Origin of the sequence: Plantibacter sp. H53 (genome assembly GCF_001650455.1) — a bacterium.
Taxonomy (GTDB): domain Bacteria; phylum Actinomycetota; class Actinomycetes; order Actinomycetales; family Microbacteriaceae; genus Plantibacter; species Plantibacter flavus_A.
Genome location: NZ_LWCT01000001.1, coordinates 1 through 230,686 on the forward strand (window position 1 = coordinate 1; position 230,686 = coordinate 230,686).

General features: G+C 69.3%; 204 protein-coding genes, 3 tRNA genes and 1 other RNA gene (1 of these 208 cut by a window edge). 118 read left to right on the forward strand and 90 right to left on the reverse strand.

Going from position 1 to position 230,686, the window contains the following annotated elements:
• The first annotated feature begins 332 nt into the window (after positions 1–332).
• The 15 genes from hrcA (at position 333) to A4X17_RS00075 (ending at position 17,593) form a co-directional block, all read left to right on the forward strand.
• Complete coding sequence (hrcA, locus tag A4X17_RS00005; RefSeq protein WP_064293628.1) at positions 333–1,355, forward strand: heat-inducible transcriptional repressor HrcA; 1,023 nt, start codon at positions 333–335, stop codon at positions 1,353–1,355.
• Between the two features lie 54 nt (positions 1,356–1,409).
• Complete coding sequence (gene dnaJ, locus A4X17_RS00010; RefSeq protein WP_064293629.1) at positions 1,410–2,531, forward strand: molecular chaperone DnaJ; 1,122 nt, start codon at positions 1,410–1,412, stop codon at positions 2,529–2,531.
• Position 2,532: 1 nt separating this feature from the next.
• Entirely contained in the window at positions 2,533–3,270 is a 738-nt protein-coding gene (locus A4X17_RS00015) for a 16S rRNA (uracil(1498)-N(3))-methyltransferase (protein ID WP_064293630.1), read from the forward strand.
• Positions 3,271–3,320: 50 nt separating this feature from the next.
• Positions 3,321–3,674 carry an HIT domain-containing protein gene (locus A4X17_RS00020; protein WP_064293856.1) on the forward strand — a complete coding sequence of 118 codons (354 nt, stop codon included), beginning with the start codon at positions 3,321–3,323 and terminating at the stop codon, positions 3,672–3,674.
• A 76-nt stretch (positions 3,675–3,750) separates the two neighbouring features.
• On the forward strand, positions 3,751–4,764 hold the full coding sequence (locus A4X17_RS00025) for a PhoH family protein (protein ID WP_228501858.1): 1,014 nt from the start codon (positions 3,751–3,753) through the stop codon (positions 4,762–4,764).
• Positions 4,761–5,228 (forward strand): rRNA maturation RNase YbeY, encoded by a 468-nt coding sequence (gene ybeY, locus A4X17_RS00030; RefSeq protein WP_064293631.1) that lies wholly within the window; start codon positions 4,761–4,763, stop codon positions 5,226–5,228. Before A4X17_RS00025 ends, ybeY begins: the two co-directional genes overlap by 4 nt.
• Positions 5,228–6,532, forward strand: coding sequence for a hemolysin family protein (locus A4X17_RS00035; RefSeq protein WP_064293632.1), 1,305 nt, complete (start codon positions 5,228–5,230; stop codon positions 6,530–6,532). The genes ybeY and A4X17_RS00035 overlap by 1 nt, the downstream gene beginning before the upstream one ends.
• Entirely contained in the window at positions 6,529–7,437 is a 909-nt protein-coding gene (gene era / locus A4X17_RS00040; RefSeq protein WP_064293633.1) for a GTPase Era, read from the forward strand. The genes A4X17_RS00035 and era overlap by 4 nt, the downstream gene beginning before the upstream one ends.
• A 176-nt stretch (positions 7,438–7,613) precedes the next feature.
• Positions 7,614–8,885, forward strand: a complete 1,272-nt coding sequence (locus A4X17_RS00045) for an esterase family protein (RefSeq protein WP_082915803.1) — start codon at positions 7,614–7,616, stop codon at positions 8,883–8,885.
• Positions 8,885–11,410 carry a bifunctional lysylphosphatidylglycerol flippase/synthetase MprF gene (locus tag A4X17_RS00050; RefSeq protein WP_064293634.1) on the forward strand — a complete coding sequence of 842 codons (2,526 nt, stop codon included), beginning with the start codon at positions 8,885–8,887 and terminating at the stop codon, positions 11,408–11,410. The genes A4X17_RS00045 and A4X17_RS00050 overlap by 1 nt, the downstream gene beginning before the upstream one ends.
• Positions 11,411–11,556: 146 nt before the next feature.
• Complete coding sequence (leuA, locus tag A4X17_RS00055; protein WP_064293635.1) at positions 11,557–13,317, forward strand: 2-isopropylmalate synthase; 1,761 nt, start codon at positions 11,557–11,559, stop codon at positions 13,315–13,317.
• Between the two features lie 128 nt (positions 13,318–13,445).
• Entirely contained in the window at positions 13,446–14,630 is a 1,185-nt protein-coding gene (locus A4X17_RS00060) for a sensor histidine kinase (RefSeq protein WP_064293859.1), read from the forward strand.
• The gene (locus A4X17_RS00065; protein ID WP_064293636.1) at positions 14,627–15,316 is read left to right on the forward strand and encodes a response regulator transcription factor; all 690 of its coding nucleotides are present in this window, start codon (positions 14,627–14,629) and stop codon (positions 15,314–15,316) included. Before A4X17_RS00060 ends, A4X17_RS00065 begins: the two co-directional genes overlap by 4 nt.
• Before the next feature lie 109 nt (positions 15,317–15,425).
• Positions 15,426–16,184, forward strand: a complete 759-nt coding sequence (locus A4X17_RS00070) for an ABC transporter ATP-binding protein (RefSeq protein WP_064293637.1) — start codon at positions 15,426–15,428, stop codon at positions 16,182–16,184.
• The gene (locus A4X17_RS00075) at positions 16,181–17,593 is read left to right on the forward strand and encodes an ABC transporter permease (protein WP_064293638.1); all 1,413 of its coding nucleotides are present in this window, start codon (positions 16,181–16,183) and stop codon (positions 17,591–17,593) included. The genes A4X17_RS00070 and A4X17_RS00075 overlap by 4 nt, the downstream gene beginning before the upstream one ends.
• A 6-nt stretch (positions 17,594–17,599) precedes the next feature.
• Here the strand turns inward: A4X17_RS00075 and A4X17_RS00080 are convergent, their stop codons facing one another.
• Positions 17,600–18,268, reverse strand: a complete 669-nt coding sequence (locus tag A4X17_RS00080; protein ID WP_064293639.1) for a trimeric intracellular cation channel family protein — start codon at positions 18,266–18,268, stop codon at positions 17,600–17,602.
• A gap of 83 nt (positions 18,269–18,351) precedes the next feature.
• On the opposite strand from A4X17_RS00080, the gene recO reads away from it, so the two are divergent.
• Genes recO through A4X17_RS19070 form a run of 4 tightly spaced genes read left to right on the forward strand, consistent with a single transcriptional unit; the run spans position 18,352 to position 20,762 of the window.
• Positions 18,352–19,089: a DNA repair protein RecO gene (gene recO, locus A4X17_RS00085; RefSeq protein ID WP_064293640.1), complete on the forward strand. Its 738-nt coding sequence runs from the start codon at positions 18,352–18,354 to the stop codon at positions 19,087–19,089.
• Positions 19,086–19,907, forward strand: coding sequence for an isoprenyl transferase (locus A4X17_RS00090; RefSeq protein WP_064293641.1), 822 nt, complete (start codon positions 19,086–19,088; stop codon positions 19,905–19,907). The genes recO and A4X17_RS00090 overlap by 4 nt, the downstream gene beginning before the upstream one ends.
• A 28-nt stretch (positions 19,908–19,935) precedes the next feature.
• Positions 19,936–20,616, forward strand: coding sequence for a DsbA family protein (locus A4X17_RS00095; RefSeq protein WP_064293642.1), 681 nt, complete (start codon positions 19,936–19,938; stop codon positions 20,614–20,616).
• Complete coding sequence (locus tag A4X17_RS19070; protein WP_157583269.1) at positions 20,613–20,762, forward strand: hypothetical protein; 150 nt, start codon at positions 20,613–20,615, stop codon at positions 20,760–20,762. Before A4X17_RS00095 ends, A4X17_RS19070 begins: the two co-directional genes overlap by 4 nt.
• On the opposite strand, the gene A4X17_RS00100 is transcribed toward A4X17_RS19070, so the two are convergent.
• On the reverse strand, positions 20,753–21,271 hold the full coding sequence (locus A4X17_RS00100) for an aminoacyl-tRNA deacylase (protein WP_064293860.1): 519 nt from the start codon (positions 21,269–21,271) through the stop codon (positions 20,753–20,755). The two genes, A4X17_RS19070 and A4X17_RS00100, sit on opposite strands and share 10 nt — an antisense overlap.
• Before the next feature lie 51 nt (positions 21,272–21,322).
• Between A4X17_RS00100 and dusB the strand changes: the two genes are divergently transcribed.
• The 5 genes from dusB to A4X17_RS00125 all read left to right on the forward strand — a co-directional run bounded on the left by dusB (position 21,323) and on the right by A4X17_RS00125 (position 26,836).
• Entirely contained in the window at positions 21,323–22,483 is a 1,161-nt protein-coding gene (gene dusB, locus A4X17_RS00105) for a tRNA dihydrouridine synthase DusB (protein ID WP_064293643.1), read from the forward strand.
• A gap of 25 nt (positions 22,484–22,508) precedes the next feature.
• Entirely contained in the window at positions 22,509–23,756 is a 1,248-nt protein-coding gene (locus A4X17_RS00110) for a deoxyguanosinetriphosphate triphosphohydrolase (RefSeq protein ID WP_082915832.1), read from the forward strand.
• Positions 23,757–23,844: 88 nt separating this feature from the next.
• Positions 23,845–25,719 carry a DNA primase gene (dnaG, locus tag A4X17_RS00115; protein WP_064293645.1) on the forward strand — a complete coding sequence of 625 codons (1,875 nt, stop codon included), beginning with the start codon at positions 23,845–23,847 and terminating at the stop codon, positions 25,717–25,719.
• A gap of 101 nt (positions 25,720–25,820) precedes the next feature.
• Positions 25,821–26,669, forward strand: coding sequence for an ATP-binding cassette domain-containing protein (locus tag A4X17_RS00120; protein ID WP_064293646.1), 849 nt, complete (start codon positions 25,821–25,823; stop codon positions 26,667–26,669).
• 94 nt (positions 26,670–26,763) lie between these two features.
• Positions 26,764–26,836 (forward strand) — tRNA-Asn (locus A4X17_RS00125).
• A gap of 201 nt (positions 26,837–27,037) precedes the next feature.
• Here A4X17_RS00125 and def read toward each other — a convergent pair.
• Positions 27,038–27,604, reverse strand: coding sequence for a peptide deformylase (def, locus tag A4X17_RS00130; protein WP_064293647.1), 567 nt, complete (start codon positions 27,602–27,604; stop codon positions 27,038–27,040).
• A gap of 70 nt (positions 27,605–27,674) precedes the next feature.
• Between def and A4X17_RS00135 the strand changes: the two genes are divergently transcribed.
• From A4X17_RS00135 to A4X17_RS00145, 3 genes are all read left to right on the forward strand, one after another.
• Entirely contained in the window at positions 27,675–28,655 is a 981-nt protein-coding gene (locus tag A4X17_RS00135) for a DMT family transporter (RefSeq protein WP_064293648.1), read from the forward strand.
• Positions 28,656–28,778: 123 nt separating this feature from the next.
• Positions 28,779–30,059 carry a glycosyltransferase gene (locus A4X17_RS00140; protein ID WP_369808434.1) on the forward strand — a complete coding sequence of 427 codons (1,281 nt, stop codon included), beginning with the start codon at positions 28,779–28,781 and terminating at the stop codon, positions 30,057–30,059.
• Between the two features lie 40 nt (positions 30,060–30,099).
• Positions 30,100–30,174 (forward strand) — tRNA-Ile (locus A4X17_RS00145).
• 149 nt (positions 30,175–30,323) lie between these two features.
• Here A4X17_RS00145 and A4X17_RS00150 read toward each other — a convergent pair.
• Complete coding sequence (locus tag A4X17_RS00150; RefSeq protein WP_064293649.1) at positions 30,324–31,226, reverse strand: ROK family protein; 903 nt, start codon at positions 31,224–31,226, stop codon at positions 30,324–30,326.
• Positions 31,227–31,442: 216 nt separating this feature from the next.
• Between A4X17_RS00150 and A4X17_RS00155 the strand changes: the two genes are divergently transcribed.
• Positions 31,443–31,946 carry a DUF3145 domain-containing protein gene (locus A4X17_RS00155; RefSeq protein ID WP_064293650.1) on the forward strand — a complete coding sequence of 168 codons (504 nt, stop codon included), beginning with the start codon at positions 31,443–31,445 and terminating at the stop codon, positions 31,944–31,946.
• 199 nt (positions 31,947–32,145) lie between these two features.
• On the opposite strand, the gene A4X17_RS00160 is transcribed toward A4X17_RS00155, so the two are convergent.
• From A4X17_RS00160 to aceE, 6 genes are all read right to left on the reverse strand, one after another.
• Positions 32,146–33,384 carry a beta-ketoacyl synthase gene (locus A4X17_RS00160; RefSeq protein WP_064293651.1) on the reverse strand — a complete coding sequence of 413 codons (1,239 nt, stop codon included), beginning with the start codon at positions 33,382–33,384 and terminating at the stop codon, positions 32,146–32,148.
• A gap of 139 nt (positions 33,385–33,523) precedes the next feature.
• Positions 33,524–33,772: an acyl carrier protein gene (locus tag A4X17_RS00165; protein ID WP_056006457.1), complete on the reverse strand. Its 249-nt coding sequence runs from the start codon at positions 33,770–33,772 to the stop codon at positions 33,524–33,526.
• 59 nt (positions 33,773–33,831) lie between these two features.
• Positions 33,832–34,836 (reverse strand): beta-ketoacyl-ACP synthase III, encoded by a 1,005-nt coding sequence (locus tag A4X17_RS00170; protein WP_064293652.1) that lies wholly within the window; start codon positions 34,834–34,836, stop codon positions 33,832–33,834.
• Between the two features lie 20 nt (positions 34,837–34,856).
• On the reverse strand, positions 34,857–35,780 hold the full coding sequence (locus tag A4X17_RS00175; RefSeq protein ID WP_064293653.1) for an ACP S-malonyltransferase: 924 nt from the start codon (positions 35,778–35,780) through the stop codon (positions 34,857–34,859).
• Positions 35,781–35,892: 112 nt separating this feature from the next.
• A complete protein-coding gene (locus A4X17_RS00180) occupies positions 35,893–37,137 on the reverse strand; it encodes a CdaR family transcriptional regulator (RefSeq protein ID WP_197478985.1) in 1,245 nt (414 codons plus the stop codon).
• Between the two features lie 16 nt (positions 37,138–37,153).
• Positions 37,154–39,880 carry a pyruvate dehydrogenase (acetyl-transferring), homodimeric type gene (gene aceE, locus A4X17_RS00185; protein ID WP_064293655.1) on the reverse strand — a complete coding sequence of 909 codons (2,727 nt, stop codon included), beginning with the start codon at positions 39,878–39,880 and terminating at the stop codon, positions 37,154–37,156.
• 241 nt (positions 39,881–40,121) lie between these two features.
• On the opposite strand from aceE, the gene A4X17_RS00190 reads away from it, so the two are divergent.
• The gene (locus A4X17_RS00190) at positions 40,122–40,592 is read left to right on the forward strand and encodes a peroxiredoxin (RefSeq protein ID WP_064293656.1); all 471 of its coding nucleotides are present in this window, start codon (positions 40,122–40,124) and stop codon (positions 40,590–40,592) included.
• A 39-nt stretch (positions 40,593–40,631) separates the two neighbouring features.
• Here A4X17_RS00190 and A4X17_RS00195 read toward each other — a convergent pair whose 3' ends face one another.
• Together A4X17_RS00195 and A4X17_RS00200 are read right to left on the reverse strand one after the other, a co-directional pair.
• A complete protein-coding gene (locus tag A4X17_RS00195) occupies positions 40,632–41,156 on the reverse strand; it encodes a dihydrofolate reductase (RefSeq protein WP_064293657.1) in 525 nt (174 codons plus the stop codon).
• Positions 41,153–41,962 (reverse strand): thymidylate synthase, encoded by an 810-nt coding sequence (locus A4X17_RS00200; protein WP_064293658.1) that lies wholly within the window; start codon positions 41,960–41,962, stop codon positions 41,153–41,155. The genes A4X17_RS00195 and A4X17_RS00200 overlap by 4 nt, the downstream gene beginning before the upstream one ends.
• A 154-nt stretch (positions 41,963–42,116) precedes the next feature.
• Between A4X17_RS00200 and A4X17_RS00205 the strand changes: the two genes are divergently transcribed.
• Positions 42,117–42,192, forward strand: a tRNA-Val gene (locus A4X17_RS00205).
• A gap of 101 nt (positions 42,193–42,293) precedes the next feature.
• Here A4X17_RS00205 and A4X17_RS00210 read toward each other — a convergent pair.
• Positions 42,294–43,124 (reverse strand): DUF998 domain-containing protein, encoded by an 831-nt coding sequence (locus A4X17_RS00210; protein ID WP_064293659.1) that lies wholly within the window; start codon positions 43,122–43,124, stop codon positions 42,294–42,296.
• Positions 43,125–43,227: 103 nt separating this feature from the next.
• Between A4X17_RS00210 and A4X17_RS00215 the strand changes: the two genes are divergently transcribed.
• Positions 43,228–44,010: a response regulator transcription factor gene (locus A4X17_RS00215; RefSeq protein ID WP_082915805.1), complete on the forward strand. Its 783-nt coding sequence runs from the start codon at positions 43,228–43,230 to the stop codon at positions 44,008–44,010.
• Positions 44,011–44,057: 47 nt separating this feature from the next.
• Entirely contained in the window at positions 44,058–45,542 is a 1,485-nt protein-coding gene (locus A4X17_RS00220; RefSeq protein WP_064293661.1) for a cell wall metabolism sensor histidine kinase WalK, read from the forward strand.
• A 6-nt stretch (positions 45,543–45,548) separates the two neighbouring features.
• On the opposite strand, the gene A4X17_RS00225 is transcribed toward A4X17_RS00220, so the two are convergent.
• Complete coding sequence (locus A4X17_RS00225; protein WP_064293662.1) at positions 45,549–46,712, reverse strand: esterase family protein; 1,164 nt, start codon at positions 46,710–46,712, stop codon at positions 45,549–45,551.
• Positions 46,713–46,880: 168 nt separating this feature from the next.
• Here A4X17_RS00225 and lysX point away from each other — a divergent pair, with 168 nt between their 5' ends.
• Entirely contained in the window at positions 46,881–50,294 is a 3,414-nt protein-coding gene (gene lysX / locus A4X17_RS00230; protein WP_064293663.1) for a bifunctional lysylphosphatidylglycerol synthetase/lysine--tRNA ligase LysX, read from the forward strand.
• Here lysX and A4X17_RS00235 read toward each other — a convergent pair.
• Complete coding sequence (locus tag A4X17_RS00235; RefSeq protein ID WP_064293664.1) at positions 50,215–51,435, reverse strand: heparan-alpha-glucosaminide N-acetyltransferase domain-containing protein; 1,221 nt, start codon at positions 51,433–51,435, stop codon at positions 50,215–50,217. The two genes, lysX and A4X17_RS00235, sit on opposite strands and share 80 nt — an antisense overlap.
• A gap of 81 nt (positions 51,436–51,516) precedes the next feature.
• Here A4X17_RS00235 and A4X17_RS00240 point away from each other — a divergent pair, with 81 nt between their 5' ends.
• Complete coding sequence (locus A4X17_RS00240; RefSeq protein ID WP_369808435.1) at positions 51,517–53,388, forward strand: ABC transporter ATP-binding protein; 1,872 nt, start codon at positions 51,517–51,519, stop codon at positions 53,386–53,388.
• Between the two features lie 8 nt (positions 53,389–53,396).
• Here A4X17_RS00240 and A4X17_RS00245 read toward each other — a convergent pair whose 3' ends face one another.
• From A4X17_RS00245 to A4X17_RS00255, 3 genes are read right to left on the reverse strand one after another with little or no spacing between them, the layout of a single operon-like run.
• Positions 53,397–54,593, reverse strand: coding sequence for an ABC transporter permease (locus tag A4X17_RS00245; protein WP_064293666.1), 1,197 nt, complete (start codon positions 54,591–54,593; stop codon positions 53,397–53,399).
• The gene (locus A4X17_RS00250; protein ID WP_064293667.1) at positions 54,590–55,309 is read right to left on the reverse strand and encodes an ABC transporter ATP-binding protein; all 720 of its coding nucleotides are present in this window, start codon (positions 55,307–55,309) and stop codon (positions 54,590–54,592) included. The genes A4X17_RS00245 and A4X17_RS00250 overlap by 4 nt, the downstream gene beginning before the upstream one ends.
• Complete coding sequence (locus A4X17_RS00255; protein ID WP_082915808.1) at positions 55,306–56,562, reverse strand: efflux RND transporter periplasmic adaptor subunit; 1,257 nt, start codon at positions 56,560–56,562, stop codon at positions 55,306–55,308. The genes A4X17_RS00250 and A4X17_RS00255 overlap by 4 nt, the downstream gene beginning before the upstream one ends.
• Positions 56,563–56,685: 123 nt before the next feature.
• Here A4X17_RS00255 and A4X17_RS00260 point away from each other — a divergent pair, with 123 nt between their 5' ends.
• A complete protein-coding gene (locus A4X17_RS00260) occupies positions 56,686–57,912 on the forward strand; it encodes a cation:proton antiporter (protein WP_064293669.1) in 1,227 nt (408 codons plus the stop codon).
• 283 nt (positions 57,913–58,195) lie between these two features.
• Here A4X17_RS00260 and A4X17_RS00265 read toward each other — a convergent pair whose 3' ends face one another.
• Complete coding sequence (locus A4X17_RS00265; RefSeq protein ID WP_064293670.1) at positions 58,196–58,615, reverse strand: helix-turn-helix domain-containing protein; 420 nt, start codon at positions 58,613–58,615, stop codon at positions 58,196–58,198.
• 52 nt (positions 58,616–58,667) lie between these two features.
• Between A4X17_RS00265 and A4X17_RS00270 the strand changes: the two genes are divergently transcribed.
• Positions 58,668–59,525 carry an alpha/beta fold hydrolase gene (locus A4X17_RS00270; protein ID WP_064293671.1) on the forward strand — a complete coding sequence of 286 codons (858 nt, stop codon included), beginning with the start codon at positions 58,668–58,670 and terminating at the stop codon, positions 59,523–59,525.
• Positions 59,526–59,920: 395 nt separating this feature from the next.
• Here A4X17_RS00270 and A4X17_RS00275 read toward each other — a convergent pair whose 3' ends face one another.
• A complete protein-coding gene (locus A4X17_RS00275) occupies positions 59,921–61,660 on the reverse strand; it encodes a PHP domain-containing protein (RefSeq protein WP_064293672.1) in 1,740 nt (579 codons plus the stop codon).
• 178 nt (positions 61,661–61,838) lie between these two features.
• Here A4X17_RS00275 and A4X17_RS00280 point away from each other — a divergent pair, with 178 nt between their 5' ends.
• On the forward strand, positions 61,839–62,570 hold the full coding sequence (locus tag A4X17_RS00280) for a hypothetical protein (RefSeq protein ID WP_064293673.1): 732 nt from the start codon (positions 61,839–61,841) through the stop codon (positions 62,568–62,570).
• A 36-nt stretch (positions 62,571–62,606) separates the two neighbouring features.
• Here the strand turns inward: A4X17_RS00280 and A4X17_RS00285 are convergent, their stop codons facing one another.
• The 5 genes from A4X17_RS00285 to A4X17_RS00305 all read right to left on the reverse strand — a co-directional run bounded on the left by A4X17_RS00285 (position 62,607) and on the right by A4X17_RS00305 (position 68,177).
• Positions 62,607–64,508 carry an ABC transporter ATP-binding protein gene (locus A4X17_RS00285; protein WP_064293674.1) on the reverse strand — a complete coding sequence of 634 codons (1,902 nt, stop codon included), beginning with the start codon at positions 64,506–64,508 and terminating at the stop codon, positions 62,607–62,609.
• Positions 64,509–64,711: 203 nt separating this feature from the next.
• The gene (locus A4X17_RS00290) at positions 64,712–64,936 is read right to left on the reverse strand and encodes a hypothetical protein (RefSeq protein WP_064293675.1); all 225 of its coding nucleotides are present in this window, start codon (positions 64,934–64,936) and stop codon (positions 64,712–64,714) included.
• A 109-nt stretch (positions 64,937–65,045) separates the two neighbouring features.
• Positions 65,046–66,098, reverse strand: coding sequence for an iron chelate uptake ABC transporter family permease subunit (locus A4X17_RS00295; protein WP_064293676.1), 1,053 nt, complete (start codon positions 66,096–66,098; stop codon positions 65,046–65,048).
• Positions 66,095–67,102 carry an iron chelate uptake ABC transporter family permease subunit gene (locus tag A4X17_RS00300; RefSeq protein WP_231884245.1) on the reverse strand — a complete coding sequence of 336 codons (1,008 nt, stop codon included), beginning with the start codon at positions 67,100–67,102 and terminating at the stop codon, positions 66,095–66,097. The genes A4X17_RS00295 and A4X17_RS00300 overlap by 4 nt, the downstream gene beginning before the upstream one ends.
• Positions 67,103–67,109: 7 nt before the next feature.
• Complete coding sequence (locus A4X17_RS00305; protein WP_064293677.1) at positions 67,110–68,177, reverse strand: ABC transporter substrate-binding protein; 1,068 nt, start codon at positions 68,175–68,177, stop codon at positions 67,110–67,112.
• Between the two features lie 111 nt (positions 68,178–68,288).
• Between A4X17_RS00305 and A4X17_RS00310 the strand changes: the two genes are divergently transcribed.
• A complete protein-coding gene (locus A4X17_RS00310) occupies positions 68,289–69,107 on the forward strand; it encodes an AraC family transcriptional regulator (protein ID WP_064293678.1) in 819 nt (272 codons plus the stop codon).
• Between the two features lie 92 nt (positions 69,108–69,199).
• Entirely contained in the window at positions 69,200–69,526 is a 327-nt protein-coding gene (locus tag A4X17_RS00315) for a hypothetical protein (RefSeq protein WP_064293679.1), read from the forward strand.
• Between the two features lie 44 nt (positions 69,527–69,570).
• Here the strand turns inward: A4X17_RS00315 and A4X17_RS00320 are convergent, their stop codons facing one another.
• The gene (locus A4X17_RS00320) at positions 69,571–70,572 is read right to left on the reverse strand and encodes a glycosyl hydrolase family 18 protein (RefSeq protein ID WP_064293680.1); all 1,002 of its coding nucleotides are present in this window, start codon (positions 70,570–70,572) and stop codon (positions 69,571–69,573) included.
• A gap of 93 nt (positions 70,573–70,665) precedes the next feature.
• Here A4X17_RS00320 and A4X17_RS00325 point away from each other — a divergent pair, with 93 nt between their 5' ends.
• From A4X17_RS00325 to A4X17_RS00345, 5 genes are all read left to right on the forward strand, one after another.
• A complete protein-coding gene (locus tag A4X17_RS00325; RefSeq protein ID WP_064293681.1) occupies positions 70,666–71,595 on the forward strand; it encodes a WcbI family polysaccharide biosynthesis putative acetyltransferase in 930 nt (309 codons plus the stop codon).
• Positions 71,592–72,902 (forward strand): glycosyltransferase family 2 protein, encoded by a 1,311-nt coding sequence (locus A4X17_RS00330; protein ID WP_157583273.1) that lies wholly within the window; start codon positions 71,592–71,594, stop codon positions 72,900–72,902. Before A4X17_RS00325 ends, A4X17_RS00330 begins: the two co-directional genes overlap by 4 nt.
• 135 nt (positions 72,903–73,037) lie before the next feature.
• Positions 73,038–73,937: an SDR family oxidoreductase gene (locus A4X17_RS00335; protein ID WP_064293863.1), complete on the forward strand. Its 900-nt coding sequence runs from the start codon at positions 73,038–73,040 to the stop codon at positions 73,935–73,937.
• A complete protein-coding gene (locus A4X17_RS00340; RefSeq protein ID WP_064293683.1) occupies positions 73,934–75,322 on the forward strand; it encodes an alpha/beta fold hydrolase in 1,389 nt (462 codons plus the stop codon). The genes A4X17_RS00335 and A4X17_RS00340 overlap by 4 nt, the downstream gene beginning before the upstream one ends.
• Positions 75,319–76,866 carry a GMC oxidoreductase gene (locus A4X17_RS00345; protein WP_231884246.1) on the forward strand — a complete coding sequence of 516 codons (1,548 nt, stop codon included), beginning with the start codon at positions 75,319–75,321 and terminating at the stop codon, positions 76,864–76,866. The genes A4X17_RS00340 and A4X17_RS00345 overlap by 4 nt, the downstream gene beginning before the upstream one ends.
• Before the next feature lie 45 nt (positions 76,867–76,911).
• Here the strand turns inward: A4X17_RS00345 and A4X17_RS00350 are convergent, their stop codons facing one another.
• From A4X17_RS00350 to A4X17_RS00365, 4 genes are all read right to left on the reverse strand, one after another.
• A complete protein-coding gene (locus A4X17_RS00350) occupies positions 76,912–79,404 on the reverse strand; it encodes a phosphoketolase (RefSeq protein ID WP_082915810.1) in 2,493 nt (830 codons plus the stop codon).
• Positions 79,401–79,934: a pyridoxamine 5'-phosphate oxidase family protein gene (locus A4X17_RS00355; RefSeq protein ID WP_082915811.1), complete on the reverse strand. Its 534-nt coding sequence runs from the start codon at positions 79,932–79,934 to the stop codon at positions 79,401–79,403. Before A4X17_RS00355 ends, A4X17_RS00350 begins: the two co-directional genes overlap by 4 nt.
• On the reverse strand, positions 79,931–80,941 hold the full coding sequence (locus A4X17_RS00360) for a universal stress protein (RefSeq protein ID WP_064293685.1): 1,011 nt from the start codon (positions 80,939–80,941) through the stop codon (positions 79,931–79,933). Before A4X17_RS00360 ends, A4X17_RS00355 begins: the two co-directional genes overlap by 4 nt.
• Positions 80,942–81,226: 285 nt before the next feature.
• The gene (locus tag A4X17_RS00365) at positions 81,227–81,649 is read right to left on the reverse strand and encodes a pyridoxamine 5'-phosphate oxidase family protein (protein ID WP_064293686.1); all 423 of its coding nucleotides are present in this window, start codon (positions 81,647–81,649) and stop codon (positions 81,227–81,229) included.
• A gap of 223 nt (positions 81,650–81,872) precedes the next feature.
• Here A4X17_RS00365 and A4X17_RS00370 point away from each other — a divergent pair, with 223 nt between their 5' ends.
• On the forward strand, positions 81,873–82,352 hold the full coding sequence (locus A4X17_RS00370) for a BON domain-containing protein (protein WP_197478986.1): 480 nt from the start codon (positions 81,873–81,875) through the stop codon (positions 82,350–82,352).
• Here the strand turns inward: A4X17_RS00370 and A4X17_RS00375 are convergent.
• The 3 genes from A4X17_RS00375 to A4X17_RS00385 all read right to left on the reverse strand — a co-directional run bounded on the left by A4X17_RS00375 (position 82,313) and on the right by A4X17_RS00385 (position 85,644).
• The gene (locus tag A4X17_RS00375; protein ID WP_064293688.1) at positions 82,313–83,179 is read right to left on the reverse strand and encodes a universal stress protein; all 867 of its coding nucleotides are present in this window, start codon (positions 83,177–83,179) and stop codon (positions 82,313–82,315) included. The genes A4X17_RS00370 and A4X17_RS00375 overlap by 40 nt on opposite strands.
• Positions 83,180–83,291: 112 nt before the next feature.
• The gene (locus tag A4X17_RS00380) at positions 83,292–83,948 is read right to left on the reverse strand and encodes a response regulator transcription factor (RefSeq protein WP_064293689.1); all 657 of its coding nucleotides are present in this window, start codon (positions 83,946–83,948) and stop codon (positions 83,292–83,294) included.
• Complete coding sequence (locus A4X17_RS00385; RefSeq protein ID WP_064293690.1) at positions 83,938–85,644, reverse strand: GAF domain-containing sensor histidine kinase; 1,707 nt, start codon at positions 85,642–85,644, stop codon at positions 83,938–83,940. Before A4X17_RS00385 ends, A4X17_RS00380 begins: the two co-directional genes overlap by 11 nt.
• A gap of 152 nt (positions 85,645–85,796) precedes the next feature.
• Between A4X17_RS00385 and A4X17_RS00390 the strand changes: the two genes are divergently transcribed.
• On the forward strand, positions 85,797–86,699 hold the full coding sequence (locus tag A4X17_RS00390; protein WP_064293691.1) for a universal stress protein: 903 nt from the start codon (positions 85,797–85,799) through the stop codon (positions 86,697–86,699).
• A 3-nt stretch (positions 86,700–86,702) separates the two neighbouring features.
• Here the strand turns inward: A4X17_RS00390 and A4X17_RS00395 are convergent, their stop codons facing one another.
• The 5 genes from A4X17_RS00395 to adhP form a co-directional block, all read right to left on the reverse strand.
• Positions 86,703–87,563 (reverse strand): universal stress protein, encoded by an 861-nt coding sequence (locus tag A4X17_RS00395; protein WP_064293692.1) that lies wholly within the window; start codon positions 87,561–87,563, stop codon positions 86,703–86,705.
• A 124-nt stretch (positions 87,564–87,687) separates the two neighbouring features.
• Entirely contained in the window at positions 87,688–88,554 is an 867-nt protein-coding gene (locus A4X17_RS00400; protein ID WP_064293693.1) for a universal stress protein, read from the reverse strand.
• A 132-nt stretch (positions 88,555–88,686) separates the two neighbouring features.
• The gene (locus tag A4X17_RS00405) at positions 88,687–90,489 is read right to left on the reverse strand and encodes a heavy metal translocating P-type ATPase (protein ID WP_082915834.1); all 1,803 of its coding nucleotides are present in this window, start codon (positions 90,487–90,489) and stop codon (positions 88,687–88,689) included.
• Positions 90,490–90,628: 139 nt separating this feature from the next.
• Positions 90,629–91,270 carry a hypothetical protein gene (locus A4X17_RS00410; protein ID WP_064293694.1) on the reverse strand — a complete coding sequence of 214 codons (642 nt, stop codon included), beginning with the start codon at positions 91,268–91,270 and terminating at the stop codon, positions 90,629–90,631.
• 16 nt (positions 91,271–91,286) lie between these two features.
• Positions 91,287–92,297, reverse strand: a complete 1,011-nt coding sequence (adhP, locus tag A4X17_RS00415; RefSeq protein WP_064293695.1) for an alcohol dehydrogenase AdhP — start codon at positions 92,295–92,297, stop codon at positions 91,287–91,289.
• Positions 92,298–92,666: 369 nt separating this feature from the next.
• Between adhP and A4X17_RS00420 the strand changes: the two genes are divergently transcribed.
• A complete protein-coding gene (locus tag A4X17_RS00420; RefSeq protein WP_231884260.1) occupies positions 92,667–93,437 on the forward strand; it encodes an alpha/beta fold hydrolase in 771 nt (256 codons plus the stop codon).
• 65 nt (positions 93,438–93,502) lie between these two features.
• Positions 93,503–94,201, forward strand: a complete 699-nt coding sequence (locus A4X17_RS00425) for a hypothetical protein (protein WP_064293697.1) — start codon at positions 93,503–93,505, stop codon at positions 94,199–94,201.
• Between the two features lie 66 nt (positions 94,202–94,267).
• On the opposite strand, the gene A4X17_RS00430 is transcribed toward A4X17_RS00425, so the two are convergent.
• Together A4X17_RS00430 and A4X17_RS00435 are read right to left on the reverse strand one after the other, a co-directional pair.
• The gene (locus A4X17_RS00430) at positions 94,268–95,212 is read right to left on the reverse strand and encodes an N-acetyltransferase (protein WP_082915813.1); all 945 of its coding nucleotides are present in this window, start codon (positions 95,210–95,212) and stop codon (positions 94,268–94,270) included.
• A gap of 97 nt (positions 95,213–95,309) precedes the next feature.
• Positions 95,310–96,071, reverse strand: a complete 762-nt coding sequence (locus tag A4X17_RS00435; protein ID WP_064293868.1) for an SDR family NAD(P)-dependent oxidoreductase — start codon at positions 96,069–96,071, stop codon at positions 95,310–95,312.
• 153 nt (positions 96,072–96,224) lie between these two features.
• Between A4X17_RS00435 and A4X17_RS00440 the strand changes: the two genes are divergently transcribed.
• The gene (locus tag A4X17_RS00440; protein ID WP_064293698.1) at positions 96,225–96,833 is read left to right on the forward strand and encodes a phosphatase PAP2 family protein; all 609 of its coding nucleotides are present in this window, start codon (positions 96,225–96,227) and stop codon (positions 96,831–96,833) included.
• Positions 96,834–96,869: 36 nt separating this feature from the next.
• Here the strand turns inward: A4X17_RS00440 and A4X17_RS00445 are convergent, their stop codons facing one another.
• Positions 96,870–97,775 (reverse strand): LysR family transcriptional regulator, encoded by a 906-nt coding sequence (locus tag A4X17_RS00445; protein ID WP_064293699.1) that lies wholly within the window; start codon positions 97,773–97,775, stop codon positions 96,870–96,872.
• Positions 97,776–97,924: 149 nt separating this feature from the next.
• On the opposite strand from A4X17_RS00445, the gene A4X17_RS00450 reads away from it, so the two are divergent.
• From A4X17_RS00450 to A4X17_RS00470, 5 genes are all read left to right on the forward strand, one after another.
• Positions 97,925–99,079 carry a tyramine oxidase subunit B gene (locus A4X17_RS00450; RefSeq protein WP_231884247.1) on the forward strand — a complete coding sequence of 385 codons (1,155 nt, stop codon included), beginning with the start codon at positions 97,925–97,927 and terminating at the stop codon, positions 99,077–99,079.
• 93 nt (positions 99,080–99,172) lie between these two features.
• On the forward strand, positions 99,173–100,432 hold the full coding sequence (locus A4X17_RS00455) for an ammonium transporter (protein WP_064293700.1): 1,260 nt from the start codon (positions 99,173–99,175) through the stop codon (positions 100,430–100,432).
• Complete coding sequence (locus tag A4X17_RS00460; RefSeq protein WP_064293701.1) at positions 100,429–101,583, forward strand: FAD-dependent oxidoreductase; 1,155 nt, start codon at positions 100,429–100,431, stop codon at positions 101,581–101,583. The genes A4X17_RS00455 and A4X17_RS00460 overlap by 4 nt, the downstream gene beginning before the upstream one ends.
• Positions 101,580–102,812, forward strand: coding sequence for an allantoate amidohydrolase (locus A4X17_RS00465; protein ID WP_064293702.1), 1,233 nt, complete (start codon positions 101,580–101,582; stop codon positions 102,810–102,812). The genes A4X17_RS00460 and A4X17_RS00465 overlap by 4 nt, the downstream gene beginning before the upstream one ends.
• Positions 102,813–102,844: 32 nt before the next feature.
• The gene (locus A4X17_RS00470; protein WP_064293703.1) at positions 102,845–103,558 is read left to right on the forward strand and encodes an HAD family hydrolase; all 714 of its coding nucleotides are present in this window, start codon (positions 102,845–102,847) and stop codon (positions 103,556–103,558) included.
• Positions 103,559–103,619: 61 nt separating this feature from the next.
• Here A4X17_RS00470 and A4X17_RS00475 read toward each other — a convergent pair whose 3' ends face one another.
• The 4 genes from A4X17_RS00475 to A4X17_RS00490 form a co-directional block, all read right to left on the reverse strand.
• On the reverse strand, positions 103,620–104,294 hold the full coding sequence (locus A4X17_RS00475) for a DUF6766 family protein (RefSeq protein ID WP_064293870.1): 675 nt from the start codon (positions 104,292–104,294) through the stop codon (positions 103,620–103,622).
• Between the two features lie 155 nt (positions 104,295–104,449).
• Positions 104,450–104,932 carry a DUF4396 domain-containing protein gene (locus A4X17_RS00480; protein ID WP_064293871.1) on the reverse strand — a complete coding sequence of 161 codons (483 nt, stop codon included), beginning with the start codon at positions 104,930–104,932 and terminating at the stop codon, positions 104,450–104,452.
• A 93-nt stretch (positions 104,933–105,025) separates the two neighbouring features.
• Entirely contained in the window at positions 105,026–105,922 is an 897-nt protein-coding gene (locus A4X17_RS00485) for a triacylglycerol lipase (RefSeq protein ID WP_064293704.1), read from the reverse strand.
• 26 nt (positions 105,923–105,948) lie between these two features.
• Positions 105,949–107,154, reverse strand: a complete 1,206-nt coding sequence (locus tag A4X17_RS00490; protein ID WP_064293705.1) for an ROK family protein — start codon at positions 107,152–107,154, stop codon at positions 105,949–105,951.
• Between the two features lie 226 nt (positions 107,155–107,380).
• Between A4X17_RS00490 and A4X17_RS00495 the strand changes: the two genes are divergently transcribed.
• The 4 genes from A4X17_RS00495 to A4X17_RS00510 all read left to right on the forward strand — a co-directional run bounded on the left by A4X17_RS00495 (position 107,381) and on the right by A4X17_RS00510 (position 112,252).
• A complete protein-coding gene (locus A4X17_RS00495) occupies positions 107,381–108,679 on the forward strand; it encodes an extracellular solute-binding protein (RefSeq protein ID WP_064293872.1) in 1,299 nt (432 codons plus the stop codon).
• Positions 108,676–109,587, forward strand: coding sequence for a carbohydrate ABC transporter permease (locus A4X17_RS00500; protein ID WP_064293706.1), 912 nt, complete (start codon positions 108,676–108,678; stop codon positions 109,585–109,587). The genes A4X17_RS00495 and A4X17_RS00500 overlap by 4 nt, the downstream gene beginning before the upstream one ends.
• Entirely contained in the window at positions 109,587–110,480 is an 894-nt protein-coding gene (locus A4X17_RS00505; RefSeq protein WP_064293707.1) for a carbohydrate ABC transporter permease, read from the forward strand. Before A4X17_RS00500 ends, A4X17_RS00505 begins: the two co-directional genes overlap by 1 nt.
• A gap of 65 nt (positions 110,481–110,545) precedes the next feature.
• Entirely contained in the window at positions 110,546–112,252 is a 1,707-nt protein-coding gene (locus tag A4X17_RS00510) for a glycoside hydrolase family 13 protein (protein WP_064293708.1), read from the forward strand.
• 5 nt (positions 112,253–112,257) lie between these two features.
• On the opposite strand, the gene A4X17_RS00515 is transcribed toward A4X17_RS00510, so the two are convergent.
• The 3 genes from A4X17_RS00515 to otnK are packed head-to-tail and all read right to left on the reverse strand — an operon-like array spanning position 112,258 to position 115,035.
• Positions 112,258–113,052, reverse strand: a complete 795-nt coding sequence (locus A4X17_RS00515) for a DeoR/GlpR family DNA-binding transcription regulator (protein ID WP_064293873.1) — start codon at positions 113,050–113,052, stop codon at positions 112,258–112,260.
• Positions 113,053–113,086: 34 nt separating this feature from the next.
• Entirely contained in the window at positions 113,087–113,773 is a 687-nt protein-coding gene (locus tag A4X17_RS00520) for an aldolase (RefSeq protein WP_064293709.1), read from the reverse strand.
• Entirely contained in the window at positions 113,770–115,035 is a 1,266-nt protein-coding gene (otnK, locus tag A4X17_RS00525) for a 3-oxo-tetronate kinase (protein WP_064293710.1), read from the reverse strand. The genes A4X17_RS00520 and otnK overlap by 4 nt, the downstream gene beginning before the upstream one ends.
• A gap of 164 nt (positions 115,036–115,199) precedes the next feature.
• Here otnK and A4X17_RS00530 point away from each other — a divergent pair, with 164 nt between their 5' ends.
• The 5 genes from A4X17_RS00530 to A4X17_RS00550 are packed head-to-tail and all read left to right on the forward strand — an operon-like array spanning position 115,200 to position 121,123.
• The gene (locus tag A4X17_RS00530) at positions 115,200–116,579 is read left to right on the forward strand and encodes a hypothetical protein (RefSeq protein WP_064293711.1); all 1,380 of its coding nucleotides are present in this window, start codon (positions 115,200–115,202) and stop codon (positions 116,577–116,579) included.
• A complete protein-coding gene (locus A4X17_RS00535) occupies positions 116,576–117,517 on the forward strand; it encodes an amidohydrolase (RefSeq protein ID WP_064293712.1) in 942 nt (313 codons plus the stop codon). Before A4X17_RS00530 ends, A4X17_RS00535 begins: the two co-directional genes overlap by 4 nt.
• Positions 117,518–117,562: 45 nt before the next feature.
• Positions 117,563–118,876 carry an MFS transporter gene (locus tag A4X17_RS00540; protein ID WP_064293713.1) on the forward strand — a complete coding sequence of 438 codons (1,314 nt, stop codon included), beginning with the start codon at positions 117,563–117,565 and terminating at the stop codon, positions 118,874–118,876.
• Positions 118,873–120,183: an MFS transporter gene (locus A4X17_RS00545; RefSeq protein WP_064293714.1), complete on the forward strand. Its 1,311-nt coding sequence runs from the start codon at positions 118,873–118,875 to the stop codon at positions 120,181–120,183. The genes A4X17_RS00540 and A4X17_RS00545 overlap by 4 nt, the downstream gene beginning before the upstream one ends.
• Positions 120,176–121,123 carry an amidohydrolase gene (locus A4X17_RS00550; protein WP_231884248.1) on the forward strand — a complete coding sequence of 316 codons (948 nt, stop codon included), beginning with the start codon at positions 120,176–120,178 and terminating at the stop codon, positions 121,121–121,123. Before A4X17_RS00545 ends, A4X17_RS00550 begins: the two co-directional genes overlap by 8 nt.
• Here A4X17_RS00550 and A4X17_RS00555 read toward each other — a convergent pair.
• Positions 121,093–121,917, reverse strand: a complete 825-nt coding sequence (locus A4X17_RS00555; RefSeq protein ID WP_064293715.1) for a hydroxypyruvate isomerase family protein — start codon at positions 121,915–121,917, stop codon at positions 121,093–121,095. The genes A4X17_RS00550 and A4X17_RS00555 overlap by 31 nt on opposite strands.
• 145 nt (positions 121,918–122,062) lie before the next feature.
• On the opposite strand from A4X17_RS00555, the gene A4X17_RS00560 reads away from it, so the two are divergent.
• From A4X17_RS00560 to A4X17_RS00590, 7 genes are all read left to right on the forward strand, one after another.
• A complete protein-coding gene (locus tag A4X17_RS00560) occupies positions 122,063–122,947 on the forward strand; it encodes an NAD(P)-dependent oxidoreductase (protein ID WP_064293716.1) in 885 nt (294 codons plus the stop codon).
• Positions 122,944–125,019, forward strand: coding sequence for a beta-galactosidase trimerization domain-containing protein (locus A4X17_RS00565; protein WP_064293717.1), 2,076 nt, complete (start codon positions 122,944–122,946; stop codon positions 125,017–125,019). The genes A4X17_RS00560 and A4X17_RS00565 overlap by 4 nt, the downstream gene beginning before the upstream one ends.
• A complete protein-coding gene (locus tag A4X17_RS00570; protein ID WP_064293718.1) occupies positions 125,009–125,938 on the forward strand; it encodes a D-2-hydroxyacid dehydrogenase in 930 nt (309 codons plus the stop codon). The genes A4X17_RS00565 and A4X17_RS00570 overlap by 11 nt, the downstream gene beginning before the upstream one ends.
• A 75-nt stretch (positions 125,939–126,013) precedes the next feature.
• Positions 126,014–127,318: an ABC transporter substrate-binding protein gene (locus A4X17_RS00575; RefSeq protein ID WP_064293719.1), complete on the forward strand. Its 1,305-nt coding sequence runs from the start codon at positions 126,014–126,016 to the stop codon at positions 127,316–127,318.
• Complete coding sequence (locus A4X17_RS00580; protein ID WP_064293720.1) at positions 127,318–128,283, forward strand: carbohydrate ABC transporter permease; 966 nt, start codon at positions 127,318–127,320, stop codon at positions 128,281–128,283. The genes A4X17_RS00575 and A4X17_RS00580 overlap by 1 nt, the downstream gene beginning before the upstream one ends.
• A complete protein-coding gene (locus tag A4X17_RS00585; protein WP_079002422.1) occupies positions 128,280–129,185 on the forward strand; it encodes a carbohydrate ABC transporter permease in 906 nt (301 codons plus the stop codon). The genes A4X17_RS00580 and A4X17_RS00585 overlap by 4 nt, the downstream gene beginning before the upstream one ends.
• Complete coding sequence (locus tag A4X17_RS00590) at positions 129,182–131,320, forward strand: alpha-amylase family protein (protein ID WP_064293722.1); 2,139 nt, start codon at positions 129,182–129,184, stop codon at positions 131,318–131,320. Before A4X17_RS00585 ends, A4X17_RS00590 begins: the two co-directional genes overlap by 4 nt.
• A gap of 71 nt (positions 131,321–131,391) precedes the next feature.
• Here A4X17_RS00590 and A4X17_RS00595 read toward each other — a convergent pair whose 3' ends face one another.
• The 10 genes from A4X17_RS00595 to A4X17_RS00640 all read right to left on the reverse strand — a co-directional run bounded on the left by A4X17_RS00595 (position 131,392) and on the right by A4X17_RS00640 (position 142,243).
• Positions 131,392–132,444 (reverse strand): LacI family DNA-binding transcriptional regulator, encoded by a 1,053-nt coding sequence (locus tag A4X17_RS00595; protein WP_064293723.1) that lies wholly within the window; start codon positions 132,442–132,444, stop codon positions 131,392–131,394.
• 66 nt (positions 132,445–132,510) lie between these two features.
• A complete protein-coding gene (locus tag A4X17_RS00600; RefSeq protein ID WP_064293724.1) occupies positions 132,511–133,401 on the reverse strand; it encodes a siderophore-interacting protein in 891 nt (296 codons plus the stop codon).
• Positions 133,398–135,209 (reverse strand): ABC transporter ATP-binding protein, encoded by a 1,812-nt coding sequence (locus A4X17_RS00605; protein ID WP_064293725.1) that lies wholly within the window; start codon positions 135,207–135,209, stop codon positions 133,398–133,400. Before A4X17_RS00605 ends, A4X17_RS00600 begins: the two co-directional genes overlap by 4 nt.
• Positions 135,202–136,854: an ABC transporter ATP-binding protein gene (locus A4X17_RS00610; protein ID WP_064293726.1), complete on the reverse strand. Its 1,653-nt coding sequence runs from the start codon at positions 136,852–136,854 to the stop codon at positions 135,202–135,204. Before A4X17_RS00610 ends, A4X17_RS00605 begins: the two co-directional genes overlap by 8 nt.
• A complete protein-coding gene (locus A4X17_RS00615) occupies positions 136,851–137,639 on the reverse strand; it encodes an ABC transporter ATP-binding protein (RefSeq protein WP_082915814.1) in 789 nt (262 codons plus the stop codon). Before A4X17_RS00615 ends, A4X17_RS00610 begins: the two co-directional genes overlap by 4 nt.
• 11 nt (positions 137,640–137,650) lie before the next feature.
• A complete protein-coding gene (locus tag A4X17_RS00620) occupies positions 137,651–138,697 on the reverse strand; it encodes an iron chelate uptake ABC transporter family permease subunit (protein WP_064293728.1) in 1,047 nt (348 codons plus the stop codon).
• Complete coding sequence (locus A4X17_RS00625; protein ID WP_082915837.1) at positions 138,694–139,791, reverse strand: iron ABC transporter permease; 1,098 nt, start codon at positions 139,789–139,791, stop codon at positions 138,694–138,696. The genes A4X17_RS00620 and A4X17_RS00625 overlap by 4 nt, the downstream gene beginning before the upstream one ends.
• 8 nt (positions 139,792–139,799) lie before the next feature.
• Positions 139,800–140,861: an ABC transporter substrate-binding protein gene (locus A4X17_RS00630; RefSeq protein WP_064293730.1), complete on the reverse strand. Its 1,062-nt coding sequence runs from the start codon at positions 140,859–140,861 to the stop codon at positions 139,800–139,802.
• A 162-nt stretch (positions 140,862–141,023) separates the two neighbouring features.
• Positions 141,024–141,866, reverse strand: a complete 843-nt coding sequence (locus tag A4X17_RS00635) for an AraC family transcriptional regulator (RefSeq protein WP_064293731.1) — start codon at positions 141,864–141,866, stop codon at positions 141,024–141,026.
• Positions 141,863–142,243, reverse strand: a complete 381-nt coding sequence (locus A4X17_RS00640; RefSeq protein WP_064293732.1) for a hypothetical protein — start codon at positions 142,241–142,243, stop codon at positions 141,863–141,865. The genes A4X17_RS00635 and A4X17_RS00640 overlap by 4 nt, the downstream gene beginning before the upstream one ends.
• A gap of 143 nt (positions 142,244–142,386) precedes the next feature.
• Between A4X17_RS00640 and A4X17_RS19375 the strand changes: the two genes are divergently transcribed.
• Both A4X17_RS19375 and trxA read left to right on the forward strand, forming a co-directional pair.
• Positions 142,387–143,271 carry a DUF2510 domain-containing protein gene (locus A4X17_RS19375; protein ID WP_064293733.1) on the forward strand — a complete coding sequence of 295 codons (885 nt, stop codon included), beginning with the start codon at positions 142,387–142,389 and terminating at the stop codon, positions 143,269–143,271.
• A gap of 95 nt (positions 143,272–143,366) precedes the next feature.
• Positions 143,367–143,744, forward strand: a complete 378-nt coding sequence (gene trxA, locus A4X17_RS00650; RefSeq protein WP_064293734.1) for a thioredoxin — start codon at positions 143,367–143,369, stop codon at positions 143,742–143,744.
• A 20-nt stretch (positions 143,745–143,764) separates the two neighbouring features.
• On the opposite strand, the gene A4X17_RS00655 is transcribed toward trxA, so the two are convergent.
• Genes A4X17_RS00655 through A4X17_RS00675 form a run of 5 tightly spaced genes read right to left on the reverse strand, consistent with a single transcriptional unit; the run spans position 143,765 to position 150,529 of the window.
• Positions 143,765–144,400 carry a glycoside hydrolase family 95-like protein gene (locus tag A4X17_RS00655; protein WP_064293735.1) on the reverse strand — a complete coding sequence of 212 codons (636 nt, stop codon included), beginning with the start codon at positions 144,398–144,400 and terminating at the stop codon, positions 143,765–143,767.
• Entirely contained in the window at positions 144,400–145,698 is a 1,299-nt protein-coding gene (locus tag A4X17_RS00660) for a glycoside hydrolase family 27 protein (protein ID WP_231884249.1), read from the reverse strand. The genes A4X17_RS00655 and A4X17_RS00660 overlap by 1 nt, the downstream gene beginning before the upstream one ends.
• Positions 145,695–147,230, reverse strand: a complete 1,536-nt coding sequence (locus tag A4X17_RS00665; RefSeq protein ID WP_064293736.1) for an alpha-N-arabinofuranosidase — start codon at positions 147,228–147,230, stop codon at positions 145,695–145,697. Before A4X17_RS00665 ends, A4X17_RS00660 begins: the two co-directional genes overlap by 4 nt.
• Positions 147,231–147,267: 37 nt before the next feature.
• On the reverse strand, positions 147,268–149,478 hold the full coding sequence (locus A4X17_RS00670; RefSeq protein ID WP_064293737.1) for an alpha-galactosidase: 2,211 nt from the start codon (positions 149,476–149,478) through the stop codon (positions 147,268–147,270).
• 52 nt (positions 149,479–149,530) lie between these two features.
• Positions 149,531–150,529, reverse strand: a complete 999-nt coding sequence (locus A4X17_RS00675; RefSeq protein WP_064293738.1) for a LacI family DNA-binding transcriptional regulator — start codon at positions 150,527–150,529, stop codon at positions 149,531–149,533.
• Positions 150,530–150,787: 258 nt separating this feature from the next.
• Between A4X17_RS00675 and A4X17_RS00680 the strand changes: the two genes are divergently transcribed.
• From A4X17_RS00680 to A4X17_RS00710, 7 genes are all read left to right on the forward strand, one after another.
• Positions 150,788–152,047, forward strand: a complete 1,260-nt coding sequence (locus tag A4X17_RS00680; protein WP_158596573.1) for an ABC transporter substrate-binding protein — start codon at positions 150,788–150,790, stop codon at positions 152,045–152,047.
• Between the two features lie 82 nt (positions 152,048–152,129).
• Positions 152,130–153,089 (forward strand): carbohydrate ABC transporter permease, encoded by a 960-nt coding sequence (locus tag A4X17_RS00685; RefSeq protein WP_064293740.1) that lies wholly within the window; start codon positions 152,130–152,132, stop codon positions 153,087–153,089.
• Positions 153,089–153,982, forward strand: a complete 894-nt coding sequence (locus A4X17_RS00690) for a carbohydrate ABC transporter permease (RefSeq protein WP_079002436.1) — start codon at positions 153,089–153,091, stop codon at positions 153,980–153,982. The genes A4X17_RS00685 and A4X17_RS00690 overlap by 1 nt, the downstream gene beginning before the upstream one ends.
• Positions 153,979–156,339, forward strand: coding sequence for a beta-glucosidase (locus tag A4X17_RS00695; protein ID WP_064293741.1), 2,361 nt, complete (start codon positions 153,979–153,981; stop codon positions 156,337–156,339). Before A4X17_RS00690 ends, A4X17_RS00695 begins: the two co-directional genes overlap by 4 nt.
• Before the next feature lie 2 nt (positions 156,340–156,341).
• Positions 156,342–158,594 carry a beta-L-arabinofuranosidase domain-containing protein gene (locus A4X17_RS00700; protein ID WP_064293742.1) on the forward strand — a complete coding sequence of 751 codons (2,253 nt, stop codon included), beginning with the start codon at positions 156,342–156,344 and terminating at the stop codon, positions 158,592–158,594.
• 49 nt (positions 158,595–158,643) lie between these two features.
• Entirely contained in the window at positions 158,644–159,654 is a 1,011-nt protein-coding gene (locus A4X17_RS00705) for a LacI family DNA-binding transcriptional regulator (RefSeq protein WP_064293743.1), read from the forward strand.
• Between the two features lie 24 nt (positions 159,655–159,678).
• The gene (locus A4X17_RS00710) at positions 159,679–160,383 is read left to right on the forward strand and encodes a cyclodeaminase/cyclohydrolase family protein (RefSeq protein WP_082915816.1); all 705 of its coding nucleotides are present in this window, start codon (positions 159,679–159,681) and stop codon (positions 160,381–160,383) included.
• 7 nt (positions 160,384–160,390) lie between these two features.
• On the opposite strand, the gene A4X17_RS00715 is transcribed toward A4X17_RS00710, so the two are convergent.
• The gene (locus A4X17_RS00715; protein ID WP_064293744.1) at positions 160,391–161,398 is read right to left on the reverse strand and encodes a diacylglycerol kinase family protein; all 1,008 of its coding nucleotides are present in this window, start codon (positions 161,396–161,398) and stop codon (positions 160,391–160,393) included.
• A 79-nt stretch (positions 161,399–161,477) separates the two neighbouring features.
• Here A4X17_RS00715 and arfB point away from each other — a divergent pair, with 79 nt between their 5' ends.
• Both arfB and A4X17_RS00725 read left to right on the forward strand, forming a co-directional pair.
• Entirely contained in the window at positions 161,478–161,900 is a 423-nt protein-coding gene (arfB, locus tag A4X17_RS00720; RefSeq protein ID WP_064293745.1) for an alternative ribosome rescue aminoacyl-tRNA hydrolase ArfB, read from the forward strand.
• Between the two features lie 111 nt (positions 161,901–162,011).
• On the forward strand, positions 162,012–162,998 hold the full coding sequence (locus tag A4X17_RS00725) for an NAD(P)-dependent oxidoreductase (RefSeq protein ID WP_064293746.1): 987 nt from the start codon (positions 162,012–162,014) through the stop codon (positions 162,996–162,998).
• 12 nt (positions 162,999–163,010) lie between these two features.
• Here the strand turns inward: A4X17_RS00725 and A4X17_RS00730 are convergent, their stop codons facing one another.
• Positions 163,011–164,342, reverse strand: coding sequence for an LLM class flavin-dependent oxidoreductase (locus A4X17_RS00730; RefSeq protein ID WP_064293747.1), 1,332 nt, complete (start codon positions 164,340–164,342; stop codon positions 163,011–163,013).
• The gene (locus tag A4X17_RS00735; protein WP_064293748.1) at positions 164,339–165,694 is read right to left on the reverse strand and encodes an O-acetylhomoserine aminocarboxypropyltransferase/cysteine synthase family protein; all 1,356 of its coding nucleotides are present in this window, start codon (positions 165,692–165,694) and stop codon (positions 164,339–164,341) included. The genes A4X17_RS00730 and A4X17_RS00735 overlap by 4 nt, the downstream gene beginning before the upstream one ends.
• A gap of 211 nt (positions 165,695–165,905) precedes the next feature.
• On the opposite strand from A4X17_RS00735, the gene A4X17_RS00740 reads away from it, so the two are divergent.
• The 4 genes from A4X17_RS00740 (at position 165,906) to A4X17_RS00755 (ending at position 169,028) form a co-directional block, all read left to right on the forward strand.
• A complete protein-coding gene (locus A4X17_RS00740) occupies positions 165,906–166,565 on the forward strand; it encodes a ThuA domain-containing protein (protein ID WP_231884250.1) in 660 nt (219 codons plus the stop codon).
• A 177-nt stretch (positions 166,566–166,742) separates the two neighbouring features.
• Entirely contained in the window at positions 166,743–167,093 is a 351-nt protein-coding gene (locus tag A4X17_RS00745; RefSeq protein WP_064293749.1) for a hypothetical protein, read from the forward strand.
• A 69-nt stretch (positions 167,094–167,162) separates the two neighbouring features.
• Complete coding sequence (locus tag A4X17_RS00750) at positions 167,163–168,206, forward strand: LLM class flavin-dependent oxidoreductase (RefSeq protein WP_064293750.1); 1,044 nt, start codon at positions 167,163–167,165, stop codon at positions 168,204–168,206.
• Positions 168,207–168,251: 45 nt separating this feature from the next.
• Positions 168,252–169,028 (forward strand): SGNH/GDSL hydrolase family protein, encoded by a 777-nt coding sequence (locus tag A4X17_RS00755; RefSeq protein WP_064293751.1) that lies wholly within the window; start codon positions 168,252–168,254, stop codon positions 169,026–169,028.
• Positions 169,029–169,031: 3 nt separating this feature from the next.
• Here A4X17_RS00755 and A4X17_RS00760 read toward each other — a convergent pair whose 3' ends face one another.
• Both A4X17_RS00760 and A4X17_RS00765 read right to left on the reverse strand, forming a co-directional pair.
• A complete protein-coding gene (locus tag A4X17_RS00760) occupies positions 169,032–170,603 on the reverse strand; it encodes a molybdopterin-dependent oxidoreductase (RefSeq protein WP_064293752.1) in 1,572 nt (523 codons plus the stop codon).
• A gap of 90 nt (positions 170,604–170,693) precedes the next feature.
• Entirely contained in the window at positions 170,694–171,338 is a 645-nt protein-coding gene (locus A4X17_RS00765) for an FMN-dependent NADH-azoreductase (protein WP_064293753.1), read from the reverse strand.
• A gap of 71 nt (positions 171,339–171,409) precedes the next feature.
• Here A4X17_RS00765 and A4X17_RS00770 point away from each other — a divergent pair, with 71 nt between their 5' ends.
• The 3 genes from A4X17_RS00770 to A4X17_RS00780 all read left to right on the forward strand — a co-directional run bounded on the left by A4X17_RS00770 (position 171,410) and on the right by A4X17_RS00780 (position 174,018).
• Positions 171,410–172,696, forward strand: coding sequence for a kynureninase (locus A4X17_RS00770; protein ID WP_064293754.1), 1,287 nt, complete (start codon positions 171,410–171,412; stop codon positions 172,694–172,696).
• 22 nt (positions 172,697–172,718) lie between these two features.
• Positions 172,719–173,645, forward strand: a complete 927-nt coding sequence (locus tag A4X17_RS00775) for an aldose 1-epimerase family protein (protein WP_064293755.1) — start codon at positions 172,719–172,721, stop codon at positions 173,643–173,645.
• Positions 173,646–173,778: 133 nt separating this feature from the next.
• Positions 173,779–174,018 (forward strand): hypothetical protein, encoded by a 240-nt coding sequence (locus tag A4X17_RS00780; RefSeq protein ID WP_064293756.1) that lies wholly within the window; start codon positions 173,779–173,781, stop codon positions 174,016–174,018.
• A gap of 14 nt (positions 174,019–174,032) precedes the next feature.
• Here the strand turns inward: A4X17_RS00780 and A4X17_RS19080 are convergent, their stop codons facing one another.
• The 3 genes from A4X17_RS19080 to A4X17_RS00790 all read right to left on the reverse strand — a co-directional run bounded on the left by A4X17_RS19080 (position 174,033) and on the right by A4X17_RS00790 (position 175,657).
• Positions 174,033–174,197, reverse strand: coding sequence for a hypothetical protein (locus A4X17_RS19080; RefSeq protein WP_157583275.1), 165 nt, complete (start codon positions 174,195–174,197; stop codon positions 174,033–174,035).
• 80 nt (positions 174,198–174,277) lie between these two features.
• Entirely contained in the window at positions 174,278–174,697 is a 420-nt protein-coding gene (locus tag A4X17_RS00785) for an organic hydroperoxide resistance protein (protein ID WP_064293757.1), read from the reverse strand.
• A 63-nt stretch (positions 174,698–174,760) separates the two neighbouring features.
• A complete protein-coding gene (locus A4X17_RS00790) occupies positions 174,761–175,657 on the reverse strand; it encodes a LysR family transcriptional regulator ArgP (protein ID WP_369808436.1) in 897 nt (298 codons plus the stop codon).
• 71 nt (positions 175,658–175,728) lie between these two features.
• Between A4X17_RS00790 and A4X17_RS00795 the strand changes: the two genes are divergently transcribed.
• The 4 genes from A4X17_RS00795 to rnpB all read left to right on the forward strand — a co-directional run bounded on the left by A4X17_RS00795 (position 175,729) and on the right by rnpB (position 178,418).
• Positions 175,729–176,346 (forward strand): LysE/ArgO family amino acid transporter, encoded by a 618-nt coding sequence (locus A4X17_RS00795; protein WP_064293759.1) that lies wholly within the window; start codon positions 175,729–175,731, stop codon positions 176,344–176,346.
• Positions 176,347–176,382: 36 nt separating this feature from the next.
• Entirely contained in the window at positions 176,383–177,198 is an 816-nt protein-coding gene (locus A4X17_RS00800; protein ID WP_064293760.1) for a Nif3-like dinuclear metal center hexameric protein, read from the forward strand.
• A 44-nt stretch (positions 177,199–177,242) separates the two neighbouring features.
• Positions 177,243–177,980, forward strand: a complete 738-nt coding sequence (locus A4X17_RS00805) for a zinc ribbon domain-containing protein (RefSeq protein WP_064293761.1) — start codon at positions 177,243–177,245, stop codon at positions 177,978–177,980.
• Positions 177,981–178,051: 71 nt separating this feature from the next.
• An RNA gene (rnpB, locus tag A4X17_RS00810) (RNase P RNA component class A) lies at positions 178,052–178,418 on the forward strand.
• A gap of 139 nt (positions 178,419–178,557) precedes the next feature.
• Here the strand turns inward: rnpB and ppgK are convergent.
• Both ppgK and map read right to left on the reverse strand, forming a co-directional pair.
• On the reverse strand, positions 178,558–179,334 hold the full coding sequence (ppgK, locus tag A4X17_RS00815; protein ID WP_064293762.1) for a polyphosphate--glucose phosphotransferase: 777 nt from the start codon (positions 179,332–179,334) through the stop codon (positions 178,558–178,560).
• 9 nt (positions 179,335–179,343) lie between these two features.
• On the reverse strand, positions 179,344–180,246 hold the full coding sequence (gene map, locus A4X17_RS00820; protein WP_064293763.1) for a type I methionyl aminopeptidase: 903 nt from the start codon (positions 180,244–180,246) through the stop codon (positions 179,344–179,346).
• Between the two features lie 34 nt (positions 180,247–180,280).
• Here map and A4X17_RS00825 point away from each other — a divergent pair, with 34 nt between their 5' ends.
• From A4X17_RS00825 to A4X17_RS00840, 4 genes are all read left to right on the forward strand, one after another.
• Positions 180,281–180,466, forward strand: coding sequence for a hypothetical protein (locus A4X17_RS00825; RefSeq protein WP_064293764.1), 186 nt, complete (start codon positions 180,281–180,283; stop codon positions 180,464–180,466).
• Between the two features lie 104 nt (positions 180,467–180,570).
• Positions 180,571–182,538, forward strand: coding sequence for a hypothetical protein (locus tag A4X17_RS00830; protein ID WP_064293765.1), 1,968 nt, complete (start codon positions 180,571–180,573; stop codon positions 182,536–182,538).
• A 97-nt stretch (positions 182,539–182,635) separates the two neighbouring features.
• Positions 182,636–183,991 carry a glutamine synthetase family protein gene (locus A4X17_RS00835; protein ID WP_064293766.1) on the forward strand — a complete coding sequence of 452 codons (1,356 nt, stop codon included), beginning with the start codon at positions 182,636–182,638 and terminating at the stop codon, positions 183,989–183,991.
• A gap of 21 nt (positions 183,992–184,012) precedes the next feature.
• Complete coding sequence (locus A4X17_RS00840; protein WP_064293767.1) at positions 184,013–187,006, forward strand: bifunctional [glutamine synthetase] adenylyltransferase/[glutamine synthetase]-adenylyl-L-tyrosine phosphorylase; 2,994 nt, start codon at positions 184,013–184,015, stop codon at positions 187,004–187,006.
• Positions 187,007–187,081: 75 nt separating this feature from the next.
• Here A4X17_RS00840 and glnA read toward each other — a convergent pair whose 3' ends face one another.
• Positions 187,082–188,506 (reverse strand): type I glutamate--ammonia ligase, encoded by a 1,425-nt coding sequence (glnA, locus tag A4X17_RS00845; RefSeq protein WP_056005986.1) that lies wholly within the window; start codon positions 188,504–188,506, stop codon positions 187,082–187,084.
• Positions 188,507–188,645: 139 nt separating this feature from the next.
• On the opposite strand from glnA, the gene A4X17_RS00850 reads away from it, so the two are divergent.
• Positions 188,646–189,077, forward strand: coding sequence for an RDD family protein (locus tag A4X17_RS00850; protein WP_064293768.1), 432 nt, complete (start codon positions 188,646–188,648; stop codon positions 189,075–189,077).
• A gap of 88 nt (positions 189,078–189,165) precedes the next feature.
• On the opposite strand, the gene A4X17_RS00855 is transcribed toward A4X17_RS00850, so the two are convergent.
• Positions 189,166–189,870 carry a DUF4191 domain-containing protein gene (locus A4X17_RS00855; RefSeq protein ID WP_064293769.1) on the reverse strand — a complete coding sequence of 235 codons (705 nt, stop codon included), beginning with the start codon at positions 189,868–189,870 and terminating at the stop codon, positions 189,166–189,168.
• A 131-nt stretch (positions 189,871–190,001) separates the two neighbouring features.
• On the opposite strand from A4X17_RS00855, the gene A4X17_RS00860 reads away from it, so the two are divergent.
• Entirely contained in the window at positions 190,002–191,519 is a 1,518-nt protein-coding gene (locus A4X17_RS00860; protein WP_197478987.1) for a hypothetical protein, read from the forward strand.
• A gap of 30 nt (positions 191,520–191,549) precedes the next feature.
• On the opposite strand, the gene A4X17_RS00865 is transcribed toward A4X17_RS00860, so the two are convergent.
• The 3 genes from A4X17_RS00865 to A4X17_RS00875 all read right to left on the reverse strand — a co-directional run bounded on the left by A4X17_RS00865 (position 191,550) and on the right by A4X17_RS00875 (position 196,037).
• Complete coding sequence (locus tag A4X17_RS00865) at positions 191,550–193,004, reverse strand: 2-oxo acid dehydrogenase subunit E2 (RefSeq protein WP_064293771.1); 1,455 nt, start codon at positions 193,002–193,004, stop codon at positions 191,550–191,552.
• A 61-nt stretch (positions 193,005–193,065) separates the two neighbouring features.
• Positions 193,066–194,439, reverse strand: a complete 1,374-nt coding sequence (gene lpdA, locus A4X17_RS00870; protein ID WP_064293772.1) for a dihydrolipoyl dehydrogenase — start codon at positions 194,437–194,439, stop codon at positions 193,066–193,068.
• A 95-nt stretch (positions 194,440–194,534) separates the two neighbouring features.
• Entirely contained in the window at positions 194,535–196,037 is a 1,503-nt protein-coding gene (locus A4X17_RS00875) for a leucyl aminopeptidase (RefSeq protein ID WP_064293773.1), read from the reverse strand.
• A gap of 120 nt (positions 196,038–196,157) precedes the next feature.
• Here A4X17_RS00875 and A4X17_RS00880 point away from each other — a divergent pair, with 120 nt between their 5' ends.
• The 5 genes from A4X17_RS00880 (at position 196,158) to A4X17_RS00900 (ending at position 201,919) form a co-directional block, all read left to right on the forward strand.
• A complete protein-coding gene (locus A4X17_RS00880; RefSeq protein ID WP_064293774.1) occupies positions 196,158–197,081 on the forward strand; it encodes a proteasome assembly chaperone family protein in 924 nt (307 codons plus the stop codon).
• Between the two features lie 9 nt (positions 197,082–197,090).
• A complete protein-coding gene (locus A4X17_RS00885; RefSeq protein ID WP_064293775.1) occupies positions 197,091–198,398 on the forward strand; it encodes a nitrate/nitrite transporter in 1,308 nt (435 codons plus the stop codon).
• A 185-nt stretch (positions 198,399–198,583) separates the two neighbouring features.
• Positions 198,584–199,906 carry an RNA polymerase sigma factor gene (locus tag A4X17_RS00890; protein ID WP_079003921.1) on the forward strand — a complete coding sequence of 441 codons (1,323 nt, stop codon included), beginning with the start codon at positions 198,584–198,586 and terminating at the stop codon, positions 199,904–199,906.
• Positions 199,907–199,910: 4 nt separating this feature from the next.
• Positions 199,911–201,173, forward strand: a complete 1,263-nt coding sequence (locus A4X17_RS00895) for a MurT ligase domain-containing protein (protein WP_064293777.1) — start codon at positions 199,911–199,913, stop codon at positions 201,171–201,173.
• Complete coding sequence (locus A4X17_RS00900; RefSeq protein WP_064293778.1) at positions 201,170–201,919, forward strand: hypothetical protein; 750 nt, start codon at positions 201,170–201,172, stop codon at positions 201,917–201,919. Before A4X17_RS00895 ends, A4X17_RS00900 begins: the two co-directional genes overlap by 4 nt.
• 107 nt (positions 201,920–202,026) lie before the next feature.
• Here the strand turns inward: A4X17_RS00900 and A4X17_RS00905 are convergent, their stop codons facing one another.
• Positions 202,027–202,257 carry a hypothetical protein gene (locus tag A4X17_RS00905; protein WP_056011197.1) on the reverse strand — a complete coding sequence of 77 codons (231 nt, stop codon included), beginning with the start codon at positions 202,255–202,257 and terminating at the stop codon, positions 202,027–202,029.
• A gap of 231 nt (positions 202,258–202,488) precedes the next feature.
• Here A4X17_RS00905 and A4X17_RS00910 point away from each other — a divergent pair, with 231 nt between their 5' ends.
• Positions 202,489–204,567 carry a type IIA DNA topoisomerase subunit B gene (locus A4X17_RS00910; RefSeq protein WP_064293779.1) on the forward strand — a complete coding sequence of 693 codons (2,079 nt, stop codon included), beginning with the start codon at positions 202,489–202,491 and terminating at the stop codon, positions 204,565–204,567.
• A gap of 91 nt (positions 204,568–204,658) precedes the next feature.
• On the opposite strand, the gene A4X17_RS00915 is transcribed toward A4X17_RS00910, so the two are convergent.
• Positions 204,659–207,166 (reverse strand): DNA topoisomerase (ATP-hydrolyzing) subunit A, encoded by a 2,508-nt coding sequence (locus A4X17_RS00915; RefSeq protein WP_064293780.1) that lies wholly within the window; start codon positions 207,164–207,166, stop codon positions 204,659–204,661.
• Positions 207,167–207,253: 87 nt separating this feature from the next.
• On the opposite strand from A4X17_RS00915, the gene A4X17_RS00920 reads away from it, so the two are divergent.
• Positions 207,254–208,396, forward strand: a complete 1,143-nt coding sequence (locus A4X17_RS00920; RefSeq protein WP_064293781.1) for an alkaline phosphatase family protein — start codon at positions 207,254–207,256, stop codon at positions 208,394–208,396.
• Between the two features lie 12 nt (positions 208,397–208,408).
• On the opposite strand, the gene sepH is transcribed toward A4X17_RS00920, so the two are convergent.
• Positions 208,409–209,527, reverse strand: a complete 1,119-nt coding sequence (sepH, locus tag A4X17_RS00925) for a septation protein SepH (RefSeq protein ID WP_064293782.1) — start codon at positions 209,525–209,527, stop codon at positions 208,409–208,411.
• 199 nt (positions 209,528–209,726) lie between these two features.
• Between sepH and A4X17_RS00930 the strand changes: the two genes are divergently transcribed.
• A complete protein-coding gene (locus A4X17_RS00930) occupies positions 209,727–210,020 on the forward strand; it encodes a DUF4193 domain-containing protein (protein ID WP_056005937.1) in 294 nt (97 codons plus the stop codon).
• Between the two features lie 103 nt (positions 210,021–210,123).
• On the opposite strand, the gene A4X17_RS00935 is transcribed toward A4X17_RS00930, so the two are convergent.
• Positions 210,124–210,570, reverse strand: coding sequence for a DUF3093 domain-containing protein (locus A4X17_RS00935; RefSeq protein ID WP_064293783.1), 447 nt, complete (start codon positions 210,568–210,570; stop codon positions 210,124–210,126).
• A 38-nt stretch (positions 210,571–210,608) separates the two neighbouring features.
• On the opposite strand from A4X17_RS00935, the gene dut reads away from it, so the two are divergent.
• The 8 genes from dut (at position 210,609) to A4X17_RS00970 (ending at position 219,117) form a co-directional block, all read left to right on the forward strand.
• A complete protein-coding gene (dut, locus tag A4X17_RS00940; RefSeq protein ID WP_082915821.1) occupies positions 210,609–211,118 on the forward strand; it encodes a dUTP diphosphatase in 510 nt (169 codons plus the stop codon).
• The gene (locus tag A4X17_RS00945; protein ID WP_064293784.1) at positions 211,115–211,735 is read left to right on the forward strand and encodes a DUF3710 domain-containing protein; all 621 of its coding nucleotides are present in this window, start codon (positions 211,115–211,117) and stop codon (positions 211,733–211,735) included. The genes dut and A4X17_RS00945 overlap by 4 nt, the downstream gene beginning before the upstream one ends.
• Before the next feature lie 3 nt (positions 211,736–211,738).
• Positions 211,739–212,530, forward strand: a complete 792-nt coding sequence (locus A4X17_RS00950; RefSeq protein ID WP_064293785.1) for a DUF3159 domain-containing protein — start codon at positions 211,739–211,741, stop codon at positions 212,528–212,530.
• 246 nt (positions 212,531–212,776) lie between these two features.
• Complete coding sequence (locus A4X17_RS00955; RefSeq protein WP_064293786.1) at positions 212,777–215,596, forward strand: aconitate hydratase; 2,820 nt, start codon at positions 212,777–212,779, stop codon at positions 215,594–215,596.
• Positions 215,597–215,739: 143 nt separating this feature from the next.
• On the forward strand, positions 215,740–217,704 hold the full coding sequence (gene dxs / locus A4X17_RS00960) for a 1-deoxy-D-xylulose-5-phosphate synthase (protein WP_064293787.1): 1,965 nt from the start codon (positions 215,740–215,742) through the stop codon (positions 217,702–217,704).
• 55 nt (positions 217,705–217,759) lie between these two features.
• Complete coding sequence (locus tag A4X17_RS19580; protein WP_231884251.1) at positions 217,760–217,906, forward strand: MerR family DNA-binding transcriptional regulator; 147 nt, start codon at positions 217,760–217,762, stop codon at positions 217,904–217,906.
• Between the two features lie 6 nt (positions 217,907–217,912).
• Entirely contained in the window at positions 217,913–218,143 is a 231-nt protein-coding gene (locus A4X17_RS19585; RefSeq protein ID WP_231884252.1) for a MerR family DNA-binding protein, read from the forward strand.
• The gene (locus A4X17_RS00970; protein ID WP_064293788.1) at positions 218,140–219,117 is read left to right on the forward strand and encodes an aldo/keto reductase; all 978 of its coding nucleotides are present in this window, start codon (positions 218,140–218,142) and stop codon (positions 219,115–219,117) included. Before A4X17_RS19585 ends, A4X17_RS00970 begins: the two co-directional genes overlap by 4 nt.
• A gap of 105 nt (positions 219,118–219,222) precedes the next feature.
• Here A4X17_RS00970 and A4X17_RS00975 read toward each other — a convergent pair whose 3' ends face one another.
• The 4 genes from A4X17_RS00975 to A4X17_RS00990 all read right to left on the reverse strand — a co-directional run bounded on the left by A4X17_RS00975 (position 219,223) and on the right by A4X17_RS00990 (position 224,481).
• On the reverse strand, positions 219,223–221,364 hold the full coding sequence (locus A4X17_RS00975; protein WP_064293789.1) for a 3-hydroxyacyl-CoA dehydrogenase NAD-binding domain-containing protein: 2,142 nt from the start codon (positions 221,362–221,364) through the stop codon (positions 219,223–219,225).
• Entirely contained in the window at positions 221,365–222,570 is a 1,206-nt protein-coding gene (locus A4X17_RS00980; RefSeq protein WP_064293790.1) for a thiolase family protein, read from the reverse strand.
• A 74-nt stretch (positions 222,571–222,644) separates the two neighbouring features.
• Positions 222,645–223,892, reverse strand: a complete 1,248-nt coding sequence (locus tag A4X17_RS00985; protein ID WP_064293791.1) for an HRDC domain-containing protein — start codon at positions 223,890–223,892, stop codon at positions 222,645–222,647.
• Positions 223,885–224,481 carry a DUF3000 domain-containing protein gene (locus A4X17_RS00990; RefSeq protein ID WP_064293792.1) on the reverse strand — a complete coding sequence of 199 codons (597 nt, stop codon included), beginning with the start codon at positions 224,479–224,481 and terminating at the stop codon, positions 223,885–223,887. The genes A4X17_RS00985 and A4X17_RS00990 overlap by 8 nt, the downstream gene beginning before the upstream one ends.
• Positions 224,482–224,569: 88 nt before the next feature.
• Here A4X17_RS00990 and A4X17_RS00995 point away from each other — a divergent pair, with 88 nt between their 5' ends.
• Entirely contained in the window at positions 224,570–225,763 is a 1,194-nt protein-coding gene (locus A4X17_RS00995; RefSeq protein WP_082915822.1) for a S9 family peptidase, read from the forward strand.
• Positions 225,764–225,779: 16 nt separating this feature from the next.
• On the opposite strand, the gene A4X17_RS01000 is transcribed toward A4X17_RS00995, so the two are convergent.
• Both A4X17_RS01000 and A4X17_RS01005 read right to left on the reverse strand, forming a co-directional pair.
• Positions 225,780–226,214, reverse strand: a complete 435-nt coding sequence (locus A4X17_RS01000; RefSeq protein ID WP_064293793.1) for a SufE family protein — start codon at positions 226,212–226,214, stop codon at positions 225,780–225,782.
• Positions 226,215–226,297: 83 nt separating this feature from the next.
• Positions 226,298–227,200: a sulfurtransferase gene (locus A4X17_RS01005; RefSeq protein ID WP_064293794.1), complete on the reverse strand. Its 903-nt coding sequence runs from the start codon at positions 227,198–227,200 to the stop codon at positions 226,298–226,300.
• 136 nt (positions 227,201–227,336) lie between these two features.
• On the opposite strand from A4X17_RS01005, the gene zapE reads away from it, so the two are divergent.
• From zapE to A4X17_RS01020, 3 genes are all read left to right on the forward strand, one after another.
• On the forward strand, positions 227,337–228,398 hold the full coding sequence (gene zapE / locus A4X17_RS01010; RefSeq protein ID WP_064293795.1) for a cell division protein ZapE: 1,062 nt from the start codon (positions 227,337–227,339) through the stop codon (positions 228,396–228,398).
• Positions 228,399–228,596: 198 nt separating this feature from the next.
• Positions 228,597–229,826: an ammonium transporter gene (locus A4X17_RS01015; protein ID WP_064293796.1), complete on the forward strand. Its 1,230-nt coding sequence runs from the start codon at positions 228,597–228,599 to the stop codon at positions 229,824–229,826.
• 98 nt (positions 229,827–229,924) lie between these two features.
• The gene (locus A4X17_RS01020) at positions 229,925–230,470 is read left to right on the forward strand and encodes a type II toxin-antitoxin system PemK/MazF family toxin (RefSeq protein WP_231884253.1); all 546 of its coding nucleotides are present in this window, start codon (positions 229,925–229,927) and stop codon (positions 230,468–230,470) included.
• 19 nt (positions 230,471–230,489) lie between these two features.
• On the opposite strand, the gene A4X17_RS01025 is transcribed toward A4X17_RS01020, so the two are convergent.
• Positions 230,490–230,686, reverse strand: the 3' portion of a protein-coding gene (locus A4X17_RS01025) for a hypothetical protein (RefSeq protein WP_064293797.1). 127 nt of this gene lie beyond the right edge of the window; only the last 197 of its 324 coding nucleotides appear in the window; its start codon lies off the right edge, out of view; it ends in the stop codon at positions 230,490–230,492.

Below are 230,686 nucleotides of genomic sequence, written 5' to 3' on the forward strand. Positions count from 1 at the left end.
GCGCCTGCGGGCGGCTGCTGCGGAGCTGCGGGAGGGGGCGTCGCGCCGTCTCCTGCAGGCGGAACCGACCCGCCCTTCGCTGGGTCGACGGGCGGCTGAGCGTTCGGATCGGACATCTTCGCACCTTTCACGGAGAGTGATATTCAATTGGTCCAGCTGAGCGTATCGCACCAGGTGTCGCTCATCAGGGACCCACGCCTGCGGCCAACGGTATTCCTGGGGCACGGGGCCGCGCAAGGGACGGCTGCGCGGAGGCCACGATATGATTGGCAGTCAGGGTCTTCGAGTGCTGATGGTCGGCGCTCCGAGGTGGATGACGGGAGGAGATCGAGATGGTGTCGGATCGCGGTCTCGAAGTGCTCCGCGTCATCGTGCAGGACTACGTCGCCTCGCGAGAGCCCGTCGGGTCCAAGACGATCGTCGACCGCCACTCCTTCGGGGTCTCCGCAGCCACCATCCGCAACGACATGGCGCAGCTCGAGGACGAAGAGCTCATCGCCGCCCCCCACACCTCCTCCGGCCGGGTGCCGACCGACAAGGGCTACCGGATGTTCGTCGACCACCTGGCCGACCGCCGCCCGCTGAACAACGCCCAACGGACGGCGATCGAGACCTTCCTCGGTGCGTCCGGCGACCTCGACGAGGTCCTGCACCGCACGGTGCGGCTGCTCTCACAGCTGACGAACCAGGTCGCGCTCGTGCAGTACCCGATGTTCTCCCGGGCACGTGTCCGGCATCTCGAATTGGTGAGCGTCACCCCGAACCGTGTGCTCGCGGTCATCATCCTCGACAACGGCCGCGTCGAGCAGCGGCTCATCGAGACGGAGAGCCCGGTCGACGACGACCTCATCTCGCGTCTCCGCTCGCTGTGCAACGAGGCGGTCGCGGGCCGTCCACTCCTCGACGCCCACGACGCGATCGGCGACGTCCCCGCCGACATCGCCGATCTCGACCGCGCGGCGGCCGTCCGCATCGTCGACGCGGTGCGCGAACAGCTCTCGGCGCAGCGCCAGGACCGCCTCGTCATGGCCGGCGCCGCCAACCTCGCCCGCACCGAAGACGACTTCCCCGGCAGCATCTATCCGGTCCTGGACGCCATCGAGCAGCAGGTCGTGCTGCTCCGGCTCTTCGGTGAGATGGAGTCCGAGCGCGACGGCGTGGTCGCCAGCATCGGGCGGGAGAACGCGTCGTTCGGCCTCGAGACCACGAGCGTCCTCGCCGGGAACTACCGTTCCTCTGGTGGCGAAATCGCCCGGCTCGGCGTCCTCGGCCCCACGAGAATGGACTACGCGAGCAACATGGCTGCGGTCCGCGCCGTCGCCAGGTACCTCTCGCGCATCCTCGACGCCGAGTGACGCATCCTCGTCGCGTCCCCCAACACCTTCCGCACCTCGAACGAAAGGCCCTCAGTGGCTGACTACCCCGACCACTACGCAGCACTCGGTGTCGCCAAGGAGGCGACGCCCGAAGAGATCAAGAAGGCGTACCGCCGCCTCGCTCGCGAACTGCACCCCGATGTGAACCCGGGTTCCGACGCCTCGGAGCGGTTCAAAGAGGTCACCCACGCCTACGACGTGCTGAGCGACCCCAAGCAGCGCCAGCAGTACGACCTCGGTCCGCAGGCGGGTGGGTTCGGCGGAGGTGACGCCGGGTTCGGCGGCTTCGGCGACATCTTCGACACCTTCTTCGGCGGGGGTGGCCAGCAGCGCGGACCCAAGTCCCGCCGCGCACGCGGCGAGGACGCCCTGTTGCGCGTCGAACTCGACCTCGACGAGGTCATCTTCGGCACCCACCGCGACCTCGAGGTCGACACCGCCGTGCTCTGCAGCACCTGCAACGGCTCCTGCTGCCAGCCCGGCACCTCACCGGTGACCTGCGACATCTGTCACGGCACCGGCTCCATCCAGCGGGCCGTCCGCTCGCTGCTCGGCAACGTCATGACCTCGGCGCCCTGCGGCACCTGCCGCGGCTACGGCACGATCATCGCGACCCCGTGCGTCACCTGCCAGGGTCAGGGCCGGCTCCGTGCCCGCCGCACCGTCTCGGTCGACATCCCGGCCGGTGTCGACACCGGTCTGCGTCTGCAGATGCCGGGGAGCGGCGAGGTCGGCCCGGCCGGCGGCCCGAACGGCGACCTCTACCTCGAGATGAAGGTCAAGCACCACGACGTCTTCAGCCGCGACGGCGACGACCTGTTGTGCACGCTCGAAGTCCCGATGACCGACGCCATCCTCGGCCGCCAGGTCACGGTCCACGCGCTCGACGGCGACGTCGAGGTCGAGCTGCGACCGGGCGTGCAGAGCTCGGAGGTCATCACGGTCAAGGACCGCGGCGTCACGCGCCTCCGCGGGAACAGCCGGGGTGACCTCAAGATCGGCGTCCAGGTCGTCACCCCGACGAAGCTCGACCACCGCGAACGCGAGCTGATCAAGAGCTTCGCCTCGGGACGACGCCAGGGTGCTCCGGCGCTCGCGCAGTTCCAGCAGGGCCTGTTCGCGAAGATCCGCGACCGCTTCCACGGCGTCGGTTGAGATGAGTTCGCTGTACCTCCGCGAGGACCTCGAATCGACCGGTGTCGGCGACTCGGTGACCCTCCGTGGGCCCGAGGCGAAGCACGCCGTCGCCGTGAGTCGGCTGCGGGTCGGCGAGACGACGTCGATCGGCAACGGTCGTGGCCTGATCGCGACCGGACCGGTCGTGCGCAGCGAGCCGGGCGAGTTGGAGATCCGCGTCGAATCGGTCGTGGTGCATCCGGAGAACCGTCCCGGGCTCGTCCTCGTGCAGGCGCTGGCCAAGGGCGATCGCGACGAACTCGCCATCCAGGCGGCGACCGAGCTGGGTGTCGACCGCATCGTCCCGTGGGGTGCCGAGCGCAGCATATCCAGGTGGCAGGGCGACAAAGCGGTCAAGGGCCGTGCGCGCTGGCAGCTCATCGTGCGCGAGGCGTCGAAGCAGTCGATCCGCGCCCGGGTACCCGAGGTGGCCGAGGTCGTCGACACCCGTGGACTCGCGGCGATCGTCGCCGGCCGGACCGTCCTCGTCCTCGAACCCAGCGCGGCACTCGCGCTGTCGGAGCTCGACCCGTCGGCACTGCTCGCCGAGGAGCTCGTCCTCGTCGTCGGTCCGGAGGGCGGCATCTCCCCGACGGAGCGGGAGCGGCTCGAAGCGGCCGGCGCGATCGAGGTCCGGATCGGCTCGGGCGTCCTGCGCACCTCGACGGCAGGGCCTGCGGCGATCGCCGCGCTCAACGTGCTGCTCGGTCGGTGGTGACGATCCAACAGCCCGCGCACGAGGCCGCCACGAACCTTAGACTGGTGGACATGAGTGAAGCACCGTCGGTATTCAGCCGCATCGTGTCGGGGGAGATCCCGACGACCCTCCTCGCCGAGACCGATCGGGTGATCGCGTTCGCCGACATCGCACCGCAGGCGCCCGTGCACCTCCTCGTCGTCCCGAAGACCGCCGAGTACCGCGACGTCGTGGAGTTGGCCGCTGGAGACCCCTCCTTGCTCGCTGAGATGGTCGAGGTGGCGTCGTCGCTCGCGAAGGAGCACACCGGTGGCGAGTTCCGACTCGTCTTCAACACCGGCGAGTCCGCCGGGCAGACGGTCTTCCACGTGCACGCGCATGTCCTCGGCGGTTCCCTGCAGGAGGGCACCCTTGGCGGAGCCTGAGTCCTCGAACCCAGACCACCCCACCGCCGCTCGGCCGGAGGAGGTCGAGCACGTCCTCCTGGTGGACGGGCTCGCCATGGTCCGTCTCCTCGGCCCACAGGACCGACTCCTGACGACCGTCGAGCGCGAACACCCCGGTGTCTCGGTGCACGTGCGCGGCAATGAGATCACCATCACCGGCCCGGCGCCGCAGGCCGACGCCGCCAGACGACTCGTAGAGGAACTCATCACCATGGTCCGAGAAGGACACGACCCGGGGCCGGCGGAGGTCAGCACCTCCGCCCGCATGCTCGGGCAGGACGGCTCGGCCTCCCCGTCGGAGGTGCTCGGGCAGGTCATCCTCACCTCGCGTGGCAAGACGATCAAGGCGAAGACCGTCGGGCAGCGGGCGTACGTCGACGCGATCGACGAGAACACGATCGTGTTCGGCATCGGCCCGGCCGGTACCGGCAAGACGTATCTCGCGATGGCGAAGGCGGTGCAGGCGCTGCAGCGCAAGGAGGTCAACCGGATCATCCTGACGCGCCCGGCCGTCGAGGCCGGCGAGCGACTCGGGTACCTCCCGGGCACCCTGACGGACAAGATCGACCCGTACCTGCGTCCGCTCTACGACGCGCTCAACGAGATGATGGACCCGGAGATCGTCCCGAAGCTCCTCGCGGCCGGCACGATCGAGGTCGCACCGCTCGCCTACATGCGCGGCCGGACCCTCAACGACTCGTTCATCGTCCTCGACGAGGCGCAGAACACCACGCCGGAGCAGATGAAGATGTTCCTCACCCGGCTCGGGTTCGGGTCCAAGATCGTCGTGACCGGCGACGTCACGCAGATCGACCTGCCGACCGGCGCGTCCGGTCTGCGACTCGTGACCCGCGTGCTGAAGGACGTCGACGACATCCACTTCGCCCAGCTCACGAGCGAGGACGTCGTCCGCCACACCCTCGTCGGTCGGATCGTCGACGCCTACGGCGAGTACGACGCCGTCCGACAGGCGCAGCGGTTCGAGCGCGAGCAGGCCGCCGAGTTCGCCAACCGCGCCGAGCGTCGCGGCGCCGCCAGAGACCACCAGCCGAAGCGAGGACGCTCATGACCATCGAGATCAACAACGAGTCCGGCGTCGCCGTCGACGAATCGCGCATCCTCGCCCTGGCGTCGTTCGCGCTCGACGCGATGCATGTGAGCCCCGATGCCGAGCTCGCCATCGTCCTGGTCGACGAGGGCGCCATGGAGCAGTTGCACGTCCAGTGGATGGACGAGCCGGGACCGACCGACGTCCTGAGCTTCCCGATGGACGAGCTCCGTCCCGGCACCGAGGAGAACCCGACGCCGCCCGGGCTGCTCGGCGACATCGTGCTCTGCCCGCAGGTCGCCGAGACGCAGGCGGCCGCCGCGAAGCACTCGACGATGGACGAACTCCAGCTCCTCACCTGCCACGGTGTGCTCCACCTGCTCGGGTACGACCACGCGGAGCCCGACGAGGAGAAGGAGATGTTCGGCATCCAGCGGGACATCCTCCTCGCCTTCGCGCTCCAGGAGAGACGACGCAGCAGCTGATGTCCCTCGTCGCCGTCTTCGTCATCGTCGCGTTCCTGCTCGTCGCGTTCGCGGGTCTCATGGCCGCAGCCGACGCCGCGATCGGCGTCCAGTCGGGTGCGGACATCCTCGACCTCGCAGAGGGCGCCCGCTCGGGATCCGCGCTCCGCGCCATCGCGGCCGATCCGGGTGCGCACGTCAACGCGATCAACTTCATCCGGATCCTGGCCGAGACCACGGCCGCCGTCCTCGTCACGCTCGCACTGGCCTCGTCGATCGACGAGTTGTGGCTCGTCCTCGTCCTCGCGGTCGTCATCATGACCGGCACCTCCTTCGTGCTCGTCGGTGCGAGCCCCCGAGGCGTCGGCCGGACCCACGCGAGCGGAGTGCTGCGTTTCAGTGCCCCCGCCATCCGTGCCGCACGCGTGGTCCTCGGCCCGGTCGCGAACGTCCTCGTCTCCCTGGGCAACCGGGTGACCCCGGGGTTGCCCCGTTCGGTCTCCTTCACCTCGGAGGAGCAGTTGCTGAGCATGGTCGACGAGGCCGCCGCGCACTCGGTCCTCGAGGAGGACGACCGCGAGCTCATCCACTCGATCTTCGAGTTCAATGAGACGCTCGTCCGCGAGGTGATGATCCCGCGCACCGACCTCGTGAGTCTGCAGCGCGATCTCAGCGTGCGCGAGGCGCTCGAGGTGTTCCTGGAGACGGGGATCTCGCGGGCGCCCGTCAGTGACGGCGACATCGACGATCTGGTCGGCATCCTGTACCTGAAGGACCTGGTGCGCGCGATGTTCGGTGGCGACGGCGTCACCGAGGTGGGTTCGATCGAGCCGCTCCTGCGGCCGGCGAGCTTCGTACCCGAGTCCAAGAAGGCCGATTCGCTCCTGCAGCAGATGCAGAAGGAGTCCAACCACATCGCGATGGTCGTCGACGAGTACGGCGGCATCTCCGGTCTCGTCACCCTCGAGGACCTCATCGAGGAACTCGTCGGCGACATCTCCGACGAGTACGACACCGACACCCCCGAGATCACCGATCTGCACGACGGACGGTTCCGGGTCGACGCCCGCCTGCCGGTCGACGAGCTGGGGGAGTTGTTCGGCCTCGAACTCGACGACGACGACGTCGACTCCGTCGGCGGGCTCCTCGCGAAGGCCCTCGGGAGGTTGCCCGTGGTCGGATCGACGGTGTCGACCAACGGTCTCGAACTCACCGCCGAGCGGGTCGAGGGGCGGCGGGGACGCATCCTCACCGTCATCGCCCAGCGCGACGACCAGCTGCAGGACGCCCAGCAGGCGTCCACCGACCATCGGGAGCACCCATGAACGACACCACCCCTCCGTCCGACTTCCGAGCGGGGTTCGTGTCCTTCGTCGGGCGTCCGAACGTCGGCAAGTCCACGCTGACCAACGCCCTCGTCGGTGAGAAGGTCGCGATCACGAGTTCGAAGCCGCAGACCACGCGTCGCGCGATCCGCGGGGTCGTTCACCGCGACCACGGCCAGCTCATCGTCGTCGACACCCCCGGCATCCACCGCCCGCGCACGCTGCTCGGCCAGCGGCTGAACGACCTCGTGCAGTCCACGCTCTCCGACGTCGACGTCATCGGGTTCTGCATCCCAGCCAACGAGAAGCTCGGCCCGGGCGACCGCTTCATCAACGAGTCGCTCGACGGCTTCCCGCGCGCGAAGAAGGTGGCGATCGTCACGAAGACCGACACCGCCAGCCGGACGACGATCGCGGAGCAGTTGCTCGCGATCTCGGAACTCCGAGACTGGGACGCGGTCATCCCGCTGTCAGCGGTGACCGACGACCAGCTCGACATCCTCGTCACCGAGGTCACGAAGCTCATGCCGCTGTCGGAACGCCTCTACCCGACCGAGGCCACCACCGACGAGACGGTCATCGACCGCGTGTCCGAGCTCATCCGCGAGGCCGCGCTCGAGGGCGTCCAAGACGAGCTGCCCCACTCGCTCGCGGTGACCATCGACGACATGATCCCGCGCGAGGGGACCGACCTGCTCGACATCTACGCGAACGTGTTCGTGGAGCGCGACAGCCAGAAGGCGATCATCATCGGGAAGGGCGGTTCCAGGCTCCGAGAGGTCGGTGCCCGGGCCCGCGCCGGGATCGAGCCGCTCGTCGGATCTCGGGTCTTCCTCTCCATCCGCGTCAAAGTCGCGAAGGACTGGCAGCGCGACCCGAAACTGCTCGGTCGCCTGGGGTTCTGACCGGGATCCGGTCGACCGTCGGCGCCGTGCGCCCGCGCGGGTCTGCGCGGGAGTTCTCCGTTACCTGAACGTGACTTGCGTGTCTGCTTTGGGCCCGCTGTGGAACCAGTCGTCTGGCCGACAGGCTCGCGGGCCCGCGGACATACTGGTCCTCGGGGTCGCGAGAAGGAGTCCGAGTGTTCGACTGGTTGCTGGCCATCAGGCTGGATCGTCCGGAGCTCCTCGTCTGGGTCGGCGGTGCCGCCGTTCTCCTGGCGATCGTCCTGTTGACCGGGCGCCGAACGGTTCGCGGCTGGCTGACGATGCTGCTCGTGGCGAGCGGTGGAGCGCTCCTCGCCTATGCCACTGCCTGGTTGCTCGGTGACGTGTTCGACGTCTTCGGGATCGAACTGACGCCGGTCACCCGTGCGTGGGCGGCGGTCGGGTTCGCCGGTGCCGCCCTCGCGATCGCGGCGATCGTGCGGACCCGCGCGTGGCGGGTCGTCGTGGCGAGCCTCGCCATCCCCGCCTTCCTGCTCATCGGGGCGGTCGGCGTGAACCAGGACTTCGGTGAGTTCGCGACGGTGCGGGCGGCGCTGGGGATCAGCCCGTACCAGTCGTTCTCGGCCCTGCCGGCCGCCCGGGGGACGACCACGACGTGGCAGCGACCCGCCGACCTGTCGAGCGAAGGCCGGGTCGAACATGTCGACATCCCGGCCACGACCTCGGGGTTCGCCCACCGGGACGCGCTCGTCTATCTGCCACCGGCCGCCCTGACCGCCCACCCGCCGGCACTGCCGGTCATCGAGGCGTTCAGCGGTCAGCCGGGAGAGCCTGCCGACCTGTTCGCGTCGGCTGGGATCGCCGGGATCCTCGACCGCTTCGCCGCCTCGCATGCGGGTCTCGCACCGATCGTGGTCGTGCCTGACCAGCTCGGCGCTCCTGACCGCAACCCGATGTGTGTCGACGGGCCGCTCGGCAACTCGGCGACGTACCTCACGGTCGACGTGCCCGCGTGGATCTCGGCGCACCTCCCGGTGTCCGCATCGCGGACGGACTGGTTCATCGCCGGGTTCTCGCAGGGAGGGACCTGTTCCATCCAGCTCGGTGCCGCGCACCCTGGACGCTACGGCGGCATCCTCGACATCTCGGGGGAGGTCGTCCCGTCCATCGGACCGACGACGATCGCACAGGGCTTCAGCGGGTCGGCGACGGCGTACGAGGCTGCGGCCCCCTCCGCGATCCTCGCCGCACACACCCCGTACGCGGACACCGTCGGCGTCTTCGGCTACGGCAGCGACGACAGCCGCTACGGTCCCGGCGTCCGGCGGGTCGCCGCGATGGCCTCGGCCGCCGGCATGCGGACGACGACCTTCGTGTCCGACGGGACCGCGCACGACTGGCATACCGTCCACACGGTGTTCGAGCGGGCGCTCCCCGTCATCACCGCACGATTCGGGCTCGCCTGATGCGCGCGGGGAGGGCGACGCCGTTCGGCCGACTCGTGACCGGCGTGATCCGGTCGGTGCCGATGAGTATCGGGATCACGGCGCTGGTGCTCGTCGTCAGTGCGTTCGTGTGGCGCACGCCGCCGGCGGCGACGCCCGCCTGGCGGTCGGCGATCCGCGAGGCGGCCGGCGTGGGGTATGAGCAGGTCGTGGTCGACGGACACTGGTGGGCGCTCCTGACCGGTGCCCTGGGAACCGACGGGGTGCTCGGGCTCCTCGCCTTCCTGCTGATCGGCGTCCCCGCGCTGGTGCTCGCCGAGCGACGGTTCGGCGCCGCCAAGACGCTCCTGGCGGTGCTGGTGACCGCGGTCGCCGGGAACGCGCTCGCCATCGGGCTCCAACTCCTCGGCACGCTCGGCGGCGAGTTCTGGAGCGGCGAGGTCGCCCGCATCGTGGCGTTCGACCCCGTGGCCGGGGCGCTCGGCGCCCTTGCCGCGTCGAGTGCGTTCCACGGGCCGCTCTGGCGTCGGCGGATCCGCGCGTTCGTCGTCGTCGGTGCCCTGATCGTGCTGCTGTACTCGGGACTCCCGCAGGATCTCGCACGACTGTTCGCAGCGCTGGTCGGCGTCCTGCTCGGGGTCGTGCTCGCCGGGGCCAGCCCGTCGGTGCGACGCGTGCGGAGCTCGCACCACGAGACCCGGGTGCTCCTGGCGTCCGTCGTCGCGATGATGGGCGTGGGACCGCTCATCACCTTCCTCTCCGGCCGGCACCTCGGTCCGCTCGCGCCGCTCGTGCTCCTGCTCGAACAGAACATCCCGGACGCCGGACGGGTCATCGGCCAATGCCGCACGGTCGGCGTGTCAGCACAGTGCCTGCGCGACCTCACGCTGGTACGCGTCGACGGCCTCGGAGCGGTGCTCCTCTCGGTGGTCCCCATGATCGCCCTGCTCTTCGCAGCGTGGGGCCTGCTCCGCGGCAGACGCTTCGCGGTCTGGTTCGCCACGGCGATCATGGTGTCCTTCGCCGTCCTGAGTGCGCTGTCGCTCGGAGCGGGGGTGCGACTCCACCCGACGGGACACCCCTCCTCGTTGCTCGGGACGGGGCACGGCGCGCAGCAGCGGTCTGTCGAGATCGCGATCGCGCTGTGGGCGGCGATCCTGCTGCCGCTCGTCGTGGCGGCGCTCCTGGTCGTGCTCCGTCGTGGGTTCCCCGTGCGGGCCACCCGACGCAGCGCCTTGGGGTATCTCGCCCTGGTCGGCGCGTCGTGGGTCGTGCTCGCCGCGCTCTTCGTGGTCGTCGCCCTGCTCCAGCCTGGAGGATTCTCGCCGAGGCCCGACGTGTGGGAGGTCCTCCGTGCGGCGCCGGAGCGCTTCGTCCCCGCCGCGTACCTGCGGAACGTCCTTCCGGGCTTCGTGCCGGTCGCCCCGCTCACCGGCGTGGTGTTCCACGCCGTCGGACCCGTCTGGTGGAGCATCATCCTGCTCGGCGCGGTCTGGCCGCTGAGCCGGGTCGCGAACGCCATCGCGCCGGCCGACGAGCGCCGGCTGCGCGAGCTCCTGGCCGAGGGTAGCGACTCCATCGGGCACATGGCCACCTGGCCGGGCAACCTCACCTGGTTCGACCCGCAGCGCAGTGCGGGCGTCGCCTACCGGATCGTCGCCGGGGTCGCGGTCACCACGGGCGGCTTCTTCGGGAGGGACCGCCACGAACAGGGGGTCCTCGAGCGGTTCATCGAGCACTGCGAGGACTCGGGCCTGACGGTGGCGTTGTACAGCGTGGACGAGGAGACCGCAGTAGCGCTCCACCGGATCGGTTGGCGCACCGTCCAGGTCGCCGAGGAGACGGTCCTGCACCCGCAGGGCTGGAGCATGGTCGGCAAGCGCTGGCAGGACATCAGATCCTCCGTCAACCGGGCCGACCGCGCGGGGATCACCGCCGTCTGGTCCACCTACGGGGCGCTCGGCGTCGGGCTCGCGGCGCAGATCGCCGAGATCTCCGAGGAGTGGGTCGCCGAGCGGAAGCTGCCCGAGATGGGGTTCACCCTCGGTGGGATCGACGAGCTCGTCGACGAGGAGGTCCGGCTCCTGCTCGCGGTCGACGAGCAAGGACGGCTGCACGGCGTCACGAGTTGGCTCCCGGTGCGGCGCGACGGTCAATTGTTCGGTTGGACCCTCGACTTCATGCGCCGTCGGACGGACGGCATGAACGGCGTCATGGAGTTCCTCATCGCCGAAGCCGCCGCTCGGTTCAAGGAGGACGGCATCGAGGAGATGAGCCTCTCCGGGGCTCCGCTCGCGCGCTCGAGGAGCACCGAGCAACCGGAGACGGACGGGATCGACCGGGTCCTGACGTACCTCGGGAACGTGCTCGAACCCGTCTACGGGTTCCGCTCGCTCCTCGCCTTCAAGGGCAAGTTCCAGCCGGAGGAGCGTCCGCTCGTGCTCGGCTACGCGGACCCGCTGACCCTCCCGGCGATCGGCATCGCGGTCGGGCGCGCCTACCTCCCGGACGTGTCCGTGCGAGACCTCGCCTCGCTGGTCACCTGACCGGCGGCGCGGGGGAGTGCTATGCTGACGACGTGTTCTCCGGTCTGCTCCGCCTTAGCTGCCGCGACGAGTCCTAGTTCCAGGCCTCCCTCGTCGCGGAGTTCGTCGTTGGCTCACCCCCAATCCCACGAGGAGATCCCAGGATCATGAAGAACACCCAGACCCCATCAGGCATGCCGGTCCACCGCTACCGCGCCTACCAGGACCAGTTCAGCGTCTCGCTGCCCGACCGCACGTGGCCGGACCGTCGGATCACCGAGGCCCCGCGCTGGTGCGCCGTCGACCTCCGCGACGGCAACCAGGCCCTCATCGACCCGATGAGTCCGGAACGTAAGCGCATCATGTTCGACCTGCTCGTGAAGATGGGCTACAAGGAGATCGAGGTCGGGTTCCCGAGCGCGAGCCAGACCGACTTCGATTTCGTCCGCAGCCTCATCGACGAAGGAGCGATCCCCGAGGACGTCACCATCCAGGTGCTGACCCAGGCCCGCGACCACCTCATCGAACGCACCTACGAGTCGCTGCGCGGCGCGAAGCAGGCGATCGTGCACCTGTACAACTCGACGAGCGTCCTGCAGCGCGACGTCGTGTTCCGCAGCGACAAGCAGGGCATCATCGACCTCGCCCTCCACGGCGCCCGGAAGTGTCGCGAGATGGAGTCGACGGTCCCCGGAACGCAGATCTACTACGAGTACTCGCCGGAGAGCTACACCGGTACCGAGCTCGAGTTCGCCGTCGACATCTGCAACCAGGTGGTCGAGGTCCTCGAGGCGACGCCCGACCGCAAGGTCATCATCAACCTGCCGTCGACGGTCGAGATGGCCTCGCCGAACGTCTACGCGGACTCGATCGAGTGGATGAGCCGCAACCTCGCCAACCGCGAGAACATCATCATCTCCCTCCACCCGCACAACGACCGCGGGACCGCGATCGCGGCAGCCGAGCTCGGCTACCTGGCCGGCGCCGACCGGATCGAAGGGTGCCTCTTCGGGAACGGTGAGCGCACCGGCAACGTCGACCTCGTCGCGCTCGGCATCAACATGTTCACGCAGGGTGTCGACCCGCAGATCGACTTCAGCGACATCGACGAGGTCAAGCGGACGGCCGAGCACTGCAACCAGCTGCCGGTGCACGAGCGGAGCCCGTGGGCGGGCGACCTCGTCTTCACGGCCTTCAGCGGTTCTCACCAGGACGCGATCAAGAAGGGCTTCGAGGCGATGTCCGTCGACGCCGTCTCGCAGGGCAAGGACGTCGCCGACCTCGAATGGGCCGTGCCGTACCTGCCGGTGGATCCGCAGGACCTGGGGCGCAGCTACGAGGCCGTGATCCGCGTGAACTCCCAGTCGGGCAAGGGTGGCGTCGCCTACCTGCTCAAGACCGATCACGCGATCGACCTGCCGCGTCGCCTGCAGATCGAGTTCTCCGGCGTCGTCCAGGCGAAGACCGACGCCGAGGGCGGCGAGGTGACGAGTAGCCAGATCTGGTCGATCTTCCAGGACGAGTACCTTCCGGCGGCGGTCGCGGACGCCAAGTGGGGTCGGTTCGAACTCCAGTCCACGAAGACGTCGAGCGACCTCGCCGGCACCGTGGTCCTCGAGGTCGCCCTTCGCGACGGCGAGCAGGTCGAGGAGCGCACCTCGACCGGCAACGGACCGATCGCGGCCTTCCTCAACCTGCTCTCCGGGCGCGGCATCGAGGTCACGCTGTACGACTACGTCGAGCACACGCTGAGCGCCGGGGGCGACGCCGAGGCGGCCGCCTACGTCGAGCTCCAGGTGAACGACCAGCGCCTCTGGGGCGTCGGCATCGACGGCGACATCGCGACGGCCTCGCTCAAGGCAGTGGTCTCGGCGGTCAACCGGGCCGTGCGCACGCAGGTCGAGGCGCGGGAACTGGCCTCCATCTGACGATCCCGCTGCGCCGGGTCGGCCTTCGGGTCGGCCGGGCGCAGCGTCCCGCTCCGCGGCGTACGCCGGGAGGATGATCTTTCCGGGTGACGACCGATCCGTCAGCGGTCAGGTCGTACGGTTGGAGGATGTTCCGCACGCTCCGGCCCGGCCAGCTGGCCCTCGACATCGCGCTGCCGTCGGTGCTGTTCATCCTCACCGCCGCTGCGTACACGACGCGCCCGGCCGGGTACACCATCGTCCTGCTCGGCATGTGCGGTGCACTGGCGCTCCGCCGGCTCGCTCCGGCGATCGCGCTGTCCGTGGCCTGGGCCGCTGCGCTGCTGCAGCTCATCCTCCTGCTCGCGCCGGATCCCGCGAACTTCGCGATCCCGGTCGTGCTCTACGCCGCGGCGAGTTACGGCGGCCGGGTGGTTCGATGGGTCTCCTTCGCATCCGCGTTCGTCGGTGCCGCGCTCATCGCGTTCTACGTGATCGTCGTCCCGAGTTGGACCACGGGCATCGGCGCGGAGATCAGTACCTTCGGTCTGGCGAACGACATGACACCGGTCGCGCAGGTGACGGTCGGACTGTTCATGTTCCTCGCGTTCGCCGCCTTCTTCGGCCTCGCTTGGACCGCAGGCGTCCTCATGCGCACGTGGCGGCTCGCCCGCGAAAGCCGCCAGGCGCAACTCCTGGCCGAGCGCGACGTCGCCGTGGAGCAGGAGCGCAACCGGATCGCGCGCGACATGCACGACGTGGTCGCACACTCCCTCGCCGTCGTCATCGCCCAGGCCGACGGGGCCCGCTATGCGCTGGCCGCGGACCCGGATTCGGCCGACCAGGCCTTGCGGACGATCTCGAGCATCTCCCGAGAAGCCCTCGCCGATGTCCGGGTGCTCCTCGCGCAGTTGCGGTTCCAGCAGACCGAAGGCCCGCAGCCGGTCCTGGCCGACCTCGAGCGGCTCTACGAGCAGTTGCGCGGAGCCGGACTCGACGTGGTGGTCCAGAACCACGGTCAGGAACGACCGGTGGCGACCGGTTCGCAGCTCGCCGTGTACCGCATCATCCAGGAGGCACTCACGAACGCGCTCCGACACGGCGACCATCGTGGGCCGATCGACGTCCATCTCGACTGGACCGGACCCGAGCTGCAGCTCTGGGTCGTCAACCGGGCGAAGCTCGAACCGCCGAAGGCCGGCACGGGGCACGGCCTCGCCGGGATGAACGAGCGCGCTACGCTGGCAGGCGGCAGGTTCGGGACGACCCTGGTGGACGGTCTCTTCACCGTCTACGCATCGATCCCGTACGCGACGGTGGGAGTGACGAGATGACCGATCCGAGTGACGCGACGGCAGCGGGGGCGATCACGATCGCGCTGGTCGACGACCAGGCGCTCTTCCGAGGCGGGATCCGGATGCTCATCGGTTCGCAGCCGGACCTGCGCGTCGTCGGCGAGGCCTCCGACGGGCGTCAAGCGGTCGAACTGGCCGCACGGACACGTCCGCAGGTCATCCTCATGGACGTCCGGATGCCGGTCATGGACGGGATCGAGGCGACGAAGACGATCCTGGCGGAGGCGGATGCGCGCGGGAGCGACCGTCCTCGGATCGTCGTGCTGACCACCTTCGACCTCGATGAGGCGGCCGCGACGGCCATCCGAGCAGGTGCCAGCGGATTCCTCCTCAAGGACGCGGAGCCGGAATTCCTCCTCGCAGCGATCCGCACCGTCCATGCCGGGAACGCGGTCATCGCCGCGTCGGCCACCCGCGAGCTGTTCGAGCACTTCCAGCAGGCGCCGGCCGCTCCGGCCGCACCGCAGCGCTATGCCGAGCTCACGGCGCGCGAGCGCGAGATCTTCCTCCTCGCGGCGCGCGGATTGAGCAACTCCGAGATCGCCGCCGCCGAGTTCCTCAGCGAGGCGACCGTGAAGACGCACATCAGCCGGATCTTCGCGAAGCTCGAGGTGCGCGACCGGGTCCAGCTCGTCGTGTTCGCCTTCGAGCACGGCCTGGTCTGACGGCGGTCCAACGGGCAACCGCGGAGTGATCCAGGATCATCCCCAGGATGTACCCGGGTCGCTCGTGCGCCCGACGCGCACCCGGCACCTCGCTCCGTAGCTTCGGAGTATGACCACTTCAGCACAGCCGTCCGTCGTCGCCAGCGTCCACGGACTCAGGAAGAGCTACGGACCCGCCGACAACCAGGTCGTCGCCCTCGACGGCGTCGACCTCGAGATCGAACGGGGCCGGTTCACCGCCATCATGGGCCCGAGCGGCTCGGGCAAGTCGACGCTCATGCACATCATGGCGGGCCTCGATCAGGCCACAGCGGGGCGGGTGCGTCTCGGCGACCAGGACATCACGGACCTCGACGACGGGCAGCTCACGATCCTCCGTCGGCGTCGTGTCGGGTTCGTGTTCCAGGCGTTCAACCTGGTGCCGACGCTCGACGTCGCGGCCAACATCCGGCTGCCCTTCGAACTCGACGCCCGCCGTCCGACCGGTGAGGAGCAGAGCTGGATCGACGTGCTCGTGAGCACGCTCGGACTCGCGTCCCGACTCGGGCACCGTCCGCACGAACTCTCGGGTGGACAGCAGCAGCGCGTCGCGATCGCGCGTGCCCTGGCCACGCGGCCCGAGCTGCTCTTCGCGGACGAACCGACCGGCAACCTCGACTCCCGCACCGGGCGGAGCGTCCTGGCCCTGCTGGCGGCGGCCAGCACCGAATACGGGCAGAGCATCGCGATGGTGACGCACGACCCGATCGCCGCGAGCTACGCGGACCGGATCGTGTTCCTCGCGGACGGCCGGGTGGTCGAGGACCGTCCCCGATCGACCCCCGAGCAGATCTCGGCGCTCATGCTCGGCATGGAGCGTGCGGCATGAGCCGGGCGGATCTCGGGCCCCGGGCCCGCGAGCATCGCGCGAGCCTTCTCGTCGCGACGCTCAGCGCCTCGTTCGGTGTCCTGTTGCTCATGGTGACGAGTGTGCTCTCGACGTTCATCCTGGCCGACGATGTGACCGGGTCCAGCGGCACCGTGGTGATCATGCTCATCCTCGCGGCCGCCGTGTTCGTCTCATTGGCGGTGTACGTCGGCGCGATCGTCACGGCGAACACCTTCGCCACGATCGTCGCCGGGCGGACGAGGACGATCGCGCTGCTCCGCCTGATCGGTTCGACGGCGCGATCGCAGCGTCGCGCCGTCGCGAGGGAGGGCGTCGTCGTCGGCCTGCTCGGTGGCGGAGCCGGGTTGCTCGTCGGGCTCCTCGCGACCTTCGCGCTCGTCCGGATCGGGGTCGCGACCGGTGTGCTGCCCGAGTTGCCGTACGCGATCGTCGAACCGGCCGTGCTCCTGCCGGTCGTCGCGGTCGTCCTGACCACCTGGCTCGCGTCCTGGATCGGCGCGCGTCGCGTCCTGACGGTCACCCCGATGCAGGCGATCGGCGGATCGCAGGAGTTGAGTCGGGAGGAGGCCACCGCCCGGCCCGCCCGGAACGCGGTCGCGATCGGTCTCTTCGTGGTCGGTGTCCTGCTCCTGCTCGCCGGGGTCGGTGTCGGGCTCGTGTCGCCGCTCGGCGTGCTCATCGGCATCGTCGGCGGGATCGTCTCCTTCTCCGGCCTCGTGCTCGGTGCGCACCTCGTGATGCCGCCGGCACTGCGGCTGGTCGGCCGCCTGTTCGGCACCTCCGCGACGGCTCGACTCGCCGCCGAGAACGCCGTCCGCTACCCGGAGCGCAGTTCACGCACGACGATCGGACTGGTGATCGGCGTGACCCTCGTGACGATGTTCGCGGTCGCTGCGGCCAACTTCCAGGAGTTCGTGTTGAACGCACAGGCCGCGAATCCGGAGGTCTACGAGGGCACGCAGGCCGTGGTCGCGACGACCGTCGGCGTCTTCTCCGCCCTCATCGGACTGAGCGCGCTCATCGCCGCGGTCGGGATGGTCAACAACCTCTCGCTCAGCGTCCTGCAGCGCACTCGCGAACTCGGACTGCTCCGCGCCCTCGGGTTCTCCGCGGCGCAGATCCGTCGCATGATCGTGATCGAGGCGGCGCAGCTGACCATCGCGGCCGTCGTCGTCGGACTCGTCCTCGGGACGTTCTACGGGTGGGCCGGCGCTCAGTCGATGCTCGGCGCGATCAACGGCTCGCCCGGCCTCATCTTCCCGGTCATCCCGTGGGCCATCGTCGCGGTGATCGTCGTGCTCGCCGCACTCCTGACGGCCGCGGCCTCGGTGGCCCCGTCACGTCGGGCGACCCGCATCGCACCCGTCGCGGCACTCGCGGTCGACTGAGCCGACTCAGCCTCGCGTCGAGCGGCGCCAGATCCGCCATCCGCCGATCTGGCGCTGCTCGGGCAACGTCCATCCGAACCGGACGGCCAGGAGGCGGATCACCGCGGTCGAGGAGACACCGACGATCGCCGCGACCCCGAGTGGCGCACCGAAGGTCACGGCGAGGACGAGGAGGGCGGTCCCGACCGCGGCCGCCACGGCGTAGAGCGACCCGACGTGCATGAGGGCGACGGGGACGCCGAGCATGACGTCGCGGAGGACCGATCCACCGACGGCCGAGACGGTGCCGACGAAGATCGCCGGGATGACCGGCAGACCGGCTGCCAGGGCCTTGGTGGAGCCGATCGCTCCGAACATGCCGATCGTCAGAGCGTCGAGCCCGATGATGACGGGCCCGAGCCTCGTGATGGTGCGCAGGAGGAACATGCCGAGCAGTGCGGCCCCCGAGGCGACGGGGAGGTACCAGTTGTTCTGGAGGGACGCCGGCACCTGTCCGAGGAGGATGTCGCGGATGAGACCACCACCGAGTCCGACGACGACGCCGATGATGGCGACGCCGAGCCAGTCGAGCTGACGATCCTGGAACCTGGCCGCGAACATGGCACCCTGGACGGCGCCGATCGCGACCGCCGAGAGGTCGACCCACAGCGGAACGACGAAGAGGACCTCGTTCACGGCTTCATCTCTCCAGGCGCTCCTTCGATCCCCGACGGCGGTTCCCGGGTCACGTTGTCGGTGCGAGGCGGGATAATCGATGCGTGCCGGTATATCGAGACGAAGTGGTGGTGTTGCGGACCCACAAGCTCGGCGAGGCCGATCGCATCGTCACCATGCTCTCACGCAGCAGGGGCAAGATCCGGGCGGTCGCGAAGGGTGTCCGTCGCACGGGCTCGAAGTTCGGGTCCCGGCTCGAGCCGTTCATGGTCGCAGACGTGCAGTTCTACGAGGGCCGTAGTCTCGACACCATCACCCAGGCCGAGTCGCTCGGTTCGTACGGCGCCGAGATCAGCGCCGACTACGGGAGCTACACGGCCGCGAGCGCGATGGTGGAGACGGCCGATCGCCTGACCGAGTCCGAGGGCTCCCTCCAGCAGTACCTGCTCCTCGTCGGCGCCCTGCGGTCGCTCTCGAAGCACGAGCACGGTCCGCGGCTCACGCTCGACTCCTACCTGCTCCGGGCCTTCTCGCTCGCCGGTTGGGCACCGAGTTTCGGGGCCTGCTCGCGGTGCGGCACGGAGGGCGAGTACTCACACGTGGTCGTGCAGCTCGGCGGGGTCGTCTGCGACGACTGCGCGCCCTCGGGCAGCCCTCGGCTGGACGCCGACACCCTCTCGCTCCTCGGAGCACTGCTCTCCGGCGACTGGGAGTACGCGGAGGCCGCCGCCGAGCAGACGGCTTCACGCGCGAGCGGGTTCACCGCCGCCTACGCGCAATGGCATCTGGAGCGCGGCCTGCGGTCGCTCGCGCACCTCGAACAGGATCGGAGCCGCGGGTGACCCCGAAGCCCTACACCCACCGCGACGCGGTGCCGTTCAAGCCGATCGATTGGACGGGGGAGGTCCCGCCATCGTTCGCGAAGGGTGAGGTGCCGTCGCACGTCGCGATCGTCATGGACGGCAACGGCCGGTGGGCGAACCGACGCGGGCTCACACGGGTCGAAGGGCACAAGGCGGGCGAGGCCGCACTCCTCGACGTCGTGGCCGGTGCCCTGCAACTCGGGATCAAGCACCTGTCGGTGTACGCGTTCTCGACGGAGAACTGGAAGCGCTCACCCGACGAGGTCCGCTTCCTCATGGGGTTCAACCGCGAGGTGCTCCATCGACGGCGCGACCAACTGAACGAGTGGGGCGTGCGCGTGCGCTGGTCGGGGCGTCGGCCGCGGTTGTGGACCTCCGTCATCAAGGAGCTCCAGACGGCGGAGGAGCTGACGCGCGGCAACGACCGCCTGACGCTCACCATGTGCGTCAACTACGGCGGGCGCAACGAGATCGTCGACGCGGTCCGCAGCATCGCCGACGACGTCGCCGCCGGCCGCATCAAGCCGTCGGCCGTCTCGGAGCGTCTCGTCCAGAGCCGGCTCTACCTGCCCGACCTGCCGGACGTCGACCTCTTCGTCCGGAGCTCCGGGGAGCAGCGCACCAGCAACTTCCAACTGTGGCAGTCGGCCTACGCGGAGATGGTCTTCCTCGACACCCTCTGGCCCGACTTCGGTCGGCGTCAGCTCTGGGAGGCCGTCGAGCGGTACGCCGGACGCGACCGTCGCTTCGGCGGGGCGCGCGACGTGCCAGACGCCCCGGCGCCCCCGGGGGAATGAGCGACGGGTGTCGGTGGTTGGCCCTGACATGAGTGAACCCATCAAGATCGACATCTGGTCCGACATCGCCTGCCCGTGGTGCTACATCGGCAAGCGCAAGTTCGAGCGGGGTGCGGCGGAGTTCGCACAGCTCGGCGACGGACGCGAGGTCGAGGTCGAGTACCACTCCTTCGAGCTGGCACCCGACACCCCGGTCGACTTCGACGGCACCGAGATCGACTTCCTCGTGAAGCACAAGGGCATGCCGGCCGACCAGGTGCAGCAGATGCTCGATCGGGTGACGGGGATCGCCTCGGACGCCGGTCTCGAGTACGATTTCGGCATCCTCCAGCACACGAACACGGTGAAGGCGCACGAGCTCCTGCACCTCGCCAAGGCGGAGGGGAAGCAGCTCGAGATGACCGAGCGCCTCCTGCGTGCCTACTTCACCGAGGGCCGTCATGTCGGTCGCATCGAGGACCTCGGCGACCTCGCCGTCGAGGTGGGGCTCGACCGGTCCGCCGTGGTCTCGGCGCTGGAATCCGGCCAGTACACGCAGGCGGTCCGCGAGGACCAGGCGACGGCACAGGGGTACGGCATCCAGGGCGTCCCGTTCTTCGTCATCGACGGTGCCTACGGGGTGTCCGGGGCGCAGGAGGCGGCCGCGTTCACGCAGGTCCTCGAGCAGGTCTGGACGGAACGCGCGAGCACCGAGCCGGTGCAGGCGTGAGCACGGAGACGACGTCGCCTGAGCGCAGCGTCGGCGATCGACAGCCGGCGACGGTCCGGCCGGCGCTCCGACTCCTCGGGGGCGACGCCGTCGTCTGCGAGGGCGACAGTTGCCTCGTGCTCCCGTCGGAGCCGGCTCAGGACTGAGGGTCCTCCGGCTCGGTGAGGTCGGCGGTGACGGCGCCGATGGCGGCGAGGTACTCCGCCGCATCGACGAAGGCGCTCCACCCGTGCTCCCCGGCGCCGATCGAGATGCGCCCACCGCGCTCGAGGATGCGCTCGTCCGCGTAGACGGGGAGTGGAGCACTCGCGCCGAGGACGGTGATGGTGCCGCGCTCGTAGCCGGTCGCCTGGAAGGCTGTCGCCGCGTCGGGCATCGCGAGCTTGTTCACGCCGAGCAGCGTGCGGAACGGCGGCCAGGAGATCTTGCGGCCGCCCGGCACGAGGGCGAAGAGGTAGTCGCCGCTGCGACGCTTCACGACGATCGTCTTGACGATGTCCGCGGGCTCGATGCCGAGCAGCTCCGCCGCCTCGTGGAGACTGCGCGCGGGCGGTCGCTCGATCAGCTCCACATCGAGACCGAGTGCGGCGGCCGCTGCTCGGACTCGCTCGCGGCCGGACGGCTGGAGGTCGGCGGGCGGGACGGCGTCTGACATGTGGTCCTCACTGGGCGCGGGAGCGCCGATCATCTGGGAGAATCGAGGGTGATGTCTCTTCCTACCACGCTCTCGCAGCGCCCGAGCCTCGCGATCGGGCCCATCGTGCTCGACTCGCCGGTCGTGCTCGCCCCCATGGCCGGGATCACCAACACGGCGTTCCGTCGACTGTGCCGCGAATACGGTGCCGGCCTGTACGTCAGCGAGATGATCACCTCGCGCGCGCTCGTCGAACGCACGCCGGAGACCATGCGGCTCATCCAGCACCACGAGAGCGAGACGCTCCGCTCCATCCAGCTCTACGGTGTCGACCCGAAGACGGTCTCAGAGGCCGTCACCATGCTCGTCGCCGAGGATCGCGCCGACCACATCGACCTCAACTTCGGCTGCCCGGTGCCCAAGGTCACCCGCAAGGGCGGGGGAGCGGCGCTGCCCTGGAAGACCGGGCTCTTCCGCGACATCGTCGAGGGCGCGGTCCGTGCCGCAGGCGACGTCCCGCTCACGATCAAGATGCGCAAGGGCATCGACTCCGACCACCTCACCTACCTCGAGGCCGGTCGGATCGCCGAGGGCGCCGGTGTGGCGTCGATCGCGCTGCACGCCCGGACCGCCGCCGAGTTCTACTCCGGCCACGCGGACTGGTCGGCGATCACCAAGCTCAAGGAGACGGTCACCTCGGTGCCGGTTCTCGGGAACGGCGACATCTGGTCGGGCGAGGACGCTCTCCGGATGGTCGACGAGACGGGTTGCGACGGCGTCGTCGTGGGCCGCGGTTGCCTCGGTCGCCCCTGGCTCTTCGGCGACCTCAGCTCGGCGTTCGCCGGCGAGGGCGGCAAGGCGGAGCCGTCTCTCGGCGACGTCGCGGCCGCGTTCCGGCGTCACGCCGAGCTCCTGGCCGAGTTCTTCGAGAGCGAGGAGCGCGGCTGCCGCGACATCCGGAAGCACGTCGCCTGGTACTTCAAGGGCTACCCGGTCGGAGGAGACCTCCGCGCGAGCCTCGCGACCGTGGAGTCGCTCGACCAGCTCGACGACCTCCTCGCGACCCTCGACTGGACGGCCCCCTACCCGGGCGCCGCGGCCGAAGGCCAGCGCGGACGCGCGGGCACGCCGAAACGACCGGCACTGCCCTACGGCTGGCTCGACTCGCAGTCGCTGGGCGCCGACGAGCAGACCGAGATCGCGGGAGCGGAACTGGACCACAGTGGCGGATAGCATCATCGAGCAGGGGAGCGTCTCCATGGATCGGGACGGCTACAGCCTGCACGACGAAGAACGCTGGATGCCCGAGCACCACTCGACGCGACGCTCCGACTTCGCGCGCGATCGTGCACGGCTGTTGCACTCCAGTGCCCTCCGGCGACTCGCCGCCAAGACCCAGGTGCTCAGCCCGACGAGCGGCGTCGACTTCGCCCGGAACCGGCTGACGCACTCGCTCGAGGTCGCTCAGGTCGGTCGCGAGCTGGCAGCCAGCCTCGACCTCGCTCCGGACGTCGTCGACACGGCGTGCCTCGCACACGACCTCGGTCACCCGCCGTTCGGTCACAACGGCGAACGAGCGCTCAACGACTGGTCCGCCGCGATCGGCGGGTTCGAGGGCAACGCCCAGACACTGCGGATCCTCACGCGCCTCGAATCCAAGGTCTTCGGTCCCGACGGTGAGCCGTACGGTCTGAACCTCACCCGCGCGAGTCTCGACGCCAGCTGCAAGTACCCGTGGCCGGCCGCCCAGTCGGTGCCGGATCCCGGTGGCCGGGCCAAGTTCGGGTTCTTCGACGAGGACTCCGCGGCCTTCCGCTGGTTGCGAGCCGGCGCTCCCGAGCGCGTCCGCTGCGTCGAGGCGCAGGTCATGGACCTCGCGGACGACATCGCCTACTCCGTGCACGACTTCGAGGACGCCGTCGTCGGGGAGTACATCGACCCGGCGTTCCTGAACGCCCGCGCAGGTCACGACCGCCTGATCGACACAGCGCTGTCCTGGGCCGGCGACGACTTCACCCACGACGACCTCGCCGCCGCCTTCGACCGGCTGCAGTCCTCGCACACCTGGATCACCGCCTGGGACGGCTCCCGGCGCGACCTCGGTCGGCTCAAGAACTTCACGAGCCAGATGATCGGTCGGTTCGCCGGTGCGGCGACCGCGGCGACGCGGGAGGCCTTCCCGCAGGCCAGCCTCGTGCGGTTCGGGGCCGACGTCGTGGTGCCCCATGGCATCCAGGCCGAGATCGCCCTCCTCAAGGGGATCGTCGCCGCGTTCGTGATGTACAGCGACTCCCGCCAGCCGCTGTACGTCCGGCAGCGGGAGATCCTCATCGAACTGTCGGACGCGGTGTTCGCGCTCGGCGAGTCGGCCCTCGACGTCGGCTTCGCGGCGGACTGGCGCGCAGCCGGTTCCGACGCGGAACGCCGTCGCGTCGTCGTGGATCAGATCGCGAGCCTGACCGATCAGAGCGCCCTCTCCTGGCACGAACGGCATGTCGGCGCCTGACGCTCCTCCACACAGGAGCGGGAGTCGGACTCCGCTGCGCGGAGGCCCTCAGGGATGGACGATGGACGCACGAGACTAGGATCGAAGCATGGCCGGACGGATTCGACAGAGCGATGTTGAAGAGGTCAAGGCACGCACCAACATCGGCGACGTCGTCGGCGACTACGTCTCGCTGAAGTCCGCCGGTGTCGGCTCGCTGAAGGGCTTGTGCCCCTTCCACGACGAACGCAGCCCGAGCTTCCACGTGCGCCCCACGGTCGGGCTGTACCACTGCTTCGGCTGTGGCGAGAGCGGCGACGTCTACAGCTTCCTGCAGAAGATGGACCACGTGACGTTCGCGGAGTCGGTGGAACGTCTCGCGCAGCGCATCGGGTACCCGCTCAGCTACGAGGAGGGCGGTGGCAAGGTCGACCACGGCAACCGGGCGCGGCTCTTCGCCGCCAACCAGGCTGCCGCCGAGTACTTCCAGCAGCAGCTCCACGACGGCGACGCCGACCTCGGGCGGCGGTTCCTCGGCGAACGCGGCTTCGACGCCGCCGCCGCCGACCACTTCGGGATCGGGTTCGCGCCTGCCGGCTGGGACCACCTCATGAAGGCACTGCGGTCCCGCGGATTCTCCGACGAGGAGATGCTCGCGGCCGGTCTCGTGTCGAGCGGCGACCGCGGTGTCTACGACCGGTTCCGCGGACGCCTCATCTGGCCGATCCGCGATACGACCGGGCAGGTGCTCGGCTTCGGAGCCCGGCGCCTCCGCGACGACGACAAGGGGCCGAAATACCTCAACACCCCGGAGACGGCGATCTACCACAAGGCGCAGGTCCTCTACGGCCTCGACCTCGCCAAACGCGACATCTCGCGCGGCAAGCGGGTCGTCGTCGTCGAGGGGTACACCGACGTCATGGCCTGCCACCTGGCAGGGGAGACCACCGCGGTGGCGACCTGCGGGACCTCGTTCGGGGTCGACCACATCAAGATGATCCGCCGCGTCATGGGCGACGACTCCGCCACCGGCGAGGTCATCTTCACCTTCGACCCTGACGAGGCGGGGCAGAAGGCCGCGACGCGTGCGTTCGGTGAGGAAAAGCGCTTCTCCGCCCAGACGTACGTCGCGGTGTCCTCCGACGGCCTCGACCCCTGCGACCTCCGCCTCAACCGCGGTGACGGCGCCATCCGGAAACTCGTCGACGGCCGAGAGCCGATGTTCGAGTTCATCATCCGGCGGACGCTGGCGGGCTTCGACCTCGAGACGGTCGAGGGCCGCGTCGGCGCACTCCGTGCGGCCGCGCCGGTCGTCGCCGAGATCCGCGACCCCTCGCTCCGTCCCGGGTACACCCGCGTGCTCGCGAAGCAGCTCGGCATGGAACTCGACGAGGTGGCCCGCGCCGTGCGGGCCGCCGGCGGTGCCGCCGCAGGAGGCTCGCAGAACGCCGCACGAGACGCCCGCCAGCAGGGCCCTGGCGCACTCGCTGCCGAGCCGCCGCGCGAGCGACAGGCCTCGCTCAACGACCTGCCCAAGGACCCGTCGACGCGGCTCGAGCAAGATGCCCTCCGTGCGATCCTGCAGCTGCCCCAACACCTCGAACGTCCCATGCTGGAGCGCGCGGTCCAGAGCTCGGTCGCCAACAGTTCCCTCGCCGTGGTGCGCGACGCCATGAGTGTGAGCCTCGACCACCTCGGGACCAACGCCTGGCTCGAGACCGTCATCGCACAGGTCCCACCCGGCTTCGACGGACTGGTACGCGAGCTCGGAGTGTCCCCATTACCCGAGACGAACGAGGAGAAGCTGCCGAGTTATGTCCGGGACATCGCGCGGGCGTTGATCGACCGCGACCTCCTCGGTCGTAAGGCGGCGCTGCTCGGGTCGTTGCGTCGCACCGACCCCCGCGACGAGTCCCATCGGGAGATCACCCGGCAGCTTGCAGACGTCGAGGCGGAACGGCGAGCGCTCCGCGCCGAGGCCTGACGCGGTCTGCCTCCACCGAGCGTGGCACGTGGCCCCGCCGGGATCGCCGGATACACTCGATGGCGATCCGGTGGCTCCCGTGCACCGGAAGGAGAGGTCTCATGAAGCACCCAGAGCAGGACGGACCCGCGGTCCGGGCGAGTGATCTGAGCGTCGACTACGCCGCTCACGGCGTGAGTCCGAGCAACCGAGCCCTGGACGGTATCAGCTTCGAGCTGCCCGTCGGCGGCTCGCTCGGGGTCATCGGCAGCTCGGGATCGGGGAAGAGCACGCTCCTGCGGGTGCTGTCCGGACGCCACCTGACCGGAGCGGACTCCCGTCCGTTCGTGTCCGGCGGCGACGTGAGCACGCTCGGTCGCTCCATGCGCAAGGTGGGCCGCAGAGAACTCACGAAGCTCACGTTCGAGGTGTCGCTGCTCGAGCAGGAAGCCGGTGCGCACCTGAAGCCCGAGCTCACCGTCACGGAGCTCATCTCGGAACCGGTCCTGGCGCGCGACAAGAAGTTCAGCGAGCAGGCGCTCGGCGTCCGGGTCGCCACATTGCTGGACGCCGTGCAGATGCCGCTCTCCAGCCTCGACAAGTACCCGTACGAGCTGAGTGGTGGTCAGCGGCAGCGGATCGCCATCGCGCGCGCCCTCGTCCTCGGCCCGAAGGTGTTCATCGCCGACGAACCGACGGCCGGCATCGACATCACGGTCCGGCATACGGTGACCGAGTTGCTCGACGGGTTCCGACGCGACGGCGGTACGGTCATCGTCGTGACACACGACCTCGCCATGCTCCGCGAGGTGACCGACGACGTGCTGGCGCTCCACCAGTCGCGGGTCGTGGGCTACGGCCCGATCGACGCGATGCTCGCCGATCCCCCGCACGAGTTCCTCGCGGCGCTCGCCCAGTCGGGCGGCACCGAGACCCAGTACGAGACGCCCGAGGCCGTCGGCATCGATTGATCGCGTGTCGATTTGGCGTCTGCGAATCCTTTGCTACAGTAGATACGCGCTGCAACGCAGAGGCCGGATTCGTCCGGCCGGTCGAAGCACGTATTCCTCGATAGCTCAATTGGCAGAGCAATCGACTGTTAATCGATAGGTTGTTGGTTCGAGTCCAACTCGAGGAGCTGCACAGAGTCCCCCGGTCCATACGGACCGGGGGATTCGTCGTTCGAGGCCGGTTTCACGAAATCGACGGGGACGCCGTAGACTGGACAACGAGGCCCGAAGACTCCACTCTTCGGGCCTCGTTGCATGTCCGGACACCCTGCGCCTGTCGAGGTGACGCCGTATCGATCGTGCCGGCGTCGTGTCCCCGTCGAGGTGGTTCAGCCCTCGAGGTCGTCGCGACCCGGCAGCCAGGAGATCCCGGGTACGCCCCAGCCCGCCTTGCGGATCGCCTTCGCCGCTCGGCGCGAGTGCGGCAGTTCGAGGCGGTCCACGTAGAGCACGCCGTTGAGGTGGTCGAACTCGTGCTGCAGGATGCGTGCGCGCCAGCCGACGACCCGCAGCTCGACCGGATCACCCTCGAGGTCGGTCCCGATGAGCATGGCTGCTTCCGCGCGACGGAGCGGGTGCCGCTCGCCTGGGACGGAGAGGCAGCCTTCCGACTCGGCCTCCTCGTCGAGCTCGCCCACCGGCGGGGGACTGATCCACAGCACCGGGTTGATCGCGACGCCACGCCACGGCTGGCCGTCGTCGTCCTCGTAGCTGTAGACGAAGAGGCGCAGCGGGACCCCGACCTGCGGAGCCGCGAGTCCGACCCCGGGAGCGAGATCCATGGTCTCGTACATGTCGGCGACGAGGCGCCGGAGGTCGTCGTCCACGGTGGTGACCGGTCGGGCGACGGAATGGAGCACCGGGTCACCGGTCACGTGGATCTCGAGAATTGCCATTGCTCGAGCCTATCCGCTGGGCTCGGCCTGCCGCGCCGGGATCGGCGGGGCTGCGGGGTACCCTCGACGGGTGATCCCCTCCGCCATCGACATCGCCGACCTCGCGGACGACTTCACCCGGAACCCCTCCCAGCTGCTCGGCATCCCGTTCGCACTCCTCGGCGCGGTCTTCCTCTCGCTCGGGGCGCAATTGCAGCATCGGGGCGTGGCGAAGGTCGAGTCGTCGAGCGGCACCGACGCGACCTCAGGGCTCAACGTCGCCCAGCTCCTGGCGCTGCTCAGTCGGCCGTCCTGGGTGACCGGAACGGTGATGCTCGGGCTCGCGATCGTGCTCCAGCTCGGCAGCCTGTCCCTCGCGCCGATCACCCTCGTCCAGCCGTTGGGCGCGGTCGCGCTCGTCATCACGGCGGTGGTGAACAGCAGGATCAGCGGTGTCCGGTTGAACCGTCGATCGGTCGTCGCGATCGTCGCCTGCGTCGGCGGCGTCGGCCTGTTCGTGACGATCGCCGCGGTCTTCACGGGCGAGCACCGGATCACCGAGGCCGAGCTCGTCACGATCCTGGTGATGCTCGGCGTCGTACTCCTGGTGTTCGGGCTCGGCTTCATGGTGTTCCGCTCCCGCTTCACGGCCATCTTCTACATCGTCGGGACCGGCGTGCTCTACGGCTTCGTCGCGACGCTCGCCAAGGTCATCATCGGACGGCTGCAGCAGGGCGAGTTCGACTGGCTCACGGTCCTCTGCGGGCTCGGCCTCGTCGCCGCGAGTGCGCTCGGCGGCTACTTCGTGCAGACCGCCTACTCCTCGGGACCTCCCGACCTCGTCATCGCGGGTCTGACGGTCATCGACCCGATGATCGCCGTCGGCATCGGCATCATCGTGCTGGGGGAGGCGAGCAACGCACCGTTCTGGGCGGGCTTCGGCTTCGTCGTGGCCGGCGCGATCGCCGTGTGGGGCGTCTTCCAGCTCGCTCGCCATCACCCGCAGGTGAGCCAGACGCCGGCGGCCGCAGCAGCTGCGAAGGCCCTCGCGACCGGCGACGCGCCCGCCTGAGCCCTGGAGCCCGAACGGGCTGCAGGTATGCTTGAGCATGGCGTTCCGCGCCGCATCAGGGTCGTGAGCGACCGCCCGCACCCCCTCACATCACTGGCCAAGCACAGAGGAATCACCGATACCTTGACTTCTCCCGACGACCAGCACCTCGCGAAAGCGTCCAGCACGACGCCGACCCCCGACACCCACAAGCCGCTGCGGGTGGTCATCGGCGCCGACACCTTCTCGCCCGACGTGAACGGCGCCGCACGCTTCGCCGAGCGCCTCGCGGCCGGACTCGTCCGCCGAGGCCACGACGTCCACATCGTGGCGCCCGCGGGCTCGCGCAAGTTCGGCACGTGGAAGGAGACCCACGAGGGTCAGACGATGACGGCGCACCGCCTCTTCAGTCTCCGGTGGTACCCGCACGACTGGCTGCGCTTCGCGATGCCGTGGTCGATGCGACGGAACGCCCGGAAGATCCTCGACCGCGTCAAGCCCGACGTCGTGCACCTGCAGTCGCACATCGTGGTCGGCCGTGGTCTCTCGATCGAGGCCGAGCAACGAGGCATCCGCATGGTGGCGACGAACCACATCATGCCCGACAACATCCTCGACTTCACCGTCATCCCCAAGCGCACCCAGGAGTGGCTCGTCCGGACGCAGTGGGCTGCCGCCCGTCGCGTGTTCGATCGTGCCTTCGCCGTGACGACCCCGACGCGCAAGGCCGCCGACTTCCTGGAGCAGTTCACGGGCCTGACCGGTGTGCACGCGATCTCCTGCGGGATCGAGGCCGGACAGTACACGCCGTCGTTCGAACCGCGGAAGCGGAACACCATCCTCTTCGTGGGTCGCATCACGAGCGAGAAGCAGATCGACGTGCTCCTGCGCGCGCTCACGAAACTCCCGAAGGAACTCGACGCCCACGTCGACGTCATCGGTGGCGGCGACCAGGCGAAGAACCTCGAGCAGCTGACCCAGCAGCTCGGCATCGGTGACCGCGTCCGATTCCTCGGCAAGGTGTCCGACGATGAGGTGAAGCAGGCCTACACGAACGCCACCGTCTTCGCGATGCCGTCCATCGCCGAGCTGCAGAGCATCGCGACGATGGAGGCCATGGCCTCCGGTCTCCCGGTGGTCGCGGCCGACGCCATGGCGCTGCCCCACCTCGTGCACGATCAGGTCAATGGGTACCTGTTCGAGCCGGGCAACGTCGACGCCCTGGCCGAGCGGCTCGCCACGGTACTCAGCGCCTCGCCCGAGGAGTACCGCCGGATGCAGGACGCATCGTTGGAGCTCGTCTCCGCACACGACATCGAGCGCACGCTCGACACCTTCGAAGCGCTCTACCGCGGCGAGCAGGTCGTCGACCCGACGACCGAGCGTCACACGGCGACCGCAGACCGCCAGGAATCCGCGGACTGACTCCCGCCCGGCGGGCCACTCGGTACACTGGGTTCCGCGCGGGGCGGTAGCCAAGCTGGTGAAGGCATTCGGCTCATAACCGAACGATGCGTGGGTTCAAGTCCCACCCGCCCTACCGATATCCGGTCCATGAGCTTGTCGAAGGGGCCCTTCGACAGGCTCAGGGACCGGTGCGCGGTTGCTCAGGGACCGGTGCGGGGTTACTCAGGGACCGGGATGGGGCGGCTCGGGGACCGGTGGCGTTCCGGATCGGGACGTGCGCGTTCAGTCCGCGAGGACGAGGGCGGCAGCGCCGATGAGCGGCCCGTCGGCGTCGAGCCCGGCCGGGACCACGCGCAGCTCACGGGCGTAGGCGTGCAGCGCAGCCGCGGTCGCAGCCTCTTGGACGAGGTCGAGGTAGTCGGCGGAGACCCGCGAGAAGCCGCCGCCGATCGCGACGCGTTCCAGGTCGAGCAGGGTGGTGATGCTGCAAAGGGCTTCGCCGACGGCCTCGGCGGAACGTCGGACGGCGCGGATCGCGATCTCCGTTCCCGCCGCGTAGTCGGCCCCGAGCTGTTCGCCCGTCGCGCCGGTCCATCCCTGGGCGCGCGCCCAGGCGACCGTCGCGGTCCCTGACGCGATGCCTTCCAACGTCCAGGGTGTCCCGACGGCATCCGGCTCGCGTCGGCGGAGCTGCATCTGTCCGAGGTGGCCGGCGTTGCCCGAGGTGCCGGGGACGAGTCGGGATCCGAGGATGATCCCGCCACCGATCCCGGTGGAGACGACGATGCCCATACTGTTCTCGGTTCCGCGGAGTGCGCCCTGCCAGTGCTCGGCCAGGGCGATGCAGGTGCCGTCGAGTCGGAGTTCCACCGGACCGGACGTGAAGCGCCGGACCTCCGCCACGACGGGGAAGTCGGCGAGTCGGGGGAGGTTGATCGGCGAGACGGTGCCGTGGGTCCTGCCGATGGGGCCGGCCGAACCGATCCCGACTCCGGACACCGGCCCGCCATGGGCCGAGACGCTCCGTTCGGCGGTTCGGAGGATCGACGCCGCGAGCTCCTCGCGGGTGGCCGCGGCGCCCGTCGGACCGCGGAACCGAGTACCGGGCATGATTCGTCCCTCGGCGTCGACGACGGCCGCTTCGACCTTCGTGCCGCCGATGTCGATCGCCAGGGCCTCGTGCATCACCGCTCCATCCTGGATGGCCCTCGGTCCGGGCCGGCTCCCGATCCAGCGTACTGGGAACGACACGGTTGTCATTCCTCCAGGTCATGGGGCATAATGCTCGTATCGGCGCGAGTCGAACAACTGCATACACGGAGGTCCGGTCAGCCGGACACCGACATGGATCACACTGCATGGGTCGTTGGGGAAGACGCACCCGGACGCAGTGGAGGAATCATGTCGACACCGATGACGAAGGGTGTGCTGTTCGTGCACTCGTCGCCTCGCGCGCTCTGCCCGCACCTCGAATGGGCGGCAGGTCGCGCTCTTGGTCGTGCCATCAGTTTCGACTGGGAAGACCAGCCGATCCTCCGCGGTGCGCAGCGTGCCGAGGTCTTCTGGGAAGGCCCGCACGGCACCGGAGCCGCACTCGCCTCAGCCCTGCGCGGCTGGGAGCACCTCCGCTACGAGGTGAGCGAAGACCCGGCCCAGGGCGTCGACGGTGCCCGTTGGATGCACACGCCCGACCTCGGGATCTTCTACGCGCAGACCGACAGCATCGGCAACGTGGTCGTCCCGGAGGATCGCATCCGGTACGCCATGGAGGTCGGCGCCGGGAACGCCGCCGAACTCCAGCGCGAACTCCGCGTCGCGCTCGGCCAGCCGTGGGACGACGAACTCGAGCCGTTCCGTCACGCCGGCGACGGGTCCTCCGTCATCTGGCTGCACAACGTGGGCTGATCCGGCCCCGCCGGCGCGGCGGCACCGCGCACGCGAGACAACTGCACAGACGACAGGGTGCCCACGTGGCGTGGACCGTGCGAGGTCGGTGACACTCCCGGCAGACACGAGGTGACGAAACGGCGGCACCCTGGTCAGTAGACGACGACGGGTCGTGGTGCATGCACCACGACCCGTCGTCGTCTCCGTCGCGGACGGCTCAGTAGCTCCGGAACGCGACGACCGCGTTGTGGCCGCCGAACCCGAACGAGTTGCTGATGGCGAGCAGGTCGCCGGACCCGAGCTCACGCGGCGTCGTGACGACGTCGAGCGGGATCTCCGGGTCCTGGTTGTCGAGGTTGATGGTCGGTGGGATGACCCGGTGGTGCAGGGCGAGCGCCGTGTAGGCCGCTTCGATGGCACCCGCGCCGCCGAGGAGGTGGCCGGTCGAGGCCTTGGTCGCCGTCACGGCGATGTCGTCGAGGTGGGCACCGAAGACCCGACGCAGCGCGTTGTACTCCGCGATGTCGCCGACAGGCGTGCTCGTGGCGTGTGCGTTGACGTGCACGACGTCGTCGAGCGACGCGCCGCCGTTCTCGACGGCCGCACGCATGGCGCGGGCCGCAGCCGAACCCTCGGGGTCGGGAGCGGTGATGTGGTACGCGTCGCTCGTCACCGCACCACCGAGGAGCTCGGCGTAGATGCGGGCGCCACGGGCCTTGGCGTGCTCCTCTGTCTCGACGATGAGTGCTGCCGCGCCCTCACCGAGGACGAAGCCGTCGCGGTCGACGTCGTAGGGACGCGAGGCGATGGCGGGGTCGTCGTTGCGCTTGGACAACGCCTGCATCGCTGCGAAGGACGCGAGCGGGAGCGGGTGGATGGCGGCTTCGGAGCCACCGGCCACGACGATGTCGGCGAGGCCGGCCTGGAGGTGGTCGTAGGCGTTGGCGAGCGACTCGGTGCTGGAGGCGCAGGCCGAGACGACGGTGCGCTCTCCGCCTCGGGCACCGAGGTCCATGCCGATCGCCGCCGCCGGGCCGTTCGGCATGAGCATCGGGACGGTCATGGGGAGGACGCGGCGGGGGCCCTTCTCGCGCAGGGTGTCCCAGGCGTCGAGGAGCGTCCACACGCCGCCGATGCCGGTGGCCCAGTCGACGAGGAGTCGCTCCGGGTCGACCTCGGGGGCGCCGGCGTCCTGCCAGGCCTCGCGCGCGGCGATCAGGGCGAACTGGCTCGACGGGTCGAGGCGCTTGACCTCACGACGGTCGAGGATTTCCGCGGTGGGGACGGCGGCCTGTGCGGCGAAGCGTACGGGCAGCTCGAGCTCCTCAGCCCACGGCTGCTCGAGACGGCTCGCACCGCTCTTGCCGGCGAGGAGGTTGTCCCAGGAGTCGGTGGCGTTGCCGCCGAGGGGAGTGGTGGCACCGATGCCGGTGATGACGATGCGTTTGGTGGTCATTCAGTCAAACCTTCTGTGGAGACGACGAGGGGGTCCGAGCCCTGCGGCGGTCGAGCCCGTGTCCGGACGGACGAGCCGCCTCGAACGCTGAAGGGCCGGTCGGCCAACTGCCGGCCGACCCTTCAGCACTGCGCTGGGACTAGCCCTGAGCCTTGACGATGAAGTCGACGGCGTCGCCGACGGTCTTCAGGTTCTTGACCTCTTCGTCCGGGATCTTCACGTCGAACTTCTCCTCCGCGTTGACGACGATGGTCATCATGGAGATCGAGTCGATGTCGAGGTCGTCTGTGAACGACTTGTCCAGCTCGACGGTGTCGGTCGCGATGCCGGTCTCGTCGTTGATCAGCTCGGCCAGGCCGGCGAGGACTTCTTCGGTGGACAGTGCCATTGTTCTACTCCTTGGGTGAGGTTTGACCGTAGTCGAGTGTAGTCGCGTCGGGCGTCCTGCTACGGCAGGACGACGACCTGAGCGCCGAAGACCAGTCCGGCACCGAACCCGATCTGCAGGGCGAGGCCGCCGCTGAGCTCGGGGTGCCCCTGGAGGAGCCGGTGGGTGGCGAGCGGGATGGATGCCGCCGAGGTGTTGCCGGTGGTCTCGATGTCGCGCGCGATGACGACGGTCTCCGGCAGCTTGAGCTGCTTGGCGAACTCGTCGACGATGCGCATGTTGGCCTGGTGGGGGATGAAGGCTGCGAGATCGGAGGCTTCGACGCCCGCTTCCTCCAGGGCCTGCTTGGCGACCTTGGCCATCTCCCAGACCGCCCACCGGAAGACCGTCTGGCCCTCCTGGCGCAGGGTCGGCCAGGCGGCGGTGCCGTCGCGGAACTCGGTGAGCGTGCCGCTCATGCCGACGGCGTCGGCCTTCGAGCCGTCGGATCCCCACACGGTGGGGGAGATGCCGGGGAAGTCGCTCGGCCCGACGACGGCCGCGCCTGCTCCGTCGCCGAGGAGGAACGAGATCGACCGGTCGGTCGGATCGACGATGTCGGACAGCTTCTCGGCGCCGATGACGAGCGCGTAGTGGGCCGCGCCCGATCGGATGAGCGCGTCGGCCTGGGCGATCGCGTAGGCGTATCCGGCACACGCGGCGTTGAGGTCGTAGGCGGCAGCAGGGTTCGCTCCGACGCGGTCGGCCACGACGGCCGCCATCGACGGGGACTGCTGGACGTTGCTGATCGTCGCGATGAGGACGAGATCGACCTGCTCGGCCGAGATGCCCGCGGCTGCGATGGCCTCCGCACCGGCTTCGGCTGCGAGGTCCACGGCGCTGACGTCGGCCGACGCCCGCGTGCGGGTGACGATGCCGGTGCGCTGCTGGATCCACTCGTCGGACGAGTTGATCGGACCGACGAGGTCGTCGTTCGGGACGCTGAGGTCTCCGCGAGCTGCGCCGAGGCCGAGGATGCGGGTGAACTCGGGACCGCGCGACTGCTTGAGGGTGGGGGTGGTCATTGACTGGTTCTCCGTCTGCGCTACTGCTGGGCGATGAGGTCGAGGGCTGCCGGCAGGTCGTCGGGGGTCTTGATGGCGACCGTCGGCACGCCCTTCAGGCCGCGACGTGCGAGTCCGGTGAGCGCCCCGGCGGGGGCGAGCTCGATGAGTCCGGTGATCCCTGAGGCGCTGAACGCGTCCATGCACAGGTCCCAGCGTACCGGGGAGGCGACCTGACCGATGAGGAGGTCGAAGAACGCCGTACCCGAGGTGACCTCGGTGCCGTCGTGGTTCGTCCAGATGCGCAGCGTCGGGTCCTGGGGCTCGACCGTGCGGCTGGCGCCGGCCAGCCAGTCGCGGGCCGACTGCATGTAGCTCGTGTGGAAGGCGCCTGCGACCTGCAGCGGGATCACCCGAGTGCCCTTCAGTGGCTCGTCGGCGAGGCGGGCGAGGGCGTCGTGCGCGCCGGCGACGACGATCTGGCCGCCGCCGTTGTAGTTGGCGGGCTCCAGCCCGAAGGAACGGACGTGCGCGACGACGGCGTCCTGGTCGCCACCGAGGACGGCACTCATGCCCGTCGGGGTGGTGGCTGCGGCTTCGGCCATGGCCACGGCGCGTTCGCTCACGAAGCTCATCGCGTCGCTGTCCGAGAGGATGCCGGCGCCGTAGGCCGCGGTGATCTCGCCGACGGAGTGTCCGGCGATGCCGCCGAACGGCGCGGCGTCGGTGGGGAGGGCCTTCCGCAGGGCGTCCAAGGCGACGATGCCGGCCGCGACGATGAGTGGCTGAGCCACCGCGGTGTCGCGGATGGTGTCGGCGTCGGAGACGGTGCCGTGCTTGACGAGGTCGAGTCCGGCTTCGTCGGAGAAGCGCGCGAGCGCGTCCTTCGCGGAGGCGTCCTGCAACCAGGGGTCGAGGAAGCCGGGGGTTTGGGAGCCCTGTCCAGGGCAGGCGATGACGATCACCGCTCTAGTCTGCCAACCGGAGGACGCCGAGCAGTGGAGCAACACCACGAACCTTTGGAAAATGTGTTGTGTGGACTCCACAACACGGACCGGTCGAACGGCCCAGCGAGCGTCAGGAGGTCAGCCGACGTCGGGACGGCTCAGGCTCAGCGATGGCACCGAGGATGAGGGCCGCCTGCAGGATGAGCGACTCGCGGGCACCCGTCGCGTCCCAGCCGATGACCTCGGAGACCCGCTTGAGGCGGTACCGGACCGTGTTGGGGTGCACGAACAGCTCGCGCGCCGTCGCTTCGAGCGAGCGGCCGTTGTCGAGGTAGCACCAGAGCGTCGTCACGAGCTCGCCGGAGTAGTCCTTGAGCGGGCGGTAGACCCGCTCGATGAGCGTGGTCTTCGCGAGGTTGTCGCCGGCGAGGGCGCGCTCCGGAAGGAGGTCGTCCGCCGCGACCGGTCGAGGTGCGTGACGCCAGGACTTCGCCACGGCGAACCCGGCGAGGGCGGCCTTCGCGCTGCGTGACGCCTCGATGAGGGAGGGCACGGCGTGACCGAGCACCAGGTGCCCCGGACCGAACCCGTGCTCGAGCTTGGCGGCGATGTCGAGGAAGGTGAGTTGTGAGCTCGTGCGGGCGTCTGCGGCCGCCTGTTCCGCCTCGTCGACGGGCTCACCGTCTCCTGGATCGGTGCTGGGCAGCTCGGCGCGACCGAGGACGAGCACGAGCCGGTTGCCCTGGACGCCGATGAGGACGTCGGCGTCGAGGTGTCGGGCGGTCCGGCGGAGCATGTCGACATCGAGCACCCGTGGGGTCGTCCCGACCAGGACGCAGGCCTCCCCGTGACCGTGCCACCCGAGGGCGGCGATCCGGCTGGGCAACTCGTCGTCGGCCTCGCCACTGAGGATCGAGTCGACGACGAGGGCCTCGAGGCGGGCGTCCCAGAGTCCGCGGGCTTCTGCCGCACGGGCGTACACATCGGCCGAGGCGAACGCGATGTCGCGCGAGTAGAGGAGGATCGCCTCGCGGAGGTCGACGCTCCCGGACGCGACGCGCTCCTCGACGACCTCGACGGTGACCTTGATGAGTTGCAGCGTCTGCTGCAGGCTGACGGAACGGAGCAGCTCGCGAGGAGCCGCCCCGAACACGTCGGCGGCGATCCACGGCGTCGACCGGGGATCGTCGAACCACGAGATGAACGAACTGATGCCCGCCTGAGCCACCAGGCCGACCGCTGAGCGGCGGCCTGGTGGCATCTCGGCGTACCAGGGAAGGGTGTCCTCGAGGCGTTTGAGCGTCGCGGTCGCGAGCTCACCCGAGATCCGGCGGAGCCAGTCGAGTGTCTCGGCCTTCGTCTTCGTCTTCGTCACCGTGGTAGCGATGGAATCAGCTCTCGCCACCCGCGTTGCCGGTGTTGCCGGCGTTCACGTCGTGGAGGCGGTAGCGGTCGATCGCCTGCTGCGGGAGGCTCGCATCGACCTCACCCCGAGCAGCGAGCTGCTGGAGGGTGCGGACGACGAGCGACGGGCCGTCGATCTTGAAGAAGCGACGGGCAGCGGCGCGCGTGTCGGAGAAGCCGAAGTCGTCGGCCCCCAGCGTCGCGAAGTCACCCGGCACGAACTGACGGATCTGGTCCGGCACGGCGTGCATGTGGTCGGTCACGGCGACGAACGGGCCTGCGGCACCGCTCAGCTTCTCCGTGACGTAGGGCACACGACGCTCCTCCTGCGGGTGCAGGAAGTTGTGCTGGTCGGCGGCGAGACCGTCGCGACGGAGCTCGGTCCAGCTCGTGACGCTCCAGACGTCTGCGGAGACGCCCCAGTCGTCGGCGAGCAGCTGCTGCGCCTCGATCGCCCACGGGACCGCGACACCGGAGGCCATGAGCTGGGCCTTCGGGCCCTGCTTGTCGCTCGTGCTGATGCGGTGGATGCCGCGCACGATGCCGTCGACGTCGACACCCTCGGGCTCGACCGGCTGGACGAGCGGCTCGTTGTACACCGTGAGGTAGTACATGACGTTCGGGTCCTGGTGCTCGCCGCCGTACATGCGCTCGATACCGCTCCGCACGATGTGCGCGATCTCGTAGCCGTAGGCCGGGTCGTAGCTCACGACCGCGGGGTTCGAGGAGGAGAGGAGCAGCGAGTGGCCGTCGGCGTGCTGGAGGCCCTCACCCGTGAGCGTCGTGCGACCGGCGGTCGCGCCGATCATGAAGCCGCGGGTCATCTGGTCGCCGGCTGCCCAGATGGCGTCTGCGGTGCGCTGGAAACCGAACATCGAGTAGAAGACGTAGACCGGGATGAGCGGTTCGCCCTGCACCGAGTACGAGGTTCCGATCGCCGAGAAGGCCGCGATGGCACCCGCCTCGTTGATACCGACGTGCACGATCTGACCCTGCGGGCTCTCCTTGTAGGCGAGGAGCAGTTCGCGGTCCACCGAGGTGTAGTGCTGACCGTTCGGGTTGTAGATCTTCGCGCTCGGGAAGAACGCGTCCATGCCGAAGGTGCGTGCCTCGTCGGGGATGATCGGGACGATCCGGTTGCCGAAGTCCTTGGCGCGGAGGAGGTCCTTCAGCAGTCGGACGAACGCCATGGTGGTGGCGATCTCCTGCGTGCCGGAGCCCTTCTTCGCCGCCGCGTAGGCGGAGTCGTCGGGCAGGTTCAGCTGCGTGTACTTGCTGCGACGCTCGGGGACGTAGCCGCCGAGCGCGCGGCGACGCTCGTGCAGGTACTGGATCGCCTCGTCGTCCTCGCCCGGGTGGTAGTACGGCGGGAGGTAGGGGTTCTCCTCGAGCTGCGAGTCGGTGATCGGGATGCGCATGGTGTCCCTGAAGGTCTTCAGGTTGTCGAGCGTCATCTTCTTCATCTGGTGGGTCGCGTTGCGGCCCTCGAAGCTCGGGCCGAGGCCGTAGCCCTTGATGGTGTGCGCGAGGATGACCGTCGGCTGGCCCTTGTGCTCGCTCGCCGCCTTGAACGCCGCGTAGACCTTGCGGTAGTCGTGTCCGCCGCGCTTGAGGTTCCAGACCTGGTCGTCGCTGTAGCCCTCGACGAGCTTCAGGGCGCGCTCGTCGCGGCCGAAGAAGTTCTCGCGGACGTAGGCGCCGTCTTCCGTCTTGTACGTCTGGAAGTCGCCGTCGGGCGTGACGTTCATGAGGTTGAGGAGTGCGCCGTCGGTGTCGCGGTTGAGGAGGTCGTCCCATTCGCGGCCCCAGATGACCTTGATGACGTTCCAGCCGGCACCGCGGAAGAAGCTCTCGAGCTCCTGGATGATCTTGCCGTTCCCTCGGACGGGGCCGTCGAGGCGCTGCAGGTTGCAGTTGATCACGAAGTTGAGGTTGTCGAGGCCCTCGTTCGCCGCGACCTGGAGCTGACCGCGGCTCTCGACCTCATCCATCTCGCCGTCGCCGAGGAAGGCCCAGACCTGCTGGTCGCTGGCGTCCTTGATGCCACGGTTCGTGACGTACTTGGCGAGGTGCGCCTGGTAGATCGCGTTGATCGGGCCGAGACCCATGGAGACCGTCGGGAACTGCCAGAAGTCCGGCATGAGGCGCGGGTGCGGGTATGAGGAGAGCCCGTGCGGCGCGTGCGACTTCTCCTGGCGGAAGCCGTCGAGCTGGTCGGTGCTGAGGCGGCCCTCGAGGAAGGCGCGGGCGTAGGTGCCGGGGGAGGCGTGGCCCTGGATGTAGATCTGGTCGCCACCGCCCGGGGCGTCCTGGCCGCGGAAGAAGTGGTTGAAGCCGACCTCGTAGAGCGCGGCCGAAGACGCGTAGGTGGAGATGTGTCCGCCGACACCGATGCCGGGGCGCTGCGCGCGGTGCACGGTCATGGCCGCGTTCCAGCGGATCCAGGCACGGTAGCGGCGCTCGATGTCCTCGTCGCCCGGGAAGTCGGGCTCGTTCTCCGAGGCGATGGTGTTGATGTAGTCGGTGGTGGGCACCATCGGCACACCGAGGTGCAGTTCCTTCGAGCGCTTGAGGAGGCTCAGCATGATGTCGCGGCCGCGCCCGCGGCCACGTTCGTCGACGAGGGCGTCGAGGGACTCATTCCACTCGGACGTCTCCTCAGGATCGGCGTCTACGTGGTTGGACGAGTATGGATCCTGGTCGTGAACAGTCACCGTCGACCTTTCTCTCGTGGCAGATCGTGCCTGGGTTGTGATGGTGAACTCCATGCGTCCTGATGGGTATGGACGCGGGCGCCACCTTTCACCCTATCCGGTCACCCCAGGGAACGGTGACCGAGCGGCGCACCCCTCCGGGTTTGTGCAGCTGCGGTGCGGGGTTAGGATGTGTGACCGGATCGGACCCGTCCACCGCTCGGGCGATCCGGAGCAGGCGAACCCGCCTGAAAGGACCCTCATGGCACTCGAGAACGACACCCTGGCACCCGACTTCGAACTGGCGAACCAATTCGGCGAACTGGTCAGGTTGAGTCAGTTCCGCGGCAGTTCGGCTGTCGCCCTCGTCTTCTTCCCGCTGGCGTTCTCGGGGACCTGCACGGGGGAGCTGTGCGAGCTCCGCGACAACCTCAGCCTGTTCACGGACGACCAGGTCACGCTCGTGGGTATCTCCGTCGACTCCAAGCACACGCTGCGGGCGTGGGCGGAGCAGGAGCAGTACGGCTTCCAGCTGCTCGCCGACTTCTGGCCGCACGGCCAGGTCGCCAAGGAGTACGGGGTGTTCCTGCAGGAGAAGGGGTTCGCGAACCGCGCGACCTTCCTCATCGACCAGCAGGGCATCATCCGTGAGAGCTTCATCACGGCACCGGGCGAAGCTCGTTCGCTCGCGGCCTATCGAGCGGCGCTCGAAGAGCTGCGTCAGCCGGCCTGAGTCGTCTCCCGCGCCGGTCGATACGGTTCGTTGGGCGTCTCAGCCGGTGATGGCGATCTCGGGCGCGCGCTCGTACCGGATGAACCGGTAGGGGACACCCGTGCGTGACTCCGACCAGCCGTGTGCCGGGTCGATCCTGACCGGCACCCACTCCTCGCCGATGATCGGCGCGAAGGTGTCGCCCGCGACGTCGAGGTCGAGTTCGGTCACCTCGAGCCTGTCGGCGAGCGCGAGCGCTTCGGTGAAGAGCCCCGCGCCGCCGGTGACCCACGCCTGGCCGTCACCGGCGAGCTGTGCCGCTTCCAAGGCGTCCTCGAGGGAGTGCGCGACGATCGCACCGTCGGCGGACCAGGCGTGATCGCGGGTGACGACGATGTTCGGGCGTCCTGGGAGCGGACGGAACCGCGGGGGGAGTGAATCCCAGGTGCGACGTCCCATGATCACGGCGTCCGACCCGGTGAGCGCCTTGAAGTGCGCGAGGTCCTCGGGGACGTGCCAGGGCATGTCGCCGTCGGCACCGATGACGCCGTTGTGGGCCTGAGCCCAGATGAGCGCCAGGCTCATACGGCGACGGCCGCGCGGATGGCGGGGTGGTGCTGGTAGTCGACGATCTCCAGGTCGTCGTACTCCACGGCGAAGATGCTGTCGCGCTTCGTGTTGATGCGCAGCTGTGGGTAGGGGAACGGTGCGCGCGTGAGCTGCTCCGTCACCTGCTCGACGTGGTTGTCGTAGATGTGGCAGTCGCCGCCGGTCCACACGAAGTCGCCGACCTCGAGGCCGACCTGCTCCGCGACGAGGTGGGTGAGGAGCGCGTAGCTGGCGATGTTGAAGGGGACGCCGAGGAAGAGGTCTGCGCTGCGCTGGTAGAGCTGGCACGAGAGCTTGCCGTCGGCGACGTAGAACTGGAAGAAGGCGTGGCAGGGGGCGAGCGCCATGTTGGGGATGTCGGCGACGTTCCAAGCGGAGACGATGATCCGGCGCGAGTTCGGGTCGGTGCGCAGCTGGTCGATGACCTGCGAGATCTGGTCGATGTGCGAGCCGTCGGGGGTCGGCCAGGACCGCCACTGCACGCCGTACACTGGCCCGAGTTCGCCTTGGTCGTCGGCCCATTCGTCCCAGATGGACACGCCGTGTTCCTGCAGCCAGCGGACGTTGCCGTCGCCGCGGAGGAACCAGAGGAGTTCGTAGGCGATGGACTTCCAGTGCACCCGCTTGGTGGTGATGAGCGGGAAGCCCTGGGAGAGGTCGAAGCGGAGCTGGCGGCCGAACACACTGCGCGTGCCGGTTCCGGTGCGGTCGCCTTTGGCGGCGCCGTGCTCGAGCGTGTCGCGCAGGAGGTCTTCGTACGGGGTGGGGATCGTCGTATCCATCCCCTCGATCGTACGGCCAGCGACCGTCACCGCGCCCGACCGATCGTCCGGTGTCGCAATGGATGCGCGCGGACCCGGGTTGTGGAGCGTTCCGGCTCCGACGGCGACTCCGGCTAGACTCGACGAGTCGCATCGGATGGTTCCATCCGATCGCGGGCCTTTAGCTCAGCTGGTAGAGCGCCACGTTTACACCGTGGATGTCGTCGGTTCGATCCCGGCAGGGCCCACCACAAGAGATCAACCGCCTGTGCCCCCCTCGCGGCTGCGGATCCTCGGATGAGGAGCGGCGATGCCATTTCGCCCGATGATTCGGTTCGCCACCGCCGCGATCTCAGGCGGAGGACAAGAGGATGGCCAGGAAGGTCACAGCACCCGCAACGGAGAGGGTCAGAGCAGTCAGGGCAAGAAATCCTACGTAGGCGACCGAATCGTCGGCGGATGGGCCTGCTGCTGTCGGCCGCTTTGCAGGACGCAGCCAGTGCGGCACTCCCGTCAGCATCAGGCAGATGGTCATGGTCTGCACCCGCTGTACGACACCGCCTCCTGCCGGCAAGACACCCGTCGCGGACCCGGACAGTGACAAGGCGGTGACGGTGATGCTGGTGACGAGGACGAGTACCGTCACCACTGTGACGGCGACCGATCGTCGGGGGGACGGTGATGGTCCCAAGGCCGTGGGCAAACCCCTGGCCGCCCTGGCGACCATGATGAGCAGGATCGCCGCTACGGCCGAAGCAGCCGCCAGCGCGCTGGCGCTGGCCGCCGTGTGGACGAGATGTGCCGGGCCGAGGGTCCCCGCCGCGTCCGCTGCCGCACAACGAGCGTCCGCTGATGGGGCGCACGCCATCGGGAACAGGACGTCGGCCATGGTGCCGATGCCGAAGAGAGCGAGAGACGCGAGCATCGCGGTACGCAGCCCGTCAGAGGTGGTGTGGAGCCGGCGGAACATGACCGCGCAGGCGAGGAGAACGAGCGCGCCGGCGAGGAGGTCCAATCCACGGAACACCATCGAGCTGGGCTGGTCCGACGCTGCCAGTTCTGACAGGTAGGACCGCGTCGGATCCAGCGGGAATCCGAGCAGTGCCTCCGCCGGTAGGCCGAGGTAGAGGGCCGCTGCACTGGTCAGGAGGACCGCTGGCAGCGTGGACGGATGGCGGCGCATGGCGGCAGCGTATGTCCGGAAGTTAGGTGGGCGATAAGCTCACGTCGCGGGTTTGTGAGGCCATCCTTATCCCGCTCACAGGAATGCCAGGCAGGCTGCACACATGTCCTTGACGCCGTACTCTCCTGATTCCGCGCGTATCCGTGTTCTCGTCGTGGATGATGAGGCCAACTTGCGACATCTCCTTTCCGCGGTACTCCGTCAGCAGGGGTGGAAGGTGCTCGTCGCGGCGGACGGTGCGTCCGCGGTCGCGCAGGCGAGAGACCACCGCCCGCACCTGGTCGTCCTCGACGTCGTGTTGCCGGACATGGACGGTCTCGAAGTGCTGGAACGTATCCGCGAAGACCTCCCGGACACCCTGGTCCTGTTCCTCACGGCGAACAGTTCCGTGTCCGATCGGATCTCGGGGATCACCGCCGGCGGTGACGACTATGTGACGAAACCGTTCAGCATCGATGAGGTGGTGGCTCGACTGCGTGGACTCGCACGACGAAGTCCGATGCTCGGACAGGCGGTCTCCCCACTGATGACGGTCGGCGACCTCATCCTCAACGAGGACAGCCACGCGGTCAGCCGCGGCGGCGAGGACATCACCCTCACTGCGACCGAATTCGCGCTGTTGCGCTATCTGGTAGAGAACGCCGACCGCGTCCTCAGTAAACATCAGATCCTGGATCGGGTCTGGGAGTACGATTTCGGCCGTGAGTCGAACATCGTGGAGTTGTACATCTCGTACCTGCGGAAGAAGATCGACGCTGGACGCGCGCCGATGATCCACACGCTTCGCCGCGTCGGCTACATGCTCCAGGCCGCCCCCGAGGAGACCAGACCACCAGACGCTTCCGCCTCGGGCGGGGCACCGACGGTTCGGGAGCGCACAGCCTGATGCGGCGGTGGAGGCCGAGGCGACGCGCAACACGGTTCCCGCTGCGTGTGCACCTCGTCGTGCTCGTCTCCTCCCTCATCGTCGCGGTGGTCGGCGTCATCGGCGTGGTGTCGGTCTCGATCCTCCAGCAGAATCTGCTGGCGCAGGCGGAGAACGGTGTGTATCTCGCGAGCGACAACGCCATCGGACGGGTGACGGCGGAGGTCGCGTCGCCTGCCGACCTCACGTCCTTGAACGGCCCGTTCGGCCTGTTCGCGTCACCGGACGGGTACTACGTCATCGCGGACGGAGACGACGTGCTCTTCTCCGTCTATGTGGCACCCGACTACTCAGCCCGGGACCTCACCGCGGCGGAATCGGCGGCGATCCTCCGGCCCACCCCGGAGGACGAGGCGACGTCGGTCAGCATTCCCGGGCTCGGAGACTTCCTGTCGCTGCGCACGACCCTCCACCTCGCCGACGGCCCGGACTCCGGACTGACCTTCGTCACCGGCGGTGGCCTGGACGACGCCAACGCGACGCTGCGAACGTTCATCCTCGCCGAGCTCGTGATCGCCCTCGCAGCGGCGACGTTCGCCGCGTTCATCGGGTACCGGCTCGTCCGGCGTGAACTCGCGCCACTGGAACGGGTCGTCGACGTGGCGGACCGCGTCGCCTCCACACCACTGTCCTCCGGAGCGGTGACCGACGGCGAACGAGTGCCACTCCGCGAAGAGGATCGCGATTCCGAGGCTGGACGCGTCGCCGGCGCGCTGAACCGCCTGCTCACCCACGTCGAGGCCTCGCTGAACGCTCGCCATGCGACCGAGGAGTCGATGCGTCGATTCGTCGCGGAGGCCAGCCACGAGCTCAGGAACCCCCTCGCAGCGATCCGAGGCTACGCGGAATTCACCATCACCACACCTGGCCTCCAGCGCGAGGTCGTCGGGGCGCTCGCCCGCATCGGTGCGGAATCGGAACGCATGACGAAGCTCGTGGAGCAGTTGCTCCTCCTGGCCAAACTCGATGCCGATCCCGCGCTCAGCCTCGACGAGGTCGACGTGTCCAAGGTCGTCCTCGAGACGGTGTCGGATGCCCGGGCTGCTCACCCCGGCCATCGGTGGCGGCTGGCGTTGCCACCGGAACCGGCCGTCATCATCGGGGACGAGGATGCCGTCCGACGGATCCTGCTGAACCTCGTCTCCAATGTCGGCCACCACACACCGCCTGGGACAGCGGTGGTCGTCTCCGTCATCGTCGACGACGCATCGACCACCATGGTGGTCGAGGACGACGGCCCCGGCATCCCAGCCGAAGCGTTGCCCTCCCTGTTCGATCGGTTCACGCAAGCGCGGCCGGCGAACGGTGGCAAGACCCGGGATGCGAGTACCGTCGGTCTCGGACTGGCGATCGTCAGCGCTCTGGCAGCCGCCTCCGGCTTCGACGTCGACGTCGACAGCCGCCCCGGCCGTACCAGGTTCACGATCACCGCACCACGGACCGCGCCGCCAGAGACACCCACGCCGGCATCAGGCGCGTCTCCCGAGTGGTGACGCGGGTCACCCCTTCGCCCAGCCCAATCGCTGAGACGCCCAGACCAACCCGTACGGCATGATCGTCCGTGCCGCGGTCCAATTGTGAGCGAGCCCCGGCAGCACCCGGAGTGTCGCCGGGTGGTCGCGTGTACGCAGCGCGTCCCTGATCTGCGTCGCCTGCTCGGTCCTCTCACCGTCGCCCTGCCCGAGGAAGAACTGCTGATCCCCTCCAGCCGGCCGCGCAGCGATGACATCGAGTGGGGTGTTCGCCGAGCGTGCTGCCGGGTCGCTCGTGACCTGCGGGGTGTAGGGGGTGGTGTAGGGCATGATCGAGACGACGGCGCCGAAGATCTCGGGATGATGCAGTCCGTACAGCAGTGAGCCGAGGCCGCCGGAGGACATCCCGGAGATCACCCGGTGCCTGGCATCCGCCTTGGTACGAAGGTGTGCGTCCGCCCAGCCGACGACGTCCTTCACCACGTAATCCTCGATCTGCGGGCCCCCGGGGAGGTTGAGGGGCTCACGATCGACGCGGTCCGGTCCGGCATTGAGATCGGGGGAGACGACCACGACGGGTGGGATCGATCCGGCGTTGATGAGCGCGTCGAGCACCTGGTCGAGGCGGCCGCCGGCGAACCAGTCCGCTGCGCTGCCCGGGGCGCCATGCAGCGTGACGACCAACGGGTACGTCGCCGTGTTCCCGGCGGCGTCGTATCCCGGCGGCAGGTACACCCACGCTCCGGCATCCGGCATCGATCGAGCCTCCGCCGGAACGGTGGTGAGGAATGCATATCCTCGGTCGTCGCTGGTGACGCGATGCTCGCCGTCCGGGACGACCATCGTTCCTCCTTGGACGGCCGTCGTCGGGAATGCGGCGACCGGTTCGCGCGGGGTCGAGTCGAGCCACCGTTGCACCGCGGCGACAGATGGGAAGTAGCCGACCCACGTGTTGATCCCGAGCGCCAAGGCACAGATGACCGCCACGACCGCGGGAAGCCCGAACGCAGCCGTCGCCACCTTGCTCGACCGTGCGGTGCGTCGTCGACCGCGGACGACGAACACGAGTCCCGTGATGAGCGTCGTAGCGACGAGGAGCGCGATGACGCTCGGCCAGTAGCTCGCGAGCAGGTCGGAGCCGAGGTCGCCGGACAGCGCGGCGGGGAGCTTGATCGGGGCGTCGACGTCCACGGGGATGGTCCTTCCTCGACGGGAGATGCTGGTGGCGACGGTCGCCTCCTCCCGACACACGCTAGGCGGCCGCGGCGGGCGCCCGAGACCGATTCGACGAAGTCTTATCCGGCTCTTATCTTCAGCGCGCACGATGTCAGTCCGTTCCGATCATGCAAGGGGATTCCGATGACCATCACTGACGAACCACGTGTGCCATCGGCCGATGCCGAACCGAAGCGGTCGATCACGAGCGATCCGGCCGTCCATGCGGCCAGACGGTCTGCACGCGCCGTCGATCCGAATGGTCCACGCGCGACGGTCGGGTCCCGGAGGCGCTCCATGATGCCGCTCGTGATGGGACGGTTCATGCAGTTGCTCGGGTGCTCGCTCCTGCTCCTGTCCGTACCTCCCTTGCTGTTGCCGGTCGAGATCTACTGGGCCGGTTCCTACTTGGCGGTCTTCGGGCTCTCGCCCGAGCCGTTCGTCTTCAACGCCGTCCTACTGTTCGTGCTCGGGGCCGGGCTCGTGCGTCGTCAGAAGGCGGCGATGGTCGCCACTGCCGTGTTCGAGCTGCCCAATGTCCTCACCGCTGTTTGGGATCTCATCGCGGCCGGAACCGGTTCGGCCGTCCCCGATGACCTCTTCGGACCAGACCTGGTGGCAGGCGTGGTCGCTCTCCTCGTCATCGCCGCCCTCCTCGTATCGCGGCGGGAGTTCTCCGCTCGCCTCCAACCGGCAGCCCACCGTGCGGCTGGGACGGTCCTCGCCGCCGGACTGTCCCTCGCGATCCTCGTGGGAGGGGTCTTGGCGGAATGGCTCCCCGGGACACTGACCTCCGCGCGGGACGCCTGGCTCTGGGCGGTCAGCGCGTCCATCGGCCTGGAGCCGCTGGACACCCTGCTGCACGACCAGGATTCCCGTCCAGGAGAACCGGTCCCGCTCCTCGTCTCGAGTATCTCCGGGGCTGCCCTGTTGATCGCGCTCCTGATCCTGTTGCGCACGGCCCGGGTCTCGCGTCGGATGAATGCCGATGAAGAAGTCCACCTGCGTGGACTGCTCGCGGAGTCACGCACTGACGACTCACTCGCGTACTTCGCCACCCGGCGCGACAAGTCCGTCGTCTTCTCTCAGGACCGGCGAGCTGCCGTCTCCTTCCGCGTCATCGACGGGATCGCCTTGGCCAGTGGCGACCCGATCGGCTACGAGACGTCGTGGGGGGAGGCCGCCCGTGCGTTCGTGGATCAGTCCCGCCAGTACGGGTGGATCCCCGCGGTCCTGTCCACGACCGAGCGTGGGGCGCGCTGCTACGAGCGGCTCGGCCTGCAGAGCACCTCGATGGGAGAGGAAGCGATCCTGAACACCGACGAGCGGTCGATCGACCGCCTCGCGCGTGATCCGCAGGTGAGCGCCGCGGTCCGGCGAGTCCGCAAGGCGGGGTACCGGGCGCAGTTGCGACGGCAGGGTGACTTGTCCGCGACCGAACTCGAGCAGCTCGTCCAGCTCGGTGACCAGTGGCGTGACGACGAGGTCGAGCGCGGCTTCTCGATGGCGCTGTCCAGGTTCGGCGACGCCGGCGACGCACGATCGGTCGTTGTCACGGCCCACGATGCAGACGACGCTGTCAAGGCGCTTCTGGTGTTCGTACCGTGGAACCATGACGGCCTCTCGCTCGATCTCATGCGTCGCAGCCCGGACGCCGTCAACGGGGTGACCGAGTTCCTGGTGGCCTGGCTCGTCGACGAGGCGGCATCCCGACAGATCGCGCGGATATCGCTGAACTTCGCCATGTTCCGCGAGATCCTCGTGCGAGGTGAGCGCCCCGGAGCCGGTCGTGTCCTCCGCCTGAAGCGTCGCGTGCTGCTGGCCCTCTCTCGCCGCTGGCAACTCGACTCGCTCCGTCGCGCCAACGAGCGTTACGCACCGGATTGGCGGCCTCGGCTCCTCCTCAGCGACCGCGGCGCCTCGCTCGGGCGTGTGTGGCTGGCGGCCGCCCGGGCCGAGGGCTTCCTCGGACACTCGATCATCGACCGTCGCGGACACCGGCGAGAGTTCCTCGGGCAGGTGCCGTTCCGACCCGAGGACTTCGCCGAGCGCGTCGCCGCGCTCGGTGCCCCGGCCACCACCGCCACGGCGACGGTCCGGCGGCGTGGCACCCACCTCGCCAAAGCCAACCGGGCCATCGCCATGCAAACGGCCGGGGAGGACCTCTACCCGGCGGAGGTGCCCCGCACCCACAGCGTCGCCGACGTGGTGTCCGGCGTGCTCCCACCGCGCGCGGTGTCCATCGCCGGGCGGGTGCTGCGTCGGCGCGACCACGGCGGCGTACTCTTCCTCGACGTGTCGGAGGACCACACGGCGATTCAGGTGTTGGCCACTGCGGACCGGACCGCGCGCTTCAACGCGCTTCGCGCCAGCCAACCCGGTGATGTGGTCTCGTTCTCCGGCACCATCGGCAGCAGCCGGACCGGCACGCCGAGTCTCATCGCGGTCGACTGGACGCTCGCAGCGAAATCGCTCCACGAGTTGCCCGGGAGGAATGGTCTGAACGACCCGGAGACCCGCATCCGACAGCGACACCTCGATCTGGCGGTCAACGCCGAGGCGGCCGCGATGGTCCGCGCTCGGTCACACGCCATCCAGGCACTCAGATCGGGGCTGCTCGAGGACGGCTACCTGGAAGTGGAGACCCCGATCCTGCAGACCGTCCACGGCGGCGCGAACGCCCGTCCCTTCCGGACACGGATCAACGCCTACCGCACGGACCTCACCCTGCGCATCGCGCCGGAGCTGGCGCTGAAGCGTCTCATCGTGGCCGGCTTCCCCCAGGTGTTCGAAATCGGCCGGAACTTCCGCAACGAAGGCGCCGATGCGACGCACAATCCCGAGTTCACAGCCGTGGAGGCCTATCGCGCCTACGCCGACTACACGGTCATGCGGCACTTGGCGCAGCGGCTCATCACCCGCATGGCGGTGGCGGTCAGCGGTACGGCGCTCATCAGCGGTCCGGACGGCAGCATCGTCGACCTCACCCAGGACTGGCCCGTCATCACCGTGTCCGATGCGGTCTCAGCTGCGGTCGGGACGACCGTGACGATCGATACGGACCGTGCGACGCTGGAGCGGATCACTCGAGAGCACGGCATCGAGCCGCGCAGCGCGGACGACACGGGACACCTCCTCGAACGCCTCTACGAGGAACTCGTGGAGCCCGCGACGACGGTTCCGACGTTCTACATCGACTTCCCGGCCAGCACGTCGCCACTGACGCGCGGCCACCGGCGTACACCGGGGCTGGCGGAGCGATGGGACCTCGTGGCATTCGGAATGGAGCTCGGCACCGCCTACACGGAGCTCGCCGACCCGTTCGAGCAGCGCGCGAGGCTCACCGCCCAGTCGTTGTTGGCCGCGGGCGGTGACCCCGAGGCGATGGAGGTCGACGAGTCGTTCCTGACCGCGCTGGAACTCGGCATGCCGCCCACCGGCGGCCTCGGCCTCGGCGTCGACCGGATCGTCATGTTGCTCACCGGTGCGACGATCCGCGAGTCGATCGCGTTCCCCTTCGTCCGGCCCGCAGGAGGGCGCGGCTCGTCCGACTCATGAGCAGTTCGAGCGGCCCCTGCGTACGGAACCGAGACCAGAGGACGGCCGAGCCGGTGACCGTGACCGTGAAGACGGCGAGCATCCACGCCGGTTGGGCAGGAGCGAAGCGGTGGCCCGTCAGGGCTGAGATCGCCCACATCATCAGGATGTGCAGCGCGTAGACCGAGAGCACCATGGCACCCGGTGTCGCGAGCCAGATCGTCACACGACGGCTGGCTCGACCGGCGCTCGACCGGCCTCTCCGGGTCGCCCGATCGCCCGCCGTCAGCAGGAGTGCAAGCAGCAGGAGACAGACACCCAGCGCGCCCAGGACGTCTCCCCAGCTCCCGGAGTGCGGTGCGGCACTCACGAGCCACCACCAGGAGCCGGTGTCGGTGACACCGTGCTCGGCGAAGAAGCGTCTGGCGTACTCGGGTGCTCCACGTCCGGGCAGAGCGGCGAGGATCGCAGCGTGACCTGCTAGGTGCATCGCGAGAGCCGAACCGCCGTACGTGACCGCCGCCGTCACCGCTCCGGTGAGGGCGAGGCGTCGGCGGACGGTTCGAGCAGCCAGGTCGAGCCGTCCGACCCCGACACCCGCGAGCAGGAACGGCATCCAGGTCAGCGCCGGATAGTCACCGCCGATGAGGAGGTCCCACAGGAGGTCGCTCCGATCAGGCCAGAGGGTTCGGAGCCCGAACGACAGCGGTGGGCCCATGACGGCCCAGGTCCCGGTCAGGATCAACAGTGGCGTGGTGCTCAGGCGCAGGAACGGGATGACGAGGACGAAGAACACCGCGAACGCCGGGAGGATCACCACGACGGGTGTCTGGAGCGCGAGCAACGCCAGACCGCAGCCGAGCAGGAGAGCCGCGCGAACCAGCATGCCGGTGGCTTCGCGCCCGCGGGTCTCCGATCGGCGGGCGGACAGGTTGAGGGAGAGTCCGGCTGCGAAGGCGAACATCGCGGGCATCCGCGAGTGGAACACCTCCCACTCCCAGTGCACGCGACCGAAGCCGCCGTCGGGGGACCACGCGGCGGGGCCGACATGGGCGACGAGCATCCCGAAGATGGCGAGCGTGCGGAACAGGTCGAGTCCGAGAAGCCGTCGGGATCCCGGCGCGGTCGGGGTTTCGGTCGTGTCGGCGCGATCAGTCGTCATGCCGGGAACGTACGGCCCTCGGATGGGCGTGAGGTAAGTCTGCTGGACGGCGCAGGTGCGTGGCGCTTATCCGGCACTTACGTGCCGTTCGTAGCCTGCGTCTGCCATGAGTACAGCCCCGCACCTGCCCATCCGACGTCCCGTCGTCGTTCCGCCCGCACTTCAGGATCTGGAAGTCGGTTGCCTCGGTGGTGCCCGATGATCGTGTCTCGCTGGCCGAACGCCCGAATCCTGTGGTCATTCATCCGACCACATCGCGGTCGGCTCCTGGTCGGCTTCGCGCTCGGCCTCGGATCGACAGCCGCGGCCCTGGCGTCGCCGCTGGTGACCAAGCAGATCCTCGACGCGATCGGCACGGATGCGAGCATGGTCGAGCCGATCGCCCTCCTCCTCGGCCTCGTTGTACTCGGCGCCGGATTCGGATTCACGCAGGCGGTGCTGCTCGGCAACCTCGCCGAGGACATCGTCTTCTCGGTGCGGGCCCTGCTCGTCGGCCGATTCTTCCGAGGAAGGATCGCCGATCTGCAGTTCCGCCCGACCGGAGAGGTCGTCACCCGGGTCACCTCCGACACCGTGCTGCTCCGGGAAGCCACCTCGAGCAGCCTCGTCAATCTCGTGAACCAGACCATCGCCCTCATCGGCGGTCTCGTGCTCATGGCGGTCCTCGACCCGACCCTGTTCCTGCTCGCCCTCGGGTGCATCGCGGTCATCGGCGTCTTCGCCGGCCGACTCATGCCGCGGATCGGGGCGGCGCAACGTCTGGCCCAGGCGTCGATCGGACGGTTGGGAGGCATCCTGGAGGGCGGTGCGCGCGCCATCCGGACGATGAAGGCTGCTGGCGCCGAGTCCGCCGAAGAGGCTCGCGTCTTGGCCGAGGCTCAGGATGCGATGGTGCACGGCAAGCGGGCGAATCGCACCGAGGCGCTGGCATGGACGATCGCCGGTACCGGCATCCAGTTCGCGATCCTCGTCATCCTCTCAGTCGGCGCCTGGAGGATCGGAGCCGGTTCGCTGGAGGTGTCGACGCTGGTCGCATTCCTGTTGTACGCGTTCCAACTGGTCGAGCCGGTCAGCTCGATCACCATGTACGTCGCCGAGCTGCAAGCAGGCGCTGCAGCGGCCGCTCGGATCCGCGAGACCGACGACATCGCTGCGGAGGACACCGCTTCCGGGCGTGCGGTCTCCCCCCACCGAGCGAGCCCAGACGCTCTCGTCTTCGACAGCGTCGGATACACCTACCCAGGCGCCACGTCACCGGCCGTGCGTGACTTCAGTGCGACGTTCCCCTGGCACGGCCAGCTCGCCGTCGTCGGCCCGTCCGGCGCTGGCAAGACCAGCCTCTTCTCGCTCATCCTCGGTTTCCATCGCCCCGAGAGCGGCCGAATCCTCCTCAACGGCGCGGACACCGCTGCGCTGTCACTGAGTTCGATGCGTGAGCGAATCGCCTACGTCGAGCAGGAGACACCACTCCTGGCCGGCACCGTGCGGTACAACCTCGCCTACCGATACCCGGATGCCTCGGATGACGAATTGTGGGCGGCCCTGGACGCGGTCCGTCTCCGCGAGCTGGTCGCCGGGTTCCCGCAGGGACTCGATGAGCCCGTGAGCACGACGAGCCTGTCCGGAGGGCAACGACAGCGCATCGGTGTGGCGCGGGCGATCGTGCGCCGGCCCGACATCCTGCTGCTCGATGAGGCGACGGCGCAGCTCGACGGGTTGACCGAAGCGGCCATCCACGACGTCGTCGAGCTGATCGCCCGAGACAGCCTGGTCGTCACGATCGCCCACCGCCTCTCCACAGTGATGGACGCCGATCGCATCATGGTGATGGAGCATGGCTCGCTGGCCGCAGCTGGTACGCATGACGAGCTGCTCGCAACCAGTCCGCTCTACGCGGAACTGGTCGCCTCCCTCCGCATCGGTCCGAGCTCCGCGGTACCGCCCGCCGCGTGAATCAGCTCTCAGACGCCGACGCGGAGCGCTCGCACCGGGTCCATCCTCGAGGCGCGGACAGCGGGGTACGTCCCGAAGACGATCCCGATCCCGATCGAGAGGCCGGCCGCGAGCAGGACCGTGGCCGGTTCGATGGCCGGTGGGATGCCGTTGATCGGAGCCCGGGTCACGATGAACGCGGCTACGACCCCGAGCGTGCCGCCGATGACGCTCAGTGCGGTGGCCTCGATCATGAACTGTCCGGCGATGGAGAGCGGTCGGGCTCCGAGGGCCTTCCGGATTCCGATCTCCCTGGTCCGTTCCCGAACGGTGAGCAGCATCACGTTGGTCACCCCGATACCGCCCACGAGCAGACTGATCGCTGCGACTCCTGCGAGCATCCCGTCCAGGCTCGCTGCAGAACCGCCGAGCGCCGCGCGGAGCTGGTTCGGGGTGGAGATGTCGAATGCGCCGGCGCCAGTCCCGGACGGGTGTCGCAGGGCGAGGACCGAACGGACCTCGGCGACTGCTTGTTCGACGGCGGCCGGTGAGACCGCGCCGACGGTCAGAGCGCTCAACTGGCCGTATCCGGTGATGGAGGCGCGGACACGGTCGATCGGCGCGTAGATCGTGCGGCCTGAGCCGAAGATCTGCTGCGCTGCGCCTCCCTCGGCGAGCACACCGACGACGCGCAGCGGCGTGGATCCGACGAGGACGGTCTGCCCGATGGCGCCACCGGCTGGGAAGAGCGCCGATGCGGATCGTGCGTCGAGGACGGTGACCTCACCGCCACCCACCGCATCGGATGCGGCCAGCGCCCGGCCTGCTCCCATCACGGCGTTCGTGATCGAGAAGTAGTCCGCGGTGGTGCCGACGACGGTGAGTGAGACCGAGCGGTTCCCCGCGACCGCCCGCTTTTCGGCGGAGACCTGCGGTGCAACGCTCGACACGCTCGACGCCACAGGACTCGAGCGGACCGCGTCGGCGTCCTCGATCTGCAGTGCCGCTCCCGGTCCCGAGTCCGAGAACCCAGGTGAGACGGTGATCGCCGACGCGCCGAGCGCGGCGATCTGATCGTTCACCTGTTTCGACGCCCCGTTCCCGACCGCCACGAGTGTGATGACCGATCCGACGCCGATGACGATCATCACGACGGTGAGCATCGACCGCGTCAGATTGCCGGTGATGCCGCGGAAGGCGGCACCGAGGAGATCAGCGGCCTTCATCGGGTGCCGACCTGTTCGGTGAGCGCCGGGTGACGTCGTTCGTCTGAGGCGATCCGGCCGTCCTGCATCGTCACGATCCGCTCTGCGCGAGCGGCGACGTCGTCCTCGTGCGTGATGAGGACCACGGTCGAGCCCGTGCGATGGAGCTCCTCGATGATGCCGAGGACGTCCTCCGTCGACTCGGAGTCGAGGTTCCCGGTGGGTTCGTCGGCGAGGATGAAGGCGGGGTCGTTGATGATCGCCCGCGCCACGGCCACCCGCTGCTGTTGGCCACCGGACAGCTGGTTCGGATGGCGCTCGGTGTAGGCGGCAAGACCCACCCGATCCAGCGCCTCTCCCGCACGTGCTCGGCGCTCACGACGCCCGACCCCCGCGTAGACCATCGGTAGCTCCACGTTGCCGCTCGCAGTGAGCGCCGGGATGAGGTTGAACGATTGGAACACGAAACCGATCTCAGCGTTGCGGATGTCGGCGACGGTTGCGGAGGGCATCGTCGAGACGAGCCGGTCGTTGATGCGGAGCTCACCGGACGTGGGACGGTCGAGGCAGCCGAGGATGTTGAGCAGGCTGGACTTGCCGGCGCCGGACGGGCCCACGATCGCCAGGAACTCACCGGACGGGACGGTGAGGTCGATGCCGTTCAGGGCGCGGACGACGGAGCCGTCGTGGCCGGGGTGGTGGCGGGTGATCCCCTCGAGCGAGATGGCCGGCCTCACTGCGGACCGCCGAACGAACCGTCGCCGCCGTCAGGCATCTGACCGTCGACTCCGTCACCGGTCACCGGTTGTGCGGTGGGGGTGGTGAACTGCACCGTGTCACCGGGTTCGAGCCCCGCGACGATCTGGACCTGTGTCGGTGTGGTGATGCCGATGGTCACATCGACGGTCTTCGTCTTGCCGGATGTGCTTCGGACCTCGACCGTTCCCGTGGTCGTCGATGAGAGCTGTGCGGCTTCCGCCGGGACGACCGTCGCGTTCTCCGCTGTGGCGACCGTGACGGCCACGATCGCGGTCTGTCCAAGTCTCACCCCCGGCGGAGTCGCCGCAAGTTGGATCGTGACCGCGTACGTCACGACACCGTCGGTGCTGCTCTGTGGTGTCGGAGCCACGGCGATGACCGTGCCGGCGATGGGCTCGGTGCCCTTGACCGGCAAGGTGACCGTGGCGGTCTGCCCGACGGCCACTGACGCGATGTCGGCCTCTGGGATCGACGCGGTCACCCGGAGGCTCGACACGTCGGAGATCGAGACGAGTCCCGCCGACACGGCCGCCGACGCTGCGTTCGCGCCGTCGCTGGTGGCCTGCGACGACTGACCGCCCGAAAGGATCGTCCCGACCGTGCCGTTGACCGCGGTGACGACACCCGCGATCGGGGCGAGCAGCGTGGTCTGGTCGCGCGCGGTCTGCGCTGCAGCCACGTCACGGCGAGCATCGTCGCGAACCTTCTCTGCCTGCGCGACGGCATCGCGCTGCGAGGGCCCCTGCGCGGTGAGGTCCCGAACGGTCGCCTCCGTGCTCTGGCGCTCCGGCGCGTCGGCTGCGAGTGTGGCGAGAGCAGTTTTCGCAGCCGTGAGCGAATCGACGGCGGCCTGTGCGGTCTGCCGGGCGGCATCCAGGGAACTCTGGGCTGCGGCGAGGGCACCGTTGGCCTTCTCGAGCGCCAGGTCCGCAGGGCCCGGGTCGACGGTGGCGAGTTCCTGCCCGGCTGCGACCGTCTGGCCGACTGCGACGGAGATCGTGTTCACCCGACCGCCGTCGATGAATCCGGCGGAAGCGGTGCTGGCCGCTGCGATCACACCCTTCCCGTTGATCGTCGCGGTGATGGTCGCCCGCTCCGCTCGAGCGGTCGCAGCCGCGGGTACCTGGTCCACCTGCTCCGACGAACTCGAGGCCACGATGACGCCTACCACGACGACCGCAGCCACCGACCCGGCCGCGCCCCAGGACATCCACCGTCTCTTCCGTGTCATGTGAGCACCGTAGGGCTGCTTCCTAGGTCTCGGATAAGGATTGTCGCCGCGGCGGGCTTCGCCCACTGTTCCCTTCGTAGACTGTGCCTGTCGTCGTCCCGGAGGACACCTGAGAGGAGCGTCATGGCAGCGATGATCGTCCTTCTCAGCCTCGCAGCGCTCGTGTGGGCGGTCCTCCACCGAAAACTCAAGTCGATCTGGGTGAACGGCCCGATGATCATGGTCGTCATCGGCGCAGTCACCGGTTTGTTCATCGGCGACGGATCCGTCGAGTTCTTCGATTCGCATCTGGCGCTCAATCTCGCGGAGATCGCCCTCGCGCTCCTGCTGTTCGTCGATGCGGTCGACGTCCGCGGTTCGATTCGCGCTCAGTTCGGCCCGGTGCCACTGCGGTTGCTGTTCATCGCGCTACCACTGTCGGTCGCGATGGTCGTCGCGCTCGGACTCAGCCTCCCGCTCGGTCTGTCAACCGCCGCGGTGCTCGCCATCGCCTGCATCTCCGTCCCGGCTGACTTCTCCCCGGAGCTGTCCATCGTGCGAGACAAGAGGATCCCGAACCAGGTTCGACGGTGGCTGAGTGTCGAGAGCGGATACAACGACGGCCTGGTCGCCCCGCTCCTCCTGGGAGCGCTCGCGCTTGCCTCGAGCACCACGACTCCCGGAACAGACGCTGTTGCTGCGCTCCTCAGCGCGGCTCCTGCCGGGCTGCTCGCGATCATCGTCGGGAGCATCGTGGGCACCGCAGTCGGCAAGCCCTTCGGCGTCGTGCTCCGCGCGGGATGGGCGGATCAGCAGAGCATCAGGATTGGTATCGCTGCTCTACCGATGGCGACCTTCGGGCTGGCGCTTCTGGTCGGTGCGAACGGGTTCGTCGCCGCGTTCGTGTGTGGGATCGCGTTCCGGTTCGCGCGTGGGAAAGGCTGGAAGGAGGAACCCGAACTCTCTTTCGTGGAGGATCTCACGTCCACGGTGAACCTCTTCCTCTGGCTTGCGTTCGGGGTCGCCGCAGTCACCCTTGTCAGCGCGACGTACACCTGGTGGCCCACGCTGCTCCTCGCGTTCTTCGCGTTGACGGTCGGCCGTTTCATTCCGGTATGGGTATCACTACTCGGCACGCGACTGCGGCCCCGCGACCGGCTCTTCATCGCGACCATGGGCCCCCGGGGTGCGGCGTCGATTGTGTTCGGACTGATCGCCTTCAACGCTCTCCCACTCGATCAGGGGTATCCCGTGCTGGCCGCCGCGTGCCTGGTCGTGCTCGGGAGCATCATCGTGCACGGCGCCGGTGGGACGCTCCTGATCAGCCGCTTCTACGGGAATACCGACAATCGACTGCGTCGCCGGCCCTGATGCTGGCAGCATCCACCCGCTCTCGGAAGCCAAACACCGGTGTTCGTCGTCTCGGGCTTGCCGTACCTGCAGATCACTCATGGTCGCTACTCGGCACACGCCGCGACCAACCTCACCAGTGCGCGGGCGACGGCTGGTCCTGGTGCCAACCGTTGCGGGCAGCGTGCGAGGACTGGCTGGGGGCAGACAACTGGAAGCATGATGAATCCACATCCGAAGCTCGACACCCTGGCGAAGACTATGACGCCAACATGGAGAGCTGAACGGCCCACCGAAGTCGGTCTCAACGATCTCGGACGTCAGGCCTGTCGATAGTTCTCATGTTCGACTCGGCCCACTCGCGGAGCGCCGCGATCGGCGGGTAGAGAGACTCGCCGAGCTCGGTCAAACGGTAGTGGACCCGCGGCGGAGTGGTTGCCTCAACACGACGTGAGACGAGTGTGTCCTGCTCGAGCGATCGAAGGGTCTGGGCCAGCATCTTTTGCGAGACACCGGCGGCTCGGCGTTTCAACTCGGAGAAGCGCAGCTCCTCTGGCGAGGCGTCGTGGAGCTGGATCACGATCATCGCAGTCCACTTGCTGCCGATCCGGTCCAGGAGCCGACGGGTGGGGCATGCGGGGTCGAAGAGATCCCCTCGGCTGCCGAGCGGGTCGGTTCCCTCGGGGGAACCAGGTGAGCGGAGAGTGCCGTCTTCCGGTGACATGAAGATGTTCCTATCGTGAAATGGTCTCCAACAGAAACCTAGATGAGGTGTCATGACCACGTCCACCACAGTCGAGTCCGATGGAGCGCGCCTCCACGTGATCACGGAAGGCGAGGGACCGGCTGTACTGCTGCTCCATGGGTTCCCGCACACTTGGCGTGTCTGGAGCGCGGTCATCCCGACTCTGGCCGAGACGCACCGCGTGATCGCTCCCGACCTGCGCGGGCTCGGCGACAGTGAGCGAGCGGTGTCCGGATACGATGCGCGGAGCCTCGCGGGAGATGCGCTCTGCATCCTCGACGCCCTCGACGTCGACCATGCGGCGGTGGTCGCGATCGACGCGGCTGTGACTCCTGCGTTCATGCTCGCGCTCGAGAACCCCGATCGGGTGGATCGTCTTGTGCTCATGGAGGGCATGATCGGCGCCCTACCAGGAGCCGAGGCCTTCGTGCCAGGCGGCCCTCCGTGGTGGTTCGGCTTCCACGCTGTCCCGGATCTCGCCGAGACGGTTCTCGAAGGACACGAGTCCGAGTACATCGAGTACTTCCTCCGCACGGGGACCCATGACGGTCGCGGAGTGGAGCCTGAGATCCGCGACGCCTTCATCGAGGCCTATCGCGGACGCCACTCCCTCCGCAGCGCCTTCGAGCACTACCGCGCTCTCGCCGCCAACGCGGCGCAAGTTGCCCAAGCCGTCAGAACGCGTCGGCTCCGGGTGCCGACACTTGCCATCGGGGGCAGGACCGTGGCCGGAGCGACGGCTGCTCAGCTCGAGCCGCTGACGGATCACCTGGAGGCGCGGCTCCTTCCGGACAGCGGCCACATCATCCCGCTCGATCGCCCGCGCGAGCTGCTCGAGCTTCTGCATCCGTTCCTGGGCGGACAGGGCGACCTGCGTCGTTCTGGCTGAGACGACCGTGGCGAGCGTCGGCAGGAGCACAACGTTGTCCCAGCACGTACGCCGCGCGGTGCTCGCCAGGCTCTGTGTCCTCACCGTGGATCTCGACCAAGACGACCTCACCAGCAACGCCACCGCGGAGGACATCGAGGGGGACCGGGCGGGCCGCGCGGATGCGCTCAGCAGGGCAAGCGCTGAGGGCCGGAAACACGGAGAACCGTCCGATCCAGGAGTCTTTACACCGTGGATGTCGTCGGTTCGACCCCGGCGAGCCCACCGAAGAGCCGTGTCCCAGACGTCAGGGGTTTCTCGGACTGCCTCGTGAAGCCGTGCAGCTCGTTCGCGTATTCGCCGAGCACCGGACCCGTCGACCCAGCGCCGCCAGCACAGGCGGGTTCCGACCGGTCTCAGGTCACGCTGATGAAGATCGGATTCGTGTACAGCCAGGTGTCGGCCCAGGGGTCAGCTGGGGAGACCGGGTACGGCTGGGGTGCCCGCGAGTCGATCTCGGCGCCGAGCGGACCGACCCCGTGCACCTGGCCATCGCTGCCACGAAGGCGGACATAGCCGTCCTCAGCGGCCGGCTCGAGCGGCACCACGACACGGAACGGGGAATCGCTGCGGTCGGTGACGTCGAGCATTTCGACGACTCGGGTGCCGGGTGCGCGCTGTTCGTCACGGTCGGCGACGGGCCCGGTGACACGCCCGCGGATCAGGTCGAGGTGCGCGAGTCTCGGTGTCGTGCCCCGCGAGGTGGGCGTCGTGGTGGGCGTGACGTCGACCACGAGCTCGAGGGCGGTGCCGCTTGCGACGGTGAGGGTCCCGCCCAGGGTGACGCCGGTCTCCGGCTGGTCGGTGGCACGGAGCACGACGGAGAGTCCGGCGACGAGGTGTCCGTGGTCGACCCAGACACGGCCGGCGCGGATCGCGTCGAGGAGGGAGGCGGACGACCGGTCGACGGCCCCGACGTGCGTCCGACTGAACTCGCCCGGCCAGAAGTCGGCGCCGTTCTGGGGTGTGTCCGTGGCGATCGGGTCGGGTCGACGGCCGGCGCGGTTGAAGTTCGCGAGGGTTGCCCCGGCCTCCCAGCCCGGCCCGGTCGGGAAGTCGCCGACGCGTGTGGCGTCGGACTCCTTGAGGTGCAGATCGCTGTTCGTGGTGATCCACCAGCGCCGCCCCTCGCTCAGCAGCGAGTCCCACATCCCGCCGACGACGGCCGTCGTCCAGTCGAAGCCACCGTGCGTCAGATAGGCCTCCGCGGGGTAGCCGGGGAACGAGAATTCGCTGGCGGTGTTCTCGTACTCGCCGCGCCGCGAGCGTTCGGTCGCGTTCGCGGCGATCGCTCCGGCCTGGGCGCCGGGAGCGCCCTCCATGCCGACGAACACCTCTGGGTCGGCGTCCTGCCAGGCACGGAGTTCTCCGGGCGAGTCGATGCCGAGGCGGCTCGGGTGGTTCGCGAGGACGATCACGTCGTCGATGACGCCGGCACGCTTCTGGGCGCCGAGCCAGGCTATACCGTCGGTCGCGTGCACGAGCCACTCGGCGGCGTCTTCGGTGCCGGGGCGCGGTTTCTCCCATCCGTTGAGCTTGCCGTCGTGGTCGAGTTCGAAGCGGCGTAACACGAGGGTCGTCTGGGGCCCGGGCGCGATCAGCACGGTCGCGTGCTCGGCTCCCGGGATGTACCACTCGAGCCCCTGCAGCACGAGCATGTCGGGGCGAGCCGCCCGCGCGGTGTCGATCTCGCGTGCCGCGTTGAACACCCCGCCAACGTTGGCATGTCCTTTGTTGCTGTGTTCGGTGAAGGCGATCGCGTCGACCGCGAAACGCTGCGCCTGGTCGAGGATCGTCGTCATCGGGTACTTGGCGTCGTGCGAGTAGACCGAGTGCACGTGGTGGTCGAACACCAGCCAGGAGATTGCGTCCGGGGCGACGACTGCCGACGCGGACGGTAGCGGCGCGGCCTGGGCGGAGGCCGCGCTCCCGAGCCCTTGGGCGGTCGCTCCCACTGCGACCGTCGCAGCGACGGATGCCCCCAGGAAGGACCGGCGGGAGAGACCGGACCGGGCCGATGCGCCCCGCTGCTCCTCGGTCACGGAGGGTGCGCCACCGGTGGGCGCGGGCTGCTCGGGGCGGGGGTCGAAGGGCATGGCATCACTTTCATCGGACGGACGCGCCGATCGTAGGCAGCGGAGGTGAACCTCGGCCCAACGGCCGGTGCCGTGGGCGACACCCGGCGTTCACAACCCATTCACGTGCGTGGGCGATAGTCCTGGCGTCGCCGGGTATCCCCGTCCCGGAGGCCCACCGCACCCACCAAAGGTCCCGATGTCTTCCACTGTCCCCGTCATCCGCCGTTCTCCGTTCCGTGCTGCAGGGCGCGCTCTGCTCGTCACGGCAGCGCTCAGCGTCAGCGCGGTCCTCTGCCTCGCCGGCGCCGGTGCTGCCGTCGCCGCCTCGGCCCCGGCACCGCTCACGCTGCGCGACACCGCCGGCGCCGCGGTCACGTCAGGTGACGCGCGCGCCGTCCCGTCGTTCGGCTCCGCGTTGCTCGCCGCGGGCTGCCCCGCCGATGCGGACGACGCCGCCCGCCTCTCCGTGACGGCGGGAGGAATCACCGTCGTCACGTCTCCGACCGTCACGGTGGCCGCCGGGCAGCCGGTCGAGGTGCCGATGGCCATCTCGTTCCAGGAGGTCGTGGACGCCGGCGTCGAAGAGGGCGACGCGACCCTCGCGCTCGAGTGCCTCGTCCTCGAGTCAGGCATCCCGTCGTCGGTGGTCACGGCGGCGACCCTGCCCGTCACGTTCGCCGCGGGAACCTGGTCGGTTCCCGGCGCTCAAGTCGAGCCGGTCCCTCCGACGGCCACTTCGACCGCTGGCCCGCCCTCGGGAGGTCCTGGAGCAGGGGCGATCGCGTCGCCGAGCCCGTCGGCCGCAGCACGACCCTCCGCTGACGGAGACCTGGCGCTGACGGGCTGGCAGCTCGGCGGAGCCGGCGTCGTCGCCGCCGGCCTGCTCGCGGGCGGCGCCGCCCTGCTCCTGCGCAGGCGTCTCCGTTAGGCGAGCCGCATGCGGGCTCGGGCGGAGCGACCGCGGTCAGGTCCCGCTCGGTGTGTCCTCATCCGCTGACAGGTTCTTCTGGACGGCGAACTGCGTCCGGTGCAGCTCTTCGTACCGCCCGCCGGCAGCCAGGAGTTCGTCGTGCGTCCCGCGCTCCACGATCAAGCCGTCCTCGACCACGAGGATCAGGTCCGCGCTGCGGATGGTCGAGAGCCGGTGCGCGATGACCATCGCCGTGCGTCCCTCGAGCGCCTCGCTGAGCGCGGCCTGCACCGCCGCCTCCGAGGTCGAGTCCAGTGCCGCTGTCGCCTCGTCGAGGATGACGACGCGCGGCTGAGCGAGGAGCAGTCGCGCGATGGTCATCCGTTGGCGTTCACCACCGGAGAGTCGGTAGCCTCGCTCGCCCACCATGGTGTCCAGCTGGTCCGGCAGGGACCGGATGAGCGGCTCGAGCCGCGCGCGGCTGACGGCGTCCCACACCTCGTCCTCGGACGCCTCCGGACGCGCGAGTCGCAGGTTGGAGCGGATGGTCTCATGGAACAGGTGGCCGTCCTGGGTCACCATGCCCAGGGTGTGCCGCATGGAGGCGAAGGCGATGTCGCGGACGTCCGTCCCGGCGAGGCGCACGGCGCCCTCGTCGACGTCATACAGCCGCGAGAGGAGTTGCGCGATCGTGGACTTGCCTGCTCCGGACGTCCCGACGAGGGCGACGGTCTGGCCCGGCTCGATCCGGAAGGAGACACCGTGCAGCACCTCTTCGCCGCCGCGGGTGTCCAGCGTGGAGACCTCCTCAAGGGAGGCGAGGGACACCTTGTCCGCGGAGGGGTAGGCGAAGCGGACGTCGTCGAACTCCACGGACACCGGACCCTCGGAGACGGTGACGGCGTCGGGCTTCTCCTGGATGAGCGGTTCGAGGTCGAGCACCTCGAAGACGCGCTCGAAGCTGACCACCGCGCTCATGATCTCCACCCGGGCGTTCGCGAGGCCGGTCAGCGGTGCGTAGAGGCGGGTGAGCAGGAGCGCCAGGGTGACCACCTCACCGGTGTCCAGCTGCCCGGCGAGGGCGAGGGAGCCGCCGAGGCCGTAGACGAGGGCGAGCGCGAGGGCGGAGACGAGCATCAGCGCGGTGACGAAGACGAACTGCAGCATCGCCGTCCGGACACCGATGTCGCGGACGCGGGCGGCGCGGACACGGAACTCCTCGGCCTCCTGGTCCGGTCGGCCGAACAGCTTGACGAGCGTGGCGCCGGGAGCCGAGAAGCGCTCGGTCATCTGCGTGCTCATGGCCGAGTTGTGGTCGGCGGCTTCGCGACGCAGCGCTGCGAGGCGGCCACCCATACGGCGCGCGGGTACCAGGAAGACGGGGAGCATCACCACCGCGAGGACCGTCACGAGCCAGGAGGTGCTGAGCATGACGATCAGGGTGAGGATCAGGGCGACGAGGTTCGTGATCACGCCGGACAGGGTGCCGCTGAAGGCCTGCTGAGCGCCGATCACGTCGTTGTTGAGGCGACTCACGAGGGCGCCCGTCCGGGTCCGGGTGAAGAAGGCGATCGGCATCTTCTGGACGTGGTTGAACACGGCTGTGCGGAGGTCGAGGATAACCCCCTCGCCGATCCGAGCCGAGTACCATCGCGTCAGCAGCGATACGGCGGCGTCCGCCACGGCCACGAGGGCGATGACGACCGCGAGCCGGACGATCGTTGCCACCTCGCCCCGGGCGACGATGACGTCGACCACCTGCCCGGCGAGGACCGGCGTCGCCACCGCGAGGAACGCTCCCGCGACGGAGAGCGCGATGAAGACCAGCAGCTTGGCGCGGTAGGGCACCGCGAAGGTCATGATCCGACGCACGGACGCGCGGGAGATCCCGTGCTTGCCGTCCTTGGCGCTCGAGATCTTGTACAGCGAGCTCCAAGCCGCGCTTTCCATGCTCATTGCGATTCCTCACGCCCCGCTGCGCGCGTGACGACGCCTCGGGAGCCCGGTCACGATCCGGGTGGCGACGCGAACGCAGACCTGCGAGAGCGTATCAGCCTCGCTGTTCCCGACCTGAACGTTCCGGCGGCACCGTCGGTCCGGGCGACCGCCGTCCGACGGACCCGGGGTTTCCAGGAGACCAGCCGAGGTGCCTGGCGTGATCAGCGTTCGGAGCGCAGGGCCGTCCACATCACGACGAAGGCGGCGGCGATGCCGAGCACGCTTCCGGCGAGCCCGACGATCATGGCGGGATGGCCGGTGTCGGCGAGGCCGATCGAGCAGGCGACCACACCGACGCCGGACGCCATCAGCGCGACGAAGCTGAAGGCGGCGAGGATGAAGCGCTTCCTGGTTCGAGTGGGATCGGGGGCGGGAGGGAGCGACATCGTGCCTCGTTTCCGCCGTCGCGTGGGCTGCGTCGGCTCTTCGGCATCAGGCTAGAGGGCCGCCGATCGATGCGGTGAGGGGGTATCCCCGGTCCACACGACAGAACGGTCACGAGCGCCTGCGGATCTCGTGGACGAGGAGCCAGACGAGGTAGCCGCCACCCACGATCACGGTGACGACACCCACGGGGAGCGATGTCGGCAACAGGTGCTGCGCGACGATGTCGGATGCCAGCAGCATGAAGGCCCCGAGTAGGGCGGACGGCACCAGTGCGATGCCGGCGGTGCGGGTGATCCGCTGCGCGATCTGCGGGGCGGCGAGGGCGACGAACGCGATGGGTCCGGCCGCGCCCGTGACGACAGCCGTGAGCGCGACGGCGCACGCCACGAGACCGAGCCGCGAACGTTCGACCCGCGATCCGAGGGCCTTTGCCGCGTCGTCGCCGAGCTCGAGCTGTCGGAGTGATCCGCCGAGCGGACCGAGGGCGATGGCGATGGCGATGATCACGACTGCGGCGGGGAGGAGCTGCGCCCAACCGACGGCGTTCAACGAGCCCGCACCCCACACGGTGGCGAGCATCGCGACTTCGAGCTTCGCCCGCAGCACGAGATAGGAGCTGAGTGCCTCGAGCATGGCCGAGACGCCGATGCCGACGACGATGAGACGGAAGCCCTGGATGCCCCGGCGATAGCTGAGGAGGGAGACCAGCGCTGTGGCGATCAGCCCGCCGCCGATGGCGCCACCCGCGACGGCGGCCGACCCGGCCCCCGCACCGATCACGATGATCACGATGAGACCGCCCGCGTACGATCCCGCGGTGAGCCCGATGATGTCGGGGCTCGCGAGCGGGTTCCGGGTGAGGGACTGGAAGATCGCGCCGGAGAGTCCGAGGGCGGCGCCGAAGAGCAGCGCGGCGAGGACTCGCGGGAGGCGCCACTCGAGCACCACCGTCTGCACCAGACCGCCTGGCCCGCCGAGGAACGCCGACGCGACCTCGCCGACCGAGAGTGGCAGGTCGCCGAGACACAGCGCGAGCAACACCAACGCGAGCGCGACCACACCGAGCACCCCGCACACGACGATCGTGCGCAGCCGGACGCGGACGGAGAGCGATCGCCTCCGCCACACGACCGTGCGCGGTCCGGTCTCGGCCCCACTCACAGTGCGCTCGCCTTCGCGCGCCGCACGAGGTGGATCAACACGGGCGCACCGATGAACGCCGTGACGATCCCGACAGGGACGTCACTCGGCCAGAGGATCACGCGACCGATGACGTCAGAGGTGAGCAGCACAGACGGCGCGATCAGGATCGAGTACGCCACGATCCACCGCTGGTCGGGACCGACGATCCACCGCGCGATGTGCGGCACCATGAGCCCCACGAAGCCGACCGGTCCGGCGATCGCGGTCGCCCCTCCCGCCAGCAGGGTGATCGCGACGACGGCGAGCACACGGGTGGTCGCGAGGCGGGTGCCGAGTGAGGAGGCGAGATCGTCGCCCAGCGCGAGGGCGTTCAGCGATCGCGCACTGAACAGCGCGATGACGACGCCCGCGACGACGAAGGGGAGTGCGGGCATGATGACGTCGAGGCCCCGCTCGACGAAGGACCCGGCGTTCCACCCGCGGAGCTGCCTGAACGTGACCGGGTCGAGGAGCATCATCGCGGTCGTGATGCCGCTGAGCACCGCAGCAAGGGCGACCCCGGCGAGGGTCAGCCGGACGGGATCCGCGCCACCGCGTCCTGCCGAGCCGATCACGTAGACGAGTGCTGTCACGACCAGGGCTCCCAGGAACGCGAACGGCAGGTACTGCGCGGGCGTGCGCGCGCCGAGCAGGACACCGATCGCGACGAAGAGCGCCGCGCCCGCGTCCACACCGAGGATCCCCGGATCACCGAGGGGGTTTCGGGTGAGCCCCTGGATGAGTGCGCCCGAGACGCCGAGCCCGACACCGACGACGAGTCCGGCCACGGTGCGGGGGATCCGCAGATCGAGGACGACCAGATCGGTGACGGAGCCATCGGGCCTCGTGAGTGCCCGCCAGACGTCGGTCGGGCCCACGGGGTGGGACCCCACGAGGATGCTGAGCAGGATCGCGGTCACGAGTGCCGCGACCGCGATCCCGAGCCCCAGCGAACGGCGCCCGCGAGGGGTGCGCGAGGTCACCGACGGGTCAGCCGTCGACGCTCTGCGGAGCTGTGCCGGCGACGGCATCGACCAGGCGCGGCACCAGCTGCTCGAGGACGTACTTCTGGCTGAGCGGGGTGAGGAAGTAGATCGCACCGGCGAGCTCGCCGTCGGTGAAGACCGCGTGTCCGCCGGTCACGGCGTCCAGACTCGAGGTGGTGCCGAAGCCCAGCACTTCCTGAACGGAATCCGTGGACTCAGTCGCGAAGACGATCACGTCAGCGTCGATGACACCGACGTTCTCGGCGGCGATCTGAGCCTGTCCGCCCTCGCTCGGGACGTACTGCTGCAACCCGGGCGTGATCGTGAACCCGAGATCCGTCAGAAAATCGGTGTTGAGGCCGTCGGGGTAGACCCACAGGTTGCCGTCCCACGGCCCACCCTGAGAGAAGGTCGCCGTGAGGCCCGCGAACTCCGGGTGCGCTGCCGCGGCCGCAGCGTAGGCCTCGTCGACGCCCGTGATGAGCGCCTCGCCCTCCGCTGAACGACCCACGGCTTGGGCGACCATCCTGGTCTGCTCCCGCCAATCCGCGAAGTAGAGCCCCGCACCCTCCTCATTGGTCACGGTCGGCGCGATCTCCGCGAGCTTCGCGTAGTTCTCCTCGGTCATGCCGGCGTTCGTCCCGATGATCAGGTCCGGCCGCAGCGACGCGATCTTCTCGTACTCGAACCCGTCGGTCGTGGTGAGGACGGTCGGCTCGGCATCGCCCAGGAGCTCCGTCGCCCACGGCCACACCGCATACGGCTGCTCGCCGTACCACTCCGTCGTCGCGATCGGTGTGACACCGAGTTCGAGGAGGATGTCCTGCTCGGTCAGTCCGACCACGACGATCCGCTGCGGCTCCGAGGGGATGACCGTCTCGCCGTACTCGTGCTCGATCGTCACCGGGAACGAGTCGCTCGGCTCGGTCGTGTAGTTCGGGTTCTCGGCGGTCGTCGAGGAGGCGCTCGAGCAGGCGGAGAGCGCGACGCCGACGAGGGCGAGCGCGCTCATCGCGGCAAGCAGGCGAGCGGTCCTCGCGCTCGGGGCGCGGTGGTGCTTCGGAACGGTCATTGGGTCCTTCATCGGTTCGGCTGGCGGGATGACGACAGTCAGGTTAGCCTTGCCTAATCGCTTCGCGCTATCGCGCTGAGTGGACAGGACTTGTCGAATGGAGACAGCTGTATGTCTGGTCGCGATCACGCGGACGGCGGGATCAAGCTCCTCGGCCCACTGGATGACGCCGAAGGGACATCGGGCGAGTTCCGGGTTTCCCGCTCGCGGGTCGACGCGACGACACGGTTCGACGAGCACTCGCACCGCGAGGACCAACTCGCGTGGATGAACTCCGGCGCGATGGAGGTGTCGGTCCTCGGCGATCGACGGCGACTGCGGCGAGAGCACCTCGCCTGGATCCCCGCGGGGATGGTGCACGAGATGAGCTTCAGCGAGCCAGGAGAGCTCATCAGCGTCTATGCCGACCCGATACTGCGCCCCCAGGGTGGACGATGGAACGGCGCACGGACCGTCCGGGTCGACGACCTGTCGGGAGCGCTGCTGAGGCACCTGCTCGACGCCGACCCGACCGGGCGCCGGCGGTGGCGATGCTGGTCGCTCCTGATCGACCTGCTCTCGGCTGCGGCTCGCGACGACGAGGCGTTGGCCATGCCCCGTGAACCGCGCGCGCGTGCCATCGCTTCGGCCCTGATGGCGGACCCCGCCGACCCGCGCGGGCTCGACGACTGGGCCTCGGCGGCGGGTGTCAGCTCGAAGACGATCGGCAGGGCGTTCGTGGACGGCACGGGGTGCACCTTCCGCGAGTGGCGGGTCCGCGTGCGTCTGCATGCTGCCGCGGGAATGCTCGGACGGGGTGCCGCCGTGCAGGACGTCGCACCCGCGGTCGGCTACGAGTCGGTGAGCAGCTTCATCGGGGCGTTCCGGACCCGGTTCTCCGTGACCCCCGCCGTCTACGCCGCGCGCAGTCGGTCGGCGGAGGTCATCTGATCCGAAGACGGGTGCGGCTTCAGGCGCTCTGAGCAGACCGACCGCCCCCGTCGGTCTGGCCGACGCCTCGGCTTCCGCTCTAGGGTGGCCGTATGGCCCACCCGCACGCACGGCGGGCGACCACCCGGACACGTCTCGTCCTCCGGGTGATCGCCGGTGTCGTCGCCGCCGCAGCCGCGATCGTCTTCCTGCTGGCGATCCGGATGGTGGTGTCGAGCCGGTTCGGCTGGGACGATCGCGACGTCCACGGCTACAGCCTGCTCTTCGGAACCCCGATTGCACTCTTCGCCGGACTGGTAGTGGCAGTCTCCTTACCGCTGGCGGTGCCGCCGGCGCACCGGAGCCGAACGCGGGCCGTGACCCTGGGGGTGCTCGCGGTGACCGTCGTGCTGCTCGTCATCGCGGTCGTCACCGCCTGAACCGATTCCGACGCGGCGTTCGACGGGCTCGAGGCTGGCGCGACTCAGCTGATCGGATCACCGAGACTCAGCTCCCACACGGCGAGGCCGTGCACACCCTGTCGGGTGGCGTAGGTCTTCCGGAGACCGAGGGTCTTGGCGTCGGACCACCAGATGACCGTGCCGTCCGCGAGTGTCGCCGTCCACTCCTGCTGCGTCGCGTCCCACGTCGCACGATTGCCTGCTTTCGCTCTCGCCTCGGCGACGGTCAGCTGCACGCCGTCGGTCCCGTCACCCGGCCAGGTGTGCGCGTATTCGGCGACACCGAGGTCGATCTTGCTCTTCGGGACACCGGTCGCAATGAATGCCGTCAGCACGCTCTTGACCCAGGGCGTGCCGCCGACGGGGCCCGCATCGGTCCAGGTCGGTCCGTGCTGGTCGTAGGCCATCAACACGAACCGCCCCACGGACGCGTTCAGCGCACTCATGTCGTACCCCTCGTCGGCGTAGCCCGCGGCGGTGTCGGTGGCCATGAGCGCCATCGAGATGGTCGACGCTGACGGCAGTGCGGCGCGCAGTTCGGCGAGGAACTTCGTGAGACCGGCCTTGTGGGAGCTGTTCAGTGACTCGAGGTCGATCTGCACTCCGTCGAACCCGCCCTGCGCGACCTTGGAGACGAGCGAGGTGACGACGGCCTCCCGGTTGACCGTGCTGCTGAGGAGCTTCGTGGCGATGGCCGGGGAGAAGTCGCCGATCGACGCGTCGAAGTTGCCGAACAGCAGCTCGGTCTTGAGACCCTTGCTCTTCGCCGCGGTGACCATACCCGCGGCCTCCGGCGGTGTCGCCGTGACCGCTGCGCCGGTCGAGGTCAGGTTGACGCCGTCGATGCCGACGAGCGAGAGTGCCGAGGCACTCGGGGCGATGTACTTCGCCCCTGACCCGGTCATCAGGTATCCCTCGATGGGGAGGCCCGCTGCGGTGGCGGGGGAGGAGACGAGCAGGGGGACCGCGACGGCGGCGACCCCCATCGCGACCAGGACGTTCCGGATGTTCCGTGGTGTGTGCATGCCTGATTCCTTCTCACACTGCAGGGTGAACGCCTGTCGTCAACCCGATGCGCGAGATCGATGGTAGGCACGACGACGGTATAGCGTCGACGCATGAGCCACACCCTCGAACCGGGCACGACCGCTGCGCCCGCCGGGTCGCCGGTGGAGGCACGCCGCAGGCACTACGCGGAGTTCTACGGCCTCGCACCGTTGCCGACGGAGTTCGGGGTGGTGCTCGGCAACTGCCAGGCTGAATCCCTGCGCACCGTGATGGATGCGCCGGACCGCCGGTTCGTGCGCGTTCCGGCCGTGCACGAGATGACCGCCGAGGACGCGGAGCGGCTGCACGAGGTGGTGGGGGCGGCGCACACCGTGGTGTCGCAACCCGTGCGGGACGACTACCACGGACTGCCGCTCGGCACACGACAGGTCGCCGCCGCCACGAGCGCGAGCGTGCTGACGGTGACTCCGGTGCGGTTCGGGGGGTTGCATCCGTTCCAGGCCGCCGTCCGGGTCCCCGGCGTCGAGGAGAACCCGCCGCTCGTGGCGTACCACGACGTCCGGACGCTCGCGGCCGCCGCAGGCATCCCCGTCGTGCCTGCCCTCCAGCCGGACGCCGTGCGCGCGATCGGCCGAGCCTCCGTCGAGGAACTGCGGCGACGCGAGGCCGCGACCGACGTGCCGGTGTCCGACCTCTTCGACGCGGTCACCGCCGACCACGCGCGCACCGTCAACCACCCGGGAAACGCGATCTGGCTGCCGCTCGGCGCCCGCATCCTCGAGGCCCTGGGGGCCCCTGGTGACGTCACCGACCCCGGACGCCCCCTGCTCAACGCGGTGCGAGCACCCATCGCACCAGAGGTCGTCGACGCCTGGGCCCTGCCGGACGAGCCCCGCGACCACTGGATCATCGAGGGTGTCGAGGTCGACGACGTCGAGGTGCGTGCCGCCCACACCGATTGGTACGCGTCCCACCCCGAGTTCGTCGTCGTCGCCGTCGACCGGCTCGCGGCCCTGCTCTCCGTGTGGCGCAACGCGTGAACGGGAGTGCGCAGCCGTGGGTCGTCGGCAACCGGTGGGACACGCTCGACGACGTCCATCCTGATCCGCTGCCGCGCGTCTCGGTGATCGTCGCGCACTACGACCAGCCCGGTGAGCTGCTCCGGACCCTGCACGCCATCGGCGCGCAGGACTACCCGCGTCACCTCCTGGAGGTGATCGTCGCCGACGACGGTTCCCCTGGTGACGTGTCGGTTCCGGACGACGTGATCCTCGTCCGGCAGGAGGACCAGGGGTTCCGGCTCGCCGCCGTCCGCAATCTGGGCGTGCGGGCGAGCAGCGGCGAGGTGCTGTGCTTCCTCGATGCCGACACGGTCCCCGAGCCGGGATACGTGCGCGCGCTCACGCGGCTGCCCGCCCTGCTGCCCGAGGCGGTCACGGTGGGGCGGCGTCGCCATGCCGACTTCACCGGGGTCGCCCTCGAGGCTCCGGCCGTCGAGGCGGCCGCCGGCCGTGAGCTCGCCGAACCGGCATGGCTCGCCGAGGCGTACGCGCGCAGTCGGGATCTGCGCGACGCGGACGATAGGTCCTATCGGTTCATGATCGGCGCGGTCATCGCCTGCTCGCGGAGCTTGTTCGACGAGGTCGGCGGATTCGACGAGTCGTTCACCTCGTACGGCGGGGAGGACTGGGAGTGGGCGCACCGCATGTGGCAGGCGGGAGCGGTCTTCGCCCATGTCCCGGCCGCGGTGGCTTGGCACGACGGCCCCGAGTGGGCGGAGCGGGACGGCTCAGGCATGGACCGCGCGAACGCCCAGACCATGCGGCTCTTCTCGTCGATCCCCGTGTCGGGGTCCGCGCCGCGGGCGCTGTGGTCGGCCGCGGTCGATCTCGTCGTGCGGCTGCGGGGCGACCACACGGCGGCCGCTCGGTTCGTCGCGGCGGACTCGCTCTTCGCAGCCTTCCCGCAGGCTCGATTGGTCCTCGAGGACGGCGGAGCTGAGGAGCTCGGGGAAGACCCGCGCGTCCTCAGTGGAGCAGCTGGAGTCGACGCCCGCGTGACATGGGAGTTCGACCGCCCGATCGTGATCCTCGACCCGAGGTGGATCGTCGGTCTCGTCGACCGCCTCGGCACCGGAGACGTGGGCACCGTCGAGCTCGTCGACCCGGACGGCGCGTCACTCGGCCGCCTGCGATCCCGGCGGGCCAGGCGGCGTGAGGAACGTTGGGCGACGTCCGCCGCCTTCGAGACCCAGCAGCTCGTCGCTGACGGCGTCCAGCGGCTCCGGCCTGACCCCCGGGTGGCGGCCTGGGTCGGCGGCTGGGGTGGACCCTCGTCGTTCTGCTGACCCGATCGGCGAAGGCTCGCGTTGCGCTCCGTTCGCGCGGCCCGATCGCCGGCCCTCCGTCGGACGCCTGCACCACCTGCCGTGCTGAGTGCAACCCCACCGGTTCCGGCCTGCGTCTCGTTTAGCGTGGTCGTCATGTCTCCGCGCGACCAGTATGAAGTGATCAACCCCGTGACCCAGTACGACCGGGTCGAGCCACCGCTGCAGCATCAGCCGGAGCCCGGCGTGCAGGCCAAGATGACCCCCGTGCCCGACCTCGGCGAAGCGAGCTACCGGGGGAGTGGACGCCTCACCGGTCGCAGGGCGCTCATCACGGGCGGCGACTCCGGTATCGGTGCCGCCACAGCGATCGCGTTCGCCCGCGAGGGCGCGGACGTGGTCATCGCCCACCTGCCGGGTGAGGAGGAGGACGCCGAGCACGTGCTGTCGCTCATCGCCGACGCGGGGCGCCGAGGCAAGGCGATCGTCGCCGACATCTCGCACGCCGACCAGTGCCGTCGGCTCGTGGCGGAGGCCGCGGACTTCCTCGGAGGCCTGGACGTCCTCGTCAACAACGCGGGCAAGCAGATCGCGGTCGACCGGGTAGAGGACCTCAGCGACGAGCAGTTCGAGGAGACCTTCCGGACGAACGTGTTCGCGAACTTCTGGATCACCAAGGCGGCGCTCGAACACCTGGGCGAGGGCGCGAGCATCGTGAACACGGCATCGCTCGAGGCGTACAAACCGTCACCCGACCGGCTCGACTACGCGGCTACGAAGGCCGCGATCAACAACCTCTCCAAGGGGCTCGCGCTGCAGCTCGCCTCCCGGGGGATCCGCGTGAACGTCGTCGCCCCCGGCCCCGTGTGGACCGCGTTGCAGGTCTCCGACGGCGTCTCCGACGAGCAGATGGAGCACTTCGACGACGAGAACACGTATCAGCGTGCCGGGCAGCCGGCTGAGCTCGCGCCGGCGTACGTCTACCTCGCATCGGCCGAATCCGGCTACGTCTCCGGAGCCACGTTGAACGTCAACGGCGGCATGGTGACCCCGTGACGGCGGCTGACTGCACCGTCTTCTTCCTCCCCGGGCTGGGGCTCGACGCCGCCGCGGCCGCGCCGGTGGCTCGGGAGCTCGACGCTCGATTCCGGGTGATCGCCGTCGAGCTGCCCGGCCAGGGCGACACGGCCGACGCGCCGGACGGCTCGGTCGACTCGCAGATCGATGCGGCCCTCGCCGTCATCGCTGAGCGGGCCGACGGCGGACCCTGGATGCTGTGTGCGCACAGCATGGGTGGCAAGGTCGCCGCCGGGATCGCCGCTCGGGTCCGGGATGGCGACGCCCCCGTCTTCGGCCTCCTCGGTGTCGTGCAGCTCGCGCCGTCTCCGCCCACGCCTGAGCCGATGCCGGACGCCAAGCGCCACCAGATGCTCACCTGGGTCGAGAACGGGCCCGTCGCCGAGGCGGACGCGCGGACCTTCGTCGACGACAACGTGGGTGCATCCCTGCCGGCCGAGCTGCAGGCCGCTGCCGTCGCGTCCGTGCAGGCCATGTCGCCCGTCGCGTGGCGCCGCTGGCTGGAGCAGGGCAGCCTGGAGGACATCGCGTCCTCCGTCGGCACCCTCGACCTCCCATGCACCGTGCTCGCCGGGGATCAGGACGAGGCACTCGGAGCCGCGGTGCAACCGGAGCTGCTCTCGGACGTCTATCCCCGCGCTCGATTCGTGTCGCTCGCCGGAGCCGGACATCTGCTCTCCTCCGAACGTCCGGTCGAGGTGGCGCGCGCGATCACCGAGCTGTGGGACGAGATCGTCGCACACAGCGCGATCGTCCCAGCCGAGTGGGGGCTCGTCATCGCGTCCCCGCGGACCACGCCGCGGGTGCGGAGTGCGCTGGCACGACGCGCCCTGCCGGATGACCCCGAGTATCGGCCCCGCGTCCTGAGCGTGGAACAGCTGGACCTGCTCCGTTCCGTCGCCGATCGCCTGGTTCCCCAGGCGACCGAGGGGCGGATCGATCTCGCCGCCCGGGTCGACGCCGACCTCGCAGCAGGTGGTGGCGACGGATGGCGGCCGGTCGGAGGGCTCACGGACGACGAGGCCTACCGCGCCGGATTGGATGATCTCCGAACCGCGTGGCCGGACTCGGCCGATGACCAGGATGCCGTGATCCGTGCCGTGGTCGACGGCCAGGGCGTCCCCGGGGGCGCCATCGACGGAGACGATCTGCGGCGCTGGTTCGAGGACCTGCGCGTGGACGTCACGCGGGAGTGGCTCATCCATCCCGCGTCGCTGGCCCGCGTCGGCTACGACGGGTTCGCGACCGGCGCTGAAGACGTCGACTTCGCCGGCTACCGCGAGTTGGGTGCCGGCACCAGAGACGATTGGGAGCCCTCCGAACTCGGCGTCGCGCCGGCACAGCAGCAGGAGGACGCAGCGTGAACCTGGACACCATGAAGACCTACGACCTCGACGACAGCGTCGACGTCGTGGTGGTCGGTACCGGTGCGGGTGGCGCACCACTGCTCGCGCGACTCGCTGCAGCGGGACTCCGCGTCGTCGCCCTCGAGGCGGGGCCGAATCACGACCCTGCCGAGTCCACCCCGGACGAGGTCGACGCGACGACGATCAACTGGATGTCCAGCCGGTTCAGCGGTGGAGACGCTCCGACGGCGTTCGGCCCGAACAACAGCGGGTTCGGCGTCGGCGGTGGCACCGTGCACTGGGGCGCGTTCACGCCCCGGCCGGACGCCCGTGACCTGCGTCTGCGCAGCGAGACCGGTTTCGGACGCGACTGGCCCGTCGATCACGCGGAGTTCACGCGCTACGTCGAAGAGGTCGAGGCGACCATCGGTGTCTCCGGGCCGACGCCGTATCCGTGGGACCCGTCGCGAACCTACCTGTACGCGCCGCCGAAGCGCAACGCGCCCGCCGACCTCATGGCGAAGGGCGCGGAGTCGCTCGGCATCCGGGCCACCGACGCACCCGCCGCGATCATCACCCGCGACCGCGATCAGCCGCACCACGGCCTGCGACGTGCCACGACGAACGTCGGCTCGATCCACCAGGGCGAGCGCCACGGTGCGAAGGCGACGACGGCCATCACCTACCTGCCGGCTGCGGTCGCGGCGGGGGCGGAGATCCGACCGGACGCCGTCGTGCACACCATCGAGCGGGACGCCCGCGGTCGGGTGACGGGCGTCGTCTATCGTCAGGACGGCGTCGACAAGCGGCAGCGCTGCGAGGTGCTCGTGTTGGCGGGCGGCGGGGTGGAGACCCCTCGGCTCCTGCTGCACAACGACCTCGCGAACGCCAGCGGTCAGGTCGGTCGGAACTTCCTGGCCCACGGGGCGGTGCAGGTGTGGGGACGGTTCGACGAGCAGATCCGCGGCTACCGCGGCTACCCGTCGGCACTCATCACCGAGGACTTCGTCCGTCCCGAAGGTGCTGACTTCGTCGGAGGGTATCTGTTGCAGAGCCTCGGCGTCATGCCGTTCAATTACGCGACGACCCTCGTGCGCGGCGGCGGTCTCTGGGGCACCGAGCTGGTCGACGAGCTCGACGCGTCCCGGTACAACGCCGGCATCGGGATGAACGCCGAGTGTCTGCCCGCCGACGGCAACCGGCTCGAGCTCTCGTCGGAGGAGGACGAATGGGGTCTGCCGCGTGCGACCATCTCGTTCTCGCCCGGTGACAACGAGCAGGCCATCGACCGCCACGCCATCCGCACGATGACGGACATCCTCACGGCAGCCGGTGCGCGGAGCACCAGGGTGCTCGCGCGCACGGCGCACACGCTCGGCACGTGCCGGATGAGCGACGATCCGAGTGACGGCGTGGTCGACGGGGATGGGCGATCGCACGACATCGACAACCTGTGGATCTGTGACAACTCCACGTTCCCGAGCGCGCTCTCCGCGAACCCGGGTCTTGCACAGATGGCGTTGTCGCTGCGCACCGCCGACCGGATGCTGGCGGCGCGCTGAGGAGGGGCACTCGTCGCCGGATCGTCGCACGCGCGTCCTACGGATCTACTCCAGTTCGGCCGATCGCTCGGACCGGTCGGCTCGGGACGAGTGTCGACGCTTCGCGTCCCAGGTCCAGTCGGCGACCGCGGGGATGTCCTCGCCGTGCTCGCGCGTGTACGCCCTAGCTTGCGCACGTGCGTCCTGCATCCGTTGGCGGAGTGCCACCTCGCGCACGGCCAGCCCGGGAACACGATCGAGGACGTCGATGACGAGCTGGTACCGGTCGAGCTGGTTTATCATCACCATGTCGAACGGTGTCGTCGTGGTCCCTTCCTCGATGAAGCCGCGGACGTGCAGGTTGTCGTGGCCGCGACGCCGATAGGTCAGCCGATGGATGAGCCACGGGTACCCGTGGTACGCGAAGATCACGGGTCGATCCGCCGTGAAGAGCGCGTCGTATGCCGTGTCACTGAGGCCATGCGGATGCTCGCCCTCGCTCTGCAGACGCATGAGGTCGACGACGTTCACCACCCTGACACGGAGCCAGGGCAGGTTCTCGTGCAACAGCTGCGCCGCGGCGAGGACCTCGAGTGTCGGTACATCACCCGCGCAGGCGAGCACGACGTCGGGTTCCTCTCCAGGCCGCTCGGTGCCGGCCCACTCGAGGACACCGGCGCCGCGGGTACAGTGCGCGATCGCCGCGTCCATCGTGAGCCAGTCCGGCTGCGGTTGCTTACCCGCGACGACCACGTTCACGTAGTCGACCGACCGCAGGCAATGGTCGTAGGTGGACAACAGCGTGTTCGCATCGAACGGCAGGTAGACCCGGACGACGTCGGCCTTCTTGTTGACGACGTGATCGATGAAGCCGGGGTCCTGATGCGAGGCGCCGTTGTGGTCCTGGCGCCAGACGTGAGAGCTGAGGAGGTAGTTCAGCGATGAGACCGGACGGCGCCACGGAATGGTGCGCGCGGTCTTCAACCACTTCGCGTGCTGGTTGAACATCGAGTCGACGATGTGGATGAACGCCTCGTACGAGTTGATCAACCCGTGGCGTCCGGTGAGGAGGTACCCCTCGAGCCACCCCTCGCACTGGTGCTCGCTGAGCATCTCGACGACGCGCCCCGAACGGGCCAGATGGTTGTCGAGGTCGGCCGACTCGGAGAGGGCGTCCCACTGCTTGTCGGTCACCTCGAAGACGGCCTGAAGACGGTTCGACGCCGTCTCGTCCGGTCCGAAGATCCGGAAGGTGTCGGGGTTCCGCACGATGACGTCGCGGAGCCAGGTGCCGAGCACGGTGGTGGCGGAGGAGCTCGTCCTGCCGGGTTCGGTGACATCGACGCCATATGTGCGGAAGTCGGGGAGCCGGAGCTCGCGCCGGAGTATCCCGCCGTTGGCGACCGGGTTCGCACTCATCCTGCGATCGCCGAGCGGGGCGAGCGCGGTGACCGACGGCACCGGGGCGCCGGACTCGTCGAAGAGCTCCTCGGGCCGGTAGGAGCGCAACCACCCTTCGAGGACCGCGAGGTGCTCCGGCGTGTCGCGAGCGTTCGCCAACGGCACCTGGTGGGAGCGCCAGTTGTCCTCGGCGGCCTTCCCATCGATGACCGGCGGGCAGGTCCAACCCTTTGGTGTCCGGAGGATGATCATCGGCCAGGCCGGTCGTCGCACGGGCGCGCCAGCCGCCGCGTCCGAAGCCGCATCGGCCTTGATCTGCGCGATCTCGTCGAGCACCTCGTCGAGGACGGTGGCGAACCGTCGGTGGACCAACAGCGGGTCCTCGCCGTCGAACCCACCGGACACCAGGTGGGGTGTGTGGCCGTAACCGCGCATCAGCTGTTCGAGTTCCGCCTCCGGGATCCGGGCGAGCACCGTCGGGTTGGCGATCTTGTACCCGTTGAGGTGCAGGATCGGGAGGACGACGCCATCGTGCAGCGGGTCGATGAACTTGTTCGAGTGCCAACTGGTGGCCAACGGGCCGGTCTCGGCTTCGCCGTCACCCACGACTGCGGCGACGAGCAGATCCGGGTTGTCGAAGACCGCACCGTAGGCGTGGGAGAGGGAGTAGCCGAGTTCGCCACCCTCGTGGATGGACCCGGGGGTCTCGGGAGCAACGTGGCTCGGGATCCCGCCTGGGAAGGAGAACTGTCGGAAGAGCCTCCGAATGCCGTCCTCAGTCCGATCGATGTGCCGGTAGACCTCGCTGTAGGTGCCGTCGAGATAGGTGCTCGCGACGACGCCAGGCCCGCCGTGGCCGGGTCCCGCGATGAAGATCGCGTTCAGCTCACGGAGCCGGATGACGCGATTGAGGTGGGCGTAGACGAAGTTGAGCCCCGGTGTGGTGCCCCAATGACCGAGCAGTCTCGGTTTGATGTGCTCCGGACGGAGTGGTTCCCGGAGGAGCGGATTGTCGAGGAGGTAGATCTGCCCGACGGAGAGGTAGTTCGCGGCACGCCACCAGGCGTCGAGTGAGGCGAGCGAGTCGGCCTCGAGAGCGCCCGAACCGTCCGCCTGCCAGGCCCCGACCGCTGTCGTCACTGCTGGGGTATTGGTCATGACAGCCACTCGTCGGTCGCCGGTCTGATGCGCCGGGGGAATCGGCGACCGGTCAGGCGAGCGGGGGTGATGCGGATGAAGTTGCTCTTCACCGTCGGACTCCAGGAGTCGAGACCCAGCACCCCGGACTCGTCGATCTCCGCATCGATGGCGAGACGCCGCGCGCTGCCGTGCGCGATCACGCTCCACCAGCTGTCGGCGTCGTGTCCGTCGACCTCGAACGCGACGCGCGGCCGACTCGTGATGTCCATGAGTTTGGAACCGGGTGCCGACCGGATGTAGATGTGCCGATCGTGCACGAGGAAGTTCACCGGGAGGAGGTCCGGGCCTCCATCGTCGTTGACGACGGCGATGCGGCCGATCTTGGAGGCGACGGCGAGTGCCCAGCAGGCTTCCTCGTCGAGGTGTTCCACCTCGGTCGCTTTCGCGTCGACGGGGTGGACCACGGAGGTGTCGCGCCAGTACGGATTGTCGGACGATGACGCGCGTGTGGCTCCGGGGGTCGACCCGGCCCGAGGGGTCTCGGTCATGACTCGTCCACGCCGACGGGGTCGGCGTCCTGCGCGGTGTCCGTGCTTTCGGCGAGGCGACCGATCCTGGTCTGTCGGTCCGGGACGACCAGGATCGGCGCGGCAGCATGGCGCACGCAGGCCTCCGTGGCCGATCCGAGCATGAGTCCGGCGAACCCGTCCCGTCCGCGTGCACCCATCACCAGGAGGCGTGCATCGCGAGCGGCGTTGATGAGCACCGGGGCCGCTCGACCTTCGATGACCTCCGTGGAGACGTGTGCCGGGAGTTCGGGACCGAACACCTCGGCGGTGCACGTCGTGAGCGCTGTCCGTGCGTCCTCCCGCGGCGACCAGGCCAGTGCCAGCGGGTACCCGCTGAACGAGATCGGTTCGTGCCACGCGAGGACCACCCGCAGCGGGGCCCCCAACCGCTCCGCGAAGTCGGCGGCGAGCCGAAGCGCGTCGAGGGACGCCACCGAGCCGTCGACGCCGACGACGACCGACCGTCGGTCGTCGTCGTCCGTCGTCATCAGCTGATGGTCGTCACCGCGGAGGACGAGGACCGGGCAGGGGGCGTGTCGCGCGATCGCCTCGCTGACCGAACCCAGCATGATCCCGGCGAGACCGCCGTGTTCATGCCCGCCGGTGACGAGCAGCTGCGCGGTGGTGCCGACCTCGGCGAGTACCTGGGCAGGCGTGCCCATCACGAGTTCGGTGGAGAACCAGTCGGGCGTGGCGTCGCCGAAGACCTCGATGGTGATGGCCCTCAGGAGCTCCTGGGCGTCGGCGTCAGGTGCCCAGCCGGCGACGGTCGGATAGCCGGCGTACCCGACATTGGGGAACTGCCATACGAGGACGGCCCGCAGCGGGGCATCGAGGACCGGGGCGAGTCGCGCTGCCGTCCGGAACGCGGCCATGGAGGCCTCGGAACCGTCGACTCCGACGACGACCGGCATCGTCGGAGGTTCGGAGGTGGCCGTCGTCGGGGTCGTCGCCGTTCGGACGGGGGAGTCTGTGCCGCTGTTCATGTCAGGAGTTTCCCGTGTGTCCGTGGGGACGCCCAGAGTCGAAGGTCCTGCCGCCCTGGATGCCGACCGACGGGTAGGGACGACGCTCGGGTGTCCGTCATCCCTACCCCAGCCTGCCCCGGCACCATTCGGTGTCGTCCGAGTGCGGCCCTCAGGAGGATCTCCCACGGGATCGTCTCCTGGGCCTTGTCGGCTGAACGGGTCGAACCCGCGCTGCTGAAGCTACGGGCGAACGCCGACGGGCGGTGGGACCAAGGTCCCGCGGACGATCACGGGTTTCACGCCTCACACCGGCTCAGGTCGTTCGGCGGTCAGGTCGAAGGTGCGACCGTAGACCTGCTCAGGCGTGATGCGCACGAACACCTCGGTGGAGATCGGGATGAGCGTGGTGAGTGCGAGTCGTTCGGCGAGCTCGATGTCGACTCCGCGCTGGAGTTGCGCGGCGGTGCCCTTCACGACGACGCTCCATGCCTCGGCGTCGTCGTAGTGGTCGATCTCGAGGGCGACCTGGTCGTTGATCGTCAGTTCGACGAGCTTGTCGCCAGGGTTCGTGCGGATGATGATCGTGAGCCCGTCGACGACGTAGCTGATCGGGAAGATGTCGGGCCGACCCCCGACGCTCATGGCGAGCCTGCCGATCGAAACACGTGACAGTCGCTCCCAGCAGGCATCCTCGCCGAGCATCGAAACAGGGGTCTGGTCGTTCATGGGAACAGTGTCCCGGGGCATGTGCGGCGAAGGGCAGGGCCGAACGTCCCGCAGGACCTTCGCCCCTGCCCACGATCGCCGGAACGGCTCAGACTGACCGCATGGATCCGACCGTCGAACCGCAGCCTGGCAGCCGCTCCCTGCGGCTCTTCATCATCGATCGTCTGAACGACGCAGTCCGATGAGCGCCTCGCGCAACCGGCCGACCGAGGCCGGAATCGCTGTGCAGGGCGCCGTCCGGACGGCCCTCATCTGGGAATCGGAGATCGACGCCGCCAGCGTCGGAGTCGCCGTCACCGACGGCATCGTGACACTCACTGGGCAGGTCCGTACCCTCAAAGAGATGCTGGCGGTCCGGCGGTCCGTCCTGGCGGTTCCCGGGGTGCACGGTATCGCTGACGAGCTCGTGGTCGGGCCGTGTGAACCGATGACGCTGACCGACACCGTCCTCGCCCATCGGATCGTCGACGTGCTGGGCTGGGCGGACGGCGTCGATGTCGAGACGATCCAGGTCCGTGTGACCGGTGGTGCGGTCGAACTGATCGGGTCGGTCAGCACCCGAGATCATGCCGAGACAGCCGAGACGCTAGTGTCGGCGCTGCGCGGCGTCGAGCGTGTGGAGAACCACCTCGTCGTCACGGATGAGGCGCCCGCCCGCCAGGTTCACGCGAGCAGCAGGTCAATGGCACCCGACGGGTCCTGAGGGGCGCTGGGAACCACGATCGTCGGGGCGTCGATGTAGAGCAGGAGCGTGTGGCTCGTCGAACCGAGCATGAACCGTCGGATCGGTCCGTACCCACGGGTTCCGACCACGATCGCGGACGCCGATGCGGCGAACGCATGTAAGGCGCCGGCCGGGTGCGACTCCGTGAGGTGTTGCTGGACCGACACCTCCGGGAACGCCTCGACGAGACTGGCTGTCGTGCGTGCGAGCGTCTCGGAGTGGGTCTCGCGGATCCAGTCGACGAGCGTCGGGTTGAGCGCGTGCACGCCTGTCGTCGTCGGCCGGTGCCAGGCATGGACGAGGTGCAGCGGCTCCTGCCGGGCGATCGCCTCACGCGCGGCGAACGACAGGGCGGCGTGGTCGGTCGTGCCATCGACACCGACGACCACGCCGTGGCGTCCGGCTTCGGCGAGCTCCGGTATGACCGCGACGGGGCCCGACGATGCTGCCGCGAGCCGTGAGCCGAGTGACCAGCCTGAGCTCCGGGTCGGTGATCCATACTCGTCTGTGCCGAGCGCCACCAGGCGGGTGTCGTCGGAGAAACCGCGGAGCTCCGCGTATCGGTCACCGATGACGACGTCGGCCCGGACGAGCAGCTCGGGATGGAGAACGCGGAGGCGGGACGCCTCGTCCTCGGTCGATGCCACCGCTCGCTCGAGCGATTCACCATCATCCGCAGACGACCGGTCGACGACCTGCACCACGCGGAGGGCGTCCGACGTGGCCGCGGCGCGTGAGGCGGCCCAGGTCGATGCGCGTCGAGCAGCATCGGAACCATCCCAGGCGATGATGGTCTGTTCGATCATGTCGAGACTCCCTGCGTCGTGCGCGGGGCTGCACCCCGGCTGGGATCCGATCGTCGCGTGTGGTCGCGGACGAGCACAGAGGCGAACGTCCCACGGATGGCGGGACCCCGGATCACCCGGGATGGGAGCGCGCGCGGGATTCGGCCTCGTAGGCGGCGGCTTGTGTGCGGCGCTGCATGCCCAGTTTGCTCAAGAGCGAGGAGACGTAGTTCTTCACGGTCTTCTCGGCGATGCCGAGGTGATCGCCGATTTGGCGGTTGGTCAGTCCATCGGCGATCAGTGCGAGGATCTGGCTTTCGCGGAGACCCAGCGTCTCGCGTCGTGGATCGTCGCGGTGCTCCTGAGCAAGCGATGCGGACAGGTTCTTCGCCAGGGTGCTGCTCAGCAGTCGGCGGCCGGCGGCAACACTCCGGATGGCCGAGATGAGGCCGCTACCGCGGATGTCCTTCAGGACGTAGCCCGAAGCACCCGCGAGGACCGCCGCGGTGATCGCGGTGTCGTCGTCGTAGGCGGTCAGCATGATGCAGCGGAGGTCAGCGTGCTCCGACAGGAGGTCGCGACAGAGATCCACGCCGTTCCCGTCGGGGAGCCGGACGTCCAGGAGCGCGATCCGCGGGCGGGTCGCCGCGATGCGCTGCAGCGCGTCCCGCGCCGTCGCCGCTTCCCCGACGACCTCGAGGTCGGGTTCTGCCGACACGAGTTCCGCGACGCCGCGGCGCACGATCTCGTGGTCGTCGACGAGGAACACCCGAATGGGTTCAGCGGCCACGGGTGCCTCCAGAGTTGGCTGTGGCGGACAACGGGATCCACCAACGGACCGTCGTCCCTGCTGCCGACGAGTCGATGACGCAGCCTCCGCGCAACCGCTGCGCGCGCTGTTCGAGGTTCGCGATACCGCTTCGCCGGGCGACGTCGTCCGGCACGAATCCTCGCCCGTCGTCCGAGATCGTCAATCGCAGGGTCTCGTCCTGGTGCGAGAGGTTGACACTGGTCGTCGTCGCGTGAGCGTGCCGTGCCACATTGCTCAGGGCCTCTCGACACACCGCGAGGATCTCATCAGCCTGCGCCGGGGTCGCTGCATGATCGATCGCCCCGGTGAACGTGACCGCGGGGGAGAACCCGAGGGCCCCGCTGTGCTCGTCGGCCAGCGTGATCAGTCGCAACCGCAAGCCGGTGGCTCCGGTCGATCTCCCGGTCAAGGCGAAGACGACGGTCCGGATCTGAGTGATGCTGGCGTCGAGCGACTCGATGGCGTTGTCGAGGATGTCGTTCGTCCGACCCGACGTCGCGGAGGCCAGCGATTGCAGATCCAGACCGGTTGCGAACAGTCGCTGGATGACGTGGTCGTGGAGATCCCGGGCGATCCGCCCTCGGTCCTCCATCACCACCAGACGTTCCTGATTCTCACGAGCGGCGGCGAGCTCGATCGCAACGGCGACCTGCGAACAGAAGTCCGTCGTCATCCGCGCGTCGAACGGCGTGAACGGAGGCCGCTCGGGTGATCGGCCGAGGAGCAGGACCCTCGGCGGTGCCAGTGGCAGTCGTACCGCGAGCATGGGTCCGGTGTAGGGCTCGGCCGAGCGCGAGCGGGTTGCCACGGCGCCTGGCGAATCGGCGATCCGATCGACGCCGCTTGTGAACGCGGCGGCGGCCAGTCGTCGAGCGCGTCCCGGCAGGACGTCGATGATGACGTCATCCTCCGTGTCGCGAGCGGTGACCACGTGGCGGTCCTCGTCGATGATGGACGCCACGTCTGCTCCGGCGAGATCGACACTCATCCGACAGAGGAACGTCTCTGCGGATTCGGCCGAGTCGGTCAGGACCGCGTTGGTGAACTCCATCGATGCCGCCGTCCACGCCTGGCGGCTTCGGCTCTCCTCGTACAAACGGGCGTTCTCGATCGCGACGCCCGCCGTCGAGGCGAGCGAGGTCACCAGTTGCTCGTCCTCGGCTGAAAACGAACCCCCACGCTTGTTCGTCAGGTAGAGGTTGCCGAACACTTCGTCCCGGACCCGCACCGGAACACCGAGGAACGAGCTCATCGGCGGGTGCTCAGCAGGGAAGCCCGACGAGCGTGGATCGTCGGTCAGGGAATCCAGCCGGATCGGTTGCGGGTCTTGGATCACCGCGCCGAGGAGACCGTGGCCCTCCGGGAGATGACCGATCCGTGCTGCGGTCTCGACGGGCATCCCGACATGGATGAACTGCTCGAGGCCGCCATGAGTCGCGATGACCCCCATCGCGCCGTATTCCGCGTCGACGAGCTCGACGGCGGCGTCCACGATCGTGCGCAGCACGCTGCTCAGGTTGAGTTCCTCGGTGATCGCCCGATTGGCGGTGATGAGCGCGTGGAGGCGCCCCTGCGTCTTCAGGACGAGCGCGGCCTGCGTGACCAGCGCAGCGAGCGCGCTGTCGAACTCTGCGTGCGCGGGATCGGGGAATTGCGGCGGAGCGTCGGCGTCCATCCACACCCCCTGGTGCATCGGTCTGCATGCCTGTGCGAGCAGCATAGCCCCGTGCCACCGGGCCATCCAACCGTCGAAGGACCTACGCCCCTACCAGCCGACCCGTAATTCCCCCAGGATACGAAGCGACCCACGACCGAGGGAGCGCAGCCATGAGTGCACACGTGGTGGTCGGGACGAACGGTTCAGCATCCGCAGGACGAGCGGTGCGATGGGCCGCGTCTGCCGCCGAGCGTCTCGGCGCAGTGCTGCTGGTCGTACTGGTGCTCGAGCAGCAGGATTCGCGAGGAGTCCGATCCGTGGGCGGGACCCAGACGCTCATCCGTGCGGAGGCGACGGCGAGGGCGGGTCATCCGGGGCTCAGCGTCGAACGGCGCCTGGCGTACGGCGACGTCGTGACCCAGCTCGCGCGTGCATCCGAAGCGACCGTCCTCCTCGTCCTGGGAACGGATCGAGGCCCGCAGCAGACGAGGACATCGCCGTACGGGGCGCTCGCCGCCCGGTTGGTGACGTCGGCGCCGTGTCCCGTGGCCGTCATCCCAGCTCGTGAACCGGGTCCGGGGGCCGCCATGGTTGTCGGCATCGACGACGACGTGCAGGCGACGTCCGTGCTCACCGTGGCCATCGACGTGGCGGCCTGGTCCGGTTCGTCGCTGGACCTGGTCCATGCATGGAAGCCTGCACCGCCGTTCCAGGCGGACGTCGGGCCCGAGGAGCAGTACCCGCCCCTCGGGGTGTCCGACGCGATGACCGACATCATCACGCGGACGTTCGCGCGGGAGTCGGATCTGCCCGCCGGCGTCGAGCTGCGGGTGGAGCTCGTCGTCGGGGGCGCCGTCGATGCCTTGCGCTCGGCGGCGCAGCACGCATCGTTGCTCGTCATCGGGAGCCATGGCCGGCATGTCCTCGCGTCGCTGGCACTCGGTTCGGTGAGCCGTTCGCTGCTGTCCCTGATGCCGTGCCCACTGCTCATCGTGCCGCGTTCGGCGGGCGACGCACGACTCGTGCCGCGTCCGGGACCGTCCGAGGGTCCATCGGTGGCGTCGACCGTGTGAACCTCAGCGCTCCGGAACGCCGAGGGGGAGGACGAGGGTGGGCGCGGGGATGTCGAGCAGGACCGTGTGGCTGACGGAACCCAGGAACAGTCGGCGGAGCCGGCTCACTCCGTACCTGCCGAGCACCAGGAGCTGAGCCGATCGGGCCACCGCGGTGATGGCCGGCCCCGGTTCGTCCTCGATCAGCTGCTTGGCGATCGTGACCGTCGGGTGGCTCGCCGCGACGTCGGCCACGGTGGCGTCCAGCAAGCGTGCGTGTTCCTGTGCCAGCCACTGCAGCATGTCCCGGTCCAAGACGTCCTCGGACTCCCAGATCGGTGGTGTCCAAGCGTGCAGGACGGTCAGCCCACATCGGGTCCGCTCGGCTTCCTCCGCTGCAATCCGCACCAGCTCCAGTTCGCCGATGGATCCATCGACGGCGACGACGATCTGCTGCACCGAGGTGCGTGGGTCGTCGACGAAGGTGGGCACGATGACGACCGGGCCGACCGCCGTCGCGGCGACCTTCGTCGCGACGGACCAGGCGAACCGGAACGGCGCTTCACCGCTCCGGTTCGTACCGAGCACGACACACGTATCAGCGCTGCTGAGACCGGCGAGCACCTCGACGGGGTCCCCGAGCTCGAATCTGGACGAGATGCTCGTATCGGGATGCGACTCCCGTACCTGTTCGGCCGCGTCCATGAGCCGGATCCTCGCTTCGGCTGCGAGCGAACCGGCGACGAAGTACTCGGCGCTCGACTCGTCCCGGGTCCCGACAGTCACGAGTTCGACGTCCTCGGCACCCCACCAGCGGAGCGCCCAGTCGAGGGCGTTTCGGGCAGCATCCGTGTCGTCCCAGCCGATGATCGCTCGCCTGCTCATGATGGTCCTCCCTCATCGCCGATGGTCTCGAGATGGGGGCCCATCGCGCAGGTGTCATCGTCGTCCTTCCACCACCTTGGCTCCTCGCGCGAGACGACCGTAGAGGCGTTGGTCCTCCTGCGTCTCACCTCGCGGCCTCGTCGTCCGGGGTGGAGACCGGCCGACGAGGAACCACGATGGTCGGGGCGTCGATGGTCAGCAGCAGTTGATGACTGGTCGACCCGAGGAAGAACCTCAGGACCGCGCCGCGGCCTCGGGTTCCGACCACGAGTGCCGTCGCCGAACCGGCGAACGCATGCAGGGCGTCGGCCGGCCAGCCCTCGGACAGGTGCTGCTGCAGCGAGACCTCGGGGAAGTCCCGCTCGATACGCTCCACAGCCTCGGAGAGGGCGGTCGTGTGCGCGTCGCCGAGCCAAGCGATGAACTCCGGATTGAGCCCGCGTGCTCCCGCGGCGGTCGGTTGATGCCAGGCATGCACCACATGGAGTGGTTCCTCACGGGCGATCGCCTCTCGTGCGGCCAGCTCGATCGCAGGCCCGTCCTCCTCTCGGTTCTCGATGCCGAGCACGACACCGTGACGCTCACCCGCTGCCACCTGGGGGATCACCGCGACCGGGCCGGAACACGACGCAGCCAACCGACTGCCCAACGACCAGCCTGAGGTCCGGGACGTCGTGCCGAGTTCGTCCGTGCCGACCACCAGGAGGCGATGCTCGTCGGAGCAGGCTCGAAGGTCTGCGAGTGGTTCACCGACGAGTACCTCGGAGCGGACGTCGAGGACCGGATACCGCTGTCGGATACTGATGGCCTCGTCCTCAGCGGACTCCACCGCGCGGATGAGCGTCACATCGTCGGCACCGGCCGGACCTGGAGCGACGACCTGGATGAGGGTGATGGGTTCGCCGGTCGCGAGGGCGCGATGTGTCGCCCATTCCGCTGCGCGACGCGCTGCGGCGGAACCGTCCCATCCGACGAGGGTGTGTTCGGTCATGATCTGCTCCTTCGAGGGTCGTCCCGGTACGGGCCTCTCATCAGCCTGCGGCCCGGGCGACCCGGACGCAGAGCCGAAGGTCCTGCGCGTCCGCTCGGGTGGACGGCACGGCGGAGGCTGAGGCGATCACGGTCACGCCTCGTCGGAGTGGCGAGGCGGCCGATGGGCCCGAAGGCTGTTGAGGATCGTGATGACGTCGATGACCTCTTGGAGGGTGGCACCGATGATGGCCGGAAGGACGCCCCAGGTGGCGACCAGCATGAGCGCGACGCTCAGCCCGATGCCGATGCCGATGCTCTGACGCGCCACCCGGACGGCGCGTCGGGCGATCCGCATCACGCTCACGACTCGACGCAGGTCGTCGACGAGGATGACGACGTCGGCGGCCTGTGAGGCGGCGGTGGCGCCGCGTGCACCGAGCGCGACGCCGACATCGGCTGCGGCGAGGACCGGTGCGTCGTTGACGCCGTCGCCCACCATGACGACCGGCCGATCGGCGATGCCCGCGATGACGACCACCTTCTCCGCCGGGAGCAGCCCGGCGTGCACCTCGGGGACGCCGACGGCGGCGGCCACGTGCGCGGCGGTGCCCTGCGCGTCGCCGGTCACCATCACGAGGCGCTGCACACCGAGGCCGCGCACCTGCGACACGACGTCCGCCGCTTCGTCGCGGACGCCGTCACGGAGCACGATCCGGCCGATGAGTGCGCCGTCCGCGGTCACGAAGATCGCCATCTCACCCGGCACCAGGGCTGCGAAGTGATCGGGTAGCGCGGTCCCGACCGCAGCCTTGCCGACCTCGATCCGTTCGGTCCCCACGATCGCACTGACGCCGCGCCCGGGCAGCTCCGAGACGTCGTGCGCTCGCGGCAGCCGCGCCGACGGCCCCAGTCGTGCCGCCGCGGCGTCGACGACAGCTTCGGCGAGGACATGCGTGGACCCCAGCTCGACGGCTCCCGCGATGGCGAGGACCTCGTCTTCACCGCGGTTCGCCGCGCACTCAACCCGATCCACGACGGGCGCCCCGCGGGTGAGCGTTCCCGTCTTGTCGAACGCGATCGTCCTCACCCTGGAGAGTTGTTCGAGCGTTCCGCCGCTCTTGACGATGACGCCGTTCCGCGCCGCTCGGCTCATGCCCGCGATGAACGCCACCGGCGCCGCGATCAGCAGCGGACACGGTGTGGCGACCACGAGCACCTCCGCGAATCGCACCGGATCGCCGCTGAGCGCCCAAGCCAGGCCGCCGAGGACGAGGGCGAAGACGGTGAACGGGACGGCGTATCGGTCGGCGAGTCGGACGAAGGGCGCCTTGCTGTCGGCGGCCGATTCGACCAGCTGGACGATCTGGTGGTACTGACTGCCGGCGACCGTCGCGGTTGCGCGGATGGTCGCACCGAGCTGCCCGTTGACCGTCCCACTCAGCAGGGATGCTCCTCGGGTTCGGGTGACCGGAAGGCTCTCGCCGGTGAGCGAGGACTCGTCCACCTCGACGGTCGCGCTGAGCAGTTCGCCGTCCACCGGCACCACCTCACCGGGGTGCACGAGGAGGATGTCACCGATCCCGATGTCGGCGACCTCCACCTCGTCGACCGTGCCGTCATCGCGGAGGCGGTGCGCGAATGACGGCGCCGTCGCCAACAGGGCGGTCAGTTCCCGCCTGGCGCGCGTCGACGCGAAGTCCTCGAGCGCCTGACCGCCGGTCAGCATGAGTGCGACGATCGCCGCGGCCCAGACGTCACCGAGGATGACCGTGCTGGTGATCGCGACGATGGCGAGGACATCGAGTCCCCAGGAGCCCGAGCGGATGCGACGGATCATGCGCGCGAGCTGCACGACCGCGATGAGTGACGCGGTGGCCCCGAGCACGACGGACGAGACCGTCGCCGCGCCGAGGAGGGCGGACGCCCCTCCGACGACGAGCGCCGACAGCGTCATCAGGACCAGGGGGTATCGGCGGGCCGCCTGCAGACCGGTCTGCAGTGTGGCGCTTCCGCGCTGGCGAGCCGGACGTCCTCCGAGCGGCGGCGAGTCCGGGTCGCGGTCGTCACGGATCGGAGCGTCTCCGTTCCGTGCGTCAGCCGAAGGTCGGCTCTGGCCGGACACCCGAGGCTCCCGGTGGTCGGTAGACGTGATGGGGGACGGGAAGCCGCCGTGGCCTGACGGCCTCCGGGAGCAACGCAGCGAGGTCGAGCATCTCGATCCAGGTCTCGAACCCGTCGCGGTTGAGCTGTCCACTCGACGACACGAGGTCCGGGTTCATCGAGCCGTCGAGCTGGGCGAAATGCGGGCGAAGAGGGAGGAACCCCACATCCAGAGCGACGCACAGTCCTTCGAGCGCGTCGTTGAGCGCTTCGATGGCCGGGGCGTGGCGTGCATCGGCGGGCGGCAGCGCTTGGAGCACGTGACGGGTGCCGGGAAGCGCTGCGTGAAGCGTTCGCAGAACGTGCTCGATGGAGATGAGCATCCGGTCGGGGTGCGTCAGGTCGACGATGCCGCATGCGCCGTCGGCGCTGCCGGTCGAGAGGACCAACGCCTCCGGCTCGACGCGGACAAGGACCACGGTGAGTGGTGCAAGGCCGTCGGCCGAGAGTGCTGCGCCCCGGAGGTCCAGCACCAGGCCCGGCGTGAACCACGTGTCCCACTCGCACCTGCCGAGGAAACCGTCACCGATGACGCCGAGCCTCGGTCGTGCCCGTGGTCCTTGAGCCGTGTTCATCGGGATCGCCGCCGGTTCAGTACTCGACGACGAGTCTTGCGAGGACCTTGCCGGAGAGCACCTCGGCCATCGCGTCGTTGATCTGGTCGAGTCTCCGAGTCTCCGCGATGATCCTCGTGTGCCCGGCGGCGTGTAGGGCGAAGACCTCAGCGAGGTCCTGCCTCGTGCCGACGATCGACCCGATGATCGAGATGCCTTTCAGCACCGTCTCGAAGATCGAGACGTGCATGTCCTGGTCGGCGGGGAGTGCGACGCAGATGAGCCGGCCGCCGCGATTCAAGGAGGCGAAGGCCTGTTCGAACACGCGTGGGGAGGCTGCGAGGACCACGGCGACGTCCGCGCCTCCCACTGCCTGGATCGCCGCGACCGGGTCGACCTTGGCCGCGTTCACGACGTGCTCCGCGCCGAGTTCCTTCGCGAGGTCGAGCTTCTCGTCCTCGATGTCGACGGCGATCACCGATCCACCGACGATCCGTGCATACTGCACCGCGAGGTGCCCGAGTCCGCCTATCCCGAAGATCGCGACGTGTTCGGTCGGCTGCACCTTCGCGACCTTGATCGCCTTGTAGGTCGTCACACCGGCACAACTCAGCGGGGCGGCGTCCAGCGCGCTCAGCCCGCTCGGAACCGGCACGACGAACCGTGCGCTCGCCACGGCGTATTCGGCGAACGCGCCGTCGATCGAGTAGCCACTGTTCTGCTGCTGTTCACAGAGGGTCTCGCGGCCGTCGATGCAGAAGCGGCACTCTCCGCAGGCGTATCCCAGCCAGGGGATCGCGACCCGTTCGCCGACGGACCGGTCGGCCACACCGGATCCGAGCTCCTCCACGATGCCGACACCTTCATGTCCGGGCACGAACGGGGGCTGGGGCTTGACCGGCCAGTCGCCGTGAGCCGCGTGGATGTCGGTGTGGCAGAGCCCGCACGTCTCGAAGCGGATCAGCACCTGGCCCGGCCCCGGACTGGGGATGTCCCGCTCCTGGATCTCCAGCGGCTCGGTGAACGACGTGACGACTGCTGCGTGCATGGGAACTCCTCCGTGGTGAGGACGGATCGCCCGTCCTCTCCATGCACTCTCCACCGTCCGACCTGGAGCGGCCGGGCCGAACGTCCTGTCGCCGTCAGCGTCCGATGCTCGACGTGGTCCCATTGCGCATGCCGCGCACCTGGAACGGTTGTTCCATATAACCGATGGCTACCCGAGCGGTCCCAGCACTTGACGCACAGTCCGTGGTTCGTGCGACCATCCGTCGTCTGATTCACCGAGAAGTTCATCGATCGTCATGCGCCCACACCCCTGCGTTGCATGACGCAAGGCTACCGGTAGCCGCTCCCGGCCTGGCCGCGCACGAACGCCTCCTAGGCTGGATTCATGGTCGCGACACGGAAGCAGCTGATGGTCGACGACGGGGTCGTGATCTCGTACACCGTGTTCGAGGGTTCCGAGCCGGCGGCGGTCATCCTCCACGGACTCGCCGGAAGCAGTCGGGAGTTCATTCCAACGGCTCGAGCGCTCGCCGGTCGATCCGTCATCCTCATCGACCAGCGAGGCCACGGGGAGAGTACGAGGCGGCCGATGGACACGTCTCGAGCGGCGTACGTCACGGATGCTGCACGGGTGATCGAAGCCGAGACATCAGAACCGGTGATCGTCATCGGGCAGTCGATGGGTGCGCACACCGCGATGCTCCTGGCTGCCGGTAGGCCAGACCTCGTTCGGGCGCTGGTCATGCTCGAAGGGAATCAGGGCAGCGGCACGGTGGAGGAACACCGAGCCCTCGGGCACTTCTTCCGGTCGTGGAACGCCCCGTTCGCAAATCGATCGGAAGCGGCGGCGGAGCTTGGTGACGGGCCGCTCGAACGTGCCTGGGTCGAGGATCTGGAGGAGACAGTCGACGGGTTGATCCCACGTTTCGACGCGGACGTCATGCAGACGACGATCGAGGCGGTCGGCGAGCCTCGCTGGCGCGAGTGGGAGAGCATCGACGCGCCGACCCTCGTGGTCTACGCAGACGGAGGAATGTTCTCAGAGGAACAGAAGGCGGCATTCGTCGGCCGGGGCAGGCGCGTCCGTCGCGTCGATCTCAGCGGCGCATCGCACGATGCGCATCTCGATGCGCATGAGCAGTGGGTCGAGGCGCTCCGTACGTTTGTCGATGCCCAATGAGATGACACGCACCGCATCAGGCCGGGCCCATCTCACCGGCCACGCCGTCGGCGTAAGGTCGTCGCATGCCCCTCGAGCCATCCCCTCAGTCTGACCAGAGGCGCGCGCTCTCGAACTCCTCAGCCGCGTCATACACGGCGGCAGCTTGGAACGCCTTTCTGCTCCGAGCTGAGGCGAGAGCGTGGATCAGCGCCACCGAGCGTGGACAGCGACAGCCTGAGGTCGGCGACGTCGCGCTGGAGGTCCTGCTCCTGGAATACGGTCGCGCGGCCCGCCAGGTGCTCGGGCTGATCTCGTCCGTTGCACTCGTCGCGGCCGGCGCCCTGTCAGTTGCGACCGTGACCGTCTTCGGTCCGTATTGGGCGGGGGAGAGCGGCGCGTTCTTCGGCTCTTCGGTCCTCGTCGGTTTCGCTGTCGCTCTGACGAGTGCCGTCTTCCTGTTCCTGCTGCAGGCCTCCGAGAGCCGGATCGTCCGCGCCATCTCGGTGTGGTCCGGTGCGACATCGGAAATCGGAGGCTCGCCGGAGCCACAGACGGCAAGTGCGTCGGCCGTGGACCGACGGGAGGCGGTGGCGACGCGCACCCTCTTCCTGGCGGTTTCGGGCGCGGGGATCGCCGCAACCGTGTTCGCGATGGTCTGGCTGTCCTCCGCCGAAGCCGGGGCGTTCGTGCTGCCGTTCCTCGTCGCTGCGATCTTGCAGCTGGTCATCTGGCTCGCGGTCTGCTCCGGAGTCGTCCGCGTGCTGCGGTCGTCGCGGGTATGACGAGCGCGCCGGCCGACCGTGTCGCGGTGCTCAGCTGACACGGTCGGAACCGAGCCCGGGGCGAACCTACTGCTCGTGCACGATCCGAACGCGTGTGACCGAGAAACCGGCTCGTTCGAACGCGCCGCGCATCGGAGTGTTCGCGGCATCCGTGGTACCGACGATCCGGTCCTGCCCCGACCCATGGTGGACGTGGACCATCTCCGCGAGGAGGTCGTGCACGTACCCGTGTCCGCGATGCTCGGGGAGCACGCCCAGGTAACTGATGCTCGCGTCGTACGCCGTCCTCGTCGGGATGATGAATCCCGCGGTCGTCCCGTCGAGGAGCTCAGCGACCCGCCACGCGTCCCGCTCGCCGGGGAGCGAGCGGTAGAACGCCAGGTCGTCGTCCGCGAGCGCCTCGAGTCCTTCGCGCGCGACCATGTCCTGCGTGTGCGCATCGAGCGTGCCGGTCGCGACCAGGGCGAACAGCTCGTGGAACGTGTCGTCCGGGGCGGCGACGAAACGGAGCCGCTGCGATCGTCCCGGCACGGGATCGGAGCTGGACCTCGCGAAACTGACCCGCTCGGTCGTGCGCGAGAACCCGCCCGCGCGTGCAGCCTCATGGCGCCACCGCACCGCCTCCACACTCGCAGCGTCATCTGCCCACGCAGGGGAGACGTCGACGTTGAACTCCAGTGCAGGTCCCGCGCCGAAGGCGTCTAGTCCGGCACGGATGAGCGCGGCACCGACACGTTCGGGCTCCGCGATTTCGATCGTGCTCGTGAGGCAGTCGAGCGTGGCGGGTCGGTTCTCGCCCGCCTTGCCCCACCAGAGTGCTCGTGCCACCGGGCGACCGTCCTGCTCGGCGATCCACGACCATTCCGGCCGATAGTTCCGACTCGCGAGTTCGGCGGTCAGTCGTTCCGAGTCGATCCAGGCGACGGGTTCGTCGCAGCTCCACGCTTGCAGGAGGGGGACGTCGTCCAGGGCGGCTCGTCGGATGGTGAAGTCGTCGCGGGTGTCGGTCATCGGTTCCAGCTTGGACAGGGTCGACTCGTTTGTCCAGGTTCTGCCTGAACACCGGAGCGGCGTCGTAGGCGGTGGAGCGCACGGCGGAGGCCCCGGCCTAGTCGATGGTGTGGCCGCCGTTGACGGTGATCCGCTGCCCGGTGATGAAGCCGGCCCGGTCCGAGGCGAGGAAGGCGACGGTCTCCGCGATGTCGTCGATGGTGCCCATCCGCCCCATCGGCACCTCGGCCAGGTAGGCGGCGATCTCCTGCGGCGAGGCATCGGCGTGGCGCTCGACGGGGATCCACCCGGGTGCGACCAGGTTCACGGTGATCCCGGACGGTCCGAGTTCCCGAGCCCATGAGCGGGTGAGGCCGAGCTGCGCCCCCTTCGCCGCGACGTAAGCGGACATCCCCGGCAGGGCCCGCTCGAACATGTCGGATCCGATCTGGATGATCCGGCCGAACCGGTGCTCGCGCATGTGAGGGACGGCCGCCCGCACCAGCAGTGTCGGGCTCTTGACGAAGAAGTCCAACTGGGCGAGGTGGTCGTCCCACTCGAGGTCGTCGATCGCCACCGTCGGTTGCGGCCCGGTGGCGTTGGCGACCAGGACCGCGATCGGACCCGCGGTTCCCGTGATGCGTTCGACGAGTGAGGCGACGGCTTCCTCGTCCGTCACGTCCGCGCTGAACGCGTCGGCGGCACCGCCGGCCTGACGGATGGACTCGACGACCTCCGCAGCCTGGTCGGCCCCGGAGCGGTAGTTCACGGCGACGAAGTGCCCCTCGGCCCCGAGTCGCCGGGCGATCCCCGCGCCGAGGCCTCTGGACGCGCCGGTCACCAAAGCGACCCGTTGTCCTGCGAACGCGAGTGACGTCATACCGTTCCTCTGCTGATGGCACGCGTGCTGGAACACGAACGCCGGCTGATCGATGCTGCGGGTGGCCACGGCACGCGTGAATGCATCCGGTTCGCACGCGTTCACGAGGATACCTGTCTGCGTCCTGCGGGCCGCGGGCACTACTGTCATGGGGTGCAGTCGCCGTCGCATCCCAACCGCAGCCTCCGTCTGGCCCAGGTGATCTCCGAGGTCTTCGGCCCGGCGCCGCTCCTCGCGTTCGCGCTCGTCCAAGCCGGCATCACCACCGGCGTGCGGGGCCTTTGGACGGCTCTGCTCGGAGCGCTGCTCATCGCCGTGCTGCCCTACGCCGCGCTCATCCTGCTGGCACGGACCGGTCGCGTGAGCGGAAGGTTCGTCGCCGATCGGCGGCAGCGAGGGCCGATCCTCGCCTGCGTGCTGGTGTCGGTCGTGCTCGGCGTCTCGCTGCTGGTGTGGCTCGGCGCCGGCGCCCAGCTGTTGGCGGTCGGTATCGCCTCGATCATCGGCCTGTTGGTCGTGACCTCGGTGAACCTCGTCTGGAAGCTCTCGATCCACTCCGCCATCGCGGCCTTCGTCGGCGTCCTGCAGTTCACCTGCTTCCCGGCGCCCATCGCGACGGTGCTGCTGCTGGTGCCTGCGGCCGTCGGATGGGCCCGTATCAGGGAGGGAGCGCACACCCCGCTCCAGGTCCTCGCCGGGTACGTGAGCGGCGTCGCCGTGTTCCTCTGCTACCTGCCTATCCTCGCCGCGTTGGCGGGGTAGACCCGTCGCTCGCAGAGTCCCGGGGCGAGCTGCCCTTCACCCGAGCTGGGCGGCCGCGTCGCGGAGACACGCGATGAACGCGTCGTGGACCGGGCTCTCGTCCGCCCGTTCCTGACGAGCGGCCAGCAGGCGAGTCGTCGGCGACCCGGAGAGCGGCACGACGACGATCGACGGTGGCACCAGCTGCCGCACCGACTCGGGCAGGATCGTCGTGCCCACGCCGGCCGCGACGAACCCGAGGGCGGTCTCCTGATGGACGACCTCCTCGACCACCTGCGTCCGACTCGACGTGCCGAGGACCTCCGCGACGCGGTCTACGAATCCCGGCATGAGCGCCCGCGGGTAGGAGATCATCGGGACGTCCATGAGCTCCTCCGCGGTGACCTCTGGTCGCCCTGCCAACGGGTGACCGACCGGGAGGCACGCCACGAGACGCTCCTCGAAGACGACCTCGGTCGTGAGCGCGGGGGAGGTGTCGGATGGCGTCTGCGGGACCTCGTCACGGACGATCCCGACGTCGAGCGTGCCGTCGCGGAGCCGGTCGAACTGCTCTCCTGAGGTCAACGGCACGAGGCGCAGCGTCACCCCGGGGCGGCTCGCCCGGAACAGCTGCACGACGCCGGGGAGGACCGTGTAGTTGGCCGAACTCACGAACCCCGCGGTGAGTTCCCCGGCGAGACCGTCCACGAAGTCGCGCATCTCACCCCGGACTGTGTCGAGCTCCTCGACGATGTGTCGTGCCCGCGCCTGGAGATGTCGTCCAGCGGGGGTCAGCGCCACCCGCCTCGTCGAACGGTCGAACAGTGCGGTGCCGACCTCCTGCTCGAGCCGTGCGACCTGGACGCTCAGCGGTGGCTGCGACATGTGCAGCCGTCGCGCGGCGCGACCGAAGTGGAGCTCCTCGGCGACGGCGAGGAAGTAGCGCAGCTGGCGGAGCTCCATCCCATCGACGATACGACCCTCGTATTACCGCGCTGTTTCGTCCAGATTGCGAGCGAAACGCTCTCAATCGAGGTTCGAATCGGTATTTGACCAGGAGGATCGCGACCGTGTTCGCTGAGGACCACAGACCCCGACCTGGAGGACCACCCGTGACCGCAGACGCTTCCCCGAACACCCGGATCGACATGCTCTACCTGAGCGAACCGGAGGTCATCGCCGCCGGCATGAAGGACATGGCCCACTGCATGGAGGTCATGGAGGAGGTGTTGGTGCTCGTCGCGAAGGGTGACTACCGGATGGCCGGCCCGACCGCCAACTCGCACGGCGCACCGATCGGGTTCCCCGCCACCTCACCGTTCCCCGGCATGCCGCTGGACGCCGCCGACCGTCGGTTCATGGCGATGCCCGCCTACCTCGGCGGACGCTTCGACACCGCCGGTGTCAAGTGGTACGGGTCGAACGTCGACAACCGCGAGCGGGGCCTCCCGCGGTCCATCCACCTCATCGTGCTCAACGACAAGGACACCGGCGCGCCCTACGCGATCATGTCCGGCAACCTCGAGAGCGCCTACCGCACCGCTGCCGTGCCGGGAGCCGCCGCGAAGCTCCTGGCGCCGGTGGACGCGAAGTCACTCGGCATCATCGGGCCCGGCGCCATGAACAAGAGTGCCCTGCACGCCATGACCACCGCCCGCCCCTCGCTCGACACCATCCGCATCCACGGGCGCCGACGGTCGACCTCCGAGGCGTTCGCCGACTACGTCCGCGCGCACTACCCGCAGTTCACGACGATCGAGATCGCCGAGACGGTCGAGGCCGCCGTGCGCGACTCGGACATCGTCTCCGAAGCCGTCACCGGCCTGGTCGGCTCGGAGAACTACCCGTTCATCGACGGCGACTGGATCAAGCCGGGCGCCTTTCTCAGCCTGCCCGCGAACCTGCGCATGGACAAGGAGTACACCCTCTCCGGCAAGGCCCGCCTCATCGCCGACGCGAAGAAGATCTACGAGGCGTGGGCCGAGGAGTACCCGGCGCCGTCACACGAGACCGCGTTCGGGATGATCGGCCTCTACTGGCAGGACCTCATCGGGACCGGCGAGCTCGACGAGTCCCGCGTGGTCAACATCGGAGACGTCTTCGACGGGAACACCGTCGGGCGCGAGTTCCCCGAGCAGCCGGTGCTGTTCAGTGTCGGTGGGATGGGCGTCGAGGACGTCGCGTGGGCGAAGACGATCTACGAGAACGCCGTCGAGCAGGGGATCGGCACGAAGCTCAACCTCTGGGAAGCCCCCGACCTGGCCTGACCGCCGACCGGCACCGAGCACCGACACCTGTTCCACCCGAACCCGACGCCGTGGCCGTCCGGCCGCTGTGCACCTCGAACGATGGAGTGATTTGTGGACGCTGGAAACGTCGCCTGGATCCTGACGAGCTCGGCTCTTGTCGCCCTCATGATCCCGGCCCTGGCTCTGTTCTACGGCGGGATGGTCTCGTCCCGCCGCATCCTCAACATGATGATCATGTGTTTCGGCGGGGCCAGCCTCGTCGCGTTGCTCTGGGTGGCCTTCGGGTACTCGCTCGTCTTCGGTGACTCCGTCGGCGGGCTCGGACTCATCGGGAACCCGTTCGAGTTCGCAGGGCTCGATCAGGCACTCGTCGACGACCCCGATGCCGGCATTCCCCTCGCACTCTTCGCGGCGTTCCAACTGCTGTTCGCCGGGGTGACGACGGCGCTCGTCGCCGGTGCCGCCGCCGGTCGCATGAAGTACGGCGCGTGGTTGTTGTTCGCCGGGCTCTGGGCGACGCTCGTGTACTTCCCGGTCGCGCACTGGGTGTTCGCCTTCTCGAACGACACGGCGACCGGTGGATGGATCGCGAACACCCTCGGTGCCGTCGACTTCGCCGGCGGGACGGCCGTGCACATGAACGCCGGCGTCGCGGCACTCGCACTGGCCCTGGTGCTCGGCAAGAGCAAGGACTGGGGCGGCAAGCTCCGTCCGCACAACCGCCCGCTCGTCCTCGTCGGCGCCGGGTTGCTCTGGATCGGTTGGTACGGCTTCAACGCCGGTTCAGCGCTGGCAGCCGGCAATGCGGCGAGCGTCGTGTTCCTCAACACCACCGTCGCCGCCTGTGCCGGGCTCATCGGCTGGTCCATCGTCGATCGACTCCGCCACGGAGCGGTCACGAGCCTCGGCAGCGCATCGGGGATCATCGCCGCCCTCGTGGCGATCACCCCCGCCTGCGGCGCCGTCTCGCCCATCGGTGCGATCATCATCGGGGCCATCGCGGGCGTCGTCTGCTGCCTCGCCATCGAGTGGAAGTTCCGGCTCGGGTTCGACGACTCCCTCGACGTCGTCGGGGTCCACCTCGTCGGGGGCATCATCGGGACGCTCCTCATCGGAGTGTTCGCGACGGATGCGGCTCCGAACGGACGCTCCGGTCTGCTGTACGGCGGCGGATTCGAACTGCTCGGCGTGCAGACGATCGCGACCGTCGCGGTCCTCGCGTACTCGTTCATCGTCACCTGGGTGATCGCGAAGGTGATCCAGATCACGATCGGTCTGCGGATCCCCGAGGAGCACGAGGTCGCCGGGATCGACGAGCACGCCCACGCCGAGCGCGCCTACGAGGACGAAGACCTGGAAGCACGCGCATGACCAGCGTCATCGTCGTCGGAGCCGGGCTCGCCGGTGCCGCGGCGGCCTGGCGCCTGGCCCAGGCCGGGCACGACGTCACCGTCCTCGAGCGGAGTCGCCCTGCCAACGAGTGGGGATCGTCCCACGGATCGGCCCGGATCTTCCGCTACGCCTACCCGGAGGCGTCCTACACCCGTCTCGTCCTCGCGGCGGCATCTGGGTGGGACGAGCTCGGCCTGGAGCACGGGCGTCCACTGATCACGCAGACGGGGGCGCTCGACTTCGGGACGACCCGTCGCCCGGAGCACCTCGCGTCAGTGCTGGCAGAGCACGGCATCGATCACGAGCTGCTGTCGCGAGACGAAGCCAGAGCCCGTTGGGACATCGGCTTCGACACGCCCACCCTGTGGCATCCGGGAGCCGGCGTGATCGACGCGGAACAAGCGGTGATGGCGATGCTCGAATCCGCCGTCCGCGCCGGGGCCACGGTCCTGAACGATTGTCCGGTCGAGCGGGTCGAGCGGACTGCCACCGGGTACCGGGTGCTCGGGTATGGGGGGAGGGCGTTCGATGCGGAGCAGGTGGTCGTCGCAGCCGGCGGCTGGCTCCCGGACCTGCTCGGCGACCTCGCGCTGCCGGGCGGGTTCCTCGACGCGTTCCCGGCCCTCGAGGTCAGTCAGGAGCAGGCGTATCACTTCCCGTATCGGGACCGGATCGGCGTCGATGCGGAAGACCCGGCGCGATCCGGAGCCGTGTGGCCCACCTTCATCCACAAGTCCGAGCGGATGCAGGTCTACGGGCTCCCCGGAGGGCGGGACGCCGATTGGCGTGGTCAGAAGGTCGCCGAGTACAACGGCGGCAGGCGCATCCCCTCGGCCGCCGATCATGACGGCGTCGTCGACGACGCGAACCGCCGACGGGTCGTCGCCTACGTCCGCGAGTTCCTCCCGAGCCTCGTCCCGGCACCGTATGCGGAGACGACCTGCCTGTTCACGAACACCCCGACGGAGGACTTCGTCATCGACCGAGTCGACGGGATCACGGTCCTGGCGCCCTGCTCCGGCCACGGTGCCAAGTTCGCCCCGCTCATCGGCGAATACGCCCTCGCGCTGGTCGAGGGCCGAGACAGTGTGCCGGCGATGTTCCGGCCGAGCCTGGCAGCGGTCCGGTGAACCGCGACACCGTGGTCTCCCTCCTGGACGAGATCGCGGGGATCGGTCTGGATGCGCGTCGGGGAGGCTACTCGCGGCCCGTCTACTCCACGGCCGAACTCGAGCTGCGGGAGTGGTTCGTCGGTCAGGCCGAGCGCCGTGGCCTCGACGTGGACATCGACGGGAACGGGGTCATCCGCGCCTGGTGGCACGTGCCGTCCCGTTCGACGGCGGGTGCGGTGGTCACCGGGAGCCATCTCGACTCGGTACCGGGCGGTGGCGCCTACGACGGACCACTCGGGGTCGCATCGGCGCTGATTGCGATCGATCACCTGCGCTCGCGAGGCTTCGAGCCGACCAAACCTATCGTCGTCGCGGTCTTCCCGGAGGAGGAAGGTTCGCGCTTCGGCGTCGCTTGCCTCGGCTCGCGGCTCCTCACCGGTGCGATCAGTCCGGAGCGGGCCCTGGCCCTGCGCGACGTGGAGGGCGACACGTTCGCCGAGGTCCTCGCACGCAATGGGGTCGTTCCGCGGGGTGTGGGGCCCGATCCGGCCGGGCTCGGTGCGATCGACGCGTTCGTGGAGCTCCACGTCGAGCAGGGGCGGGCACTGGTCGACCTCGATCGCCCGGTCGCGATCGGCTCGAACATCCTGGGGCATGGACGGTGGCGGGTGTCGATCCGCGGTGAAGGGAACCATGCGGGGACGACGCTCATGCAGGATCGACGGGACCCGCTCGTCGCGGCTGCGCGGATGATCACCGAGATCCGCACGATCGGACTGGCGACGCCGCATGCTCGGGCGACCGTCGGCCGGGTGCTCCCGTTGCCGGGAGGCACGAACGTGATCGCGTCGAGCGTGGACTTCTGGATCGACGTCCGCCATCCCGACGACGCCGTGACCGCCGCGATCGTGGCGGCGATCACCGATCGCCTGTCGCTCGTCGCAGCGGAGGAGGGATGCATGGCCGCGATCACCGAGGAGTCGTTCAGCGCCACGACCGACTTCGACCCGTTCCTCCGCGGGCGCCTCGAACGGATGCTGCCGGAGGCGCCCGTGCTCGGTACCGGCGCGGGGCACGATGCCGGAGTGCTCGCGTCGCACGTACCGACCGCGATGCTCTTCGTGCGGAACCCGACCGGTGTCTCGCATTCACCGGAGGAGTACGCCGAGGACGCCGACGCGGAGGCCGGTGCCGTGGCGCTCGCAGACGTCCTGGAGGGACTGGCCGTCGGCGTCGGGATCATCTGAGCAGGAGCCATCGGCCTCGTCGGACCCGGCCGATGTCAGCCGACCGTGTAAAACTCGACCTCGTGCGCGAGAACGGATCGACGACCATCGACGCGGTGTGCTGGGACTGGAACGGCACGCTCCTCGACGATGTCGAGGTGGCGCTTGCCGCGATGAACACCGTCCTCCGGCAGCGGGGTCTTGCCGAGATATCCGACCAGGAGGCGTATCGGGCCGTGTTCGGCTTCCCCATCCGGGCTTTCTACGCCCGGATGGGTGTCGATGCAGCCGACTTCCTGGAGGCGGCCGACGAGTACCTCGCGCTGTTCGCGGCCGGCGTGGGAGCGGCGTCACTCCAACCGCAGGCCCGCGCCACCCTTGCGGCGATCGACGCGCTCGGCGTCGAGCAGGTCCTCATCTCGGCGACCCCAGAGGTCACCCTGGAGCGTCAGCTGGCTCCCCACTCGCTGCACGGCCATTTCGCACACGTGCATGGCATCACCGATGTCTATGCGGCGTCGAAGGAGCATGTCGTGACCGCGTGGTTGGAGGACTCGGGCCATGATCCCCGGCGCGTGTTGATGGTCGGCGACACCAATCACGACGAGGAGATCGCCGAAGCACTCGACGTGCGGTTCCTGCGATTCGACGGTGGTCACCAGGACGCGCCCTCGCATCGACGTCACCCGGTCATCAGCAGCCTCGGCGAGATCGTCGGCAGTTTCACCCCCTCGCCGGAGACACCGCGCGACCCCCGCCGACGATGATGCAGGCGGGCCGCCGCTGCGGACAGCGTTGCTGACGATCACCTGCTGATCGGGCACGCGCTCACTCGTTCTCGACGGAGGCGGTGTGATGCGGTGTCCCGACGGGTTTCGACTCGGACGATCCTCGCTGACGCAGGTAGACCGAGAAGGCGACCATGCAGCCCACTGCGAGGAACTCCGACTGCCAGTTCTGCAGCGTCCGGTTCCAGAAGTCGGCCGACGAGACGTATCCGATGACGGTCACCGACGGTTCACCGTGCTCCGCCTGTTCAGCGTTGTAGACGACCGTGCCGGCAACGGCCTGCGCTGACCAGGACAACACGAAGATGACACCCATCACGAGGAGGAGTGAGTTGGAGTACAGCCAGAGACGCCAGCCGTGCGCGCGCGCCCAACGGGGCGAGTCGGGGCGCGCGTGTCGTCCGACAAGCTGATCCTCGTCGCTCCCGAGGCCCTCGTCGCCGAGCTTCTTCGACTCCGGAGACCCCTGTTGCACGAACCAGACCGTCGCGAGGATGAAGAGGAAGAACTGGAGGAACTCCGACTGCCAGTTCTCGGCCACGTCGACGACGAACGCCGACGAGGTGATGAAGTGCAGATAGTCCACGGTCGCCTGACCGTGCGCGAGCTGGTCTTCGTTGTACGCGACGAGACCGGCGATCGACTGCCCGAACAGGGCGAGGATGAAGATCAGCCCGAAGAACAGGCTCAGACTGTGACGGCGGACGGCTGACATCACGTCACCTCCCCATGAGCGGGATCAGGAACATGTACAGCAGGCCTGCCACGATCACGACCAGCCACGAGATGAAGACGACTCGCATGGCAACGATCGTACTGCGCCCTCCGATCACGACGACTCGGCCCGGCTGTCCGGCTTCCCGGACTGGTTCAGCGGTGGAGTTCGTGGACGACGGCGTGCCCCTTGCCGCGGCTGATCAACCAACGGTTGACCGGTGTGGTGACGACGAAGGCCAGGGCGAGAGCGGCGACCAAGGAGGTCCAGAAGAGGCCGCTGGTGAGGCCGGCGTCCATCGCTCCGGGGATGGCGAGCATCGCGGTGTTGTCGATGATCTCCATGACCGCGATCGACACGGTGTCCGCCGCCAGGGCGACACCGATGGCGGCGCGCCAGGACAGTCCGGCGCGGAGCACGCCGCGCATCGTGAGCGCGTAACCGAAGACGAACGCCAGTGCGATCGAGAGCACCACGGTCCCGAGATTGTGCAGTCCGAGGCCGGTGCCGATCACCATGCCCAGCACCTCGCCGATGGCACAACCGGTGAGGCAGTGGAGGGTGGCGGTGGCCGCCATCCGCCAGGAGGTCGCATTGTCGGATGCGTGGCCGTGGCCGTGGTGGGTGTGGTCGCTCATGAGCACTCCTCGGGTTCGTCCTTCAGCCCGAACAGTACCCCTCCGGGGTATATTCCCGATGGGTGGTCCGCTCGCATGGACGTCGATGCCGGCTCAGGACGCGAGGGCGGTGTCGACCACGGAGAAGACCTCGGGATCCCAGGTGAGCGCGCGCTCCCATGGGAGGTCGAAGGCGTCGGCGAAGAAGATGCTGTGGACGTCGTCCTCGAAGGAATGGCGGACCACGCGGGGGAGGACGTCGACCGGGACGTCGTCGGCTCGAGCGCTTCGCAGGGCCACCAGACCGTCGTGTGGCCACAGCTGTCGCGGTTCGGCTGCCGTGTGGAAGTGACCCGCACCGACTGCGGTGACGGCGACGTCGTCGAGGAACCCGAGCTGCGTCGTGTTCCACTCGCGCAGGAACCGGCGTGAGGCCTCGTCGGCAGCGCCCTGTGAATTCTCGGCGGCATAGTCCCTCGACCGCTCGAGGATCGTCGTGGTCCCCGCATCGCCGTGGGCGTCGTGGACCGAGACCTCGCCGGTGAGCACGTCGCCGAGGAGCGACCCCTCCCAGGGGGTGCCGAGGGTGACGAGCCGGCCGATCGACGGGCCGGAGTCGCGCATCTCGCGGATCGCGGCACGAGAGAAGAGACCGCCCATGGAGTGGGCGACGAGGTCGACGCTCGCGAAGCCGTGTTCCTCGGACAGCCACCGCAGGAACGCGCCCAGGCTCGTCCCGCCGGCGTCGATCCCACCGACGGCGTTGACGGTCACCGCGGCGGGAAGCACGATCGGGACGTCGGCGAACCCCTGCCAACCCGTGTCCTCGTGCACCTCCCCGGCACCGATGCGTGCCGGTGCGGTGAAGACCGGAACCTCCCGCCCGAGCAGGTGGGCACGCAGCGCGGTGAGGGTGTTCCCGGCGGCGAGGCCGGAGCCGGCGGCATGGTCCGGACTCGTGAACGGGGTCACGGCCGCACCCCCTGACACGAGGACGATCGCATCGGCCATGGTGCTCCTTCCGGCTGGCTACGACGTCAGCGTACTGGTCGGGCGAGGTCGATCCGCAGTGCGTTGCGACGCACGTCGTCGATCGCGGTCGCGACCGCGCCCTGCGCCACCATGTCGGCGCCGAGTTCCGACGCGACGAGCTGGGGTGGTTCAGCGCTCATGTAGCCGGGGATACGCTCCGACGCGACCGCGAGCAGCTGCGACATCGACGGGGAGATCCCACCGGCGAACACGATGCGCTCCACGTCGAGCAATCCGCCCAGGATGGCGCTCATCCGCGCGATGCGATCACCCATCCGGCGCACCAGCTCGAGCGCGACCGTGTCGCCCTGGTCCGCCGCAGCGAGGACCGACTGCGCATCCACCTGCGCGACCGGTATGCGGCTGAGTGGGCTGCTCTCCGGAAGCCCGCCGCTCTCGCGGTACTCGCGACCCCAATCGCGCAGGAGCGCGGCGATGCCTCGCGATGAGCCGACGCCGTCGACGAGATCGAGGAGGTGCAGCTCGCCCGCCCGGCCGCGACCGCGGACGAGGCGACCGTCGACGACGTATCCGGCGCCGAGCCGCTCGCCCGTGACCACCGTGATGTAGGAGTCGACGTCGACGCCGGCACCGATCGCGCCCTCGGCGACGGCGGCGAGGTTCGCGTCGTTGTCGGTGACGACCGCGCAGCCACGGTCGCGGATGCGCTCACCGAGCCGAGGGTTCATCCGATCCCAGAAGACGTTGCCCTCGGGGGACCGCCCGAGCGCGTCGATGGGGGCCGGGACGCCGAGCACGATGCAGAGCGGCGGCTTCGTGCCGCACTGCCGCACGGCCTCATCGATCGCCGCGTCGACGGCGTCGACCCGGGCCTCAGCGGTGGCCGCCGGATCGACGGTGTGGTGCGACCTCGCGAGTTCCCGACCGCGCAGGTCTGCGGCGATGGCGGTGATGGAATGGGCTCCGGCGTCGACACCGACGACGATCCCGGCATCGATGCGCAGCTCGTAGCGACGGGCGGGTCGACCTTTCCGATAGGCGGCACCGGCCTGACGCGCGTCATCGAGCTCCGTCAGCCAACCCAGTCCGATGAGTTCGTCGGAGAGCGTGATCGCCGTCGATCGTGACAAGCCGGTGGCGGAGATGACGTCGGCTGCGGTGAACGCGGACGACGCCCAGGCGTGATCGAGGACGGCGGTGATGCTGGAGGAGCGCGGCTCCACTGCCCGCTCCGTCGTCGTCGCTTCCATGACCGACAACGATATCCACGATCCGCCGGTCGCGCGCGGATGCCGAGGCGGGGGAGAGCGGCACGGCGCGCAGAACCGTGAACGATCACGGTGTCCGACCCGTGGCTGTCGTGACGGAACCGGTGCTTGACCAGACGTCGAACGGATGGCAGAGTTTCCGTCATCAGTTGATTTACTCTCTGTATTTAGTCAGCGGATCCATCGAGGGCTCCGCGGAAGGACAATGATGTCGAACCCACTGAAACGCGCGATACGCGCCACGGCCGGAGTGGCGGGTGTGGCGCTCCTGGCCAGCGTCCTCGTCGGTTGCTCGAGTGATGGCCGGGAGACCATCCATTTCACGTTCAGCAAGCGTGAGGCGTTCACCTTCATGAACCAGGCCGTCGCGGACTACAACGCCTCGCAGCAGCAGTACGAGGTCGTCATGGACACCTCGGGGCCCGATCCGCTCGCGGCGAGCTTCGTCCGTGGCAACCCGCCGGACCTCATGCTCTCGAACTACAACCACGAGGTGTCGCGTTTCGTCGAACGGTGCGCGCTCTCCGACCTGTCCGACACCACGGCGGCAGCGTCCATCCGCGACGACCTCCAGCCGTTGCTCGACCAGTACGGCGTCTGCGAGGGACGCACGAGCGCGTTGCCCTACTCGGTGATGGCCGCCTCCGTCATCTACAACAAGACGATCTTCGCCGAGTACGGCCTCGAGGTGCCGACGACGTGGAGTGAACTGATCGCCGTCTCCGACACGCTGAAGGCGGCCGGCGTGGCGCCGTTCTACGCGACGTTCGCCGATGCCTGGACCGCCAACCAGGGCTGGTTCGACTACTCGGTCGGCGGCGCCGTCGACATCCCGGACTTCTACGACCGGCTCGCGGAGGAAGGCACCGAGGTCGGACCGGATGCTCCGGTCTCCTTCGAGAAGGACTTCCTGGAGCCCGTCGAGAAGATGCAGTTGCTGGCCAAGGAGTACACGCAGGCCGATGCGCCGAGTCGCACCTACGACGCCGGTAACGTCGCCTTCGCCGAGGGCAAGGGCGCCATGTACCTGCAGGGCCCGTGGGCGTTCAGCCAGATCGCACTCACCGCACCGGACCTCGACCTCGGGACCTTCCCGCTGCCGATGACCGAAGACCCGAAGGACCTCAAGGTCCGGGTGAACCTCGACCTCGTCACCATCATCCCCGAGGAGGCGAAGAACCCCGAGGGTGCCCGCGACTTCCTCGAGTACCTGTTCCAGCCGGAGGTCATCCAGGCCTACAACGAATCGCAGCTCGGGTTCGTCCCGACGGACGACGGCAAGGCTCCCGACGACCCGCGAGTCGCAGGCATGATCCCGTACTACGACGCCGGCGCGTTCTACCAGGGCCCGGGCGTGCTCAACCCCCGCGCCATCCCGACCGAGAACTACGCGCAGTCGCTGGTCCTCGGCACCAACGCGGCTTCGATGCTCCGCACCATGGACGCGGACTGGGCACGACTCGCGTTCCGACAGCCGCCCGTCGCGAGCAAGGAGGGTTCCGAATGAGCGCCACCACATCGATCGTGACCGGGGGCAACCCGAAGGTCCGACGCAGCACCAAACGGGTCGAACCGATCTACTACTTCTTCCTGTTCCCAGCCGTCATCCTGTTCACGCTCGCGATCACGCTCCCCGGCGTCGTCGGCATCTTCTTCAGCTTCACCGACTCCATCGGGATCGGCGACTGGGAGTTCATCGGCTTCACGAACTACATCGCCGCGTTCAGCGATCCGGCCATCCTCACGAGCTTCCTCTTCACCTTCGGGTTCTCGCTCGTGACGGTCATCGCGGTGAACGTCATCGCGTTCCTGCTCGCGGTCGGCCTGACCGCGAAGATCCGCTTCAAGATGGGACTTCGCGGGATCTTCGTCATCCCGATGGTCATCTCGGGCATCATCATCGCCTACGTGTTCCAGTTCCTCTTCATGAACTCGGTGCCGGCCGCCGGCTCGGCGCTCGGGATCCCGTTCCTCGAGACGAGCATCCTCTCGAACCCGGACCTCGCCTGGCTCGGCATCGTGATCGTGACCGCCTGGCAGTCGATCCCCGGCACGCTGCTCATCTACATCGCAGGTCTGCTCGCGGTCCCCGGTGACGTCTACGAGGCGGCGTCGCTCGACGGCGCGAACAAGCGCCAGCAGCTGCTGCGGATCACCCTGCCGCTGGTGATGGGATACGTCGTGATCAACGTGATCCTCGGCTTCAAGAACTACCTGAACGCCTACGACATCATCGTCGGCCTGACCAACGGTGGCCCGGGCACCTCCACACGGAGCATCTCGATGACGATCATCCGCGGGTTCCAAACCGGTGATTACGCCTACCAGATGGCCACGGCCACCCTGTTCTTCATCATCACGATCATCATCGCCCTCGTGCAACTCTTGGCGACGCGCGGAAGGAACGCACTCTGATGGCCACGCCAACCGTGCTCAGCACCCAGTCCATCACCACGGCGAACGCCACCCCGAAGCAGCGGACCAGGGGAGAGCGAGTGAGCTGGTCGACGACGATCATCCTGCTGCTCTGCGCTGTGACCGTCCTGCTGCCGCTCTACGTGACGATCTCGATGGCGTTCAAGACCGACACCCAGTCGGTCGACGGCAACGCCTTCTCGCTCCCGGCACCGTTCAGCATCGACGGCTTCGTCCAGGCGTGGACGCTCACGAAGTTCCCGGTCGGCTTCGCGATGTCGCTCCTCGTCACCGCAGGGACCGTGGTCGCGACGATCATCCTGGCCTCCTTCGCCGCGTACGCGATCGTGCGCAACTGGGATCGCCGACTGTTCCGCTTCTCGTTCTTCTACCTGCTCGCCGCGATGTTCATCCCGTTCCCGGTCGTCGCCCTACCGCAGATCCAGCTGACCGGTCGTGTCGGACTCGACAACCCGTTCGGGGTGATCATCCTCGCCACGATGTTCCAGCTGAGTTTCAGCGTGCTGCTCTTCACGGCGTTCCTGCGGTCGATCCCGATCGAACTCGAGGAGAGTGCGCGCATCGACGGTGCGAGCACCTGGCAGACGTTCTGGAAGCTGATCTTCCCGCTCCTGGCTCCCATGAGTGCCACGGTCGGCATCTTCGCGTTCCTCTACGCCTGGAACGATTTCATGATGCCGTCGCTCATCATCTCGGACGCGGGACTCCAGACCCTCCCGGTGCGACAGAACCTCTTCCAGACCCAGTTCAGCAGCAACTACAACGTCGCCTTCGCCTCGTACCTGATGGCGATGGCCCCCGCGATCATCGCCTACCTGTTCGCGCAGCGTTGGGTGATGTCGGGCGTCACCCAGGGTGCCGTCAAGGGGTGACCCGTCCGACCGACCGACAGACACCGGACCCATCCACCACGAGAAAGCCCGAGGACCACGCCGTCATGACCAACGCACTACTCGTCGACACCGACACCGACACCGAGTCCGCCGACGCCCGGCGGACGGCCGACGCCACTTGGTGGCGTCAGGCCGCCGTGTACCAGATCTACCCGCGGAGCTTCGCCGACGCGGACGGGGACGGTCTCGGCGACCTGCCGGGCATCCGCTCCCGGGTCGACTACCTCGCCGAGCTCGGGATCGACGCGATCTGGCTCAGTCCGTTCTATCCCTCGGCGCTGTCCGACGGCGGGTACGACGTCGCGGACTACCGCGACGTCGACCCGCGGCTCGGCACACTGGAGGACTTCGACGAACTCATCGCCGCACTGCACGAGCGCGGTATCCGGGTCATCGTCGACATCGTGCCGAACCACACCTCGGATCTGCACGCGTGGTTCCAGGAGGCGCTCACCGCCGGTCGCGGGTCGGTGGCTCGCGACCGGTACGTCTTCCGCGAGGGGAAGGGCGCATCAGGCGAGGAACCGCCCACCGACTGGGAGTCGGTCTTCGGCGGCCCCGCCTGGGAGCGGGTCGAGGACGGCCAGTGGTATTTCCACAACTTCGCCACCGAGCAGCCGGACCTCAACTGGGACCACCCCGAAGTCCGCGCCGACTTCCTGAAGACCCTGCGGTTCTGGTCGGATCGCGGCGTGGACGGTTTCCGGATCGACGTCGCACACATGCTCACGAAGGATCTCTCCGAGCCGCTGCCGAGTCGCGCTGAACTGGATCTCATGCCACAGGACGGCAATCATCCGCTGCTCGACCGCGACGACGTGCACGAGGTGTACGCCGAGTGGCGGCGGGTGTTCGAGGAGTACGACCCGCCGCGCACCGCCGTCGCCGAAGCGTGGGTGGGTTCGCCCGAGCGTCGGGCGAAGTACGCATCGGCGGACGGGCTCGGCCAGGCCTTCAACTTCGACCTGCTCGAGGCGGACTTCGAAGCCGCCGAGTTCCGCACGGTCATCACCGACAACCTGGCGCAGGCGGCGGAGACGGGGTCGTCGACGACGTGGGTGCTGTCCAACCACGATGTGACCCGTCACGCCACGCGGTACGGACTCCCACCCCTGGCCGGGCGGCCGGTGAAGCAGGGCACCGAGTGGGTCGCGGCGGGTGGTCCCGAGTCCGACGTCGATCGCGACCAGGGCCTCAGACGCGCCAGAGCGGCGACGCTCCTGCTCCTCGGGCTTCCTGGGAGCACCTACCTCTACCAGGGCGAGGAACTCGGTCTGCAGGAGGTCGCCGCGATCACCGCGGAGCAGCGCCAGGACCCCGCGTTCTTCCGCGGCGGCGAGTACGACGGGCTGGGTCGCGACGGCTGCCGCGTACCGCTGCCCTGGTCGGCGCAGGGTCCGTCGTTCGGATTCGGAGGTGCGGTCGCGCACCTGCCGCAACCGACCTGGTTCGCCGAGTACGCGGTCGATGTCGAGGCTGCGGATCCGAACTCGACGCTCTCGCTCTACCGTGAGGCACTCCGGCTGCGACGACTGCTGCAGACCGAGGAGCGCCTCGAGTGGATCGAGACGGGGCGGCCGGACGTCGTCCGATTCGTGCGGCCGAACGGTTGGCAGGTCCTGACGAACTTCGGGACCGAGCCGTTCCCGCTCGAGGCGGAGCACGACGCCGTCGTGCTGGGCTCCCTCCAAGCCGGTGCGGTCCCGGGGGAGTCCACCGTGTGGACCATGCCCGGCGTCCTGTCGAAGTGACGTGGTCAGTCGACGCGTCGGACCGTCACCCCGAGCGATTGGATGCCCGATGCGACGTTCGGGCTGAGACCCGAGTCGGTGACGATGAGGTCGAACCGGGAGAGGTCGACGACCTTGTACTTGGCGAAGGAACCGTACTTGGAACTCCCGGCGACGAGGACGTTCTCGGACGAGACCGACATGGCCGCGTGCTTCACCTCGACCTTGGACTCCGCGGGAGTGGTCAGCCCGCGCTTCAGGTCCCACGAGCTCGTGGAGACGAAGGCCACGTCCACGGCGAGCTGACGGATCATCTCCGCGGCGAGCCGCCCGACGGTGGACTGGTTCGCGAGATCGACGCGACCCCCGACGCTGATGAGTTCGATGGACGGGTGGTCGATGAGCTCGCGCACGATCGCGAAGTCGTTGGTCACGACGGTCAGATCCCGGCGTACGGCGAGATGCGGCACCATCGCGAGCATCGTCGTGCCGGCGTCGAGGTAGATCGTCGACCCGTCGGTCACGAGTTCCGCGGCCGCCGCGGCCATCGCGCTCTTCTCGCCGGCGTCGACCAGCGCCTTCTCCGCGTGGCTCGGCTCGGCGAGGAGACGACTGGCGATCTTCGCACCACCCGGGACGGAGAGCGCGCGGCCCTCCTCCTCGAGCGCCGCGACGTCGCGCCGGATCGTCATGTGGCTGACCTCCAGCAGGCTCGCCAGCTGGGGGAAGCTCAGGACCTGCTCGCGTCGCAGGTGTTTGACGATGAGCTCGCGTCGCTGCTCGGGGATGAGATGGGCGAGATCTCCGGTGTCGGTGGTCATCGTCTCCTCGTCATCCGTCGGCGTGCGGTCCACGTTATCGGCTGTCGGGCGTCCACGACGATCCGAAGCGTGCGGTGAGGTCCGCGATCTCCGCCTCGTCGAGCAGGCGACGTCGCTGACCGGCGGTCATGAGGGTGATACGTGACGCCTCCTCGACCTCGATCGCCGCGTCGATGGCGGTGGCGAGGTCGCGTCCGCTCGTGAGCTGCCCGTGGTTCTGCAGCAGCGCAGCGTGGAACGGGAACGTGAGGGCGGTCAGGAGATCGGCGAGTTCCGGCGAACCCGGCGCGCGGTAGGGGACGAGCGGGGTCTGGCCGGCGCGCATGACGAAATAGGGAGTGAGCGGCGGGAGCGCGCTGTGCGGAGCCCACGGCTCGAGGCAGGAGGCGGCGACGGCCTGCGGCGAGTGGACGTGCACGATGGCGCGATGCTCCGGGTTCTTGCGATAGAGCGCGAGGTGCAGCGACGCCTCCTTGGAGGGCTTGTCGCCGCCGACCCATTCGCCGTCGGCGTCGAGCACCGCGAGCCGGTCCGGGTCCAGTGCGCCGAGAACGGCACCACCGGGCGTGATGAGTATGGTGCCGTCGGTCGCGCGAGCGCTGAGGTTGCCGCTGCTGCCCGGGCTGAGCCCGGCGGCGACGACGGCGGCGCCCGCGGCGACGAGGTCGGACGCGAGCTGGGTCCTGGTGGTGGACACGGGATCGTGGAGGCCGAGGCTCATGCGTGCAGTTCCTTCCAGGCGGCGGAGAAGAGGTCCTCGTCACCGAAGTTCCCCGATTTCAAGGCGACGTTGACGGCGATGCCGGTACCGGCCCGATCGGTGACGCCCGACGCCCAACAGACCCCGGCAGCGATGCGCGGTCCGATGACGAGTTCGTCGAGGCCGAGTGCCGACACCACGGCGCCGGAGGTCTCGCCACCGGCGACGACGAGCCGGGTGAAGCCCGCCTCCGCGCCCACGAGACGCACGGCGAGCGCGGACAGCAGCCGTTCGACCGCCGCGGCGGCCTCGGGGGAGGAGACCACGTCCGCGGGATCGGCCACCGCGTGGACGAGCACCGGGCCGTCCTCGGGCTGTTGCACCGCCCAGGCGGCGATCGCGTCGAGCTCGCCGTCGGGGTCGGTGGCGAGCGCTCCGACATCGACCTTCCGGTGCGGCATGCGCTCTGCGGCGTGCCTGACCTGGCCCTGGGTCGCGCTCGAGGCGCTCCCGGCGAGGATGAGCCGGCGGCCGGCGGTCACCGCCATCGGCGCGGCGGACCGCGGCGCCTGCGGTTCGAGCCCGAGAGCGAGACCGGACCCGCCGGAGATGAGTCGTGCGTCGGCGGTCGCTGCCGCGATGGTCGAGAGGTGGTGGTCGGACGTCGCGTCGACGACGAGGTAGTCGGCGTCGCTGGCCGCGATGGCCTCGAGCAGCGCTCCTGCGCCGGCGTCGACGGTCGCGGTGTGGATCTCGGCGATCGTCCGGGTGGTCTGCGGGCGCAGCAGCTCGGAGACCCGTGACCGTGTCATCGGGGTGAGAGGATGCGTGCGCATGGACGAGTCCTCGAGCCGGACGCCGTGCACCTCCAGGATGCCGTCGCGGACGGTGCGCCCGTTGTCGGGGAAGGACGGGACGACGACGGTCCGGTCCATCTCCAGGGCTTCGGCGAGTGCATCCAGGATCGGTCCGATGTTGCCGGCGTCGGTGGAGTCGAACGTCGAGCAGTACTTGTCGTAGATGCGTTCCGCGCCGAGCGTGCGCAGCGCTCCGAGAGCCCGCAGTGAGGCGTCGACGGCCGCCGACACGGGGGCGGTCCGCGTCTTCAACGCCACGACGACCGCCTCGTACTCGCTCAGGCGTGCGCGCACGCTCGGATCCTGTTCGATGGCGTCGAGTCCGCGCTCGGTCACGACGACCACGTCGAAGCCGTGTCCGGCGAGGTTGGTCGCGAGGTCGGTCGCTCCCGTGAAATCGTCGGCTATACCGCCCAGGTGGGTCATCCGGTGCCTCTCGTCCTCCGCGCGGTGGTGGGTTGGTCACGGCCCGCGTCGGTGTGAATATCTGTGTCGATAATTGACAATAGTATAAATCAGTCATAGTTTGTGTGAATCGATGTGAAGCGTGATGTTCGCGCGACGTCGTTCAGAGAGGAACCCGACACACGATGTCTCACCCAGCAGCTTCCACCATCACGAAGACCGACGGCGGACCCATCGCGGTCGCCATCACGGGCGCGAGCGGTGGGTTCGGTCGGACCTTCCTCGCGCAGCTCAAGCGACTCGAGACCATGCGCGCCTCCGTTCTCGTGGACCTCGACCTCGAAGCGGCGTCATCGCTGCTGAACGAGCTCGGGTACCCGGACACCTCCTGGTCGATCTGTCGCGATGCGGTCGAGGTGTCCAACGCCGTCGCGGGCGGCCGGCTCGCGCTCGTCGACGACATCGAGCTCCTCACCGCGGAGGCGTATGACGTCCTCGTCGAGGCCACCGGCAGCACCCGGGCCGGGTTCACGTTCGCCGAGCGTGCCATCGATCAGGGCCGGCACGTCATCATGGTGAGCAAGGAGGTCGAGAGCCTGTCCGGGGTGTACCTCGCCGACCGGGCGAAGCAAGCCGGAGTCGCCTACCTCCCTGGAATGGGCGACCAGCCTGCGAACCTGCTCGCGCTGCTCGGATGGGTGAAGGCCGTCGGCCTGCCGGTCGTCGCGGTCGGCAAGTCCAGCGAGTACGACCTCGTCTTCGATACATCGACCGGTGTCGTCCGTCAGCTCGACGCCGAGCTGCACGCGCCGGAACTCGCCGAGCTGCTCACCCTCGGTGACGACCGCACCGCGACCCTCGACGCCCGCGCGAAGGCGGTCGCCGGGTTCAAGCGGGCGGCCGCGGCCGACTCCTGCGAGATGGCCGTCGTCTCCCAGTACTCGGGACACGTGCCCGACGTCGAGACCATGCACTACCCCGTCGCCCGGCCCGACGAACTGGCCGACGTCTACGCCCTCCGCGAGCACGGGGGACTCCTCAGCCGGACCGGGGCCGCGGACGTCTTCAGCATGCTCCGGCTCCCGGGCGAGGCCAGTTTCGCCGGGGGTGAGTTCGTCATCGTCGAGACGGGCGACGCCGTCACCTGGGAGACGCTGCGGCAGAAGGGGCACGTCGTGAGCCGCGACGGACGATACGCCTGCATCTTCTCGCCATACCACCTGATGGGCGTCGAGACCCCGCTGTCCGTCCTCGAAGCGGTGTCCGGACACCGCGTGCCCGCCGAGCCTCGGCAGTACTCGACCCTCACCGGCCGTGCCGAGCGCGACCTCCCCGCGGGCGCGGCGCTCCAGGTCGCCGGGCACCACCACGAGATCGACGGCGTCGCACCCGTGCTGCGGGCGACCGCCGACACCGCTCCCGACGTCGCGCCGTTCTACCTCCTCGACCGCACCAGGCTCGTCCGCCCCGTGGCGGCCGGCGAACTCATCACCCTGCAGGACATCGACGGGTTCGACCAGCGCCTCTGGGACGCCTTCGCCGTCGGCCGGGAGCTCGGCGCATGACGCATGTCGACCCGCGCGGAATCCGCATCCTCGACGCGCACCACCACTTCTGGGACTTCGAGGGCCCCGGCTACTACCCCTGGCTCCAGGGTGAGTACAACGACCGGTTCTTCCTCGGCGACTACACGGGGATGCTCCACACCTTCCTGCCCGCCCAGTACCGGGAGGCGACAGCGGGGTATCGCGTCGTCGGCACGGTGCACGTCGAAGCCGAACGCTCCCGCGAGCAGGAGGTCGACGAGAGCCGGTTCCTCGACCGCCTGCACCGCGAGGACCCGAGGTTCCCGGCCGCCGCCGTGGCCCACGCGTCGCTCGCACGCCCGGACCTCGGCGACGTGCTCGCCGAGCACGCCGAGATCGGGCTCATCCGAGGCATCCGCTCGAAGCCCGTGACCTCGGCCACCGCGGCGGAAGCCGAGACGATCGCCGGAACTCCGGGGACGATGCAGGACCCCGTGTGGCTCGCCGGTCTCGCCGAACTCGAGCGGTACGGCTTCTCCTGGGACCTCCGGGTGCCCTACTGGCACCTCGCAGAGGCCGCGGACATCGTCCGCGAGCTGCCCGGGATCCCCGTGATCGTCAACCACTGCGGGCTGCCGCTCGACCGGTCCGAGGCCGGACTCGACGTCTGGCGCCGGGGCATGCGTGCGCTCGCAGCCCTGCCCAACACCACGGTCAAGGTGTCCGAGCTCGGCTTGCCGCGCAACCGTTGGGAGCGCGAGTCGAACGAACGCGTCGTCGCGGAGACCGTCGAGGTCTTCGGAGTCGACCGGTCGATGTTCGCTTCGAACCTCCCGGTCGCCACGCTGACCGCTCCGAGCTTCGGCGAGGTCGTCGACACCGTCCTCAGTGGTCTGTCGGGCGCCTCTGACGACGATCTCGACCAGCTCTTCGCCCGGACGGCAGCGCGGGTGTACCGCGTCCCGCTCGACGACTGACCCGCACCACCACCCCCGATCCGCAGCAACCCGAAGGACCACCCCATGGGCGTCAACGACGACAAACTGTTCCGCAAGATCGCATTCAGAATCCTCCCACTCGTGATGATGGGGTTCTTCCTCTCCTATCTCGACCGCGTCAACGTCGGCTTCGCGAAACTCGAGATGTCCTCGGACCTCGGTTTCTCCGACGCCGTGTACGGCCTCGGAGCCGGCGTGTTCTTCATCGGCTACTTCATCTTCGAGATCCCTTCGAACCTCATCCTCGCGAGAGTCGGAGCGCGCGTGTGGATCGCGCGCATCATGATCACGTGGGGGATCATCTCCGGTCTGATGTTCCTCGTGGACTCCGAGTGGATGTTCTACCTCATGCGCTTCCTCCTGGGTGTCGCCGAGGCCGGCTTCATCCCCGGGGTGCTCTTCTACATGGCGCAGTGGTTCCCGGCGAGCCGCCGGGGCCGCGCCTGGGGCGTGTTCTACCTCGCCCTCGCGTTCTCCGGGGTGGTCGGCGGACCGCTCTCCGGGATCATCCTGAACAGCACACATCTGGCGCTCGACCTGCAGGGCTGGCAGTGGCTCTTCATCATCGAGGCGGTCCCCACGGTCATCCTGGGCTTCGTCATCCTGAAGTTCCTCCGGGAGGACCACCGGACCGCGCCGTGGCTCGACGACGCCGAGAAGGCCCGCCTGAGCGAGATGCTCGAAGCGGAGCGTCCACCCGCAGGGCACACCCCCCTGCGCGACGTGTTCCGCAGCCCGATCATCTGGCTCCTCGCGCTCATCTACTTCTCCTACAACTTCGCGCTGTACGGCATCAGCTTCTGGCTCCCCAGTCTCATCCAGGGCCTCGGCGTCGAGGGCACGCTCCAGATCGGCTTCATCTCGGCCATCCCGAGCATCGCCGCGATGGTGGCGATGGTCGTCTTCGGCTTCAGCTCAGACCGTCACCAGGAGCGCAAGAAGCACATCGCCGCGGCCTTCGGGTTGAGCTTCATCGGCTTCGCGATCTGCGTGATCGCCGGTCCGAACCCCGTGCTCGGCATCATCGGCCTCAGCCTCGCCAACGCCGGCGCCCTCGCGATCCCGGCGATCTTCTGGAGCTTCCAGACCGCCATGCTCACCGGCACCGCTCTCGCGGGCGGCATCGCGCTCATCAACTCGACCGGGAACCTGGCCGGCTTCGCCGCGCCGTACCTCATCGGCTTCGTCCGAGACGCCACCGGGAGCCCGAACATCGCCCTGGTCGTCTCGGCCGGCTTCATGGTCCTCGGCGCGGTCCTCGTCCTCACCGTCCGCTCGGCCCGCCGCGGCGACGCCCAGATCCCCAAGCTCGTCACCGTCGAAGGAGACCGTCCATGACCGCCGACAGCCGCCGAACCGCGAACGCACCCGATCAGCAGCGTGGTGGCGGTCGAGCGACCAACATCCGCTGGAGCGTCGTCGTCGTCCTCTTCCTCTTTTACACGATCAACTCGATCGACCGGAGTTCGCTCGGGGTTGCGATGCCGAGCATCGTCGGGGAGTTCGAGCTCACCCCGACGATGCAGGGCGTCATCCTCAGCGCATTCTTCTGGACGTACTGCCTCATGCAGATCCCAGGCGGTCTCGCCGCGGACCGCTTCGGTCCACGGCGGATCATCGGCATCGCCTCGGCCGTCTGGGGCACCTTCACCGCGTTCGCCGGGCTCGCTGTGAACGGGGTGATGCTCATCCTCGCGCGCCTCGGACTCGGTGCCTTCGAGGCGCCGTACATGCCAGCGGCATCCAAGCTCGTCTCGAACTGGATGCCGCCCAAGCGTCGCGCGTCCGGCGTCACGCTCATCGACTCCGGCGCACCACTCGGTGCGGCCTTCGGCGGTCTGCTGGTCGCCTGGCTCATCACCGCGACCGGCTCGTGGCGGTGGTCGTTCATCATCATCGGCGTCTCCACGGTCGTCATCGGGTTCTGCGTGTACCTGTACATCCGCAACCTGCCGAGCGAGCACCGTCTCGTGAACCGCGCTGAAGTGGACCTCATCACGGTCGCCGGTGGTCCAGAGGACGAGAAGCCCGGCGTGACCCGGGGTAACGCGACGGCGATGGTCATCGGCCGTTTCGGTTGGGCGATGGTGTTCTGGGGCCTCGTGACCTGGGGACCCAGCTACCTGAGCAACGCCCGTGGGCTCGACCTCCAGGCGATGGGCTTCGCGACCTTCCTGATCTTCCTCTGCGGCGCCCTCGGGGAGATCCTCAGCGGGTTCCTCGCGGACCGGCTGCAGCGGGTCTTCAGCCGGAACCGCTCGTTCAAACTGCTCTTCGGTGGCTCCGGCGCGCTCAGCCTCATCGCGTTGATCTCGCTCCCGTTCGTGACCGACGCAGCACTCGCGGTCACCCTGCTCTGCATCGGGGTCTTCTTCAACCTCTTCGGCGGTCTCTACTGGACCATCCCGGCGATGCTCGCGAAGAAGGAGAAGGTCGGACTCGTCGGCGGGGTCATGAACTTCGCCGGCACGTCTGCCGGCATCGTCGTGCCGATCGTCGCCGGAGTCCTGCTCGACGTCACCGGTGGCTACACCGCGGTGCTCGTCTTCCTCGCCATCGCAGCCGCGGTCTACCTCGCGGCATCGCTCATGATCAACTTCTCCGGGGTCGCGAAGCCGACGCCGGCGGAGCCGGCTCGTGCCTGAGTCGTCGGGTCTGGCGGCCGCCCGGTACGCAGGCCCCGTGATCGACGCGCACCACCACGTGTGGGACCTCGAGCGGAACCGGTACCCGTGGCTGCTGCCCGACGTCCTCGTCCCGCATCGCTACGGCGACTACAGCGCCGTCAAGCGGAGCTACCTGCCCGCCGACTACCGGCAGGACACGGCCGGTCTCGGCGTCGTCGCGAGCGTCTACATGGAGGCCGAATGGAACCCGGCGGATCCGCTGGGCGAGACGCGCTACGTCGAGGAGCTGTCCGCCGAGGGCGGCGTACCGGGCGCGATGGCCGCGCAGGCGTGGCTCGACGCTCCGACGGCCGCCGAGGTCGTCGCCGCCCAGGCGGCCTCGCCGATCGTCCGCAGTGTGCGTCACAAGCCCGGGGGACCGGCCACCGCCGACGAGGCGCGGCTCGGTGGTCGGACGCTCCTGAGCGACCCGCTGTGGCGGCGCGGGTACGCGGCTCTCGCGACGCACGGTCTCCACTTCGAACTCCAGACGCCCTGGTGGAACCTCCACGAGGCGGCGGACCTCGCCGCCGAAGTGCCCGAGACACTGATCGTCGTCAATCACGCGGGCGTCCTCCTCGACCGCGAACCGGCCACGGTGGCCGGCTGGCGTGAGGCGATGGCCGGACTCGCGGCGCACGCGAACGTCGTCGTGAAGGCGTCCGGGCTCTGCGTCGCCGGGGTCCCGTGGTCGAGCGAGCTCGTGCGTGAGCCCCTGCTCACGCTGGTGAAGCTCTTCGGCGCCGATCGGGTGATGTTCGGCAGCAACTTCCCGGTCGACGGGATGTTCACCGACTACGCGGGGCTCCTGGACGCGTACCTCGACAGCGCCGCGTCACTGTCGGCGGCGCAGCAGCGGGCGATCTTCCACGACACCGCGGACCGCGTCTACGCCCCGGATCGCATCGCCGGGGCCTGAGCCTCGCGCAGCTCGGTGAGCCAGGCCAGGCTCTCGCTTGTCGTGGTCGTCGGTCGGTACTCGCACCCGACGAACCCGTCGTACCCGCTGGCCTCCAGCGCGGTGAAGAACGCGTCGAAGTCGATCGTCCCGGAACCGGGCTCGCCGCGTCCCGGGCTGTCCGCGATCTGGACATGGCCGATGCGATCGGCCCACGCCACGACGTCTTGCACCACGTCGGCGCCGTTGTTGTGCAGGTGGTAGGCGTCGAAGAGCAGACGCACCGCGGGGTGGTCGACTCGATCGATCACCTCCAGGGCCTCGTCGATCGTCGTCACCGGGTAGTCGCCGTTCTCGCCCCTCGTGAGCGGCTCGACGAGGATCCGGACGCCGAGCGGATCGAGGCGCTCGGCGACACGACCCAGGTTCGCGACGGCGGTGGCGAGTTGGATCTCGTGCGAGACGCCTGCCGGCCGGACGCCGTAGAGCGCGTTGACCGCACGACACCCGGTCGCCTCGATGATCGTCGCCACCACGTCGACGGTGTCTGCGACGAGCTGCTCGGTCCCGGGGTGCGACACCACGCCGCGGTCTCCGGCGGGCATGTCGCCGGCGTACAGGTTGATCGCCCGCAGCGAGACCTCCGCCCGCTCGATCGCAGCGAGGAAGGCCTGGAGCTCCGCCTCCTCGGGGACGGGTGTTGCGAACGGCCACCAGCACTCGACGTCGACGAACCCGACGGCCTTCGCAGCGGCGAACCGCTCGAGGAACGGCACCTCGGTGAACAGGATGGACAGGTTTGCGGAGAACTGCATTGTTCGTTCCTTTTCGATCGGGGTGCTTGACACCAGTTTGGTATATCGAAATACTCGAACGCAACGCCGGGGCGATGGAGCTCACTTCTTGTCTTGGTATATCGATAGCTCGATCGACCGGGCGACAACGACAGGAAGAGAGACGATGACGACCATCGGATTCGTGGGACTCGGCGTGATGGGGCGCCCGATGGCGGAGCACCTCGCCGCAGCCGGACACGACGTGACGGGGTTCAGCCGGGGCGATGCGAGCCGATCGGCCGCCCGGGACGCCGGCCTCCGCGTGGCCGACTCCGTCGCCGAGGCCGTCACCGGTGCCGAACTCGTCATCACGGTGCTGCCGGACTCGCCGGACGTCGAATCGGTCGCGCTCGGCACGGACGGGATCCTCGCGCACCTCGCCGACGGGGCCGACTACATCGACCTCTCGACGATCCGACCCGAGACGGCTCGTGATGTGGCCACCGCCTTCATCGAGGCGGGCCACGGCGCGCTCGACGCCCCGGTGTCCGGTGGTGAGGCAGGCGCGCGCGAGGGCACCCTCTCCGTGATGGTCGGTGGTGAGTCGTCCACCCTGGAGCGTTGGCGGTCCGTCCTGGAGACGTTCGGCGCCTCGGTGGTGCACGTCGGCCCGAGCGGTAGCGGCCAGGTCGTGAAGGCCGCCAACCAGTTGGTCGTCGCACTCCATCTGCAGGCCCTCGCCGAGGCTGTCGTCTTCCTCGAGGCCCAGGGCGTCGACGTGGAGACGGCGCTCTCGGTGATCCGCAAGGGTCTCGGAGGCAGCACCGTCCTCGAACGCAAGACCGATTCGGTCCTGGCGGACGACTTCCGCGCCGGCTTCCGGTCCGAGCTCCACGCGAAGGACCTCGCGATCGTCGAAGTGGCTTCGCGAACCGCCGGCGTCGGTCTTCCCGCGACCGGACTCGTCGCACAGCTGCTCCGCTCGTTGGTCGCCCGCGGCCAGGGCGGTTCCGACCATTCCGCGCTCGTCGAGCTCGCCCGCTCGATGAACGGCGGGGCCGGCGCATGACCGTCACGGAACCACGCGCGGCCGTCGAGACCGCCGACGTCCGCCCGGGCTGGTGGCACGAGCCGTTCGACATGTTCCAGACGAACCTGCGCGAGATCGACGCGCTGCTCGACGTCGAGACGGTCCTGGACGCCATCCAGGAGCACGGTGCCGGCGTCTGGCTGCTCAACGTCGGAGGCATCCTCTCGCACTTCCCGTCGGGGCTGCCGTTCCAGTCGAGGAACCCACTGCTCGAGGAGCGCCCCGGGGGCGACCTCGTCGGTGACGCGATCGAAGCCGCGCATCGTCGTGGCGTCCGACTCCTCGCCCGCATGGACTTCTCGAAGGTCGCCGCGCGCGTCGCCGACGAGCACCCCGAGTGGTGCTTCCGGTCACCGAGTGGGGAACGACAGGTCTACGAGGGGCTGGTGAGCGTCTGCCCCAGCGCGGGGTACTACCAGGACCGGTCGCTCGACATCATCGACGAGATCCTCGACGCGTATCCCGTCGACGGATTCTTCTTCAACTGGTTCGGGTTCAACGAGGTCGACTACGGAGGACGGGTCCACGGCGTCTGTCACTGCGACGCCTGCGCCGAGGCCTTCGTCCGGGAGACCGGGATCGAGCAGCTGCCGTCGTTCGCGGGTGATCCCGGCTACCTCGAGTGGAAACGGTTCGCCGCGGCGACCATTGACCGCTTGACGGCACGCATCCGTGCGCACATCGCCGAACGAGCACCCCACGCTGGGCTCATCCTGGGCCGCTCGGCGGACATCCTGTTCCATGAGGCGAACAACGCCCTCGGCCGCCCGCTCTGGCCACACGCGACGAGTGAGTCGGTGAGCGCGTTCCGGGTCGCGCAGCCAGGCAAACCGGTCCTGGTGAACGCCGTGGCTTTCATCGACATGCCGTACCGGCTGGCGAGTGAACAGCCGGAGATGTTCGGGCAGTACCTCCTCCAGGCGGTGTCGCGCGGGGCGAACCCGTCGACGTACATCATGGGGCCGGCCGGGCTCATCGACTACGCCTGTCTCGCTCCGGCCGGGGTCGTGACGCGCTTCCACCGGGATCACGCCGACATGTACGCCGGACTGGCGCCCGCGGCCGACGTGGGTATCGTCCGACCGAACCCGCTCGCGGCGCCCGCAGAGGTGCATCACTCGTCGGTCGACGAGTTCCGTGGCCTGTTCTCCGCCCTGCTGGAACGGCACGTCGCCGTCGACGTCGTGCCGGCTGAGTCGCTGCCCGTCGTGGACCTCGGACGCTTCCGCGTGCTGGTCCTCCCGGATCTCATCGCCCCGACCGAGGAGGAGGACGCCGCCCTCGAGGCGTTCGTGCGCGCCGGCGGGCGGGTCGTCGCGACGGGGCGGTCGGGCATCCACGCGGACGGCTCCGTGGTCGCCTGGCTCCCCGGAGCGCGGCAACGGTCGCTGGAAGACGACGCGGAGGCGCTCAAGTCGAGCTACGTCCAACGGGGCGGTGGGCCGTCGGTCGAAGGCTCGGACCTCGTGCCCGTGCGTGGGCGGCTGCACACCCTGGCGTGGCGTTCCGACGCCCGCCTGCGCCACGGGTTCGTCCCGCGAGCACCGTACGGACCGCCCGAGAAGGCCCACGGTCACGTGGCGGGACCGGTATCGGCCTGCGGGGTGTTCACGCTCGGTCGTGGACGGGCCACGCAGGTCCCGTGGACCGTCGGCGCGGCGTATCGCGAACTCGGGCTCACGGCCATCCGCGACCTGATCGCCGATCTCGTGATTGACGCTGTCGGGGAGGATGGAACGGTGGGGGTGGAGGCGAGCGAACACGTGGAGGTGTCCGTCGGTCGTTCCCGAGCGGGTCTCGTCGTACACGTGCTCAACCACTCCGGTCAACGTCGGAACTCCTTCGGTCCCACCGTCCCGGTCCGTGGAACCCGCTTGCGGCTCCCCGGGAGGGCGGCCGACGCCGTCGGCACCCGCGTCCACCATGTGACCGCCGGCGACGTCGACGCCACGGTGTCGACGGTCGGAGACGATCTCCTCGTCGAGATCGTCGAGGTCGTGGACGGAGCGGTCGTCGTGGTCCCGGACGGAGGTGAGCGGGATGACGCCTGAGGTGGTCCTCATCCGCGGCGGCCAGGCGGACGCTGTGCGCTCGCGCATCCGCAGCGACTTCCCCGAGGTCCGCGTCCTCGACGACGAGACCGCCCACCCCGCGACCACGATCATCGCAGGCCGGGTGCGCGACGAGGAGCTGCCCGGGCTGCCAGCGCTCGCCTGGGTGCACTCCTGGGCCGCCGGCGTCGAGTCCGAGGTGGGACCGGTGCTCCGCGGGAGCGGCGTCACGGTGACGTCCTCGGCGGGCAACGGGGCGGTTCCGCTCGCGGAGCACGCGATGTTGCTGGCCCTCCAGCTCGACCGAGGCGGACATCGCTGGTCGGATGCCGCCCGCGGGGCCAGATGGGACCGGTTCGTCCACGGCGAGCTCGCCGGCAAGACGCTGGGCATCTACGGCTTCGGCAACATCGGCGCCGCCCTCGCGCCGCGCGCGAGCGCCTTCGACATGACCGTCATCGGCCTCCGTCGTGACGTCGGTCGCACCCCGGCCGCCGTCGATCGCCTGTACCGACCGGAGGAGGTCCTCGACTTCGCCGGGCGGTGCGACGTGCTGGTCGTGACGGCCCCGCTCACCTTGGAGACGCGCGGAGCGATCGACCTCCGCGTCCTGTCTGCGCTCCGCCCGGGAGCCACCGTCGTCGTCGTCTCCCGAGGGGGCATCGTCGTCGACGCGGACCTCCTGACGGCCCTCGACTCCGGTGCCGTCGCGGGAGCCGGTCTCGACGCGCACACGGTCGAGCCGCTGCCGGCGGACTCCCCGTTCTGGTCGCGCGACGACGTGGTGGTGACGCCGCACAACGGAGCCACAACGACCGCCACCGCCGATCGCGGAACCGCGATCTTCCTCGACAACCTCCGACGTCGGGTCACCGAGGAGCCGCTCGTCAACCGCGTCGACCCGAACTCCCTCGCCTGAACACCGGCGTCCTGGGGACGCCGTCATCGCACCACCGTCATCACTCATACAACGCCGTATCGAAAGAAGGACACCATGTCGAACATGCCGCAGGACGTCAGCCGGCGCCGATTCCTCACCTACGCCGGGGTCGGCGCCCTCTCGCTCGGAGCGTTCGCCCTCGCCGGCTGCTCCATCGGAGGCGGTTCCGGAGCCGGCGGTGCCACCACCATCCGGTTCGCCTGGTGGGGAGGCGCTGAACGCCAGAAGGCCTATCTGGCCGGGATGGACCTGTTCAGCAAGCGGAACAGCGACGTCACGATCGAGCCCGAGTTCGGTGACTACACCGCCTACCAGGAGCGCATGACCACGCAGATGGCGGCGCGCGACGTTCCTGACGTCTTCTGGATCCCCTCGCCCGCGGTGTTGACCTACCGGGACGCGAAGATCTACCGGCCACTCGACGATGTCGGCACCCTCGACCTTTCGGCGTTCAGCGAGGCGGAACTCGACCTCTTCCGGATCGACGGCGAGCTCAACACCCTGCCGAAGTCGATGTTCTCCCCGGTCCTGCGGTACAACCAGACCTTCATGGACGAGGACGGCATCGCGCTCCCCGAGACGCTCACCTGGGACAGCCTGGCCGAGTTCCTCACGGACTACTCGAAGAACAACGCCGCCGGTCGGAAGGGCACCACCTACGGCGCCTACCACGACATGCCCTTCGAGTCGTTCCTGCGTCAGCGTGGCGAGGACCTGTGGTCGAAGGACGGCAGGCTGGCCGCGAGCGAGGACGGCGTCGCCGCGTGGATCGACTGGTGGGAGCAGCTCCGCAAAGCGGGCGCGACCACCAGCATCAGCGAGCAGGACGGCATCGAGCCCGGCTGGTCCGACACCGGCGCCAAGGTCCTCGCCACCTTCGCCAACTCGAACCACATCGTCGACGAGGCCGCAGCGTTCCCCGACTACGAGTTCCGGCAGCGGGACGTCCCGGCACTCGCCGATGCGACGCCCGGGTACCACTTCACCTACTTCAGCCGGTTCGCGATGTACGCCGGGATCGAGGACGACCGCGTCGACGCGGCCGGAGCACTGATGAGCTACAACCTCAACTCGATCGACCTGCTGAAGCTGGTGGGGCTGTCGGCCGGGGCGCCACCGAGCCTGGCGCTCCTCGACGAGTACGAGCCGTCGGCCACCCCGGACGAGCAGAAGGTGATCGCGACCACCCGCGACATCGCGGCGAAGGAGCAGCGGCCCCGATACGAGGCTCCCGCGGGCTCCGGTTCATGGCGCACCGTGATGATCCGCGAACTCGAGGGCGTGACCCTCGGGAACACCTCGGTCTCACAGGCCGCGTCGAACTTCGTCTCGGCCGTCTCCTCCTCGGTGGGCGACTGATGACCCTCACCATGAAACGCGAGCCCGAGGCGCGGACCGGGACGGCCGAATCCGCGACGACGACCGGACGGAAACGGCGTCGGGCCTCCCACCAGCGGCAGGGCTGGGTGGCACACGTCTTCCTCCTCCCATGGATGCTCGGGATGATCGCCGTCACGGCAGGACCGCTGATCGCGTCCGCCGTCCTCGCCTTCACCGACTACGACCTCCTGACCGCACCGTCGTTCATCGGGTTCGACAACTTCACCCGCATGATGGGCGACGAGCGGTTCTGGGCGTCAGCACGGGTGACGGGCCTGTACGTGCTCGTCTCCGTGCCCTTGCAACTCGCCTTCGCGCTCTTCCTGGCGGTCATCCTCGACAAGGGGATCCGCGGGCTCTCCCTGTACCGGAGCGCCTTCTATCTGCCTTCGCTCCTCGGTGGCAGCGTCGCGATCGCGATCCTGTGGCGCCAGCTGTTCGGCGACGCAGGGCTCATCAACACGGTGCTCGGGTTCTTCGGCATCGAGGCGGACAGCTGGTTGCAGAACCCCGCGACCGCTCCGTGGACGCTGATCATCCTCAACGTGTGGACCTTCGGCTCGCCGATGGTGATCTTCCTGGCCGGGCTGCGTCAGGTCCCGGACGAACTCCTCGAGGCCGCCGAGGTCGACGGTGCCGGCCGGGTGCGACGCTTCTGGTCGATCACCATCCCGCTGCTCACGCCGATCATCTTCCTGAACCTGATCCTGCAGATGATCAGCGCGTTCCAGGCGTTCACCCAAGCACACGTGGTCAGTGGCGGCACGGGTGGACCCCTCGACTCGACGCTGTTCTACACCCTCTACATCTATCAGGAGGGATTCGTGAACTTCGACATGGGCTACGCCGCTGCCATGGCGTGGGTCCTCCTGATCGTCATTGCGATCGCCACGGCGGGCAACTTCATCCTTTCGCGCCGCTGGGTGCACTACGGAGACGAATGATGGCCATCACCAGTACCACCCTCGACGCCCTTCCAGCCGACCCCGATCCCACGCCGACCCGGCGCAAGCGGGACGCCGGCCGACCGCGACGGATCGTCCGCCACATCCTCCTCGTGGTGTTCGCGCTCCTCATGCTCTACCCGTTGCTGTGGATGGTGGTGAGTTCCTTCAAGCCGAGCAACCTGATCCTGTCGCAGACGGGGCTCATCCCGAGCGAGGTGACGTTGTCGAACTACCGGGACGGATGGGACTCCCTGGGGACGCCCTTCACGGCGTTCCTCCTCAATTCCGGCCTCATCGCCGTCGGGGCCATCGTCGGGAACCTCTTCTCCTGCTCCGTGACGGCGTACGCGCTCGCCCGGCTGAACTTCCGAGCGAACAAGCTGTACTTCGGCCTCACCCTCATGACGATGATGCTGCCGTTCCATGTGCTGATCATCCCGCAGTACATCCTGTTCGCGGAGCTCGGGTGGATCAACACCTACGCCCCGCTGCTCATCCCGAAGTTCCTCGCGACCGACGCGGTGTTCATCTTCCTCATGGTGCAGTTCATCCGCACCATCCCGCGGGAACTCGACCACGCGGCGATGCTCGACGGTGCCGGCCCGTTCCGCATCTTCTGGTCGGTGATCCTGCCCCTCATGCAGCCGGCACTCATCACGACGACGATCTTCACCTTCATCTGGACGTGGAACGACTACTTCGGACCGCTCCTCTACCTGACGAAGACGAAGTTGTACACCGTGCCGGTGGCGCTCAAGTCGCTCGTCGACACGGAGACGCAGAGCGGGATCGGCATCATGTTCGCGATGTCGCTCATCTCGCTCGTCCCGATCCTCCTCTTCTTCCTCTTCGCGCAGAAGTACATCATCAAGGGCATCGCCACGACGGGAATCAAATGACGACGACACAGCCGCTCACGACCGGAACCGACACGATCGCCTGGTTCTCCGGCGACCAGCGCTGGACACAACTGACGTTCGTCGAGGACGACCCGCTCCACTTCGACCTCGACGCGTGGGCCGACGTCCTGGACCGCACCGCGTCGACCGCGATCTGCATCAGCGCCGGGGGGTACATCGCGTTCTATCCGACCTCGATCCCGTTGCACTACCGCAGCCGGCACCTCGGTGACCGCGATCTCCTCGGCGAGATCGTCGATCTCGCACGGAGTCGTGGCATGGTCGTCATGGCTCGGATCGACCCGCACGCCGTCCATCGGGACGTCCGTGACGCCCATCCGGAGTGGATCGCCCGGACCGAGGACGGGGAGCTCCAGGAGCACTGGGCACACCCGGGCACCTTCGTGACGGACTCGTTCGGCGACTACAACTGGGAGTTCACGACCGAGGTCGCACGCGAGGTCACCGCGGACTACGACATCGACGCGGTGTTCGCGAACCGGTGGCAGGGCCACGGACCCGGGTACACCGAGACCGCGCAGCGACTCTTCCGCGCGGCGTCCGGGCTCGCCCTGCCGACCTCACGCGACGCCGTCGACGGAGAGTCCTGGCGGGCTTACCGGGGCTGGCGCCGGGAGCGGCTGAGCGACCTGGTCGCCCACTGGGACGCGGCGGTCCAGGACGTGAAGCCGGAGGTGCGCTTCATCCCCAACCTCGGCTCGTTCGCGGCGGGCGAGCTTCGCGACGACGTCGCCCGCCTGCATGTCCCGTTCTTCCTCGTGGACCACCAGGCGCGCAACGAGGGGGAGACCCAGTGGGCGGCCGGCCGCGACGCGAAGCGGACCCGGTCCATCCACCCCGACAAGCCGGTGGGGCTCATCACCTCCGTCGGGCCCGAGTCGCACGGCTACCGCTGGAAGGACTCCGTCAACGCGGGTCAGGAGACCGTGGGCTGGATCGTCGACGGCTTCGTGCACGGAGCGTTCCCGTGGTTCACGAAGTTCGCCGCGCGGATCCACGACACGCGCTGGATTCCAGCGGTCGAGCGGGCGTTCACGCTGCATCGCGAGATCGGTGCGATCTGGCAGCAGTCGCGCCCGGTCGCCGAAGTGTGCGTCTGGGACGTGGACAACGCCTTCGCCGACGCACGGACGCGACGGGCCGCCTCCGGCATGTACCAAGCACTCGTCGAGCTGCGGACGCCGTTCGAGTTCGTCGGCCCCCGTGGCCTGCATCGGCTCGGACTGCCTGAGACCAGGGTGGTCGTCCTCCCGGAGATCGACGAGATCGACGAACGGTCCGCCGCCGCCTTGCGTGCCTTCGTCGAGGGCGGCGGTGAGCTCGTGGTGACCGGAGCCGGGCCCCTGATCGACGGGGGTACACCGCTCGTGACCGAGCTCACGGGCGCACCGCTGACCGCCCGTTCGGCCGGGGTCGTCCGGAACAACTACGTGCAACGCGCGTCCGACGGTGCACTCGCCGCCGGATTGGAAGGCGCGGACCGCATCATCGGTGGAACCCGTCTGGCCCGCTTCGCGCCGACCGCCGAGGCCGTCGTGCACTGGCGGTTCGTGCCGGATCACCCCGACCTCCCCATGGAGGAGGTCTACCCGCGGGGTGAAGCCGTGGACCCCGCGGTGTTCCGTGCGTCGTTGGCGACGTCGGACGACGGCGGGACGGTGCAGGCGGGCGCCGGGACGGTCCAGGTCATCGCCTTCAACCTCGCCGAGCTGTACCACGAGACGCTCCTCGGTGATCACCTCACCCTGCTCGGCAACACGATCGAGGCCGCACTCGGGGGATCGAGTCTGGTCAGCATCGACGGCCCGGGGCTCCTGGATGCGGCGGCGTGGACGGACGGAGCGGCGTTCATGCTGGCGTTCGCCAATCTCACCGACCCGTTGGCGATGCGGGGCCAGCAACGTGCGGTGACCGAGCTCACCGGCATCCGGGTGCAGATCGACGCCGCGCGACTGGCGGAGGCCACGGGGCGTCCCGTCGTCCCGGCCGAGCTCATGGCGGAGGTGGTCCTCGACGATCGGCGGACGCCGGCTCCGGTGGCCGTGGCCGACGGCACGATCATCGTGGAGCTCCCGACCGTCCGCGAGCTCGGGATGGTCAGACTGAGCTTCTGAGGGAGGGTGGGCCCACGCCCGCTGATCGGGGTCGGCACTGCAGATGTCGGCCCCGACGCGTCCCGGTCTCGTCAGCGGCCGCGCGGCGGGGCGGTGGACTGACGGACGATGAGCACCGGCTTCTCGAGCGGTACGTCCTCCTCGATGGTCTCACCGAGGAGGCCGAGGAGCTTCGCCGCCGCCGCCCGCCCACGCTGGAACGCGAACCGCTGGACGGTGGTGAGCTGGGGGTCGACCCATTCGCCGACCTCGAGCCCCTCGAACCCGACGACCGAGACGTCCTCGGGGACCCGCAGGCCTCGGCTCTGGATCGTCCGCATCCCGGCGATCGCCATGGTGTCGGTGCCGTAGAGGATCGCCGTCGGCGGTGCCGCCCCGTCGAGGAGCCGACTCGTCTCCTCGGCGGCGGCCGCCGGCGAATAGCCGACGCTCGAGATGGAGTGCGGGGTGAGCCCGTGATGGGCGAGCCGGGCGGTGAACGCCTCGCGTCGGATGTTCGGGAGCACGAACCCGGCGGGGCCGCTGACGAACGCGACGTCGCGGTGGCCCAGACCGACGAGGTGGTCGACCGTCTCGGGGATGCCGGCGCTCGGCGGGTCCGCGTCGATGTAGTCGACCACGCCCGGCTTCCACGGGGTGCCGACGAGCACCGCGGGCACACCGAGGTCGCGCATGAGGTCGAAGCGGGTGTCGCCGACCACCGAGTTGGTGAGGATGACGCCGTCCATCCGCTGGCGCTCAGCGAGGGACCGGTAGAACGCCGACTCGTCGTGCTGTCCCGTGAGGAAGACGTTCAGGAGGAGCCCGTACTCGCGGGGACTGAGGAGGGACTCGATCCCGGAGATGAGTCCGACATTGGCCGCACCGACCTCGGGAACCGGGGAGGAACTGGTGAGGACGAGCCCGATCGCCTGGGCGCGCGAGGTCCGGAGAGCGATCGCAGCCGGGTTCGGCGTCCAATTGAGTTTGCGCGCGGCCTCCCGGACACGCTCGGCGGTCGGCGGCGAGATGCGACCCGTGCCGTTGAAGACCTTCGAGACCGCTCCCGCCGACACGCCCGCGAGCGCGGCGACATCGGAGATGGTGGGGCGGCCGTGTCTCCGGCGCCCGGCAGGTGAGGTCATGGCCGTGTCGTCCTTTCGCCCTCAGCCTATTGGGCCGGACACCCGAACCCGTGGACCGGCGAGAGGTCAGAGCCCGTGCCGTTCGAGCTGCTCCTCGTACCGGATCTGTACGTCCTCCGGCTCGACGCCGTCGATCGGCGCCCAGATCGCCTCGAGTTCCCGCTGGACCGAGGCCGGGAGGGCGGCGAACTTCTCGTCCCATGCTGCGATCGGCGTCCAGTAGCCGACCACCTTGAACCGGGTGGCGGGTAGCCCGAGCTCCTTGCGCAGATACTTGCGCACGTCGCGGAGCGCCACCGTCTCGCCGGCCACCCAGATGTAGCCGTGATCGAGCGGGAGGCGCTCGTCCACGACACTCCGGACGAGTCGGCCCAGCGCGCTCGGGCCGTGTCCGTTGCCGCCCACCACCCAGGTGACCGTCACGTCGTCGTTCGTCTCGACCGCGACCCGATCCCGCTCGCTCGGCACCTCGAGCACCACGCGGGTCCGCAGTCCGCGCGGAGTCTGTGCGACGATGCGCCTGACTGCGGGAAGGCCGGTGAGGTCCGCGACGAGCACCTGCCAACCGATGTCGGCGGGCGGCGCGTACAGACCGGTGGGCGAGTTCAGGCCGAGCACGTGCCCGGGCTGGGCGCGAGCCGCCCACGGCCCCGCGACCCCGGCCTCGTGCACGACGAAGTCGATGTCGATCTCGACGGGGTCCTGCCGCACGGCGCTGATCGTGTACGTCCGCATCGGTGCCTGTGGGGAGCCCTCCGGCGTCTCCCACCAGTCGCCTGCCGGTACCGGGAGCGAGACCTCCGTCGGGTCGGCGCCGTGGGGGAAGAAGACACGGACGTACTCATCACCCGTGCCGGTGCTCGCGAAGTCCTCGACGCCCGGACCGCCGAGGGTGATGCGGATCAGGTTCGGGCTCAGGGGTGTCGCTGCGGTCACGATGCCGCGATGGATCTTCATGGCGTCTCGGCCTCTCGGGTCGGTTCGGTGTGCTGGGTCGGGTGCGGGCTGTGCGCGAGCCAGGACTCGCGGTAGGGGCCGGGCGAGGCGAGGAGCTCGGCGTGCGTGCCGTGTTGGACGATCCGACCGTCCGCGAAGACCGCGATCCGGTCGGCGGTGGCGGCCTGTTCCAACCGGTGCGCGATGAGCAGCGCGGTCCGGTCCGTCCGAAGGGCGGCGATCGCCGCTTCGACGGCGTCGCGATGGTGCAAGCCGACGTCGGCCGTCGCCTCATCGAGGATCACGATCGCCGGGTCCGTCAGGAACGCCCGAGCGACCGCGAGTTGCTGGATGCGTCCCTCGTCCAGCGGCACGGGCGACGGCCGCGAGTCGGTCGGGTCCGCCGCCGGGTCGTCCTGCAACGCGGTGACCGCCCATTCGGCTCCGACGGCACGGAGCGCCGAGACCATCTCGTCCCGGCTGGCGTCCGGCGCGCCGAGCCTCAGGTTGTCGGCGATCGAGCCACGGAAGTGGTGGAGCTCCTGCGACAGGTAGTACGGGGCGTGGCCGACGAGCACCCGCCCCGACGTCGGGGGATGGTGTCCGGCGACGACCCGCGCCAGGGTGCTCTTGCCCGAGCCGGACGTGCCGACGAGCGCCGTGGTCGTCCCGGGCGGCACGTCCAGGGTGACCTGCGTGACCCCACGGTCCGTGGTCGGATACCGGAACGTCAGGTCGTGCACTCGGATCGCCGGCGGTGCGGCGACATCGTCCGCGGTACCGCCGACGGGCGAGGGCGACTCCGGCATCGCGGACGACGTTGCTGCGAGGTCGATGACCCCGATGAGCCGAGCCAGCCCGACCGTGGCCCGCTGGATGTCGTCGAGCCCGAAGATGAGCCGGCCCACCGGATCGAACAGCCGGTGGAACAGGAGTGCGGCGGTGGTCACGAGTCCGACGGTGATCGTGCCCTGCAGGTTGAGGAGGAAGCCGGTCGCCAGGATCGCCGAGAGTCCGACGAGCTCACCCGAGTTGATCCATCGGAACAAACGGTTCGCGACGCGCACGCCCTCGATCTGCGCGTCGATGGAGGCGGCCGCGCGTTCCCGGACGCGTTCGAGCGCGTGGTCCGTGCCCGCGAACGCGGCGAGGGTCTCCGCGCCGTCGACCGCGTCCAGCACGGCCTGACTGCGCGACGCTTCGCGGATCCGGACCGTGCGGAACACCACTCGGGATCGCCGGAGGAACGCACGGGTCCCGAGGACGTAGCACGGCGCCGAAGCGAGACCGGCGAGCGCGAGCCACGGGTCGACGGCTGCCAGGGCGACGGCCGACACCCCGATCGCGAACCCGGCGGAGAGCAGGGTCGGGGCGACGTTCCCGCCGGCCTCCGCGACCGCGTCGACGTCGCCGGTGACCCGGGACAGGAGATCGGCACGCTCGCCGTCGTCGACGGTGCTCACCGGGAGCCGCATGGCCGAGGCGAACACGTCCTCGCGCAGTTCGGCGAGCAGGTCCTGCACCAGCCCCGTGAGCACCCGAGTCGCCCACAGCGTCACCGCGACCGCCCCGACAGCGCCGACCGCGGCTGCGGCCACCCAGCCTGAGACGACGCTCAGTCCGGCATCGGAAGCGACGGCGTCCACGATCCGCCCGAGACAGGCGGGCATCACGACGCCCAGTGCGGCGGCTGCGAGGAAGAGGACCACCACGGCGGCGGTCCGTCCGCGGTGGCGTCTGAGGAGGGCACCGACGACGGTTCGGACGCGGGAGCCGTCGGCGACGGGGAGCATCTCGGCGGTGCTGGGCTCCATGGCGGGATCAGTCATGGCGGGTCTCCGAACCGGGAGTGAGCTCGACGACCCGGTCGCAGGCGTTCAACAGGACCGGCGAGGTGGTGATGACGACGACGGTGCCCTCGTGCGCCGCGAGTGCTCGGGCGATGCGGGTCTCCGTGAGGACGTCGACGGCCGACGTCGGTTCGTCGAGGACGAGCACGTCCGCACCGGCATGGAGCGCCCGGGCGATGCCGACGCGCTGGCGTTGCCCGCCGGAGAGCCGTCTGCCCGCCTCACCGACCGGAGACGACCAACCGCCGAGCTGCACGACCGCGTCGTCGAGCGCCGCCATGCCGACGAACACCGCATCCGGGTCGCCGGTCGCGTCATGACCGCGGACCGCTTCCGCCAGGGTGCCGCTCATGATGCGCTGGCCGTGCGGTGGCGCGACCACACGACGGCGGTACGCCACCGGGTCGAGGTCCAGCTGGTCGACGAGTGTACCGTCGACGGCGAGCGAGACGCTGCCGCGCTCCGCGGGGGTCCGCATGCCGAGCAGGCGGGAGAGGGCGCGCGCGGTGTCGCTGTCGGGCGGCCGGACGCCGAGCAGTTCACCAGCATGGACGTCCACCGGTCGGTCCTGGTGTTCCGGGCGGAAGGACAGCACGACGTCGGACGCAGGGCCGGAGTCGGACATCTCGTCCAGCCGACCGCCCGTTTCGAGTAGGTCGTCGGCGTCGACGACCGCGGCCAGGCGTTTGGCGGACGCGAGCTTGTGGATCCAGTTCGATGGGAAGGAACCCGCCTGTGCGAGGTACCCGCTGATGAACTGCGCGAGACCGAGCACCGTCACGAGCTCACCGATGCTGATCCGCCCATCCGCAGCGAACCAGGCGGACAAGCCGACGAGTGCGGCCATGACGAACGCCGCCAGCGTGCCGCTCACGGCGTCGAAGAGGGCGAGGGACCGCCCGGCGGCCGTCGCTGCGCGTCGTGAGACATCACTGGCGGCGTCATATCGCCGGACGGCTTCAGCCCGCCCGCCGATGCCGACGAGCACTCGGAACCCGCTCATGAAGTCGGCGGCCACCGCTCCGGCCTCGGTCGCCGCCCGTTGCTCGGCGAACCCTCGGCGCTCCAGCGGGCGGGACACGACGCGCATGACGAGCATCATCCCGATGGTCGACACGAACACCACGATCGTCGCCACGGGCGAGATCACCGACATCGCCAGGGCGGCTCCGATGATCGCGGCGATGGTCGCCGACTGCTGCGCGACCGACCAGGCGACGCCGGCCACCCGGTAGGTGTCGGACGTGACGACCGTCAGGGCCTCACCGGCCGACAGGTTCTGTCGTGAGAGCTGCGGCCGAAGCACCCGGGAGAGCGTGAGGTGCCGGAGCGCCTGTTCGCCGTGCCCGTAGATCGACACCATGAGGCGCGACGCCGACTGGTAGCTCATCGTCAGGACGAGGAAGGTTCCGACCAGGACCCCGATCCAGACCCCGAGGGTGACCGGATCGGACGGCACCACCGCGCGGTCGATGGTCGCCCCGATGATCACGGGGATCGCCGCCTCCGACAGGGCGTGCACGATGAGGAGGCCGGTCGCGGCGACGAGCATGGCGCCGCGACCGTCCGCTCCCAGCGCGATGCCGAAGAGGCGCCGCGGCGTATTCGTCGTCGTCCCGCTCACCGGCTCCGCCGTCCGAGCGGGAGCACCAGCGGGGTACCGGAGACGGGGTCGGTGATGACCCGGCACGGCAGGTCGTACACGGCCTCCACGAGGTCGGCGGTGATGATCTCCTGCGGATCGCCCTGGGCGACGATCGCGCCGTCGCGCATCGCGACGAGATGCGTCGCATAGCGGGCGGCGTGGTTGAGGTCGTGGAGGACCGCGACGAGGGTGGTGCCGCTGCGGTGCAGATCCGTGAACAGCTCCATCAGCTCGATCTGGTGCGCGATGTCGAGGAACGTCGTCGGCTCGTCGAGCAGCAGGTGCTTCGTCTGCTGGGCGAGTGCCATCGCGACCCAGACGCGTTGCCGCTGTCCGCCCGAGAGCTCGTCGACCAGCCGGCGGGACAGCTCCGTGACCCCCGTCGCGGCCATCGCTTCCGAGACCGCCGCTTCGTCGGCCCGGCTCCACGTCCGCATCGCGCTCTGGTGCGGGAACCGGCCGCGCCCGACGAGGTCGGCGACGGTGATCCCGTCGGGGGCGATGGCGGATTGGGGGAGGAGCCCGAGTCGGCGAGCGGTGTCCTTCGGTTTCGACGCACGGATGTCAGCACCATCGAGGAGGACGGCGCCGGCGGTCGGGCGCAGGAGCCGTGCGAGTCCGCGGAGCAGGGTCGACTTGCCGCAGGCGTTCGGTCCGATGATGATCGTGAACGAGTCGTCCGGCACCTCGAGCGACAGCTCGGAGACGATCGGAGCATCGCCGTAGCCCAGGGTGAGGTCGCGGGCGAGGAGCGACGTGGTCATGGGAGTTCCTTTCACGTGCGGCGCACGAACTGGGCGGCCAGCAGGCAGGTCAGATAGATGCCACCGACCGAGAGCGTCACCACGCCGACCGGGACCGCGAGCAGCTGGGCGACGGCGTCGGAGACGACGACCAGGGCGGCTCCGGTGAGCATCACCGGCGCGAGGCCCATCGGGGTGTTCGAGCGGGTGAGCCGTTGAGCGATCTGCGGGGCGGCCAAGGCGATGAACGAGATCGGGCCGGCGGCGGCGGTGACGAGCGCCACAAGGGCCACACCGACGACCATGGCGATCAGCCGGGTGCGTCCGGGACGCACGCCGAGGGCCATGGCGGCGTCGTCGCCCATCTCGAGCACGGGGAGGGAACGTCGGAGTGGCCGAGCCAGCAGGGCGAACACGACGAACGCCGTGGCGGCGGGGAGCAGTTGGTCGAAGCCGAGCGAGGCGAGAGAGCCTGCGCCCCAGGTGGCCGCCATCATCGCCTGCTCGACGCTGACCGAGATGAGGATCCAGGAGGTGAGGGAACCGAGCCCGGCTGAGACACCGATGCCGACGATGATCAGCCGGAAGGACGACATGGTGTGGCGGTTCGCGAGGACGGCGACGAGCAGGGCGGTCAGCAGACCGCCGACGAGTGCCCCGGCGGCTTTGAACAGGTAGGTGTTGAGCCCGAGGACGAGCATCGTCAGCGTGACGCCGAACTGCGCGCCGACACCGAAGCCGATGATGTCCGGTGAGCCGAGCGGGTTGCGGGTGAGCGACTGGAAGATGCCCCCGGCGAGCGCGAGTGCCGCTCCGCAGAGCACCGCGAACAGCACCCGTGGGAGTCGCCACTCGGTCACGACCTGGCGGACGTCGGGGTCGGACGCGGGGTCGACGATCGCCCGGATCACCGCGTCGAAGCCGATCTCGTACGCGCCGATCGTCGTCGCGAACAGCCCTGCTCCGATGATCACCACGACGAGTCCGAGGCACACGAGGACGGACCGCACCGGTACGAGCGTCGCGATGTGCACGGTCTCCACGCGGATCTGGCGTCGGCCGTGGTCGACGACGCTCACAGTCCGCTCACCCGCTTCCGACGGACGAGCATGATCAGGATGGGGGCGCCGAGGAGTGCCGTGACGATCCCCACCCGGAGCTCTCCGGAGGGCAGCACGATCCGGCCGAGGACGTCTGCGAGCAGCAGGAACGCGGGGCCGATCACCATCGAGTACGTCAGCACCCAGCGCTGGTCGGGGCCTGTGGACCACCGGACGACATGGGGGATCATGAGTCCGACGAAGGCGATGGGACCGGCGGCTGCGACGCCCGTACCGGCCAGGAGGGTCACGGCCACGACGACCCACACCCGGGTGCTGCGCACTCGCGCCCCGAGCGCCTGGGCGAGTTCGTCTCCCAGGGTCAGCGCGTTCAGCGACCGGGCGCAGAGCAGGCCGATCACGAGGCCCGCGACGATCAACGGAGCAGCCCAGGTGAGCTGGTCGAGGGTGCGGCCTCCGATGGATCCCACGCTCCAGAAGCGCATGACCTGCAGGGTGCCTTCGTCCCGCAGCACGATCGCGGTGGTGAAACCGGTGCAGGCGGCACCGAGGGCGACCCCCGCGAGGGTCAGTTTCATCGGGGTCACGCCCGAGGCCCCGACGGATCCGAGCGTGTAGACGATCACCGTGAGGATGAACGCACCCGCCAGGGCGAACGGGACGTAGGTGCCGGGAGTCGTCAGTCCCAGGACACCGACCGCGAAGGTCACGGCGAACGACGCACCGGCGTTCACCCCGAGGATGCCCGGGTCGGCGAGCGGGTTGCGGGTGAAGGCCTGGATGAGCCCGCCGCAGACGGCGAGCGCCGCACCGACCAGGATGCCGAGCAGCGTCCGTGGGACGCGCAGCTCCATGACCATGAGGTGCAGGGGGTTCGCGTCGTCGTAGGCGACGAGCGCGCGGACGACGGTCAGGGGGTCGATGGCCCGATTGCCGATGGCGAGTGAGGCGACGGCTGCGGCGATCAGCACCACGGTGGCGACGAGGAGCCCGACGGCGAGGGTCCCGGTGCGGTGGGGCGAGACGTCCGCGCGTCCGGCCCCACCGGGCGTCGGGACGTCCGCCGCCCCGCCCGCAGCCAGCGCTGCTGACGGGGCGGCGGACCGGGACATCTCCGACGTCACTTGCCGTCGATGGTCGGCTCGCCCTGCAGGGCCGCTGCGAGGTCGTCGACGTAGCCGGGCAGGACGTACTGCAGGGACAGGACGGTCGGCGCGCTGATCGCAGAGGCCTTGGCGGCGTCGGCGTAGATCACGTAGGACCCGGCGGCGATCGGCGCCCAGCGCGACACCACGGCGTTCTCGACCGTGTACGTCCCTTCCTCGGCGCTTCCGCCCCATGCGGCGAACAGGTCGGCGTCCACGTCGTAGAGCTGCTCGAGGCTGACGCCGGTGTACCAGTTGTCGCCCTCGGCGCTCGCGAGGAAGCCGTCCATCGCCGAGGTCGAAGTGAAGCCGAGTGCTTCGGTGATGCGGACCCGCGGGTCGTACTCGAGGTAGACGCCGAGGTCCGTCCCGCCCTCGTTCAGGGTGAGGCCCCAGACGAAGCTCTTGTCGTCGAACTCGGGGTGTGCGTCGGCGAGGGAGGTGATGAGATCCTCGGTCTCGCCGATGAGCTCCTCGGCCTTGGCCTCCTCCGACATCGCCTTCCCGACGGTGCGGGTCATGCCCTCCCAGGTGCCCGGGTTCCAGGGTCCCTCGATGTAGGGGACGGTCGGGGCGATCTCGGTGAGCCGCTCGTATTCGATGTCGGTGACACCGGAGTAGAGGCTGAGGATCAGGTCGGGCTTCAGGGATTTGATCGCCTCGTAGTTCGGGCCGTCGTCCGTGAAGGGGATGATCTCGGGCATCTCGCCGTACGCCTCGGAGACGTAGTCTTCGAACCAGGGCTGGTAGCCGCTCTCACCGGCTCCCCAGACCTCTTCGATGCCGACGGGGTTGGTGCCGAGGGCGGCGACGATGTCGGGCGTCATCCACCCGAGGGCCACGATCCGTTCCGGCTTCTGCGGGATGACGGTCTCACCGTGGGCGTGTTCGATGACGACGCCGTCGGTCGATGCCGTCGTCGATCCGGTGTCGCCGGTGGCGGCCGAACATCCGGCGAGAGCGAGAGCGGTGGCGATGACGGCGGCGAGGAGGGTGGATCCTCGGCGGACGTTCGGGCGCGCGAAAGCGTGCGGCATGGGGCTCCTTTGAAGAGGGGGGAGTGGGATCACCGCTGGCGATCCGGAAGTTAGGTAAGCATGTCCTAACAGAACGATCGTAGGGTGCTTGACGGCGTGACAGTGTCGAGGAACCGACGAGTTCTGTCGCCGATCCGACAGGACGATGCGTGCCCGGGTGGATCAGCGCCAGTAGAGCTGGTGGGCGGGGTCCGCCTGCACCCGTTCCACGTACTCCCGCGGGGTCATACCGAACCGGGCCCGGAAGCTCGCGGAGAAGGCGCTCGAGGACGCGTACCCGCACCGGTGCGCTGCAGCGCCGATCGGCATGCCGTCGATGATCAGCCGCCCCGCGAGCGTCATCCGGACGCCCGTTCGCCACCGGGCGAAGCTCATCCCGGTGTCATGCTGGAAGATCCGCAGCACGGTGCGCTCGTGGAGGCCGTGCACGTCGAACAGCTCGCGCGCGCCCCGGAGGTCACCCGGGTCGGCGAGGATCGCACGGACGAGCGGACGGACACGATCGTCGGACGGCATCGGGATCTCGCCCCAGCCGTCCGCCGTCTCCGGCGCGGGCTGCTGCAGCATCTCGATGAGGACCGCCTGCGCACGGACCCGGAGGTCGGTCGGCATGTCGTTGATCCCGAGGTGGAGCAACATCTCCTGCACCGCACGCGGGACCAGGACCTGGGTGACGGTCTCGACGGGCGCGATCAGCGAGGTGGCGGGGAGGTAGGTGTAGCACCCGGTGGAGTCGCGCTCGTGGTGCGCGGTGTGCGGCGTGTGTGCTGGGATCCAGACGCCTTGACCCGGTGCGAGGCGCCACATCGCGTTCGGGAGGTGCACCCACACGGTGCCGCGGTAGCACCAGGCGAGCATGGCGTCCGGGTGACGGTGCGGTGGCGAGAGCGGGCGACTCCCGGTGTCCTCGTCGGTGACGACGCCGGTGCCCATCAGATACGGTTCGGCGACGGACGACGGATGCTCGGGGCTCGCGTCCCAGTCGACCTGGCTGTACGGGCTCAACGAGCGCTCGTGCCCGCGTCGTCGATCAGCGGGAGGCCGTCGTCGTCGAAGCGGAAGCCCTTCGCTGCCAGCCGGCGTTCCGCCTCGTGGTGGACGACGCCACGCTTGCGCGGATCGGCTTCGAGGAGGCGGATCAGAAGCTCGTCCGTGGCGTTCGGGTGCAGCGCGATCTCGATGCGCGCACCCCAGAAGCGGTCCTCGAGGAAGAGCTCCAACGCCGCTGGGTCGGCTGCCGGGTTGTGGGCCGCAGCGGCGCGGATCGCCTGATTGGGGTCGTTCGCGAGGACGGAGAACTCCTCGAACGTGCTCGCCGATCGCGCGAGCTCGTAGCGACGTCCCTCGTCGGCGATCTGCTCCGGCGTCTTGCGTTTGGCCACGGTGGTCCCTTCATCACGTCGCCGTCAACCTACCTGGCTCGCACGATGTTCGACAACGGTGGCTTGCCGCGATGACTCGCAGACGGGACACTGGGGTCGCTGCATGGACGTCATGAGCGTGATCTTCGGGGGAAGGAGCAGCGATGACCGCTGCACCGGGATGGTACGAGGCGGGGACGCCGGGCAAGTTGCGCTGGTGGGATGGAACGCAGTGGACTGCTCAGGAGGCCGACGCCGCGCCACCGGTGAAGCAGGAGGTGCCGGTCACACTGCTGGCACCGACTCCCGTGGCGTCGCCGTCGCAGCTGCCGTCCGGACCGCAGCCGGGCTGGTATCCGACGGGGCCGGATCAGCTCCGATGGTGGGACGGCTCGCACTGGACGGGGCTCAGGGTCAAGAACGGGAAGCCCGGGACCGACTGGGCGACCACCGAGCAACCGAGCTTGGCCTGGGTGTTCGGCTCGGTCTTCCTCGTGCTCGCGTTCGTGCAGTTCAGCCTCGGCGCGCTGTCCAGCCACCTGTCGGTCAACGGATTCCCGATGCTCCTCCTGACGCTGCTCTGGTTCGGTATCGCCGCCCAGACGACGGCGGTGCGGCGGATCCCGCAGCCGGTCGCCGCCCCGGTGGTCATCGACGTGGTCCGTCCATTGCCGGGTGAGCAGGACGGTCCCGGTGCCGGTTGGCACTCCGTGTCGCCGCGGGCGACGAGGTGGTGGACCGGCTCACGCTGGGCCCAGTACGTCGGAACCCAGTACGGTGTCCGGCCGACGTTCCATGGAGCGCGCGCGTTCCGCATCTATCTCGTCATGTCCTGGGCCGTCCTCGGGATCGGTGCGCTCGCCTTGGCCGTCGGCGTGGTCATCCTCGTCAACAGCAGCGGCGACGGCTACGGCTTCCTCGGAGGGATCATCGGCGGCATCGTCGTCGGTGGCGGCGTCCTGTTCGCGGTCCTCGGCGGGGTGCTCCTGATCATGTCGCGGATGCAGCGCCGGCTCCTCCTTCTCCCGGATCTGCCGCCCGGGCGCTGACCGCGGCACGGCACAAGGGGAGGACGACCGGTCGTCCGCCGGTAGGCTCGTCAGTCGGATGCAACGCGTCCGACCACCGATCCGAAGGGCACACGATGACCACGCAGGAACTGACCATCTCGAACTTCGAGGACACCGTGTCGGCCGAAGGCATCGTCCTGGTCGACTTCTGGGCCGAGTGGTGCGGCCCGTGCAAGGCTTTCGGCCCCGTCTTCGAGCAGTCGAGCGAGCAGCACCAGGACGTCGTGTTCACCAAGGTCGACACCGAGGCGAACCAGGAGCTCGCGAGCGGGATGCAGATCACGTCGATCCCCACGCTCATGGCGTTCCGCGACGGCGTGCTCGTCTTCTCGCAGGCCGGTGCCCTCCCGGCGCCGGCACTCGAGAACCTCATCTCCCAGGTGCGCGGTCTCGACATGTCCGAACTGCACGCCGCCATCGCAGCGGCGAAGGCGGAGGCACGGGCCGAGTAGCCGAGGTCCGGAGGAGGCGGTCAGTCTTCCGGATCGCCGGGTGGACGCGCGAACTCAAGCCGGTGGACACCGGGCTCGTCGAGCCTGATCCGCCGCCGCCCGGCCGGCGCGCCGTCCTCCAGCCGGGTCGGCAGTACGCCGCCAGGGCCCGTGATGGTGATCATCGAGCCGTCGTCCGGCAGCTCGACCAGCACACCGCCGGCCGCGAGAAGCAGCGTCGCCGCGACGGGGCGATGACGGCTCCACTCGACATCCGCGACGTGTCCACCACGGACCCGGAACCCTCGGAACCGTCCCGCCGACCACTCGGTCGGGAGGGTCGGCAGCAGCGACAGGACACCGCCGTGCCCCTGGACGAGCAGCTCGACGACACCGGCCGTCCCACCCAGGTTGCCGTCGATCTGGAACACGTCGTCGAGGTCGCCCATCGGGTGCAGGTCGAGCAGCGAGGCCGATGACAGCGGACCGAGCAGCGTGTCGAGCGCCTCGGACGCGAGCCCTGGATCACGGAGTCGTGCGGCCAGGCAGAGGACCCAGGCAATGTCGAGCGCCGCGCCCAACGTCCCGTTCCCGATGAGGAACCGATCGACGAACCGGGTGGCCGGTCCGTCGAGTTCGATTCGATGACGCTCGACGCGCTGCTGTCGGTGATCCATCAGTGGTCGAGTCGGAGCAGCACGGCACCGTGCGCGGGGAGGGACGTGTCGACGGCGCCGTCGACGACGGGCAAGGGCCGACCACTCCACAGCTCGGTGACGGACGATCGATCGGCGCAACCGAGATCGGCCAGGTGCACCCGCAGCCTGGTGTCCGCATCGCCGAGCCAGAACGCCGCGCGCCACCGGGTCTCGCCGAGCTCCGCCGCCCAGACGACGAGGTCGCCGTCGCGGATGATCTCCCGGCTCCCGTCGCTGCCGAGCAGGGCGAGCACGTCCGGGTTGGTGAGCAGCGCGAGCGTGTGCGCCGGGGTGTCCGGGAGGTGGCCGCCGAAGAAGAGCGGCGACCGGCCGATGCACCAGAGGGTCATGAGCGTCCGTTGTTCGTCCAGGGTGAGGCGACTCAGCCGGTCCGAACCGACGTGGGCCCGGATACCGATCCGCCCGAGCGGGAGCATGTCGGCATCGGCCCACGCCCCCGGACGCTGGAGGGGCGCCCAGCGGGCCAGGCGCTGGAACTGTTCGAGCACCGCCGACCAGTCGTCCCAGAGGTCGTCGGAGATCCGCCACAGCTGCGCCGTCGATCGAAGGGTGTCGAGGTGCTCGGTCGAGAGTCGCTTGCCCGGGGACAGGCTGAGCACCATCGGTCGACCGGTCGAGTCGATCGCCCGCGAGATGGCCTCGATCTCGGCGGTCTGGATCGGCGGGTAGAGCACGTCGTCGAGCTTGATGAGGTCGACACCCCAGTCCGCGAGCTGTGCCATGACCGAGTCGTAGTAGGCCTGGGCGCCCGGGGCGGTCATGTCGACGCCGACGTTGTCGGGGTTCCACGGGCAGACGTTGGACGGATCGGCGATGTCCCCGCAGCGGGCGGTCGAACCGAGGATCGGTAGGTCGAGGTCGACGGCCAGACGCGGCACGCCACGCATGAGGTGCACCCCGAAGCGGAGCCCGAGCGCGTGCACGCGGTCGGCGAGCGCGCGGAAGCCGCCCGACGCCGCAGACGGGAACCGGTTCGGCGCGGGTTGCGGTCGGCCCCAAGCGTCGAGCGTCGGCTGGGAGACGCGCTCGTAGTCGCCGACGCCGGGCGCCGGTTCGTACCACTGGATGTCGACGACCACCGTGTCCCAGCCGACGGGCAGCAGGTGCTCGGCAAGGAACGCGGCGTTGGCGAGTACCTCGGCCTCCGTGACGGACCCTCCGAAGCAGTCCCAGCTGTTCCAGCCCATCGGCGGGCGGTCCGCCCGCGCCCGACGTGCTGCACGCACCTCGGTGACCGCGATCTCCACCTCGCTCATGGCGCGACGACCTGAGCCGTGATGGTTGCGAACGAGTGCGGTGGGAGCGTGACGCGAAGACCCGTCGGTGTGACGTCGAGACCCGTGAGCGGTCGCGGTGACACGGCGTCGGTCTCACCGGGACGGTTGTGGGCGTCGGGCCGCGCAGCGGTGAGCAGCCGGCCGTGCGGCTCGACCACGGACCCGCCACGGACGTCGACCTCGATGACGAGTGGCGCGTCGAGGTCGACGTTCGTCAGCGAGCAATGGAGGACGCCGTCCTTGACGCTCGCCGAGGCGGAGACGGTCGGGATGCCACCCGCGTGTGCGGCGTCGGCGTCGCGGACCGGCCCGACCACGTGCGTCGGGAGGGACGTGGCGTCCTGGTGCGGGCTGTTCATCTCGAAGACGTGGAAGGTGGGCGTCCGGACCATCTCGCCGCCGTCGGGATCGGTCAGGAGCATCGCCTGCAGGACGTTGACCGTCTGCGCGATGTTGGCCATGCGCAGCCGGCCCGCGAATCGGTGGAACACGTCGAAGTGCCAGGCGGCGACCATGGCGTCGCGGATGGTGTTCTGCTGGAACAGATGCCCGGGGTGCGTGCCCGGCTCGACGTCCCACCAGGTGCCCCACTCGTCGAGCACCATGCCGAACCGTTCCTCCGGGTCGTACACGTCCATGACGGCGGCGTGCGACGACAGCAGCTGCTCGACGCCCTGTGCCGCGGTGATCGTGCTCCAGTACTCCGCGGCGTCGAACCCGGTCGCGCTGCCCTTCGCCTTCCAGCTGCCGCCGATCGTGTAGTAATGCACCGAGACGGCTTCCCAGGGGGTCGCCGAGAACGGGTGGGTGGCCACGTCGGCGACGACCTCCATCAGCGTCTTGGTCCAGGCCACGTCGAACCCGTCGGCGCCGGCGGCGACCCGGTAGAGCGGGACCTTCCCGCCGCTCTCGCAGAAGGTACCGAATCGGCGTGCCAGGTCCGCGTACGCGCCGGCCCGCAGGTTGCCACCGCACCCCCAGGGCTCGTTTCCCAGCCCCCAGAACGGGACGTCCCAGGGCTCCTCCCGGCCGTTCGCGCGACGCAACTCGGCCATCGGGGTCTCCCCGGCACCGGTCAGGTACTCGATCCAGTCGGCCATCTCCTGCACCGTGCCCGAGCCGAGGTTGCCCGAGACGTAGGCGTCGGCACCGAGGAGCTCGCACAGCTCCATGAACTCGTGGGTGCCGAACGCGTTGGTCTCGCTCGTCCCGCCCCATTGCGTGTTGACGAGCTTCGGGCGGTCCTCGCGAGGTCCGATGCCGCTCGTCCAGTGGTAGCGGTCCGCGAAGCAGCCGCCCGGCCATCGGAGGTTCGGGATGCGCAGTTCGCGGAGCGCCTCCACGACGTCGAGCCGGATGCCGCCGATGTTCGGCACGGGCGAGTCCTCGCCGACCCAGAAGCCGTCGTAGATCCCGCGTCCGAGGTGTTCCGCGAAGTGGCCGTAGACGTGTCGGCTGATCGTGGGTCCTGGCCGGTCGAGGTCGACGGTGACGGTCGCAGTGGAGTCCATGGGTGATGTGGTCCTGTTCTGTGCAGCGGGTCGTGGGTCAGTCGGCGGTCACGAGGATCGTGATCGCGCGGTCGGGCTGGAAGGTGGGGAGGTCGAGGCCGATCACGGCCAGCTGGCCACCGCTCAGCACGGGCGCCGCCGCGAGCGTGGCCGGGTCGGCGTCGAGTGGCGGCGCATCCCGGAGCCACTGGGGGATCACCCAGCGGGGGCCGAGGGAGTCGTCCTGCGCGACGGCGAGGCGGTAGTGACCGTCCGGGCGGAGTCCGGGAAGGCGGACCCGACGACGGGAGTCGGCCGACCGCGGGGGAGTCACGAGGGTGTACAGCGCGGTGGTGCCGTCCTCCGCGACGACCCCGCGCAGGGTCGGAGCGTCGTCGTCCCACTCACCGTCGCCGACGACGCGGCCGGTGGCGATGAGTCCGCGATGACGCGTGAACACGGTGATCCATCTGGCGAGGGTCGTCCGATCCGCATCGTCGAGCTCGCGCAGGTCCCACTCCACACCGAAGTGCCCGAGGAGGGCGACCGCGCACCGGGTGTGGAGCGTGTGCGTGTGTCCGGTCGTGGCCGATCTGGCCGAGGCCACGTGCGATCCCAGCATCTCGGGCGGGACGAGGAGCCCCGTCCACCGGAGCATCCGGGCCCGCTCGATCGGGTCGTGGTTGTCGGAGGTGTGGACGCGATCGGACCGCTCGAGGACACCGAGGTCGACGCGGCCTCCGCCCGACGCGCAGCTCTCGATCTCGAGGTGCGGGTGCCGCGATCGGAGCTCGTCGAGCAGCCGGTAGAGGGCTTCGGTCTGGTCGTGCACGGCTGGCCGCCCGGTCGACGGATGTCCGGCATCGACGAGGTCGCGGTTGTGGTCCCATTTCAGGTACGCGATCCCGAGCTCGCCGACCAATGTGTCGATGGCCTGCAGGATGTGGTCGAAGGCCGCCGGATTGCCGAGATCGAGCACCTGCTGGTGCCGGACGGGCGACGGGAGCTCGTCCCTCGCCCGCAGGATCCAGTCCGGGTGCTCGCGTGCGAGGTCGGAGTCCTCGTTGATCATCTCGGGTTCGAACCACAGCCCGAACTCCATGCCGAGCGATCGCACCCGGTCGGCGAGCGGCGCGAGACCGTCCGGCCAACGCTCGGGGTCCGGTGTCCAGTCACCGAGGCCGCGGGTGTCGTCGTGACGTCCGCGGAACCATCCGTCGTCGAGCACGTAGCGCTCGACGCCGATGGCCGCGGCCCGGGTCGCCAACTCGGTGAGGACCTCCAGGTCGTGATCGAACAGCACCGCCTCCCAGACGTTCAGGGTGACCGGGCGCGGACGCCGAGCCGCCCGCGAGGTCGAACGCAGCCAGCGGTGGTACCGCGACGAGGCGGCATCGAGGCCGACACCGTAGGCCCCGTACACCCATGGAGTCCGATGGTCCTCGCCCGGGCCGAGTCGGACCTCGCCCGGCAGGAGCAGCTCGCCGCCACGGAACGCGAGGTGTCCGTCGGTGCGTTCGACGCCGATCGTGTGGTTGCCGCTCCAACCGACGTGGCACAGCCAGACGTCACCGGTCCGGCTGTCGAACCCCGGTGTTCCGATCGCGGTGACCCCGGTGGCGTCGAGACCGGGGCGACCGTGCCGCGACTCGCGGAGGTGCGTCCCGGTCCCGACCGGACGCCGCTGCGGCAGCTTCTCGTTGCCCCACCGACCGGCGAAGTCGAGGATCTCCCGAGCCGACGTCGGGATCGGGAGGGCCGGCACGACACCCTCGATCTCCAGGAGGTCGTCGCCCCGGTTCGTGACCGTCACGCGCGTGCGCAGCAGGCCACTCGGTGTCAGTTCGATCGCCACGAGGAGAGCGATGCCCGTCTGGTCGTCGACCGCGGTCACCTCGACCAGCGCGGCGCCGCACTGCCGCACCTCGCCGTCCGGGAGGGCCGCTCTGTCGACCTCGACCGAGACCACGTCGAAGCGCGACGACCAGGCCGTCCCGGCGCGATGCGCCCGGAGGCCGGGGAGACCCGACCAGCCCGACGCGTGCTCGGGCAACAGGCTCGGCTCGTACGGCGCGTCCGATCCGTCGACGAGGTCGCCGCGCACGGTGGCTGCGGCCGCGGCAAGCCACTCGAGGTCGTCGGCATCGACGGCGGCACCCCAGTGCGCGATCGTCGGGAGGCGGGTCCCGTGCTGGACGAGGACGACGGAGACGCCGTCGCACTGCAGATGGACGACGCGGTGTTCGAGCGTCGCTGAGCGGTCGGACATGGTTCCTCCGAAGCGGTCGGTGAGGCGGGTGTGACGGCCGGTGGGCCGAAGGTCAGGCTGAGTCCCGGACGACGAGCGTGGTGTCGAGCCAGCGCGGAGCGGTCGTCCGGCCGGCGATGAGCTCCATGACGAGTTCCGCGGCGACCCTGCCCATCTGCTCCAACGGCTGACGGACCGAGGTCAGCGGTGGCTCTGCCGTGGCCGCGACGACCGTGTCGTCGAATCCGACGAGCGCGATGTCGTCCGGGACCGCGCGGCCACTGGCCTCGAGGACGCGCATCGCTCCGACCGCCATGAGGTCGGAGCCCGCGAAGACGGCGTCGAGGTCCGGGTACCGGGAGAGCAACCGTGCCATGGCCGACGACCCACTCGGCATGGTGAAGTCGCCTCGGGCGACCGCACGGATGTCGAGGCCGCGTTCGGTGAGGACGTCCCGCCAGCCTCGGACACGGTCGCTGGACGCGGCCATATCGGCGGGGCCCGAGATGACGCCGATCCGCGTGCGGCCGAGCGCGATCAGGTGTTCGGCCGCGAGCCGACCGCCGGCGTAGTTGTCGGAGTCGACGAAGGTGACGTCCTCCGTGTGCTCACCCATCGGGCGGCCGACGAAGACGATGGGGAGGTCCACCGAGGCGAGCGCCTGGGTGATGGTGCTGATCTCGTGCTGCAGGATCACCACCGCCCCGTCCACGTAGTGCGCCGCCAGGTAGGCGACGAGCGCGTCGAGTTGGCGCGGGTCGGCGAGGAAGAGCGCGGGCTGCTGGGCTGCAGACAGGAGTGCTGCGGTGGCGCCCTTGAGCGGTGCCGCGACGAACGATCCGGAGAAGGGTTCGAGCTCACCCGCCGCGAGGACGATCGCGACGGCGCCCGTCCTGCCCCCGGCGAGCGACCGGGCTGCGACATTCGTGCGGTAGGCCAGTTTCGCGGCCGCTTCGCGCACCGCGACGACCATCGAGGCGTCGACCGTCGAGGCACCGGCGAGGACCCGCGACGCGGTCGCTCGGGAGACGCCGGCCTCTCGGGCGACGTCGACCAGGGTCGGTTTGCGCATCCTCGCTCCTTTGCGATCGTCCACCTGCCGGTGGTCTGGCAACGAGCATCGCAGAATCCGAGAGAGCGGTCTCCGAGTTGCGCAATATTACCCTGGTGCCGCGGAACCCCGCTGCCTATGGTGATCACCACGCCCGAACGGTCCGGATGCTCCCCGATCCAGTCGACATCGGCGCGAGCCGGAGAGCGATCTCCGGCCGGTGACCGCAACGTAGCGCGACACCGCGGAACACGATCCCGCATAGGAGGGGGATTTCCAGTGAGATTCCGTCTTGCAGCAGCAGCAACCGTCACCGTCATGGTCGGCGCCCTGGTCACCGGTTGTTCCGGGTCCGGCGGCGGCGATGACAAGACCTTCCAGTTCTGGTCCTTCACGGGCATCAATCAGAAGGCCGATGTCGAGAAGTACAAGGAAGCGCACCCCGACATCACCGTCAAGCTCACCGAGGTCGGAAGCACGCAGGAGACCGCCCAGGCGCTCACCGCGGCGTTGGCCGGCGGTAAGGTCCCCGACCTGGTGCTCATCCAGGGGGACGACATGCCCAACTTCGTCGCGAACCCCGACAACTTCGTCGACCTGAGCACGATGGGCGCCGACGACATCTCCGGGGACTACCTGCCGTGGGTCTGGGACCAGGCCGTGGCTCAGAACGACGCCGTCATCGGGGTACCGACCGACGTGGGCGGGATGTCGATGGCGTACCGTGCCGACCTCTTCGAGGCCGCCGGCCTGCCATCGGAACCGGACGCGGTCGCTGCGCTCTGGCCCACCTGGGACGACTTCATCTCCGTCGGCCAGCAGTACGTCGCCGCCACCGGGAAGCCGTTCCTGGACAACGCCGGCACCTCGGTCTTCTTCCAGACCGTGAACCAGGTCGACGAGAAGTACTACACGCCGGAGGGTGAGCTCGTGTACGACACGAATCCGCAGGTGAAGGAGGCGTTCGACATCTCGATCAAGGCGATCGAGGCCGGCATCACTGCGAACGTCCCCGCCTTCTCCACCGGCTGGAGCACGGGCAAGACCAACGGCGCCTTCGCCGCGATGGCGGCTCCCTCCTGGATGCTGAAGAGCATCAAGACGGACGCGCCCGACACCTCGGGCCAGTGGCGCGTGACGACGGTGCCCAAGGTCGCCGGCAACTGGGGCGGCAGCTACCTCGCCATCCCGAAGCGCGCGGCGAACCCCGAGGCGGCGTGGGCCTACATCAAGGAGATGCAGTCACCCGAGTCGCAGCTGCAGAACTTCACCGACACCGGCGCCCTGCCCAGCACGGTCTCCGCGTACGAATCCACGGCGATCGCCGACTACACCGATCCGTTCTTCGGCGACTCGAAGATCGGTGCCGTGCTCGGCAAGTCCTTGCAGGAGTTCAAGCCGTTCTTCAACGGTCCGGAGACGGCGACGATCGGTTCGGCGATGATCAACACCGTGACGGACGTCGAAGCCGGCAACACCCCACCGGACAAGGCCTGGGACGTCGCGATGAAGGCCGTGAAGGACGCCCTCGGCGGCTGACCCGACGGCCCCGTCCACTCGTCCGCTCCGACCCGGGGCGTTCCGGCCGAGCAACACGCCGGAACGCCCCTGAAGGATCATCGTGACCACGCACATCACTCCACCTCGGCTGCTGCCCAAACAGTCGCCACCCGGTATCGGGACGCGCATCCGCAACACCCTGCCGGAACGCTTCGCCCCCTACGTCTACATCGCCCCGTTCTTCCTGATCTTCGCCGTCTTCGGGCTGATCCCGCTCCTGTTCACCTTCGTCGTGTCCCTCTTCGACTGGAACCCGATCGGTCAGCAGACCTTCATCGGCTTCGACAACTTCACCAGGCTCGCGGCCGACCCACGGTTCTGGAACGCGATGCTCAACACCTTCGCGATCTTCATCATCTCCACGGTGCCGCAGCTGGTCATCGCCCTGGGCCTCGCCCATCTGCTGAACCACGTCCGCCTGCGCTTCGCCACGGGGTTCCGGATGGCGATGCTCGTGCCGTACATCACCTCGGTCGCCGCGACCACGATCGTGTTCGCCCAGCTGTTCGACCGTGACTACGGGCTCTTCAACTACCTCATCAGCTTCTTCGGCGGTGACCACGTCGACTTCCTCAACGACAAGGTCGGCTCGTGGTTCCTCGTCGCGCTCATGGTCGTCTGGCGGTGGACGGGCTACACCACGCTGCTCTACCTGGCGGCACTGCAGGCGATCCCTCGCGACGTGTACGAGGCGGCCGCCGTCGACGGTGCCGGCGGTTGGAAGCAGTTCGTCTACATCACCATCCCGTCGTTGCGTCCCATCATCGTGTTCACGATCGTCACGTCGACGATCGGCGGGCTCCAGGTGTTCACCGAACCACTGCTGGTGAACCCGGCCACCGGCCTCACCTGCGGTGCGGCACGACAGTGCCAGACGCTCACGCTGTTCCTCTACGAGCAGGGCTTCGGCCAGTTCGAGTTCGGATACGGCTCGGCGATCGGCGTCGCGCTGTTCGTGATCGTCGTCCTCGTCGCCCTGCTGAACTTCTTCCTGTCCACCCGCACCCGAGGAGGACGCTGATGTCCGAGACGCTCAACTCCACCCAGCTGATGGCGAGCGCGACCTCCGCCGGCCGGAAACGGAACGGCGGCCGGATCGGCCGCATCCCCTGGTACACCTACGTCCTCCTCGTGTGCGCCGTCGTCGTGAGCATGTTCCCGCTGTACTTCATGTTCGTCGTCGCGACCACGGACTCGGCGACGGCGACCACCCTGCCACCGCGGCTGTACCCGGGCGACAACCTGTTCCACCTCGTGGGGCTCGTGCTCGAGACCGTGCCGTTCATCCAATCGATGATCAACAGTCTCATCGTCGCGCTGTCGATCGGCGTCGGATCGGCCCTGCTCTGCGCCCTGGCCGGGTTCGCCTTCGCGAAACTGGAGTTCCGCGGCCGCAACGCACTGTTCATCCTCGTGGTCCTCACCATGACCGTGCCGACGCAGCTGAGCGTGATCCCGCAGTACCTGATCATCTCCGCGCTCGACTGGGTGGACACGCTTCAGGCGCTCATCGTCCCCGGCCTCGCGAGCGCGTTCGGCATCTTCTGGATGCGTCAGCACATCTCGAGTTCCGTGAGCGACGAGCTGCTCCAGGCGGCGAGACTCGACGGTGCCAACACCTGGCAGATCTTCTGGCGGATCGTCTTCCCGGTCATCCGACCGGCGGCGTTCGTCCTGGGACTGCTCGGCTTCGTCGGATCCTGGAACGACTTCCTCTGGCCGTTCATCGTCCTGAAGTCGCCCGAGATGTACACGGTCCAGATCGCGATCAAGGCCTTGCAGTCGCAGCGGTCGATCGACCTCGGCCTGGCGATGGCCGGGTCGTTCCTGGCCACCATCCCGCTGCTCATCGCGTTCATCTTCGTCGGCAAGCGCATGGTGACCGGGATCATGGATGGAGCGTTCAAGGGATGACCCTGCAACACGACGGCGTCACGCCGACCACGTCGGGTATCGTCCGCGGCGTCTGGAACGACCGACGGGCGTCACCCGACGAGCGGGCGCGAGCACTCCTCGATGAGATGACCCTCGAAGAGAAGGTCGGTCAGCTCGGTTCGGTCTGGTTCACCGAGACGGCGGGCGGCTTCGCGCCGAGCGTGGACGGCTCCGACGACCCGGCTGCGCCGACGTCGGCGCCCACCGGCGACTTCACGGGTGGCCTCGGGCAGTTGACGCGCATCTTCGGGACCGAACCGGTGACGGTGGCCGAGGGCGTCGATCGCCTGCGGGAACGGCAACGGCAGGTCGTGGCCGGCAACCGGTTCGGCCTCCCCGCGATCGCGCACGAGGAGTGTCTGACGGGGTTCGCCGCGTTCGGTGCGACCGCCTTCCCGACGCCGCTCGCCTGGGCCGCCTCGTTCGACGAGGAGCTCGTGGAGCGGATGGCGGAGGCGATCGGAGACGACCTCCGCTCGGTCGGGGTCCATCAGGGGCTCGCGCCGGTCCTCGACGTCGTGCGCGACTACCGCTGGGGCCGCGTCGAGGAGACACTGGGGGAGGACCCCTACCTCGTCGGCCAACTCGGCGCCTCGTACGTGCGTGGTCTCGAGCGGTCCGGGGTCGTGGCGACGCTCAAGCACTTCGCCGGCTACGCCGCTTCCCGAGGCGCGAAGAACCATGCCCCGGTGAGCATGGGGCGCCGCGAGCTCGCCGATGTCGTGCTTCCGCCGTTCGAGACGGCGATCCGCCTCGGGGGAGCGCGAAGCGTGATGAACGCCTACACCGATCTCGACGGCGTCCCCGCCGGTGCCAGTGTCGAATTGCTCACCGACATCCTGCGCGACGACTGGGGTTTCGACGGCACCGTCGTCGCCGACTACTGGGCGATCCCGTTCCTCGCGACCATGCACCACGTCGCGAGCGGTGCGGCGGAGGCCGGCGCGCTCGCCCTCACCGCCGGGATCGACGTCGAACTCCCGGAGACCGCCGGCTACGGCGCCGGTCTCGTCGGGCTCGTCCAGGACGGGGCGCTCGACGAGCGGCTGGTCGACCGAGCCGTGCTCCGGCACCTGCGGCAGAAGATCGAGCTCGGCCTGCTCGACGGGGGCCCGCTCGTGCCGGAGCACGCCGCATCGACCGACCTCGACGGTCCCCGCAACCGCGCCATCGCGACGCGTCTGGCCGAGGAGTCGGTCGTCCTCCTCCGGAACCGCGCAGTCCTCCCGCTCCGGACCACCGCGCGCATCGCCGTGATCGGGCCGGCGGCCGACCAGTTCCGCAGTCTCGTGGGCTGTTACGCATTCCCCAACCACGTGTTGTCGAAACACCCCGGGCACGATCTCGGCATCACCATCCCGACGATCCTCGACGCGGTGCGTACCGAGTTCCCCGCGGCGGACATCGTCGTCGAACCGGGATGCAGCATCACCGAGACCGGTCAGGAGGGTGTGCCGGCCGCGGTCGAGGCCGCGCGTTCGGCCGACGTCGTCGTGCTGGCCGTGGGTGACATCGCGGGACTGTTCGGCGATGGCACCTCGGGAGAAGGCTGCGACGCCGAGGACCTGCGCCTCCCCGGGGGTCAGCACGATCTCGTGCTCGCCGTCCTCGAGACCGGGACGCCCGTCGTCCTGACCGTGCTGTCCGGGCGACCCTACGCGCTGGGGGACTACGACCGGGCCGATGCACTGGTCCAGGCCTTCTTCCCCGGTCAGGAGGGCGCGGCGGCCGTCGCGGGGCTGCTGTCCGGCCGCGTGAGGCCGAGCGGACGGCTCCCGGTGCAGATCCCTCGCTCACCGGCCATGCCGGGCACCTACCTGCAGCCGCCGCTCGGTCTGGCGTCCCGCGGGATCAGCGTGCTCGACCCCACGCCGCTCTTCCCGTTCGGTCACGGCCTCACCGCCGGGGACGTCCGCTACCGATCGCTCACGAGTGCAGCGGAGCTCGCCGTCGACGGCGAGGTCCTCGTCGACGTCACGGTCGAGAACATGGGTGTCGAGGACGCCGTCGAGGTGATCCAGCTCTACGGCACGGATCCGTTGGCCTCGGTCGTGCGCCCGTCGGTCGAGCTGCTCGCGTTCGCACGCCTCACGGTCGCTGCCGGGACGTCGACGACCGTGCGTTTCTCGGTGTCGGCCGACCGCTTGTCCTTCACCGGGGTCGACGGCCGCCGGGTGGTCGAACCGGGGACGTACGTGCTGTCCGCCGGGCCATCGGCGCTCGAGCGTCCGCTCACCCGCACGATCGAGGTGACCGGCGACCGGCGGGAGCTGGTCGGGCCGCGCGAGCTCCGCGTGGACTGGCGGCCCGTCGGTGCGGGCGCGAGGAAGGCCTGACCATGCCGTTCGTCCCGATCACCCAGGTCACCCTCACGGGTGGGCCCCTGTTCCGAGCGCAGGAGGCCGACCGCGCCTACCTGAGAGCCCTCGAGCCCGATCGTCTGCTCGCCCCGTTCCTCCGTGAGGCGGGCCTGGAGCCCCGGGCGGCGTCTTACGACGACTGGGAGGTGCGCGGACTCGACGGCCATACCGCCGGACACTACCTCTCGGCCTGCTCCCTGATGGTCGCCTCCACCGGGGACGACGTCCTGCGTTCCCGGCTCGAGTACACGGTCGCCGAACTGGCCCGCGCACAGGACCATCTGGGGACCGGATACGTCGGTGGTGTCCCTCGGAGTGCCGAGCTCTGGGCCGAGGTCGCAGCGGGGATCACCGAATCGACCTTCCGTGCCGGGCGCTGGGTGCCCTGGTACAACCTGCACAAGCTGTACGCCGGGCTCATCGACGCGGCCCGCTTGACGGGGGACCACGCGGCACGTGATGTGGTCCTGCGCCTCGCCACCTGGTGGGAGGAGCTTGCCGCGGGGATCGACGACGAGCACTTCCAGCTCATGCTCGAGACCGAGATCGGAGGGATGAACGAGGCGTACGTCGACCTCTTCGACCTCACGGGCGACGCCCGACATCTCGCGATGGCCGCCCGCTTCACATCCGTCGCCCTCAGCGAACCGCTGTCGCGCCGGTCCGACGAACTGACCGGCCTGCACGCCAACACCCGTATCCCGCAGTTCGTCGGCTTCGCCGCCCTCGCCACGCGGAGCGACGATCCGGCCCTCGCCCGCGCGGCCCGGTTCGCCTGGGAGACGATCCTGACGCGGCGCACGGTCGCGATCGGCGGCAACAGTGTCCGGGAGCACTTCCATGCCATCGACGACTTCACCCCGATGACCGAGGATCGGGAGGGGCCGGAGACCTGCAACAGCTACAACCTCATCAAGCTGGGCCGACGGCTCAGTGCCGACGAGTCCGACCCGGCGATCGCCGACGCGCTCGAACGGATCCTCTTCAACCACCTCCTGTCATCGCAGCACCCCGAGCACGGCGGCCTCGTCTACTTCACCTCCATGCGACCCGACCACTACCGCGTCTACTCCTCGCCGGAGCACAGCTTCTGGTGCTGCGTCGGGACCGGTCTGGAGAGTCACGCGAAACACGGCGAGTCGCTGTACCGGTTCGACGACGACACGGTGTCGGTCGAGCTCTTCGCGCCCTCCGTCGTGCGGATCCCGGAACTCGTTCTCGAGCTGCAGCAACGGACCGCCTTCCCGTCCGACGGCGTGGTCGGACTCACCCTCGGGCTCACCGGCTCGCGGCGGTTCCGTCTCCGCGTCCGGGTCCCCGGGTGGAGTGATCCGACACCCGAGATGTTCCTCAACGGCGCTCCGGTGACCGCCGAACGCGAACGCGGCCATCTCGTCGTGGAGCGTGAGTGGAGCGACGGCGACACCGTGTCGTTCGAGCTCACCATGGGCGGTCGTGCGGAACCGTACCCGGACGGCTCGGACTGGACCTCGTTCCTCTGGGGTCCGTCCGTCCTGGCGGCCCGTGGCGAGTCGCTCCCGACCGGCGTCGTGCTGGCCGATCGGCCGCACGCCCCGCACACGGCGGTCGGCCCGCTCACCCCGCTCGCCTCGGCACCGATCGTCACGCGGACGGCTGTGCCCTACCGGGACGCCGACGGGCGACTCCGGGTCGACTCGGACCGAGGACCGATCCCGTTGGAACCGTTCGCAGGCCTGCACGACGCGCGGTACACCGTCACGTTCCCCGTGGCGTCGTCGGCGGACGAGGACGCCGTCGACCGGCGCCGCACCGCCTTGGTCGAGCGGGACCGACGCGCCGCGAGCATCGACGGACGGACGGTCGACCGGGTCGCTCTGGGCGAGCAGCAGCCGGAGGCGGATCACGGGTTCGAGGGGCGCTCCAGCGTCAGTGGCGCGGTGGGTGGGATCCGCTGGCGGAGCACGGCCGAGCGTCTGTCCGTGAGGCTCGTCGATCCGCATCTCCTCGGCCGGGTCGTCAGAGTGACCTGGCTGCACGACCAGGCGGGCCACGGTCTCACCCTGGAGATCGACGGCACGCCGGTCGCTCCGCAGGAGGTCGGGCGAGACGACGACCTGGAGTGGGCGGAGTACCCGCTGACACCCACCAGCGCCGGGTGGGGTGTCCGGCGGTTCGCGCTCGTCGCGCAGCCGGATCGCGAGACCCCGCGGTGCACCGAGCTCCGAGTGCTGACCGCAGAGGGCGCCTGACCACCGGTACCGGCGCACACAGCACCCCGGGGTGCGGGAGCATGGAGCCATGACGACGACGCCGGAGCGGGACGATCCCAGCGTGACGCTCGCGGACGTCGCCGCGAGGTCGGGATGCTCGGTGTCGCTCGTCTCCCGGGTGCTCGCCGGGAAGCGCCATGCATCCCCGGACACCAGGGACCGCATCCTCGCTGCAGCGCACGACCTCGGCTACGACCGCGCAGCACAACGTCGCGGGCGACCTCGCTCGGTCCCGCGCCTGCTCGACCTGGCGATGAGTCAGTGGGACGACCCCTGGGCGAACACGGTCGTGACGAGTGTGCGGCGGGCGGCCGCTGCGGCGAACTACGATCTGGTGCTCACGCCGGAGAGCGAGTCGATGGTCGACGACTGGCCCAGTCGGGCACGTGCGCGGGGATCGGCCGGTGTCGTCGTGTGCCTCATCCGTCCCAACGTGTCCCAGCTCGACATCCTCGCCTCGGCCAACATCCCCGTCGCGCTCCTCGATCCGCGTGCGGAGCCGGCGCGGAGCCTGCCGAGCGTCGGGTCCACCGACTGGCAGGGCGGCTTCGACGCGGGTCGGCATCTCGCCCGGCGGGGGACACGTCGGTTCCTCATCATCACCGGCCGACCGAAGTACCGGTTCGGCCGTGCGCGGGAGGCCGGTTTCCGAGCGGCGGTCGAACGGCACGCCGACGGGGCGACGGTCGAGGAGATCTCGTCGCCCTGGTCCTCGGAGAGTGCGTTCGTCTCCGTGCGCAAGCTGCTCAGGCAGGGCGGGCTCCCGATCGGCGTCTTCAGCTGCAACGACGAGATGGCCTACGGCGTCTACCGCGCCGCTGAGGAGCTCCAGCTCCGCATCCCCGACGACATCAGGGTCGTCGGCTTCGACGACCTCCCGCAGTCCAGGTTGATGCCGCCGCCGATGACGACCGTGCGCCAGCCGATGCGCGCGATGGCCGCGCGTGCGGTCCAGCTCGTCCTCGAGGCGGAGCCCGGGACGGACCCCGGGGACCGCGCGGAGTTCCCGACCGAACTCATCGTCCGCGCCTCGAGCTGACGCGGACGCGGGAGAATGGTCCCCATGACGGGACCATCGGATACCGAAGACGTGTCGACCGAGCACTCGAGCGTGTCGGCGTGGATGCGGGCGCTCGGTACGGCGACCGGGAACCCCGGCGGCGGGGCCGCATCCGGACTCATGCTGGCGATCGCCGCCGGCCTCACCTCGATGGTCGCCGGCTATACCCGAACCACGCACGCCACCGAGGACGCGAGCGGGCGGGACTCGGCCGAGGCCGAGGCGACGATCGCCGCACTCCGCGCTCGCGCTGAGGCACGCTCCGAGCTGGCGCTGCGTCTGGCCGACGAGGACGCCCACGCCTCGCGAGCGTTCGGCAGCGCCTTCCGTCTGCCGGCCGGCGTCGGACGCGACGAGGCGATCCGTGCTGCGTCCATCGAGGCGGCCGCGGCCTCGGCGCGGCTGGGCGAGCATGCCGTCGACGCGATCGACGATCTCGCCTGGCTGACCGAGCACGGCAACCCGGCGTTGATCGCCGACGTGGCGGTGGCGATCGGTGCACTCCGCGCGGCGATCACGGGAGCGCGGACCAACGTCAGCTTCGATCTCGGTTCGGTCCGCAGCGCACACGGCTCCCTCGAGGAGATCCGCGCCGACGAGCCGCGCCTGTGGGAACTCGTCCCCGTGTTCGACCGCGCCCTCGAGCGGATCGACCGGCTCGCGGCGTCGATCGACCCCGAGGCCGCTCCCACCGACGCGGCGTCGTAGCCGGTGGTCAGCGCCCGCCGGGGCGCGCAGCCGGGCCGCTCGGAACCCGGACGATCAGGGCGTGGTGCAGGTTTCTCAGCGAGACCGAGATCACCGAACCGTGCGAGTCGCCGTCCAGTTGGATCTCCTGCGGCTCCGCGAGTCTGAGATGCATCGTCCGCGCCTGTGCGTAGCTGATCGCGCGTGCCTTCGGCGAGAATCGTCCGACCAGTCGGCCGAACCGCGTGCGGTGCAGCATCCGGTTGAACGTCAGACGGTAACCGATGTTCCCCCAACCCGGACCCTTGCCGGGGCGCAGCATGACGGCATCGAGGAGGCCGTCGTCCACGACGGCCTCCGGGAGCAGCAGGACCCCGCCGGTGAGCGTGCCGGAGTTCCCGACGATGATCGTATGCGCTCGGGCAGCCGCCTCCGGACGGTCGTCCAGTCGATAGTGCAGATCGAACTGCCGGTTGCCGATGATGCTCCGCGCGATCGGATCGGAGTAGGCGAGCCAGCCGATCCGTCGCTTCAGCCGCTCATTGGTGTGGCCCGCCATGTGCGCGTCGAGGCCGATACCGGCCATGACGAGGAAGACCTCGTCCCGGTTCGTGCCGTCGCTGCGCCCGAGACTGACCTGACCGACGTCGACCACCTGGTCTCGCCCTGAACAGGCGATGTCGACCGACCGCTTGAGGTCGCCCAACGGCAGGCCGAGCGCGCGGGCGAAGAGGTTCCCCGTTCCGGCCGGGACCAGCCCGAGGGGGATGCCGGTGGAGGCGATGGCCTCGGCGGCGACCCGCAGTGTCCCATCGCCTCCCGCGACCAGGATGAACGAGGGTGCCGAGGCGATCGCGGCCGCGGACGCACCCCGGCCGTCGTCGTCGGCGCTCGTCTCGTGCCAGGTGGAGGGTGCCAGTCCGTGCGTCGATTCAGCGGCTGCGACGGCCGAGCGGAGGACCTCGATGTCGACCTTGGAGGGATTGACGACGACGGCTGCGCGTCGACGTCCGCGTTCGGCTGGTGCATCGTTCACAGCGTCAAGGATAGGAGGCACCGGCTCGGAACCAGCGGTGGACGCGAGCCGTGCCGCGGGTTCGTGAGACGCTTGCCCCATGGACCTCGAGGTGTCGCCCGGACTGACGATCCCAGCAGCCGAGCTGCAGTGGCGTTTCTCCCGGTCGTCCGGCCCGGGCGGACAGCACGTGAACACCTCCGACAGCCGTGTCCAATTGACATGGAGTGTGGCCGAGTCGGCCGTCCTCACCGACGAGCAACGAGACCGACTGCTCGAGCGGCTCGACGCTCAGCTGGTCGGCGGAGCCATCACCGTGACCGTCTCCCGCGAGCGATCGCAGCTCCGGAACCGCGAACTCGCACTCGAAGCGCTCGCGACGCGCATCAGGTCGGCCCTCGCGCCGCCGGCGCCGACGCGCCGGCCCACGCGTCCGACCCGCGGATCGGCGCGACGCCACCTCGCCGCGAAACAGCAGCGGAGCGCCACCAAACAGCAACGACGACGTCCCTCCGACGACTAGCGGGTCACCACGTCGCCTCCCGCAAGGGCGTGCGTCGGACGGTCCGGTCCATTAGCGTTCCCGGAGAGCGCACCCGTCGACGCCGTCGTCGTGCGCGAACGGAGGAACACCATGCGCATCGTCGTCATCGGAGGGACCGGCCACATCGGCACCTTCCTCGTCCCGCGACTCGTCCGGGCCGGCCACGAGGTCGTGAGCGTGAGCCGCGGCGATCGTTCGCCGTACACGGAGGTTCCCGAGTGGGACCAGGTCGAGCGGGTCCGGGCCGATCGGGAGGCCGAGGACCGGGACGGTGTCTTCGCACGACGCATCGCGGATCTCGGTCCGGACGTCGTCATCGATCTGGTCTGCTTCACGGTCGCCTCGGCGACGGCACTCGTCGAGGGGCTGCGCGGCAACACGGGCCAGCTGCTCCACTGCGGATCGATCTGGCGCTACGGTCCCAGCGCGTCCGTCCCCATCGTCGAGGGCTCCGGGACGGCGCCGTTCGGCGACTACGGTGTCCAGAAGGATCAGATCGCCCGACTGCTCCAGCAGGAGAGCGCCGACGGAGGACTGGTGACGACCTCCCTGCATCCCGGGCACATCGTCGGACCGGGGTGGGCGCCCATCAACCCGCTCGGCAACCTCGACCTCGGGGTCTGGCGGACCCTCGCACTCGGTTCACCGCTGCGCATCCCCGGACTCGGTGCCGAGCTGCTGCACCACGTGCACGCCGACGACGTCGCGCAGGCCTTCGAGCTCGCCGTCGCGAACCGGGATCGTGTCGCCGGCGAGGATCTCAACGTGACCTCGGCCGCCGCGGTGACCGTCCGCGGCTACGCCGAGGTCGTCGCCGGCTGGTTCGGACGCTCGGCTGAGCTCGAGTCGGTGACCTGGGAGCATTTCCGAGCAGAGACACCGAAGGAGCACGCCGACACCACCTGGGAGCACCTGGTGCGGAGCCATTGCGCGTCGATCGACAAGGCACGGTCGCTGCTCGGATACGAGCCCGCCTACACCTCGACGGAGGCGGTCCTCGAGTCCGTCCGTTCGCTCGTCGCCCGCGGGGAGTTGGACGTGCCCGAACCACGAGCAGCCCTGAACACGAGCCGCTGACGACGCGATCCTTCAGGTGGCGTGCAACGAGCTCCGGAGTCCGTGCGGTGCGTCGACCTTCGGACGCTGCAGGATCCCGCGGCGTCGCAGGATCGGCACGAGTTCGTCGAGCATGCGGTGCACCGTCACCGGGTGGAGGTCGCCCGAGAAGATGAACCCGTCGTTGTCCGCCTCACTGCCGGCGCGTTCGATGTGATCGGCTACCTCAGCCGCCGTGCCGACGACTCCGCTGCCGTCGGTGATCCGCCCGAGTCGTGCCTTCGGCACGAGCAGCTCCCGGAGCGTCGCCGCTGCGAAGGACTCGTGCTGGCCGCGCAACGCGTCGAGGCTGCCGCGCGACACGTGGTCGCCGAAGACGGCCGGGTCCACCGGTCGGTCGAGGTCGAGCGCGGTGAGGTCCGTCTCCAGGTCGCTCGACCACGCGAGTGCGACGGAGCGCAGCGTCTCATCGTCCGGCTGTTCCGAGGCGGCGACGAGACGGTCGGCCTCGGCACGGCTCGACACGATGACGGGCTTGAACACGAACAGGATCGCGGGAGGGGTGTCCCGACCGACGGCAGCCGACGCGTCGAGGACCCGCCTCCGGTACGCACGGAGGCTCGCGATGTCGAGCGGTGCGAGGGCGAGCTGGACGTCCGACTGTCGTCCGGTGAAGGCGAGCCCTCGCGGCGAGGAGCCCGGCGACACGATGACGGGCTCCCCACCGGAGTCCTCCTCGAAGGGCAGGGCGTTGAGCGGCCCGTCGAAGTCGTAGTGTGCGCCGCGATGCTCGATGCGGTCGAGGTGGCGGCCGTCGGCGAAGCGTCCGGAGGCGGTGTCGCCCACGTACGCGCCAGGTCGCCAGCTCCGCCAGAGCGCGCGCACGCCGTCCAGCCACTCCTCCGCCCGCTCATAGGCGATGTCGTGCGGCACGACCGGCTCGCCGAAGTGACGGCTGCTGCCGACGTCGGTCACCACGTTCACCCCGAACCTCCCGCGACTGAGGTGCTGCAGGGTCGCGAACTGCCGCGCCGCCTGGTACGGCGGCAGTTGCAACGGGTTCACGGTCGGGATGATGCCGATGCGCTCCGTCACTGCGAAGAGGAACGGGGCGAGGCTCAGCGGGTCGTGCTTCGGCCCGCCGTAGGCGCCGCGGATGCGGAGGTCGAGCGTCTCGGGGTTCCCCAGCGAGAGGGCGTCCTCGATGATCAGGAGGTCCAGGCCCGCCTGCTCGAGCTCGCGCACGGCCTGCTGGTAGAGCGCGGGCTCCTGCCAGCGGTAGTCCCAGTCGAGGTACGGATGTCCCCAACCGTGCGGACCGAACCCACGTGACAGGAACCAGCCGAAGCGTTGCCGGGCGCTCACGCGGCGACCGCCTCGTCCGCCGTGACGCTCGCGCCGGTGCTCGTCGACGGCTCCCGGATCGGGAGCGCGTCGAACGCCGAGGCGAGGTCCGCGATGAGGTCGGCGACGTCTTCGATGCCGACGGAGATCCGCACGAGTCCTTGGCCGATGCCGCTCGCCGCGAGCTGCTCGACCGAACGCTGGGCGTGCGTGGTCGAGGCCGGGTGGAGGATCAGCGACCGGACGTCGCCGAGGTTCGTCATCCGCGTGAACAGGCCGACGTGGTCGATGACCGTCCGCGCTGCGTCCCGTCCGCCGTGCAGGGTGAACGAGAACACCGATCCCTGTCCATCCGGCAGATACCGGTCCGCCAGGCCGCGGAACGGACTGTCGCTGAGCCCCGAGTAGTCGACCGAGGCCACTTCCGTCCGTCCCGCCAGCCACGTCGCGAGGGCGAGGGCGTTCTCGCTCTGCCGCTGGACGCGGAGTGACAGCGTCTCGATGCCCTGTGCGATGAGGAACGCGTTGAACGGCGACGGCGTCGGGCCGAGACGCAGCGCGACCGATGCCCGTGCGTAGGCGGCCAGCGCTGCACGCCCGCCCGCCTCGACGTGGCTGAGCCCGCCGAGCGCGGCGAGCGGCGAGGTGAGGTGTCGGTAGCGGTCTGCGCGAGCGGCCCAGTCGAACGTGCCACCGTCGACGACGACCCCTCCCAGCACGGTGCCATGGCCCGCCAGGAACTTGCTGGCCGAGTGGACGACGATGTCGGCGCCGTGCTCGATGGGACGCAGGAGGTAGGGCGTGGCGAAGGTGTTGTCGACGACGAGCGGGACCCCGTGCGCATGGGCCACGTCGGCGACGAGACGGAGATCCGTGAGGTCGTTGCGGGGGTTCGGAATGGACTCGACGAAGATCGCGCGCGTCTCGGGTCGGATGGCACGCTCCCAGGCGTCGGCGTCGAGCGGATCGGAGACCTCGCTCGTGGTGATCCCCAGCCGACCGAAGTTCTCCGTGAAGAGGCTGCGCGAGCCCTCGTACAGACTCGGCGCGGTGAGCAGGTGGTCGCCGGCCTCGAGCAGGGAGAGCAGGGCGACGCCGACGGCCGCCTGTCCGGAGCCGAGGAGCAGCGCGTCCACACCACCCTCCAGGGCGGCGAGACGGCGCTCGACGGCGTCGATCGTCGGATTGCCGACCCGGCTGTAGCTGTAGCCACCAGGGTCCGGGCCGAACCGCTGCTCCGCCTCGTCGAAGTCCGCGAACACGAACCCGGCACTCGCGTAGATCGGCAGAGCCCGCGGCTGGAGCGGCGCATCGGGTGCACCACCGGCGTGCAGCTGTCGGGTGCTGAAGCCCCCTCGATCCCGCTCGTGCATCGCCGCGTCCTCTCCGTCAGCTCGGCCGTCGTCGACGCCCCGGCGTCGGTGACAGGCACTCTACGGTCGGGATCGGGGCGGGCGCAGGTGACGACGACATGTGCGGACACAATCGGTCGGCGACGCAGCCGTCGGGAGAGGCCCCGTACCCTGGAGAGACGTCGGCCGCGGACACGGTGACCGGCGCCGACGGATCGGACGAGGGGGAACCGTGAAAGCACTCATCGCATCGGGGAGCGGTCGGTATGCGGATCCGTGGCACCCGTACGCGCGCACGAGCCCGCTCATCGCGGAGGTCCTGGAGACGGTCGGCTTCGCGGTCGAGATCGACGAGGACGTCGATCGTGCGATGACGCGACTCGAGGGCGTCGAGCTCCTGGTGGTCAACGCAGGCGACCCGTGGCGGTCCGAGGACCAGGGTCGAGCGCCCGCTGCCGCCATCGACGGCTTCGCGGAGGCACTCGGTCGGGGGATCGGTGTCCTCGCGATGCATGCGGCGCTCGCCTCACTCCGCGACTACCCGGACTGGGCGCCGACGATCGGGGCGCTCTGGCTGCCCGGCGTGTCCTGGCATCCGCCGATGGGCCCGACCGTCGTCCGCGGCCTGGCATCGCCCGACGGCGGAGCGCTCGGCGACATCCCCGTGGACGACGAACAGTACCTGCGGCTGCAACCCGTCGGTCGGAGCACCACCGTCGCCGAGCACGACGTCGACGGCGAGCGGTTCCCCGCAGTGTGGGTCCGCGAGGTGGGGCCCTCGCGCGTCGCCGTCGACGCACTCGGACACGACGAGCGGTCCTACGCCTCGGCTGAGCACCGTGCACTGCTCGCGACGCTGGCACGGTGGGTGGCCCGGGCGCCGTCTGCGTGATCCGTCACGGATCCTCGATCGGCTTCGTCTGTGTCGCGACCCTCGTCGGCGCAAGCCCCCGTCGAACGGGAGTCGCCTCCCGCGACCGGGTCTATGCTCCTGTTCGGGGCTGCGAGCGACCATGATGGCCGGATGCGGCCCTCGTCAGGAATCGGAACCTCGAGAAAGCCGCACCACGTGTCACAGGACCTCATGTCACCCGAGAACAACGTCCAGCGCATCATGCGCACCGGAACCGTCTGGTTCGGCGTCGCGGTCGGGAGCACCGCGATCGTCCTCGGGCTCCTCCTCAGCTCAGGCTGGAGGCCGGCCGTCCTCGCCGAGGGACTCCGCGTGGTGTGGTGGTGCTGCTCGGTCATCGTGGGCTTGAGCATCGGCCTACTCGGCTGGTCCGGGTGTCCGATCCTGGAGGTGGACGTCCCGACGGCGTCCCGCAACAAGTCGCTGACCATGCAGCTCGGAACGATGCTCTTCATCCTCGGGAGCATCGGCGCCATGTTCACCGTGTTGGCCGGATCGCCGAGCTGACACCCACTTCGCGGGCACGTCCAGCTCCTGCAGCGGCATCGCGTCGGAACGGCGTCGTAGAGTCGATGCATGGCCCGATCCTCAGCACCGCTCCGCAGACTCGGCTTCCTCACGATGGGCCTGTTCGACCCCGATGAGCCGGCGGCCGGGCACGAGGCGACCCTGCAGCTCATCGAACTCGGTGAACGCCTGGGATTCGACAGCGCCTGGTTGCGGCACCGGCACCTGCAGTTCGGCATCTCCTCACCGGTCGCCGTCCTCGCAGCGGCGACGCAGCGCACGAAGCGCATCGCACTCGGCACCGCGGTCACACCGCTCGGCGCGGAGAACCCCTTCCGGCTCGCGGAGGACCTGGGCACGGTCGACGTCCTCTCGGGAGGCAGGCTGCTTCCCGGCTTCAGCACCGGGGAGCCGATGCGGTTCGACGCGTTCAAGCACGCGATCTATCCGTCGACGCTCGACCAGGAGGACCTCGGCTACGACCGCGTCCTGCGCCTCCGCTCCTTCATCCGCGGTGACGTCGTCAGTGACAGCGCCGGTCGTGAGGGCCAGGAGGACTACTCCTCACGGGTCGAGCCGCATGCCGACGGTCTGGCGGAGCGGCTCTGGTACGGAGCCGGCAGCCTGCGGTCGGCGGGTTGGGCCGGCGAGCAGTCCTTCAACCTGCTCACGAGCAGCGTCATCGCCGCCGAGGACGGCACGACGGACTTCGCCGCGAACCAGGCCGCCCAGGTCCGTCGGTTCCGAGAACTCCACCCGGCGGGTGAGCGGGCCCGCGTGTCGCAGGGGCTCGTGGTCATCCCGACGGACTCCGCGACGGCGTCCCAGCGAGCCCGGTACCAGGAGTACGTCGACTCGAGACGGCACCGCGTCGGCGTCGCCCATGGGCCGCGGCGGATGCTCTTCGCGGAGGACCTCGTCGGCAGCAGTGCGGAGATCGCTGAGCGACTGCACGAGCACGCCGGCTTCCAGGAGGTCGACGAGGTCGCCTTCGCCCTCCCGTTCACACTCGAACCGGACGACTACACGCAACTACTCACCGACATCGCCGGCGCGCTCGGGCCCGCCCTCGGCTGGCGACCGGCCGCAGACGGAGAGTCCCGTCCCGCCTGAGCGGGCCAGTCGGAGACGCCTTCCGGTCGCGCGTACAGTGCAGGTATGACGCAGCACGGGTTCAGACGGTACGTGGCCATCGGCGACAGCTTCAGTGAGGGCTACGGGGATCTCCGGGAGGACGGCACCCTCCGCGGGTGGGCGGACTTCGTGGCCCTCGGCCTCGCCCGGGCGTCCACGGAGACCGTCAGCTACGCGAACCTCGCCATCCGCGGGAGGAAGCTCGTCCCGATCCTCGACGAACAACTGGACCGTGCGATCGAGATGGGTCCGGACCTCGTCAGCTTCAACGGCGGCGGCAACGACATCATGCGCCCGCGGGTGTCGATCGACGGCGTCGCCGACCGCCTGGACGGTGCGGTCGATCGTCTGCGCGCCGGGGGAGCCCACGTGCTGCTGTTGAGCGGCGCGAACCCTTCCGCCCACATCCCGATGGGTTCGCTCCTCGCCCGCCGCGGCGAGCAGCTGGCCCAGGCCGTGCGGGTGCGGTATCCGCGTGACGGGGTGACCTTCGTCGACAACTGGGCTGACCGGATGCTCGCCGACCTCAGGTACTGGTCGGTGGACCGCTTGCACCTCAACGCCCTCGGCCATGCACGGGTGGCGGGCAACGTGCTGACGGCGCTCGACGTGCCGGTCCCGGAGGAGTGGGGGATCGACGACGTCGCTGCTGCCCCGCCCGGTCCGCGTCAACGTCGCACCGCGGCCTACTACCGGGAACATGTGCTCCCGTGGATCGGGCGCCGTCTGACCGGTCGGTCCTCGGGCGACGGTCGCGAACCGAAGATCGCCCAGCTGCGACCGGTCGACACCCGCGGCTGACCGTCAGCCGACGCGGACGAGCGTCCGCTGCCAACCGGAGGATCCGTTCGGAGCGATCGGCGCCTGCTTCTCGATCTGGAGGTTCCCGGCCTTGTCGGTCGCGCGGACGGCGACGTAGTGCGTGCCGGCCGTCGCCTCCCAGTCCATCCACCACTGCACCCAGGTGTCGTCGTTGATGGCGGTCGTGAGATTGACGCTCTGCCAGTCGCCGTTGTCGATGCTGACCTCGACCTTGGCGATCCCGACGGTCTGCGCCCAGGCGACACCTGCGATCTTCGCCGGGCCCGCCGGAACCTGCTTGTCGATCCGGGGTGTGTCGATCCGCGAGGAGAGTTTGATGGGCGCCTTCGCGTCGTAGCCGCGCGGGGTCCAGTAGGCCTCGTCCTTGTCGAACGTCGTGACCGTCAGCTTCGTCAGCCACTTCGTCGCCGACACGTAGCCGTAGAGGCCCGGGACGACCATGCGCACGGGGAAACCGTGCTCGAGCGGCAGCGGCTCGCCGTTCATCGCCACGGCGAGGATCGCGTCCAGGTTCGGGTCGGTGAGTGACTCGAGCGGCGTGCTCGCCGTGAACCCGTCGACGCTCGTGGACAGGACCATGTCGGCCTTCGAGTCCGGCATCGCCCGCTTGAGGACGTCGCGCACAGGGATACCGAGCCACTTCGCGTTGCCCAGGAGGTTACCGCCCACCTCGTTCGAGACGCAGGTCATGGTGATGACGTATTCGTCGAGACCCATGGCGAGGAGTTCCTCGAACGTGATCTGCACCTGCTCACCGACCATGCCGTCGATCGTGAGCGTCCAGGTGGCCGGATCGACCGTCGGCACGGTCAGCGCAGTGTCGACGCGGTAGAACTTGTCGTTCGGCGTGAAGAGCGGGCTGAGGCCGTCGACGTCCGCCTCGGCTCCGTCGGGGATCGTGACGGTCGACTTCGGCGCCGGGAGCTTGAGGGCGTCGCGGACGGCCGTGATCGACGAGGTGGTGACGTTGACGAGGCGTGCGCCCACGCCGACGACGACAGCACCGGCCGCCGCGATGCCGGCCACGCGGAAGAAGCCTCGACGGTCGAACGCCGCGCGCTCGTCGTCCGAACCGTTCGCGGCGCGCTTCGGCAGGCGACGGCTCAGGAGGATGAGGATCACGACGCCCGCCGCGAGACCGAGGATCACCGGGACGACGGCGAGCGGGGTGGCACCGGCGCGGGTGACGGTCGTCGCTCCGGCGAAGACGCCGGCCGCGAACAGGACCACGACACCGAGCGGTGGACGGATCTGCTGCAGGACCCCGGCGATCGCCGCGGCGATCACGACGGCGACCCCGAGGCTCACGAGGAGGAAGATCTTGTCGTTGCTGCCGAACGTCTCGATCGCGAACTCCTTCGCCCACCGCGGGACGATGTCGATCACGAACGATCCGACGGTGAGGAGGGGGCTGCTGCCGCGGGCGAACAACAGCGCCGCCAGCTCGGCGATCGCTAGGAACACCGCTGCTGCGACGATCCCGGACAGTGCTGCCGCGAACCAGACGAGACGTCGTCCGCCCCGTGTGGTGCCGGTCTGGTGCTTCGATGGCATGTGCTACTCCCTGATCGTGGCTCGACAGGAGTTCGGAGCACTGCCCGGATCAGACGGGTCGGATCCGCCGTCCGCCCGTCGTGTCGGCTGTCAGGCCGTCGAGACGGCCAGCCGCAGTCCCGTCTCGGACGCCGACCGGAGGGCCTCTGCGAACTCCTGTTCGCTCCGTTCGCGCTGAGCTGCGAGCGCCGGGTCACGGTCGGCGAGGGTCAGACTCGTCGTGATGACGTGGACGTCCATGCCGAGGGCGCCGCCGAACAACGTCCGCAGCGCCGGCACCTCGTGATCCCAACCCTCGGTCGGGCTGCCCGTGTCGTAGGCGATCCCGCGGCTGGTGGCGATGACGACCGGCCGGCCGGTGAGCGCTCCCGTGTCCGCGGAGGTGACGCCCGGCACGTGGATGTGGTCGATCCACGCTTTGAGCGACGACGGGATCGAGAAGTTGTACAGCGGCGCACCGATCACGACGATGTCGGCGCCGAGCAGCTCGTCGAGCAGGACGCGCTGGAGCGTCTCGGCCTCGGCGGGCGGGTTCGCACCGGGGCGGCGGTCGGCCGGCGCCCAGTGGAGACTCGCGTCGGCGAGGTGGGGGACCGGATCGCGGTGCAGGTCGCGACGGACGACGACGCCGGTGGGGTCGGCGTTCGACCAGGCGTCCACGACGGCCTGCGAGAGCCGGCGGGACCGGGAGGTGTCGAGATCGGCGGAGGAGTCGAGGTGCAGGAGCGTGGGCATGCGGCAACGCTAGCAAGCCGGGTCCCGTCCGCTTCCTTGCGGCACGCACTGGTGGCGGTTACCGTCGCAGGATGGTCGACGCCCCAGCCCCAGCCACCTCCGCCCGCCCGGACGCACGCGTCCTCGACGAGACCGACCCGCTCGCGGAACACCGCGCGGCGTTCCTCCCGGCCGAGGGCGTCGTCGCCTACCTGGACGGGAACTCCCTGGGGCGGCCGTTGCGGGCCACGGCGGAGCGGCTGCAGTCGTTCATCGCGGAGGAGTGGGGGACGAGGCTCATCCGGTCGTGGGACGACCGCTGGTTCGAGCTGCCGCTGACGCTCGGCGACCGCCTGGGATCGGTCGTGCTCGGTGCCGCACCCGGCCAGACGGTCGTCGCCGACTCGACGACCGTGCTGCTGTACAAGCTGATCCGCGCGGCGGTCGACGTGACGTCGTCTGCCGGAGGAACCGCTCCGCGCGACGAGCTCGTGATCGATGCGGAGAACTTCCCGACGGACCGCTTCGTGATCGAGGGGGTCGCCGCTGAACGCGGTCTGCGTGTGCGATGGATCGACGCCGACCCGGTCCACGGTGTCGCCGCGCACCAGTTGCGCGAGGTGGTCCACGAGCGGACCGCTCTCGTCGTGCTCAGCCAGGTCGACTACCGGTCCGGAGCGCTGCTCGACGTCGAGGAGCTGACCGCGATCGCGCATCAGGCGGGAGCACTCGTGCTCTGGGACCTGTGCCACTCCGCCGGTGCGGTCCCGATCGAGCTCGACGGGTGGGGCGTGGACCTCGCGGTGGGCTGCTCCTACAAGTACCTCGGTGGCGGGCCCGGTGCTCCGGCGTTCGCCTACGTCGCGGCACGCCATCAGGACCGGCTCCTCCAGCCCATCCAGGGGTGGATGGGCGCCGCCGACGTCTTCGCCATGGCCGACACCTATCAGCCGGCCGTCGGGATGCGCCGGTTCCTCAGCGGGACGCCACCGATCGTGGGCATGCTGCCGCTCGAGGACTCGCTGACGCTCATCGAGTCCGCCGGGGTCGCCGCCATCCGGGAGAAGTCCGAGGCCCTCACCACGTTCGCCATCTCCTGGGCCGACGAGCACCTCGCAGGCTCCGGTGTCAAGGTGATGACCCCTCGTGACCCGGCGCGTCGCGGTGGTCATGTGACGCTCGGTCACCCGTCGTTCCGCGAGATCACCCCGCTGCTCTGGAATGCGGGTGTGATCCCCGACTTCCGGCACCCGGACGGTCTTCGCATCGGGGTCGCCCCCTTGAGCTCCGGCTTCGCCGAGCTCGAACTCGGGCTGATCCGGATCGCCGAGGCCGTCCACCGGTGGACGGCCTCACCCGGCTCCACCCCGCCCGGCTGACGTCCGTCGTAGGCTTGGCGGCATGCCCGCTGCCTCTGGAACCCAGTACCGTCTCCACCACGCCGGTCCGCAGGGCGAGGTCCGAGCGACGATCACCGAACTCGCCGCCGGACTCCGCGAGCTGACGGTCGGCGGACGCACCCTCGTGCAGTCCTTCGGTGAGGACGTCGTCGCCCCGATGGGGTGCGGGATGGTGCTCGTGCCGTGGCCCAACCGCGTCCGCGATGCCCGGTGGACGCTCGACGGTGAACCGCAGCAGCTCGACGTCACCGAGGCGGCGACCGGGAACGCCTCCCATGGTCTGCTGCGCAACACGGGGTACCGGGCGGGGGATCACGCCGATCACGCGGTGACCCTGCTCGCCTCGGTGTTCCCGCAGCACGGCTACCCGTTCCGCCTCGACACCTCGGTCGCCTACACGTTGGACGACGACGGCCTGCGGGTGACCCACACGATCGTGAACCGGTCGAGTCGCCCCGCGCCGGTCGCCGTCGGTGCTCACCCCTACCTGGCGCTCGGCGACGTACCGACCGCCGACCTCACCGTGACGGTGGCCGCCGACACCTGGTTCGAGACGGACGAGCAGCGCATCCCGGTCGCCTCCCGTCCCGTCGACGGGACCCCGTACGATCTGCGCTCGGGTGCTCGCGTGGGCGACCTCTCGATCGACGTCGGCCTGGGTTCGGTCCAGCAGGTCGACGGTGCCGTCCGACACCGTCTCACCGCACCCGACGGCGACACCGTCGAACTCTGGGCGGACGACGACTTCCGGTTCGTCCAGGTCTACACGCCGAAGAACTTCCCGGCGGCAGACGGACCGACGCAGGCCATCGCCATCGAGCCCATGACGGCCCCCGCCGATGCGCTGAACAGCGGGACCGGACTCCGATGGTTGGAGCCCGACGAGCGGTGGTCGCTGTCCTGGGGGATCCGACTCACGCAGGTGTGACCGGCACGCCGTTCGGCGGACGATCGACCGTCCCACGGGCGGAGGAGGATCAGCTCACAGGATGACGCCGCGGGGACGATGATCGCCCTGGCGTCCGATGTGCCGCCCCCGGGTGTCGACGGACACTTGTGGCATGACCACGCACCTGGACACCAGCCCGAACCTCTTCACCCTGTCCACGCCCCGGGTTGCACAGACCGAGCGGCTGCAGGTGGCGCGGCCGACGGCTCGACCGCGCGGACGGTTCGGGGCGTTCGTGGGCGTCCTCCTGGGGAACATCGTCCTCTGGAGCACGCTCTTCATCACGATCGGTGTCGTGCTCGCACTGCAGCTCGGCATCGTCGGCGTCATCGCCGCGTCGCTGTTGCGCTGAGCGCGACCCCGTCGTCAGGCACCTGAATCGGCGAGACCCGTTCCGGAATCGTCCGCGGCGTCCTCGGCGGGCGCGTCGTCATCCAGCGCCTCGTCCTCGACCACGGCGTCCGGGAGCCCCGGCAGCATGGCCGCCGCGCCCTCGTCACGAATGCCTTCGGCCGCCCCGAAATCAGACATGATGCTTCCTCTCGATCGTCGTGCCCGCCAGGGTAACCGGCGGACACGACGATCGACAGCCCTTGCGGGCGGGAGCTTCGTCAGTCGACGATCGACACCGTCACGTCGATGTTGCCGCGCGTGGCGTTCGAGTAGGGGCACACCTGGTGCGCCTGGTCGGCCAGCTGCTGGGCTTCATCGTGCGTCACGTTCGGCACGTAGACGTCGAGCTCGACGGCCAGGCCGAAGCCGCCCTCACCGTTCGATCCGATGCCGACGCTGGCCGACACCTCGGCGTCCTTCGTGTCGAGCTTCGCGGTACGCCCGACGGCGTGGAGGGCGCTGAGGAAGCACGCGGCGAAGCCGGCGGCGAACAACTGCTCGGGGTTGGTGCCCTCGCCGCTGCCGCCGAGTTCCTTCGGGGGACGGGTGTCGAAGTCGAGGAGGTCGTCCTCACTGCGGACGTGTCCGTCTCGTCCGCCTCCGGTGGCATGGGCAACTGCTGTGTACGCGATATCCATTGCTCCATCCTTGCACCGTCGTGCGTGCCCGGTGCACCTTCTCCGGGACCTCTCGGCAGGAGTTCAGTGCAGCGTGGATCGAGCCGCGTCGACCACCGCCGTCGTGACGAGCTCGAGCAGTCGGGAGTGGAGTCGCCACTGCTGCCAGAACAAGGGGACGTCGACGCCGCCCGTTTCGTCGAGCACGACGAGATCGCCCCTGCGCAGCGGCGCGTCGGACTGCGCGTCCGGGAGCATGCCCCAGCCGAGACCGAGGCCGACGGCGGTCGCGAAGTCCGCCGAGGCCGGAACATGGTGCCGCGGCGGGTCGGCGGGGTCGACGCCACGTCGTCGGAGGTAGGCGTCCTGGAGATCGTCCTTCCGGTCGAACACGACGACGGGCGCTGCGGTGAGCGCCTGAGCGGTCGCCCCGTCCTCGAACCAGCGCGCCGCGAACGAGGGTGAGGCCATCGGCCGGTATCGCATCCGGCCGAGAGGCCGCACCGTGCACCCCTGGACCGGTTCGGCGTTCGACGTGACCGCGGCCATGACGCTGCCCGCACGGAGGAGGTCCGTCGAATGGTCCTGGTCCTCGCGAGCGAGGTCGAAGACGACCGACTCCCGTGCGGCGACGTCCGCCAGCACGGGCAGCAGCCAGGTGGCGAGGGAGTCGGCGTTCACGACGATCGGGATCACCGCCGGGGTGGCCGGCGTGAGCGCGTCGTCGGCGTGCAACTCGAGCGCCGCGTCGTGACCGAGCAGGTGCACCGCGCGGCCGAGGCGGAGCACGATCTCACCTGACGCCGTGATGGTGATCGGTTTGGTCCGGAGCAGGAGGACCCGTCCGACGCTCTGCTCGAGGGCCTTGATGCGTTGGCTGATCGCCGACGGCGTGACCATCAGCTCCCGGGCGGCCGACTCGAAGGTGCCGTGGTCGACGGCGGCGACGAAGGCCCGCAGTTGCTCGAAATGGAAATCCATCATAAGAGGATCTTACGATTCATCAGAATATTGAACTGGCTTCATCATGCTGCGCCTCCTACGGTCGGAGGATGACCTCCGCACTGCAGGCCGCGATCGCGGGCCTCGGCCTCGGCCTCTCCCTCATCGTGGCCATCGGCGCACAGAACGCCTTCGTCCTCCGGCAGGGCATCCGGCGCGAGCATGTCCTTCCCGTGGTGCTGGTCTGCGCACTCTCCGACGCGGTGCTCATCATCGCCGGTGTCAGCGGCATCGGCTTCGTCGTGGAGCGGTTCCCCGTGGTCCTCGTCGTCCTCCGTTGGGCCGGGGCCGCCTTCCTGCTCGGCTACGGCCTGCTGGCCGCACGCCGTGCACTCGCCCCGTCCGGTCTCGCCGCCGACCGTGGTGGCAACAGCCTCTCGCTCAGGGCGGCGGTACTCACCGTCATCGGCCTCACCTGGCTGAACCCCCACGTGTACCTCGACACCGTGCTCCTCCTCGGCTCGATCGCGAACACCCACGGGGAGCTGGGGCGGTGGTGGTTCGCCGCCGGCGCGGTCCTCGGGAGCATCCTGTGGTTCACCGCGCTGGGGTACGGCGCGCGACTGCTCCGCGGGGTCTTCGCGAAGCCCGTGGCCTGGCGCATCCTCGACGTCGCGATCGCGGTCGTCATGATCGCCCTCGCGATCATGCTCGTCCTGCGCCCCTGAGCGTGCTCGAGGGTGCCTGGTTAGGATTGCCGGGTGATGAGAACCCTGCGTGAGGTCAACACGGTCGTCGAGCGCCTCTGGCCACTGTCCGGAGCCGAGGACTGGGATGCCCCGGGGCTCCTCGTCGGCGACCCGGACCAGCCGGTCGGGCATGTGCTCCTGGCCGTCGACGCGGTCGGCGTGACCGTCGACGAGGTGCTCGAGCGCCCCGACGGTCTGCTGCTGGTCCACCACCCGCTGCTGATGCGCGGTGTCACGACCGTGGCGGGTGACCGGTACAAGGGGTCGCTCATCACACGCCTGATCCGTGGCGGCGCCGCACTCATCGCCGCCCACACCAACGCCGACGTCGTCGTCGACGGGACCTCGGACGTCCTCGCCCGACGTCTCGGCCTCCACGACCCGGCTCCGATCGTCCCTGCCGCCGACGGCCTGACCGGGCTGGGTCGGGTCGGCGACCTCCCGGAGGAGACGACGCTCGGCGCGATCGCGCGTGCCCTCGCCGAGATCCTGCCGGCGACCGCCACCGGGGTCCGTGCCTCCGGCGACTACGACCAGGCCGTCCGGAGGATCGCGCTCTGCGGGGGAGCGGGGGACTCGCTCCTGTCCCACCCCGCGGTCCGCGCGGCCGACGTGTACATCACGGCCGACCTCCGCCACCACCCGGCGTCCGAGGCCCGGGAACAGGCACTCCTCGGCGGCGGGCCGGCCCTCGTCGACGTCTCCCACTGGGCGAGCGAGTGGCTGTGGTTGGAGGGGGCCGCCGACGCGCTCCGACGAGAGCTCCCGGGACTCGACGTCCGGGTCAGCGAGCTGCGTACCGACCCGTGGGACTTCGTCGTCACCCAGTAGTCGGCGCGGCCGGTAGGGTGATGAGTCGAGAGTTTGGAACAGACGTGAAAGCCAGCCCAGCAGACCAGAAGACGTTGCTCACCCTGCAGAGCATCGACACCGGCGTGCAGCGCACCGCCCACCGCGCGGCGAACCTCCCCGAGGCCGCGCGCATCGCGCAGCTCCAGGCCGAGATCGAGACCGTCCGCCTCCGTCGCCTGGAGCGGGTCGGCGTCCGCGACGACGCACAGACCGAGCTCGGGCGCATCGAGTCCGACGTCGCCGTCGTCGCGGCCCGCATGAAGCGCGACGCCGACCGCCTCCAGTCGTCGACCTCCGTCAAGGACGTCGAAGCGCTGCAGAGCGAGATCGCCTCGTTGCAGAACCGGCAGAACAACCTCGAAGAGATCCAGCTGAACGTCATGGAGCGGGTCGAAGCCGCGGAGGACGCCGTCGCCCAGGTGGACGCCGAGCGCGCCGGACTCCAGGAGCTCCTCGACGAGGTCGTCGCGAAGCGCGACGCCGAACTCGTCGAACTCGAGGCCGAACGGGCACGACTCACCGCCGACCGCGAATCACTCGCACCCGGCATCCCCGCCGACCTCCTGGCACTCTACGACCAGCGTCGCGCCCGCGGCGGTATCGGTGCAGCACTGTTCCGCGCCGGCACCTGCGGAGCATGCAAGATGTCGCTCACCGGTAACGACCTCCAGGCCGTCCGCGCCGCGCCGTCCGAAGAGGTCGTGCAGTGCCCTGAGTGCGCCGCGATCGTCGTCCGGACGGACGAGTCAGGCCTCATCTGAGCCGGACGCGGGCTGCACGACACCAGCGGTCCGCGGCCGCTGTCACGGGCCGGTAGACTCGTCTCCGTGAACGGGCCGGCTAGACGGTCGCGTCACCGAGACCTCCGGGTGTCGGTGCCGAGGAACGTCCGGGCTCCACAGAGCAGGGCGGTGGGTAACACCCACCCGGGGTGACCCGCGAGACAGTGCCACAGAGAACAGACCGCCGTGGGCGACCACGGTCAGGGTGAAACGGTGGGGTAAGAGCCCACCAGCGACCGGGGTGACCCGGTCGGCTCGGTAAACCTCGTCCGGAGCAAGGTCAACAGGGAACGCTGAGGCTGCTCGCCAAGTTCCCGGGTAGACCGCTAGAGGGCGGCGGCAACGTCGTCCCGAGAGAGATGGCCGTCCAAACGCGAGAGCGTGGGACAGAACCCGGCGTACCGGTCGACCCGTTCACACCCCAGCACGGCCGCGACTGCGTCGAGCCGTACTGCGACACCCGCGCAAGCGTGGGACAGAACCCGGCGTACCGGTCGACCCGTTCACACTCAACGCCGGGCGCCGCGACGGAATCGCCAGAGCGCGCCCGCAGCGCTCAGGCGATGCGTTCGGCGGGGCCGGCGGCGAGAGCGGCTGCGCCGAGGATGCCCGCGTTGTTGCGGTGCACGGCAGGGATGATCGGGGTGTCGAGCTTCAGCAGCGGCAGGAAGTGGTCCGCGTGCTTGGACACGCCGCCGCCCACCACGAACTGATCGGGCGAGAAGAGGAACTCGAGGCGCTCGTAGTACTTCTGGAGGCGCTTGGCCCACTTCTCCCAGCTCAGGTCCTCGCGCTCCTTGACCGCGTAGGACGCCCGCGTCTCGGCGTCCTTGCCGTCGATCTCCAGGTGTCCGAGTTCCGCGTTCGGGATCAACGTGCGGTTGTAGATGAGCGCCGTGCCGATGCCGGTGCCGAGCGTCGTCAGGATCGTGAGGCCGCTGGCGCCCTTGGCCGCGCCGAACTCGGTCTCGGCGTACCCGGCCGCGTCGGCGTCGTTCACGAAGGTGATCTCACGCCCGAGGCCCTGCTCGAACAGCTGCTCGGCTTCGAGGCCGATCCAGGCGTCGGAGACGTTCGCCGCGGACATCGTCCGGCCGTTGCGGACGATCGCGGGGAAGCAGACGCCGAGTGGGAGTCCGTCCGAGGCCGGGGACAGCTGCTCGAGCACCTGGCGCACCGTCACGACGATGTCCTTCGGCTCGCCACCCTTCGGCGTGGGGATCTTCACCCGATCGGTGAGGAGGGCACCGGTCGTGAGGTCGACGACCGCACCTTTGATGCCGGTCCCTCCGATATCGATGCCGACGGCGGACCGGGGAGTTGCGTTCGTCATGCGTCCAGCCTAGAGCGCCGCGGGCGCTGCGTCGGTGTCGATCGGGCTCGGAAGCGTGAGGATCTCTGCGCCGCGTTCGGTGACGACGAGCGTGTGCTCGACCTGTGCGGTGAGTGACCGGTCGCGCGTCGTGACCGTCCAGTCGTCGTCCCACTGCTCCCAGTCCTGGGAGCCGATCGTGAGCATCGGCTCGATCGTGAACACCATGCCCGGCTCCATCACCGTGTCGTAGAGCGGCGCGGCGTCGTAGTGGGGGACGATCAACCCGGAGTGGAAGGACCGGCCGACGCCGTGGCCCGTGAAGTCGCGGACGACGCCGTACCCGAACCGCTTCGCGTAGGACTCGATCGCACGACCGATGACGTTGATCTGTCGGCCTGGGGCGACGGCCTTGATGCCTCGGTTGAGGGCTTCCCGGGTGCGCTCGACGAGGAGCCGTGTGTCGTCGGCGACGTCGCCGACGAGGAAGGTCACGTTGCTGTCGCCGTGCACGCCGTCGAGGTAGGCGGTGATGTCGATGTTCACGAGGTCGCCCTCGCGCAAGGCGGTGTCGTCGGGGATCCCGTGGCAGACGACCTCGTTGACCGAGCTGCAGATCGACTTGGGGTAGCCGCGGTACCCGAGCGTCGACGGATAGGCGCCCGCACCGATGACGAACGCGTGTCCGATGGCGTCCAGTTCATCGGTGGTCACCCCGGGACGGACCGCCGCACCGACGGCCTGGATCGCATCGGCGGCGATGGTCCCGGCGACCCGGATGCGTTCGATCTCCTCAGCCGAATACAGGTCGCCCCGGGTGTCGGTGGCCGGTGCGGCGCGGCCGACGTACTCGGGGCGGACGATCGTCTCCGGCACCGATCGGGGGCGGCCGACGCGACCGGGGACCAGGTGACCTGCGGTGTCGAAAGGCATAGGATCAAGCCTAACCGAGCAGGGGAGACGCGCCGTGGCGAAGGAACCATCCGAGCAGTACTGGTACAACACGAAGACCGGCCAGGTCGAGTTCGGCTTCGAGTCGAGTGTCGTGGACCGCGTCGGTCCCTTCGAGACGGCTGCGGAGGCCTCGCACGCACTCGAGCGACTCCGCGCCAACAGCGCGAAGTGGGACGCCGACGAGGCTGCCGAGGACTGAGCCGCCCGGGTCGCGTCGCGAGCGGATTGCGGGTCTGCCCTCTTCCGCAGGCGTGGTGCGATCCGCCAGGATGGGCCGAGCGATGAAGCTCGAGCGGGGGGAACATGCACAGGATCGACCGTCCGCGGAGGCGACCGATCGCCGTCGGACGAGGTGCCGTCGCGGCCCTCACCCTCGGACTCCTCCTGATGCCGACGTCGCCGGCCGCTGCAGCGCCGATGGTCGCCTCCGAGGTCACCGCAGCCGAGTGCGTCACAACGGTCCCCGGTGGTTCCCGCTGCGGTGTGTTGACGGTGCCTCTGTCGCGCACAGTGCCGGACTCGGCGGAGGCGACCCTGCCGTACGTGCTCGTACCGGCCGCCCTCGAGACCGGACGACCGCCGCTCGTCTACCTCGCCGGTGGGTCGGCGCTCTCGTCGCTCGACATCCAGCGGCTCGCGGTCGAGGACGGGCTGGCCGCTGACCGCGACGTGGTGTTCGTCGAACGCCGGGGCGGTCTCGACGCCACTCCGTCGCTCGACTGCGGGCCGGCGAACGCAGCCATCCGTGCCTCGCTCGGGGCTGATGGGGACCGTGCAGCCCGCGTCACCGCGGTCGACGCGGCCTTCGCGTCCTGCGCCGCGTCCTGGCAGGAGGACGGCGTCGTGCCGAGCGACTTCGGCGTCGCCCCCGCGGCTGCGGACCTCCGCGACCTGCGGCAGCAGCTGGGCTACGCGCGTTGGACCATCCTGGCCGTGGGCACGTCGGCCGGCGTGGCCCTCGCGGCCCCCGACGTCGATCCGGGTGGTGTCGACGGCGTCGTCCTCGACGGCCCCGACCTGGGTGCACCCGGGATCGTCTCCGCTGGCGGTGTGGCGGCCGCCCTGGCCGTCGTCCGTGCGCGCGGCGTCGAGCCGCAGGGCCCCGTCCCGTCCCCGCCGGCGGCACCACAGGCCGCCGCCGCTGAGGAACCGGAGTCCGCGACCCCGGACACCGCGCCGAGCGAGCCGACACGTTCCGCAGGGATCCTCGCCACCGCCACCGATGCGCTCGTCGCCGCGCCGCACCGCACCTCCGGCGCGCACGCGATGACCCTCGGTGGCGACGCGCTCCTGGCGATCGCCTCACACGCGTTGTCCGAACCCACCGCACAGGCGGCACTCCCGGTGCTCCTGAGCTCGATCGCGGACGGCGACAGCACGGTGCTGGATCCCGTGGCGAACGATGCGATCGCCCGGCTGGCCGACCCCGGTGTCATCCTCGACCACGTGCTCGGGTGTTCGACGACCGGCTGGCCCGGGGCCGCCGAACGCTCGGACGCGGAGGTCACCACGAAGACGCTGCTGGAGGACGTCGCGGCCGCTGCCTGCTCCTCGTTCGCCGTGGCTGCGACGCCGCCACCGGGAGCGGTCGGGACGTCGGTCTTCGTGCTCGGCGCCCCGGAACAGGCAGCCGCTCTCGCCGGCCCCGTCGCCGGCGGCACGGCGGACGCGCTCGTGGCGGTCTTCCCCGGGTCGGGAGCCGTCCCATCGGTCAGCAGCGCGTGCGCACGGGTCGCGATGCGTGCGTGGCTCAGCGATCCGGCGAGCTATCGGGCGGCGCTCTGCGATGCCGACGACGCGGCCGTCGCCGTCGTCGATCGAGCCGATGTCGCGGCGAGCCCGCGATGGGCCCAGCAGACCTCGTCGGACGCCGGTGGCGGGTGGTCGCTGCTGGTGCTGCCCATCCTGTTCGGGCTCGTGGCCATCGGATGGTCCGTGGCGTGGGGCTACCGGTTGATCACCCAGGCGCTTCGGCGCCAGCCGGTGCAAGACGGTCTCCTGCTGGGGATCGCTCCGGTGTTCGGAGCGACGTGGGCGATCGGCGGAGCCGTCGTGCTCGTCCGTGCGGCCACCTCGAGTCCGGCGATCGCTCTCGTCGGGGTGCCCGCCGCCTTGCCGTGGCTCTCCATCGCCCTCCTCGTGAGTGGCCTCGGGCTGGTGCCCGTCTGGCAAGGGGCCCACCGTGGATCACGACTACGGATCGCCGCACTCTCGCTGCTGTGGGCGGCGACGGCCGGCTGGACCGCACTCTTCGTCCTCGCCTGGTGGTGAGCCGTGGATCGCCCACGCCCGGCGCGCGCTGATGAGCGGGAACGGGGACGGAGCCAGTAGCCTAGACACGGGCCGCCGGCCGAAGGAAGAGGGGCAGATGGATAAGCAGCGCGACTTCGTTCTCCGCACGATCGAGGAGCGGGGCGTCAAGTTCGTCCGGCTGTGGTTCACCGATGTCGTCGGGACCCTGAAGTCCGTCGCGATCGCCCCGGCCGAAGTGGAAGGCGCGTTCTCCGAGGGCCTCGGCTTCGACGGATCGGCGATCGAGGGGCTCAGCCGCTCCTACGAGTCGGACCTCCTGGCCCACCCCGATCCGACGACCTTCCAGATCCTGCCGTGGCGCGGCGAGATCGACCCGACGGCGCGCATGTTCTGCGACATCACGACGCCCGACGGCCAGCCCGCCGTCGCCGACCCGCGGAACGTCTTGAAGCGCACCCTGGCGAAGGCCGCAGACATGGGGTTCACGTTCTACACGCACCCCGAGATCGAGTTCTACCTGCTGAAGTCCTCGCAGTACGGCGTCGACGGACCGGAACCGGTCGACTCCGCGGGCTACTTCGACAACGTGCCCGGTGGCACCGCTCATGACTTCCGTCGACGTTCCGTCCGGATGCTCGAAGACCTCGGGATCTCCGTCGAGTTCAGCCACCACGAGGCGGGCCCCGGCCAGAACGAGATCGACCTGCGATACGCCGACGCCCTGACGACGGCCGACAACATCATGACCTTCCGCACCGTCGTGAAGGAGGTGGCGATCGAGCAGGGCGTCTACGCGACGTTCATGCCGAAGCCGCTCGTCCACCAGCCCGGCAGCGGCATGCACACGCACATGTCGTTGTTCGAGGGTGACTCGAACGCCTTCTACGAGGCGGGTGCGCAGTACCAGCTCTCGAAGACGGGCCGGCAGTTCATCGCCGGACTCCTGACGCACGCTCCGGAGATCACCGCGGTGACGAACCAGTTCGTGAACTCCTACAAGCGACTCTGGGGTGGCGTCGGGCCGAACAAGCTGTCCGAGGCTCCGAGCTTCGTCTGCTGGGGCCACAACAACCGCTCGGCACTCGTGCGCGTGCCGCTCTACAAGCCCAACAAGGGTCAGAGCGCTCGGGTCGAGTACCGCGCCATCGACTCCGCGGCCAACCCGTACCTCGCCTTCTCGCTCATGCTCGCCGCTGGGCTGAAGGGCATCGAGGAGGGCTACGAGCTCCCGCCGGAGGCCGAGGACAACGTCTGGACGCTCTCCGACACCGAGCGTCGGGCGCTGGGATACAACGCGCTGCCCGCCAGCCTGGATCGCGCCGTCAGCCTCATGGAGGGTTCCGAACTCGTGGCGGAGACGCTCGGGGAGCAGGTGTTCAACTACGTCCTGCTGAACAAGCGACAGGAATGGCACGAGTACCGGGCCCAGGTGACCCCCTTCGAGTTGTCCAGCAACCTGGAGATGCTCTAGACGAGGGGACCGGTCGGTCGTATGGTCCGCGAGAACATCTCCCTGAGCACGCTCGCCCGACTCGGGTTCACCGGTCTGGGTGAGGCCCGTGACCGACTGGACGAGCTCGCGGAGCTCGTCCGACTCGACCCGGCGTCGCTGTCTCCGTCCTTCGCCGTCGCGGCCGACCCCGACGCCGCGCTGGTCGGTGTGCTGATGGTCGGTCGGAAGTCACCCGACGAGCTCTCAGCTCTTCTGGCGGATCAGGCCTCGGCCGAGCGGCTGTTCCGGCTGTTCGGCGCCTCGCAGGGGTTCATCGACTTCTTCCTCCGCCACCCCGACCAGCTGTCGGTGTTCGAGTTGCCCGTCACCCGCGTCCCGACGCTGCAGGAGGCGCGCGACGAGCTGCTCGCGAGCGTCGGTGCCGAGGACGGCTTCGCCGCGATGGTCGAGGAGCCGGCCTGGGACGCGATCCGCGTGGTCTACCGACGACTGCTCGCCGAGGTCGCCCTCTTCGACCTCTGCGCCCCGGATCCGATCGTGGTGCTCGACCGGGTGGCCAGTGCCCTCTCCGACCTCGCTGCCGGTGCGTTGGAGGCCTCCATCGCCGTCGCACGCACGCAGACGAGCGGCCCGAGGGGTCCCGGCGTGTACCCGCGCGAGGAGGTCGCGGCCACCCGCTTCGCCATCATCGGCATGGGCAAGGCGGGCGCACGGGAGCTGAACTACGTCTCCGACGTCGACGTCATCTTCGTCGGTGAGGGTTCGGGCGACGGTGAGGACGGGCTCGACAACGGGCGTGCCGTCGAGATCGCCACCCGGCTCGCGGTCCTCACCATGCGCGGTCTCGGACAGGCGGGTCTCGAACCGAGCCTGTGGGAGGTCGATCCGAACCTCCGCCCGGAGGGGAAGGCCGGCGCCCTCGTCCGCACGCTCGAGTCGCATCTCGTGTACTACGACCGCTGGGCGAAGAGCTGGGAGTTCCAGGCGCTCCTCAAGGCTCGGGCCCTCGCCGGCGATCCCGAGCTCGGCGCCCGCTACATCGAGGCGGTGCAGCCGAAGGTGTGGGGGAGTGCGTCCCGCGAGGGGTTCGTCGAGTCGGTCCAGCGCATGCGCGAACGGGTCACCGAACACATCCCCGCGGAAGACGTCCACTACCAACTGAAGCTCGGCCCGGGCGGGCTCCGCGACATCGAGTTCACGGTGCAACTGCTCCAGCTCGTCCACGGACAGCTCGACGACTCCGTGCATCAACGCGGCACCCTCGCCGCTCTCGACGGCCTCGCGACCGCCGGGTACATCGGTCGCGCCGAGGCGCAGGAGTTCGCTCACGACTACCGCCTGCTGCGCGTGCTCGAACACCGCCTGCAGCTGACGCGACTGCAGCGCACGCACATGATGCCGCGCGACGAGCCGTCCCTCCGATCCCTGGCCCGGTCGAGCACGCTCGCGACGACCGCACAGGCCCTCGTCACGCGATGGGAGACCACGAAACACGGTGTCCGGCAGCTGCACGAGCGGTTGTTCTACCGGCCGCTGCTCTCGGCGGTCGCGGCCTTGCCCGAGAGCGGTCTGAGTCTGACGAGCGGTCAGGCGGAGGCGCGACTCGCGGCGATCGGCTTCGTCGACCCCCGCGGCGCGCTCGCCCACATCGGGGCGCTCACCGCCGGCGTGTCGCGGCGCGCCAACATCCAGCGGCATCTGCTCCCCGTCATGCTCGGCTGGTTCGCGGACGGCGCTGATCCCGACTACGGATTGCTCGCGTTCCGGCGGCTCAGCGAGTCCCTCGGCGAGTCGCACTGGTTCCTGCGGATGCTCCGCGACTCCTCAGGCGCGGCCGAGCGGCTCACACGGGTCCTCTCGGGGTCCCGGTTCATCGGAGAGCTCATGGACCGCATCCCCGAGTCGGCCGCTTGGCTCGCCGGAGACGAGGACCTCCTGCCGCGATCGTCGACCGCGCTCGGTGAGGAGATCGCCGCCATCCTCAGACGACACGACTCACCGGACACCGCAGCCGCCGCCATCCGAGCGGTACGGCGACGTGAAGTCCTCCGGCTGGCGATGTCGTCGACCGTCGGCATGCTGGACGTGCAGGGCCTCGCCGCCGGACTGACGGACGTGTCGTCGGCGACGCTCGCAGGGCTCCTCGGCGCCGTCAGACGCATCGGCGGCCTCGGCGCGGACATCGAGTTCGCCATCATCGCCATGGGCCGCTACGGCGGAGCAGAGCTCGGACTCGGTTCGGACCTCGACGTCCTCTACGTGTTCCGTCCGAAGGACGGGGTCGACACCCAGGATGCACAGCGCCAGGCCGGAGCGATCGCCGCAGAGCTCAAGCGTCTGAGCGAGGACGCCCGGCTCCCGCTCGACCTCGACCTCGACCTCCGTCCCGAGGGGAAGAACGGTCCACTCGTGCGCTCCCTCGACTCCTACCGGAACTACTACGCGCGCTGGTCCCTCACCTGGGAGGCGCAGGCGCTGCTCCGCGCCGCCGGGGTGGTGGGCGACACCGAGCTCGTCGAGGCGTTCACCGAGGTGGCGGACACGGTCCGTTACCCAGCCGCGATCAGCGAGCAGTCCGTCCGCGAGGTCAAGCGGATCAAGGCACGCGTCGAGAACGAGCGGCTGCCGCAGGGCGCCGACCCGACGAGACACCTGAAGCTCGGGCGCGGCTCGCTCAGCGACGTCGAGTGGTTCGTGCAGCTCCTCCAGCTCGAGCACGGTGCGGCGGTGCCACCGTTGCGCACCACCTCGACGCTCCGAGCGCTCGACGCGGCGGTGGAGGCGGATCTCGTCGATCGGGAGTCCGCCGAACGACTCCGCGAGGCCTGGATCCTCGCCTCGCGAATCCGCTCGGCCATGACGCTGTGGTTGAACAAGACGCAGGACGTGCTGCCGAGCGACCGCCAACAGCTCGAAGGTGTGGCACGACTCTTGGAGTATCCGACCGGATCGGCGAGCCTCCTGGAACAGGACTACCTCGCGGCCACCCGGCGAGCCCGGACGGTCTTCGAGCACGGCTTCTACGGCATCTGAGCCGATCGCCTCGACCACACGGAACCGCCCGCCATCCGAGAGGATGACGGGCGGTTCGCGATACAGCAGGTGTCGTCAGACGCCGTAGTACAGCTCGAACTCGAACGGGTGCGGGCGCTGGGCCAGCGGCTTGATCTCGTTCTCGCGCTTGTACTGGATCCAGGTCTCGATGAGTTCCGGCGTGAAGACGTTGCCGGCGAGGAGGAACTCGTGGTCCGCCTCGAGTGCCTCGAGCGCCGCGCCGAGCGATGCGGGCACCTGCGGGATGTTCTTGGCCTCCTCGGGGGGAAGCTCGTAGAGGTCCTTGTCGACGGGCTCGTGCGGCTCGATGCGGTTCTTGATGCCGTCGAGGCCCGCCATCAGCTGAGCGGCGAACGCGAGGTACGGGTTGCCGGACGCGTCGGGCGCGCGGAACTCGATGCGCTTGGCCTTCGGGTTCGTGCCCGTGATCGGGATACGGATCGACGCCGAGCGGTTACCGGCCGAGTAGACCAGGTTGACGGGAGCCTCGAAGCCGGGGACCAGGCGGTGGTAGGAGTTCACCGTCGGGTTCGTGAACGCCAGGACGGCCGGGGCGTGCTTCAGCAGGCCGCCGATGTACCAGCGGGCGAGGTCGGAGAGGCCGCCGTAGCCGTTCTCGTCGTAGAAGAGCGGCTTGCCGTCGCTCCACAGCGACTGGTGCGTGTGCATGCCCGAGCCGTTGTCGCCGAAGAGCGGCTTCGGCATGAAGGTCGCGGTCTTGCCCCACAGCTCGGCCGTGTTCTTCACGATGTACTTGAACTTGAGGATGTCGTCCGCCGCGGCGACCATGGTGTCGAAGCGGTAGTTGATCTCAGCCTGGCCGCCGGTGCCCACCTCGTGGTGCGCACGCTCGAGGATGAGGCCGGCGTCGATCAGCTTGAGGCTGATGTCGTCGCGGAGGTCGGCCTGCTTGTCGACGGGGCTGACGGGGAAGTAGCCACCCTTGTACGGGGTCTTGTTGCCGAGGTTGCCGCCCTCTTCGGCGCGGCCGGTGTTCCAGGCTCCCTCTTCGGAGTCCACCGAGTAGAAGCTCGAGTGCTGGTTCACCTCGTAGCGGACGTCGTCGAAGATGTAGAACTCGGCCTCGGGGGCGAAGAACGCGGTGTCGGCGATGCCGGTCGAGGCGAGGTACTTCTCAGCCTTCTTGGCGACCTGACGGGGGTCCTTGGAGTAGATCTCGCCGTTGCGGGGGTTGTAGATGTCGAACACCATGATGAGCGTGCGCTCGGCACGGAAGGCGTCGATGTAAGCGGTGGAGACATCCGGGATGAGCTGCATGTCCGACTCGTGGATGTTGGCGAAGCCACGGATGGACGAACCATCGAAGAGCTGGCCGACGGTGAAGAACTCCTCGTCGACGGTGCTGGCCGGGATGTTGAAGTGCTGCTGCACGCCGGGAAGGTCCGTGAAGCGGATGTCGAGGAACTTGACATCGGTGTCCTTGATGAACTTGAGCACTTCGGAAGAATCACTGAACATGTGAATGGCTCCAAATGGGGTTGGTACAGGGAGGCTGCACAGCGCAGCCATCTGTGAGACTACGGGGAGGGGGTTACCCCACCATGACACCCATGTTTCGTGGATGTTACGAGAATCCCCGCCCGAATAGAATGGCACAGTGCCCCACACCCCGCAGAATCCACGGACCTTCGGAGAGCTTCCTCCCAGCGCCTTCCCCGGTGAACGCCTGGGACTCCCGGAGAGCGGCGTCCGATCGGTCGCGCGGGTCGGTCGGCGGATCACCGCGCTCGTCATCGACTGGGCCGTGGCGGTCGTCCTCTCGGTCGCGTTCTTCGCCTACGACGCCACCGCGACACTCGTGATTTTCGCCATCATGCAGTTCGTGTTCATCCCGACCATCGGCGGCAGTCTCGGCCATCGCCTCTGCGGGATGCGTCTGATGCCGTTGACCGGCGGGTGGGTCGGGCTCTGGCGGCCGGCCGTGCGAACCGTGCTCCTCTGCGTGGTCGTTCCGGCGCTCGTCTGGGATTCGGACCAGCGTGGCTTCCACGACAAAGTGGCCGGCACGGTGCTCCTGCGGGTGCGCTGAACGCAGCCGGAACCGCGAACGGCCGCCCTCCGTCAGGAGGGCGGCCGTCGTTCCGACACCGCGAAGTGTTCCGAGCGGTGCCGGTGGGTCAGCGCGCGCGCTGCGGGCGGACCCGCATCGGGTCGACACCCTTCGGGATGGGGAGCTGCGTACCGAAGGAGGACAGACGGTTGCTGACCGCGAGCACCTCGGGGTTGGTCAAGGACTTCTTCACCTTCCGGAGGGCGCCGGAGAGCTGACGGAGCTGCACCGAGTCGGCGTCGGGCCCGACGTGGAACACCGTGATCGGCACGTTCGGGAGGATGCGGCTGACCTTGCGCTTCTCGTCCTCGAGCAGGCGTGAGGTCCGCGATCGAGGTCCTTCGGCGATCAGCGCGACGCCACCACGGCCCACGGCCCGGTAGATCGCGTCCTGGGTCTTCGGGTTCACGGCGACGGGCATCTCGCTGGTCTGCCACGAGCGCGGAGCAGCGCGGAGCACCTGGCCCACCGCGCCCGGCCGACCCTCGATCTGCGTGTAGACGACCTTGTCCGCGCGCCGGGTGAGGATGAACAGGGCCGCGAGGATACCGGCGAGCACACCCGCGATGATCCACATGACGAGCGCGAAGATGTTGCCCGCCGAGAACAGCAGTGCGACCGCGACACCGATGAGCACCGGCAGGATGAAGCCGCCGAGCATCAACCACTGCGCCGCCTTGTCGTGGCGACGGGTGAGCTGGAACACCTGCCAGAGCTGCTTGATCCGCCCTGGTTCCTTCTGCGCCGCCGGGGGCGCGTCCTTCTGAGCCATGCTCCCAGGATAGCCGGTGACGGAGGGTCCTGATGCTGCGTTCTGCTCCACAGGCCGGTGACGCGGGGACCTTGTCCACAGCCGCGTGCGCCGACGCCGTCGGACGGGACTCCGCGTCGGAGGATCGAGCTATGGAAACACTGCCAGACCCGTCCGCGACCACGACCCGAGTGGCCGGCCGCCGTCTCGTCCGGTGCCTGGGTGAGGGCCGGGAGTGGACGGCCTACTCGACGGTGCTCGCCCACCCCGGCTCCGCGCAGGGAGGGCGTACCGACCAGGCCTTCCCGGCGGGCGACGCCGTGCTGCTCCGAGCGAGGGCCGACGCCGCCGAACGCGACCTCTGGCGTCGCGCGGCCATCCTGTCCCGACTCGACCACCCGCACATCGTGAGACTCGTCGACGTCGCCGAGGATCCCACCGGCCTCCCGTGCCTGCTGGTCGAGCGGCTCGCTGGCGGCACGTTGGGAGAACTGCTGCGCCGCCGGGAGTCGATCGCTCCCGGTGAGGCCGTCACGATCCTGGCACCGCTGGTCGACGCCATCCGCGCGGCGCACCTCTCCGGGATCAGTCACGGGTCGATCAGCGCTTCGGCCGTGCGCTTCGCCGACGATGGCCGACCGGTCCTCTCCGGGTGGTCGAGCGCAGCTCCCGTGGACCAACAGAGCATCGATGGTGGGCTCGGACGCACCGCACCGGCGTTCGCCGCCGATTGGACGGCGTTCGCAGGGCTCATGGACGGTGTCCTGCAGGCGACCGACCCCGATGAAGCCCCCACGACCGTGGCCTGGGCCGACGTCGTGCCTGAACTCGCCGACCACGAGATCGCCAATCGACTGCAACAGCGGATCCACGCCCTGGCACGACCGCTCCCGGTCCTGCTCGACCGGGTCGATTCGTCGTCCGCATCGCCTGCCGATGTCATCCGTGCTTCCGCCGATCGCGCGCAGCGGACCGCTCCGCTCCCGCCGACCCGACGAGCCGCGGTCGAATCGAGGCGTCTGTCGCGGCATCCTGTGTCGCGGCTGCGCCGTCGTCTGGCTTGGCGACCCGGGCGAGGTACCCGGGCCGCGGCCACTGCCGGCTCGACGCCGTCCGTCGACACCGGCCCGAGACGTCGTCGACTCATAATCGGAGCGGCAGGCGCGGCAGCGGCACTGGTGTCGGCGGCGATGGTGTTCCTGCCGTCCGAAGACCCGAGCACCGCGATCGCACCGACGCCGGCCGGTCCGGGCGGCCCGGCGTCCGCGGCGGTCACGACGGTCGCGCCACCGGTGGAGACACCGACGTCAGCGGGGGACGAAGCCGGCGACGTCGACCTGGTCACCGGTGACGATCCGGCGGCCGCGGCCCGCGAGCTCGTCCGTCGACGTGATCAGTGCCGCACGACGGGGGAGGAGGGGTGCGTCTGGGACTCCGTCGAACGCGGGTCCCCGTTCGACGACGACGAGCACCTCGGTGTCGGGATCGGCTCGATCGATGCGGCAAGTCTGGACCTCGTCGACCGTCAGGGCGACGCGGCGGTCCTTCGCGGTACAGCCGAACCGTCCGAGACGGACGAGGCCAACGCAGGACGACGACAGCCCGTCACGCTCCTCGTGGTGAGGGGCGAGACGGGCTGGCGTCTGCGAGAGGTGTTCACCGCCGGGTGAGGCGGTGGACACGGTGCGGTCGGTTCGGGATCAGATCCCGAGCGAGCCGCGGAAGTCGCCTGCTTCGAGGCGGTTCTTCACCTGGACGAGGAAGCGTGCAGCGTCCGCGCCGTCGATGATGCGGTGGTCGTAGCTCAGCGCGAGGTAGACCGTCGAACGGATCGCGATCGCGTCTGCACCGTCGACCGTCACGACGACCGGCTTCTTCGTGACGATGCCCGTACCGAGGATCGCCGACTGCGGCAGGAACACGATCGGGGTGTCGAACAGTGCGCCGCGCGAACCGGTGTTGGTCAGCGTGAACGTGCCGCCCGACAGCTCATCGGGCTGCAGCTTGTTGTCGCGGGTGCGCTGCGCGAGATCGGCGATCTCGGCGCCGAGCTCGGCGATCGACTTGGAGCCCGAGTTGCGGATGACCGGCGTCAGCAGGCCACGCTCGGTGTCCACGGCGATCGCGAGGTTCTCCGTCTCGGGGTACACGATCTGGTCGCCGTCGACGGTGGCGTTGATGATCGGGTACGTCTGGAGCGCCTCGCTGGCAGCAAGGGCGAAGAACGGCAGGAACGACAGCTTGTTGCCGGTCTTGGCGAGGAACTCGTCCTTGACGGCCGTGCGGAGTGCCGCGACCTTCGTGACGTCGACCTCGACGACGCTCGTCAGCTGGGCGGTGCCCTGCATCGAAGCGACGGCGCGCTCGGCGACGACCTTGCGCAGACGCGACATGGCCTTGCTCGTGCCACGCAGCTCGGAGACCTGGACGGTCGGAGCAGCGGGCGACTCCGTGGCGCCACCGGCGCTCTGAGCCTGCAGGACGTCTTCCTTGCGGATACGTCCGCCGACACCGGTGCCGGTGACCGTGCTGAGGTCGACCCCGTGCTGGTTGGCGAGACGACGTACCAGCGGCGTGACGTAACCGGAGTTGACGACGCCGCCCGCGGCGGGCGTCGAAGCGGCGGCAGGTGCCGGAGCAGCGGGAGCAGCAGGTGCCGGAGCAGCAGCAGGCGCGGCGGCAGGAGCCGGTGCAGCAGCGGGAGCCGGAGCAGCAGCAGGAGCAGCGGCAGGAGCCGGTGCAGCAGCGGGAGCCGGAGCAGCAGCAGGAGCAGCGGCGGGAGCCGGAGCAGCAGCGGGAGCCGGCGCGGCAGCAGGTGCCGGCTCGGGCTCGGCCGCGGGGGCGGGCTCGGCCGGAGCGGGCTCGGCAGCAGCCGGTTCCGCGGCGGGCGCGGGCTCCTCGGCCGCAGCCGCACCCGAACCATCGCCGATGGTCACGAGAGCGGTGCCGACCTCGACGGTCTCGTCCTCCTGGACGAGGATCGCTTCGATGACACCCGCGACGGGCGAAGGGATCTCGGTGTCGACCTTGTCGGTCGACACTTCGAGCAGTGGCTCGTCGACCTCCACGGTGTCGCCGACATTCTTCAGCCAGCGGGTGACCGTACCCTCGGTGACACTCTCGCCGAGTGCCGGGAGGCTGACGGATTCGCTCATGACCTTGTCTCCTTTGAAACCTGTTGTGTGTTCACTAGCTTATTGGGGTGTTCGGAATGCGTCACAGCGCGTGCAGGGGCTTGCCTGCGAGCGCGAGGAATGCTTCGCCGAGCGCCTCGTTCTGCGTGGGGTGCGCGTGGATCAGCGGCGCGATGTCCTCGGGGTAGGCCTCCCAGTTGACGGCGAGCTGGCCTTCGGCGATGAGCTCACCGACGCGGGCGCCGATCATGTGCACACCGATGACGGGGCCGTCGTTGACCCGGATGACCTTGACATTGCCACTCGTGCCGATGATCTCGCTCTTGCCGTTGCCGGCGAGGTTGAAGTCGTAGCTCGTGATGTTGTCGGCGCCGTACTGCTCGGCCGCCTTGGCCTCGCTGAGACCGACGGACGCGATCTCGGGGTCGCTGTACGTGACCTTCGGGATGTTGACGTCCTCGATGATGACGGGCTTGAGACCGGCGATCTCCTCGGCCACGAAGATGCCCTGCTGGAAGCCGCGGTGCGCGAGCTGCAGGCCGGGGACGATGTCGCCGACGGCGTAGAGCCCGGGGATGTTCGTCTCGAGACGGTCGTTGGTGATGACGAAGCCGCGGTCGATGGTGACACCGACCTCCTCGAAGCCGAGTCCGGCGGTCGACGGGCCACGGCCGACGGCGACGAGCAGCAGCTCGGCGTCGATCGTCTTGCCGTCCTCGAGCGTGATGTGCACGCCAGAGTCGTCCTGGGTGACGCCCTGGAACCGCACGCCGAGCGAGTACTCGATGCCGCGCTTGCGGAACGCGCGCTCGAGCGCCTTGCTGATCGACTCGTCCTCGTTGGGGACGAGGTGGGGGAGCGCCTCGATGATCGTGACCTCGGTCCCGAACGACTTCCAGACGCTCGCGAACTCGACGCCGATCACGCCGCCGCCGAGGACGGCGACCTTCTTCGGCACGAAGTCGAGCTGCAGCGCCTGCTCGCTCGTGATGACGCGGCCACCGATCTCGAGACCGGGGAGCGAGCGGCTGTACGAGCCCGTCGCGAGGATCACGTTCTTGCCGGTGATGAGGTCGTCGCCGACCTGCACGCTCGTCGGGGAGACCAGACGGCCCTCACCCTCGATGGTGGTGATGCCGCGGGCCTTCACGAGGCCCTGGAGTCCCTTGTACTTCTTCGCGACGATGCCCTCGCGGTACTTCGTGACGCCCTCGATGTCGATGCCTTCGAAGGTGGACTTGACGCCGTACTTCTCCGACTCGCGCGATGCGTCCGCGACCTCGGCGGAGTGCAGCAGCGCCTTCGTCGGGATGCAACCGCGGTGGAGGCAGGTGCCGCCGACCTTGTCCTTCTCGATCATGCCGACGGTGAGGCCGAGCTGCGAAGCGCGCAACGCCGCAGCGTATCCGCCGCTTCCGCCTCCCAGGACTACCAGGTCAAAATTCTGCTCGGACACTCCGTTGCTCCTTGTGTGTGCTTCGTGGTCGATCGGAAACCGTCGTGGTGTGTTCGGCGGCGTCGAGGCGGGTCGAACCGCCCCCACCGACCTTACTACGGGTGGCTAATCTCCTCGGCCATTGCGAGGAGGGTGCGGACCGCGACGCCGGTCGGCCCCTTGGCGGTGAAGCCGTAGGGGGCGTCGCCGTTCATCGCGCTCCCGGCGATGTCCAGGTGGGCCCACGGGATTCGAGTGGTGCCGCCCTCCTCGTCGGTGCGGTCCGCGATGAACTCCTGGAGGAACGTGCCTGCGACGAGCATGCCGCCCGCGGTGGTGCCGGGCTTCGCGTTGGCGAGGTCGGCGACGTCGGAGTCGAGGACCTTGCGCAGCTCCGCGGGGAACGGCATCGGCCAGAACAGTTCGTCCGCACCGGAACCGGTCGCGATGAGGTCGGTGACGAAGGAAGCATCACCCATGACGCCCGTGTAGCGGTTGCCGAGCGCGACCACCGCCGCTCCCGTGAGGGTCGCCACGTCGATGATGGCGTCCGGGCCCTCCTCGCCTGCGGCGACGAGTCCGTCGGCGAGGACCAGCCGGCCCTCGGCGTCGGTGTTGGTGACCTCGACCGTGCGTCCACCCCGGATGGTGAGGACGTCGTTCGGCCGGATCGCCGTGCCCGACGGGAGGTTCTCGGCGAGACAGAGCCACGCGGTCAGCCGGGTGGGCACTCCGAGACGCGCGGCCGCGGCCAGGACGGCGAGCACGGTCGCCGCGCCGGTCATGTCGTACTTCATGCCGACCATCGAGACCGGCGGCTTCAGCGAGAGGCCGCCGCTGTCGAAGGTGATGCCCTTTCCGACGAGGGCCAGGTGGCTCCGGGCCGCCTCAGGGTGGTAGCTCAGCTTGACGAGTCGCGGAGGCCGGGAGGAACCCTGCCCGACACCGAGGATGCCGCCGAAGCCGTCCTCGGCCAAGCGGGTCTCGTCCCATTCCTCGACCTCGACGTCGAGGCCGTCGACCGCTGCGCGGGCCGCGTCGGCGAAGGTCACCGGGTAGAGCTCGTTCGGCGGCGTGTTGACCAGGTCCTTGACGAGCGCGATGGCCTCGGCGACCGCGGTGGCGTGCTCCGCGAGCCCGGCATCCGGTGCGTCCACGGTCGACGGGACGACGACGGTGACCCACCCGAGCGGTGTCGGTGCCGGCGCGGATCCGACACCGCGCGACGCGGTGTAGCGGTAGGCGCCGATGGCCGCCCCCTCGAGGACGGCTTCGGCGGCGGCGGCCGTCTCCTCCGTCAACGCGAACGCGATCGAGGCCTGGCCGTCGATCGTCCTGGTCACCGCACCTGCCGCTCGTCGGAAGGCCGCGTCGTCCGCATCCGGCCCGAGACCGACCAGCACGAGACCGGAGGCCGCACCGAACCGGTCCGGGAGGCGTCGCACCTGGTCTTCGGATCCCGTGACTCCGGAGGCGCGCAGCTCGTCTGCGAGCGGCGCGTAGACGTCGGGCGCCAGGAGCTCCGGTCCGTCGTCGCCCTTCCTCACCGCGAGGACGAGCAGCTCGGCCTCGATTCCCTCGACGGCAGCGGACAACACGGAGAGCACAGGGATCGTCATGCCTCCATCGTAGGCACGAGCGGTTCAGGACCGAGGCGGGGCCGCCGGTGTTCGCTCTCGGCGGTACGGCCGAGGCTCCGAGGGGAAGGGCGCTGCGACACCCCCGTTTAGAGTTGAACCATGCCTACGCCTGACGACCTCTACGAGGTGCACCCGGAGATCGACATCCCCGCCGGCCTCCACCTCGTCGCGGGGCTCACCGGGTTCTCCGACGCCGGCGGCGCGGTCGGGCAGTTGAACGCCTACCTCGACGACGTCCTCGACACGACGGTCATCGCCGAGTTCGACGCCGACGTCCTGCTCGACTACCGCGCCCGCCGGCCGATCATCTCGTTCGACCAGGACCACCTGACGGAGTACCGGCCGCCTCGGCTGACCCTGTCGCTGGCCCACGACGAGCTCGGGTCGCCGTTCCTGCTGCTCACCGGTTTCGAGCCCGACTTCCTCTGGGACCGCTTCGTCGCGGCCGTGCTCGAGCTCGTCGACCGCTTCCGGGTCAGCGACACGACGTGGGTGCACGCCATCCCGATGCCGGTCCCGCACACCAGGCCGATCGGCGTCACCGTCAGCGGCAACCGGTTCGACCTCATCGAGTCGCTCTCGGTCTGGCGCCCCCGCACCCAGGTGCCGTCCAACGTGCTCCACCTCCTCGAGTACCGCCTCTACGAGCGCGGCGACAGCATCGCGGCCTTCGTGCTCCTCATTCCGCATTACCTCGCCGACACGGAGTTCCCGGCCGCGGCGATCACGGCGATCGAGAGCCTCAGCGCGGCGACCGGGCTCATCTTCCCCACGGACCGCCTCCGCGAGGACAGCCGCGACTTCCTCGCCAAGATCGACGAGCAGGTCGGGACCAACCACGAGCTCGGCCAGCTGGTCACGACGCTGGAGGAGCGGTACGACGCCTACATGGCCGACAACTCGCCGAAATCGCCGCTCACCGACATCGACGGGGCGCTCCCGACGGCCGACGAGATCGCCGCGGAGCTCGAGAAGTTCCTCGCGAGCCGGCGCCACGGCGACGAGGACCGCTCGACCACCTAAACTGGATCGGTGGGATCTCGACGCGTCTGGTGGGTGTTCGGCGTCGGGGTGTTCGCCTACCTCATCACCGTCATGCAGCGGTCGACGCTCGGTGTGGCGGCGGTGGACGCCACCGAGCGGTTCCAGATCGACGCCGCCGCGCTCTCGACCCTCGCGGTCGCGCAGCTGATCGTGTACGCCGCCATGCAGGTCCCGGTCGGGGTGCTCATCGACCGCCTCGGGCCTCGCGTCCTGATCATCGCGGGGCTGACCGTCGTCATGGCGGGCCAGATCTGGCTGGGTCTCACGACCGAACTCGGCGGCGCGATCGTCGGCCGGATGCTGGTCGGCCTCGGCGACGCCGCGGTGTTCACCTCCGTGTTGCGGCTCGTGAACTCCTGGTTCCCCACCCGTCGGGTACCGATCGTCTCGCAATGGGTCGGCAACATCGGGCAGATCGGCCAGATCCTCTCGGCGGTGCCGTTCTCCTTCGTCCTGCACGCCTTCGGCTGGTCGCCGGCGTTCCTCAGTGCGGCCGGTCTCGTCCTCCTGGCACTCGTCGGGGTGTTGATCGTCGTCCGCGACCGGCCGTCCGGTTCCGACGAGGCACCGCGCCCGGAGACCTGGGGCCACGTCGTCCGCGAGGTCCTCATCAGTCTGCGTCGGCCAGGGACGCGTCTCGGGTTCTGGTCGCACTTCGTCACCCAGTCCTCCGGCACGGTCCTCACGCTGCTCTGGGGCTTCCCCTTCATGGTCTACGCCCTCGACTACCCGCAGCCCCTCGCCGCATCGTTGCTCATCGTGATCGTGGTCTCCGGCATGATCGCCGGACCCGTCCTCGGGGTGCTCACCGCCCGGTTCCCGTACCGGCGGAGCAACCTCGTGCTCGGGATCGTCACGGTCATGGGCGTCGCCTGGGCCGTACTCCTCCTCTGGCCGGGCATCCCGCCGATGTGGCTCGTGATCGTCCTGTTCGTCGTGGTCGGGGTCGGGGGCCCCGGTTCACTCATCGGGTTCGACTTCGCGCGCACCTTCAACCCCATCCGCGCGCTCGGCGGGGCGAACGGCATCGTGAACGTCGGTGGGTTCCTCGCCAGCTTCGTCATGATGTTCCTCATCGGACTCATCATCGACGCGGTCAGCGGGGGATCCCGTGCCGACTACTCCATGGACAGCTTCCGGATCGCCTTCTCCGTGCAGTACCTGGTGGTCGGGTTCGGGGTGGCGATGCTGCTCGTCGCCCGGTCCCGCACCCGGAGACGCTTCGCCGAGGACGAGGGCATCGCCGTCGGTCCACTGTGGATCGCGGTCCGAGCGAGGCTCGGGCGCCGTCGCTGAGCGTTCGCTTCGTCCCCTGATCCCACCCTTGACAAACGGCCTGTGGCTCTGTGGCCTTCCTGCGCGCGCTATAATGGAACACGGACCCGTTCACCTCTCGGAATGTCGGCGGCCCTTTTCGGGTTGCACTGCACCAAGACTTGACATGGGTCCTCGTAATGTCCGAAATCACGGACGATCCGGCGATGACTGTCCATGCCGGGTCCGAACAGGAAGGTGCAGCTATGGCCACCAAGACGGCTCGCGCAGACGAAGCAGCGCCAGCAGACGAGGCCACGGAGGCTCCCGCAGCGAAGGCTCGGACCACCAAGGCCACCACGACCCGAGCGAAGGCTGCTCCCAAGAAGGCCACCCGCGCCAAGGCGGGTACGACGTCGAGCACGGAGCCCGATGAGGGCTCGGACGACGAGGACGTCGTCGTCGAGGTCGTCGCCGACGACGCCGTGGTCGACGCGCCCGCGGGCGACGCCACCGAGGCGGTCGAGGAGGAGGACGACAAGTCCGTGCCGGAGATCACCCTCCCCACCGACGCACTCGTGCTCTCCAACAGCGACGACGACGAGATCCCGGTGTACTCGGCCGCGATCACCGGCGCCACCGCCGACCCGGTCAAGGACTACCTCAAGCAGATCGGTAAGGTCGCGCTCCTCAACGCGGCCGAAGAGGTCGAACTCGCGATGCGCATCGAGGCGGGCCTCTTCGCCGAGGACAAACTCGCCCAGCTCTCCGACCTCGAGAAGCGCTCGCGGGTCGGTCGTGAGCTCCAGTGGGTCGCGAAGGACGGCGCCCGTGCCAAGAGCCACCTCCTCGGGGCGAACCTCCGACTCGTCGTGAGCCTCGCCAAGCGGTACACGGGCCGCGGCATGCAGTTCCTCGACCTCATCCAAGAGGGAAACCTCGGCCTCATCCGCGCGGTCGAGAAGTTCGACTACACCAAGGGCTTCAAGTTCTCCACCTACGCGACCTGGTGGATCCGTCAGGCCATCACGCGTGCCATGGCCGACCAGGCGCGCACCATCCGCATCCCGGTGCACATGGTCGAGGTCATCAACAAGCTCGCCCGCGTCCAGCGGCAGATGCTGCAGGACCTGGGCCGCGAGCCCACGCCCGAGGAGCTCAGCCGCGAACTCGACATGACGCCCGAGAAGGTCATCGAGGTCCAGAAGTACGGCCGCGAGCCCATCTCGCTGCACACGCCCCTCGGCGAGGACGGCGACAGCGAGTTCGGCGACCTCATCGAGGACACCGAGGCGGTCGTGCCGGCCGACGCCGTCAGCTTCACGATGCTGCAGAAGCAGCTGGAGTCGCTCCTCGACTCGCTCTCCGAGCGGGAAGCGGGCGTCATCCGGATGCGCTTCGGCCTCGGCGACGGCATGCCGAAGACGCTCGACCAGATCGGCGACACCTTCGGGGTCACCCGTGAGCGCATCCGGCAGATCGAGTCGAAGACCATGGCGAAGCTGCGTCACCCGAGCCGATCCCAGTCGCTCCGCGACTACCTCGAGTAGGAGCATGCGCTACGCCCCGGCCATCCTCGCCGGTCGTGCCGTCCGATTCCTCGCCAGGCTGCGCAAGCCGGGCGGGGGATCGGCGGTTCCCGGCCTCGTGGTCAACCGCATCGCGCCCGGGTTCCTTCCCGACACGTTGAACGCCTTCCCGCGTGGTCTCGTGATCGTGAGCGGCTCGAGCGGGAAGTCCACGACCACCAAGATGCTCGTCGGCATCCTGCGTGCCCACGGCGTGTCGGTCTTCACGAACCCGTCCACGGCGAACATCTCCCAGGGCCTCACCTCGGCTCTCCTCGAACGAGCCGACCTCCGCGGCCGGATCGACGCCGAGCTCGGGGTGCTCGAGATGGACGAAGGACACGGCGCGCTCATCGCGCCGCGGCTCTCGCCCGCCCACGTCATCCTGACCAACGTGTCCGTCGACCAGATCGACCGCTTCCACGACGCTGCCATGGTGGCGCGCATGCTCGACGCGATCGCTGCCCGATCGAGCACGTCGCTCGTCCTGAACGGCGATGACGCGCTCGTCGACGCCGTCGCGCCGGGCAGCGACGCGACGCGATGGCGGTACGGCGTCTCGACGGCCGTGCTCGGTGCCGGCGCACGCGGCCTCGGGTACAGCACGACCTCGTCCGATCGGGTCGATCCCGGTTCCGGAACCGTCGTCGAAGCCCTCGACGGCGATCTGGTGTCCATCACCCACCGCGGCGAGCCCGTCCGATTCCGTCTGCCGGCCCGCGGCGTGCACTACGCCGTGGATGCGGCTGCCGCACTCTCCGGCGCCGCCGCGATCCTCGGCCCCGAGTTCCAGCTCGCCACCGCGGCTGAGTCGTTCCACGCGCTCACGCCGGTGTTCGGCCGCGGCGAGGTGACGACCGTCCGCGGTGTCGAGGTCGAATTCGTCCTCGTCCAGAACCCCGCGAGCTTCCAGCTCAACGTGGACAGCCTGGCGGCCGACACGGAGCAGATCCTGGTGGCCGTCGGGAGCGATGTCCGCGATCCCTCGTACCTCTGGCCGGTCGACACGTCGAGGCTCGGTCGTGTGGCGCTGGTGTCGGGGTCCAAGGCCTGGGAGGCCGCGCTGCAGCTGGGCTACGACGGCGTCGAGATCGACCGGATCGAACCGGACCTCGGCACGGCGTTGGACGCGTTCCTCGCCCTCCCGGCGCCCGCGCACGGTCGGAAGACCGTGATCTTCACCGCCGACTCGATGCGCCGCACCCGCGCGCACCTCGGCCTCGCCTCGAACGATCAGGACGACGCATGACGACCGAGCCGACGATCACCATCGCCGTCCTCCTGCCCTCGAGCTGCAATGTGAACGGCGACGCCGAGAACGGTGCGGTCCTCGCTCGCCGGGCGCGCGCGCGTGGCCTCGCCGTCGAGCTCGTCCCGGTCGAATCGGTCGCCGAGCTCCCGAGCACGGTCCACGCGGTCGTCCTCGGGTCGTGCGACGACCCGTCGGCGCCACAGGTGCTCGAGGCGCTCCGGCCGTTCCGCGACGCGTTCATCGCCTGGGTGGAGGCCGGCGTGCCCGTCCTCGCGGTCGCCAACGGGTGGAAGCTCCTCACTCGTCGGCTCGAGCTGGCGCCGGGGAGCTGGGTCGAGGGCCTCGCCATCATCGAGGGCGACGCCCCGTTGCGGCGCACGCGGGCGAGTGACGACCTCGTCGTCGTGCCGAGCGGCGGCCTCGAGCTCGACGCCCCGGTACTCGTCGGGTACGAGAACCACGGGCGGGACTTCCGAGCCGGGACGGGTGTCGAGTCGATCGGCGCCGTGCAGCACGGACGAGGCAACGGCGACGGCACGGAGGGTGCGCTGGTCGGCCCCTTCGTCGGAACCCACCTGCACGGTCCCGTCCTCGCCAAGAACCCGGAGCTGGCCGATCGGCTGCTCCGTCTGGCGATCACGGTCGCCGCGGGCACCTCGATGCTCGACGAATCACCGGAACTCCACGCCCTCGACGAGATCGCCGCCAACGCCAGAGCGCAGATCGTCTCCGCACTCGCTTGAGGCCGCGGGTGAACGAGCCCGCGCTGGTCTGAGACCGCGCCTCCTCGATGACATGATGAAGGGCCCCGGATCTCGGATCCGGGGCCCTTCATCGTGATGCCGGTGGACTAGGCGCGCTGCTCGGTGAAGAGTCGCGCGGACTCGTCGTGCCAATCGGTCGCGACCTGCGTCAGCTTCTCCTGGTACTTCTTGCCGTGGTGCGCGCAGAACAGCAGCTCACCGCTGTTCATCTGCACGCGGATGTAGGCCTGTGCTCCGCACAGATCGCAACGATCGGCGGCAGTCAGTTGCTGGGCGTCGAGGTCACTCGGCGTGCTCTCGGTAGCAGTCTGTGACATGTGCTCCTCCTGACTCGGGCGGCTACGAAACTCGTAGTACTCATGAAAGCACGCGATTGTCACAACGGGGTCCCATTCCGCGCTCTTTTCGCTGTGCGCGTAGATGATTCGGATCAACCGCGCAGCCGGATGGGTCGACGGCCCGCGACAACGCGTCGTCGAGCGGGTCCTGACGTCCACGCGCCGAGTGTCTCCCTCGGCGTGTCGGCGGCGACGACTACGCTGGGAACCGTGAGCAGCGACTACTCCGCCAGGCATCTCTCCGTCCTCGAAGGCCTCGAGGCGGTGCGCAAGCGACCGGGCATGTACATCGGTTCCACCGACTCGCGTGGCCTCATGCACTGCCTCTGGGAGATCATCGACAACTCCGTCGACGAGGCACTCGGCGGGTACGGCGATCAGATCGAGATCGTCCTCCACGCCGATCAGAGCGTCGAGGTGCGCGACCACGCGCGTGGCATCCCGGTGGACATCGAACCGAAGACCGGCCTCTCCGGTGTCGAGGTCGTCTTCACCAAGCTCCACGCCGGCGGGAAGTTCGGCGGCGGTTCCTACGCCGCGTCCGGCGGCCTGCACGGCGTCGGCGCATCAGTCGTCAACGCCCTGTCCGAGCGGCTCGACGTCGAGGTCGATCGCGGCGGCAAGACCTACGCCATGTCCTTCCACCGCGGTGAGCCGGGGATCTTCGCCGACACGGGGGAGCCGACCCCGGACGCACCGTTCACGCCGTTCGAGAAGCAGAGTGAACTCCGCGTCATCGGCAAGACCAAGCGCGGCGTGACCGGTACCCGGATCCGCTACTGGGCCGACCGCCAGATCTTCACGAAGGGCGCCCAGTTCCAGGCCGAGGAGCTCCTCGGCCGCGCGCGCCAGACCGCCTTCCTCATCAAGGGGCTCGGGATCCACATCCGCGACGAGACCGTCGAGGAGCCGACCGAGGCGGTGTTCCGCTACGAGGGCGGGATCTCCGAGTTCGTCGACCACCTCGCGGGAGACACCGCACTCACGGACACCTGGCGCCTCACCGGCAGCGGGACGTTCACCGAGACCGTCCCGGTGCTGTCTCCGTCGGGCACCATGGTCGCCACCGAGGTGGAGCGCGAGGCAGAGGTCGACATCGCGCTGAGGTGGGGGACCGGGTACGAGACGGTCATGCGTAGCTTCGTCAACATCATCGCGACGCCGAAGGGCGGCACGCACCAACTCGGATTCGATCAGGGCCTGCTGAAGTTCCTCCGCGCCCAGGTGGAGCAGAACGCCCGCCGACTCAAGGTCGGCTCGGACAAGCTCGAGAAGGACGACGTCCTCGCGGGCCTCACGGCGGTGCTGACGGTGCGTCTCGCCGAGCCGCAGTTCGAGGGCCAGACGAAGGAGATCCTCGGCACGCCGGCCGTCCGCGCCATCGTGGCCAACGTCGTCACGAAGGAGCTCAAGGAGCGGTTCGCCTCGACCAAGCGCGACGACAAGGCGCAGACCGCGCTCGTGCTCGAGAAGATCGTGTCGGAGATGAAGTCCCGGATCTCCGCGCGGACGCACAAGGAGACGCAACGCCGCAAGAACGCGCTCGAGAACTCGTCGCTCCCGGCCAAGCTGGTCGACTGCCGCTCGGGCAACCTCGAGTCCAGTGAACTCTTCATCGTCGAGGGCGACTCGGCGCTGGGCACGGCGAAGCTCGCCCGAGACAGCTCCTACCAGGCGCTGCTCCCGATCCGAGGCAAGATCCTCAACGTGCAGAAGGCCTCCGTCTCCGACATGCTGTCGAACGCGGAGTGCGCGTCCATCATCCAGGTCATCGGAGCGGGCTCCGGACGATCGTTCGATCTCGACGCCGCCCGCTACGGCAAGATCATCCTCATGAGCGACGCCGACGTCGACGGCGCCCACATCCGGACGCTCCTGCTCACGCTCTTCTTCCGGTACATGCGTCCGCTGATCGAAGCGGGCCGCGTGTTCGCCGCGGTACCGCCGCTCCACCGCGTCATCGTGATGAACCCCGGGTCCAAGCCGAACGAGACGATCTACACCTACTCCGAAGCCGAACTGCACGCGGTGCTCAGCGATCTCAAGCGCACCGGCAAGAAGCACCAGGAACCGATCCAGCGCTACAAGGGCCTGGGGGAGATGGACGCCGACCAGCTGGCCACGACCACCATGGACCGCCGTCACCGGACGCTGCGGCGTGTCCGGGTCGAGGATGCGGAGTCGGCCGGACGGATCTTCGAACTCCTCATGGGCAACGACGTCGCCCCGCGTAAGGAGTTCATCGTCGACAGCTCCGACCGGCTGTCGCGGGAGAGCATCGACGTCTGATCGTCGGTCGTCCATCGGGCGCAGCACCGACGACGAAGGCCCGGATCGAGCAGTGCGCTCGATCCGGGCCTTCGTCGGTGTGCAGCTCCGATCAGGACGATTCGTCGCTCGCTACCGCGTCGTCCGTCGCCGGTGCCGCCGGTGCGGTGATCGCGCCGCCGATGAACCCGACGGGGGCATCGAGCGGCACCCCTGAGGCATCCCGCTTCGCGCCGACCTCCGGGAGCGTCCGCGGTGTCCCGTCCGTCCCGACGGCGTGTGCCGGAGCGGCGCCGACCCACGCGACGGCCAGCTGGTCCTCGCCCTTCAGGAAGCGTTGCGATCGGACACCGCCGGTGGCGCGACCCTTGGCGGGGAACTCGGAGAACTCCGACACCTTCGCGCTCCCGGTGTCCGTTCCGGCGAGGGTCAGCGAATTGGTCGCGACCGTCACGACGACGACGTCGTCGGTGGGCAGGACCGCCGTGAACGAGATGACCTTCGCACCGGCTGCCAGGTTGATGCCGGCCATGCCACCCGCGGCCCGCCCCTGCGGACGGACGGACGTCGCGGGGAAACGGAGCAGCTGTGCGTCGGAGGCGACGAAGACGAGCTCCGCGTCGTCGCCGACCTGCGTCGCCCCGACGACGTGGTCGCGCGGCTTGAGCGTGATGACCTCGAAGTCCGGCTTGTTCGGCAGGTCGCCGGGGATGACCCGCTTGACCACGCCGGTCTCGGTTCCCAGCACGATCGGCTGCTCCGAGGTCAGCGAGACGATCGCCAGCACGCGCTCATCGCGGTTCGGGAGCGAGAGGTACTCGCCCATCCGGACTCCGGCCGCGAGCTGGATGGAGGCCGCCGGCACCGCGGGGAGGTCGAGCGGGGTGAACCGGATGACGCGACCGAGACTCGTGACTGCACCGAGTTCGGTGCGGCTCGTGGTCTCGACGACGCTCAGGATCGCATCGTGCTTGCTCCGTCGACCGGGTCGTGGTGCGGGCGCGTCCTGCTCGAGGTCGACGCGGAGCGCCCGTCCGGTCGCGCTGAGGTAGACGCGGCACGGGGTGTCGGCGAGCTCGAGGACCGGGGCGCTCTTCCCCCGGCCCGTGGTCGCGACGCTCGGCTTCGCGTTCGTCAGCATGGTCCGACGCGGTGTGCCGAACTGCTCGGCCGCCGCAGCGAGCTCTGCGGAGACCGCCGCGCGGATGAGTCGTTGGCTCCCGAGCAACCGCTCGAGTTCGGCGATCTCGGCCAACAGCTTGTCGCGCTCGGCCTCGAGCTCGATCCGCGAGAACTTGGTGAGTCGTCGGAGACGGAGTTCGAGGATGTACTCGGCCTGGAGCTGCGAGAGGTCGAAGACCTCGATGAGGCGCGCGCGGGCCTGTTCGGAGTCGTCGCTCGCGCGGATGACCTGGATGACCTCGTCGATGTCGAGGATGGCGATGAGGAGCCCCTCCACGAGGTGGAGGCGTTCCTTGCGTCTCGCCAATCGGAACCGGCTCCTGCGGGTGACCACGCTGATGCGGTGGTCGACGTACACCTGCAGCAGGTCCCGGAGGCCGAGCGTCTGCGGGCCGCCGTCGACGAGCGCGACGTTGTTGATGCTGAAGGAGTCCTCGAGTGGCGTGTAGCGGTAGAGCTGCTCCAGGACGGCCTCGGGGGAGAACCCGGTCTTGATCCCGATCACGAGGCGGAGCCCGTGGATGCGGTCCGTCAGGTCGGTGACGTCGGAGATGCCGTTGAGCTTCTTGGAGCTGACGCCGTCCTTGATCTTCTCGATGATCTTCTCCGGACCGACCAGGTAGGGCAGTTCGGTGATGACCAGACCGGTCTTCCGCGCGGTGACCGCTTCGACGGAGACCTTGGCGCGGGTCTTGAAGGAGCCGCGACCGGTGGCGTAGGCGTCCCTGATGCCGTCCAGTCCGACGATCGTGCCGCCGGAGGGCAGGTCGGGACCCGGGACGAACTCCATCAGGTCCTCGAGGGTGGCCTGGGGGTGCGCGAGGAGGTGCCGTGCGGCACCGATCACCTCGACGAGGTTGTGCGGCGCCATGTTGGTCGCCATACCGACCGCGATACCACTGGCGCCGTTCACGAGGAGGTTCGGGAACGCGGCCGGGAGGACCTCGGGCTGCATGAACTGGTTGTCGTAGTTCGGGACGAAGTCGACGACGTCCTCGTCGAGGTCGGCCGTCAGGGCGAGCGCGGCGGCGTCCAGCCGGGCCTCCGTGTACCGCGGCGCGGCGGGCCCGTCGTCGAGTGAGCCGAAGTTCCCGTGCCCGTCGATGAGCGGGACGCGGAGGGTGAAGGGCTGTGCGAGGCGGACGAGGGCGTCGTAGATCGCCGTGTCGCCGTGCGGGTGCAGCTTCCCCATCACCTCGCCGACGACGCGGGCCGACTTCACGTGGCCACGATCCGGGCGCAGGCCCATCTCGGTCATCTGGTAGAGGATGCGGCGCTGCACCGGCTTCAGGCCGTCGCGCGCGTCGGGGAGGGCGCGGGCGTAGATGACCGAATAGGCGTACTCCAGGAAGGAGGTCTGCATCTCCGACGAGACATCGATGTCCTCGATGCGCTCGCCACTGGTCTCCGTCGGCGGGGTCTGCTGTTGGCGGGTCATTCCGTGTCTCTGCTGAGGGGAGTCGAGCCGGTGCTCGGCGAGGATGGCGGGGCGTGGTCGTCAGCGCGGTGTGCGAGACTGAGCCCGATGACCACCATGCTACCGACGGTCGATCCGGAGTCACGCAGCCTTGCCGGTGTCCTCCCGGATTGCCTCGCATCCCTGACGGTGGGCGGTGGATCGCTGCCCGCGGCCGACCATGCCGTCGTCGTCCTCGTCGACGGCCTCGGTGCCGCGAACCTCCGTGGAGCAGCCGCCCACGCTCGGTTCCTCGCGCCGCGCCTCGGTCCGCGCTCCACCACGACGTCGGCGTTCCCGTCGACGACCGCGGCCGGGATCGCGACGCTGACCACGGGGGCGTTGCCGGGTCGGCACGGCCTCGTCAGCTACCGAGCACGAGACGTGGCGGGGGACCGGGTCGTGAACCAGCTCAGCGGCTGGGACGCCGGCATGGTGCCCGAGACCTGGCAGCGCCTCCCGACCGTGTTCGAGCGGGCGAGAGCCGAGGGCGTCACGACGACGGTGATCGGTCAGGAGCGGTACCGCAACTCGGGCTTCACCCGGGCCGTGCTCCGAGGGGCGGACTACCGGGCCGGCCGCTCGATGGCGGACCGCCTCGACGCCGCCCGCGAGATCGCGTCCACGACCGCCGGACCCACACTCAGCTACGTGTACGTCCCCGAGCTCGACCAGGCGGCGCACGAGTACGGGTGGGAGTCGGGACGCTGGACGGCGCTCCTCGAGGAGCTCGACGGCGATCTCAAGCGGTGGTCGTCGCGACTGCCCGCGTCGACCGGCGCGCTCGTCACCGCCGACCACGGGGTGATCGACGTCGCACCCCATCAGCACGTGCTCTTCGACCAGGTGCCCGAGCTGGTCGCCGGTGTCCGCCACATCGGCGGGGAGCCTCGATGCCTCCACCTCTATCTCGACGCCGACGCGGGTCCAGCGGATCGGGAGCGCCTGGCTGAGGCCTGGCGAGCCGAGGAAGGCGGTCGCGCCTGGACCGCGACACGCGAGCAGGCGGTCGACCACGGCTGGTACGGCGAGGTCGACCCTGAGGTGCTGCCGCGCATCGGCGACGTCATCGTCGCCGCCCGCAAGCGCATCGCCTACTACGACTCACGTCCCGCCGATCAGAGCGCGAGGGGCATGATCGGACAGCACGGATCGCTCACCGACGACGAACGCCGGATACCGCTCCTCGGCCTCGGTCGTTACGAGCCCTGAGGCCCGGACCGATCAGACCGGGTCGTCGTCGGACTTCGCACCGAACACGATCTCGTCCCAGGACGGCATCGACGCTCGGCCGCGGCGCGCCTTGGCCCCGGACGGCGCGCCACCATCGGAGGATTCGGCATCGCCCGCGCGTCGCTGCTGCGCCGCCTCGAACTCACCGGTGTCGAACACCGCCAGCGGCGTCTGCTGATCCGAGACGGCGTGCGGCGCACTGGGGCGCTCGGCAGGTTCGGGTTCGCTGGGGGCGGCCTCCCGCTCGCCACGGCGCTTGCGGAGCGCCTCCAACAGGTCGGCGGTCTGGTTGTGCTGCTCGGGGCTCGACGCCTCACGGTTGATCGCGGCCTGGGTCGCAGCCTTCGAGGACGGTGCACGGCCGAAGCCCGTGTCGGCCGCGAACGGCAACGGCTCGATCGGACGCGTCTCGGCGGGCCGGTCGGTCTCGGTCTGCTGCGGCGTCGACACCCGGTCCAGCGAAAACGCGCCGCTGTCGAAGCGTGAGGTGTCGGGGGAGTCGTCGGTGTCGACCGCACGCAACCGGGGGATCAGCGCGGCCGGCAGGTCGCCCTGACGCGAGAGGGTCGTGGCTTCACTCCCGATGGGCGTGAGGGCGAGCTTCTTCGGCTCGAACGCCCAGCGGGCGTCGTGGTCGACCTGGTCGGCCGTGAAGGACAGCTTGACGATCCAGCCGCCCTCGGGTTCCTTCCAGCTCGTCCACCGTTCGTCGGTCGCGCCGAGCTTCTCGAGTCGAGCCCGGATGACGTTCCCGAAGGTGGCCTCGATGTCGTCGGCCGACGTGTCGGTCGTCGGCAGGACGGCGACGCCGAGGGCGGTGCCGACGATGTGCTCGCGCTCCGCCATCACCGGACCCTCGAACCGCTGCACGTACTCCAGCGAGGCACCGGTGACCGCTGCGACGTCTTCTGCGGAGAGCCCGCTGCGGATGTGCGCCTGCACTTCCCTCGGAGAGATCTTGGTGTTCCCACCGATCGGCGCACCGGCCGGCTTCGCCCGCCGCAGGTGGACGTGGAACGAATCGTCGACGATGAGGCGGTATTCCTCCTCGTTCCGATCTGCAACGATCAGAGCGCCGAGCTCCGCTCCGACTACCTTCAATTCCTGCATGATGAATGCCTCTCAGCGTGCCACGTGATTGACCCACGTTCTCACGGATCACGGGCGTATTCGGGGAATACGCCGGGCGTGCCGTCAGTTGCACGGGAAGGTTCCGCACACCCTCCCGAACACGGTTTGCAATTCATGCGGAACTGATGCAAACTGTGCCCGCCGATTTTGTTCCGACGGCATCGAGAAGTGGATAGGCATGGCAACTGATTACGACGCTCCCCGCAAGACCGACGACGATTCCGAGTCGATCGAGGCCCTGAAGGAGCGCGTTCCAGACAAGCTGTCCGGAGTCGTCGACTCCGAAGACGCTGACAACCCGGGTGACTACAACCTGGGTGGATCCGACCTCTCCGACCTCGACCTCGACGTCGTCGTGCTCCCGCCCCAGGCGGACGAGTTCACCTGCATGGAGTGCTTCCTGGTGAAGCACCGCTCGCAGCTCGACCACGAGGGCAAGTTCGGCCCGATCTGCGCGGAGTGCGCAGCCTGACAGCACCGCCGCGCGAGCGGCAGACAGAACCCCTCCGGATCACGATCCGGAGGGGTTCTGTCGTTGCGGATTCGAGCGGTGACCGGTTCGAGCGGCGGCAGCCTCAGGCGTGCGTGCGCGCGCTGGCGATCGCATCCGCGAGGGCCTGCGGGCGACGGGACGACAGCAGCCAGTACGGCGTCGGATCGGCCGGATCGACGATCTCCACCTTCACGAGGCTGTGCACCCACCCGCGGATCATGAGCCAGGCGCGTGCATCGAGCTTGGTGCGGAGCTGAGCTGTCGCATCCGTCCCGGTGAACACCACGACCTCACCGATGAACCCGAGCGGGATCGACGCCTTCCCGACCGAGAGGCTCGACTCGGAGACCTGGATCCTCGGCGCCGTCCCGAACGCCACCGCAAGGCATCCGCCGTACAGCACCACCGCCCCGACGATCCCCGCCGCGAGTGAAACGGGCGCGAGGACGAGCATGGTCGCCGGCACCACGAGGGCGAGGGCGATGATGACCCAGGGGCTGGGCCAGAGGGTTTCACGGTACGGCTGCATGTCTGCCTTGTCTCAGAGAACTGCACTACCCTCGATTCGTGACCGAAAGCGTTGACGTACTCATTATCGCGCCGGATCTGCCCGGCTATGCACACCCCGGCGATGCGGGTGCGGATCTCGTGTCCGCCGAGCACGTCGTGCTCGAACCGGGTGAGCGCGCCCTCGTCGGCACCGGCGTCTCGATCGCCCTGCCCGGCGGCCATGCCGCGTTCGTCGTCCCGCGAAGCGGCCTCGCGGCGAAACACGGCATCACCGTCGTCAACTCACCCGGCACGGTCGACGCCGGATATCGCGGCGAGATCAAGGTCACGCTCCTCAACACCGACCGTCACACCTCCTTCACCGTCGAGCCAGGCGACCGCATCGCCCAGCTCATCGTGATGCCGGTGTCCCGGGCCAACTTCATCCCGGTGGAGCGATTGCCAGGCAGCGCTCGTGGAACCGGAGGCTTCGGTTCGACCGGCGTCGGCTCGCTCGCCGCGTCACCGGCCGCCACCGACCCAACCATCAGCACCGACGGTGCCGCGCAGACAGGAACCCTCGCATGAGCGAACTCGAAGACCTCCCCGACCTCGACCTCGACGCGGAGCTGCCCGACGACGCGAAGTCCGCACCCGAGGACCGCGAGACCGCCGGCCCGTTCGACGAGAGCGAGGCCAACCCCGTCCGCCCCTACATCGACCTCGGTGGCGTCAAGGTGCTGCCGCGGGAAGGTCTGAACCTCCGCCTCGAGGTGGAGGAGGCGACGAAGCGCGTCGTCGCGGTCGGCCTCGACTACGCCGGTTCCACCCTGCAGGTCCAGCCGTTCGCCGCCCCGCGGTCGACCGGCCTGTGGAACGAGACCCGCGCGCAGATCGCCGAGCAGATCGGCCAGCAGGGCGGCACCGTGACCGAGCGCGAAGGCGAGTTCGGCCCGGAGCTCGTCGCCGAGGTACCGACCGGTGGTGCCGCAGGCACCGACGCGACCCACCTGGCACGCTTCATCGGCGTCGACGGTCCGCGCTGGTTCCTCCGCGGCGTCGTCGCGGGGGAGGGCGCGTCGAAGCCGGACGCCGCAGCGCTCGTGGACGACCTCTTCCGCAGCCTCGTCGTCGTCCGGGGCAACTCGCCCATGCCGCCGCGCGACCTCATCCCGCTGCGCATGCCGACTGCCACGAGCGCGTAGTCGATGACGGACGCACGAGAACCGGAGCCCCGCGGAGTCGACCCGGTCGAGCGCCGTGACGCGTCGGATTCCCCTGACGCCACGGGTGACGCGGATCGGCAGCGGCTCGGTGAATCGATGTCCGCCGCGTTCGGTGCCGCCGCACGCAAGTCCGGTCTGGGCGCGATGGCCGAGGGCGACGCCCCCACCGGCAAGGCACTGCTGCTCGCCATGGGCGGCGTGCGCGGCATCGTCGAGGCGATCCTGCCCGGACTCCTGTTCCTCGTCGTCTACACGCTGACCCTCGACCTGGTCCCGTCGATCATCGCTCCGGTCGCACTCGGGGTCCTCTTCTCCGTGGCACGCCTCGTCCAGCGGCAGCCGGTCACGCAGGCCGTCGGCGGCCTCCTCGGGATCGCCCTCTCAGCAGCCCTGGCTCTGCTGTCCGGGCGCGCGGAGGACTTCTACGTCGTCGGGTTCTGGACCAACGGCGCCTACGCCGTGGCCCTCCTCGTCTCGGTGCTCGTCGGGTGGCCCGTCGTCGGGCTCGTGGCCGGCTACCTCATGGGCAGCGGCACGAGCTGGCGGTCCCACCCCGGACAACGACGCGCCATGCGGTGGCTCACGCTGGTGTGGGTGGCCATGTTCGCCGCACGACTCCTCGTGCAGCTGCCCCTCTACTTCAGTGGGAACGTCGAGCTCCTCGGGACGCTCCGGCTCCTCATGGGCATCCCGCTCTACGCGCCGCTACTCGTCCTCAGCTGGCTCGTCGTCCGCGCCGTGTTCCCGAAGGCGCCGCAGGCATCCACCGAGTGATCCGCCGAGAGCCCGGCCCGACGCGTCAGCGCGTCTCGGGCCGGGCTCTCGTCATGTCGGGAGGACCTCATCCTCGATGCTAGAATTGTCTCGACATCAAGATAGATGAGCGATGCCGAGATGACACGACGCGCCCGAGCCTGTAGTTAGGCAAGCCTTGCTAGCCGCGGAGCACCCGCCAGCAGCAAGATTGGTCGGAACGCACGTGAGTGAGCACTCGCCGCCGCCAACGAAGGAGAAGACGATATGTCCACCGTGAACAGCTTCGGGGCGAAAGACACCCTGACTGTCGGGACGACCGACTACGAGATCTATCGCATCGACACGGTGGAGGGTCACGAGAAGCTGCCGTTCAGCCTCAAGGTGCTCCTCGAGAACCTGCTGCGCACCGAAGACGGTGCCAACATCACCGAGGCGCACATCCGGGCTATCGGCGACTGGGTTCCGACCGCGGACCCCGACACCGAGATCCAGTTCACCCCGGCCCGTGTCGTCATGCAGGACTTCACCGGCGTGCCGTGCATCGTCGACCTCGCCACCATGCGCGAAGCGGTCGAGACACTCGGCGGTTCCGCCGACAAGATCAACCCGCTCGCCCCGGCCGAGATGGTCATCGACCACTCGGTCATCGCCGACCTCTTCGGCAGCGAGAACGCGCTCGAGCGCAACGTCGAACTCGAGTACGAGCGCAACGGCGAGCGGTACCAGTTCCTCCGCTGGGGTCAGACGGCGTTCGACGACTTCAAGGTCGTTCCGCCGGGAACCGGCATCGTGCACCAGGTCAACATCGAGTACCTCGCTCGCGTCACCATGACGCGCGAGGTCGGCGGCGTCCTGCGCGCCTACCCCGACACCTGTGTCGGCACCGACTCGCACACGACCATGGTCAACGGCCTGGGCGTGCTCGGCTGGGGCGTCGGCGGCATCGAGGCGGAGGCCGCCATGCTCGGCCAGCCCGTCTCCATGCTCATCCCGAAGGTCGTCGGCTTCAAGCTGAACGGCTCCATCCCGACGGGCGTCACGGCGACGGACGTCGTCCTCACCATCACCCAGATGCTCCGCAAACACGGGGTCGTCGGCAAGTTCGTCGAGTTCTACGGAGCAGGCGTCGCTGAGGTGCCGCTCGCGAACCGCGCCACCATCGGCAACATGAGCCCCGAGTTCGGCTCGACGGCCGCCATGTTCCCGATCGACGACGTCACGCTCGATTACCTGCGCCTCACCGGCCGCAGCGAGGAGCAGATCGCGCTGGTCGAGGCCTACGCCAAGACTCAGAAGCTCTGGCACGACGCGGACGTCGAGCCGGTCTTCAGCGAGTACCTCGAACTCGACCTCGCCACCGTCGTGCCGTCGATCGCCGGCCCGAAGCGCCCGCAGGACCGCATCGAGCTGAGCGACGCCAAGTCGCAGTTCGAGCGGGACCTCGTCGACTACGCCACGGTCGAGCACGACATCGTCGACCTCGTCGGCGCCGGTTCCTTCCCCGCCTCCGACCCGGCCGGCACCACGCCGCAGGACGAGGACGAGAACAACCACCACCACCACACGCACCGCAGCCACGCTCCGGCGTCCCTCTCGAAGCCGACCCAGGTCACCCTCGAGGAGAACGGGGTCGACTTCACCCTCGACCACGGCGCCGTCGCGATCGCCGCGATCACCTCGTGCACCAACACCTCGAACCCGTCGGTCATGCTGGCCGCAGGCCTCCTGGCCCGGAACGCGAGCAAGAAGGGCCTGAAGGCGAAGCCGTGGGTCAAGACCACGCTCGCTCCGGGGTCCAAGGTCGTCACCGACTACTACGCGAAGGCCGGTCTCACCGAGTACCTCGAGGACCTCGGCTTCTACACGGTCGGCTACGGCTGCACGACCTGCATCGGCAACTCCGGTCCGCTGCTCGACGAGATCTCGACCGCCGTCCAGGACAACGACCTCGCCGTCACCGCCGTCCTCTCGGGCAACCGCAACTTCGAGGGCCGGATCAACCCGGACGTCAAGATGAACTACCTGGCGAGCCCGCCGTTGGTCATCGCCTACGCCCTCGCGGGGTCGATGAACTTCGACTTCGAGGTCGACGCCCTGGGTGTCGACGCCGACGGCAACGACATCTTCCTGAAGGACATCTGGCCCGACGCGGCAGAGGTCCAGGACACGATCGACACCTCCATCAACAAGGAGATGTTCGACCACGAGTACAGCGGCGTCTTCGACGGCGACGAGCGCTGGCGTTCGCTCCAGACCCCCGAGGGCTCGACCTTCGAGTGGGACGAGGAGTCGACGTACGTGCGGAAGCCCCCGTACTTCGACGGCATGACCATGGAGACGACCCCCGTCTCCGACATCGTCGGTGCGCGCGTCCTCGCGAAGCTCGGCGACTCGGTCACGACCGACCACATCAGCCCGGCCGGCAACATCAAGGCCGACTCGCCCGCAGGCCGGTACCTCGACGAGCACGGTGTCGGTCGTAAGGACTACAACTCCTACGGCTCGCGCCGCGGCAACCACGAGGTCATGATCCGCGGCACGTTCGCGAACATCCGCCTGAAGAACCAGCTGCTCGACGGTGTGGAGGGCGGCTACACCCGCGACTTCACGCAGCCCGACGCACCGCAGTCGTTCATCTACGACGCGTCGCAGAACTACCAGGCCGAGGGCACGCCCCTCGTCATCTTCGGCGGCAAGGAGTACGGCTCCGGTTCCTCCCGCGACTGGGCGGCGAAGGGCACGAGCCTCCTCGGTGTCAAGGCGGTCATCACCGAGAGCTTCGAGCGCATCCACCGCTCGAACCTCATCGGTATGGGCGTCGTCCCACTGCAGTTCCCGGAAGGCGAGAGCTGGGCCTCCCTCGGACTCGACGGCACGGAGATCGTGTCGATCGCCGGTCTCGAGGAGCTCAACAACGGCACCACGCCGAAGACGGTCCGCGTGAGCGCCGTCCCGAGCGAGCACTCGGCTCCCGGCAAGGAGCCGGTCGAGTTCGACGCGGTCGTCCGCATCGACACGCCCGGTGAAGCCGACTATTACCGCAACGGCGGCATCCTGCAGTACGTGCTCCGCAGCCTCGTCTGACGACGAGGCTCTACCACCAGGCCGGTCCCGACAGCAACCGTCGGGGCCGGCCTGCGGCGTTCGCCGCCCACCCCGCCCACGACGCGTACACTCGAAAGACGGGCTCCGAGCGATCGGTCGGCCCACGGTGGAGGGACGACAGCGTGACAGTGCTCGATCAGGTGAACGGACCCCGGGACCTCGACGGCCTCTCCGAGGCGGAACTCGTCGAACTCGCCGGCGACATCCGCGCCTTCCTCATCGCCAACGTCTCCAAGACCGGCGGACACCTCGGTCCGAACCTCGGCGTCGTCGAGCTCACAATCGCGATGCACCGGGTGTTCGACTCCCCGACGGATCCGATGGTGTTCGACACCGGTCACCAGTCCTACGTCCACAAGCTCCTGACCGGCCGTCAGGAGTTCTCCGGGCTCCGGACCCGCGGCGGCCTCGCCGGCTACCCGCAGCGTTCCGAATCGGAGCACGACATCGTCGAGAGCTCACACGCCTCGAGCTCGCTCAGCTGGGCGGACGGCATCTCCCGCGCCTTCCAGATGACCGGGCAGGACGAGCGCCATGTGGTGGCGGTCGTCGGCGACGGCGCGCTGACGGGTGGCATGACGTGGGAGGCGCTCAACAACATCAGCGACGACAACACCCGCCGGCTCGTCATCATCGTCAACGACAACGGCCGGTCGTACGCGCCGACCATCGGCGGCATGGCGCGGTTCCTGAGCGGCGTGCGGACCCGCCGGAGCTATCGCGACCTGCGCGAGCGCAGCCAGCGGGCCTTCAACCTCCTCGGCGGTCCGGGACGCGCGCTCTATCGGGGCGTCCGCGGAGGCGCCCACGGGTTCCTGTCCCGTCTCACGAACAACGAGGCGCTCTACTCCAACCTCGACATCAAGTACATCGGGCCGGTCGACGGACACGACATCCACGCGATGGAGGAGGCCCTGACCCAGGCGAAGCACTACGGCGCACCGGTGATCGTCCACGCGATCACCGAGAAGGGTCGTGGCTTCCAGCCGGCACGGGACGACGACGCCGATCAGTTCCACGCCGTCGGCGTGATCGACCCCGAGACCGGGGAGCCCGTCGGGGCGGCCGCCCGCCCGTCCTGGACGGCCGTGTTCAGCGAGGAGATGCTCGCGGTGGCCGAGGCCGACGACCGCGTCGTCGCCATCACCGCCGCCATGCTGCGACCGGTCGGGCTCCACGCCTTCGCCGAACGCTTCCCCGAGCGCGTGCACGATGTCGGCATCGCCGAGCAGCACGCCTTCACCTCGGCGGCCGGGCTCGCCTTCGGCGGGCTGCACCCGGTGGTGGCCGTGTACGCGACGTTCGTGAACCGCGCCTTCGACCAACTGCTCATGGACGTCGCGCTGCACCGTGCGGGAGTCACGGTCGTCCTCGACCGCGCCGGCGTGACCGGCCCCGACGGACCGAGCCACCACGGCATCTGGGACCTCGCGATCCTGCAGGTCGTCCCGGGTATCCGGATCGCTGCACCGCGTGATGGCGAGCGGCTGCGCGAGGAACTGCGTGAGGCCGTGTCGATCGACGACGCCCCGACCGTCATCCGGTTCCCGAAGGGCAGCGCCCCCGCCGAACTCCCGGCCGTCGAGCGTCTCCACGACGGTGTCGACGTCCTCCGGACGACCGAGCAGCCGGACGTCCTCATCGTCGCCGTCGGCCCGATGGCGCCCATCGCGATCGATGTGGCGGACCGACTCGCCCAGCAGGGCATCGGCGCGACCGTCGTCGACCCCCGCTGGGTGGTCCCCGTCGCCGAATCGCTCGTCGAGCTCGCCGCGGCGCACCGGCTCGTGATCACGATCGAGGACGGCATCCGCGTCGGAGGCATCGGCACCCGCATCAGGCAGACCCTCCGTGAGGCCGGCGTCGACACGGCCGTCGACGAGCTCGGCGTGCCGGACGAGTTCATCGACCATGCGTCCCGCGAGCAGATCCTCGAGGATGCGGGCCTCACGGCGCAGCAGATCGCCCGCGACGTCGTGGCACAGGTCCTCGGTAGCCGGATTCCCGTAGCCCGCCCGCTGCCTGACGACCGCGTCGAGCAGGACACGTCTTCGGAGCGGAGCACGACGAGGCCGCACGGCGCCTGACCGCGGGCTGTGGCGCGCTTGACTTCGAGTGCGCTCGAAGTCGTATCGTGTGGACATGACCACTCTCCACGACGGCTACGCCATCTCCGACGTCGCCGAACGAACCGGGCTGAGCGTCCACACGCTCCGGTACTACGAGCGCGCAGGGCTCATGCCACGTCCGATCGGCCGCAGCTCATCGACGCACCGCCGCTATAGCTAGGGCGACGTGTCCTGGGTCGTGTTCCTGACGAGACTCCGATCGACGGGCATGCCGATCGCGACGCTCCGCGAGTACACGGAATTGGCGCAGCGTGGCGACGACACCGCCGAGGCGAGGCTCGAGCTGCTGCTGCGGCATCGGATCTCGTTCCTGGCCCGACTCGAGGAGATGCAGCAGTCGCTGGAGGTCATCGATCGCAAGATCGAACTCTACACAGAACAGGTGGCAACACGATGAAGCACATCACACTCGGCACAGCGGGACCAGACATCGCCCGGATCGGCCTCGGCTGCATGGGGATGTCTGCGTTCTACACCGGTGCCGCCCTCGACGATGCGGCGTCGACCGCGACGATCCACCGTGCCCTGGACCTCGGCGTCACCTTCTTCGACACCGCTGAGATGTACGGTCCCTACCTCAACGAGGAACTGCTCGGCGCTGCACTCGCCTCACGCCGGGACGAGGTGACCCTCGCGACCAAGTTCGGGACGATCCGCAATTCCAGTGACGGACAGTTCGGCGCCGACGGCAGCGCCGCGAACGTGCGCCTGTCGATCGAGGGATCGCTGCGCCGGCTCGGGACCGACGTCGTGGACCTCTACTACCTCCACCGCGTGGATCCGGGCGTGCCCATCGAGGAAACGGTGGGTGCACTCTCGGAGCTCGTCACCGAGGGCAAGGTCCGGTACATCGGTCTGTCGGAGGCGGCTCCGGACACGATCCGGCGTGCACACGCCGTGCACCCGATCACGGCTCTGCAGACGGAGTACTCGCTCTGGAGCCGCGACCCCGAGGCGGAGATCCTGCCGACCGTCCGTGAGTTGGGCATCGGCTTCGTCCCGTACTCGCCGCTCGGTCGCGGGTTCCTCACCGGCACGATCCGATCGCTCGACGTGCTCGACGAAACCGACTTCCGTCGCGCCAACCCGCGCTTCACGGGGGACAACCTCGCTGCGAACATCGCGATCGTCGAAGAGGTCGACCGGATCGCCGCGTCGCTCGAAGCGACACCGGCCCAGGTGGCGCTCGCCTGGTTGCTGGCCCAGGGTGACGACATCGCACCGATCCCCGGCACGAAGCGGATCCCGTACCTCGAGGAGAACCTCGGCGCCGACGAGCTCTCCCTGTCGGCCGACGCGCTCGCTCGACTCGACGCGCTCCGTCTCCCGGCCGGCGACCGGTATCCGGACATGAGCACCGTCAACCGCTGAGCTCCTGCATGCGCTGAGGGCCAGCGTCGCTCGAGGCTCGACGACGAGAGCGGGGTGCCGTCCACCGATGGTGGAGGACACCCCGCTCTCGCGACACCGCGCGGACTACGCTTGGACGCCCCGGATGGGCGGGTGGTGGAAGGTGTCGCCGAAGGCACGCTCGCTCGCACCGACACGGTCCAGGTACGGCGTCGCTCCGCCGTCCTGGAAGGGCCAACCCGCACCGAGGATGAGCCCGAGGTCGATGTCCTGGGCGGCTGAGACGACGCCCTCGTCCAACATGAGCTTGATCTCCGACGCGAGGCCGTCCTCGACCCGTCGCAGGATCTCGTCCTCGCTGAGCGGGCTGTCGCCCGTGACGAGCACCTTCTGAGCCTGCTTCGTGAAGCCGGTCACCTTGCCGCCCTTGTCCTTCTCGACGACCGAGTCCAGGCCTGCGAGCCGGTGGAGGTTCTCCGACGCGAAGAACCGGTCGGGGAACTTCCCGACCATCGTGTCCTGCACGTGCGCGGCGACCTTCCAACCGACGAGGTCGATGAGCTGGAAGGGCGTCATCGGCAGGCCGATGGGCGCGAAGGCACGTTCAACCGTCAGCAGCGGGGTGCCGGCGTCCAGGGCGTGCGCCGCCTCACCCATGACCTTCGCCAGGAGTCGGTTGACGATGAAGCCGGGAGCGTCGGCGGTGAGGATGGCACTCTTCTTCAGCTTCGCCGCAGTGGCGAAGGCCGTCGCGAGCGTCTCGTCGTCCGTCTGGGGTGTGCGGACGACCTCGAGCAACGGCATGACGGCGACCGGGTTGAAGAAGTGGAAGCCGACGAGCCGCTCGGGGTGCGCGAGCTTCGCCCCGATCTCCTCGACGGAGAGCGAGGACGTGTTCGTCGCGAGGACCGCCTGCTCCGAGACGTACTGCTCGACCTCGGCGAAGACGCTCTGCTTGACGCCGACCTCTTCGAAGACGGCCTCGATGACCCAGTCGCAGTCCGCGAAGTCGGCCTTGTCCGTGGTTCCGGACAGAAGCGCCTTCAGACGGTTCGACTCGTCGGGGGAGATGCGGCCCTTCCCGCGGAGGGTGTCGATCTCGCCGTGGATCCGGGCGACGCCGGCGTCGACGTGGCCCTGGTCGAGGTCGGTGATGACCACCGGCACCTGGAGTCGCCGGAGGAAGAGCAGCGCGAATTGACTCGCCATGAGCCCGGCACCGATGATGCCGACCTTGGTGACCCGTCGGGCGAGCTGCTTGTCGGGCGCACCCGCAGGACGCTTGGCCCGCTTCTGCACGAGGTCGAACGCGTACATGCTCGCCTGGAACTGGTCGCCGACGATGAGCTCGGACAGCGCCCGGTCCTCTCGCTCGAACCCCTGTGCCTTCGTGCCGCTGCGGGCGGCCTCGAGCAGGTCGAGGGCAGCGTAGGGCGACTTCGCGACGGTGCCGATCTTGCTCTCGAGCATCTTGCGAGCGGTGCTGATGGCGAGCGGCCACTTGATCGTCCGCTCGACCTTGCCCGGCACGTTCTTGCGCTGCACGGTCACCGTGCCACCGAGCACCCCGTCGGCCCACCGCAGGGAGTCCTCGAGGAAGTTGGCGGCGGGGAACATGACGTCGGCGATGCCGTAGGCGAGGGCGTCCTGCGCCTTGAGCATACGGTTGTTCTTGAGCGGGTTGGAGATGACGACGTTGAGCGCGTTCTCGATGCCGATCAGGTTCGGGAGCAGGTAGGCGCCGCCCCAGCCCGGGATGAGTCCGAGGAACACCTCGGGGAGCGCGATCGCGGGCGCCGAGGCGTCGACGGTCCGGTAGTTCGCGTTGAGGCCGATCTCGAGTCCGCCACCGAGCGCGAGTCCGTTGATGAAGACGAAGGTCGGTACGCCGAGGTCCTCGAGCTTGCCGAAGACATGGTGGCCGAGCTGCGCGAGCTTGGTCGCGACCTCACGGGACGGGATGTCGCCGACCTTACTCAGATCGGCGCCGGCCGCCAGGATGAACGGCTTGCCCGTGATGGCGACGCCGTCGATCTCGCCGGATGCGGCACGGGTCCGTTGCGCCTCGAGGACGCCATCGAGCTCCAGCAACGTGACCGGGCCGAGCGTGTTCGGCCTCGTGTGGTCGCGTCCGTTGTCGAGGGTGATGAGCGCGATCGTGCGTCCGCTCGCCAGGCGCACGTCCTTGACGAGGGAGCGCGTCACGACCTCCTCGTCGCCGCTGATCGCGACGAGCTCCGAGAAGTCGATGGTCGTGTAGTCGGTCATCTACTTGCGTCCCTTCTTGCCGGTGAAGTACGGGTTCTCCCAGATCACGGTGCCGCCCTGGCCGAGGCCGACGCACATCGCCGTGAGGCCGTAGCGCACCTCGGGGTGCTCGGCGAACTGCGCCGCGAGCTGGATCATGAGTCGGACACCGGAGGCTGCGAGCGGGTGCCCGACCGCAATGGCACCACCCCACGGGTTCACCCGCGGGTCCTCGTCGTCGATGCCGAAGTGGTCGAGGAAGGAGAGTACCTGGACGGCGAAGGCCTCGTTCAGTTCGAACAGACCGATGTCCTCGATCGACAGACCGGCCTTCCGCAGCGCCTTCTCCGTGGAGGGGACGGGACCGATGCCCATGATCTCGGGCTCGACGCCCGCGAACGCGAAGCTGACGAGGCGCATCTTCGGCGTGAGACCGAGCTCCTTCGCCGTCGAGGCGCTGGCGAGCAGACTCACCGTGGCGCCGTCGGTCAGCGGCGAGGCGTTGCCTGCGGTGACACGGCCGTGGGGCCGGAACGGCGTCTTCAATCCGGCGAGCCCCTCCATCGTGGTCTCGGGACGGAGCCCTTCGTCGCCGGTGGCGAGACCCCATCCGCTGTCGCTCCGGAGCGCGACCGGGACGAGGTCGGGCTGGATCCGCCCGGCTTCGTAGGCGGCCGCGACCTTCTGCTGGCTGCGCATGCCGAAGCGGTCGGAGCGTTCCTTCGTGAGCTGCGGGAACCGGTCGTGGATGCGCTCGGCCGTCTTGCCCATGTTGAGCGCGTCCTCACTGACGAGGCGCTCGGCGAGGAACCGCGGGTTCGGGTCGGCGTCCAGCCCCATGGGGTGACGCCCCATGTGTTCGACGCCACCGGCGAGGACGAGGTCGTAGGCACCGAACGCGATGCCGCTGCCGAGCGTCGTGACCGAGGTCATCGCTCCGGCGCACATGCGGTCGATCGCGAATCCGGGGACGGACTTCGGGAGGCCGGCGAGCAGCGCGGCGGTGCGGCCGAGCGTGAGCCCCTGGTCGCCCTGCTGGGTCGTCGCCGCGATGGCGACCTCGTCGATGCGGTCGAGCGGCAGACCGGGATGACGTTCGAGCAGCCCGATGATCGCCTTGACGATCAGGTCGTCAGCCCGGGTGTTCCAGTACATGCCCTTTTCGCCGGCTCGTCCGAACGGTGTCCGGACTCCATCAACGAATACGACGTCGGCTTGTTCGGCCACGTTGCCTCCTCATTCTCGGGGTACGCCCCGATCCTAGGCGGCAGACACGGGTGGACACCCGGGTGCAGCGCTTCCTACGAAGCGTTGGGGTCAGGCTCCACCGGGGATTGGGCCGACTCGACAAAGGCGTCGGTGATCGCCCGGGCGGTCGCGTCGATCTGCCAAGGGCGTGCCTCGTGCTCGGCGAGTGCTTCGGCGACCGTCTCGACGGTGAGTGGTTCGGGCGGCGTCCAGGCCAGTCGGCGCAGCGTCTCCGGCGTGAGCAGGTTCTCCACCGGCATCGTCAGGAACTCCGCCGTCGCGAGGATCTTCGTCCGTGCCGCGGTGTACCTGGCGTGCGCGTCGGGATTCTTGTCGGACCAGCTGCGTGGCGGTGGCAGCGTATCGCTCGCCGGTCGGGCACCGGGGAGGTCCTCGGTGGTCTGGCCGGTGTGGATCGCGTTCCACCAGAGGTCGAGTTCGGTGCGGCTCGCGCGCCCACGGAAGTCCGAAAGGGCTGCGAGGTCGCGCTTCGAGCTGGGGTTGGCCTTCGCGGCCGCGGTGATCGAGGCGTCGGGGATGAGCCGCCCGGGGGCGGTGTCGCGGCGCTGCGCGAGTTCGTCACGCGCGATCCAGAGCTCGCGAGCGACGGCGAGGTTGCGTTGTCCGCGCACGGCGTGGAGTCCGGAGAGGCGGCGCCAGGGCTCGGCGCGGGGTGCCTTCGCCTCCCGGGCCAGCGTCGCCTGGAACTCCTGGCGCGCGATGTCGCTCTTCCCGGCATCCTCGATGCGGGCTGCCAGCTCCTCCGCGGCGTCGACGAGCAGCTCGACGTCGAGCGCCGCGTATTCGAGCCAGGAGGCGGGGAGCGGGCGGGTCGACCAGTCGGCGGCGGAGTGCTCCTTCGCCAGATGGATGCCCAACAGTTCCTCGACCACGGCACCCAGCCCGACACGCGGCAGCCCGAGCAGACGGGCACCCAGTTCGGTGTCGAAGAGCTCGCTCGGGTCGACGCCCACCTCGCGGAGGCAGGCGAGGTCCTGGCTGGCCGCGTGCAGGATCGAGCGTTCACCCTGGATCAGGGCACCGAGTTCGGCCATGGAGCCGATCGCGGGCGGGTCGTAGAGGAAGACCCCGGCACCGCGGCGGTAGACCTGGATCAGGTAGGCCCGCTGCGAGTATCGGTAGCCCGACGCGCGTTCGGCGTCGAGCGCGAACGGCCCGTGACCGGCGGCGAGCACCTCGAGTGAGGCGAGGTAGGCCTCGCGGGTGTCGGTGACGACCCGTGGTGCGGTCGGTGCGGGCGGCGGGACGAGCGGCGCCGATCCGGGCGCCGCGTCACTCACGGTGAGCTCGTTTGACGGACAACAGGGAGACCCCTTCGGTGGTCGGAGGCAAGCCGGCGAGCATGCACAGCAGCTCTCCCCATCCTTCCACGTGCGCCGCGACGTCGCTTTCCAGCGGTGTCCACGACGCGCGGAGCTCGATCTGTGCGCCGTCGCCCTGGCGGGCGAGCTCCCCGAAGCCACTCGAGATGATCTTCGTCGCGGTGCCGGACGCCGCCTGGTAGGAGGCGCCACGGGTGTCGAGGGCGTCCACGAGCCAGGACCAGGCGACCTCGGCCAAGAACGGGTCGAGTCCGATCTCGGTCTCCAGGGGAGCCTGGGCGAAGCAGACGACGCGGAAGCGTCCGCCCCAGGCGTCGGAACCGTCGGGGTCGTAGAGGAGGACGAACCGCCCCGTACCGAGGTCGGAGTCGGCACCGTGGCGACTCGGCGAGACGTCCGCCGCGAGGGCGATGGCGAACGGCGCGAGATTGCTCGGCGCGGGGATCTCCGTGACTCTCAGATCGGGCCGGACGGCTGCAGCGCGAACAGCGTCCACCGCTCGGGCGAACTCTTCGGGAACCTTTGCCGTCGTCGGACTCTCTACCACGACTGAAGACTAGAGTTACATCCCGATGAATGGGCAGAGGCACGCCGGGCGGAGACGCGGACCCCGGTCGCAGGCAGGCGGTCGAGGAGTGGCGGGCCCCGGCATCCGACGACGGGGTTCGGCGACGGATGCGATCGTCATCGCCGGCGGAGCCGCTGCCGCCGTCGGCGCCCTCGGACTCGCCGTCGTCGCGACCATCGCCCGCAAGGTGGTGGTCCCGGCTCGGGACCGCCCGAGCGAGGCACGCATCGTCGGCTTGGACCGTGCCGGAGGGACGATCGAACTCGTCGCGTCCCCGGACACGATCGTCCCGGGCCGCTACGGCAGCTGGGTGACGAGACGTGCCGCCTACGTGCAGCTGGGCGACATCCTCGAGGTGCGGCAGCACACGGTGGTCCGGACGCTCCTCGGCGGCGACGTCGACGCGCTCCGCGTCGGCCAGGAGGCCGAGTTCAGCGGGTGGTTCTTCCGCCGCCCGGAGGAGCTGGGTCTCGCCCACGAGGACGTGCTCGTCCCGACCCCGCTCGGGCCGGCGCCGGCGTGGGCGATCCACCCGGAGGACGGACCGTCCACCCGCTGGGCCGTCCTGGTGCACGGCCGGGGGACCACGCGATCCGAAGCGCTCCGAGCTGTGCCGAGCTTCCGTAACGCCGGGTACTCGTGCCTGCTCGTCTCCTACCGCAACGACGGCGATGCTCCGCCCGCGCTGGACTTCCGCTACGCGCTCGGCGACGAGGAGTGGCGCGACGTGGACGCCGCGATCGGTTGGGTGCGCGAACAGGGCGCCGCAGACGTCGTGCTCATGGGCTGGTCCATGGGCGGAGCGATCGTGCTCCAGGCCTCACGGCGGACGACGCACCCCGAACTCCTCCGCGCCGTCGCGCTCGATTCGCCGGTCATCGACTGGGTGGACGTCCTGCAGCACCAGGCCCGCGAGAACCGCATCCCGAGCGTCGTGGGTCGGGTCGCCCTGCTCGCCATCAGCCGCCGGTGGGGACGCCTCCTGACCGGGCAGGCGACGAGCATCGATCTCGGTCGGCTCGACTACGTCGCCAACGCCGCCGACCTCGCGCTGCCGATCCTGCTGATGCACAGTGACGACGACGGTTACGTCCCGGCGGGGCCGTCGCGGGCGCTCGCCCTCGCACGACCGGACATCGTGACGTTCGTCCCGTTCACCGTCGCCCGTCACACGAAGCTCTGGAACTACGACCCGGAGCGTTGGACCGCCGCGGTCTCGGACTGGCTCGACGAGCTCGTGCCGCTACCGCCCGGGCACTGACCGACGGGCCGACGACTCAGGCGAGTTCGCGGAGACGGCGCTTCGTCCTGCCGAGCAGCGCCGACATCCCGCGCAGTCGCAAGGGCGACACCGCCCGGGAGAGTCCGATCATCTGCGGGAAGTCGTCGGGGACGGCGAGGACCTCCTCGACGGTGAGCCCGGCGAGCCCCTGGACGAGGATGCTCGCGAATCCGCGCGTGGTCGGGGCTTCCTCGGGAGCCGTGGCGAACAGGTGCACGATGCCGTCCTCGTCGACCTCGACGAAGAAGAACACGGGCGCCTGGCACTCGAGCACCCGCTCCATGAGATCGGGGTGGTCGCGGTACCGCTCCGGGAGGTCTGGCAGCTCGTCGCTGAATTCGAGGAGCAGCTGCAGCCGTGAGCGTTCCTCGACGGCGAGGAACTCATCTCGGATCTCGGCGAGGTTCGGGGCGAGGAGGGAATCGGTCATGGTCACTCCAGTATCGCAGCCGGGAACAGCGGACCGCCCTCCCGCACCGTGAAGCCGTGCGGAAGGGCGGTGGGTGGACGGGCTCAGCGCGTCGGTGCGTCGCCAGGCTCGGCGCCCTGCACGATCGGCACGCGCACGGCGCTGCCCCATTCCGTCCAGGACCCGTCGTAGTTGCGGACGTTGTCGAACCCGAGCAGGTGCTGCAGGACGAACCACGTGTGACTCGACCGCTCGCCGATGCGGCAGTAGGCGATCACCTCGTCGCCCTCGGCGAGGCCCGCGCCGTCGCGGTAGATCGCGTCCAGCTCCTCGGCCGGCCGGAAGGTGCCGTCCTCGGCGACCGCCTTGCCCCACGGGACGCTCTGCGCACTCGGGATGTGACCGGCGCGGAGCGCACCCTCTTCGGGGTAGGCGGGCGCCGTGGTGCGTTCACCGCTGTACTCCTCGGGGGAGCGGACGTCGATGAGCGGCTTGCCGAGGTGGGCGAGCACATCGTCCTTGTAGGCGCGGAGGGCCGTGTCGTCGCGCTCCACCACGGGGTACTCGACGGCGTCGCGCTCCGTGGCGTCGCGGGTGACCGCCCGGCCGTCAGCGATCCACTTGTCGCGTCCACCGTCGAGCAGCCGGACGTCCTCGTGTCCGAAGAGGCTGAAGACCCACAGGGCGTAGGCGGCCCACCAGTTGTTCTTGTCGCCGTAGATGACGACGGTGTCGTCTCGCGAGATCCCCTTGGACCCCAGCAGCGCGGCGAAGGCGGCTCCGTCGATGTAGTCGCGCTCGACCGGGTCGTTGAGGTCGGTGTGCCAGTCGACCTTCACCGAGCCGGGGATGTGGCCGGTCTCGTAGAGGAGGACGTCCTCATCGGACTCGACGACGACGAGACCGGGTTCGCCCAGGTGCGCTTCGAGCCACTCCGCCGTGACGAGGCGCTCGGGGTGGGCGTAGGCGGTGAACTTGGTCGAGGTCGAATCGGCGTCGACGGTCATGGGTACCTCCGGTCGTGCAGCTGGCTGCGGTGTGGCTCGGGTGTCGTGCATCTAGGCTGGAAGCCTGTCCCTTCGACAGTACGCCGTCCGCGCCACCGAACCACACCGATGCGTCAGACGCCGTAACCCAGCACCCATGCAGAGCCAGAGGTTTGCCGTGACCACGCCTTCCGTCCCGACCGGATTCCGCAGCCTCGCCGACCGTGTCCCCACGGTCAGTGGCGCCGAGATCGTCGCGAGCCTGACGCCACCCCGGCAGTTCGAGCAGGCGAGCTTCGACTCGTACCGTCCGGATCCCGATTTCCCTGGCCAGGCGGCCGCGGTCGAGAAGCTCCGCGCCTTCTTCGCGCCCCAGGCCGGTGGCGGTGGCGGCTTCTTCGGACGGCGGAAGCCCAAGGTGTCGGCGGCCAAGCCGGGCATCTACCTGGACGGTGGCTTCGGCGTCGGCAAGACCCACCTCCTGGCCGCGCTCTGGCACGATGCGCCCGGTCGGAAGAAGTACTTCGGCACCTTCATCGAGTACACGGCCCTCGTCGGAGCGCTCGGCTACGCGGCGGCGGTCGCGCAGCTGACGGGCGCGACGCTCATCTGCATCGACGAGTTCGAGCTCGACGACCCGGGCGACACGATGGTCATGACCCGACTGCTCGGGGAACTCGTCGCGACCGGGACGAGGATCGCGGCGACCTCCAACACGCCGCCGAACGCCCTGGGGGAGGGCCGCTTCGCCGCAGCCGACTTCCTCCGCGAGATCCAGGCCATGAGCGCCAATTTCGAGACCCTCCGCATCGACGGCACCGACTACCGCCGTCGCAGCATCGAGGGTCACGCCGTGGTGAGCTCCGAGGAGCGGTTCGACGCCCGCACCGAGGAGGCGGCGGCCGCCGGCCGGAACGTCACGGTCGACACCTTCGACGGTCTCATCACGCACCTCGCCGCCGTCCACCCCTCACGGTTCATCGGACTCCTCGACGGCGTCGACCTGATCGCGCTCCGCGACGTCCACGAGTTGACCGACCAGGGCCAGGCGCTCCGGCTCGTCGCGTTCATCGACCGGGTGTACGACGCACAGATCCCCGTGGTCACCACCGGCACCGCCCTCGACGAGGTGTTCGGCGGCGACATGCTCAACGGTGGGTACCGCAAGAAGTACCTGCGCGCGATGTCGCGCATGATCGCCCTCACCTCGATGGATTGACCGGTCCCAGCCGGTCACGAAACACGCTGTTTACCTGGACGGCACTCGCGTAACACGTCGGAAACACGCTGACAGTCGTGCGGAAACCTCCGTTCCCCAGACTGGTCGCTGTACCGAGTCGGACGGCGAGGCCGAGCTCAGCCGGTCCTCACCATCTCGGGCACCCGTTGCAAGACCACGATGTGTGAGGAAGATCCAATGGATACAGGCAGTATCGCTTGGGGAGTCACGGCAACCGCTCTGGTGCTGTTCATGACCCCGGGCGTCGCATTCTTCTACGGCGGCCTCGTGAAGGCGAAGAGCGTCGTCAGCATGATGATGATGAGCTTCGGCGCGCTGGGCCTCATCAGCGTGCTGTGGATCCTCTACGGCTTCAACATGTCGGCCGTCGGCAGCCCGCTGGAGTTCGCCGGCAACCCCTTCTCCGACTTCGGGATGACCGCACTCGCGAGCGGCGAGACCGCGAACACCGACCTGGTGGGGGCGACCTACGGCGCCACCTTCGCGATCATCACGATCGCGCTGATCTCCGGCGCCATCGCCGACCGCGCGAAGTTCGGCTCCTGGATGATCTTCGCCGGTCTCTTCGCGACCATCGCGTACTTCCCGATCGCCGCGTGGGTCTGGGGCGGCGGCTGGATCATGAACCTCGGAACCACGCTGTTCGGTGAGGATGCCGGTATCGGTGTCATCGACTACGCGGGTGGCACCGCGGTGCACATCAACGCCGGAGCCGCAGCACTCGCCCTCGCGCTGGTGCTCGGCAAGCGCATCGGCTTCCAGAAGGGCATCACGAAGCCGCACAACGTGCCGCTCACCCTCCTGGGTGCCGCCATCCTGTGGTTCGGCTGGTTCGGGTTCAACGCCGGCGCCGAGTGGCTGAACGAGCTCGCGAACGTCGGACTCATCGTCGTCAACACCGTCGGGGCCACCGCGGCCGCCATCATCGGTTGGATCGTCGTCGAGAAGTTCAAGGACGGCAAGGCGACCTCGGTGGGCGCCGCGTCCGGTGCCGTCGCTGGTCTCGTCGCCATCACCCCGGCCTGCGCGAACCTGACGCCTGGCTGGGCGCTGCTCCTCGGCATCGTCGCCGGCGCCGTCTGCGCCATCGCCGTCGAGCTCAAGTTCAAGCTCGGCTTCGACGACTCCCTCGACGTCGTCGGCATCCACCTCGTCGGTGGTCTCATCGGTACCCTGTACCTCGGCTTCTTCGCGACCGAGACCGGCCTCTTCGTCGGCGGCGGCATCGAGCAGCTCGCCGTCCAGGCCATCGCCGCCTTCGCCGTCCTCGTCTACTCCTTCATCGTGGCCTTCGTCATCGGCTTCGCGATCGAGAAGACCATCGGCTTCCGCGTCAAGAACGAGGACGAGATCGCCGGCGTCGACACCTCCGTGCACGGCGAAGAGGGGTACGCGCTCGTCGACTGACCTCGACCGCCATCGATTCGCCGAACGGGCGTCGTCCATCAGGACGGCGCCCGTCCGTCGTTCGCCGGGGTGGCGGCCGCGGACGATAGGGTGACGGCGTGTCAACCTTCACCTCGATCATCCGCCGCGTCGCGAACGCACTCCTGGGCCCCTCCACCCGCGCCGCCTCCAGTGCGGTGCGGACCGCCGGCCTCGCGACACCACCGACCACCACCGCCGCTTCACCCGGACGCTCGGGCCGGACGGCGACGGTCGAGGTCGATCCGCGGACGGTGGGCGCCGTGTCGATCGACTACGCCCCGGCCGTCGACGGCGATCCCGACCCAGGCGAGATCGTCTGGACCTGGGTGCCGTACGAGGAGCGCGACGGACGTGGCAAGGACCGCCCGGTGCTCATCGTGGCGCGCTCGACCGGAGGCTGGGTGCTGGCCGTGCAGCTGACGAGCAAGGATCATTCGCAGGACGGTGAGTTCGTGCCGCTCGGCACCGGCGGATGGGACAGCGCCGGCCGTCCGAGTTGGGCGAACCTCGACCGCGTCTTCCGCGTGCACCCCGACGGCATGAGACGGGAAGCGGCTCAGGTCCCGCGGGATCGCTTCGCTCGAGTCGCCACCGGGCTCCGGTCGCGGTACGGGTGGCGCTGACCGAGCGGTGACCGGCCACTCAGGCGTACCGATCGCTCCGTCGCGGCGCTGCGTCCCACGGCACCTGCCCGTGCTCCCAGGCGTCCGCGGAGCTGGGAGTGGCCGGTGCGGCGGACCGGCGTCCACCCGGCACGGCACGCTCCGCCTCGGCGAGCGTCGCAAACCGACCGATCAGTCGGCGGTCCTCTGACCGCGGAGCCCAGGTGACGCAGCGGA

Bases quoted from the DNA above. Each gene is read 5' to 3' on its own strand.
- hrcA (WP_064293628.1), top strand. From the start codon at position 333: ATGGTGTCGGATCGCGGTCTCGAAGTGCTCCGCGTCATCGTGCAGGAC.
- A4X17_RS00015 (WP_064293630.1), top strand. From the start codon at position 2,533: ATGAGTTCGCTGTACCTCCGCGAGGACCTCGAATCGACCGGTGTCGGC.
- A4X17_RS00020 (WP_064293856.1), top strand. From the start codon at position 3,321: ATGAGTGAAGCACCGTCGGTATTCAGCCGCATCGTGTCGGGGGAGATC.
- A4X17_RS00025 (WP_228501858.1), top strand. From the start codon at position 3,751: ATGGTCCGTCTCCTCGGCCCACAGGACCGACTCCTGACGACCGTCGAG.
- ybeY (WP_064293631.1), top strand. From the start codon at position 4,761: ATGACCATCGAGATCAACAACGAGTCCGGCGTCGCCGTCGACGAATCG.
- A4X17_RS00035 (WP_064293632.1), top strand. From the start codon at position 5,228: ATGTCCCTCGTCGCCGTCTTCGTCATCGTCGCGTTCCTGCTCGTCGCG.
- era (WP_064293633.1), top strand. From the start codon at position 6,529: ATGAACGACACCACCCCTCCGTCCGACTTCCGAGCGGGGTTCGTGTCC.
- A4X17_RS00050 (WP_064293634.1), top strand. From the start codon at position 8,885: ATGCGCGCGGGGAGGGCGACGCCGTTCGGCCGACTCGTGACCGGCGTG.
- leuA (WP_064293635.1), top strand. From the start codon at position 11,557: ATGAAGAACACCCAGACCCCATCAGGCATGCCGGTCCACCGCTACCGC.
- A4X17_RS00060 (WP_064293859.1), top strand. From the start codon at position 13,446: ATGTTCCGCACGCTCCGGCCCGGCCAGCTGGCCCTCGACATCGCGCTG.
- A4X17_RS00065 (WP_064293636.1), top strand. From the start codon at position 14,627: ATGACCGATCCGAGTGACGCGACGGCAGCGGGGGCGATCACGATCGCG.
- A4X17_RS00070 (WP_064293637.1), top strand. From the start codon at position 15,426: ATGACCACTTCAGCACAGCCGTCCGTCGTCGCCAGCGTCCACGGACTC.
- A4X17_RS00075 (WP_064293638.1), top strand. From the start codon at position 16,181: ATGAGCCGGGCGGATCTCGGGCCCCGGGCCCGCGAGCATCGCGCGAGC.
- A4X17_RS00095 (WP_064293642.1), top strand. From the start codon at position 19,936: ATGAGTGAACCCATCAAGATCGACATCTGGTCCGACATCGCCTGCCCG.
- A4X17_RS00100 (WP_064293860.1), bottom strand. From the start codon at position 21,271: ATGTCAGACGCCGTCCCGCCCGCCGACCTCCAGCCGTCCGGCCGCGAG.
- dusB (WP_064293643.1), top strand. From the start codon at position 21,323: ATGTCTCTTCCTACCACGCTCTCGCAGCGCCCGAGCCTCGCGATCGGG.
- A4X17_RS00110 (WP_082915832.1), top strand. From the start codon at position 22,509: ATGGATCGGGACGGCTACAGCCTGCACGACGAAGAACGCTGGATGCCC.
- dnaG (WP_064293645.1), top strand. From the start codon at position 23,845: ATGGCCGGACGGATTCGACAGAGCGATGTTGAAGAGGTCAAGGCACGC.
- A4X17_RS00120 (WP_064293646.1), top strand. From the start codon at position 25,821: ATGAAGCACCCAGAGCAGGACGGACCCGCGGTCCGGGCGAGTGATCTG.
- def (WP_064293647.1), bottom strand. From the start codon at position 27,604: ATGGCAATTCTCGAGATCCACGTGACCGGTGACCCGGTGCTCCATTCC.
- A4X17_RS00150 (WP_064293649.1), bottom strand. From the start codon at position 31,226: ATGCACGAGGCCCTGGCGATCGACATCGGCGGCACGAAGGTCGAAGCG.
- A4X17_RS00155 (WP_064293650.1), top strand. From the start codon at position 31,443: ATGTCGACACCGATGACGAAGGGTGTGCTGTTCGTGCACTCGTCGCCT.
- A4X17_RS00160 (WP_064293651.1), bottom strand. From the start codon at position 33,384: ATGACCACCAAACGCATCGTCATCACCGGCATCGGTGCCACCACTCCC.
- A4X17_RS00165 (WP_056006457.1), bottom strand. From the start codon at position 33,772: ATGGCACTGTCCACCGAAGAAGTCCTCGCCGGCCTGGCCGAGCTGATC.
- A4X17_RS00170 (WP_064293652.1), bottom strand. From the start codon at position 34,836: ATGACCACCCCCACCCTCAAGCAGTCGCGCGGTCCCGAGTTCACCCGC.
- A4X17_RS00190 (WP_064293656.1), top strand. From the start codon at position 40,122: ATGGCACTCGAGAACGACACCCTGGCACCCGACTTCGAACTGGCGAAC.
- A4X17_RS00195 (WP_064293657.1), bottom strand. From the start codon at position 41,156: ATGAGCCTGGCGCTCATCTGGGCTCAGGCCCACAACGGCGTCATCGGT.
- A4X17_RS00200 (WP_064293658.1), bottom strand. From the start codon at position 41,962: ATGGATACGACGATCCCCACCCCGTACGAAGACCTCCTGCGCGACACG.
- A4X17_RS00210 (WP_064293659.1), bottom strand. From the start codon at position 43,124: ATGCGCCGCCATCCGTCCACGCTGCCAGCGGTCCTCCTGACCAGTGCA.
- A4X17_RS00215 (WP_082915805.1), top strand. From the start codon at position 43,228: ATGTCCTTGACGCCGTACTCTCCTGATTCCGCGCGTATCCGTGTTCTC.
- lysX (WP_064293663.1), top strand. From the start codon at position 46,881: ATGACCATCACTGACGAACCACGTGTGCCATCGGCCGATGCCGAACCG.
- A4X17_RS00235 (WP_064293664.1), bottom strand. From the start codon at position 51,435: ATGACGACTGATCGCGCCGACACGACCGAAACCCCGACCGCGCCGGGA.
- A4X17_RS00245 (WP_064293666.1), bottom strand. From the start codon at position 54,593: ATGAAGGCCGCTGATCTCCTCGGTGCCGCCTTCCGCGGCATCACCGGC.
- A4X17_RS00255 (WP_082915808.1), bottom strand. From the start codon at position 56,562: ATGACACGGAAGAGACGGTGGATGTCCTGGGGCGCGGCCGGGTCGGTG.
- A4X17_RS00260 (WP_064293669.1), top strand. From the start codon at position 56,686: ATGGCAGCGATGATCGTCCTTCTCAGCCTCGCAGCGCTCGTGTGGGCG.
- A4X17_RS00265 (WP_064293670.1), bottom strand. From the start codon at position 58,615: ATGTCACCGGAAGACGGCACTCTCCGCTCACCTGGTTCCCCCGAGGGA.
- A4X17_RS00270 (WP_064293671.1), top strand. From the start codon at position 58,668: ATGACCACGTCCACCACAGTCGAGTCCGATGGAGCGCGCCTCCACGTG.
- A4X17_RS00275 (WP_064293672.1), bottom strand. From the start codon at position 61,660: ATGCCCTTCGACCCCCGCCCCGAGCAGCCCGCGCCCACCGGTGGCGCA.
- A4X17_RS00280 (WP_064293673.1), top strand. From the start codon at position 61,839: ATGTCTTCCACTGTCCCCGTCATCCGCCGTTCTCCGTTCCGTGCTGCA.
- A4X17_RS00285 (WP_064293674.1), bottom strand. From the start codon at position 64,508: ATGAGCATGGAAAGCGCGGCTTGGAGCTCGCTGTACAAGATCTCGAGC.
- A4X17_RS00290 (WP_064293675.1), bottom strand. From the start codon at position 64,936: ATGTCGCTCCCTCCCGCCCCCGATCCCACTCGAACCAGGAAGCGCTTC.
- A4X17_RS00305 (WP_064293677.1), bottom strand. From the start codon at position 68,177: ATGACCGTTCCGAAGCACCACCGCGCCCCGAGCGCGAGGACCGCTCGC.
- A4X17_RS00310 (WP_064293678.1), top strand. From the start codon at position 68,289: ATGTCTGGTCGCGATCACGCGGACGGCGGGATCAAGCTCCTCGGCCCA.
- A4X17_RS00315 (WP_064293679.1), top strand. From the start codon at position 69,200: ATGGCCCACCCGCACGCACGGCGGGCGACCACCCGGACACGTCTCGTC.
- A4X17_RS00320 (WP_064293680.1), bottom strand. From the start codon at position 70,572: ATGCACACACCACGGAACATCCGGAACGTCCTGGTCGCGATGGGGGTC.
- A4X17_RS00325 (WP_064293681.1), top strand. From the start codon at position 70,666: ATGAGCCACACCCTCGAACCGGGCACGACCGCTGCGCCCGCCGGGTCG.
- A4X17_RS00335 (WP_064293863.1), top strand. From the start codon at position 73,038: ATGTCTCCGCGCGACCAGTATGAAGTGATCAACCCCGTGACCCAGTAC.
- A4X17_RS00350 (WP_082915810.1), bottom strand. From the start codon at position 79,404: ATGACCAATACCCCAGCAGTGACGACAGCGGTCGGGGCCTGGCAGGCG.
- A4X17_RS00355 (WP_082915811.1), bottom strand. From the start codon at position 79,934: ATGACCGAGACCCCTCGGGCCGGGTCGACCCCCGGAGCCACACGCGCG.
- A4X17_RS00360 (WP_064293685.1), bottom strand. From the start codon at position 80,941: ATGAACAGCGGCACAGACTCCCCCGTCCGAACGGCGACGACCCCGACG.
- A4X17_RS00365 (WP_064293686.1), bottom strand. From the start codon at position 81,649: ATGAACGACCAGACCCCTGTTTCGATGCTCGGCGAGGATGCCTGCTGG.
- A4X17_RS00375 (WP_064293688.1), bottom strand. From the start codon at position 83,179: ATGATCGAACAGACCATCATCGCCTGGGATGGTTCCGATGCTGCTCGA.
- A4X17_RS00385 (WP_064293690.1), bottom strand. From the start codon at position 85,644: ATGGACGCCGACGCTCCGCCGCAATTCCCCGATCCCGCGCACGCAGAG.
- A4X17_RS00390 (WP_064293691.1), top strand. From the start codon at position 85,797: ATGAGTGCACACGTGGTGGTCGGGACGAACGGTTCAGCATCCGCAGGA.
- A4X17_RS00395 (WP_064293692.1), bottom strand. From the start codon at position 87,563: ATGAGCAGGCGAGCGATCATCGGCTGGGACGACACGGATGCTGCCCGA.
- A4X17_RS00400 (WP_064293693.1), bottom strand. From the start codon at position 88,554: ATGACCGAACACACCCTCGTCGGATGGGACGGTTCCGCCGCAGCGCGT.
- A4X17_RS00405 (WP_082915834.1), bottom strand. From the start codon at position 90,489: ATGACGCTGTCGGCGCTCGTCGTCGGAGGGGCGTCCGCCCTCCTCGGC.
- A4X17_RS00410 (WP_064293694.1), bottom strand. From the start codon at position 91,270: ATGAACACGGCTCAAGGACCACGGGCACGACCGAGGCTCGGCGTCATC.
- adhP (WP_064293695.1), bottom strand. From the start codon at position 92,297: ATGCACGCAGCAGTCGTCACGTCGTTCACCGAGCCGCTGGAGATCCAG.
- A4X17_RS00420 (WP_231884260.1), top strand. From the start codon at position 92,667: ATGGTCGACGACGGGGTCGTGATCTCGTACACCGTGTTCGAGGGTTCC.
- A4X17_RS00425 (WP_064293697.1), top strand. From the start codon at position 93,503: ATGCCCCTCGAGCCATCCCCTCAGTCTGACCAGAGGCGCGCGCTCTCG.
- A4X17_RS00430 (WP_082915813.1), bottom strand. From the start codon at position 95,212: ATGACCGACACCCGCGACGACTTCACCATCCGACGAGCCGCCCTGGAC.
- A4X17_RS00435 (WP_064293868.1), bottom strand. From the start codon at position 96,071: ATGACGTCACTCGCGTTCGCAGGACAACGGGTCGCTTTGGTGACCGGC.
- A4X17_RS00445 (WP_064293699.1), bottom strand. From the start codon at position 97,775: ATGGAGCTCCGCCAGCTGCGCTACTTCCTCGCCGTCGCCGAGGAGCTC.
- A4X17_RS00460 (WP_064293701.1), top strand. From the start codon at position 100,429: ATGACCAGCGTCATCGTCGTCGGAGCCGGGCTCGCCGGTGCCGCGGCG.
- A4X17_RS00470 (WP_064293703.1), top strand. From the start codon at position 102,845: ATGTCAGCCGACCGTGTAAAACTCGACCTCGTGCGCGAGAACGGATCG.
- A4X17_RS00475 (WP_064293870.1), bottom strand. From the start codon at position 104,294: ATGTCAGCCGTCCGCCGTCACAGTCTGAGCCTGTTCTTCGGGCTGATC.
- A4X17_RS00480 (WP_064293871.1), bottom strand. From the start codon at position 104,932: ATGAGCGACCACACCCACCACGGCCACGGCCACGCATCCGACAATGCG.
- A4X17_RS00485 (WP_064293704.1), bottom strand. From the start codon at position 105,922: ATGGCCGATGCGATCGTCCTCGTGTCAGGGGGTGCGGCCGTGACCCCG.
- A4X17_RS00490 (WP_064293705.1), bottom strand. From the start codon at position 107,154: ATGGAAGCGACGACGACGGAGCGGGCAGTGGAGCCGCGCTCCTCCAGC.
- A4X17_RS00495 (WP_064293872.1), top strand. From the start codon at position 107,381: ATGTCGAACCCACTGAAACGCGCGATACGCGCCACGGCCGGAGTGGCG.
- A4X17_RS00500 (WP_064293706.1), top strand. From the start codon at position 108,676: ATGAGCGCCACCACATCGATCGTGACCGGGGGCAACCCGAAGGTCCGA.
- A4X17_RS00505 (WP_064293707.1), top strand. From the start codon at position 109,587: ATGGCCACGCCAACCGTGCTCAGCACCCAGTCCATCACCACGGCGAAC.
- A4X17_RS00510 (WP_064293708.1), top strand. From the start codon at position 110,546: ATGACCAACGCACTACTCGTCGACACCGACACCGACACCGAGTCCGCC.
- A4X17_RS00515 (WP_064293873.1), bottom strand. From the start codon at position 113,052: ATGACCACCGACACCGGAGATCTCGCCCATCTCATCCCCGAGCAGCGA.
- A4X17_RS00520 (WP_064293709.1), bottom strand. From the start codon at position 113,773: ATGAGCCTCGGCCTCCACGATCCCGTGTCCACCACCAGGACCCAGCTC.
- otnK (WP_064293710.1), bottom strand. From the start codon at position 115,035: ATGACCCACCTGGGCGGTATAGCCGACGATTTCACGGGAGCGACCGAC.
- A4X17_RS00530 (WP_064293711.1), top strand. From the start codon at position 115,200: ATGTCTCACCCAGCAGCTTCCACCATCACGAAGACCGACGGCGGACCC.
- A4X17_RS00535 (WP_064293712.1), top strand. From the start codon at position 116,576: ATGACGCATGTCGACCCGCGCGGAATCCGCATCCTCGACGCGCACCAC.
- A4X17_RS00540 (WP_064293713.1), top strand. From the start codon at position 117,563: ATGGGCGTCAACGACGACAAACTGTTCCGCAAGATCGCATTCAGAATC.
- A4X17_RS00545 (WP_064293714.1), top strand. From the start codon at position 118,873: ATGACCGCCGACAGCCGCCGAACCGCGAACGCACCCGATCAGCAGCGT.
- A4X17_RS00555 (WP_064293715.1), bottom strand. From the start codon at position 121,917: ATGCAGTTCTCCGCAAACCTGTCCATCCTGTTCACCGAGGTGCCGTTC.
- A4X17_RS00560 (WP_064293716.1), top strand. From the start codon at position 122,063: ATGACGACCATCGGATTCGTGGGACTCGGCGTGATGGGGCGCCCGATG.
- A4X17_RS00565 (WP_064293717.1), top strand. From the start codon at position 122,944: ATGACCGTCACGGAACCACGCGCGGCCGTCGAGACCGCCGACGTCCGC.
- A4X17_RS00570 (WP_064293718.1), top strand. From the start codon at position 125,009: ATGACGCCTGAGGTGGTCCTCATCCGCGGCGGCCAGGCGGACGCTGTG.
- A4X17_RS00575 (WP_064293719.1), top strand. From the start codon at position 126,014: ATGTCGAACATGCCGCAGGACGTCAGCCGGCGCCGATTCCTCACCTAC.
- A4X17_RS00580 (WP_064293720.1), top strand. From the start codon at position 127,318: ATGACCCTCACCATGAAACGCGAGCCCGAGGCGCGGACCGGGACGGCC.
- A4X17_RS00585 (WP_079002422.1), top strand. From the start codon at position 128,280: ATGATGGCCATCACCAGTACCACCCTCGACGCCCTTCCAGCCGACCCC.
- A4X17_RS00590 (WP_064293722.1), top strand. From the start codon at position 129,182: ATGACGACGACACAGCCGCTCACGACCGGAACCGACACGATCGCCTGG.
- A4X17_RS00595 (WP_064293723.1), bottom strand. From the start codon at position 132,444: ATGACCTCACCTGCCGGGCGCCGGAGACACGGCCGCCCCACCATCTCC.
- A4X17_RS00600 (WP_064293724.1), bottom strand. From the start codon at position 133,401: ATGAAGATCCATCGCGGCATCGTGACCGCAGCGACACCCCTGAGCCCG.
- A4X17_RS00605 (WP_064293725.1), bottom strand. From the start codon at position 135,209: ATGACTGATCCCGCCATGGAGCCCAGCACCGCCGAGATGCTCCCCGTC.
- A4X17_RS00615 (WP_082915814.1), bottom strand. From the start codon at position 137,639: ATGACCACGTCGCTCCTCGCCCGCGACCTCACCCTGGGCTACGGCGAT.
- A4X17_RS00625 (WP_082915837.1), bottom strand. From the start codon at position 139,791: ATGTCCCGGTCCGCCGCCCCGTCAGCAGCGCTGGCTGCGGGCGGGGCG.
- A4X17_RS00630 (WP_064293730.1), bottom strand. From the start codon at position 140,861: ATGCCGCACGCTTTCGCGCGCCCGAACGTCCGCCGAGGATCCACCCTC.
- A4X17_RS19375 (WP_064293733.1), top strand. From the start codon at position 142,387: ATGACCGCTGCACCGGGATGGTACGAGGCGGGGACGCCGGGCAAGTTG.
- trxA (WP_064293734.1), top strand. From the start codon at position 143,367: ATGACCACGCAGGAACTGACCATCTCGAACTTCGAGGACACCGTGTCG.
- A4X17_RS00655 (WP_064293735.1), bottom strand. From the start codon at position 144,400: ATGGATCACCGACAGCAGCGCGTCGAGCGTCATCGAATCGAACTCGAC.
- A4X17_RS00660 (WP_231884249.1), bottom strand. From the start codon at position 145,698: ATGAGCGAGGTGGAGATCGCGGTCACCGAGGTGCGTGCAGCACGTCGG.
- A4X17_RS00665 (WP_064293736.1), bottom strand. From the start codon at position 147,230: ATGGACTCCACTGCGACCGTCACCGTCGACCTCGACCGGCCAGGACCC.
- A4X17_RS00670 (WP_064293737.1), bottom strand. From the start codon at position 149,478: ATGTCCGACCGCTCAGCGACGCTCGAACACCGCGTCGTCCATCTGCAG.
- A4X17_RS00675 (WP_064293738.1), bottom strand. From the start codon at position 150,529: ATGCGCAAACCGACCCTGGTCGACGTCGCCCGAGAGGCCGGCGTCTCC.
- A4X17_RS00690 (WP_079002436.1), top strand. From the start codon at position 153,089: ATGTCCGAGACGCTCAACTCCACCCAGCTGATGGCGAGCGCGACCTCC.
- A4X17_RS00695 (WP_064293741.1), top strand. From the start codon at position 153,979: ATGACCCTGCAACACGACGGCGTCACGCCGACCACGTCGGGTATCGTC.
- A4X17_RS00700 (WP_064293742.1), top strand. From the start codon at position 156,342: ATGCCGTTCGTCCCGATCACCCAGGTCACCCTCACGGGTGGGCCCCTG.
- A4X17_RS00705 (WP_064293743.1), top strand. From the start codon at position 158,644: ATGACGACGACGCCGGAGCGGGACGATCCCAGCGTGACGCTCGCGGAC.
- A4X17_RS00710 (WP_082915816.1), top strand. From the start codon at position 159,679: ATGACGGGACCATCGGATACCGAAGACGTGTCGACCGAGCACTCGAGC.
- arfB (WP_064293745.1), top strand. From the start codon at position 161,478: ATGGACCTCGAGGTGTCGCCCGGACTGACGATCCCAGCAGCCGAGCTG.
- A4X17_RS00725 (WP_064293746.1), top strand. From the start codon at position 162,012: ATGCGCATCGTCGTCATCGGAGGGACCGGCCACATCGGCACCTTCCTC.
- A4X17_RS00735 (WP_064293748.1), bottom strand. From the start codon at position 165,694: ATGCACGAGCGGGATCGAGGGGGCTTCAGCACCCGACAGCTGCACGCC.
- A4X17_RS00750 (WP_064293750.1), top strand. From the start codon at position 167,163: ATGGCCCGATCCTCAGCACCGCTCCGCAGACTCGGCTTCCTCACGATG.
- A4X17_RS00755 (WP_064293751.1), top strand. From the start codon at position 168,252: ATGACGCAGCACGGGTTCAGACGGTACGTGGCCATCGGCGACAGCTTC.
- A4X17_RS00760 (WP_064293752.1), bottom strand. From the start codon at position 170,603: ATGCCATCGAAGCACCAGACCGGCACCACACGGGGCGGACGACGTCTC.
- A4X17_RS00765 (WP_064293753.1), bottom strand. From the start codon at position 171,338: ATGCCCACGCTCCTGCACCTCGACTCCTCCGCCGATCTCGACACCTCC.
- A4X17_RS00770 (WP_064293754.1), top strand. From the start codon at position 171,410: ATGGTCGACGCCCCAGCCCCAGCCACCTCCGCCCGCCCGGACGCACGC.
- A4X17_RS00775 (WP_064293755.1), top strand. From the start codon at position 172,719: ATGCCCGCTGCCTCTGGAACCCAGTACCGTCTCCACCACGCCGGTCCG.
- A4X17_RS00780 (WP_064293756.1), top strand. From the start codon at position 173,779: ATGACCACGCACCTGGACACCAGCCCGAACCTCTTCACCCTGTCCACG.
- A4X17_RS19080 (WP_157583275.1), bottom strand. From the start codon at position 174,197: ATGTCTGATTTCGGGGCGGCCGAAGGCATTCGTGACGAGGGCGCGGCG.
- A4X17_RS00785 (WP_064293757.1), bottom strand. From the start codon at position 174,697: ATGGATATCGCGTACACAGCAGTTGCCCATGCCACCGGAGGCGGACGA.
- A4X17_RS00790 (WP_369808436.1), bottom strand. From the start codon at position 175,657: ATGGATTTCCATTTCGAGCAACTGCGGGCCTTCGTCGCCGCCGTCGAC.
- A4X17_RS00795 (WP_064293759.1), top strand. From the start codon at position 175,729: ATGACCTCCGCACTGCAGGCCGCGATCGCGGGCCTCGGCCTCGGCCTC.
- A4X17_RS00800 (WP_064293760.1), top strand. From the start codon at position 176,383: ATGAGAACCCTGCGTGAGGTCAACACGGTCGTCGAGCGCCTCTGGCCA.
- ppgK (WP_064293762.1), bottom strand. From the start codon at position 179,334: ATGACGAACGCAACTCCCCGGTCCGCCGTCGGCATCGATATCGGAGGG.
- map (WP_064293763.1), bottom strand. From the start codon at position 180,246: ATGCCTTTCGACACCGCAGGTCACCTGGTCCCCGGTCGCGTCGGCCGC.
- A4X17_RS00830 (WP_064293765.1), top strand. From the start codon at position 180,571: ATGCACAGGATCGACCGTCCGCGGAGGCGACCGATCGCCGTCGGACGA.
- A4X17_RS00835 (WP_064293766.1), top strand. From the start codon at position 182,636: ATGGATAAGCAGCGCGACTTCGTTCTCCGCACGATCGAGGAGCGGGGC.
- A4X17_RS00840 (WP_064293767.1), top strand. From the start codon at position 184,013: ATGGTCCGCGAGAACATCTCCCTGAGCACGCTCGCCCGACTCGGGTTC.
- glnA (WP_056005986.1), bottom strand. From the start codon at position 188,506: ATGTTCAGTGATTCTTCCGAAGTGCTCAAGTTCATCAAGGACACCGAT.
- A4X17_RS00855 (WP_064293769.1), bottom strand. From the start codon at position 189,870: ATGGCTCAGAAGGACGCGCCCCCGGCGGCGCAGAAGGAACCAGGGCGG.
- A4X17_RS00860 (WP_197478987.1), top strand. From the start codon at position 190,002: ATGGAAACACTGCCAGACCCGTCCGCGACCACGACCCGAGTGGCCGGC.
- A4X17_RS00865 (WP_064293771.1), bottom strand. From the start codon at position 193,004: ATGAGCGAATCCGTCAGCCTCCCGGCACTCGGCGAGAGTGTCACCGAG.
- A4X17_RS00875 (WP_064293773.1), bottom strand. From the start codon at position 196,037: ATGACGATCCCTGTGCTCTCCGTGTTGTCCGCTGCCGTCGAGGGAATC.
- A4X17_RS00880 (WP_064293774.1), top strand. From the start codon at position 196,158: ATGCCTACGCCTGACGACCTCTACGAGGTGCACCCGGAGATCGACATC.
- A4X17_RS00890 (WP_079003921.1), top strand. From the start codon at position 198,584: ATGACTGTCCATGCCGGGTCCGAACAGGAAGGTGCAGCTATGGCCACC.
- A4X17_RS00895 (WP_064293777.1), top strand. From the start codon at position 199,911: ATGCGCTACGCCCCGGCCATCCTCGCCGGTCGTGCCGTCCGATTCCTC.
- A4X17_RS00900 (WP_064293778.1), top strand. From the start codon at position 201,170: ATGACGACCGAGCCGACGATCACCATCGCCGTCCTCCTGCCCTCGAGC.
- A4X17_RS00905 (WP_056011197.1), bottom strand. From the start codon at position 202,257: ATGTCACAGACTGCTACCGAGAGCACGCCGAGTGACCTCGACGCCCAG.
- A4X17_RS00915 (WP_064293780.1), bottom strand. From the start codon at position 207,166: ATGACCCGCCAACAGCAGACCCCGCCGACGGAGACCAGTGGCGAGCGC.
- A4X17_RS00920 (WP_064293781.1), top strand. From the start codon at position 207,254: ATGACCACCATGCTACCGACGGTCGATCCGGAGTCACGCAGCCTTGCC.
- sepH (WP_064293782.1), bottom strand. From the start codon at position 209,527: ATGCAGGAATTGAAGGTAGTCGGAGCGGAGCTCGGCGCTCTGATCGTT.
- A4X17_RS00930 (WP_056005937.1), top strand. From the start codon at position 209,727: ATGGCAACTGATTACGACGCTCCCCGCAAGACCGACGACGATTCCGAG.
- A4X17_RS00935 (WP_064293783.1), bottom strand. From the start codon at position 210,570: ATGCAGCCGTACCGTGAAACCCTCTGGCCCAGCCCCTGGGTCATCATC.
- A4X17_RS00945 (WP_064293784.1), top strand. From the start codon at position 211,115: ATGAGCGAACTCGAAGACCTCCCCGACCTCGACCTCGACGCGGAGCTG.
- A4X17_RS00950 (WP_064293785.1), top strand. From the start codon at position 211,739: ATGACGGACGCACGAGAACCGGAGCCCCGCGGAGTCGACCCGGTCGAG.
- A4X17_RS00955 (WP_064293786.1), top strand. From the start codon at position 212,777: ATGTCCACCGTGAACAGCTTCGGGGCGAAAGACACCCTGACTGTCGGG.
- A4X17_RS19580 (WP_231884251.1), top strand. From the start codon at position 217,760: ATGACCACTCTCCACGACGGCTACGCCATCTCCGACGTCGCCGAACGA.
- A4X17_RS00970 (WP_064293788.1), top strand. From the start codon at position 218,140: ATGAAGCACATCACACTCGGCACAGCGGGACCAGACATCGCCCGGATC.
- A4X17_RS00975 (WP_064293789.1), bottom strand. From the start codon at position 221,364: ATGACCGACTACACGACCATCGACTTCTCGGAGCTCGTCGCGATCAGC.
- A4X17_RS01000 (WP_064293793.1), bottom strand. From the start codon at position 226,214: ATGACCGATTCCCTCCTCGCCCCGAACCTCGCCGAGATCCGAGATGAG.
- A4X17_RS01005 (WP_064293794.1), bottom strand. From the start codon at position 227,200: ATGACCGTCGACGCCGATTCGACCTCGACCAAGTTCACCGCCTACGCC.
- zapE (WP_064293795.1), top strand. From the start codon at position 227,337: ATGCAGAGCCAGAGGTTTGCCGTGACCACGCCTTCCGTCCCGACCGGA.
- A4X17_RS01015 (WP_064293796.1), top strand. From the start codon at position 228,597: ATGGATACAGGCAGTATCGCTTGGGGAGTCACGGCAACCGCTCTGGTG.